Consider the following 230686-nt stretch of genomic DNA (forward strand, 5'->3'; position numbering starts at 1 on the left):
TTCGGCCAGCAAGGCCGCCGTCGACACCTGGACCAAAATTGCAGCCAAAACACTGGGGCCTAAAGGTATCCGCGTAAATGCTGTAGCACCGGGGGCCATAAACACCCCCGAAGCCACCCGCCCCAAGGATATCACGGACATTTTCATCAAGGATTCGGCCCTTGGCCGCATGGCCACACCCGAAGATATCGCCGCCGCCGTCCGATTTCTCGCCTCCGACGCGGCCGCAGCCATCACCGGCGTCATCCTGGACGTCAACGCAGGCTACCGCCTCTGATCAAGGCGCGAACGGGTCCCGGGGCTCCACCCATCCGGACCTCAACAAGCGTGCCGTACAGGTGCGCGCGATGCCCGGCAGCGTATCGCACAGCGATGCGCGAGAGGGACTCCCCCGGAGTGTTTGCCGCTGCGCGGACCGGTCCGAATTCCCTGTTTCAAAAAAAACCCGCCGGAGGCTCCCGACGGAAATCACAAGGGCACCCGATCGCATAGCTTCCAACCAGAAGGCACAAGGCGGATCACAATGAAACGCGCCGCAAGGCGCTCAATTTGACAGCGCTTTTTCCAGCTCTGGCAAAAACCGGTTTTCATAGTCCGACCCGATCAACGGCCCCTGGTACCGGAACAAGACCGTGCCATCCGCATCCAGAATAAAGGTCTCCGGCGGGGCTGTGACGCCCCAGTCAATGGCTGACCGCGCCGCCGGATCAAAGGCAACCGCAACAAACGGATTACCATCCTCCTCAAGATACTTGGATGCAGGCCCTTCTGTATCCCGGAAATTGACCCCAATGATCGGCATCCCCTCTGCCGCCATCTCCAACAGCTTCGGATGCTCTGCCCGACATGGCGGACACCACGACGCCCAGAAGTTCACCAGCGTCACCTCGCCTCGCGCCAGATCCCCCTCTGCCACGGGTGTGAAATCGGCCAGCTGCGCATCCGTCAGCGGCGGTGCCGGGGCACCCACACGGGTTGATGGCAATTCATCGGGATTGTCGCGAAACATACCCACAGCCGCCAGCGCAACGAAACCGGCAAAGATGCCGATAGGCGCCAGCATCAACGGCGAAAGCTTAGCCATTCCGCCCGCTCCGTCTCTCGACCGCATCCATCTCGGCCCGTGCCTGCCGTCCCCGCCACAGGGTCAGCACGACGATACCCACCAAAAGCAGGATCGACACGGCATAGGCCGACAGCACAGCATCAGCGTATTTCCCAAGATCAGGCATCACGCCTCCTCTGCCCGCAAGGTCGCACTCCGGGTTTCGCGCGCCATCAACGCCCGCGTCCGCCGCAACCGGATCTCGGTGCCGGTGCGGTACAGGACCAAAGCCAGAAACAGTAAGACAAAGCCCCCGATGCACACCAGCAGCGGGAAATAGAACACGTCAGCCACGTTCTCTTCCTTGTCCAGCGACAGCGACGCGCCTTGATGCAACCCCTGGTTCCAGAACAGCACCGCATAACGGCTCAATACGGCAAAGACGGTGCCCACCAAGCATAGGATCGCTGTCAGATCCGCCGCCGTATCCGGGTCCTCAATGGCCTCCCACAAGGCGACATAACCCAGGTAGAACAGGAACAGGATTAGGAAAGACGTCAGGCGCGGGTCCCACGCCCACCATGTCCCCCACATCGGCTGCCCCCAGATCGCGCCGGTGAACAGCGCAATCAATGTCATCACGATGCCAACAGGTGCGGCCGCCTTGGCCGCCAAAGCCGACACATGGTGCCGACGGACAATCCAGATCAGCGAGGCCACCAGCATCATGAACCACGCATTGATCGCCATCAGCGCAGACGGCACATGCAGATAGATGATCTTCACGGTCGATCCCTGCCGAAAATCATCCGGCGTGAAAAAGAACCCCCAGACCAGCCCCACACCCAAACAGATGGCGGCCCCGGCCCACAGCCATGGTTGCACCCGCTCGCTCAGGCGCAAAAACTTGACTGGATTGGCATATTCCCAAAGTGACATGGCTTGTTTCTAAACCCTCGCTTGTCCCTTCTCAATCGACATCGACGTTACCGCAGGTTCACCCGTAACACAGCCCCCGCGGCAAATGGCATCGCGGCCAAAACAGCCAGGGTGATCCCCGCCAAAAGAAACAGCGGCGTGGCAGGATCAAGACCCTGCGCCGCCCGCCGCGCCGCCTCGGCCCCAAAGATCAACGTGGGCACATAAAGCGGCAGCACCAAAAGCGACAACAACAACCCACCCCGCTTGATCCCCACGGTCAGTGCCGCCCCAAACGCCCCGATCATCGACAAGGCTGGCGTGCCAAGTGCCAAGCTCAACACCAAAACGCCATAGCCCGACGGCGCCAAGTTCAGCAGAACCCCCAACACAGGCGCGGCCAGCACTAACGGCAATCCGGTTGTCACCCAATGCGCCGCGGCCTTCACCGCAACAATGCCTTCCAATGGCAAGGGTGACGTCGCAAGCAAATCCAGTGCGCCGTCTTCCCAGTCCACGGCCAACAACCGATCCAAGGACAACAGGCAGGCCAAAAGCGCCCCCAACCACAACACCCCCGGCGCAATTTCGGTCAGCAAAGCCGATTGCGGCCCCACGCTGAACGGCACCAACACCACGACAATCAGGAAAAACGCCAACCCCAGACCAAAGCCGCCCCCGGCCCGCAGCGCCAGCGCCAGATCACGGAAAAACAGCGCCCTCACAGAAACGCCTCATCGGCTGACGCCATCTGTGCCGCCGCTGCACGAAAACCCGACACATCCAACGTCTCGGCCTCGATCCCCAGATCAATATGGGTCGCCATCAACGCCGATCCCCCATGCGCCAGATGCCCCCGCACAGCATCTGCAAACAGCGCGACCGAGGCTGTGTCCAAAGACACGGTCGGCTCATCCAGCACCCAGACGTCGCGGCCCGTCACCATCAGCCGCGCCAGACCCAAACGCCGCTTCTGCCCCGCCGACAACTGCCCGGCCCGACGCTCCACCAAGTCCTCCAGATCAAAGGCAGCCAAGGCAGGCGCAATATCCGACTGCCCAAACACCGACGCCCAAAACCGCAGGTTCTCTGCCACGGTCAGCGCCGCTTTCAACCCATCCGCATGGGCAGCATAGGCAATCCGGTCCTCGGCCCTATGCACCTGCCCGGCCATCGGCACTTGCAAACCAGCCACAGTGCGCAACAGCGTGGTCTTGCCCGACCCGTTCGGCCCCCGCAGCACCAGCGCCTGCCCCGTCGTCAGGGAAAAAGAAACCCCCGCCAGCACCGGCACACCACCACGGCCCACAGCCAGATCAGTGACTTTCAATTCCATAACGCATGGCTAACCGATTGAGGCGCCTGTCAAAAGCCCCGATCCACCTTCATCTTGCCAAATAAACTCCGGGGGACGGCGCAGCCGGGGGGCTGGCCCCCTCTCCGCGTTCAAACAGGCAGAACGGCCAGCGCAATGCGCCGCCCTTCACTCAAAAGCACATTGTAGGTCCGCGCAGCAGATGGGGATGACATCACCTCGACCCCCAGACCGGCCCCCTCCAGTTGGGACCGCAGCTCAGATGGAATATGCGCAATCTCCGCCCCCGTGCCCATGAACAGAACATCCACCTGCCCGGCCAGGGCCAACAGCGGTTCAAGGTCCTCATACCCGCCCCAGGCGCCCGTCCCGGTTGGCGCGGTCAACAAACCACCCTCAATCACCTCTCCACCAATGCGGAAAAAGCCGGGGCCATAACCCTCGACCGGTTGCGCGTCGGTATATGTGATCTCATTGAGGCGCATGACCCATCTCCCAAATCGGCAGCCCCAGAATAGCCGAAGCCGCGATGACGATATAGGCCACGGCCCGAAAAAGTCGCTCGGCCTTTGGGTCAAACAGCCACGCGCCCGCAACATTCGCCACCATGTAAAGCGGCACCAGAACCAGCCCAATGATCACGGCCTGCGCATCCAGCAAGTCAAAGACCCAAAAGATGCCCAGCATCATCACGTCGATGCCCAGCAGATACAGCAGGAAATTGGCGCGGATTACGGCAATGGCTTTGGCAGACGCCATATACAGCAGGATCACAGGTGGCCCCGGAATACCGGCCAGCCCGCCAAGAAAGCCGCCAAAGGTGCCGACACCGGCAATCATGCGCGGCCCCATCGGACCCGTATACCGCCATCCGGACATCAGGGCGGCCAGCAGGAACAGAATGGCCACAGACACTCCCCAGCCAAACACCTCCGGCGCGACAAAGGACAAGGTCCACAACCCCAAAGGCATACCGACGGCCACCCCCAGCAGCAGGAACTTCGCTTCGTTCAGATCCCCATCCCGCCACGCGGCGCGCAGATTGGGCAGCGGCCCCCAGAACTCGACAACAACCAGGAACGCAAGGGCGGCGAAGGGCGACAGCACCGAACTCGCCGCCGCCATGATGATCATGCCCGACCCGAACCCGGCAAAACCACGCACCAGCCCAGCGGCTACAATGGCCGCAATCAGCCAGCCCAAACCGGGCAAAGCAAGGCTTTCGGTGATGAGATGTGCCATCACCCTCTAAGGTGATGGCCGTATTGAATGCGCGTTAGGGCCAGTTCGCAACCGCATCTAGGCCAGTGCTGCCTCACGCATCCACATTTGCAAACTGGTTGCCCGCGTTGGCGTCCGGCTTGGACCAGTCCCGCTTGACGCCCAACCACAGCAGGATGGTCGATGCGACAAAGACCGACGAATAGGTGCCCACGATCACACCCCAGATCATCGCAAACACAAACCCGCGGATCACGTCACCGCCGAGCACGTACAGCGAAATCAGCGCCAGCAACGTCGTGACCGAGGTCATGACCGTCCGGCTCAGCGTCTCGTTGATCGAGATGTTCAGAACTTCGTTTAGCGGCTTTTTCTTATACTTGCGCAGGTTCTCCCGCACGCGGTCAAACACCACGACCGTGTCGTTCAGCGAATAGCCCACGATGGTCAGCAACGCCGCGATGATGGCCAGATCGAACTTGATCTGCAGTTCCGAGAACACACCGATGGTCAGGATCACGTCGTGCACAAGGGCCGCCACGGCCCCCAGCGCGAACTGCCACTCAAAGCGCAGCCAGATGTAAATCAGAACCGCCCCGATGGCCAAAACCACCGCAATGGCCGCAGTCTGGATCAATTCACCCGACACTTTCGGACCAACGGACTCGACCGACACGAACTTGATATCCGGCACCGCAGCGGACAGTGCCGCCTGCACGTCGCGGATGGTCTCGGGCGTCACTGCCTCCTGCCCTTCCTGAGCTTGGATGCGGATCATCGCTACGTTCTGATCGGCATCAAATGTGGGATCGAACACCTCGGTGATTGAAATGTCGCCCAGCTCCAGCACCGCCATCGCGTCGCGGTATCCACCAATGTCCACGGGTTGCGTACTGTCGGTCCGGATCGTTGTGCCGCCTCGGAAATCGATGCCAAAGTTCAACCCCTGAATGGCAAAGGACGCAAAGCCCACCACCATCATCAACGCCGAGATACCCAACCATATCTTCCACCGGCTGAAGAAATCGAAAGTGGTGCCCTGTTTGACCAGCTTCAGTCGCATCTTACACCTCGATTGTCTTGGGGCGGCGGCGTTCAAACCACATCACCACCATCAACCGCGTCACGAAGATCGCGGTAAACACGGACGTCAGAATGCCCAGACCCAGCGTGATCGCGAACCCGCGCACCGGACCCGAGCCCATGGCAAACAAGATCACAGCCGTGATGAAGGTCGTGATGTTGGCGTCCAGAATGGCCGACAACGCCTTTTCATAGCCAAGCTCGATGGCCCGCGCGGGCCCCCGCGCCGATTTCAGCTCTTCCCGGATGCGCTCGAACACCAGCACATTGGCGTCCACCGCCATACCCACGGTCAGCACGATCCCCGCAATACCCGGCAATGTCAGTGTGGCTCCGATCATGCTCAAAAGGCCAAAGATCAGACCGATGTTGATGATCAGCGCGACGTTGGCAAAAAGGCCAAACAAGCCATAGCTCAGGCCCATGAACACCAGCACTGCGGCAAAGGCGACCATGGTCGCGATCTTGCCTGCATCAATGCTGTCCTGCCCAAGTTCCGGCCCGATTGTCCGTTCCTCAAGGAATGTCAGTTCGGCAGGCAAGGCACCCGCCCGCAACAAAACGGCCAGGTTGGTCGATTCCTCGACATTGAAGTTCCCCGTGATGATGCCCGAGCCACCCGGAATATGGCTCTGGATGACCGGGGCCGACACGACCTCATCATCCAGCACAATGGCAAAGGGCGACCCGATATTCTCTGCCGTGTAGTCGCCAAAACGACGTGCACCAGTCGTGTTAAAGCGGAAAGACACCGCAGGGCTCCCATTCTGGTCAAAGCTCGGCTGCGCATCGACCAAGTCTTCGCCCGTCACAACAGGCGCGCTTTCGATCACATAAAACAGGCCGGGTTCATCCAGAGATGGCACCAGCTTGTTACCGATGCCCGGTGCCGCATTCTCATCAGATGTCCGGTTCACAACCGGGTTGAACGTCAACTGTGCGGTGGTCCCAATGATCTCTTTCAACTCAGCAGCCGAGCCAATGCCCGGCACCTGAATAAGAATCCGCTGCGCACCCTGCCGCTGAATGGTCGGCTCCCGCGTGCCCACCTCGTCAATCCGGCGACGCACGATTTCCAGCGACTGCTGCACCGTCCGCTCGTCCGAGGCCAGCTTTTCCTCATCACTCAGGGACACGACAATCACGTCCGTCCCATCGGCACGCACAACAATGTCGTTGGCCCCCACACCCGTCAGGGTCTGCACCGGTTGGGCAAGGGTTCGCACGACTTGCAAAGCACGCTGCAAGCCCGCGGGCTCACCAATGCGAATGCGCAACTCGTCCGGCGCCGAAGGCTGCAACCGAATGGTGCCAATGGTCGCCCGCTCGGGGCGCAGAATATCCCGGATCTCGGGCCAGCTCGCCTCCATACGGCTGGCATAGACATCCTCGACCTGCACCTCGGCCAGCAAATGCGCCCCGCCCCGCAGGTCCAACCCAAGGTTCACCAGCGCCGACGGCATAAAGCCCGGCCATTGCGCCAGTATCTCCTGCTTCTCAGGCGTGTCCGCGCCCAGCTCAATGGCCTGGGCCGCATCATTGTGCTGCTCAACGCGGGTGTAAAACCCGTTCGGCAAGGCAAGGATCAGGCCCAGAGCACATAAGGACCAAATCAGAACCCGTTTCCAGCTCTCGATCTGAAGCATTACTTCGCAGGCTCGGTTTTGTTCAGAACCTGCGCGATGGTGGACTTGACAACGCGGACCTTCACGCCCTCAGCCAGCTCCACCTCGACCTCATTGTCTTCCTTGACCTTGGAGACCTTGCCGATCAGGCCTCCCTGGGTCACCACCTGATCACCCCGGCGCAGCGCCTCGACCATGGCAGCATGCTCTTTGACCTTCTTTTGCTGAGGGCGGATCAGCAGGAAATACATGATCGCAAAGATCAGGATCAGGGGAATAAACTGGCCGATGGCTTCCATGGGAATTGTCCTTGGTCTTGGGGCGGATTCTGGCCCGCTTCAGAGTTTGGCAGAACCTATGGGCGGGGGCGGGTCAGCGCAAGGCACAAAGGGGTTTTCAAGGGCGACAGATCATCCTTGCGATGCTTAGGACCTTTTGCCCGACGCACATTCGCGTCAGAATGGTAGGATGGACGAACCATTGACACTCTCGCTTACCCTGCCGCGCGTTTGGGCGCTTGGGCTACTGACTATGATCGGCATAGGTATCATGTCATGGCTGATCTACCTCACCCTTCCCGAAGGCAGAGGAGAGAAAGGTCGATTGCACAAACTGCGTGCATCGCTCGGGCTTGGGCGCATTCCTCCGGTAGCAATGCTGGTTGGCCTCATCATCTACCTGACACTCGTGGGCATCCTTCTACTCGGTCTACTAGGCATGATCATCGCCACACTTGAAGCATTCGGGCGCACCAGCGACCAACTGTTTTATGTTCTCAGGATCGGCGGCCTGACAGCGGTGCTAGGTGCTGTAATCGCTTTTCCACTAACGCTCGTACGGCTGGGACTGGCCCGTGAAAGCTTGCTCAACGACAAAATTGGCGAGGCAACCAAGGGTCTCTATGCAAGGAGGCAAGTGACTAAAGCTGTCGTCCCGAGCGGCAGCTACAAATTGCACCAAGACTTCTGGGAAGATGACGTCGTCCAACGCAACGCTGCCATCGACCGGCTCGAGGGCCTTGCGTATGAAAACACTAAGGAAATTGCACGCATTGCCAGTCTTTTGTCCGTCTATGTTCGTGAAATCGGCAGTGTACTACCTGCCCGTGAACTGCCGACCGGAGCCCCACTCAAAAAAATAGCGAATTGGGCTGAATCTCTGCCAAAACTAAGGTCTGATCTTGAAAAAGCAGCACAAACTTTGGGGCGGTTGCCAGAGGCGACTCAGGTTTCACTCACAAATGGAGCAATAGACCTGCGCGGTGCTAACCTACAAACAGCAGACCTGCGTAGCGTGAATTGGCAACAGGTTTGGCTTCAGAAGTCGCATCTAGACAAGGCAAATCTACAAAACGCAAAACTGCAGGGCGCATTACTCCGTTCGGCGAATCTAAGACTGGCAGGACTAGGTGAAGCAAAACTACAGCGCGCGGATCTTCGGCAGACACAACTGCAAGGTGCGCGTCTTGGTCATGCTCAACTACAGAAGGCGCATTTGGGTGGGGCAAATTTGTGTGGGACATTCCTTGGCAGCGCGCAACTGCAAGGTGCTTACCTGGGAAAGGTGCAACTCGATCACGAAACGGACCTAACATCATCACTGACGCTAGGTGCTGCCACAAGGGCGACCGACTACAGAAATGTATTGCTGTCTCGTGAGCAAATTGAAGCAATGTTTGGAGACGCTTCGATCACCCTACCCAACGGCGTTACCCCAGATCACGAAGATTGGCCGGAGCATTGGCCTAAAGAAGTACTAGATCCCACCAGTTTTCGGAAGCGATGGAAGACCTGGCAAACGACCTTGCCCGAGGACTAGGCTCCGATGCTAGATTGCCCTATCGGCCTCAAAGCTTTCCCAAAAATTCATGCGTCGCAATAAATCCTAGTGTCCGACAAAAGTTAGCAAAACTTTGACACATTTCTGCTTCGCAAAACACGCACTTTCCTCCACAAAATGCGCAGTTTCCCCAATCCCCCCTCAAAACCCCGCATATCCACCCCACCAAAACACGCAGTTTCTGGCCCAAACATCGCAGTTTGCCCGCAACACCCAGACCGCGCGCTGCCTTAACCTCTTGGCCCCCGCCCCCTGATCGGGCATAGGGGCGGCACCGTAAACTTCTGCTCAAAGGATCAGACCAATGCACGACATTCGCGCCATTCGCGAGAATCCCGCCGCTTTCGACGCCGCCCTTGCGCGCCGTGGGGACGCTGCGATGTCGTCGTCTCTGCTCGCTTTGGACGAAGCACGGCGGGCCAAGATCCTCGCCGCCGAAACCGCGCAGGCCGAACAGAACAAGGCCAGCAAGGAAGTCGGCGCCGCCAAGGGCCGTGGGGACGAGGATGAATTCCAACGCCTCCGCGCCTTAGTCGCTGAAAAGAAATCGGAAATCGCGCAAATGCAGGAGGAGGCCAAGGCGCTTGACGCCGAGCTGACCGACGCCCTTGCGCGCATCGCCAACCTGCCAGCCGACGACGTTCCAGACGGTGCAGACGAAGATGACAACGTCGAAATCCATCGCTGGGGCAACCCGCAAAACTTTGATTTCGACCCCAAAGAGCATTTCGAAATCGGAGGTGTCAGCGCCTCGATGGACTTCGAAACCGCCGCCAAAACCTCCGGCAGCCGCTTCGTCATGCTCAAGGGATCGGTCGCCCGCATCCACCGCGCACTCGCCCAATTCATGATCGACACCCATGTTGATCAGAACGGCCTCACGGAAGTGAACAGCCCCGTGCTCGTGCGCGACGATGCCATGTATGGTACTGATAAGCTTCCCAAATTTGGCGAAGATAGCTACCGCACCGAAGACGGCATGTGGCTTGTCCCAACCTCCGAAGTGCCCCTGACCTACACCGTCGCAGGCGACATTCTGGACGAGACCGCCCTGCCCATCCGCATAACCGCCCACACCCTCTGCTTCCGTTCCGAAGCGGGCAGCGCGGGCCGTGACACAGCGGGCATGTTGCGCCAACACCAGTTCGAAAAGGTCGAGATGGTGTCGATCACCCATCCCGATGGCTCAGAAGACGAGCAAAAGCGGATGCTGGGTTGCGCCCACGGTATCTTAGAAGCGCTTGAAATCCCTTACAGAACTGTCGTTCTATGCACGGGTGACATGGGCTTTGGCGCGCGCCGAACCTACGACATCGAGGCGTGGTTGCCCGGCCAGAACACCTACCGTGAGATCAGCTCGGTTTCGACCACTGGCGATTTCCAGGCACGACGTATGAATGCGCGATTCAAACCCGCTGATGGCGGAAAACCGCAGTTTGTTCATACACTAAACGGATCCGGCCTTGCAGTGGGCCGCTGCCTGATCGCTGTACTGGAAAACGGTCAGCAGGATGATGGTTCGGTTCGACTGCCATCGGCACTCGCCCCTTACCTGGGCGGCAAGACAACGCTGACAGCAGATGGAACACTCGTTTAGATACGCAAGGACTTGGGGCGGTAATCCTGCCGCCCCTGCCTGCGCTCCTGTACCGAAGGATGAATTTCCCAAGGTTGATCAGGACCTTGGCGCCACTTCTTCAACAATGACCATTTGAACTTGATCGCCGGAGCATCCACCAGTGGGTCGGGGTCACTTGGCGGGAACTTGATGTCTGGCGCCAACGTCAACCGCCCTGCGCCTTGCACAACCCAATCCAGTGCAATCATCGACAATGGTTGCTCCGCACCGGAGCCGCCCACAATGCTGTGGTTCCCGACAAACCACATCTGCTGGTAAGCGCGCAGCGGCCCTGTGTCGCCTTCGTTCAATCCACTGTCGCCATCCAAATTGTCCCATTTCGCAGGCTTGTACAGGACGCGCCGTTCATCCAATGCAAGCGCATGGCGCGCAGACTGCACAAGGCTCGACAAAGCCATGTCGTGAAACTTGTACTGGCGGTTCCACATTGATGCGATGGGCCCCAGCAAGGACGGTGGAATACCCCGCGCACCCACTGTGTCCCAGACACCAAGATAAGAAATCTCGACGAGCCGGGAGGTGTCGTCGCGCCACGCCATGTCCGTGACAGACGTTGCAAACCGTGGCGACATCTCTCTCCGGGCTTCTCGGATATGTGGGGCATCAGGGTTGTTCCTCTTGCCCCGCTTGCGATAGAGATCAAAAGCCGCGTTGACTCCATCCGCGCTGGTGTCGTCGATAATCCCACACTTGCGGATCATGCCCGCCACAGACCGTGCGGTAAACGCCCCGCGGGAAAAACCAAACAGATAGATCTCATCACCCGGCTGATAGGCCTGCGCCAGGAACTGGTACGCCTGTTTGACCTTGGCATCGAGCCCCCAACCAAAGGCGCCACCACCGTACTTGTTGAAAAACTTTTTGACCGGGCCATCAAACCGATCATCTGTACCGATCCCCGGGAAATAGGCCGCCACCTGTCCGAGTGCCGGGTCACTGACCAAAGCACGTTTCAACTTGTGGACACTTGTCGGTTCCTGGATATCGGGAGAGTTCCAAGTCCCGTCACAAAAAATCGCAATGCGGGTCATATCTATTCAAGTCCTTGAAATAAAGTCGAAAGCACTAATGTATGACAACAAGGTTACCGGCCTTGTGAAATTTGTAAACGGTGGAAAACCATGCCTGCGGTTGTGCTGATCCTTGCCCTCGCCTTTGCGGCCTCTCCTTTTTGGGTTCCAGGGTTTGGCGGATTTGACGCCGATCAGTTCCCGATCCCCCAGGTTGATCCCCCTGTCCAGCCTGAAGGATATGCCTTTGCCATTTGGGGTGTAATCTATCTTTGGCTCATCGTCGGAGCGGCCTTTGGTGCCTTGCGCCGGTGGACGGCGCCAGACTGGGCCGAGATGCGGACACCTCTGGCCATATCACTCGCGGTTGGCAGCATTTGGTTGCCGGTGGCTGTACGCAGCCCTGTATGGGCGACTGTGCTGATCTGGGTGATGCTTGTGAGTGCTTTGATTGCGCTGTGGCGCAGTCCCAGGCTTGATCCTTGGGCCGCCGCCTGGCCTGTTGGTTTGTATGCCGGGTGGCTGAGCGCGGCGAGCTGTGTGGCCTTGGGCCTCCTGCTGGCAGGGTATGGACTGACCACGGAGTACACCGCGGCGTGGGTGATGGTAGCCGCGGCCGCTGTCCTCGCGTTCGCCATCCAACGGGCGCTCAATCGCGCGCCGACATATGGTATTGCCGTGATCTGGGCATTGGTCGCCGTGACGGTTCAGAACGGATTTGATCTACGGTCGGTGGGAGCGTTGGCACTGCTTGGATCCATAGTCATCGTATACCCGGTGATCCAATCCACAGCACAGAAAGCATAGTGTCCCCGCGGCGACATTTTTGTTTTCAACACGTTAAGCTGTCCAAGTTCAGCTAACGCCTAGGTGCGACGTCCTTCCGTGTGCTTGCGCAGCTTGGAAGGTCCTGCCTTTTTGCGCCCTTTGTACGGGTTGGCATCATTCTGGCCACGCATGAACAAACGGATGGGCGTGCCCGGCATATCGAAGTCCAACCGCAATCCATTCACCAAATAGCGGTTGTAGCTTTCCGGCACTTTGTCGGGGTGCGAGCACATGACAACAAAGCCCGGTGGCCGGGTCTTGGCCTGCGTCATATACCGCAGCTTGATCCGCTTGCCCTGAGGTGCCGGTGGTGGATGCTGTTCCAACATGCCCGTGAGCCAGCGGTTCAGTGCCGCCGTGGGCACACGGCGGTTCCAGACGTCGTAGGCGCGCATGATGGCGCCATGCAGCCGATCCAATCCGCGCCCGGTTTTGGCCGACACGGTAACAAGCGGCGCACCCTTGAGTTGGGGCAACAGCCGTTCGAAGCTCTCCTTCAGCTCTTTCAGCTTGGCCTGCTTGTCGTCTTCGATGTCCCACTTGTTGATGGCAATAACGACGGCCCGCCCTTCGCGTTCCGCCAGATCGGCAATGCGCAAATCCTGTTGTTCGAAGGGAATGGCGGCATCAAGCAAGACCACCACAACTTCGGCAAACTTCACTGCGCGGAGACCGTCGCTGACCGACAGTTTTTCCAGCTTTTCCTGCACCTTGGCCCGCTTGCGCATGCCTGCGGTATCAAAGATGCGCATGGGCGTGCCGTCCCAATCGGTGCGCAAGCTGATGGCATCGCGGGTAATCCCGGCTTCTGGCCCGGTCAGCAGACGATCTTCACCAACAATCTGGTTGATCAGGGTGGACTTGCCCGCATTCGGTCGACCTACGACAGCAACCTGCAAGGGTTTGGCATTGGTAGGCTGCGGGACATAGTCGGGATCATCTTCATCCTCATCCACGATCACATCAGTCTCGGGCGCCTCTTGCGCGTTCTTTTCTTCGTATAGGTCCGCCAAGGGTTGCAGCTGGGCGTAGAGGTCGTTCAGCCCTTCGCCATGCTCGGCGGATAAACGGATCGGCTCCCCCAGACCCAACGAGAACGCCTCAAGCACACCAGCATCTGCTGCGGAGCCCTCGCCCTTGTTGGCGGCCAACAACACGTTATCGGCGCGCTTGCGCAGGATATCGGCAAAGATTTCGTCGGTGGGTGTGACCCCTGCCCGCGCGTCGATCATGAACAGGCACACGTCGGCCATATCCACAGCACGTTCGGTCAGCCTGCGCATACGGCCCTGCAGGCTGTCGTCCGTTGCCTCTTCAAGCCCGGCCGTGTCGATCACGGTAAATCGCAAATCTGCAAGCCGTCCGGCCCCTTCGCGCAGGTCGCGGGTCACACCGGGCTGATCGTCAACCAAGGCAAGGCGTTTGCCCACAAGGCGGTTGAACAGCGTGGACTTGCCCACATTTGGACGTCCAACAATGGCGAGGGTCATGGTCATGGCAGGAATGTATCCGATAGATCAGAGCGCGCACATAGACCATTCGCGCCCCCACTTAAAGGGGGGCGGCATCGACTTAACGATATGCCAGCAACTGACCCTTGCGCGACACGACATAAAGGGTTTGGCCTGCCACCACGGGGGCTGTCGTTGCACCGCCGGGAATCTCTGTCCGACCTGTCAGTCCACCCGTCACCGGGTCAAAACTACGCAACGCTTCGTCCGAGGATGCAACAAGCAGCCGACCACCAGCCAAAACCGGGCCATGGTGGGCAAAGACTTCGGATTGACGCAAGGGGCGATCCTTGACGAAGTTCGGCAGGCGTGTGCCCCAGATACGGGCTCCGTCCTCGGCATTCAGCCGCACAAGCTCGTTCCGGTCGGAAATCAGGAAGACGCTCCCTCCCACCGGCAAAACAGTGTCAATCGCGCCTTCTGCACTGGTCCAGATCGGAGTGCCAGACCCGGCATTCACAGCAACGGTACGGCCAGATTGGTTGCCCGCATAAATCACGCCATCCTTGGCAATGGGGCGTCCCGTGACATCGTCGACCTTGGCCAGGGCCCGTCCCTGCCGTTCGCCCAGTACCGACGCGTCCCAGCGGCGCAGGCCACCTTGACGGAACACGGCCTGCATCTCACCTGAGCCAAAGGAGAACACGGCCAGACCATCCGTCACGATCGGCGCCGGTCCGCCCAAGACGTTTGTACGGGTTTCAGAGCTGCTGACTTGCCACGCGATACGACCACTGTCTTTTTCCAAAGCCCAGCCGGTGTCATCCCCGGCCATGACATAAACGAGGTTTTCGAACGCCGTCGGGCGTCCAACACCGATGGCTTCGAGTTCCTGTTCCCAGATCGTGCCACCAGTTTCGACATCAAGGGCCGTGAGCGTGCCCAGCCCGCTCGAGACAAACAAGACACTGCCATCGACGGCAAGACCACCTCCGGTTCCTTCGCCACTGTTTGCGCGATCTGTCAGGATGTCCCGTTGCCACAGCACCTGGCCGGACGTGGAAACCGCCGTAACCGTCGTTTCAGCATCGAGTGTGAATACACGTCCGCCTGAGACGACGGGATCGGCAACGATGCGGTGTTTGCGGCTGTCGCCTTCGCCGATATCAACAGACCAGATCGGTGTCAGCGTTTGGCTTAATTGCGGGTGATCCGTGCGAAAAGCTGGTGTGCCAAAGCTTTGGGCCGCGTCTGTGTTCGCAACTTGTGGCGGCAAGGAGATATCCCGTGCCGCCTCGGTCAGCGCCTCGGCTTCTGATGTCTCTGCGGTCAGGACAGCAGAGACGGGCTCGCGTTTGCCAGGAAGGATGACCTCCCGTTCCGAACAGGCTGCCACGATGGTCAGTGCCACGGTAGCCAGCAGGATACGTTTGCGGGTGTTCCAAACCATACCCAAATCCCCCATCGTCCGACCCATCTTTGTTATTCTCCAGCGGTCTCTGTGGCTTCTGGCGCGCCGCCCAGCGCCACCATTGCCTGTAGGGCACGACGTTGCAAGCCCGGGGTCGCTTCGGCGTCATCCATGATGGATTGGAACCGGGCAATGGCAGCATCCGGGTTGCCGGTTTCAATGTCGATCAAGGCAATCTGTTCCTCGGCCAGAAGGCGCATACGAACACCGGGAACGGCCAAGGCTTCGAATCCCTGGCGGCGCGTGTTGGCGTCTTGCGTTTCACTTTGCAGCATCAGCGATTTGAACGTGGCGATCTGCCGGTAAATCAGTGGAAGTTCCGGTGACTGCGCAATGGGTTGCAAGGTTTGAATTGCATCCTCCGCACGCCCGGCCTGAGACTGCGCACCGGCCGTCATGAACGCCAGTACCGCTGCGCCCTCTGGCGTATCGGCAGTGACGCCGGTCAGTGCGTCGGCACGCGCATCATCCTCGTTCGATGCCAATGCGGCCAGCATCGCATCGCCCAAAGCCTGCGCCTTGGATTCTGCTTGGGCGCGGCGGTATTCGTTGAAACCTGCGGCACCCACGATGGCGATGATAACGATGGCCGCAATCCAGCCATAACGACGTACGTAACCATACAGTCGGTCGCGGCGCACTTCTTCTGTGACTTCGTCAATAAAACTGTCGGTATCGCTCACGCCCGCGCTCCCAAAAAATCGTGACGGATTGGCTCCGCCTCAGCGTTGTTTTCCGGGTCGTCTTACAGTGATGCCGCGCTCAAGCCAAGAGCGCGCAACCGCTGACTGTACTGCGTCAATTGGGCATCATTGCAGAGCCGTCTCAAAAAAAGTAATCTGAACTGGTTAGTTTAGACGTAACAACCTCTATATAGCACCCGACCCTACGTAACATTGCGGGTCATTGGTCTACCAAGGAAGAACACAAGATGCGGATTGTTTCGATGATCTTGGCCATTCTAGTTGGCGCAGGATTGTACTTTTGGGTCATTGAACGCGAGGCGACGCTTGCCTTTTTAGCCGACCGGTCCGGCGAGGCAGAAGCAGACGTAGAGGACGTCGCTGAAGGCTTGGCCCCGGCCGAAACCGAGGATGCAGCCGAGGGCACTGACGCACTGATTAAGGTTGTCGTGCGCAAATCCATCGCACGCGAGATCGACAATGCGGTCACCTTGCGGGGTCAGACCGAAGCCGCCCGCGAAGTCGAAGTACGGGCTGAGACGTCGTCCACTGTTGTCTCGCCCCCATTGCGCAAAGGCGCATTCGTCGAAGCAGGAGAGCTTCTGTGTCAGCTTGATCCGGGAACGCGCGCGTCGACCCTTGCCGAAGCGCGGGCGCGTCTGGCCGAAGCAATTGCCAGCAAAACCGAAGCCGAAAGCCGCGTGCCAGAGGCCGAATCGCGTGTGATCGAAGCGCAGGCGCGTATTGATGAGGCGATGGTTAATCAAAACGCCGCCCGCAGGCTGAGCGAAGGCGGTTTTGCCGCCGAAACGCGCGTGAAAAATGCCGAAGCGGCGCTGGCCGCTGCCGAAGCAAGCTTTGAAGGGGCCAAAGCGAGCGTCACCGCAGCCAAATCTGGGCTTCAGAGCGCCGATGCAGCCATTGAAAGCGCGACAGCTGCCATTGCAACGGCAGAAAAAGAACTGGAACGACTTGAAATCCGCGCACCTTTCTCCGGGCTCTTGGAGAGCGATACGGCAGAATTGGGCACGTTGCTGCAGCCTGGATCGCTGTGTGCGACGGTCATTCAACTTGATCCCATCAAGCTTGTCGCCTTTGCACCTGAGACCGAAGTCGCGCGCGTCACTGTGGGCGCAGCTGCCGGTGCGCGCCTTGCAGCTGGCGGCAGGGAAGTCACCGGCAAGGTCAAGTTCCTCAGCCGCTCCGCGGACGAGACCACCCGCACCTTCAGGGTCGAGATCGAAGTTCCGAATGAGGATCTGAGCATCAGTGACGGACAGACAGCGGAAATCGCGATCTCGGGCGCGGGAACGAACGCGCACTTGTTGCCACCATCTGCACTAACACTGAATGAGGTTGGCGTCTTGGGGCTGCGTACCGTTGATGACGCCGGCCTTGTAGCCTTCGATCCGGTTACCGTCGTGCGCGACACCGCACAGGGTATCTGGCTAACCGGCTTGGCCGACGAGGTTAACGTGATCGTTGTTGGCCAGGAATTCGTCACGGCGGGCGTGACCGTCGCACCCACCTACCAGGAGCAGACCCAATGACCGGTATTGTCGACTGGGCCGCGTCACGTGCGCGGATGGTTGTTGCCTTCATTTTCCTGTCCATCCTTGCGGGTGGGCTGGCCTATGTGGTTCTTCCCAAAGAGGGTGAACCGGATATTGAGATCCCGACTCTCGTGATTTCTCTACCCTTCCCAGGCATTTCCGCATCCGATTCCGAAAAGCTGCTGATTCAGCCGATGGAAACCGAGTTGGCCGACCTCGATGGCCTCGACCGCATGTCATCCACAGCGGCAGAAGGCTATGCCAACATCGTGCTGGAATTCGAATTTGGCTGGGACAAGACCAAGGTTCTGGCTGACGTTCGCGATGCCATGGACAAGGCGGAAGCGGATTTCCCGGACGGTTTCGAGCAATACACTGTCGATGAATTCAACTTTTCGGAATTTCCGATCATTATCATCAACCTGTCTGGGCCCGTACCCGAACGCACGATTGCAAGGGTAGCAAAGGATTTGCAGGACGACATCGAAGGGCTTGATGCCGTTCTCGAAGCGAACCTGGTGGGCAATCGTGACGAAATGGTCGAAGTCCTGATCGATCCGTTGCGCCTTGAGGCCTACAATGTGACCGCAGGCGAACTGATCAACGTTGTTCAGAACAACAACCAACTCATCGCAGCCGGTGAAATTGAAACCGCGCAGGGTGCCTTTGCGGTCAAGATTCCGTCGTCATTTGACGAAGCGCGCGACATCTACGAGCTGCCGGTTAAGACAAACGGTGACCGCGTTGTGACACTGGGTGATCTGGCGCAGATCAACCTGACGTTCGAAGACCGTGAATCGACCGCACGTTTCAACGGGAGCGACACCGTGGCCCTGCAGGTGGTCAAGCGGAAGGGTTTCAACCTGATTGATACCGCAGCCGAGGTTAAGGCGCTGGTCGATGAAAAGGCTGCGCAATGGCCTGAGGGTTTGATCGCGGCGGTCGAGGTCGGCACGTCAAACGACATGAGCCGTGAGGTTGCGTCGATGGTCAGCCAGCTCGAAGGGTCCGTCCTGACTGCAATCGCGTTGGTGATGATCGTGTCCCTTGCCTTCCTGGGACCACGGGCGGCAACCCTTGTTGGTTTCGCCATTCCGACGTCTTTCCTGCTTTGCTTCGTGCTACTTGCGATCATGGGCATCTCGATCTCGAACATCGTGATGTTCGGCTTGATCCTGGCCGTAGGTATGCTGGTCGATGGGGCGATTGTCGTCGTCGAATACGCGGACAAACGTCAGCAGGCCGGTGTCGGTCCTATGCGATCCTATGTCGAGGCCGCAAAGCGGATGTTCTGGCCTGTTGTTTCTTCGACCGCGACAACGCTTTGTGCATTCCTGCCCATGCTGTTCTGGCCCGGCGTACCGGGTGAGTTCATGGGCATGTTGCCCGTAACTTTGATCTTCGTTCTGTCGGCATCCTTGATCGTCGCGCTTGTCTACCTCCCAGTGATGGGCGGTGTTCTGGGCCGTATCATTCAGACGCTTGGCAGTGCAAACACCGGCATTGCGGGTATGCCGATACTGGCACATCTGTTCTTTTTCCTCGCGGCCATCGTGATGATTGCCGGGCTCATTGGTATTCCGCCCCTGCTTGGAAAAGCCAGCGCAGCCTTTGCCATGATGGACCAACAGGAGATTTGGCGATCCGTGCTGCCTACATTCTTCGATGTCTTCATGTTTGGCTTGGGTATGCTGGTTCTGGCGGCGCTTGCCTTTGCCGGTGCGGTCATGGCGCTACTGTCCGTGACAGCTTTGCTTCTGCGCCTTGGCTGGGGTGTAAACTGGGGCGTTCGCAAGGTTTTTGGCACTCGGAATCGCAAAGTGCATGCTGGGTATCAACGATCAAAGTTTGGCTATTTCATCCAAGGTATTGTTGGAAACCCGGTGATGCCGCTTGCGATGATCGGACTTGTTTTCGTCTTTGTCGGCACAACGTTGATTTATTTCATCAACAACAACCGTGGCGTAGAATTCTTCGTCGAGACTGAACCCGAACAGGCCATTGTCTACGTTCTGGCCCGCGGGAACATGTCGCTTGATGAAAAAGATGCGCTTATGGCACAGGCTGAAGAGATCGTTTTGAGCCACCCTGGCATCAAAAGCGCTTTTGCTTTCGCAGGTGCGGGTGGCTTGAACGCCAACACCGGTGGTGCACAATCGCCACGTGACACGATTGGTCAGATTCAGTTGGAAACCATAGCATGGGAAGACCGGCCCGACGCAACGGAGCCCTGGTTCACAATTCCATTCACCGACTACACCGTCATGCGCGAGGTCAAGGCAGAGAACTTTGACGGCAACACCATTCTGGATGAACTGTCAGTGGAGTTGGCAGAAATCCCCGGCATTCGGACGGAAGTGTTTGCGTTGTCGCAAGGCCCTGCGTCGGCCAAACCAGTGCATTTGCGGATCAGAGGCGATGACTGGGATGATCTGCTGCAAGCCGCAGCATCGGCGCGCGAACAGTTCAACACCCTGCCCGGTTTGACCCGGATCGAAGACACCCGCCCCCTGCCCGGCATCGACTGGCAGATCGATGTGGATGTCGAAAAAGCGGGCCGTTACGGCGCAGACGTTGCAACGGTCGGTGCCATGGTGCAGCTGGTGACCCGTGGTCTGTTGCTGGACACGATGCGCGTCGACACATCGGATGAAGAAATTGAAATCCGCGTCCGCCTGCCAGAGGACAACCGCGTTCTGTCCACGTTGGACACGCTCAAAGTGCGCACGGCGGACGGTCTTGTTCCCTTGGCAAACTTCATCACTCGTACCCCTGTGGCCGAGTTGGCGCAGATCAGCCGGGTGGATCAAAAGCGCTACTTCGATGTGAAGGCGGACGTGCTCGATGGTCTGCAAAAGATTGTTCGGACCGTAGATCAGGATGGTGAACAGGTCGAACAGATCGTTGCAACCGTTCGGCCATCCAGTGATGCTTATCTGACCGCAAACGGGTTGAGCTACGGGATCTTCGCCGCGACACCGGAGAGTCGATCGCTGGATATGCAGGCCGGGCTAAACTCGGGTGATCTTCGCCTGATACCAGTCAACCCGAACGAGCGTATCGCAGAACTGACCAAGTGGATCGAAACGTCACCTTTCCCTGTCGGTATCGACAGTGAATGGACCGGCGACCAGGAAGATCAAGAAGAATCGGGGGCCTTCCTGATGCAGGCCTTTGCGGGTGCGCTGTTCCTGATGTTCATCATCCTGCTGGCGCAATTCAACTCGATCTACAACGCGTTGCTTGTTCTCGGTGCGGTGGTTCTATCCACTGCAGGCGTTCTGATTGGAATGCTGGTGATGGATCAGCCATTCTCGATCATTATGACCGGCACCGGCATCGTCGCGCTTGCGGGCATCGTGGTGAACAACAATATCGTTCTGATCGACACCTATCAGGAGTACGAGAAGTATATGCCTCGGATCGAGGCAATCATCCGCACGGCACAGGATCGAATCCGGCCAGTGCTGCTGACAACCGTCACCACGATGGCAGGTCTTGCGCCGATGATGTTCGGTCTGTCTCTCGACTTTGGCAGTGGCGGCTACACCATCGATAGCCCCACAGCGTTGTGGTGGAAACAGTTGGCTACGGCAGTTGTATTCGGACTCGGCATTGCAACGGTACTGACGCTGATCGTCACCCCGTCGCTGCTGGCTGTAAGGGTTTGGATCGTCACATATGTGCATTGGATCAGCCAGTTGTTGGCCAAACTGTCCATGGGTCGCGCCAGCCGGGCCGCACGCGACTGGGCGCTGACACGCGATACACGTGAGGTCGGCAATCAGGAGTTGGTCTGGGACTTCGGTGATGAGCCAAGTCACGCCGAAGCGGCTCTGTCACGATCGTCCTATGACGCGACCTCGCTGAAAGCAGCCGAGTAAGGTCAAAAAGCAATGTCAGTGGCGTGCATTGGAATGCCACTGACAGCCCGGGTCGCTTCGAGACTATGGATCACACCACGCACATTGCGCATACGTGCTGTCGGGTTCTCTCTGCTTTATAGCAACACCAACGCCATTGCCTTGACCAACCTGAGCGCTCGATCACTTGATCGTAGACACCCAAGTGGAATGATCGTTGCGATGGGAGCATGACACGAAAGTATCGCCGCCACGCCGTTGCGCTGTCACAGTGCGCCGATCAGGCGGGGGCCTCATCCGCCTGCTGACGGTGCCACAATTGGGCATATCGACCGTCATTCGCCAGCAACTCGTCATGAGTGCCCGTTTCGACGATCTCGCCCTGTTCCAGCACGATGATCTGATCCGCCTCGGCGATGGTGCTCAGCCGGTGGGCAATGGTCAGCACCGTGCGCCCCTGCCCCGCCGCATGTAGCGCGTCCTTGATCTCCTGTTCGGTCTCGGTATCCAAGGCGCTGGTCGCTTCGTCCAGCAACAGGATGGGTGGGTTCTTGAGTAAGGTACGCGCAATGCCCACACGCTGCTTTTCTCCGCCTGACAGCTTGAGACCCCGTTCACCTACGGCGGTGTCATAACCTTCGGGCAATGCCTGAATGAAGTCATGGATTTGAGCCGATTTGGCAGCGGCCTCAATCTCGGCTTGAGTGGCATTGTCACGCCCATAGGCGATGTTGTACCGGATCGTGTCGTTGAACAGTACAGTGTCCTGCGGGACGACACCAATGGCCGCGTGCAGGCTGTCCTGTGTGACGTCCCGTACGTCCTGTCCGTCGATCCGAAGCGCGCCCGCCCCCACATCATAGAAACGGAACAAGAGCCGACCGATGGTCGATTTGCCTGACCCGGTCGAGCCCACGATTGCCACTTGCTGCCCCGGCTCCGCCGCAACGGACACACCTTTCAAAATGGGTCGCGCCGGATCGTAACCGAAATGCACGTCATCCAACTCGATCCGCCCACCCGTCACACTCAGAGCCTTGGCGTTTGGCGCATCCACGACCTCGGCCGGTTGCTCCAGCAGATCGAACATCTCACCCATATCCACCAACGCCTGCCTGATCTCGCGGTAGACGGTCCCAAGGAAGTTGAGCGGCATGGTGATCTGGATCATGTAGGCGTTGACCATGACAAAATCGCCTACGGTGAGTGTCCCGTTCTGTACGCCAATAGCTGCCATCACCATCACACCGACAAGGCCGGATGTAATGATGACCGACTGACCGAAATTGAGAAACGCGAGCGAGTAGCTGGTCTTTAGCGCGGCAGCTTCGTACCCCTCCATCGCTTTGTCATAACGGCCTGCTTCACGTGCTTCGGCACCGAAATACTTCACCGTTTCAAAGTTGAGCAGACTGTCGATGGCTTTCTGGTTCGCATCCGTGTCCTGCTCGTTCATTACGCGCCGCAGTTTCACGCGCCATTCGGTCACGGCAAAAGTGAACCAGACATACAGGCCAATGGTCACAGCCACGACAACCAGATACCAAATGTCGAACAGGATCGTCAGCACAACCCCGATCAGAAGCAGTTCAAGGATCAGCGGCCCAATCGAGAACAACAGGAAGCGCAAAAGGAATTCGACTCCTTTGACACCGCGCTCGATGATGCGGCTGAGCCCCCCCGTCTTACGTGTGATGTGGTAGCGCATCGACAGGCGGTGAATGTGTTGAAAAGTCTCAAGCGCCAGCATCCGCAGCGCCCGTTGCGCCACGCGTGCAAAAATGGCATCGCGCAATTGTTGAAAGCCCACATTCATCAGACGCGCCACGCCATAGGCTACCGTCAGGCCAATCGCCCCAAGGGCGAGATCGGAAACGCCTTCGCCACCCAATACATTCACTGCATCGCGATAAAGGATAGGCGTGTAAACCGACACCAACTTGGACAGAACCAGCGCCATCATGGCCAGCACGACCCGCTGCTTCACCCAAGGTTTGTCAGCGGGCCATAGGTAAGGCGCAACCTTGCGGATGGTGCGCATCCCCGAGCTGCGCTCAGCCTGGCTCACATCCTGGTTCGGATCATTGGACGGCGTTGTCGGATCGGCGGGTGCTGCCGAAGCCGAAGTGTCTGCGGGCATAGAAAAGCATTCCTGAGGTTCAGGTCTGACTATTTAGGACACTGATGCCCGACTTGCCAGCATCAGAGCACGTGTAGCAGTTAATTTGGCAGCGCAAATACCTGACCGGGGAAAATCAGGTCCGGATTGCGGATGCGATCGCGGTTGGCCTCAAAGACCTGCACGTAGAGCGTACCTTCGCCATAACGATCGCGGGCGATGGCCCAAAGCGTGTTGCCCGCTTGAACGGTAATCTGCGTCGCTGGTGCGTCCTCGCCATCCGCTTCCGCCAGCACCTCTGGGTCTTCACGGCGAAACGGTGTTTCAACCCGGCTTGTCACTTCTCCGGCGTCGTTCAGCTCGTCCACGCGGAGCGTGTACGTTCCCTTGTCGATCTCGGGCAGTTCGCCCTTCCATCTGCCATCGTCACTTACGTCGATATCGGCCACCGGCGTATTATTGACGTAGACCCTAACCGCCTCTGCGTCAGATTGCGCGCGCCCGGCGAGTTCCACGTCACCGGTGTCCGAATAGCTGATGCTGTCGAGTGCAATATTGTCCAGCGCCTCGGGTGCCACATTGCTCAGAACCTCCACGCCATCGGCGGTCGATTTAAGGACCGTCACCTGTGTCTCGGATTCTGATGCGGTTACACCTGTTTCCTCTTCAACCGAAGCGACCGCGCTGCCCTCATCGGATGTCACGCCATCGGACGCCGGTGTCTGCGTTTCCTGAACAGGGTCTGCCTGTGCCACGTCTTCGGTTGGCGCCGCGACCGGTGCTACTTTGATCGTTTCCGCAGCATCGGATGCAACCGGAACCTCGTCTACTTGCGACAGTGCTTTTGGCTCTTCGACAGGTTCAACGGCCACCACTTCCGCATCCTGAGGCTCGCTTACCGCCACCTCTGCATCGGCCACGACTTCGGGTGTCGCAGGCTCTGTCGGTTCGGGCGCGGGTTGTGCTTGCGGGGCCAGTATCACCTCATCCACCGAAGCGATCTCATCTTCACCGACGCGTTGTATGACCGTCAAAACCTGCGCCTTAGCGCTTGGTGGCAAAATGGTTATTGCAGCAAAACTTCCGCCGTCATCTGTGGTTGTTTCGGTGTTTTCAGTTCCATCAAGAAACACGGCCACTTTGCTTCCGGGGGCTGCGCGGCCAGCAATCACAGTCAACCCATCCGCCTCGACCCTGACTTCATCAATTGACGGCGGGTCGGCAGGAAGCACGTCTTCTTTTGGTTGCGCTTTGGCTTGTTGTTTCGGTTCAGCCTCAGCTGCCTGTGCTACTTCCGAGGTTGGAACCAGCGGTGCTTGGGACGTGTCTGCGCGGTTTGAATTGATGTACAGCCCAGCTCCGACCGCCGCAGCAACGACGACAATCACAGTCCCCGCCAAGGCACCGTTCGATCCGGCAAATGCCGACCATTTGGACATGTTCACCCTTTCCACCGCACCGGTTTGCCCGGTTTCGTTGCGCTTGCATAACAGGCAGCGCTATAGCGGTCAAAAGAACGGCGTCACAAAACCATCACTTTCGCGCGCCCGTTACAGGAGCACCACATGTCCCCATTTTCCGTATGCGTCTATTGTGGCTCACGCCCCGGTAACACGCCCCGCTACACGGTTGAAGCTGAGGCCCTTGGTGCCGGGATTGCGGAACGGGGATGGCAGCTTGTCTATGGCGCGGGCGATGTGGGGCTGATGGGATCGGTAGCGCGTGCCGCGCAAGCGGGCGGTGCCGATACGTTTGGGGTCATCCCCCGCCATCTGGTCGATTGGGAGGTCGGCAAAACCGATCTGACCCGATACGTCGTGACCGAAACCATGCACGAGCGCAAAAAGGTCATGTTCATGAACTGTGATGTAGTTGTCGTGCTGCCGGGCGGTGCCGGATCCCTGGACGAGTTGTTCGAAGTTCTGACATGGCGACAACTTGGCCTGCATGAAAAACCCGTGGTGCTGGTCAACGTAGATCGGTACTGGGACCCATTGATCACGCTTCTGGAACACGTGGTTTCCGGTGGATTTGCCGACGCCTCATTGTTGGACTATTTCGAAGTCACCGAGGACGCGGAAAGCACATTAACTGCGCTTACCAAGACCATGTCATAAAACAAAAAAAGGCCGATCTGCGCAATCGGCCTTCCTGCATATTCTCTACGCGGCAGCTCACATGCGGCTTGCTACATTTTCCCAGTTGACCAGATTGTCCAGGAAGTTGGTCAGGTAGGCAGGCCGTTTGTTACGGAAGTCGATGTAGTACGAGTGCTCCCATACATCGCAGCCCAGAAGCGCTGTTTGCCCAAAGCACAATGGGTTCACGCCATTCTCTGTCTTCGTGATCGCAAGGCTGCCGTCTTTTTCTTTGACCAGCCATGCCCAGCCCGATCCGAACTGGCCGGCACCAGCTGCAGAAAACTGTTCCTTGAACGCATCAACCGAGCCAAAGTTCTCGACCAGCGCTTTTTCCAACTCACCCGGCATTGCGCTATCGCCTGGACCCATCATCTCCCAGAACTGGTTGTGGTTCCAAAGCTGGCTGATGTTGTTGAAGATACCATTTTGCGCCACGGCTTTCGCGTCGTAGGTGCCGACAATGATTTCTTCGAGAGACTTGCCAGCCCACTCGGTGCCTTCAATGGCCTTGTTGCCGTTCACGACATAGGCGTTGTGGTGCAGGTCGTGGTGATATTCCAGCGTTTCCTTGGACATGCCCTTGGATGCAAGTGCGTCGTGAGCATAGGGAAGGTCGGGAAGTTCAAAAGCCATGGGGGCCCCCTTTGTAGTATTGCAAGGTTGTGCCTGACAGATTGTGCTCGATGCTGCAAGTTCAACCCAAAACCGCAAAATTCAATCAGCTACGGTCAATCACTTGCTCGGCAGTTGGCCCACTTCGCAGGTGCCGTTACCGTTGAACGAGTTCGTGACACCGGGCATGGATCCACGCACGATTACTCGTTTGGTGTTGGTGTCTAGTTCTATGCGATACCCGATCCGAGCGGGTCGAGGGTTGGCCGGTATGTTGTTCACCCGGTAAGTGAAACGATATTTACCGTTTCCGCGATCTTTGAGCTTTGCCGAGATTGGTTTTCCGTGAACGGCGTGAACAATGGAATCGTACACAAGTGCCGTTTTCGCAGATGGTTCAAACTGCAATGCAAGTACTGGAGAAATAAATCCATCTCCGGTGTCTCGCACCTTGCAAACATAGTCGATTGCAAATGCAGGTGATGCCACAACCGCGACCACGAACAAACTACTCAAAAAACGCATATCTTCCCCTTGTAAGTGTTGTGACGTCACCACCCGAGCTTCACAAGTCCAATTCAGTTCAATCGAATAGGATGTACTGCTCAGACAGCGAATCTTGAGCCATCCGCGTGGTCAGAAATTTAGCAGCAAAGCCAAACGTCTATTCAGTGAACTTTTCTTTCACGCAAGTGCCGCGCCCCTGCACGGTGTTGTCCGCAGCAAATATATTGCCACGCACAATAGCCTGTTGGGTGGCAACGTTCATTGTGGCTCGGTAACTCACTCTTGCAGGTGTGCTGGTGGTTGGGATTCCGCTTACAACCCATTGCAGACGATACTTCTGGTCACCCATTTTTTTAACTTTTGCGGAAACAGGTTCGCCATGGACCTCATGAATAAACACGTCGTAGACCAAAGCGCTTTTCTGCCCAGGGACAAAATCAAACGCCAAAACCGGTGAAACGAATGAATTTCGCGCGGCCTTGATTTCGCAAACATACTGTTCCGCAACAGCCGACGTCGCAACTCCAAGAAGAACAAACGCAGACAGAAAAAACACCCTCATGACACACTCTTAAATTGAACTTGTCTGCGACTAATAATACAGAATTCGCGGCCTCGTCCAGCCTTGGATCAATTGACTGCGGACCCTGTCGCAGAAGCTGTTTTGAGCAAGTCAAAAACATACTGTGCTTGACTGCGGAAACATATGATGCGGAACCGATCAGTATCGTGCAGCCAGAACGCAGCCGGAACCTGTGCCATCCGCGTACGCCGGAACATGCCGCTCGTAAATTGATCCGGTGCCAGATCCACGGGCACAAGTTTGGCCAAAACGTCGCGCGCATGGGCGCCGGATACATCAAACAGCGCGCGCGCGTCCGACACGTCAACGCAAAGGCTGTGCGTGTTGCCCAAAGTATCCTGCATCTGCTCCAGTTTGTTGGAAACCTGATCGTAAGAGCACAGGATCAACAGCTCGTCCGGTGACATCCAGCAGATACCCCGGTCATCGACACAATTGGCCCGCCCGCGCTCGGGCATTTCCAAAGACGCCGCGCTGGTTGCGGCCTTTTGGACCTTCGCATCTGTCAGCTGTCCGCGCAGCGTGATCATCCCCTGCAAAGGCACTTCGGTCACGGTCGCGATACCTTGGGTCCATGTCGCGCCGTTCAATGCACTTACAGCATTAGACATTCTGCTTCTCCCCATCCGGGTCATAGAAGATCGGGCTGACGATCCTGGCCTTATAGGTCGTGCCATCAGTGCCGGGGAAGTCGATCACTTCGCCCATACGGTCCGGCCCATGCAGGACCAGTCCCATGGCGATCCCCTTGTTCAGGTTCGGCGAATGGTACGATGATGTCACCCGCCCTTGCATGTTGCGCTGGCCGTTTTCATTTGTGCCTTCGGCAACTGCGTAAGCTCCATCCGGCAGTACAGAGCCATCAAGAGTTTCCAGACCGACCAGCTTCCAACGCTCTGGATCGGTCATATGGGTGCGTTCTTGCGCGCGCTTGCCCAGATAGTCTTCCTTCTTCTTGGACAGTGCCCAATGCAGTCCAAGGTCCTGGGGAATGACGGTGCCGTCCGTTTCGTCCCCAATCATGATGAAGCCTTTCTCCGCACGCAGGATATGCAGTGCTTCGGTGCCATAGGGCATGACACCCAGATCAGCTCCGACCGACATAAGCGCATCCCAGAACGCCTGCCCTTCTGAAGCACGCACCGCAATTTCGTAGCTCAGTTCACCTGAGAACGAAATCCGATAGGCTCGAACGTCGAAGCCGCCCAAGGTGCCATCAGCCCATTCCATGAAACCAAGCGCCTCGGCCGAGACATCCATTCCTCCGAGCGCTTCAAGTACCTTGCGTGCATTTGGACCAACCACCGCCACCTGAGCATATTGCTCGGTCACGTTGGCAACATAGACCTGCATGTCCCACCACTCGGTCTGCAGCCATTCTTCCATATGGCCGTGGATGCGCTCGGCCCCACCGGTCGTTGTGTGGCAAAGGAATGTATCTTCATCAATCCGGGCGACAACGCCATCGTCGATGAGAAAGCCATTTTCGCTGCACATCAGCCCATAGCGGCATTTGCCGGGTTTCAGCGTGCTCATCATGTTGGTGTAGAGCATGTCGAGAAACTTGCCCGCGTCGGGCCCTTTGACGATCAACTTGCCAAGAGTAGAAGCATCGAGAAGCCCGAGGTTTTCGCGCACATTCTTTGTCTCGCGCATGACCGCGTCGTGTACAGTTTCGCCGCTACGAACATAGGCGTAGGGACGGCGCCAATGGCCCACTGGTTCCCAGTCTGCCCCGTTCGCATCGTGCCAATCGTGGATAGGTGTTCGGCGCACGGGCTGAAACACTTTCCCCCGCGCCTCACCCGCAATCGCCCCCATTGATATTGGGGTATAGGGAGGACGGAACGTCGTTGTGCCAGTTTGTGGGATCGGTTGGTTGAGAGCATCCGACAGGATTGCGAGCCCGTTGATATTGCTCAGCTTGCCTTGATCCGTCGCCATACCCAACGTGGTATAGCGCTTGGCGTGTTCGACGCTTTCGAACCCTTCCTGCGCTGCCAGTTGAACATCGGACACCTTCACATCATTTTGATAATCAAGCCACGCCTTGCTGCGCAACGCCGTACCGGCGCCTTGCGGCATCAACCAGACAGGTGCCATGGCAGCCTCTTCAACGCTGCTGGCATCCGGAACGGTCGACTTTCTTGGCTTGTGACCGGTGGCACGTGCGGCTGCGTTCCCCATCGCGTGTGCATCACCAACCAGTTCAGCCAACCCGAAGTGCCCATTTGCTGATCCTGCCGGACTGACAAAAGCGCTGCCATCCGCACCCGTCGGTGCTTTATCCACATCCGGACGGAACATGGCAAAATCGTCGTCCCAGAACAGTTTCCCACCGCAATGCGACCATAAGTGCACAACAGGGGACCAGCCGCCTGACATGGCGACCGCATCACAGGTGATCTCTTCCTGCACTGCGCCCTCGCCTGCTTGCGAACAGACCGCAACACCGGTGACCCGTTTGCCGCCCAAAACCTTGGACACGCCATGTCCCATCAACACTCGGATCCCCGCGGCCTTTGCTTCGGAAACCAGCGGACTGTCGACCGGCAGCACGCGCGCATCCAAAATGGCTGGAATGTCCAGTCCCGCCGCTTTCAAAGCGCTTGCGGTGCGATATGCATCGTCATTGTTAGTCACAATGACTGTCCGGTCGCCCGGGCTGACGCCATAGTTCACGACGTAGTCCCGCACCGCCGATGCCAGCATGACACCGGGAATATCGTTGCCTGCAAACGAAAGCGGGCGTTCAATCGCTCCGGTAGCGGTGATCACGTGCCCTGCCCGAATGCGCCACAGCCGATGGCGTGGCCCATCCTTTTCGGGTGCGTGGTCATTCAGTCGCTCGTAACCCAGCACATACCCATGGTCATAAACGCCCGCCCCCATCAAACGGGTACGCATTGTGACATTGGGCATGTCGTTCAACTCAGACAAGAGTTCATCCACGACGTTATCCACAGGCTTGCCGTCAACGTTCCCACCATCCACCGGCGCACGTCCACCCCAATGGGCAGTTTGCTCGATAAGAAGAACCCGAGCACCTGCCTTACCTGCAGCGCGTGCAGAAACCAGACCTGCAATGCCGCCGCCAACAACAAGCACATCGCAGAATGCATGGAAGTGTTCGTAGGTGTCCTGATCACGCCCCTTAGGCGCTTGCCCCAATCCAGCGGCTTGCCGGATGAAGGGTTCGTAGACGTGTTTCCACAGCGGCCGCGGATGGATGAACATCTTGTAGTAGAAACCAGCCGGCATAAAGCGGGACAGCTTGGCGTTGATTGCACCCACATCGAATTCCAGGCTCGGCCAGTGGTTTTGCGACGTGGCAAGCAGCCCCTCGAAAAGCTCTGTTGTCGTGGCACGCTGGTTCGGCTCGAACTTGCCCTCGACACCAAGGTTCACCAGTGCATTCGGCTCTTCCGGCCCAGCGGCGACAATCCCGCGTGGGCGGTGATACTTGAACGACCTGCCAACCAGCATCTGATCATTGGCCAGCAGCGCTGAGGCAAGCGTATCACCTTCGAACCCGCGCATTTGCTGCCCGTTGAAAATAAAGCGAACGGCCTTGTCCTTGTTCAGAAGGCGACCGCCAGTTGCGAGACGTGTGCTCATGTGTAAGCCTCATCGCTGCGGCAGGCCTCGTAGCCTCCGGCGGTGGTATTTTCGGTCAGAAGAAACATGTTCACGAGAAAGCCCCCCACGACCAGCCGGGACGCTTTTCGCTGATCTTGTCGCAAATCTCTTTCGGAGGTTCGGTCACTTGCGCGGAATAGGTGCCAAAGACTTCGAGGGTCGTCGTGCAGCGTGCAGCATGAAACCACTTGCCGCAGCCATAGACATGGCGCCAGCGTTCGAAATGCACACCCTTGGGGTTTTCGCGCATAAACAGGTATTCTTCGAAGTCGCTGTCCGTTGATCCGGGCCCGAAGCGTTTTAGATGCGCCTCGCCTCCGGCGTGAAATTCGGTCTCTTCTCCGGTCTGACCACAATAGGGGCAAGTCAGGATCAGCATGGGCGCACTCCGATCACTGGAGCGGACATGCAAAAGGCGGACGTCCGAAGACGCCCGCCTGATGCGGTCCGAATAGTTTGGGAGGTGTTATTCGGTTGGCATCGCCGTGCCTGTTGTACCGGTCGTGTCGGTTGCTGCCGGCGTGATGGCATTCTGCGTTGGGCCGCCTTCACCACCGCCCGAGCCAACGGAGCCGAGCAGTGCGAGAAGTGCCACAACGGCGACAATGACCGCGAAAGAGATAAGGAGCCCGCGGCCCGACACGCCGTCGCCACGATGGATATTCGGGTTTGGATAGTCTGACATGTGTAAGCCTCCGTTCTATGGGCTTCCATGTCATCACGCAGGTGCGCTGGCGCAATATCAGGGACCTTGGGTCTGAAAAACGGGCTGAGCACAGCCGGTTTTGCACCAAAACAACGGCTGCATCCCGCCGGTTTTGCGATTTTTCGTGACCCAACGGTGATTTCTGTGCAAGTGTCAAGTAAAGTTGACAGGAGGTCACTATGGATCATACGACTGGCGCCATCCTGATCTTTGGCGCAATTGCCGCGGGTGCCATCATTATGTTTGTTCTGGAACGCCGGGCAGCCGCCAAACGGCTGGAAGCGCGTGGTGGACGGGAAATCGACGTTGCCAACTTGATCGCATTTGGCTCTGCCGCTGGCGAAGGGAAGAAAACGCACGAGTGATGCGCAAGCAGGACCGAACACGTCCTGCCAGACATCCAGCCCATCGCGTTGCATGACGTCCTGCATCAGTGCGCCACCCCTGCCGCAACGCTTTCATCAATAAACCGCCCTTCGCGGAACCGGTTCAATCCAAATTCGTCCGTCAGCGGGGATCGCCCCTTCGCCACCAGCTCGGCCATGGCCCAGCCTGATCCCGGGATCGCCTTGAACCCGCCCGTGCCCCAACCGCAGTTGATGAACACACCCTCTACGGGCGTTTTCGACAGGATCGGTGAACGGTCCCCTGTCACATCTACGATCCCGCCCCATTGGCGCAGCATCTTCAGACGTGACACCATTGGAAACGTCTCGATCAATGCGCGTACTGTTTCCTCAATATGATGGAAAGATCCGCGCTGTGTATAGTTGTTGTACCCGTCAGTACCGCCGCCAATCACCATCTCACCCTTGTCGGACTGGCTCATGTAGCCGTGCACTGTGTTGGCCATGACCACCACGTCCATGCAGGGTTTGATCGGTTCGGATACCAGCGCCTGCAGCGCCACGGATTCGATGGGAAGACGGAAACCCGCCATATCGGCCAGATGCCCCGAGTGCCCCGCAACGACAACACCCAGCTTGTCGCAATCAATGGCACCCTTGGATGTGTCGACACCAACGACCTTGTCGCCTTCGCGCCGGATTGCCGTGACTTCGCATTTCTGGATCACGTCCATGCCCATGTCAGAACATGCCCTTGCATAGCCCCAAGCGACCGCGTCGTGACGTGCCGTACCCCCGCGCGCTTGCCACAAGCCACCAAGAACCGGGTAGCGCGGACCATCCAGATGGATGATCGGCACAAGTTCCTTAACCTTCTCGGGACCAATAAACTCGGTCTTCACCCCTTGCAGTGCATTTGCGTGGGCCGTGCGCTGGTATCCCCGCACCTCGTGATGTGTCTGGGCCAGCATGATGACGCCGCGCGGGCTGAACATGACGTTGTAGTTCAGATCCTGACTCATCGTCTCGTACAGCGAACGCGCTTTTTCATAGATCGCAGCGGACGGATCCTGCAGATAGTTTGAGCGGATGATCGTGGTGTTTCGCCCAGTATTGCCGCCGCCGAGCCAACCTTTTTCAAGGATGGCGACGTTGGTGATCCCGAAATTCTTGCCGAGATAGTAGGCGGTCGCCAGGCCGTGCCCACCTGCCCCAACAATGATCACGTCGTATTTCTTCTTTGGTTCGGGTGCACGCCATGCCCGCTCCCACCCTGTGTGGTAACGCGCAGCCTCTCGGGCGATGGCAAAAGCAGAGTATCGTTTCATGGGCAGCCGTCCGGACCGTGGAATCGCAAAGCGTATACGTGCGGTTTTAATCGCCTTTGTCTTCAAAAAAAGGGGCAGCACCGGCGGCGTTTTTTGACGGATTTGCGACACTTGCCGACACCTGCGACATCACGGGTATGCCAAGCACCCTTTTGCTGACCTCGTGCAGGGGTTAAATGACACCGAACGAACAGATGTGGTGCGCATGGTTTTCTGGACAATCACGGCCTTGTTGACGGTTGCAGTGCTGGCCACTTTGGCACGCGCGATGCTGCGCGGGTCTGTTGGCGATCGCCCGCCCGCGGCTTATGACTTGGATGTGTACCGCGACCAGTTGCGCGAGGTTGACCGCGATCTGGCACGCGGCGTGGTATCGGAAACAGATGCCGATCGCATCCGTACAGAAGTGTCCCGGCGGATCCTTGCAGCCGACGCGGCGCTCCAAAAACATGCGAAAAGCACGGCGCAATCTGGTGGATTGGTCAGCCTTGCATTAACGCTCGCGATTGTCGTCGTTGGGTCATATGCCATTTACACGCAGTTGGGCGCACCGGGATATGGTGACCTCGCTTTGGCCAACCGGATCGAGGCGGCACAAATCCTGCGTCAGGAACGGCCCAGTCAGGAAACGGCAGAAGCAAGCCTTGAGGCATCCTCCCTCCCCCCGAATGTCGACCCCGACTATGTGGTCCTCGTTGAGCGGCTGCGACAGGCAGTTGTGACGCGGCCAGACGACATCCAAGGCCACGAATTGCTCAGCCGTGCCGAAGGTCGCCTGGGCAACTTTGCAGCCGCACACGCCGCAAAAGCACAGGTTCTGCTCCTGAAAGGAGACCAGACAACAGCAACCGATTTTTCGGAATACGCCGATCTACTGATCCTGGCAGCTGGTGGTTATGTCTCGCCCGAAGCCGAGGGAGTTCTCGACCGCGTGCTTTCCATGGACCCGGCAGATGGACCTGCACGCTACTATTATGGGCTGATGATGTCACAAACTGGGCGCCCTGACACAGCGCTGCGCATTTGGGATCAGCTGCTGCGCGAAGGCCCTACCGATGCACCCTGGATTGAACCGGTCACAGCACAGATTGAGCAGATGGCATTTCGCGCCGGTGTGAACTACGCCATGCCCACAATTGGCTCCGGCAGAGGTCCGTCCTCGGAACAGATTGAAGCGGCAGAGGGGCTGAGCCCTGCAGAACGGATGGAGATGATCCAGGGCATGGTCAGCGGCCTGTCCGATCGCCTCGCAACCGAAGGCGGACCCGTCGAGGACTGGGCACAACTTATCTCCGCCTTGGGTGTTCTGGGCCAAATGGATCAGGCCAACGCCATCCTGATCAATGCCCGCGAGGTTTTTGGTGACGACCCTCGCGCCGCAGACGTTCTGAGCCGAACCGCTGACCGCATAGGGCTGGAATGATCACGGACGACACCGACGCGTTTTTGGCGGCACTGCCTCCGATGCAAGCCTTGATGGGGCTCGATCTTGGTGACAAGACCATTGGCGTTGCCGTGTCAGACACATTCTGGTCTGTTGCCACACCGCTTGAAACGGTTCGCCGCAAGAAGTTCGGCGTCGATGCCGAACGCTTGCGCGCCCTTATTGGTGAACGGAACGTGGGCGGCCTCGTCTTAGGCCTGCCCCGCAACATGGATGGCAGCGAAGGCCCACGTTGTCAGTCCACACGGGCCTTCGCGCGCAATTTTGAGAAGCTTTGGGATGGTCCCATCACCTTTTGGGATGAGCGGCTAAGCACCGTGGCTGCCGAAAAAGCGCTTCTTGAGGCGGATACGACACGTAAACGTCGCGCCGAGGTCATTGATCACGTGGCCGCCGGATATATCTTGCAGGGACTGCTGGACAGGCTGGCGGCGATGAAGAGGCAGGCATGACAGACGTTCCCCGTTCCCTTGTATGGAACCGCGAAGAAATCGAAAGCCCCTGCGTGCAGATCTGCGTCATTCATCCCGAGACGCGGCTGTGCACGGGCTGCGCCCGCTCGATCGATGAAATCGGTGGCTGGAGCAGAATGAGCGCAGACGAAAGACGCATCATCATGGCTGAACTGCCGAAAAGGGACGCGGCGCCAAAGGGTCGGCGTGGTGGACGTGCTGCCCGGTTGAAGCGGTAGCACAAAGTGACGCAAATCTGACCGCTCTTCGACGTGGGCGCGATCCAAAACACAACGGCCTCAGCATGCGTGTCGTCAGGCTTGGTTGAGCCAATCCGCGGGATTTGGGAATTCAGGTCGGAAAAATGCGATCATTCGCCCTGCGTCATCCGCCCCCTCCCACGGTGCTGTCCCATGCACGGCAAAGCGGTGGATCAGGAACGACTGGCCGGGCTTGGCCCGGATCGGAACCATCTCGCAGCTGTCAAAAACACTGCGCCGTGCCGCTTGGTAGGCGTCTGTTATGTCCACCTCACGCGGATCTTGGTCCGCAATGGCGTTCTGAAAGGCGTTCTGCATGATCTTGTGACTGCCCTTCCATACGACTGTGGGCGCGGCGGGCACATCATTAAGCGGCAATCCAAGGATGTAGGCGTGGACTTCCCGGGCATAGCGCCTCCGCCTGGCTCCTTCGGGCAACAATCCATCGACATGCCCAGCCATACGTTTGATGCGAAACAGATGATTGGCTTCGCTTTGATCGGCATCACGTTTTGGGTATCCTGGGTACACAATCGATACCTGGCCGAAATGCAAGGGCAATTCTGGCACTTGATTTTGCCAAGGACCGGCAAGAGGCACGCTGGAAACACCGCCATCCGCGTCGTTTGGCAAGACATCCACGCCGACAAACCACGTATCGCCGTGCCGTAGATTGCGAAGCCGAGTTTCCGGATCATTGACGAGCCCAGTGGCCACCGCTTCGGCAGCTGAGGCCCATCGCGCCGTGCGATCATCGTGATCAAAAACCACGAAGCCATCCGTATCGATCATCCCCACAACGCCTTGCGCAACATATTCAGCGCAACCAACACAAGGAAAACGGCGAATACCCGTTTGAGAGGACCCGGATCCATCGCATGTGCCAACCGGACACCCAACGGCGCAGTCACCAAGGTCATCGCGATGATAACCGCAAATGCGACAAGGTTTACGGCACCAATCGTGTAGGGTGGCACGGGCCCATCAAGCGACACCAGCAGAAACCCGATGACCGATGGGACAGCGATCAAAACACCAAAGCCAGCTGCGGTAGCGACTGCGCGGTGGATCGGCACGGAAAACAGGCTCATCAACGGTACGCCAAAGCTGCCACCGCCAATGCCCATCAGAACCGACAGAAATCCCATTCCCGGCGACAGAGCCGCCCTGCCCGCTCCGGTTGGCATGGCAGGCCCCAAACGCCAGCTTGCGCGGCCAAACCCCATGTAAAGCCCGACGATCAAGGCAAGCACCCCGAAAATGGCTTGCAGTGTGGTGGTGCGCAACTGTGCCACCAACAGCATGCCAAGCACCGCCCCGATCACGATGCCGGGTGCCCAGCTACGCAAGATGTCCCAATCAACGGCACCTTTCTTGTTATGGCTCATGACCGATCGAACGGACGTGACGATGATTGTGGCAAGAGATGTGGCCAGACACATCTGCATCAGGTCCGGCCCGCCATAGCCAAGCGTCTGAAATGCGTAGAAAAACGCGGGCACCAGAACGATACCGCCACCGACACCCAGCAGCCCCGCGAGTACACCGGCAAAGGCACCAATCACGGCCAACACGATCAACATCTGGATCAGAAGAATGGTGTCAGGCATCGGCAGCTCCCGCTTAAGGTCGCGTGGTGCTACACCGCTTTCGCTTCGGGGGCCAGAGCGGTCACGTGCCCGAGGGCGGCTTCAACCAATTCCGGTCCTGCTCCGCCCTGCGTCGCACCTTCACTTAGAGTGCGCCGCCATCCACGCGCACCCGGGCGCCCTGCGAAAAGTCCCAGCATGTGACGGGTGATTTGATGCAGGCGACCGCCTTCGGACAGGTGCCTTTCGATATAAGGCAACATGGCCGCCACGGCGTGCTCTGCGGTGCTGTCACAACCCGATCCAAATATACGCCGGTCAGCCTGGGCCAGAACATCCACCGGCTGGTGATAGGCCGCTCGACCAACCATCACACCATCAAGTCCACTGTCGAGCAGTTCTTCGACCTGATCCAATGTCGCAATGCCACCGTTTATCGAAACGTGCAGGTTCGGAAACAGACCTTTCATCCGCTGCACCAGATCATAATCAAGCGGAGGAATGTCTCGGTTCTCTTTTGGGCTTAAGCCTTTAAGCCATGCTTTGCGGGCATGGATTGTCACCCGTTCGCACCCGGCCGCTACGATCCGCGACAGGAACTCAGGCAACACCTCTTCAGGGTCTTGGTCATCTACGCCAATGCGACACTTCACGGTCACGGGCACATCGACTGTATCACGCATCGCCGTCACACACTCTGCAACCAGTCCCGGATCGCGCATCAAGACCGCCCCGAAAGTGCCGGATTGCACACGATCTGAAGGACACCCACAATTCAGATTGATCTCATCATACCCAGCTTCTGCGCCCAGGCGTGATGCCTGCGCGAGCTCTCGTGCATCGGACCCGCCCAATTGCAATGCAACAGGATGTTCTGCAGGATCATGATCCAACAGATGCAACGCGCCACCACGCACAAGCGCAGGCGCCGTCACCATCTCAGTGTACAGAAGCGCTTGCCCGCTGAGCTGACGATGCAGGTAGCGGCAATGGCGGTCTGTCCAATCCATCATCGGCGCTACCGACAGCCGGGCGTTTTTTGTCACATTTATGGGTTTCATGATTCAAGCGGGCGCTGACTTGTGTACGGGAGAGCCGCATGCTGCACCCTAACTGAAGGCTCCAATACAATGCCAAGGGCACAACGCGCAAACGGAAAGCCAACACGAAGCACGCTGCCCACCATCAGTTCACAGCAGGCATCCGTAAAAAAAGCGGCGCCCTTGGAGGCGCCGCTCAACCGCATGGTCATCCAAGATCGGAGTGCTTCAGAACAAGAAGTCTGCAGCGTCCAAATCAGACAGGTTTACACCGGACAATATGATCGAGTTTCCATTACCTGTATCAATCACAACATCCTGACCAACCTGCGTGGCCGCACCGGACGTCGCGCTGCCCAAGTTCAGATCAGCGACACTGTTGATTGTCGAAAGACCGCTGAAATCGATCCGCTCGAAGTTGTTCAACGCGTCGAAATCTCCGATCGTGTCATTGCCGTGCCCATCAACGAAGATGAACGTGTCGGCATTGAAACGACCGAACAGTTCGTCATCCCCTGAACCACCATTGATCGTATCGAAGCCGGAGCCACCATTTATGGTATCATTGTCGGCGCCGCCAAAGATGAGGTCGTCGCCGCCGCCGCCAAAGAAGTTGTCATTGCCAGCTTCACCGAACAGCGTGTCATTTCCGAAGTCACCAAACAGCCCGTCATTTTCTGTGCCGCCATAGGCGATATCATTGCCATTTCCGCCAAAGAGCCGGTCAAGCCCTTGGCCTCCGATCAAGGTGTCTTCGCCATCACGACCGTAGACATTGTCGGCCTGATCACCACCATCGAGGAGATCGTTGCCGTCACCACCGTCAAGCATGTCAAAGCCACCTTGGCCAGCGATTGTATCGTCACCTGCCTCGCCCCAAAGCCCATCAATGGACAGCCCGACATTTGTCCCGCCGAAGATGACATCATTGCCGGCACCCCCATAGGCGCGGTCGGCGGTTTCGCCACTCATAATGGTGTCGTCTCCATTCCCACCGAACAACTGGTCAAACCCTTGGCCACCTTCAATGCGATCGTTGCCGTCGCCACCAAAGAGAGAGTCGGCGCCGTTGTCACCCCTTAGGGTATCGTTGCCAGCGTCCCCCCGCATGGTGTCAAAACCGCCGCCACCGATCAGCATATCGTTGCCAGCGCCACCATCGATTTCGTCGTTGCCATTGGTGCCATTCAACTGGACACCTGTGACACCTTCGGCCGTGCCAACAAATGCATCCGCCGCGCGGTCTTCTTCCCACCAGGCTGGATTGTTGATGTTGAAATCCAGGATCTGGTCCCAACGAACGCTTTCGTCTGTCAGGGTGCGCAAATGGCCCCAGCTTCCGTATTGGTTGGGTGTGTAGACGTCAACGAATGCGTTGAACATCGTTCCGCCTGCGTCGCGCCATCCTTCAAGAAGGATTTCGTACAGTTCGCCCATCTCGTCGGTATAGTTAAGATAGGTGAAGAAATCGGTCAGTTCCTGATTTCCGACCCAAGAGCCAACACCAACAACGTGCGAACCACCTTCATACATCACAAGATCTAGGCCGTATTCCTCGGCCACACCCGCATGATAGGCGAAGACAGTGTTGATAATGTGGGCAAGCGAGTTTTCGGTGTCACCTGTGACCGAACCATCTCGCAACTCTTGTATCGCAAGCTCGGTGGCGTAGTCATACCGATGTTCCGCGATGTATGCATCACGGGCAGCACCGCTCAGACCCAGATTGTTGGCAGCCGTAACTGCGCGTGCTTCGCTTTCATCAATCCAGCCCAACACAATCCCGGCTTTTTCGTCATGCCCGAGCCCTGCGCTGAAATAGCCGGTGATCGCGTAGCTGTCGAAGAATGTGTACGGCGCAGGATTGTCGGGATTTTCCGACCGCCACAGCGTTCCGTTGAGCATATCCTGCTCAAGTCCCATCCAACCGGCCTGGAGGCCAAGAACCAGATCCAGACGTGCGTCAGCCTGATCGCCGAACACAGAGTCCCAGATTTGCGCCATTTCTGTCGCACGGAGCGTGGCGTACTGTGTCCAACCAAGGTCTGTACCCCAACGTTCGCGACCTTGCTCTTCGGCCCAGATGGCCTGCTCGAACTGCCAGTTCCAGACCTCGTTCGAAAACTCGACATAGGCGCGCAGATCTGGGTCTAGGTTCGCTTCGACATACTCTGCGAATTCGCGCATGTATTCGTCAGTTGCGAGGTGAGGCATGTTAAACCAAGGGTCAGCACCAACCTGGTTTGCAAGTTCCACCATGATCTCAAGCGGAACGCCTTCGACGCCCCATGAAAAATCGTTCACCGAAGGGCGATCTGCCCATTCAGATTGTTCGGAATCGTTGGTTTCCATCCAATCCATGTAACGGAGCGAACGGAAGTCACCGATTTGTTCGAGCCAAAGCGGATTAAAAATCTCTCCGCTTTCATACGCTTCGATGTGATCCTCTTGAACAACCGACACATTGCGAATGTTGTTGCCGGTGCCATTTGGATCCGTGTCTTCGATCGTTACAAGAACCGGGCCCGGGCTCGGCGTGAAATCAAACCAGATCTCACCGTCGCCATATACAACGTTGCTTGCGCCACCGCCACTGATGACCAATTCACCTTCGCCTTCGTATGTGACGCGGTACCGCCCCGCAGTGTAGTCGGCAGTTTCCGCGGGCAGATCCGTGAGGATCAGTGACGAAATGGCCCCTACCCCGGGTGGCAGGTCAGTTGGCCACCCATTCTCATCAAGGTACCCGCCGGCCTCGAGCTGATCAAATGACCACCCGCCCCATTGACCTTCAATGTGTCCGATCCATTCCCGTCCCGTCTTCATCACATCAAGGAAAGGCTGCTGTACGGACCAGTCGTTCACACCGGCCAAGCCAATGGCAACCGAAGGGTTCAAGACTGCATCGCCGGGCAAATCAGGCGATGTTGGTGGTGTCGGTGGCTGTGGATTGGGCGTTGTAGGTGCGCCGCTCACGGTGACTGTAACCATAGCGGTATCCGTATCACCGTTTGCATCTGTAATGGTGTATGAGAATGTGTCTTCCCCGGAGAAATCGGCATCAGGCGTGTACACAAGCTGTCCCGCCTCGATATTCACGGAGCCATTCGCCGCGTCACCAACAGCCGAAATGGAAATGCCATCACCGTCCCGGTCGACATCATTGGCGAGCACGTCGATCATGACAGCATCGCCTTCATCAGTCGCTGCCGCGTCCTCGTTCGCGTCCGGGTCGAGATCAACTGGCGGAGGGGGTGTCACGCCGCCACCGCCACCATCTGCAGTAACGCCGGATCCTTCATAGGTTGTTACGGTGTTCCACGCGATCTCTTGGAGTGCCTCGGCCATTGCCTCGGTTGGAACACCGGAAATCCCAGCCAGCTCAATCGGCAAGTTCCGTGGATCATCACCATAGATCGTGGCGTACTGAACCATGGTCACGAAGTAAGTGCCAAGATCGTTCGGGTGGATATCATCCGAAAAGAGCTGGTTGATGCTGGTAAGGCCCGGCACAAGACCAGCCTCGATCCGATCATGCAGCATACCCATCGCCTGACCAACCGGGATCAGCATAACCTCGGGTTGCCCTGGCGCGAGGCCTGAGTTCACACTGTCAACAATGCTTTCCCAACGGGCCAGATCATTATCAATTCGATCACGCCAAGGGATGTGGTCTTCGGTGTCATGCGGAACCGCGATACCCGTACCACTGTTCAGCGAGTGCCATGTTTCATACACATAGACGCGTGCGTCAGGATTGTTCGATACAGCCAAATCATAATAGTTGCGGGCGTACGTATTCGTGTCCGAGAACCTAAGATGGTTCAAGAGCGGCAGCCCTTCGGTCATCACAAGAACATCGTAGTTGCCACTGGGCAAAACCTCACGTGCATTCACACCTTGTGCGTCAGCTCCGTGTTGCCATTGCCAAGTAAGGGGGGCGCCGTTGATAACCTGTGCATCAACATCACCCGTACCCCCCCTGCTGCCTGCAGCAGCATCCACCATGTTGGGCATTGTTGGCCCAACAAGACTATGGCCAATGAACAAAACATCGGCGTTCATATCATACTGACTCATGCTCTCTGCATCCTCTGAACAGTCCATACCGAAGGAGCTCGGCGCAATTCGCGAGCGTCCGTGTTAGCGTTAAAGTTGGAATATTTTTTGACGTGAATGTGGCAGCCAAAAGGGCATGCTGCCGCTCCACGACATCAATCGGTCTTGATCAGAAAATCAGGTAGATCGCTCGCACGAAATAAAGCGAGTGATATGTACGCTTAGATTAGACGTTCTTCATCTGGTACCTGCACGTTTGGTTTCTTGCCTCGGGGTTCGTTACCAGTCGGGTCCGCATGCCTCAATGAGGACAGCCAGACCGTCTCGGATAGCGGCAGATTCCTGCCATTTTTACGGATTACCGCTCATTCCTTGCCTCTTTCTGCTGCTCTGAACGTCGATTGAATTCGCGTCCGTATTTTTGCCTACGGTAAAGTAGGGTGATCGTCATTCAAGACAAATCTTTTAACGCAGGTAAGATCACAGGAGCGCGCAGGCGCGCTGTATCTACTGTCAGATGGCGGATCCCTGACCGATGCAGAGATAGATTCAAGCCGACACTTTGTCATCGATGGATACCAACGCGCCGCGGCCCGCTCTCCCCCCCCCTGATGACATGCTTTGATCTTGGTCGTGCAAAGACCGGGCGATTCGCTCAAGCCAAGCAGTTTATTGCATTTGGCGAGACCGGAGGTTGAAACAATCGCGTTTGACGAGTGGCAATGACCTCAGGCGCCATACAATGCTGCCAAAAACTACAACCTTCACTTGTGCACAATAGTACCAGCAACTGCGACCAAAACGCGGATTCAGGCGATATGTGGACAAATTTGCCCCAAATAAGGGCAGCTCAATCCAGCCTTACTAGCAAGGGTTGTTTTTATTAAAATTCTATTAACACCCCCTTGGGGATCGTATAAAGTCTGTCAGGTGAGCGGGTTTTCGCTCGAGTAAACAGTGAACGAGATTGATTAAAGTCATTTTAAGTGCCGCCGGAGCGCGCAAGCGTTTCCCGGCGGAGATCTAAATTTTGTGTGTAAATTGGTATCTGGGGGTTTGGTTATGAAAACTAAACGACGAAATTCGATTTTAGGCGTCGGTTACAGTGCTGCAACATCAAGTGGCGTAGCCAGTGTACATGGTCGTACAGACCGATCATCAGCAGATCGAGGGAACGGGATCTATGCGGCTGGCTTCAAGCGTGTGCTTGATGTGACAGTTGTATTGATGGCGATGCCCTTCGTTCTGCCGTGGATTGCACTCGCAGCTCTTGGGATTGCTCTGAGCGACGGCGCGAACCCATTCTATTCGCAAGACCGCGTCGGTCGGGACGGTCGAGTGTTCCGCATGTGGAAGCTTCGGAGCATGGTTCCGAATGCAAAGAAACTGTTGGAAGCACATCTCGGTGCAAACCCGGATGCGCGGCGCGAATGGGACGCTTATCAAAAGCTACGTCACGATCCCAGGATCACGCCTATCGGACGTATCATTCGCAAGACTTCGATCGATGAACTGCCGCAGTTGTTTAACGTTCTGATCGGGGACATGAGCCTCGTCGGGCCGCGACCGATTATGACTGAGCAGAAGCGGCTGTATCCCGGGTCTGCGTACTTCCGTCTGCGCCCAGGCATTACCGGGTTCTGGCAGGTGTCGGACCGCAACGATTCCACTTTTGCTGAGCGGGCACATTTCGACACCCGTTACGAAAATGAGTGTACGTTCATAGTGGATCTCAGCATTATGGCACGCACTGTTTCAGTGGTCGTCAAAGCAAACGGGCACTGACGTGCATACGCGGGGCGCATTGCAGTTTCGCTAAGTGTCGCTATAGGGTGACTCCTGAACATATTCTGACGTTTCAGGGCGCATACAGCGCCCTGAAACCTCTCAAATCGTGATACAAACAGTGACGGCCTGCGAAAGACGGGGCGCATTGATCGAGGGATTGAGCATGACAATACGGCGTCTCATTTTGCTGTCCGCTTGGTTTTTGACGTGCATCACCTCATCGGTGATGGCACAAAACTACCGGATCAAATCAGGTGACACTATCCTGATCGAAGTGTCAGAAGACACAACGCTGAACCGCGAATTGTTGGTGACACCCGGTGGAATGATCACTTTTCCACCCGTTGGTCAGGTTCGCGCCAGTGGTCGTACTCTGAAGCAGATTGAAAGCGCGCTCTCAACTGCACTGCGTCCAAACTTTGCAGAGACACCCAATGTGTTCGTATCGCTGCGGGCACTCCGTCCTCGCATTCCGCGCGAACCGCCGCTGCCCGAAGAAACAATGACTGTCTACGTGACCGGCGAAATGAACACGCCAGGCGCCCTGCAAGTCCGCCTGAAAACCTCCCTATTGCAACTTGTGGCCGCTGCTGGCGGACCCACCCGCTTCGCAGCGACAAACCGCATTCAATTGCGCCGCGCCGACCCCAAAACCGGTCAAGAACGGCTGTACCAATTCGACATCGAGCAAGTGTTGAAGGGCCGCGGCTCGGCCCCTGCATTCCTCGTCAAGGAAGGTGATGTTCTGATAGTTCCTGAACGGCGCCTGTTCGAATAGGACCATAGGCTGGTGGCGGACAATGTGATCATCGGCTGGCGCAGGGCACTGGGTCTTTCGGCCTTGTTTGGTCTCGCACCAGCGGCGGCAGTACCGCAGGACCTTGGTCCGGGTGGCCTGCAATATCGTTTCACCGCCGCGCAAAGTTTCACTGCGGAAACCGATTTTGCACTCCAGTCATTGGGTTCGGGTGGTGCAGGGTTCGGCGCAACCGAGCTCGCCTTCGGCATCTCGAGCGAAACACGCACCCAAAGAATTGCTCTGACCGCTGGTACGACGTTCAGATTGGCCCCATCATTCACGCAACCGGGGTCGAATGATGCGTCTGACCCGTTTGTTCAATTCGACTACCGTCGCGATGCAGCCCGTTCAGGTTTGCAATTCTCTGCAAGCCACATGCGCGATGCGATTGCTTTCACCGACGTGTACACCGGCGTCATCGGGGATGACGGTACATTGCTGCCATTGAGCGCTCCCGATGACTTTGAAGGTGCGGGTACGCGCAGCACATCCGTCGTCACGGCCCGAATGGACACGGGGCGTGATATGCCCTTGGCCTTTGATTTTGGCGTTTCGGCCATCCTGACGGAGTATTCTGAAACCACGGACCCAGACCTCGAAGACAGCTTGAGCGTATCTGCAGATATCGGCGCCCGCCTGGCCCTTTCCTCTGCTGTAACGGGGCGGTTTCGATTGGAAGTCGCATCAAGAGAAGAAGATGATCTCGCCGACACCAGGTCAGAGAGCACAAGCCTTTTGTTTGGTGTTGATTACGAACCGACATCCACTTTCAGCCTGTCGGCAGAACTGGGACCAATCTGGGAGCAGGAACGTTCGTTTGGCATCACCACTGATGACACAGGGCTGACCGGATCACTGTCCGCTGTCTGGTCCCTGCCCCAGTCTGAACTCAGCCTGTCATTCTCGGGAAGTGACGTGGCCGACGACAGTTCTTTTGCGACGTCGCTTGATTGGTCCCGAACAAACCGCAATGGGCTTTTCGTTGCGCGCGCCAGCTATGACGTCGCCCCGGGCGATGCCACTGACCCCGAGGAAACCACAGCTTTTCTGGGCATGGGGTATCTTTTTGAACTGAACTCACTGTCACAACTGGGGCTGGCCCTTGCGTTCAGTTCAACCGATACTGAAGGCGATCCCCGAAGCGAACCCTCCTTTTCAATTGGCGCCAGCTACCGTCGCGATCTTGGTCGCAATACTGCGTTACACACAGGCTACGAGTTCAGAACAAGAGACGAGATTCTTGATGGCTCTTCGTCGTCACACAGCATCTTCATGCGGGTGACCTTTGATACCGAAGGGCTCTTCTAGTCCCTACCCTTTTGGGGCCTCAGTTCGATGCGGTTCCCAGCAACTCCAAACCATCATTCGTCACATCCGTCACGATGGCCTCGAAGTTTGGGCTGATCTGGGTCCCCAGGTACAAAACGCCGATGCAGAACAGCACGAACAGCGCCGCACTGACCAACTGTCGACCAAACCCCAGAGCGCTTCCCCCGGTACTGCGTATCTCGGGAATAGACACAACTGGCATAAGTCCCGTTCGGTTTGCCACGGCATGGGTGGTCCGGAGAACCGGGTTCATCAGCTCTAGCAGGAAGCCGATCACAAGCGCCAACAGGCCGGACACGCCAACGCCCAACAGCATGGTACGCGTTCGACTTGGGCCAACTGGAAACTCTGGCACAATTGCTGGTTCCAGCAACCTCATACTGTCCGACTGCCGTGCCTCGATCAGCATCTGCGCATTCTCCGCCTCCGCCAACTGGCTCGTGGCCACCGCATAACGCTCTTGGACGCGGGTCAGTTCCAGCGTCAAAGACCCCAGCTCGATCTCAACACTCGGCGCTTCGGCCATCGCGATCTGCAAATTGGCCAAACGTTCGGATATGATCTCTTTCTGGCCATTCAGAAGCTCAATCTGGCTGTCTATGTCTGCCAGAAAACGCTCTCGCGCCTCGGCGCGTAGCGCATCCGCACGCCCATTAAGGACTTCAATTTGCGCTTCCAACCGTGCGATATCGGGGTTGGTCGGAGCGAGCAAGCGACGCGCCTGTGCCAACTCGATTTCAAGGGTACGCAATTCTGCTTCAAGTGTCGTAACGGGGCTATCAGCCGAAGCGCCCAAGCCTGCGGTGCTCAAAACTGACCGTGTCCCAAACGTATCGAACACGCGCCGCTCTCGCTGCAGTTCCTGTACTTCCCGTTCGATGGTCAGAAGACTTTCCTGCAACCGCTGGGACTCATCGCGGCGGAATTCCTGCCCCTCGGGCAGCGCTTCCTGGTTGCGCTGCTTAAAGCTTGAAATTTGCGCCTCGATTTCACGGCTTTCCTTTGCAATCCGCACCTCCTGCTCTTGAAAGAAAAGCAGCGTTTCGCTGGTCCGTTCTGCGACCGACCGGAAAGTGTCATCGACAACGCGCCGTGCAAATTCGTTGGCAAGATCGGCAACGATCAATGGATCGTTCAACCGCACAGTGATCAGCATCGCAGACAGTCGTCCATCGGATCCAAAGCCACCAGATTGAACAGCTGCAACCTGCTGGAACGTGGTCGCCTCGCGCAATGCTGCTACACGTTCGACCATCGTCAGTTCACCCATATCAGTGAACAGACCATACCGTTCGATTATCTCGGTCAAACTCTCACGCGCCATCAGGCGCTGTTCGATCAGCTGCACCTGCCGCGCACCGCTGTTGGGCTGAACCGTTATCCCTGCGTCCCCCCCAGGGGTATTTGGTGTGTCAAATTCGATGACCGCCGTTGTTTCGTAGACGCGCGTCATTTCGACAACAACGATCATCGTTGCAACAACACCGAGGAAAAACACGGCTGCCATCACCCAGAAACGGCGCAGGACCATCCCAATGAAATCACCGAAAGACTGAATCGGTCCCATGGATCAAGCTCCCTTGCCGCGATTAAGTACAACGCCAATCAAGCGGGTTCGGTCCTTCAGCAGCGTTTCAACAGCTGTGATTTCGTTCGCCTTCGTGCGTTGGCCGTCAGCGACAAGCAACACACCACCCAATTGCGGGGCAAGTGCGATCAATTCGTCGCTGCGCAGGATCGGAGACGTATCCGCAATGATGACATCAGGCTGCAGAACCTGCCGCACCTGATCAATAATGCCACCGTTCGAAACGTTCTGGAGCCGTTCGCTCGCATCATTGATCGCGTGCGTCGTGTAGCCAAGCGCAAGGTTTTCACCAAGCCGGACAACTTTCCTGGGAATATCCATTGTGCCACCAAACGCACTGAAATCATCAACGGTTTCCGGCACCCCCAGACGTTTCGCCAATGAAGGATGCCCCAAGTTGAGATCCAAGAGTACAGTGCGCAGGTTTTTCTGTTTGGCCATGGAGAAGGCCAGGTTCATAGCCAGAAACGAACTTCCGCACCCCGCTGTCGCACTGGACACGGCAAAAGCATCGAACTCATGTGTCTTCATCGCTTGCAGAAGTTGCGTCCGAAGCATCGCGATAGGCTGCGATGCAGCCTCTGATGTTTGAAGTGCTACGATCCGTTGGCGCCGCAAAATAGCGGGAGACGGAACTGACAGTTCAAGTTGGGACCAGATGTCGTTTGTCAAAGGTCGCCTGATGTCCTGTTTGGGCATCCGTTTTTCATCGTTGCTTCCATTTACTCGGCTAGCGCTGCGGCGAAACTCAATACCCGATGCCGCACCAGGGTCTCTAAATAGGTCCGTCATGCGAAACACCCGCTTCCCGTCTTTCCCCTTCCCTCGCGGTTGAGTTCACCATGCAAAATGCACACCCCGCTTTGCCCGCGGGCGTAACGCGCACCCTTCCCCGGGATGAACGCCACATCTTTGTAAAACGTTACAGCCAAATGCCGTTTCGGCCAAGTCGCAAGGAAAAAAGCGTTAATCATGTAATCTCAGAACCCAAACAAGTTTGCCTGTGAAATCGACCGTTCGATGAAGGTCTGCTTGTCGGATTCGGGACGCCAGCCAAGCACGTCCTTGGCCTTGGCGTTCACAAAGGGGGACAGATGCGCGCGGCTCTTCCAATCCGCGAGGGATGGTCGGATCAGCCCAGACTTTCGTAGCGCGTATTTCTTGAGAAGGTGTTTGAATGCATCCGAGGCGTAGAATGCGAGCAGGTTTCCGGAGCTGACCCGGATACGCGCACCAAGCGCATCATGAATTGCATCGAAGTAGCCGCGCGCCGACAGCATCGGTTCACCAATCAAGTTGAAGGACTGTCCAACAGCAGCGTCAGTGTCGATCATTCGGACCAAGCCGTCGACCACATCATCGTTGAGCACGAAAGGCAGAATGTTGCGGCCATGGCCCCAGATACGGACAGCACCCGCACCATGCCACCGCCCAATACCCCAGTGTTGAAGCGGCCCCCCCTCGCCGACAACGATTCCCGGGCGTGCAATCACCAGCGGCAACTCCCGATCACGGTGCATTGCCATCAACTGGCGTTCGCATTCAGCCTTCGACCGCGCATAGAGATTGCGGTCTGACATGTCCTCTGGGAACTCGACATCCTCGGTGATTTTCCGTGCGGGATCACTCATATCGTAGCTGGCAATCGTGCCGGTGTAGACCAACCGCTTGACCCCAGCGGCAAGCGCCGCGTCGGCGACACCAGTTGCCACGCCAACATCGTTCTTCAGGCAGTCTTCCCAAGTTTTGTCGAGCGATTTGGCCAGATTGAACACCACATTGATGCCCTGCATCGCTTCGGTCAGGGCGGCTGTGTCGTGTAATGATACGCCAACGGTTTCCACAGTATCCGGCAAATCCGGGAAGGGTCCCGTCCGGCCACGGCTGACAACGCGCACATCGTGGCCGTCACGCACCAAGCGACGTGTTAGTGCACGTCCAATGAAACCCGTCCCTCCAATCACCATTGCAGTTGGTTTAGGTTTGCGCGTTTGCACCGTCGGCGCCGCAGGTTTGAGTTTTTCGTCGGGCAGCAGCGCCAATGCATCATCGAGGGCTTGCATGACGGTCACGGCCGTATCGCCAGAGAAGCGTTGATCCGGTTTTTGCGAATTGCCAAGGCTGTTGTAGATCGCCGCGTTCATGCCGCGGAAACTCAATCCATATGGCGACTTGGCATTTAGCGATCCGAGTTGCCGCGTGGCGTTTCGCATGCCTTCACGCAGGTGCTGCCAGCCCATGTCACTCTGCCGCCTCAGCGGATTGATCACCAGGTCTGATGCGTTTTCCCTATCGACGATCAATGTGTCCGCTGCATAGTCGAACCGTGCCCGACCCGAAGACCCACGAACGGTAACGGACCGATCATCAACCGTTTCGACAAGGGCGATGTCAAACGTCAGGTTGACATGCCCTGCCCGCGCCAGAATACGCCAGCCTTGGGGGCGTGTATCCTCTCCCGGCAAGTCAATAGGATGCGAGAGCTCGGCGTGCAGAATGTCCGGCTTGCCAAAGAGATCTACCGCAAACCCCATTAGGTGCGGCCCAAGTTCCAGCAACAGGTTCTTGGGTTCACGCAGCAACCAAATACCAAACGGCCCGGACCGCAGCGGCGCGAGTGGAAAACACCATTTGATATCAACGCCTGACACTCGGCCCAGATCACCCTTCTGCATCATCTGCTTCAATCGGGCATAGGCAGGCATTCCAAGAAAGTTGTGACCCGCATGAAAGCGGCGATCTGCCTTTTGCGCGGCCGCTTCTATTTCCCGGGTCTCGGTTGCGCTCTCGGCGACAGGCTTTTCTACAAGAACGTGCAATCCGCCCTGCAAACACTGAATAGCAAGCGAATGATGAAGGTGCGGCGGCGTGAGGATGTGAACGGCGTCACAGGTTCCGCTCGCGATCAGATCGGCAACAGAGGTAAACGCCGCAATACCATACCCTTCGGCAAAGCCGCGCGCCGCACCCTCGGACACATCGCACACAGCAGCAAGTGTGACGCCGCTGGTCGCACGGAGCGCATCAGCATGCCATGTCGCAATATAGCCTGCACCGATAAGCCCCACCCGGGTATTGCCGTTCGCCATGTCGTAAACCTCTTATTTGTACTCGATAATGCGCATTTGCGCCTGACGCAGGCGTCGCCAATGAAAGACAGCCATCCCGATGACATTCGGGAATTTGGACAATGTCAGCAGAACGGCGTGACGCTGCGCTTCTGCGCGTGGCAAGCTCTCTCGTACAAGACCTTGTACCGTGCGCACATAGCTTAGCCCGTAGGCCGCCAGTGCAAGGATCAAAATCCACCAGCTAAAAAAGCCACCGATGATGGCGATCAACGGAAGAACCAGACCATAAACGAGAACACGGCGGCGTTCGCTGACGAAGTAATCTGGGTGCAGGTATCCAACTTGCGCAAACCCATGCCCGGTTCGGATCGCCCGCTGCCACCATTGGCCAAAGCGGGTCATCGCGGCATCGTGGCGGGTCATGTCCATCGGGATCCGCTCAAGCCTCCATCCGGCCTTGCGCAGCCGTGTGCAAAACTCATCATCCTCCGCCGCGATCACGGTGGGGTCGAACCCTCCAACTGCCGAAACGGCCTTCGCGCGTACCATCATGTCGCCACCACACGCCAAGATCTCGCCCGCGGGTCGATGCCATTCAAAATCGCAAAGTTGATTGTACAGCGATGCATCCCGGTGAATTTCGCACCGCCAACCCGTCACAAGACCCAACTGGGGGTCAGCTTCCAGATGCGCGCGTGCGGCATCAATCCAGCCCTCGACCAATCGGCAGTCACCATCAATAAACTGCACAATATCTGGCTTGGGACTAGAGGCCATCAGCGCGTCGAAACCAGCGTTGCGCGCACGGGCCGCGGTGAAGGGGACACTCATATCCAATTCCACGACTTCCGCGCCGGCTTGTTTCGCGGCATCGACACTGCCATCGGTGGAACCACTGTCGACATAGACAACGCGGCGCGCAGCCCCCTCCAACGACGCAAGGCCCGCGACAAGGCGTTCGCCTTCATTCCGACCAATCAAAACAACATCGACGGGTGTCATGTGATGGCCTCGGGGCGTTTCTCGATGGTGCCACTGTCCATAGCGTAGTTTTCAATGATCTGCGACAGCCAAGCGGCTTCCTTGCGCATGTCATACCCGACACTGACTTTGCTGCGCCCAGCTGCTCCTAGCGAGCGACGTTTGTCGGGTTCAGACAGCAGTTCCGACAAGGCTTCAACCAAGGCATCTGCGTCCCCCGGAGCGACCAACCGCCCGTTCTTACCATCCTCGACCAGTTCGGGCACGCCTGCAATCTGCGTGGTTACGACGGGGACCTGCGCTGCCATAGCCTCCATCAACACAACTGGTACACCTTCGGCAAAACTTGGCAAAACAAACACGTCCGTCCGGGCCAGCTCGGCCGCGACCTCATCTTGCGACTGATACCCCAAAAACGAAACCACGTCGTTTAAGCCTTCGGCTCTGGCACGTGCCTCCAATGAGGCGCGGTCTGGTCCATCACCGATCAATGTGAGGTGCAATTCGGGATGCAGGTCGCGGAGACGACCTATTGCATCAAACAGCACCGGCACACCCTTCACCCCGGCAAGCCGCCCGACGAACAACAGGCGGTGGCCGTCATGTGATGGCGGGTCCGCGTACCGTTCCGGATCGATACCACAATGGACGATGTGAAAACGCGACCAATGGTTGGCATCCGAGAAACACATCAACTGCGATCGGCAAAATTCACTGATACAGGCAACAAAGCGGGCGTTTGCCGCCTTTTGATCAATGCGCCAGTGATGTGGTTCGAAAAAGATGTCCGGTCCGTGAATGGTGAAACTGTACGGCAAACCGCTCAGTGCGTTGACCAGCATCGCGACAGTGCAGGAGGCCTTGGCAATATGGTTGTGCAGATGTTCGACGCCTTCATCGGCCAGATGGGCCGCCAGCACACCTGCCTCGGCGAAGTAGAACAGCTGAAAAAGCCGTCCCCGCACGCCTTTGGGAGCCGTTGACCACGACAGCCGAAGGGCAGAGAGATATCGGCCCGGTGTTTTCATCCAGCGCAAATGCGCCCTGATCAACGTTACAGGATTCTTGGCTGTCTGAAGAACCTGAAACGTTCGGGCGTGTTCAGCGCGCTGCTCTGGGCCAACCAAATGTTCGGGCCCTGTCCGACGAATTGAGCACGTTACCACCTCGTGCCCCAGTTCCCGCAAGGCAGCCACTTCGCGTTGAATGAAGGTGTCGGACGCGCGAGGGTATTCACCCGTAAGGTAGGCAAGCTTGGACAACCGGCTCATTGTTGTGCCTCGCTCAAGGCATCACCCATCAGGGTTTCAAACGGAGCTGATTGGGTGAACCCAAGACTGCTGTGCAGCGCTGTATTCGAGTACCGCATCGGCCCCATGCGCCAGCGCAGAACAGCTGACCTGAGCAGGCCCGGCCTGTTGCGCCAAATTGGTCCGACGACGCGGCCAACGGCATCCAAAACACGCCAATGCACGGGAACAACAAATCGTGGCCAGCCAGATTCAGCGAACGCTTTCAGGAAACGGTACCGATCCGGGCGGTCATCATCGACAACATTCAATACCACTGCGCCATCAAAAGCCGCAGCATCGGCAATTGAACGTGCCACATGCTTGACATGAGCAAGCGGCAGTTCACCGGCACCGCCAAGGCGCAACAACACCGGCCCTAACCCGGCGCCGACATGAGCGTTCCATGCTCTGCCCGGCCCATACACGATACCTGGCCTTAGAACCGTCAGATCAACTCCAGAAAGTTCTGCACAAACAGCTTCCTGCTCAAGCTTGCCACGCACGTAGGCATCCCGGGCCAATGCCGGTGTCTCAAGCGGAGTAACTTCGTCAAGGATGCGCTTGGCATCAACAGCCAGCGGATCATACACCGCCAAGGAACTGACGAGAACCAGCCGGGATAATCCGGATTGGGCGACGGCGTCGCACAGATGACGCGTACCTTCGACAGTGTCACGTGCTTGGCGTTCCGCGCTGCCCGACATGGCTGCGGCGCAATGAACGACCGTTTCAACGTTTTCCAGCGCGTTTACAATCACGGGCACGCAATTTGCGTCGGCCAAATCGGCGCGCACTGGATAAATGCCCGCGTCACCTGCCCATGTTGACGGCAGTGCAGTTCGATAAAGGGCGACAACCGCATGGCCGCGCGCGCGCAGTTCAGCAAGGGTTGCGGCACCGACAAACCCGGTGGCACCGGTCAACAGAACTGTGCCTAGAGCGCCCATGGCATCGGCTCCATCCGCTCTGCTGTTGTCGTCATCAACTGTGCACCACCCGTCTGGCCAGCATTCTGCATGGCCAACGTCACTTCGGTCATATGCAATGCGTGGTCGTTTGACAGTCGTGAGCTTCGCCCCGTTTTGATCGCTTCAAGGATTTCAGCGGGGCCAAGCATGAAGTTCATGGCCGCCGCACCCCAACGTTTGACCTTTGGATGGGTCGTACCCGGAATCCGGATGCGGCGCTTGAATGGAAGCTCCATGAGGCGGCGGCGCAGGGTCACACGCTTCGCGAAATGCACCTTGGCACCATTGTCCCAGGCAGCATCGCACCCCAACACTCCCCTATCGCCGATAATGCGGATCGAATGATCATGCGGTGCCACGATCGAACAAGTCAGACGCGCGACAGGACCGTTTTTGAAAAACAGGGTAGCAGTCGCAAAATCCGGAGCCATAGGCCCCTGTCCGGTCTTGTCTGGTATCGTCTCGGCAGACGCAGCAGTGACGCTTTGCACGGATCCAAACCACGATATCAACCAGCTCAGATAATAGCCCGCATGTTCAAGTGTGCACCCCACGCGAAACTCATCTTCATAAGGCCAAGGCGCGCCGCTCTCTGACATCCATTTGCTATATGCGGCCTGTGGCACAAAGCCGTCATCAAGCTCGGCATAGATCAACCGCGGTGTGCCCGCGACATCATGTCGAAGTGCGTGCCCCAGCGTCTGCGCGGCCTCGCCCAGAACGGAACAAGGCGCGGATGCAAGCATAAGAGACTTTTCCTCAGCCAAGGCATGCAACGCCTTTGCATCATCCAAATCCGTGGCCAGCGGTTTTTCAGAGTAAACATGAAAACCGGCCTCGAGACATGTACGGTTTACCTCGAAATGTGCTTCGGGATTGGTCAAATTCAGAATCAAGCCATCGCGTGGATGAGCATCCAACAGCGACGCCAGATCGGGTTGAGAAGGCACGTTCCAATGCGCGCAAAAAGCGGAAAGGCGCGCGGAATCGCGGTCATAGACTCCCATGACCTCAATGCCGTCCATGGCTTGAAGTGAGCGCATGTAGAGGTCGGCGACGAAACCGCACCCGATCAGGGACACCATATGTGTCATTCAAAGTGCTCCCGAGCATGGGGCAGGCTCTCCCGAGCACGTCCTGGAGAAATGATAAACTGCATCAAATTTTTCAATCAAAATAAATTGGCACAATTACGGCACCAGCACGGCATTTAGTACAATGACGTCGCGAGAATGGACTGCGACAGAAACACTTTTTGGCCTCAATGATGCAAAGTTACAACACCACCAAACAATTACACTCTTTGGTTGTTGCGTTGAGAAATCGCCGAATATGCAAGCTTGGGTAGAATGGCAATGCATCGTGCATATCGCATGGCCAGACGGCGCGGGCTGCGTGCTGCGCGCCAAAGCCATTCCATGGACATCCGTCTGACCCACGCAGGCGCACGGGTTTGGTGCCCAGCAAGAAAGTCAATGCCAGCTCCGATGGAAGCGAAACCGATGTCAGGTGCGCGGCGGCGCCCAAAAGCAGCAAAACGTTCTTGCTTGGGCGCACCAAGAGCAACAAAGCACAAACCGACCTCTGTTTTTGCAAGCAGATCGAGTATTCTGGCGGCGTCTTCGCCTTCCGGGTCAAAACCAAAAGGTGGGGCGATTGTGTGCCTGATATCAATGTCAGGCACCTGCTGCTTCACTGCAATTGCTGCTGCTTTCAATGCGGCTTCCGTGCTGCCAACAAAAGCCACCGGAACCTCATATCGTGCCGCCATTTTTAACAGTGGCAACATCAGATCAGACCCGGGCAGAAGTTCAATTTGGCTACCCGCCAAACGAGAAAGCCAAACAATCGGATTTCCATCTGCGGTAACAAACTCATGTTGCGCATATGCGTCCTGAAAAGCCTTGTCGCTGTTCAATTTCACCACATGGTCGAGGTTCAGCGTCGCTAAAGCGAACCCTTGTCGACTGTCGAAACACTGGCCAACCGCTGTTTCCAAATCCTGACTCGACGGAATCGTGATTTTAACGCTATGATCGCCTGCACTAAATTTAATCATCGCTAACCATCTGGTTGTAAGAGAACAAAGAAATTGCGGATCGAACCGCCCGTCCGGGTCGTTCGATCTTGAATACTGGTAGTAGGGATTAGTCTTGTTGTCGAGTTTTGCAGATAACGTCCAAACGCAAGCGACCACCTATGAGGACCGCCTCGCGTCGTTCGATCTGCTGCGTTTTCTTGCTTCTTTCGGCATTGTTTGGGCGCACACTCTGGGCGCAAGTCGCCCGCTCCTTGCATCGGTGGGATACGAGGCGCTTTCGCTCTTTTGCATCCTCATTGCATATTTTTCAGTGAAGTCGGTTCAGGGCAGTAAACGCTCTTCAAACCCCGGAAAGAATCCGCAAACTTCGCGCACCTGGCTTTTGCATCTTCGTGTTGGAAGACTTGCCATTCCGTGGCTGTTCTGGTGTGCGTTCTACCTGCTCGTTACCGCGATGATCGCCGGTGACTTTTGGTCTATTTTCATCATCGAAGACCCCCTGTCGCTGCTTGTGGGCCCGTTGGTCCATCTTTGGTTCTTGCCGTTCGCCCTAATCGCGTCCGGCGGCGTACTGATACTGACGCGTCGTCTGAACACATCTCGCCGTGTCGCCGTGGGATCTGTCATTTCAGCCATTGTGAGTGTTGCCCTTTACCGGGTCCATGATCTTGGGCTGGCGCCTGTTCCCTTTGCTCAATGGGCTTTCGCAATACCGTGTTTCCTGTTTGGCACCTTGGTTGCGTTGGGTGAACGTCATGGCTCTGAAGCCTACGCATGGGTGCTCTTTGTGCTGGTCTGCCTCGTCTTCCTCCCGAATGAGGAACTCTTATGGCCCGTCCACCTGTTGATCACCGTCATGATTTTTGGCGCTGCCAAGGTGGTTCGGATTTCTTCGAATGCCGCGCTTGTTCAGCTTGGGTCACTGGCCATGGGAATCTACCTGATCCACCCATTCTTTATGGCAGTGGTGTTCAAATTTCTCGGAACAGAGATGGACCCCATACTGACGGCAATCGCTGTTTTTGCGCTCTCAGCCATTGCTATTCAGGTGATGCAACGCCTTCCGGGCATAAAACGCGTGGTGTAACCAGTGATTGCAATTGCGTTCCTGGCCTTGTTCATCTGGCCAGTCGTAATCGTTCAGATGTTCAAACGCATGTCCGTTGAGCGTGCACTCATTTGGTCCTTGATGCTGGGCTATTTGTTTCTGCCGCCCGTGATCGCGATTGATCTGCCGCTGATACCCGCATTGGACAAGGCCACCATTCCCGCAATCACAGCATTCACTTGCCTGTTTATGCTGGGACACAAGGTCACCTTTCTACTGCCGAACCCGATCGCCCGCGCATTGCTGATCGCGTTTGTCTTTACGCCGATCGGAACGGTCATGACAAACCGCGAACCCATTCTCTTCGCAAACGGGACGTTTCTGCCGGGCCTGCAACCCCGCGATGCCATTTCGATGGTGATCAATCAGGGCCTGCACCTGCTGCCATTGTTTATGGGGCAAGCTGTTCTGCGTTCCGAAACCGCATTGAAGGAACTGGTGCGCGCATTCTTTATTGGGGGGATGATTTACGCCATTCCAGTCCTGATTGAGGTGCGCTTGGCACCGCAGTTGAATACTTGGATTTACGGCTTCTTTCAGCACTCATTCGATCAGATGATGCGGTGGGGTGGTTTCCGACCCATTGTGTTTCTCACGCACGCGCTGTGGGTTGCATTGTTCATTTTGATGTCAACGTTGGCGGCCTTATCGCTCGCACGAAATGCTACCCCCCAAGACCGCCCGAGATATGTTGCGGCGGCCGTTTTTCTGATGGTCGTGTTGGCATTGTGCAAAAGCCTGGGGTCGTTGGTGTACCTACTGATGTTCGCACCAGTTATGCTGCTGGCAACACGCAAGACGATGATTGCCATTGCGACAATTATTGCCGGTGTCATGCTGCTGTACCCTATTTTGCGCGGCGCAGGCTACGTGCCGGTCGACCAGATTGTTGACCAGTTCACACGGATAAACGCGGATCGGGCAGGCTCTTTGGCGTTCCGCCTCGAAAACGAGGGTTTGTTGCTTGAACACGCGTTCCAGAAGCCTTGGTTCGGCTGGGGCGGATGGGATCGAAATTTTGTGCTTGATCCCAATACCGGACGCGTCATGACAATCGCTGATGGCCAATGGGTGATTATCATCGGGATTTTTGGATGGGCTGGTTACATTGTGGAGTTCGGACTGCTCACCCTGCCCGTCTTCCTGCTGTTCCTCAACACCCGGCACATGCAGAACAGCGATGTGTCACCCTGGTTGGCGACGCTTGCGTTGATGCACGGAATAAACATGCTGGACATGTTGCCAAACGCCACTCTCATCCCATTGACGTGGTTGGTATGCGGCGCTCTTCTCGGCTACCTTAAAGAACGAGAGCACGCGACCGCACCAGAACCGTTGACCACCGCAATCCCGGTCGCGCGTCGCACATTGATCTGAGGAAGATGATGCACGACGCTTCAAAGGATGCACTAGGTCAATCTCCAATCATGGTGGATTTGGCGATATTCGCGCATAATGAAGCGTCGGGTATCACCGCGACCATCAAAGCCTTGGCTGAGCAGTCCATCCTCGCGCATGCCGAAATTGATTTTCGGGTCCTGGTTCTGGCCAATGGCTGTACAGATGGAACGGCAGAGGTCGCCCAGAATGCCGTCAGTGCCGCGGGCTTCGGTGACGATGTCGAAGTGCATGACCTTGCAAGGGGCGGCAAGTCCCGCACTTGGAACCGCTTCGTCCATGATTTCAGCCGTAGGGACTGTGCCGTTCTTCTGTTCTGTGATGCCGATATCTTGCTGCCTGACACGGAAGCCTTGACCAAACTGGTCAAGTGCCTGTCCGGCAATCGCAACTTGCGTGCGATCACCAGCCGCCCCGTCAAAGACCTCCAGCACGTTGATCGTCAGTTGAACCTGACCGAGCGTATGATCTCTGCCGGTGGCGGAACCTTGGACAATTGGAACGAAGCCATCTGCGGGCAGCTCTACGGTTTGCGTGCAGACATCGCCCGCTCCTTTCATTTGCCTGCCGGACTGCCGGTCGAAGATGGATTTGTCCGCGCCATGGTGTTGACGGATTTGTTTTCGGAACTGGAAAACCTGACTTACATCGATGGTGCCGATACGTTTCATGTGTATGAGTCCGAGCGCACATTGCGCGGTCTCATCAGACATCAAACGCGGATCGTAATAGGGGGAGCGGTGAATGCCAAAGCATTCGCACGGCTGGGACCTTTGGATGCTTCTTCGATACAAACCCAGCTCAGACAAGCCGCCGAAGACGAATCATGGCTGCAAGATGTAGTCGCCGATGGCTCTCCGTCATGGCCAGATGGATGGGTGCCTCTCCACTTTCTGGTCAAGAGACTGGCCGCAACTAGCTTTCCATCCAGCTTGAAGGGCCGCATCAGAACAATCGCAATCGCGATCGCTGGTCTCGTTCTGGATACAATCGTATACGTAGCCGCCCAATTGAGGATGGCCCGAGGACAAGGGGTTGGGTTTTGGTGAGAGAACGCCTATTAAGTAGCCGTAAACAAACCAAAATACACCTTATGCGAGAATAAGACAGATCAGCGTTTTATCTTGAACACACTACCGTGTTTTTTGTCCGCTGTGGCGTTTTGGGCGTAGGTCATGTAAGGTAGTTTCATTTAGAATTACGTAAAATGGCTGCCTCTTTTTTTTGCGGGGTGTACAAGCCGATTTTTATTGGAGTGTAGTTTTGTGACTAGTGGGTATGACTCTGGCTCGACAGATTCGAGCAATCACATCGCAATCGTCGGTATGGCAGCGCACCTGCCAGGCAGCGCTACACTGCATCAGTATTGGTCCAACCTGCGCGATGGCTTGGAAAGCATACGACAGTACAGCCAGGAAGACTTGCTGGCAAATGGCGAAGATCGCGCTCGCCTGCTCCATCGCAATTACGTCCCGGCTGCCGCACCTTTGGATCGGTTCGCCGACTTTGACGCTGGTTTCTTTGGGCTCAGCCCAAAAGAGGCGGCAATCATGGACCCGCAACATCGCCAGTTCCTCGAGGTGGCGTGGGAAGCCTTGGAAACAGCAGGCCATCCCCCGGAAAAATTTGACGGTCCAATCGGAGTCTATGCGGGCTGCGGTATGGGCAGCTATTTCTATTTCAATGTTTGCTCGAACTCGGCATTGGTCGACGACGTTGGTATGTTCCTGTTGCGCCACACGGGCAACGACAAGGACTTCCTCGCTACGCGGGTCAGTCACGCCTTTGACCTCAAGGGTCCAAGCGTGAATGTCCAAACCGCGTGTTCCACATCGCTTGTCGCCATTCACTACGCTGTTCAAAGCCTGCAATCCGGAGAAACCGATCTGGCGCTGGCCGGTGGATCAACCATCGAATTGCCCCAAGGCCGTGGTTACATCTACGAAGACGGTGAAATCCTGTCGCCTGACGGGCACTGCCATGCGTTCGACCATCGCGCACAGGGCACGGTGTTTGGCAGTGGTGCAGGCGTTGTGGCCTTGCGTCGTCTTGAGGATGCCATCGCCGATGGGGATCACATCTATGCGGTGATCCGCGGCACAGCCATCAACAATGATGGCGCCGCCAAGGCCGGATACCTGGCGCCAAGTGTGGATGGACAATCCGCGGCGGTCGCCGAAGCGCTGGCCATGGCAGACACGCCAGCGGAAACGATTGACTACGTAGAATGCCACGGCACGGGTACAAACCTGGGCGACCCCATTGAAATCGCAGCCCTGACGCAAGCGTACCGAGAAGGCACCGATCTTTCGGGATACTGCCGCGTTGGCTCGGTTAAAACGAACATTGGTCACCTCGACACCGCAGCGGGTGTCGCGAGCACGATCAAGGTGGCACTTGCGCTTGAAAATGAGCAAATCCCGCCAAGCTTGGGCTATGAGCGCCCAAACCCAACCATCGATTTCGAAACCAGCCCGTTTCTGGTCAATGACAAGCTGACGGATTGGGTCAGCACGTCCGGGCCACGCCGCGCCGGTGTGAATTCGTTGGGCGTGGGTGGAACCAACGCGCACGCCATTCTCGAACAGGCCCCTGCCCCGGCCGCACATGAACCAAGCGATTGGCCAACACACATCCTGACCCTCTCGGCCCGTTCAACGGCAGCCCTTGATCAAGCCTCGGCCAATCTTGCGGCACATTTGCGGTCGAATCCTGATCAACCGCTGGAGGACGTGGCCTTCACGCTCAAGGAAGGTCGCCGGGCATTCGAAAAGCGTCGGGTCGTTGTTGCCGATACACATGAAGAGGCTGCCGACCTGCTAGAACGTGCCGACCTGCGCAGGGTGTTCACACACACTGATGTCGGGGAAGATGCCGACGTCGTCTTCATGTTCCCTGGGGGTGGGGCACAATATGTCGGGATGGCTCGAAACCTCTACGAGACGGAGCCGGTTTTTGCCGATTGGATGGATCAAGGCCTCGATATTCTGGATGGCAAGATCGACTATGACATTCGCGGCCTTTGGTTGGCGGAAGGTCCCGCAGCGATAGATGCCGAGGAAAAGCTGAAAACGCCATCGATCCAGTTGCCGCTGATCATGATCACGGAATACGCGCTGGCGCAGCTGTGGATGTCGTGGGGCGTGATGCCAACGGCCCTGATCGGTCACAGCATGGGCGAGAACACCGCGGCATGCCTGAGTGGTGTCATGTCATTCGAGGACTGTATCGGTCTGGTCCATTTGCGCGGAACGCTCTTTGACCGTGTCCCACCGGGCGGCATGCTCAGCGTTCCACTGTCAGAAGACGAGTTGCGTGCCGAAGTCGGCAATGACCTGGACGTTGCCAGTGTCAACGCACCCGGGCTGTCCGTGGTATCGGGTCCGGATGGGAAACTGGCCGAACTCGCAGCGAAACTGGCGGAACGCGAGATCGAGGCGCAGCGCGTGCCGATCAATATCGCTGCGCATTCACGTATGCTCGATCCGATCCTGCCCGAGTTTGAGGCCTACTTGCGCTCCATCCAGTTGAACGCGCCAACGATCCCGATCATGTCGAACAGGTCCGGTCAGGAGTTGACAGTCGAGGACGCAATCGATCCGACCTATTGGGTCAAACACCTGCGAAACTGCGTTCTGTTTGCCGATGGGATCGTAACGCTCGCGGAAAAACGCGACCGCGTCTACCTGGAAGTCGGCCCTGGCAAGACACTCAGCTCTTTGGCCAAAGCCAGTGGCAAAGTGGAAGCACAGGCGGTTCTGAACTCGCTGCGTCACCCGGACGAAGATATCGCGGATGACGTGTTCTTTCTGCAGACCCTCGGCCGCCTTTGGGGCACAGGGATCGACATCGACTGGGACCAGATATGGGGAGAGGCCAAGCGGCGGCGTGTGCCGCTGCCCACCTACCCGTTCCAACGCAAGACATACTATATCGAGCCAGCCGAGGGCGCGCGCGCCGAGATTGATCCACCGCTGATGAAGATAGAAGGGATTGAGGATTGGGGGTATGCGCCCACGTGGCTGCCCCGTACCGCCCCCTGTCAGGTGGATGTTGCACATGATCTGTCGCAAGCCGAAAAACACGTCTGGCTGGTGTTCTGCGACAAAGCCGGGCTTGGAACGCGCTGTATCGCGCCACTCCGGGCGGCTGGTCACACTGTGATCGAAGTTTGGGCCGGCGACAATTTCGTACAAACAGGCGAGACGTCTTACACTCTTGCACCCGAACGTGGGCGTGAGGGGTATGACCTGCTGTTCGCCAGCTTGATGCAACGTGGCATTGCACCCAACCGTATTGCCCATTTCTGGCTGGTCACAAGGGAAGAAGAATTCCGCCCAGGATCAAGCTTCTTCCATCGCAATATCGAACAGGGCTTTTACAGCTTGATGTTCATCGCACAGGCTGTGAGCGAAGAAGGCTTGCCAACGCCGATCCAGATGACAGTTGCAACCAGCGGCGCTGTGCAAATCCGGGACGAAGCGCTGCCTTACCCTGAAAAAGCAACATTGGCGGGTCCGACGCGGGTCATCCCACGAGAGCTGCCGGGCGTGACATGCCGGTCCATCGACATCACGCTGCCAGAAGCGCCACAGGGACGTTGGCGCAAGAAGGTGCCCGACGATGGTCTGGACGCAACAGCACAAGTGTTGCTTGAAGAAATGCTCGCTGAACCCGGCCAATCGGACGCAGCAGTACGCAATGGACGTCGCTACGAACTCAGTATCCAGAAGACACCGATGGATCCTGTCGAGAATTTGACCGACGCCGCACCGGACGCAGGTGTATGGCTCATTACTGGCGGCTTCGGCGGGATTGGCCTGACTGTTGGGGCGCAGTTGGCACGCCACACGAAGGCCAAGCTGGTTCTGGTGTCGCGTGGCGAACTTCCCGACCGCGTCAACTGGGACCGCGAAATTCGCGACCGGCATCCCGGAGACACGACGCGTCAACGCATCGAAGCCGTCAAGCAGCTAGAAGCCGATGGTGCTGACGTCATGACCGTTTCAGCGGATGTGTGCAACGTGACCCAGATGCAGGCAGCTATCGCAGCTGCTACGGAGCGCTTTGGCCCCATCGATGGCGTCATCCACGCAGCCGGAGCCATCAATGACGCACCACTTCTGACGAAAGATGTCAGTTCGGTGGAAAACGTGTTCTCTGCCAAGGTCCACGGTACGCAAGTTCTGGATGGGTTGTTCCCCGATGGATCCATAAAGGTGATGGTGCTGTTCTCATCGACCAGCACCGTTACCGCACCGGCAGGTCAGATTGATTACGTCGCCGCGAACGAATACCTGAATGCCTATGCAAAGGCGCGCAGTGGTGACGCAACCCGGGTGTTGGCCATCAACTGGGGTATCTGGAAAGATGTCGGCATGGCAGCCGAGGCGATGGCGGAACGTCAGGGTGACGTGCCGGAAGAAGAATACCGTCCTGTACAACTGCCGCTATTTGACGAAACCGGCTTCGACGCCACCGGCAACCGTGTCTATACTGCTGAATACACGCCTTCGGAACGCTGGATCCTCGATGAACACCGAACAATAGACGGTGCCGCGCTGGTGCCTGGAACCGGTTACATAGAACTCATTGCAGAGGCACTGCGCGGCAATGGGGAGGCAGGTGCATTTGAAATACGCGATCTGTACTTTTTCTCGCCGCTCCAAGTCGATGACGACACGCGTCGCGAGGTCCGTTTGAGCCTTGCACGGAGTGACGAAGGGTATCAGGTTGAGATCAGAAGCGATGTCCAGATGGATGGTCGCACAGGCTACCACCTGAATGCACAAGCAACCGTCGCAATTGGTCACTTACCAACACCGGGTCAGATTGACCTGGCAACGATCAGGGCCCGAATGGACCGGGTTGAGAATGCGGCGCCCGGCAACACTCTGAAGTCGCTGCAAGAGGCAAACTTGCTGTTCGGCCCCCGGTGGCGCGTGCTTCAAAGCACGGCATATGGTCAGGATGAAGGCATTGCCGAGCTTACCTTGCCCAGCGCGTTCCGCTCCGATCTGAATGCTGGGGTCGAGGTGCACCCTGCCATTCTTGACCTCGCTACAGGTTGGGCAATGGAGCTCGTGCCGGGCTATGACCCGTCGCATCTTTGGGTGCCCGTTTCCTACGGTTCGGTTGCAATCCATGGGCCACTGCCTGCAACCATTCGCAGCTGGGTTCGTATTTCGAGCGAAGACTGCGGCGATGGTTCCGCCGCGTTTGATGTGACATTGACCGACACAGATGGCCTTGTGGTGATGGAGATCAAAGACTTCTCTATTCACCGGATCGAGGCAACGACAGCATTACAAACGACGAAGGCTGACACCAGTAGCATCCTCTTCCTGGACGATCCACAAGCAGAACATCGCGCACTTTCGCCCGCAGAAGAACGGCTGGCGCATAATCTGAGCCAAGGCATCGAACCAGCCGAAGGTGCTGAGGCCTTTGCACGTGCGCTGGCGCAGTCGCGGCCCCAGATCATCGTGTCCTCGCTGGATCCGGTAGGTTTGCACCGTCAGGTGGGCGCGTTGGCCGACACCGATACAGGCGAAGACAAAGCGTTCCAACGCCCTGAAATTGAAAGCGATTTCGTTGCTCCGCGTAACGATATCGAACGTACTCTGGCCGGTTTCTGGCAAAGCTTGCTGGGGATTGAAACGATCGGCGTGGATGATAGTTTCTTCGACCTTGGCGGGCATTCCCTGATCGCCGTGCGATTGTTTGCAATGGTCAAAAAGACATATCGCGTGGAGTTCCCCATCTCTGTGCTTTTTGAATCTCCAACAATCGCCAGTATCTCGGAGCGGATTGCCGAACGTATTGGACATGACGGTACTGATGGCACTCCGGAAGCAGGTGACGACGCCTCCAAAGTACGGTCCGCACCAACCCAACGCAGATTCACGCATCTTGTGCCCATGCATAGCGGTGAAGGCGGTCAGAAGACGCCCTTCTTCCTGGTTGCAGGTATGTTTGGCAACGTGCTCAACCTGCGTCACCTCGCCAACATTATTGGGGCGGGCCGGCCATTCTTCGGGCTGCAAGCCAGAGGGCTTTACGGCGATGACGCACCGCATGACACGCTGCAGGAAGCAGCCTCGGACTACATTGCCGAAATGCGGCAGGTGCAGCCAAATGGTCCATACCTGATTGGCGGTTTCTCAGGTGGTGGCCTGACCGCTTACGAGATGGCACATCAATTGGAAGAAGCTGGCGAGCAGGTCGATCTTGTTGTCATGCTCGACACGCCACTGCCATTGCGCCCACCCTTATCCCGACAAGACAAGGCAATGGTCAAGCTGGGACACTTCCGCGAGAAAGGTCTGGGATACCTGATCGAGTGGGCCAAAGACCGCTACGCATGGGAAATGCGCAGGTTCCGCCCACAAGAGGAAGCGCCTGTTGATGCCCAATTCCATGACCAGGCCATTGAAGCAGCATTCATGAACGCACTGCCCCGCTACGAGCTGAAACGGTGGCATGGCAACGTTGTTCTGTTCCGTCCGCCACTGCAGAAACGGTGGAAGGTGTCTGGTGGACGCTATGTAACTGCAGACAAGGAATACGTTTACGATGACAATGATTGGGGACCATGGCTGGATAATCTGGCCGTGATCGAAGTGCCCGGAGATCACGACTCGATGGTGCTTGAACCCAATGTCAGGGTCCTCGCCGCGGAGATGCGACGTTGCATCGAAGAAGCCGAGGCGCTCTCAGTACTGTCAGTCCAAACACCAAAGGCAGCGGAGTGAAACATGGCTGACCCTCGCCTTCTTGTTGTTGTCCTGAATTTTCGCACGCCAGAAATGACGCTGCGCGCGGCCGAAGCAGCCTTGCGTGAGATGGAAGGTTTGTCGGCCGAAATGGTCATTGTCGACAACGAGTCCGGAGACGGATCGTTGGAAACGATGCGAACCGAAGCAGAGGCACGCGGTTGGACTGGAAATAGCCTTGTTCGTGTTGTCGGCTCGGGCCGAAACGGTGGCTTTGGCGCTGGCAACAATTTTGGCATTCGCCAACACATGTCTGACGGATCGATCCCGGATTTTGTGTATTGCCTAAACTCCGACGCCTTTCCCGATACCGGCGCGATCAAGGCGCTACTGGATGCAATTCAAGCCGACCCTCTGATCGGCATGGCGGGCAGCTATATTCATGGACCCGACGGGGTGCCGCACGAAACAACATTCCGCTTTCCGTCGATTGCCGGAGAGTTGGAGGGGGCCGCTCGTACAGGACCGATCAGTCGACTTCTCAAGAACTCCATCGTGGCGCTCCCTGTTCCGGAGCAAAGCCGTCAGGTGGATTGGCTGGCAGGCGCCAGCGTTATGATGCGCCAGTCGATGCTGGATAAAATCGGCCTCTTCGATGAAACTTTTTTCCTCTATTTTGAAGAAACGGATCTGTGCAGACGGGCACATCTTGCCGGGTACAAGACCGTCTACATCCGCGAAAGCGAAGTGACGCATATCGGATCAGTTTCCACCGGAATGAAGACGTGGGACCGGGTGCCCAGCTACTGGTTCGACTCGCGACGCTACTATTTCATCAAAAACCACGGTCGTCTTTATGCGACGATCGCGACCCTTGCCCATGTAACCGGAGCATTGATCTGGCGGCTTCGATGCGCCCTTTCACGGCGAAAAACGGATGATCCAAACCGCTTTCTCGCTGATCTTGTGCAGCACAGTCTCAGCACACAACCGCGTACAAAACACCATGCCGGACAAACTGCCGAAGTGACGACCAGTGACTAAAGTTCTTTTGATAACAGTGGTATTTTAATGATGACCTTTTCTTCCATCCTGATCGGCGATGAGTCCCTACTCGTCCAGTGCGGAGAAATCCTTCGCGACCGCAATCACACAATCGGCGCTGTTGTCACGCGTTCGCCTGCAATTGCAGATTGGGCACGCAATCAAGGTATTCGAACAGAAGAACCGGGGCGCGATCTGGCACAGCGCCTGTCAGGCCTCTCGGTAGACTGGCTTTTCAGTATAGCGAACCTGTCGCTGATCCCGCAGGACGTGCTTGCATTGCCAAGCAAGGGGGCGGTCAATTTCCATGATGGTCCCTTGCCCGCATATGCGGGACTGAATGTTCCGGTATGGGCGCTGCTCAATGGTGAAACACAGCATGGCATCACGTGGCACATGATCACTGCCGGCGTCGACCGCGGCGACGTGGTGATGCGCAATTCGTTTGGAATTGAACCCGACGAAACCGCTTTCAGTCTCAATGCAAAATGCTTTGCTGCCGCAATCGAAAGCTTTACGCCACTTGTCGAAGCCATCGAAACAGACAGCTTGGCGCCAGAAGTGCAGGACTTCACAAATCGGACGGTTTACGCGCGTGCTGACAGGCCCGCAGGCGCTGGCCGCGTCGATTTCAACTGGCCGGCTCAAAAGATCGCGCAGATGGTCCGCGCGCTGGATCATGGGACCTATCGAAACCCGCTGACGACAGCCAAAGTCGATCTGGGCACACGTATCGCAAGTATCGGCTCTGCCAAGGTTGAAACGATTGATGTCGCCACCCCCGGCACCGTTGTGTCAGTCCATAGCGACGCAATTGTTGTCGCGACGGTCGACGGAGGCATCGCATTGTCGGGCTTTTCTGACTCGTCTGGTACACCAATTCCCCTGTCCGATGTTGCCAAACCAGGCGATATTCTTCCAACGCTGGACGACGTGGACATCTTGACCAATGCCTTGGCACAAGCAGCATCAGATGAAGCGCGCGTGTCTCAGTTGCTCACAGATCCCTTGCCGTCATCAACTGGGCTTGCAGGTGTAGCCACGCCGCAGCAGGTCGTCGCGCATTTACAAATCAAACTTGCCCACACACCGGAAACAGCACAGCTTGCCGGTCTCGTAGCCGCCGCTGCGCTGAACAGCACAGCAGAGGATGCCATAGACATCGCTTATGCAACTGATCCCGCACCCTGCCCTGCAGGGTATCTGAGCGATTGGGTGCCATTGCGCCTGAAAGCTGGTGGAGATGTTACGTTTGCCACTCTGACCCAGAAAACGGCGGCTCAACTTGAACGCACCCGGGCTCATCCCGCCTTTCCTCTCGACATCGTTGTCCGCGATCCAGGCATCAGTGCAATCACGTCACCGGAACTTGGCCTGAGTGAAGCAAGCAAGGGTAACCTTATTGTCGGAACTGCGCTGACGGTTCACATTTCGGATGGCGGCATGTCGCTGTTTTATGACAGCACTCGGGTGGATGCTGAAACTGCTCAGCTCTTCGCTGGCCGAATTGAAACAATCGCTGCCGCAGTTACGCAGGACGGCGAGATCGCCGTTGCTTCCATCCAAACGCTTTCGGGGCATGAACGGGAGTTGGTGACCCACGGCTGGAACCAAACCGACGCAGATTATGATCGCGGCCTGACGATGCATGCCGCCTTCGAAGCGCAAGTGGCGCGCACACCTGACGCCACGGCCCTTGTCTTTGATGACAAGAGTATGACCTACGCCGCTCTGGATGCGCGCGCGAACCAGTTGGCGCAGGTTCTGTGTGACATGGGCGCAGGTCCCGGGACATTTGTAGGATTGCACCTTGATCGTTCCATTGAGCTTGTCGTTGCAGGTTTGGCCATTCTGAAATCCGGCGCAGCCTATGTGCCACTTGATCCGGCCTATCCCGCTGACCGTGTTGCGCTGTATGTAGAAGACAGTGGTGCCCGGATTATCGTTACATCTCAAGCGCTGCACGATCAGGTGCCTGCGGGTAGCGCAGAGACCATTTTGATCGACGCCGACCCGCGCATCGACGCTGCACCGTCCAGCTCGGTTGACACGCGCGTTACGGCGAGCGACCCGGCCTATCTGATCTACACTTCGGGTTCGACCGGGCGACCAAAGGGCGTTGTGCTTGAGCATCGCAATGCCGCGAACTTCTTTTGCGGCATGGACGCGCGGGTTCCGCACGAAGCATCCAGCACATGGCTGGCGGTCACAAGCCTCAGCTTCGACATCTCTGTTCTCGAACTGTTTTACACACTTGCCCGTGGCTTCAAGGTTGTCATCGCCAGTGATGAGGCCCGCCTGACACCTTCGGACGGGACTACACGTTCTGAAAACGGCATGGATTTCAGCCTGTTCTACTGGGGCAATGACGATGGCGTTGGGCCCAAGAAATACGAGCTCCTGCTTGAAGGCGCCAAATTTGCAGATGAACACGGCTTCTGCGCCGTCTGGACGCCGGAACGGCACTTTGCCGCGTTCGGTGGCCCCTACCCCAACCCATCCGTCACCGGTGCAGCCGTTGCAGCCGTGACTAAAAACATTGGGGTCCGCGCAGGCAGCTGCGTTGCACCGCTGCACCATACAGCACGCATCGCGGAAGAATGGGCTGTGATCGACAACCTGTCCAACGGTCGCGCGGGCTTGGCCATCGCATCCGGCTGGCAGCCGGACGACTTCCTGCTGCGCCCAGAAAACATGCCCCCCAACAACAAGCCCGCCATGCTGGAAGCCATCGAAACCCTCCGTAAGCTCTGGCGCGGCGAGCCTGTGGCATTCGATCGCCCGCTCGGCGGCACCATCGACATCGTTACCCAACCACGTCCTGTGTCCAAGGAAGTACCCATCTGGGTCACAACCGCTGGCAACCCTGAAACATGGAAGGAAGCCGGTCGGATCGGTGCGAACGTTCTTACGCACCTGCTGGGCCAAAGCATCGAAGAGGTCGCAGACAAGATCAAAATCTACCACGCGGCGCTCCGCGAGGTTGGCCGCAATCCCGCAGACCATACCGTCACGTTGATGCTGCACACGTTCCTCACGGATGATCGCGAAGTTGCACGTGAAATTGCCCGCGAGCCGATGAAGGACTACCTGCGCAGTGCGGCCGCCTTGATCAAACAATATGCCTGGGCTTTTCCGGCGTTCAAGAAGCCGCAAGGTGTTTCCAACCCCATGGAAATCGATCTTGGGTCGATGGACGAGGAGGAAATGGACGCCATCCTTGAGTTCGCCTTCCGCCGGTACTTTGAAGACTCGGGTCTGTTCGGGACGGTCGAAGACGCCGTACAGCGGGTCGAGGAGCTGAAGCAGATCGGCGTGAACGAAATCGCCTGCCTGATCGACTACGGCATTTCGGTTCCTCAAGTGATGGAGGGGCTGAAACCACTGGCCAGAGTTCTGGAACAAACCAACGTCGGAGCCGAAATCGACGAAGCAGACTTCTCGCTTGCCGCGCAGATCCGTCGCCACAAGGTCACCCATCTGCAATGCACGCCATCCATGGCGCGTTTGCTTTTGGCCGATCCGGGGGCCCGGATGGCACTGGGACGTGTCGAAAACATCATGATTGGTGGCGAAGCGTTGAGCGGAAAGCTGGCGCGTGAACTGTCGGACATCAATGGCAGACCAATTCAGAACATGTACGGGCCGACGGAAACCACAATCTGGTCGTCGACTGAAATGACCAAAGGCGACGAAGCAACCGTCAATATCGGTTTGCCGATCGCCAATACGCAATTCTATGTGCTTGATGCACAGGAACGGCCCGTGCCGATCGGTGTTCCGGGTGAGTTGTATATCGGCGGCGACGGCGTTGCGCGTGAGTACTGGCAACGTCCCGACCTGACGGCCGAACGGTTCCGCCCAGATCCTTTCGCCAAGGCCGAAGGTGCCCGAATGTATCGCACCGGGGATCTTGTGAAATGGCGTCCGGATGGCCGTGTGGATTTCCTGGGCCGAGCCGACAACCAGCTCAAGATACGCGGATACCGTATCGAGTTGGGAGAGATTGAAGCGCTTCTTGATGCCCAACCGGGCATCAAGCAATCCGTGGTTGTCGCCCGAGAAGACAACTCAGGCTCGGTTCAGTTGGTCGCATACCTTGTTGCCGAGGGTCGCATCGCCATACCCGCGTTGCGGAGCGCGCTTTCGGGCAAACTGCCAGAATTCATGGTTCCGGCGCAGTATATGCAGCTTGATACATTCCCCCTGACTCCGAACAAAAAGGTCGATCGCAAGGCCTTGCCGGTACACGTGCAGGCGGAGGCGGAGTCTACTGAAACGGCGGCGCCACAACCAGAGGCCGCACCGTCGGCAGCCCCGATTGGTAACGCTGTTTCGACCCAAGATGTCGAAGAGCAAATTGCCGCCGTTTGGAAGCGGGTCCTTGGAATTCCAAACGTGACAACCAAAGACAATTTCTTTTCGCTTGGAGGCCACTCGCTTTTGGCCGTCCAGGTGCATCGCGAGTTGAAAAGTGTATTGGGCCCGGGAAAGCTGAGTATCACCGACATCTTCCGCTTTCCAACGTTGGGCGCCCTATCCAAGCACATTGCGCCGGAACCAGCTGCCGCGCCCGCATCGCCGGGCACCCCAACCGCTGCAGCAACAAGCGCAGAGCAAGGCACCGCACAAAGCCGTGCCCAGATGCGGGAGAACGCGATGTCGCGTCGTCGCGCGATGCGCGCAAATCGAAAGGCGGGAGCGTGATGACTGAGGAATTGGATATCGCAGTTCTTGGTCAGCTCACCCGGGACCTGGTTGGTTCAGAAGTGTCAGTGGGCTACTCCGAACCGCAGCGCGGGAAAGAGGCGGACCTGATGGCCCCGGAACGCACGAGCATTGCCGGAATGGTGCCCAAACGTCTCCGCGAGTTTGCTGCCGGTCGCGCGGCCGTGCGCATGGCTGCCTTGGCACATGGCGACCAACCCTTTCCTCTGCCCATGGGGGCCGACCGTGCACCTCAATGGCCTGATGGGGTGATTGGCAGCATCGCACACACTGACAAAGCGTGTCTGGCCATTGTCAGCAGAGGCAAAAGCCTTGCGTCAATCGGCATTGATCTTGAACACGAACGTAGCCTGCCGCCAGCAGTGGCCGATGCAATTTCATGCCGCGCCGACCGTTGCAAAGGCCATACGGCCCAGCAGGAGCTGGGTGACCGGTATGACAGCGTTCTCTTTTCTGCCAAGGAAGCCGCTTACAAGTGTCAGTACCCTTTGTCGGGTACATTGATCGGCTTTGATGCGATGTCGATCCGGCTGTCCCCCGAGGATGGAACCTTTGTCGCCCAATTTGAGCAATCAGTTGGCGCATTTGATGCAGGTATGACCTTCAATGGTCGCTTTGCCTTTTGCGGTGGTCACGTTGTTACCACCGCTTGGATCACGAGCGCAGAATGGCTCGCTATCTCAGAGCATGGCTCAGGCATCGCCTATGGCTAGCCGCAGGCGCATGGTTGCTGTTCCGCTTGCGCTTCTGGGTCTCGCGGCTTTGGGGTCGGCGGCCTATCTGTGGCGGTCAGCCACGCCGCCTGTGGCGCCACCACCCGGCCTGACCGCTTCCGAAATGCAGACGCTGTATGCAGCGCCCCCCACTCCGCTAACAGGTCAGGTTCGGGGTTTTCATATTGGCCACAGTCTGGTGGCACGAGACATGCCATCCATGCTTGCCCAACTTGCCGGTGGGGACTACGCCTATGAAAGCCAGCTGGGATGGGGAACGCCTTTGCGTGCCCATTGGGATCCGAAGGAAAAGATCAATGGCTTTGACGCGGAAAACGATCATCCCCTGTATCGTGACGCTCATGAGGCCGTTGACAGCGGGGACTACGACGCCCTGATCCTGACCGAGATGGTCGAGATACGTGAGGCCATCATGTACTTCCAAAGCTGGGAATACCTGCAAAAGTGGACGAACCGCGCGCGTGAGGCAAAGCCTGACGTCAGAATTTTCTTCTATGAAACATGGTCAAACACGGACGACCCAGAGGGATGGCTAAATCGCCTTGACCTGGACCTCAACCGCTACTGGCTCGACGGTATCTTGCGTCCTGCCCTCGCAGAAAGTGATGCCCAAGGCGCGATCCATGTGATCCCCGGTGGGCAGGTGATGGCGGCATTCCTGCGCGCGGTTGGGGCGACGAGTGGGTTGCCTGACGTTTCAGATGTCAATGACCTGATGACCGACACCATCCACTTCAACGATCTGGGCGCATATCTGATGGCCCTCACCCACTACGCCGTCATCTTCGGCCGCTCGCCAGAAGGCTTGCCGCATACTCTCAACCGAAGCGACGGAACACCTGCAACTGCACCAAGCGCGGAAACCGCCGCGTTGATGCAGAAAGTTGTCTGGGAGGTTGTCACCTCAACCCCACTAACCGGTGTCGTTGGCACCGACACAACTCCATTGGTCTTGAGCGAAGGGAAGGTTTCGCAATGAGCTTGAAAGACATCGCACTCGATATCCTTTTCATTGGGCACTCCCTTGTCGGCCCGACGATGCCCGACATGCTGGAAAACGCCGTATCCGCCATGGGCGGCACCGGTCAGGTGGAAGCGCAGATCATCAACGGTGCACCACTGGGTTACAACTGGGAACATGGCGCAGGCGCTGAAGGCGTGAATGCGAGGGCGGTTCTACCCTCCGGTGACTTCGAGGTTCTGGTCGTAACCGAAGGATTGCCGCTGGCGCCAGTGTCGGATTTCTGGCGCACGGCTGATGTGACCTATGACTACTATCAGGTTGCCACTGCCTCAAACCCATCCACGCAGGTGTTCATCTACGAAACCTGGCATAGTATCCTCAGCGGAACGGGCGCCACTATTGACGATGACCCCGGTCAGAACATCCCCTGGCGGACGCGGATCAATGACGATCTGCAAGTCTGGCAAGGGTTTGTCAGCGATGTAAATGCGCGCTTGGCACCCAACGCTCCCCCGGTACGTCTTATCCCCGCGGGTCAGGCGATGGGTCTGTTGAACGACCGCATCAAGGCGGGTCAGGTTCCGGGGTTGTCGGACATTTCGGACATTTTCACCGACGACATCCATCCAAACGGAATCGGAAACTACTTTGTGACCATGGTGATGTACGCGGCCATCTACGGCGCCGACCCGGATCCTCTGCCTCCAAGGCTCGGCGGGCAACCGGCCCCGTCCCCAGCATTGGCTGATGCTTTGCAAGAGATTGCCTGGGAAGCCGTGCGGGAAACCCCCGGCACGGGGCTGAATTAGGCACACCCCCATGGCGACGATTATCATCCCTGCTAACAACGAAGAAGCCTATCTCGGGGCATGCTTGGACGCCTTGCTGGCATCCGATCCTACGCCTGACGTGGTGTGCGTAATTGTTGCTGCCAACGCCTGCACAGATGACACCGTGACGCTTGCCCAATCCCGCTCGACCGATTTCCAGAAAAAGGGATGGGTTCTGCATGTGCTTGACCTGGCTCAACCCGGCAAGCTGAATGCCTTGAACGTGGCTGATGCACGCGCCGCCGACGGCCCGAGAATCTATCTGGACGCTGATGTCATCGTGACACCGCCGCTTCTGGCGCAACTTCTGGAAAAACTCGACCGATCCGACCCGACCTATGCCAGCGGAACACTTCGGATCAAACCAACCGGCGGGCTTGTTTGGCATGCCTACGCACGGTTCTGGGCCTCAGTTCCGTTCATGAGCCAGGGCGTTCCAGGCTGCGGATTGTTTGCCGTAAATGAAGCTGGACGGTCCAAGTGGGGACTGTTTCCCGACATCATCTCGGACGATACTTATGTCCGTCTCCTGTTCAAACCCGAAGAACGGCATAGCGTCGAGGCCAGCTACGACTGGCCGATCGTTTCAGGCTTCAAACGACTGGTAAAGGTGCGGCGCAGGCAGGACCGCGGTGTCGCTGAGATAGAAGAACGCTACCCCGAGCTGCTCGATAACGACGACAAGTTGCCGATGGGGACGACGGGGCTGTTGCAGCGTTTCCTGCGTAACCCGCTTGGTTTCATGGCGTATTGTTCCGTGGCATTGGCAGTACGTTACATGCCCGCGGCCGCAGAAACGGAGTGGGCGCGAGGACGTTAAACAGGGACCAGATTATTCCAACCACACAGCGCCGCATAGCGTGCAGGATCTGCGTCAGTGGGTTGTGCCATTGCTTGCCGCCACTTGCGGGACCGGATGTTGCCCAAACGGGATTTGTAAAGATGCAGACCATGACGCGAAATCTTGGTGATCGGAGTGCGCAGCGGGAGCGCGTCGCGCCACTTGCGCTGCATGAAGCCATACGCCTCGGAATAGTCATCTCCAAGCTGGTCGTGGTACCCGTCGTTATGCACCAAGGGCAAGGCCGCTGCATAAGCGGCTCTGTTCGCTTGGCGCGCAGACGCCACGATATCCGTGCCGTACAGGTGAAAGTTGGGCAATCCGGGATCAAAGCGAAGCCCGCTGTCACGACGCAGGATAATGACAAGTTCATCATAGGACTGCACGGGTTGCGGCGTTTCTGGCACCGACCCGACGATACGCCCCAAGGATGTCGACCAGACAGGGCCATATTCCGCCCCGGTCAGGCCAATGCCAAACGCGCCCAGCACGGCCCAGTTGGGATCAATGGCATCCACTTCGGCAATTCGTTGCCGCAACAATTCATCCCAGCCATGCGGAAAGTAAACGTCGTGGTGAGCAAAGATGACAATCGAAGCAGTCGTGTTGTCCAACGCAGTGTTGTACGCAATCGACGCGGAGGGTGCATCACGCACAATTTCGGTTCCAACGATACCGTCCTTGATCATAGGCGAGCGCAGAAGGTTGTCATTCAAGATCGTGTCGTTGTTCGTTGCGACAGCAACAATGAAGTCGTGGTCAGAAGTTGTTTTTTTGATCATAAGTCTAGTCTAAAATATTGTTACTCTTGCGCACGGACACAGCGCTCGTCCAAGACTATTAACGGCTCAAACGCACGAAAGATACGCGTAAAGCATCGGCGCATCTCAACCGGATTGGTATATTCATGAGGTTATCGCTCAGGTTTCTGCGCGGACAGGAAGTGTTCGCGCGCGTGGTGCAAAGCTCCGCTCTCACCGCATCAAGCTATGCGATCACGCAAGCCTTGCGATTAGGCTCCAACCTTATTCTGACGCGGCTCCTGTTTCCGGAAGCGTTTGGACTGATGGCACTCGTGTCTGTCTTTCTGGTCGGTCTGCAGATGTTTTCGGATGTCGGGCTGGGACCGGCCATTGCCCAGAACAAACGCGGCGACGATCCGCTGTTCCTCGATACAGCTTGGACGATCCAAATTGTGCGCGGCGTACTGCTTTGGATTTGCACCTGTTTGCTCGCCCTGCCCGCTGCGGCCTTTTTCGATGAACCGTCACTTGGGTACATTCTGCCCGTTGCGGGGCTTACTCTTTTGATCGCTGGGTTCAACCCCACTCGCATTGAAACCGCCTACCGGCATCTTCAGATCAAACGGGTCATCGCACTTGATCTGACAGCGCAAATCATTGGGATGGTCTGCATCGTTGGACTGGCTTGGTACATGCGTTCCGTATGGGCGCTTGTTCTCGGTGCGATCGTCGGCAGTATGGCCAAACTTGTTTTGATGTACATTTGGCTGCCCGGCGAAAACAATCGCCTGCGGTGGGAACGATCCGCGGGCCACGACCTGATTCACTTTGGGAAATGGATATTTTTCAGCACGGCGTGCGGGTTCCTGCTGGCGCAAGGGGACAAGGCCATTTTGGGCAAGTATCTGCCCCTGGACGCATTGGGCATCTACAATATTGGGTTCTTCCTCGCATCCTTCCCTGTGCTTCTCGTGGATATGATCGTCGCGCGCGTGCTTATCCCGCTTTATCGTGAAGCACCGCCCGCCGAGTCTGTCGAAAACTATAACCGTGTCAGAAAGATGCGTTTTGGCCTGACGGGCGTCGCCCTCAGCGGCATCCTGCTCTTTGCATTTTCCGGCGTCTCCCTGGTCAATTTCCTGTATGATGATCGCTATGCAGCCGCCGGTGCAATTGTCGTCGTCATAGCTTCCGTGCAAGCGATCATGGTGATTGGAAAGACATATGATCAGGCCGCGCTCGCAGCCGGCGATTCAAGGGTATTCTTCTACCTGCAACTTGCCCGCGCCATCATCCAGACAACGCTGTTTTTGATTGGTGCAGAATATGGTGGATTGCTTGGTGCCTTGGCGGGTTTGGCCATCGCCTACACTCTCATACACCCGATGATCATTGTGATCGCACGACGATTTGGCGTTTGGGACCCGTTGCACGATTTAGTTTATTTTTTGATTGGTCTCAGCCTAGGAGCACTGGCGATCTGGCTGCATCTCGACGAGGTTTTAACTCTCGCCCTGCTTTCCGCCGACGGCTAGAACACCGGCAACTGCTTTGGACACGGCCTGACTGCTTAGAAAGCTCCAGAGGGCAATCAATGTCATACCGATCATGCCACCCAAGCAATACGACGCAAAGGTTGCGAGTATCCCCCACTCGAAAAAAATTGAGGCAGAGGCCGCAGCAAAGGAGCACACAAAACCGGCGACCAAATACAGCGCAATCATGTCCACCCCCGTGATTCAACGTAAGCTAGAAGTTTTATACTTCCACTACCGCATAATTGGTACCACTTTTCTTTGTGTCCACAACAAATCTCGCGCTAGGCGAGTGTCTGCCGAGAAAACTCCGTAAAATTACGTACCTTTCGCTCAAATGAGGGCAAGGACACACATGCGGAAAGCATGACTTGGCGGCAAGAGAGCTGTTTTCGTCGCAGACCGAAACCTAAACGCCACATCACGTTTGCATTCAGCACCAACTGAAATCGCACATCTTCTTTGCATCCAACTCACAGCAAGGCGTTCCACAACCGCGACAAATGCCGAACCCAAAGCCTACGCCAAAGATGGCAGCCACAGTACAATAGCCGGGAATGCGACCAACAACGCGATTGTAATGGCGTCAGCAATAAAGAAAGGCGTGACGCCCTTGAATACGTCCTGCACGCTCAGGTCATCCCGCACACCAGCCACGACAAAGCAGTTCAGGCCAATGGGGGGCGTGATCAAACAGAATTCGGCCATCTTGACCACCAGAATACCGAACCAGATTGCACACATCGGTCCGGACATACCAAAGGTGCTGTCCTCTGCACTCACGAATTCACCACCGTTCAATGCCATCACCGCAGGATAGACGACGGGCAAAGTCAAAAGCAGCATTCCGATGGCGTCCATGAACATGCCCAGAACTGCATAGGCCAAAAGGATACAAACCAGAATCAGCATGGGCGACACGGTCAGCGACGTTATCCAGTCCGAGAATGCCCCCGGCAGATCAGCGAAACCCAGGAAGCGAACGTAAATCAAAACGCCCCATATGATGGTGAAGATCATCACCGTCAGCTTGGCCGTCTCGATAAGTGCATCCTTCAATTCGCTCCAGCGCATGCCGCGATAGAGTGCCATCAAAAACACGATGAAGGCGCCAACCGCCCCACCTTCTGTTGGTGTGCCCCACGCATCTCCAAACGGGTTGTAAACAAAGAAGATGATGATCACGACAACAGCCACGATAGGCAGCGCAGGCGGCAGAGCCAGCAAGCGCTCCTTCCATGTGAAGCCGGACACAGGCGGCCCAACGGTTTTGAAAATGACCGCAATACCGATGATCAGAATGGCGTAGACAAAGGCGGAAAATGCGCCGGGGATAAAACCGGCCAACAGCAGCTTGCCGACATCCTGCTCAACGATGATCGCGTAGATCACAAGGATAGCAGACGGCGGGATCAACGACGCCAGCGTGCCACCGGCCGCAACAACACCAGCCGCGAATTGCTTATTATATCCGATCTTGAGCATCTCAGGGATCGCTATGCGGGCAAACACGGCCGCCGTCGCAACCGAGGCTCCGGAGACAGCGGCAAAGCCCGCGGTCGAGAACACGGTAGACACGGCCAAGCCGCCGGGAACCCAGGCAATCCACTTCTTGGCGGCGTCGAAAAGGGCCGTGGTGAGTTTAGCGTAATACGCCAGATACCCGATCAGGATAAAAGTCGGGATCAAGCTCAGCGCATGTGCCGACACCTTGGAATGCGGCACTTGGCCAGCGACCTTGACGCTGATTTCCAGCGCCTTTCCAAAGCGTTCCGGCGCGTAGTCAAAGCCGTTCCAGCGCAACCAGACAAGGCCGACAAAGCCCGCCAGACCAGCTGCAAACGCAACACGCATCCCCAGAAAGACAAGACAAAGCATACCGCCTGTGACCCACAGGCCAATTGTAATCGGGTCCATCAGTCTGCTCCGTCCAGGGCTTCAGCTTCCGCCCGCGCTTGCGCGGCAACACTCTGGATCAAGGGCACCGCGACTGGGCGCTCAAGGTTCAGCCAAAAGGCACGTGCATAGCCAACCGCTTGCAACACCAATCGAGCGCACAGCACCGCAAACGCAATAGGCACAATCAGTTTCGATGGCCAGATCGGCAACGAAATATCGATGGAGCTGTCGCGGCTGCAGAACGGGCGCGCGCAGTCAAAGGACCGGTCGAAATGGGCCCAAGCGCCCCACACCAGCGCAATCATGAGAACAAGGATCAGGAGGACCATGATCAACTCAATCAACCACAGAAGGCGTCGCCGCATGGCTCCGATGATAATGTCCATGCGAATATGCCCGCCGTTTCGCTGGACGTAGGACACTCCCATGATTGCAATCAGGGGCATCAGCATTTCGATCAGGTCGACATATCCCATCAGGGGGGCTTCGAAAAACTCCCGACCAGTGACCGAGTAGGCGGCAAGGAACATGAGGGAAAAAGCGGCCAGGCCGCTCAACAAGGCCATGACCCGCTCAATAGGTAACAGCGCTTTGTCCAAACGGCTGAGTACGCTGGAATCTTCCAGCACTGTGGATGCACCTGCCATCCCTGCCCCCTGTTGTTATGTGCGAGAGGCGGGTCGCTTGACCCGCCTCTTCATGGCTTAGCTGCCACCTTTGGCGTCAGCGAGTGTCTTAACGACCAGGTCATACAGCTCTTGGCCCGGCAGGCCCTGCGCTTCCATGTCTGCGATCCACGCGTCACGGGCCGGATCCGCCGCAATCGACCGGAACTCGGCAATCACCGCTTCGTCGATTTCGACTTTCTGCACACCCTTTTCTTCCAGAACACTGTCCCAACGCTCAAGCAACTCGGCGTAGTTGGACAAATAGTGATCAATCGCCTCGGAAACCGAGCTGTCGAGCGCGGCCTTGTGTTCGTCCGACAGGCTGTCATAGGCGTCGATGTTCACCACCACAGGGCAGTTCACGGTGCCGGGGTTCAGGTTGGCTGTCCACCAGTCCGCCTGGTTGATCGTGCCAAAGGACAGGTGCGCGTGCTGAGCGAATGCCACCGTGTCCACAACGCCGGATTCCATTGCCTGGTAAGCCTCGGTCGCTGTCACAGATGTCGGCACGCCGCCCACGCTTTCAAAGGCTTTGCCCAGACCGCCGGTCGCGCGCACCCGCATACCATCGAAATCAGACAATGTCGTTTTGGGCTCGCCCGTCCCCACCAGATTGTATTGCGGCATCGGCGATGTCATCAGAAGACGCGCGTTCCACTGCTCCATCTCTTCCACGGCAGCAGGGTGTTGATAAACGGCGGTCGCGACAGCCACTTCCTGCTCCAGGTTTTCAACGCCAAGGAACGGCAATTCCAAAACGGTGATCACGCGGTTCTTGTCACGGTGATAGCCTGCGCAGAACTGCGCCATCTCGAACGCGCCGATGGATATGCCATCAAGGTTTTCGCGGTTCTTGGACAAACCACCGTAGCTGATGTTCATGGTGAATTCGCCGTTTGTCTTTTCAGACACCAGCTCGGCCAGTTTTTCGACATGCTCGGTAAAGGCGCGACGCTTGCCCCAAACCGATACGTTCCACTCTGTAGCGGCGGCTTCGAGCGCAAATGTACATGATACAGCGGCAACAATGCCGCCTACTGCGAATTTGTTCATGATGTTTCTCCCTTGATGCGGGACCTGACGGCCCGCTTAGCGTGGAAGCTAGCGTGGCGACCTCGCCATGCCAAGGGGCTGTAAACCGGCCACACGCCAGCTTGATTCTCAAACACCGACCGTCGCTGCAATGCAGCAAGCACTTTATCGCAGCTTCTTAAGTGCGCGGTGCGAGTATGCAGGAGGCCGATCCTTGAAAGACATAAGCAAGGAAAGCCCGTAAATAATTGAAGTTTATAAGTTTTACCACTCACCCTAATCACAACACACGGCCCCGGGCTGACCCATACAACCAACGTCCCATTTATTTCCTTCTGCTCTGCATTGCGTATTATCAGCAATAGAGGGAGGAGGCCGCACGCACGGTCACGTTGCCATCGAAGATGGCGCGGGAATTTTGCGTACCTCCGACAAAGACAGGACGACCCGGAGGAACCATGCCCGACACAAAAACACACGCGCCGCATCCCGATCTGGCCGCCAACGCGCACGTAGACGCAGCGCGCTATGACGAGATGTATGCCGCATCCATCAGCGATCCGGCGGCTTTTTGGGGTGAACATGGAAAACGGGTGGACTGGATGACACCTTACACTCAGGTCAAGGACGTATCCTATGACTTCGGGAACGTGTCGATCAATTGGTATGCTGACGGGACGCTGAATGTCTCCGCCAACTGCATCGACCGGCACCTTGCAACACGGGGCAATCAGACGGCGATCATTTGGGAACCCGACGATCCGAATGATGCGGCTAAACACATCACCTATGCCGAATTGCACGCTGAAACGTGCAAGATGGCCAACGTGCTGAAAGGGCTTGGCGTCAAGAAGGGCGACCGGGTGGTGATCTACATGCCGATGATCCCCGAGGCCGCCTATGCCATGCTCGCTTGCGCACGTATCGGCGCCATCCATTCCATCGTGTTTGCGGGATTCTCACCTGACGCGCTGGCGGCCCGGGTCTCCGGTTGCGATGCCAAGGTGGTCATCACCGCCGACGGGGCGCCGCGCGGCGGGCGCGTGACCAACCTGAAAGACAACGTCAATCAAGCGCTGATCAATGTGATCAATGACACCAAGTGCCTGGTGGTGCAGCGCACGAGCCAGCAAGTTGCATGGCGCGACGGGCTGGATCATTGGCTGCACGAAGAGGCAGCAAACGTCTCGGCAGATTGTCCGCCGGAGGAGATGGGCGCTGAGGACCCGCTGTTCATTCTCTACACCTCGGGCTCGACCGGGCAGCCCAAGGGCGTTGTCCATACAACAGGCGGTTATCTGGTCTACGCCTCCCTGACACACGAGATTACCTTCGACTACAAGGACGGTGAAATCTACTGGTGCACGGCGGATGTGGGTTGGGTGACGGGCCACAGCTATATCGTCTATGGTCCTCTGGCGAACGGCGCCACAACCCTGATGTTCGAAGGCGTACCCACCTACCCTGACGCCAGCCGCTTCTGGCAGGTCTGCGACAAGCACAAGGTGGCACAGTTCTACACCGCTCCAACCGCCATTCGCGCCCTTATGGGCCAAGGCAATGACTACGTGACCAAATGCGATCTGAGCAGCCTTCGAATACTGGGTACGGTTGGCGAACCAATCAATCCCGAAGCGTGGAACTGGTATAATGAAGTGGTCGGCGGCGGACGTTGCCCTATCGTGGACACTTGGTGGCAGACCGAAACGGGTGGCCACCTCATGACGCCTCTGCCCGGCGCCCATGCGACCAAACCAGGCGCAGCGATGAAACCGTTCTTCGGGATCAAGCCCTTGGTTCTTGAACCTACCTCAGGCGATATCATCGAAGGCGATGGCGTCGAGGGAGTGCTTGTGATCGCCGACAGTTGGCCGGGTCAGATGCGCACGGTCTGGGGAGACCATGACCGGTTCGAGAAAACCTATTTCTCCGACTACAAAGGCTATTACTTCACAGGCGACGGATGCCGTCGAGACGAAGACGGTGATTACTGGATCACCGGCCGCGTCGACGACGTGATCAACGTGTCAGGTCACCGTATGGGCACAGCCGAAGTGGAGAGCGCGCTGGTGGCTCATGCCAAGGTGGCTGAGGCAGCCGTGGTCGGCTACCCCCATGACATCAAGGGTCAGGGCATCTATTGCTATGTGACCTTGATGAACAACGAGGAACCGACCGAAGAGTTGCGCAAAGAGCTGCGCACATGGGTTCGGTCGGAAATTGGGCCCATCGCATCCCCAGACCTCATCCAATGGGCGCCCGGACTGCCAAAAACACGTTCAGGCAAGATCATGCGCCGCATCCTCCGCAAGATTGCGGAGGACGATTTTGGTGCATTGGGCGACACATCGACCCTCGCCGATCCGTCGGTGGTTGAGGACCTGATCGAAAACAGAATGAACAAAGGTTAACGCACACGGGGCCGCTTCATGCAGCCCCTCTCAACTTGCTGATCACGCAAAGTTACTTGCATTTTACGCCAAACCACTGGCTTGCTGAAACAAATGCAGCCACACTGGCACCATGACTGCAGCGCAAGAAACCTACTACAAGATCGCCCGGACAACCGAGCAGCTGTGCGGGCTGCTACAGGTGGACCCGGTCGCCGTGATGCGGCGCATGCGGTTTCCAGCGGATTTTCTGCATAACGAGGGGCGCGGTGTATCTGCGGCAGATTACTTTGCGGGATGGAATGCAATCATTGCGGAAGCTGACCGCGAAGACACCCCGCTCATGCTCGGTCGTGCCTATGCGCGCGGGCCGTTCAACCCGGCCTTCTTTGCCTTCACGTGCAGCCCCAACGTCGCCGTTGGATTGGAACGGTTGTCGCTGTTCAAACCCCTCACCGGTCCACTTGTTCTCAGGCTGAAGCGGACGCCATCGCAGGCCCTTGAGATTCACAAGTCCTCGAACCAGCCCACCCTGCCCCTGCCCGCGACCTTTGCAGCAACGGAACTGGTCTTTCTGACCGAGGCCATGCGCGCCTGCACGGGTCATCATGTGGTCCCGCAGGCCGCTCGCCTACCAGAACGGCTGGCCTGCCATGACGCATTGGAAGAGTTCATAGGTATTCCCATCGAAACTGGTGGGGCGAACAAGATGATCCTCGCGCCGGATGATGCAGACCGCAAGTTGCTGTCAGCAGATCCAGCGCAATGGGCGCAGCTTGAACCCGCGTTCAAACGCCAGATGCAATTGCAGACCTCGGAACAAGCGATAACAGCGCGTTTGCGCGCAACACTGGCGGAAATGCTGCCCGCTGGCGAAGCCACCATCGACGCGGCAGCGCGACGCATGCGGTTGAGCACCCGTAGCCTGCAAAGGCATCTGCGCGACGAAGGCACGCGATTTCAAAAGGTCCTCGACACCACACGCGCAGATCTGGCGCGCGATTACCTGACCTCAACCGAATTGAACGTGGCCGAAATCAGTTACTTGCTGGCCTATCGCGACCCGAACTCCTTCTACCGCGCCTTCAACACATGGACAGGCCAAACACCGCAATCCGTACGCGCCGCTGCCAACAGCTAGACCGCCTGCGTTGCATCATACCGATACACCCAGTCCTGGCGCGCATGTATCAGTCCTGGCGCGATGCGTGCGCCAAGTGCCATTGGTCCGTAGAATCCAATACTGCCCAGCGGAGTAGCTTTGTGGAACATGCGTGCATTGGCGGCTGATCCGGTCTGGATACGTGCGGTTCGCTCAATACGCAGGTCAAAATAGCGCTGCAATCCGTCCCCAATCGATGCAGTATCTTCCAACACTGCCGCAAGCGTCCACGCATCCTCGAACGCCTGCACCGCTCCCTGCGCCATGGAGGGCAACATTGGATGGGCAGCGTCACCTAAGAGGGTAACCTTCCCTTCGTGCCAGCGGGGCAATGGCGTCCGATCAAACAAGGCCCAGCGGTTCAAGACAGGTGCTTTTGCAATCAGCCCCAAAACAATTGGATGCCAACCATCAAAAACCGCCATTGCATCATCCCGACTGCCTTCGATCCGCCAGCCTTCAGGCGCCGGTTCAGGTTGTTCAACCATGCCCACAAAGTTGGCCAGAGTACCGGCGCGCAACCGCGTGGTAACGGCGTGGCGTTTGTCACCCGCCCAGACGCAGGCGGTTGGTGATGGTGGTAGCTCCAACGCATCAACGGGCACCACAGCGCGCCAAGCAATATTACCGGTGTATCGTGGCTTGTCGGGACCAAGCATTTGCTCACGGATAACCGAATGCAGTCCGTCAGCCCCAACAACAAGATCACCCGAGGCGCGGCTGCCGTCATTGAAAACAACAGCGCCTTCCGGATCATATCCCGAAACGCCCAGGCCAGTCTGCACAGCGTCCGGTGACAGTTCATTCAAACGCGCCGCCAACGCATCCACCAAATCGGCGCGGTGGATATGTATGTATGGCGCACCCCAACGCTGCGCCGCGTATCCTTTCATCGGCAAAGAAAACACCTGACGGCCTGATACACCCAAACGCATCTCGATCGCTTCGGGCTCAAAGAGTGTCTGTGCCAGATGTTCTGACACGCCCAGCGCCTCAAGCACATGCCACCCGTTGGGCGAAATCTGCAGCCCGGCACCAATTTCGGTGAGCGCCGGGGCCTGCTCGAACACCGACACGTCCCATCCCCGCAAACGGAGGGCAATTGCTGCGGACAGGCCGCCTATACCGCCACCAACGATCAATGCCTTCATGTCAGCACTCCGTCCGTCCGCAGCGCATCAATACTGGTCCGATCGTAACCAAGCTCGGACAACACCGTCTCAGCATCCTGCCCGGGTGCCGTCGACGGCCTTGGATGGCGCGGTGGAGTGTCGCTCAGACGAGGCGCGGGTGCGGCTTGCCAAACGTCGCCAACGGACACGTACGTATGGCGGCCCGCCATTTGCGGGTCATGCCGCGCCTCCTCCATCGACAGGACGGGTGCAACGCAAGCGTCAGTCCCTGCAAAGACATCAGCCCATTCATCGCGCGAGCGCTTTGCAAACAAGGAAGAGAACGTGTCGGTCAATGCTGGCCATCCGCTTCGATCATTCTGATTGGGCAGTCTGGCCGGGTTCAGTTCCAGCCCCGCAAGCAAGGCAGCATAAAACTGCGGCTCCAAAGCAGCGACGGCGACGTCACGCCCGTCAGCACAGCGGTAGCAGCGATAGAATGGCGCGCCACCATCCAACCAGTTTTGCCCGGGCTGATCCGTCCAAAACCCGTTGGCCATAAAGCCATGCAGCAACCCCATCATTGCTGGCACGCCATCAACCATCGCCGCGTCAACCACTTGACCCTTTCCCGTCCTGCCCCGTGCGATGACGGCAGAAAGAATCCCGAACACCAAAAACATGGCACCGCCACCATAGTCCGCAATCAGGTTCAATGGCGGGCGCGGTGGTGCATCAGCTGTCGCCATCAGGCTGAGCACCCCCGTTTGCGCCAGATAGGTCAGGTCGTGCCCGGCTGACTGCGCCAGTGGGCCGTCCTGCCCCCATCCGGTCATGCGACCATAGATCAGCCTGTCCGGAGCGTCGTCCGGCCCCAAACCAAGACGCTCCATCACGCCCGGGCGAAAGCCTTCGATCAGAATATCAGCTTTTGCAAGCAAGTCGCACGCAACACCTCGGCCCTTGTCGGATTTCAAATTCAACGCAATCGACCGCTTGTTGCGCCGGTTTACATCGCATGGGTCCGCAGGACCGGAGGCCCGATCAACCACCACAACATCCGCGCCCATATCCGCCAGAAGCTGCCCCGCCAAAGGCGCCGGGCCAAGCCCGGCAAACTCGATCACTTTCAACCCGTGCAGCGGTCCTGTCATCCACGGGCCTCAATCGTGCCATCTGCAACCCAACCGTCGAAGATCGCCAGCGCTGCATCCACAAATGCATCATCATTGATGTGAGCGGCGATCTCGGTGAAGCCCAGCGGCTCAGTGATCACAGCGCGCATTTCGTCACAAAAAGCGGCCAACCCCTCGGGATCATGCGCGGGTTGGCCCGGGCGATCCCATTCCTCGATCCCGCCGGATGGAAGGATCACATGCGCGGGGGTGTCGTTGGCCTTAAGCCGCTTGGCAATCTCTCGTGCGGTCGCCCGCCGTTCTTCTGTGTTGAAGGCGGAGCATTTGATCAATCGGTTGTGTGCGTGGAACGGCCGGTCGCGATACTGCTCCGGGATCTCCTGCCAGCCCGCAAAGTCAATCAGGTCAAGACAACCCGGTGCAACGATACGCGGAATGCCCGCACGCCCAGCATTCAGCATGCGATCTTCACCTCCATTCACCACGGACCCCGCCATCAGATTGCCAAGCTCAGACAAGGCGAAATCCATGACGCACACGAAACCACCCTCGCGGGCAATGCTTTCAAACGCCATGCCGCCCATGCCAGTGGCATGAAAGATCGCAACCTCGCACCCCCGCGCCTCCAGCTCTGGCTTCAGGCGCTTCATGTAGCGCAGACAAGATGAGCCAAGGGAGGTCATGCCAACCATCGGACGGTCCGCAGTTGGTGGCTCAACTGCCCGCGCAGCGCCCAGAACAGCCCCTGCCGCCTGGCTAAGCGACGCCTTGCAGACCGAGTTCAGACCATAAAGTCCGCCCGCCCAGAGGATCATCTGAATGTCTGCCGACAACCGATCTGTTGGAATGACAGGCGAAAAGCTGACTGTGGAGACCACATATTTGGGCACCCCCAATGGCAACGCCTGACAAACATCCAGCGCCACATCCGTGCCCATGGAGCCGCCCAAAATGACCACACCGTCAAACCGCCCCTGATCCAGCAAGGATCGCGCCAATGCGCTCGCCCCACGTGCCATGATCTGCATGGCCGTGTTTTCATCGCCGCTGTCGATCACCGCTTGAATGGTCGTGCCTGCCGCCTCTGCTACGTCGGATTTCGAGACATCGACCGGCTGCACGGGATCACCCAGAACAGAGATGTCCATCGCCAACACGCCACCGCCCATGGCCGTGATACGTTCGGCCATATAGGCCAATTCATCATTCTTAGTGTCGTATGTCCCGACAACCAAAATGGTTTTGTCCGCCATGCGAGCATTCCCTTGCCATGCTAGGACATGCAATCACAGGCGATCAAACAGGGAAACCGCAAAAGCGCCACGACACATGCATTGGCAAGTGCTCATCACAACAGCAACTGTTTGATGGATGAATACGTGACCGTCAGCGTGACATCAGTCCAACGACACGGTCGCCCAAACAAGGTCGTGATCAGATAACGGTTGGCCAGCCTCCGACACTGATGTCCTGACACCACAATCCATGCAGTCCAATCCGCGACCAGCGATCCAATCAAGCTTCATCTGCCGGTCAGGATGCGGGGTAATCAAGCTGGGCCTTGTTGTCATGCCGTCCGCCGTAAACTCCCACGAATAGCCACGGTTCTCAGCGAGGGAAAAGAGCGTTTCCTTCTGCCAATCGAAGTCAGGCGGCATATGGTTTCCGGTGTTCAAATCACCACCGATCAAAACCGGGCCAGACGGGGCAAAGGCATCGATGGCATCCAGCAGGATCTCAAACTGAATGTGCCTGTGCGCTGCATCCGCATTGCTTTCCAGATGCGTAGACACAACCGTAAGTGATCCCATCTCAGTTGGCAGTTCCGCCAACAGGGCCATACGACCACCGACACGCGGCTGTTCGGGATCTGACGCTCCGCTGTCGCCTGCAAACCAGTGGCCATGATCGTCAAGCCGAACCATCGCTGTCCGGTCAAACGGGACCGCCGACAGGATCGCATTGCCGTGCCAACCCAGCGTATTAAAATCGTCGGTGCACATTGTCAGTTCGGTCGGGCCGCCCAGCCCCAACTCATGGAATTCCACACCAAAGGCGTAAGCCATCGACATCGCTTCGGCAAAGTTCTCGGTCGTGTGGCGCTGCCCCGTGCGCGCCATACCGTGATCCACCTCTGACAACAGGATGATATCGGGTTTGATCGGTTCAAGGTGCTCAGCGCAGGCGTCCGGGAAAAGGCACCGCTCTACATTCCAGGCGGCAACTGTAAGTTCATCAGGCAATTTTGCGCGCTGCGCCCGGCCCCCCCATTGGACGGCATTCATCGCAGGCAGGTTGTTCAACAACTGCCGATGTGCATCCGAAGTGCGCGGGGCAGATAGAATGTGCTCCCGCTGCGCATCGCTCACCGGGTCAAGAACCGTCCGAACTTTGGTGATCATATCGCTTTACCGGTCTCCGGTTGGAACAGGCGGATCGCGTCCGGATTGATTTGCAGCTTAACCTCACCGGTTGTCGCCGTGGTATCTTTGCCAACGTGCACCGTAAAGGGATGCCCGGCCAAACGACCGTGGAGCAGGCGATGGGCTCCCAGCTCTTCGACGATTTCGATCGTGAAAGGCGTTGGACCGGCCGCGTCTATAACGACGTCTTCGGGACGAATGCCCATGGTGACCGGGCCGGTGTAATCTTGCTTTGCCGGAGCAGTCAGCGCGGCGCTGCCGTTCAATTTGATCTCGCCGTTTTCCAGTTGGGCATCCATCAGGTTCATCGGGGGTGCCCCCATGAAGGAAGCAACAAATTTCGAAGCCGGATTGTGATAGATTTCTGCAGGCGTGCCGATCTGCTCAATCTCACCACCGTTCAGAACAATGATGCGATCCGCCATGGTCATAGCCTCGACCTGGTCATGGGTCACATAGATGGACGTTACACCAAGACGGCGCTGCAGGGCTTTGATCTCGATCCGCATCTGGTTCCGCAATTTGGCGTCCAGGTTGGACAAAGGTTCGTCGAACAGAAACAGGGCCGGATCACGCACCACTGCGCGGCCCATGGCCACGCGCTGCCTCTGACCGCCGGACAGTTGCGATGGCTTACGATCCAGCAGCGCACCAAGGTCGAGCATCTTTGCCGCGTCCTGCACTTTTGCATCGATCTCTGCGGCAGAAGTACCCCGGTTCTTGAGGCCATAGCCGATGTTCTTGCGCACAGTCATATGCGGATAGAGCGCATAGTTTTGAAACACCATTGCGACATCACGATCCGCCGGATCAACGTCGTTGACTTGACGATCTCCGATGGAAAGCGACCCGGCCGTTATGTCCTCAAGGCCCGCAACCATGCGCAAAAGCGTCGACTTGCCACAGCCCGAAGGCCCCACAAGAACAACAAACTCTCCGTCCTCGATGTCAAAGCTGCATGGTTTCACCGCTTCAAATCCGTTCGGGTAGGTTTTGCCAACCCCGTCTAACTTAACTTGTGCCATTGGCAATGTTCCTACTTGTCTGACTCGGTCAGGCCCTTGACGAACCAACTTTGGAAGAAAATGACGATCAGGACGGGCGGCAGCATTGCGATGATCGCAAGCGCGAGAGCCTGACCATATTCCGGGATGGAGTTCGCATCGATCATTGTCTGATAGATCTGCTTGATGCCCCGGACGAGGGTGAACAGCCCTTCGTCAGTGGTGATGAGCGTGGGCCACAGATACTGGTTCCATCCGAATACAAACATGATGATGAAGATCGCAGCGATCATGGTTTGCGACAGGGGGACCAGAATATCGATGAAGAATTTCACCGGACCTGCCCCATCAATCCTTGCCGCCTCGGCCAACTCTTCGGGGACGGATCGGAAGAACTGTCGGAAAAAGAACGTGCCCGTGGCCGAAGCAATCAGCGGCACGATCAGTCCAGTATATGTGTTGGCAAGGTCAAGCCTCTGAATGGCCTCGTAAGAAGGCAGGATGCGCACCTCCAACGGCAAAAGCAGCGTTGTGAAGATGATCCAGAAAGCGAATGTCGCAAAGCGAAGCCGGAAATAGACAAGCGCATAGGCAGCCATCATGGAAATGATGATCTTGCCGATGGCAAAGCCCAGTCCAAGGATCAGTGAGTTCTTGAGCATCACCATACCGTCGATGGTGGCGGTAAAGCCCCCTTTTTCAAAGAGAGCCTTTGAATAGTTTTCCCCAAGGTGACTTCCCGGGGTAAACATGATGCCTTCGCGCGCAATCTGGACCGCGCTGTGGCTGGACGTAATGAATGCCAGCACCACGGGTACAAGCATGAAAAGCGCCCCCAGAATGAGGATCGTGTGGTCGAATACGGGCGCCCATCTAAAGGGCTTGCGGGTCTGTGTGCGTGCCATGACGTTGACCTCAGCTATAGTGAATGCGGCGTTCGATCAGCCGGAACTGAAAGACGGTAAGAACAAGGACCAGAACCATCAGGATCACGGATTGGGCCGACGAGCCGCCCAAATCGTTCCCGCGGAAACCGTCCATATACACCTTGTAAACAAGGGTCATCGGGTTGTTGCCCGGCTCACCCTTCACTAGCGTGTCGATGATGCCAAAGGTATCGAAGAGCGCGTAGGTGATATTGATGATCAACAGGAAGAACCCTGTTGGCGCCAGCAGCGGGAATGTAATGTCCCAAAACCTGCGAACGCCCGAGCGATTGTCGATCATGGCAGCTTCACGCACCGCTCTGGGTATGGATTGAAGACCCGACAGGAAGAAGATGAAGTTGACCGGGATTTGCTTCCAGACCGAAACGATAATGAAGGCCGTCGCAGTTGAATTGTAGTCCACCAGGATTTTGTAGTCCCAGCCCAGCGCCTTGAAGAAATCTGTTATAGGCCCGGTGTGCTGGTGAAACAGCATGATGCCCATGAAACCCGCCACTGGCGGCGCCACGGCATAGACCCACATCAGAAGCGTGCGGTAGCTTTTTGCGCCCCGAATGACCTTGTCCGCCTTCACCGCAAGCAACAGCGCGATGGACAGCGAGAAGAAGGTCACAAGGGCCGTGAACACCACGGTAAACCAGGCAATCCGCATGTATTCCGAATTGGCTGTCAGGTCGGTGTAGTTTTCAAAACCCACAAAAGTCGATCCAAAACCGAACGGATCCTGAAGGTAGAAAGAAGACTGAACCGCCCAGCCCGCTGGCCAATAGAAAAATATCGCGATGATCGAAAGCTGCGGTAAAAGCAGCGCCACAGGCAGCCAAATGCTGGTGAACCCGGCTCGTTTCATTCGGAATCCCTTTTGCAGAAAAGCGGCGACCGCGAGAAACGGTCGCCGCCGATATGAAACGCGATGCTTAGCCTTGCGTTTTGGCGAAGCGCTCCAAGAGCTTGTTGGATTCCGCCTCGATCGTGGCAAAACCGCTTTCGACATCCGTTTCACCGGTCAGGATACGGCCGTATTCGCGGTTCATCACGTCACGGATTTGAACATAGAAGCCCATGCGGTAGCCGCGTGTGAATTCGCCCGCAGGCAGTGAAAGCTGCTGGATACCAACCTCGGCCGCCGGGAATTTCTCGTAGTGACCGTCAGCCTTGGCAGCTTCATAAGCAGCTTCAGTGATCGGCACATAGCCGGTCGCCTGATGCCAGAAATACTGCGTGTCGGACGATGTCAGGTAACGGAAGAATTCTGCAGCGGCCTTGTTCTCCTCAGCAGATTGGCCGGACATCGCAAACAGGGCCGCGCCACCGATAAAGGTTTGTGTGGGTTCGGTTGTCACAGCTTCCCAATAGGGCAGCATTGTCGCCGAAAAATCAAAGCCCAGATCCTTGGCCAACAATCCACCGAACGAGCCCGAGGACCCAAGCCACATCGCGACATTTCCATCTTCAAACGGCTTGGCATTGTCTCCCCATCCGGTGCCGTACCATTCAAACAAACCCTGCTCTTTCCAGTCTACCAATGCAGAAAAATGTGCCTTGATAGCCGGGTTGTTGATCATGATCTGCGTGTCGTTGCTGTCGTATCCGTTGTTGCTGGACGCGAACTGCAGGTTGTGCCGGGAAAAGAAGTTCTCGGTGAAAATCCACGGCAGGTGCGATTGGCTCAGCGGAATGTAACCCGCCTCTTTCAACGCCGGAGCGGTGACATTGGCAAACTCTTCCCATGTCGCGGGCGGGGTCACACCGGCTTTTTCAAGCGCCTGTATGTTGTAGTACATGATGGGCGTGGAAGAGTTGAACGGCATGCCGATCATCTTGCCATCGCTATCCGCGTAGAAATACCGCACACCGGCAATGTAGTCATTGATGTCGAAATCGATGCCATTGTCCGCCAGTAGATCCTGCACCGGGATGGTCGCACCTTGCGCACCGATAACGGTGGCGGCCCCGGCATCAAACACCTGAATGATGTTGGGCTGTTCACCTGCACGGAAGGCAGCGATGCCAGCAGTCAATGTTTCTTCATAGGAACCTTTGAAAACGGGCGTGATCTTGTATTCGTCCTGGCTTGCGTTGAAACCAGCGGCAACTTGGTTGACCGTCTCTCCGAGCTGGCCACCCATCGCATGCCAGAACGTGATTTCGGTTTCGGCCAAAGCCGCTTGACCTGCGAATACGGCGCTGACAGCGACCGCTCCAAGTTTAAAAAAGTTCATTACATTGCTCCGTGTCGTCGGACTATTTGGCTTTAGCAACTTGTGTCTTGACCGCATTGTCCTCGGCAGACGCAAGTGCTGTTTCAGTTACATGGACTACACTGCCCTATGTCGCACAGAATGTGCACACGTGTTCAGTACGAGTTAAATGTAACGGTGATGCTACGGTTTCACTTCCGTATTGCAAAGAATTTCTTACAACGAGAAGGTGTACCTGAACGCCCCAAACTGCCGCAAAACGCTTGTTAATATGGCCAAACGCAAACGTATTACTGCTCAAATGGTTGCCGATCGCGCGGGCGTTTCCCGATCCGCGGTGTCACGCGCATTCACCAAAGGCAGCTACCTGGAAGAATCAAAGCGCCAAAAAATCTTGGAAATCGCGACTGAGATTGGGTACCAACCCAACGCCCTCGCAGCCGGACTTCAAGGTGGACGGTCTCGTCTGGTTGCGGTGATCGAGGGCGACGTGCGCAACGCGCATGATACCGCGGTGATCAGCCAACTGTGCAGCGCGCTCAATGCAAACGGCTTTTGGCCGATTCTTGTCAGCGTGACCCGGATGAACGGCGGTGCCGACGCTCTGGCCTTTCCTCTGGACGCACTTATCGTCCGCGGCGGCAGCATGTCAGAAGACCTTGTTCACCGATGTGCCAAACTCGGGGTGCCAATGATCTGCTATGGACGCCCCACCGAAGAGCTCAACATCGACTCGGCCTACTGCAAGAACCGGACGGGAATGGAATTGGCGGCCGAATTGCTGGTCTCCAAAGGCCGGCGCGCGTTTGGCTATGTCGGCGGACCAGACCAGTTCTATTCCTCCATGCAACGGCGAAAGGGGGTCTTGAACGTACTCGAAAGGGCCAACCTAAGTCTGGAAGCCGAGGTGGTCAGTGATTTTTCCGTGGACGGTGGTTTTGCCGCAGCACGCAGCTTGCTTATGGCAAACACTCACTTGGATGCATTGATCTGCGCCAACGACGCCATGGCGATCGGCGCGCTTGGGGCAGCGCATACGCTTGGGATCGCCGTACCAGACAGGTTGTCCGTGGTTGGCTTCGATGATGCCGACATGGCGGATTGGCAGATCACGCAATTGACCACGGTACGGAACCCGCTTGAGACAACCGTTCAGGAAATCCTCAAACTGCTTGTTGATCGGATTGACAATCCTGACAGAGAGTGTCGGACGATCCGGGTAGAGCCACAACTTATCCTTCGCGGAACGCATTAACCCACCGGTGTTGATGGTATCGTCAACGGCATGACCACGGCCCGAACACGCTGACCGTTCGTGCCAAACGCTTGAATGCAGCGCGCCGCAATACCCTTTGGGAGCATATCGGCGCTCTGAATAACCGACCTGCAACCCTGAAGGGTGGCACATCGCGCACCCGGCCCTATCTTTTTGATTACCGACGCTCAGCACGGAGACTTAGGCATGGCAATTTCACTCAAGCTCAACGGAAAAACCAACGAAGTGGAGGCGGAACCCGGCACGCCACTCCTGTGGGTCATACGCGACGAACTTAACATGACAGGCACGAAATTCGGATGCGGTGTAGCCTCTTGCGGCGCGTGTACAGTGCACCTGAACGGCGAACCTGTCCGGTCTTGCCAAACCTACATCGAAGACGTGGAAGGTGCAGAAATCACGACCATCGAAGCCGTCGGTGAAAACCCAATTGGAGCGGCCGTGCAGCAGGCCTGGGTGGAATTGGACGTCGTGCAATGCGGCTACTGCCAGTCCGGGCAAGTCATGTCTGCCGTCGGCCTCTTGTCCGAGAACCCACGGCCATCGGCCGAGGAAATTGATGATTACATGTACGGCAACGCCTGCCGTTGCGCCACGTACCAACGTATCCGCGCGGGCATTCAACGCGCCGCAGAAATCCTGGAGGCTTGATCATGACCGTAAACACATCTCGCCGTGGTTTTCTGAAGGGTGCCGCAGCCGCAGGCGCCGTTCTGGTCGTGGGCGTTCGCCCTGACGGTGCACTTGCCGCCTCGAGCAACCCATCGATGCTAACACCTTTCGTTCAGATTGATACTAACGGGTCGGTAACGGCCATCATCAAGCACTTTGAAATGGGTCAGGGTCCGTCGACGGGGCTGACAACACTGATCGCCGAGGAAATGGGCCTGTCGATGGACCAGATCGGCTATGATTTTGCTCCATCCAACCCACAAGTCTACAACAACACCCTCTTCGGCCCCATGCAGGGCACAGGCGGCTCGACCGCCATGGCCAATTCCTATCTGCAGTATCGCCAGGCGGGGGCCGCTGCGCGCGAGATGCTTCTACAGGCCGCGGCGGATACATGGAGTGTGGACCCAAGCACGCTCAGCATCGAAGACGGTGTTATTTCGGGTCCGGCGAATGCTGCACCTCTCGGTCAATTTGTGGAAGCAGCCGCTGCTCTTGATGCGCCGGCAGAACCGCGTCTCAAGGATCCATCCGAGTTTCGCCTGATCGGTAATCCGGGTGTCCGCCGCCTCGACAGTGCCGCCAAGGGCAACGGGACAGCGATGTTCGCCATGGACATACGGCGTCCGAACCAGATGGTCGCCATGATTGCCCGCCCCGAGCAGCAACGCGCCACCGCCATCAGCGTAGATGCCAGCGGTGCCGAAGGGATCAAGGGGTTCATCAACGCTGCGATCCTGCCCAATCAGGCTGGTGTGGCTGTCTTTGCCGAAAACACATGGGCTGCCATGCAGGCGCGCGATGCACTTTCAATCGAGTGGGACACGTCAAACGCGGAAACCCGCAGCTCCGACCAGATCGAGACAGACATACGCGCCGCACTTGAGGCCGAGCCAACCTTCAATGTAAACGGGGCCGACGTGACCGCCGTGCAAGCCGCGATTGACGGGGCGGACACTGTGGTTGAGGAAACCTTCTATTTCCCCCTGCTTGCACATGCGCCGATGGAGCCGCTCAACTGCACCATCGAACAGACCGACGACGGCGGCATTCTGCTGCATGACGGGTGCCAGATTCCAACGATCCCCCATGGTGCGATTGCCCAAATCTTCGACCTGGCCTTCGAAAAAGTGCAGATCAAGACCGTGCTCGCAGGTGGATCATTCGGGCGCCGTGCAACGCCAAGCGCCGACTACCAGGTCGAAGCCGCCCTAGCCTTCTCGCTCACCGACCGCTCCCGTCCCGTGCATCTGGTCTGGTCGCGCGAGGATGACCTGCGTTCAGGCTACTACCGTCCAGCCTTTGGACACAAAGTGCGGGTCGGCTTGAACGGATCGGGTAACATCGTCGGCTGGGAACACCGCGTCGCTGGCCAATCGATCATGAAAGGCACGCCATTCGAATCCTTCGCCGTGCATGACGGCGTCGATCACTCCTCGATCGAAGGGACTTCAGACAGCCCCTACCAGATCCCGGGCGCGGCCTTTGGTCTGACAGACACAGAAAAGGCCACCAGCACGCTATGGTGGCGGGCTGTCGGCCACACGCACACGGCCTATGTCATGGAAGTCATGATGGATATGGCTGCCAAGGCGGCTGGCATTGATCCCGTTGAGTTCCGGTTGGCATACCTGACCGGTGACGAAGCAGACCAGGCCCGCAAAGCAGGCGTCTTGAAACTGGCCGCCGAGAAAGCGAACTGGGGCAATCCCGCCGAAGGACGCAGCCAAGGCATCGCCGTGCACAAATCCTTTGGCTCCTACGTGGCAGAAGTCGTGGAAGTCTCCGGCAATGCCGACGACGGGATCAGGATTGAAAAGGTCACCTGCGCTGTTGATTGCGGCATCGCGGTGAACCCCGACGTCATCAAGGCACAGATGGAAGGTGGGATTGGCTACGGCATCGGCCATAACATGCGTGACAAGATCACCCTGACGGACGGTGTCGTAGACCAGTTCAACTTCCCAGACTACGAGCCGCTGCGGATCACCGATATCGGTGAGATCGACGTGCATATCGTGCCGTCCGCCGAAGCGCCCACAGGTGTCGGTGAACCCGGCACGCCACCCGCCGCCCCGGCGCTTGCCAACGCCATTGCGGCCGCCAGCGATCTGCGCGTCGCAGCGCTTCCGATGGAAGACAACGGCGTGTTCTTCGCCTGACTTTAACCCCCGGCGTCCGCGCCGGGGGTCACTCTCTCTTGCCCTTCCGGCCGCTATGCCCATGATGGCACCAAACAGAAGGACAGGAGACGCATATGCCCCACACCACCGCCGTCATCGGCCTTGGCTCTATGGGCTACGGCATTGCGCAATCCTGCCTTGCCGCCGGGCATACCACACACGGCTTCGACATTGCCCCGGCACAAGTCGAACGGTTCCGTGCAGAAGGCGGCGCTGTTGGGGAACTCACCGAAATCGCGGACACGCTCGATGCCGTCATTGTGGTTGTCCTCAACGCAGCCCAAACCGAAGCGGTCCTGTTCAGAGAGGCCGGGATCGTGCCGCACTTGAAACCTGGTACTGTCGTGATGGCGTGCGCAACAGTCCCGCCCGACTTCGCAAAAGACATGGAAGCGCGCTGCAACGCGCACAACATCCACTACCTCGACGCACCGATCTCGGGCGGGTCTGTGAAGGCCGCGCAAGGTGCGCTTTCCATCATGGCATCTGGCACAGCGGATGCCTTTACAGCCGCGAAACCCATCCTTGAGGCAACTGCGGAAACCGTCTTTGAACTGGGGGATCATGCAGGCCCCGGCTCGGCCATGAAAGCTGTCAACCAATTGCTGGCGGGCGTCCACATCGCCACGATGGCCGAGGCGCTGACATTTGGCATGACCCAAGGGGTTACTCCCGAACAGTTTGTCGAGGTGATCTCGAAATGCGCAGGCTCCAGCTGGATGTTGGAAAACCGCGCCCCGCACATTGTAGCGGGGGACTACACCCCCCACTCATCGGTGAACATCTGGCCAAAGGATCTGGGCATTGTCCTCGACATCGCCAAATCCGCCAGTTTCTCGGCCCCCATCACCGCCGCCGCCCTGCAACAATTCATCGCTGCCGCAGGCATGGGGCTTGGTGGGGAAGACGACGCTGCCGTGGTCAAAGTCTATGCCCGAAACGCAAGGCTGACGCTGCCCGGAGAGGACGCATGAGGTTCTCTGCCAATCTGGGCTTTCTGTGGAACGACCGCCCCCTGCCCGACGCCATCCATGCCGCCAAGGCTGCAGGTTTCGATGCGGTAGAATGCCACTGGCCCTACGATATTCCGGCGCAGGACGTACGTACAGCACTCGATGCAACGGGCCTGCCGATGCTGGGCCTCAACACATCACGCGGGGATGTAGCTGGGGGCGAAAACGGCCTTGCCGCTCTGCCCGGTCGCACGGACGACGCCCGCGCGGCCATTGATCAGGCGATTGCCTATGCCGACATCGTCGACGCAGGTGCGATCCACGTCATGTGTGGCTTTGCAAGCGGTGCCGAAGCCCACACCACATTCATCGAAAACCTGCGCTATGCCTACGCCGCAACCCCGCGCACAATCCTGATCGAACCGCTCAATCGCCACGACGCGCCCGGCTATTTCCTGCAATCAACGGATCAGGCTCGCGCGATCATCGCCCAAGTCGATGCGCCCAACCTCAAACTCATGTTCGACTGCTACCATGTCGGCCGGACCGAGGGCGACATCCTGACCCGCATCACAGACCTTGGCGATCTAATCGGGCACATCCAATTCGCCTCGGTCCCCGACCGCGGCGCGCCGGATCACGGAGAGTTGGACTACGCCACCATCTTTGCTGCGCTCCAAGATTGGCCGCGCCCGCTGGGTGCGGAATACAAACCGGTCGGTGATACAGATACTACGCTGGCCTGGATGCAGCATTATCGTTGATCCGGCCAATCGACAGCCAGCTCAACACGATCATCGCCGCCGCTGTTGCAAGGCACAGGGCCACTCCGCCAAGCTGGTAGGTCAGCCCTGACAACACGGTGCCGATCAACCGGCCCGCCGCATTGGCCATGTAGTAGAACCCAACATCCATCGTGACCCGCTTTGCATCGGTAAAGGCAAGGATCAGATACGAGTGCAGCGACGAATTGAGCGCAAAAAGCACGCCGAAAACCAGCAACCCGAGCACGACAAAAGCCGTCAGCCAATACGTTGGTGTTCCCACGAACCAGACGGCCACAGCCAAAATGGCAGGCACGAAAAAGAGCGTTCCGACCCAAAACCGCGCCGCGTGCGCCAGATCGGCCTCGCTCCTCTGCGCGCTGCGCAGGATGGTCGGCGCCTTGGCCTGTACTGCTCCGTAAAGGATCACCCAAACCGCCATGAAGATGCCGATCATGAAGAACGCGGCACGCTGGCCTTCGGGGCTGCCATCGCTCAGGACCGAATAGAAATAGATCGGGATGCCCACGACAAACCACACGTCCCGCGCGCCGAACAGGAACACGCGCGCCGCGCTTAGCCAATTGACACGCCGGTTCTTTGAAAAGACTTCTTTGAACTTCGCATCCTTGCGCCCCGCCGGCAGCCCTCCGGGCATGCGGAGCAGCACCACGATCAAGATCAGCGCCAAGATGGCCGCCATTCCCAATACACTTGGCACAAAACCAAACAGCGCCAATGCCCCGGCCCCGAGAAGAAAGCCAAAGCCCTTCACCGCGTTCTTCGACCCAGTCAGCAAAGCGACCCAGCGGAACAGCCCATCGCCTTCGGCGGGCGCCAGCAGCTTCACCGCAGATTTCGACGACATCTTGGCCAGATCCTTGGCCACGCCAGATAACCCCTGCACCGCCATCACGAAGACAACCGAAGCAGCAACCGACCAAGCTGGATCAAGCTGCGCCAAGGCCAGCAACGCCACCACCTGCAAGCCAAGCCCGGCATAGAGGGTTGATGTCAGCCCGAACCGCGCGGCAATCCAACCCGCGCTCAGGTTCGTCACCACGCCGGCAATCTCGTACAGCACAAAGAGATAGGCGAGTTGCACAGGCGAAAAGCCCAGCGTGTTGAAGTGCAACAGCACCAACATCCGCAACGCACCGTCCGTCAGCATAAACGCCCAATAGGCGGCCGTGACAGCCACATACGCGGCGAAACCCGTCGGTCGGGTCAAAGGCTGTCACCCACCATCTGCGCCACGTCAACAAGCCGGTGGGCATAGCCCCATTCGTTGTCGTACCAGGCATAAACTTTCACCTGCGTCCCGTTCACCACCATGGTGCTTGGCGCATCCACGATGCTCGACCGCGGATCATTGGTGTAGTCGGTTGAAACAAGGGGACGCGTCTCGTACCCAAGAATGCCCTTGAGCGGCCCGTTCGCAGCCGCTTCGAACAGCGCGTTCACTTCTTCCACGGTCGTTTCCCGCTCAACCTCGAACACGCAATCGGTCAGGGAGGCATTCAGCAGCGGCACCCGCACCGCATGACCGTTCAGCTTGCCGGTCAACTCGGGATAGATCAGCGTGATCGCCGTGGCCGAGCCAGTGGTCGTCGGAATCAGCGAATTCAGCGCCGACCGCGCACGCCGCAAATCCTTCGCCGGACGGTCCACGATGGTCTGCGTGTTGGTCACATCGTGGATCGTCGTGATCGACCCATGCTTGACCCCCAAACCTTCGTGTATCACTTTAACAACAGGCGCTAAGCAATTGGTTGTACAGGATGCGGCTGTCACGATGGGTTGCCCGACGTAGACATCATTGTTGACGCCATAGACGATGTTTGCCGTCTCTCCGTCCTTGACGGGCGCAGACACAACCACCTTCTTCACACCCGCTTCAAAGTACGGGGCCAACTTCGCCTCGGTTTTGAAGACACCGGTGCAATCAATCACAACGTCCACACCGTCCAGCGGCAGCTCTTCAATCGCGCGGACAGACAGCGCGGGGATCCGCGTCCCATCAATCGTGATGCTGTCATCATCCGTCGCAAACTCGGCATCCCAACGCCCATGGACAGTGTCGAACTCCAGCAAATGCGCATGCATCGCCGGATCACCCACCGCGTCGTTGACAAACGCAATCTCACAGCCGCGTTCCAGCAACGGCTTGAGGGCCAGTTTTCCAATCCGGCCCAAGCCGTTCACCGCGTATCGAGTCATGTCATCCCCCATCTTCCGCCGTGCGCTATGTCACCGGCATATGACAGTTCCATGACAAGATCACCTTGGGAGGCGCAAAACCCCTGCGGCGGGCAGCTCATGCCCGTCCACCTCAACCGGATGATCCGTGTAGTTGAACCAGAACCGCTCGGTCCCGGCGTCACGGCAGCGCACGCCCTCTTGCATATGTCTGACGGTCAGATCAGGCACTACCGCCTCGATCAAACGCATATGGGCCGTGTCATCGCCCCATCCCGCGACATAGGTTGTCTTGGCATCCAGACGCACAGCCACCGGGGCGCCATCCTCAGTGCGCATCACAACCTCGCTGCCCCCCTCAACCTGTTCGAAGTACAGATGAACATGACCGTCGCCCTCAAGTGCGACAGGCAAGTCGGGGCGCATCGACTGCACCCGGCTGACAACCAGATCGCTGCCGGGCCAGGCCGGTGGCAACGGGTTCGGGATGTTAAAATCAGGATCTCGCGCCCCAGTGCGTGGTCCAAGAATAACCTGTGTATCAGAGGCTTGCAGCGCGACCTTTAACTCAAATGGCACATGCATCATGCCCGGAACAATGACCGCAGAATAGCCTGCAAAATCTCGAGCCGAAGGCGGCAGGATGTCCACCGACAGACCAAGTTTGCGACAAGCCCGGTACCAATCAAACACAAGCCCGAAGTAACTCAGGCCCACACCATGCGGCTGCACCGACCACGCCCAATCAGCATCGTAGTCAAAGATGATGCCGACCGGTGCCTGCGCAGCCACGACATCGGGCGCATCTGCCAGCTCTTCCATAACCTGCGCAGCTTCACCAAACGCCTCTGCGGCAACCGAGTCCGGGCGCAACAGCCCTGCATGCATCTGCTCTTGAGCAAAAGGTGCCTGCCGCCAACGGAAGTAACAGACGGCCTCTGCCCCATGGGCAAAAGCCTCCCACGTCCACAAGCGCACCATCCCCGGCAAAGGCGACGGATTGTACGGCGCCCAGTTCACAGGTCCGGGCTGCTGCTCCATGATCCACCAGCGACCCTTGCCAACGGCGCGGTAAAGATCGTGGTGAAAGGCCTGAAAATCCGGATCACCCTGCCGCGCATAGGCCCGCTGATGCGCGGCATTTGCCCCGACACGGTCCTCAAGGAACCCAAGCGGATAACTGTCCCAAGACGCGATATCCAGATCATCGCCGACTTTGAAGTGATCAAACTCGGTTACGCGGCCCATGTAGTTGTGCGCGATGGGTGCGTCAGAATGGGCGCGAATGATCTCGACCTGAGCGCGGTTGAAGGCAACAACCTCTTCGCTGGCAAAACGGCGAAAGGCGTGCACATGGGCGGGATTCGGCTCGGTCACGGTCAGGTTCGGCAGGTCGATTTCGTCGAAATCATCATAGTCCATCGACCAGAACACATTGCCCCACGCGGCGTTCAGCGCGTCGATGTCGCCATCATTGCCCTGCCCTGGAAACTGCCCACGCAACCAGTTGCGGAACCGATCTCGCGCCGCATCGGAATAACTGATCACCGTATCGTGGCAGCCATACTCATTGTCGGTCTGCCACGCAGCCACATGCGGGTTGCGGCCATAGCGTTCTGCGACGGCCCGCACGATGCGGCGACATTCCTCAAGAAATCCCTGATGCGAAAAACAATAGTGGCGGCGCGAGCCATAGCCACGCACATGGCCATGTTCGTCCACCGCAAACATGTCCGGGTGCTTCTTGCAGACCCATTTCGGCGGCGTGGCCGTGGGTGTGCCCAGCACCACCTTCAGGCCTGCAGCGCCAAGCGTCTCGATGGCGCGGTCCAGCCATCCCCAATCATATTCACCCTCGCGCGGCTCCATCCGCTTCCAAGCAAATTCGCCAATCCGCACCCATGTCAGGCCCAGATCGGCCATGCGCTGCGCGTCCTCCGCCCATTGGGCTTCGGGCCAGTGTTCGGGGTAATAACACACCCCAAGTGTTCGTTTCATAGGATCACCCGATGCTCGCGCTGACCTGTCGTGCCAGCGGGTCCATAAAAGGTTTTCCCTCCCTCTGCCTCGTCCAGCCCGACTGCCGCGGTTGTGACGAAAAGCGTGGTGCCATCCGGCCCGCCAAAGGCCGGGCAACTTGTTTGTGATGCGGGCGCCTCAATGGCCCTCACGAACGCACCCGACGGGCTGTAGCAGGCCACACGGCTCGCCCCCCATTGCGCGTTCCAAAGGTTGCCATCCGCATCCACGACCGCACCATCTGGATTCAGTCCCTCGACCTTCAGATCCAGGAAGGTGTCTGGCTCCCCCTCGGGCCAGCCATCTGAATCCAACGCAATATATTGAATTTGCTTAGAAAACGTGTCGCAGAAATAAGCGCGCGTGCCATCAGGCGCAAAGCAGATCGCGTTCGAGATGGTGATGCGGTCAAACAGCTTGCGCAGCTCACCCTTGTAATAGCGATAGATCGCTCCGGCATAGGCTTCGGCATTCAGGCCCATGGTCCCGATCCAGAACCCACCCTGCGGGTCGGCCCGTCCGTCATTGGATCGCGTGATCTGATTGTCCGCTTCCAACGCCGTCACCAGTTCCCGGTCTCCTGTCGGAACATCAAAGCGCCACAGGCCTGAGGCAGACGCCATCAACAGCGTGTCACGATCCACCCAGCCACAGGCCGAGACATGTTCGTCGAACTGCCATTCCCGACGCTGCGCACCTTTGGAAAACATGCGTTTGCCCAGGATGTCGAACCAAAACAGCTCGCCCCGCTCGGGGTGCCACATTGGTCCCTCGCCCAAGGCGCACGCCGTGTCATCAAAGACCTGCATTACGCCCCCGCGTCGTAGGCCGCCACCATATCCGCCGCGCGCGCGGCCACGTCAGCCGCCGACATACCGGGTTTGAACAGCGCCGAGCCGATACCAAATCCGGTGATCCCTGCGGCGAACCAGTCAGCGAAATTGTCCGACCCCACACCACCCACGGCATATGTCTTGGTCCCCTTGGGCAGCACGGCGCCAATCGCCTTCAACCCTTCAAGGCCAAGCAGCGAGGCCGGGAAAAGCTTCAGGCCGTCAGCCCCTGCGTGCAGCGCCGCAAAGCACTCCGTTGGCGTCATCACACCGGGGAAAGACATCATGCCCGCCTGCTTCGTTGCCACGATCACGCTGGCATTGGCATCCGGTGAGACAACCATATGCGCGCCCATCTGGTGCAGGCGCTCAACGGATTGCACATCCAGAACCGTGCCCGCACCGATCATCGCGTGATCGCCGTGCGCCTCCAGCATTTTAGCAACGCTGTCAAAGGCATTTGGCGAATTCAGCGGGACTTCGATCCGCGTGATCCCCGCCCTGACCAAGGCATTAGCAATCGGAAGGGCCTCGTCCGGGGTGACACCCCGCAGGATGGCAATGATCTCACGGCTCATGCGGCCTCTCCATATATTTGGGTGTATGCGGCGGTCAGTCCCGCCAGTGTCATGTCTTCGGCGTCGGCCTGCTGGCACGGCACGCCCTGGGCCGCAAGGGCCGTGGCATAGGCATCAGACAGGCGATCCGCCCCGATCAGCGCCACTTGCTGGCCCAACCAATACGGTCGCATGGAGGCCAACTCGGCCCCGATCAAAAGTCCAGACAAACGCGACCGCGCCGCATCACCTGCCAAATCATCCAGCAAACCCTCGGCCCGCAGCGAAAACAGCGCCGCCGCCAGCCCCTCGGGCCGGGACAGGGATTGATCAACGCCTGCCGCAAATGCCTCGGCATCCCAACCATCGCCCATCGAATGGCGCAACACGGACTGCTTGGACAAAAGGCCAAACATCTCTCCCGTCATGGCCGTGCGGAAACTCACGATCTCACCCGCGCTCACATGCACCCACTTGGTGTGGGTGCCGGGCAGGCAGATGACTCCGTCAAAGCCCGGTGAAGTGGCCAGATAGCCGGCAATCTGCGTCTCTTCCCCGCGCATCACATCGGCAGGCTTGGCCTGTTTCACACCCGGCAAGATACGCACATCCAGATCGGTCTCCGTGACCCGCACCGCCTGAGCAGCAGAAGGCGGCGCACAGGGCACGGCGCTATACGGCGCCTCAGCCCATCCCTGCCGCGACCCAACCATGCCGCAGGCCAGAACCGGCGCAGGCAACACGTCACTCACCAATTCTCGCAACGCAGGCTCAAACCCAGCGCGGTCGAGCGTCCCCATCCCCTGCGCAGATGACCGTCGATCCAGAACCGACCCATCACCGCGCATCAACCACGCGCGCACATGCGACGTTCCCCAATCCACTGCTATCCACGCAACTTGCCCCATCAGCCTGTCACCACCACACCGCCATCGATCACCATCGACTGGCCGGTCATCATGCGGCTCGTGTCCGATGCAAGAAACAGCGTCGCACCCACGATATCGCGCGGCTCCAGATGCTCTTTCAGGCACTGACGTTCCATGTGGGCCGCCAAACCTTCGGGTGTGGCCCACTTGTCTAGCTGCTTCTGGGTCAAGACCCATCCCGGCGCCAGCGCATTCACCCGGATCTTGTCCGGGCCAAACTCGCGCGCCAGCGACCGGGTCATCCCGTTGATGCCGCTATTTGACCCTGTATAGATCGGATAGCCCGCATTCCCCATCATGTAACTGATGGACGAAAAGTTGATGATCGACCCGCCACCGGCCGCCTGCATGCCCGGGATCACCGCCTGACAGGCAAAGAAATAGGCTTTGAAGTTGATGGCGATCATCCAGTCCCAGAAGTCGCTGTCGACCTCCATGGTGCTGTGCCGCTTGTCATTGGCCGCGTTGTTGACAAGCGTGGTGATCGGGCCATGGGCCTCTGCAGCCTGCGCAATGCAGGATTTCAGCAGCTCCGTATCGGTGATGTCGCACTGCATGAACAGAGGGCGCACGCCGTGCTTGCCCTCCATCTCGTCACAGAACTCAGTGGCATCCGACCGCCCGACAAAGGCAACCTGCGCCCCCTGTTCCATGAACCCATCGGTCAGCGACGCACCAATGCCCGCGCCACCACCAGTGATAAACACCGACGCGCCTTTCAGATCGTGAAATGTGGCTGTCTCTTTCATGGCATCACTCTCAATTCAAAGGGTCAGGCAAGGTCGCCCTTGATCACCCACATCCGTTCCGGGAAACTCCATGGCAGCGTTAGGCCATGATACATCAGATACGCCCCGCTCACCACGAACGGCCCGGTTTTAAGCGCATTCTGGCCGCGCGATAGTGCATCGGCATCCGCGCGGTTGATCAGCTCAACACGATACTTTGCGTCAGGGGTCAAACGGGTCAGCCGCAAGGGACGCGGCGCGATCTGATCCGACGTGGCCGCCTTGCCCGCAAAAACGACAAACTGCCCGCCACCTTCTTCCAAATGCTGCTCGGCAAAGACGGCAGGATCGGCACTATCGAGGCGCAGAATATCAGCGCCGTACATCCAGTCCCGGTTCTGCTTCCACCACCCTGTCACGTCTGTAAGCACATGCGTTTCGTCATCCGTCAACTCACGCGGGTCCATCTCGAACCCCATATGCCGCTGGGCCGCAACCCAAGCGCGGAAACGAATGTCGAGCGTGCGCCCAGAGGTATGACAGGTGCGCGGTCCCACATGGCTTCCGGTCACCGCCATCGGCAGAAAAATCGACGAATTGTGCTGAATGCGCAGCCGCTCGACGGCATCGTTGGAATCGCTCAGCCATACACGCTGCGTCCGCTCCATGATGCCGAAATCAATCCGACCACCGCCCGAAGCGCAGCTTTCAATCTCAACATCCGGGAACTCACGCCGTAGACGATCGAGCAAGGTATAGGAGCCCCGCGTCTGCGCCGCATCAGGCATGGGCAGCACGCGGTTGTGATCCCACTTGATGTACTCGATGTCGTGGCTGCTCAGAATGTCGCTCATCCGGGCAAACAGGAAGGATTGCACGGCGGGCAACGCCATGTTCAGCGCCATCTGCTGGCGCCCCATGATCTGGTCCTCCCCTCCCAGCGCCCAGTCGGGGTGGGCACGGAAGATGTCAGAGTTCTGGTTGATCATCTCGGGCTCGAACCAGATGCCGAATGTCATGCCCAGCGATTTCACGTGATCAATCAGCGGGGTCAGCCCTTGCGGATACTTGCGCGGATCAACTTCCCAATCCGACAGGGCCTGCGTGTCGTCATCCCGGTTCCCGAACCAACCATCATCCAGCACAAAGCGTTCTGCGCCCAGCTTGGCGGCCCGTTCGGCAATGTCCTTCAACTCATCCAGATTGTGGTCGAAATAGACGGCTTCCCAGCAGTTGTAGTGCACGGGACGCGGGGCATCCGGGCGCGGGAATGTGACAATCCGGTCGCGCAGATGACGTTGGAACGCGACCGCACAACCGTTCAAGCCGTCATCAGAGAACACGGCATAAATCTTGCCCGTCGCGAAATGCTTCTGCGCGGCCCCTTCAACACGTGCCGCATGCCCAAACTGAATCTGACGCCGTCCATCCGGCAATTCCTCGGCCACCATACGGTGCCCGCCAGACCATCCGTAGTGGAAGGCATAAGCATGGCCAGACGCGTTAGAAGCCCCGCGCACCGGCACGATCAGACCCGGAAAATGTTCATGCCCCGTGCGCCCCGTCCGGTTCTCACGATACCGAATACCCGGCGACCATGGCGTGCGGTTCATCTGGAATTCGCCACACCAGCGACCCGCAAAGTCGATCATCTCGTCGGCAAGTTGCGGTGCTGGAAAGACCGGCGCTGACAGCCAGTGCAGATGCATTGGTTCCAGCGCATCCAATTCTGCGCTCGCCTCAATCATGTGCGTTTCAGGATCAATGGCAAAGCGCGCACGATAGGTCAGCACGCGATCCTCATCCATATAGGTCAGAATCAGAACGTTCTCGGCTAGGTCCGACCGCTCAAGACAGAACTTCGGCAGAAACGGTGTCCCATCCCCGTGCCGGATGATCAGACCGGGCTGTCCGGGAAAGGACCGCGTCGCCTCCGGACAAATGCTGAGTTCGGGATTCGCATCCAGCATTCCACCTGTCACATCAAGGGTATAAGCCTCGTAGAGCGTCGTCAGATCTTCTTCGTCCGGCAGGCGCGGTCCCCAATAGACAACCTCCGCCAGTCGGCCCCTGTCGGAGCCGAGGACCAAAGTCTGACGCCCATCATCCAGGCGCCAACATCTTATCACTTAACAGCCCCCAAAGTCAGACCGGCAATGAAGTGCCGCTGCATGAGAAAGAAGCAGACAACCGGTGGGATCGCCGCCAGCAAAGACGCCGCCGACACCAGGTGCCAATTGTTCACAAATTGCCCGTTCAGCGCCCGCACACCCGCCGTGATCGGCTTGGCACTTTCACCTTGGGTCAACACATTCGCCCAGAAGAAGTCGTTCCAGACAAAGGTAAAGATCAGAACGGCAAGCGCCGCGATGGCCGGACGGACAAGCGGCAGGACGACGTACCAGAAGATACGCCATTCAGCGACGCCCTCAATCCGCGCGGACTCCACCAGATCAAAGGGCAAGGCCTTGATGAAGTTCCGCATGAACAGCGTGCAAAAGCCCGTCTGGAACGCCGCATGGAACAGGAACTGCCCCGCAATCGTGTCATAGAGGCCCGTTTGGACAGACATGTCCCGCACCGGCACCATCAGGATTTGGAACGGAATAAAGTTGCCCGCCACGAAAAGGAAGAACAGCGGCAGGGCAACGCGGAATCGGTAGATCGCCAGCGCGTAGCCGGCAAGGCATGCAAGCGCTACGGAAATGATAACGGTGGGTACGGTGATCAGAACCGAGTTGATCATATACTGCGCCGCTGCGGATTGGGTGAAGACAGCAGTGTAGTTTGCAATCAGCGCAAACTCGCTGGGCCAGCCAAACACGTTGCCCGAGTTGATGTCCGCCGCTGACCGGATCGACGTCAGAAAGATCGCCAGCAGCGGCAGAAGCCACATGATGAGTGCGACGGGCAGAAACGCCTGGTAGGCTGCCTTGGCCGTAGGGCCGGATTTTTCGATGGGACGTGGAAACATCTTAGCGCCCTCCCTTCTCGTCCTGGTACATGCGCCACAGGAAATAGCTGATGAAGAACAACATGATACCGAACAGCACTGTCGCCACGGACGAACCATAGCCGTACCGTTCACCGTATTCGGAAATCGCCACCTCAAACATGTAGTGCGACAGCACGTTGGTGGATCCGAACGGCCCGCCCTGGGTCATGATCGCGATCATATCAAACGACCGCAGCGCGCCGATCACAGTTACGACCACCGCGATGAAGGTCGCCGGTTTCAACTGAGGCACGACCACGTACCACAGCATCTTCCACCCCTTGGCCCCATCCAGACGCGCCGCTTCAATCTGATCCGCAGCCACGTTGTTCAAACCGGTGAGATACAGGATCATGCAGTACGCAATCTGCGGCCATAGACCGGCGGCAATGATGCCATAGGTCGCCCATTGCTCGCTCGACAGAATGTCAGGCACGGGTCGCTCACAGACAAAGGTTGTGTTGCCAAGAATATTAGTTGTTTCCTCGCAGAACATCGCTTTCCACACGGTCCCCACCACGCCGAAATCCGGGTTGTAGAACCAGCCAAAGATCAGGCCAACCACCACTTGCGAAATCACGAACGGGAAGAAGAACATCGACTTGTAGAACCGCATTCCTGTCACCGTCTGGTTCAGGAACAGGGCAATGAACAGCCCGAGGGGTACGGCCAACATGTAGAGGATCAGCCAGGCAATGTTGTTGCGCAGTGAGGTCCAGAAATTGGGGTCGTCCCACAGCTTCACGTAGTTCTCGAAGCCCACCCAGACGGCGGTCGAGTTGCCCTCGGCGTCATAGAGGCCGTTCCATTGATAGAGCGACAGCCACAGTGATTCAAAGATCGGGATGACGACGTAAATCGCGAAAAAGATCAACGCGGGGATCAGGAAAACCCATGGTGCAATGGCCAGCTTGTTGCGCCTGAGCCATCCCGGCTCGGACCGGGTTTCGGTATCGGGCAAGACAGCATGTGTCATGGCAACCTCCTCAGCTGGGGCACCTGTCCCCGCGGGGACAAGAATAACCTTTTGAAACCACAGGGATTCGTCTGTGTTTACAGAAGGTTAAAAGGCAACGATGGGTGTGGGGTGGGCATGGCTGCCCACCCGCATGAGATTTACTTGTAGACTTCGGTCTGAACCGTATCGAGACGCTCAAGGATCGCGTCTTTCTTGGACGGATCCAGCATGAACTCCTGGAAGCCTTCCATGCCTGCCTTGGCCATAGCCGCTGGCGCGTCACGGTCATAGAACTGCGCCAGACCGGTGGCACCGTTCAGCAGGGCAAAGCCTTCCTGAATGAACTTGTCATCCGAGATGTCCGCCTTGGAGTTGATGGGCAGCTGACCGATGGTCTTGTTCCACTGGGTCTGCACATCAGGGCGTGCCACAAAGGCCAGCCACTTCTTGGCATCTTCGACGTTCTTGGCGTTGGTCGGGATAAAGAAAGCATCCGCAGGTGCCTCTTCGGCCGGTGGGACCGACGCATCGATGGTGGGGAACGGCATGAAGTCGATCTGTTCTTCGGTCAGACCGGCGTTCTTGTAGCCATCGACCGAGAAGTTACCCATCACATACATCGCCGCGTCACCGTTGGCGAAAGGCGCGATGGCATCCTGCCAGCTCATCGACGCGTGGTTGTCCACAAAGCCGCATTCGTTGATCAGCGTTTCCCAGTTGTCGAACGTCGCGACAATGCGGGGATCGGTGTACTTGATCTCGCCAGCCGTCAGTGCGTTGTGCACGTCATAGCCGTTGGTGCGCAGGTTGATGTAGTCGAACACACCCGCAGCGGTCCAAAGGAACTTGGTGCCGATGGTGAAAGGCGTCACGCCGTTCTCTTTCATCTTGCCGCAAGCTGCCAGCAGTTCGTCCCATGTCTGGGGTTCTTCCAGCTCGAGCAGGTCAAAGATGTCTTTGCGGTAGTAGATGCCCCACTGGTAATAGGAATAAGGCACACCCCAGATTTTGCCATCGCGGCTCATCGTGGCCTTGATCGCGGAAAGGTCTTCACCAAAACCGTTTTCTTCCCACACATCATCGACGGGCTGGAACAGGCCAGCATCGACGAAGGGGGCCATGCGGTTGCCTGGGTACCAGCTTGTCACGTCAGGCGCGTCAGCGGTCAGGAAGTTCCGGATCGCCGTCTTGTGCGCTTCGCGGTCGTTGATGTTGACGATCACATTGATGTCAGGGTTTTCAGCTTTGAACTGCTCAACTGCATCTTCGAAGCCCTTTTTGGGGCCAGGGTTCAGGTCATCGAAGTTGATGACCAAGTCGCGCGCGAATGCGGTGCCGGCAACAGCCGACAGAGCAATGGCCGCAACCGCGGTTTTCAGATTAAGGAACATGGTTCTCCTCCCGTTGGTTCCATTACGATTCGCCGCCAAGCCTGAAGTCTTCCTGTCGGCGACGAAATTCAGATTTTCTTTGACACCGGCCCCCGCATTGTGGAAGTTCCACATAGTGAAACCGGTTTCCAACTATTGGAACTATGCGGGGACACGACGCGCAGGTCAACAAGTTTCATGCGCGGTGTCTTGGGAGGAGACAGATGAATAACGCAGCCCCCCGTTCGGGGGAGGGAACCATTGCCAAGGCGTTGGAAGTGCTGGACCTTGTGGCCCAGTTGGAACGTCCTGTGCGGTTTTCCGAGCTGCTGTCATTGTCGCCCCATCCCAAGGCAACATTGTACCGTCTTGTCCAGACGCTGACCGCGCTTGGCATGCTGCGTTACGACACCGATCGCCAGACCTATGCGCCCGGTTTGCGCCTTGTCCGCTTGGCCCATGCGGCTTGGCGGCAAAGTTCTTTGGCCCCGATTGCGCGCCCGTTTATCGATCAGCTGAGCGCACAGGTCGGCGAGACCGTCCACCTTGCACAGATGGATGGCGGTCAGGTCCTGTATGTCGACAAGCGCAACGCGGCAGAACCGCTTGAGATGTTCAGCCAGGCGGGCAAGGTAGGCCCAGGGTATTGCACGGGTGTTGGCAAGGCGATGATGGCTTTTCTCGCTCCGGAGGCGCTGGACGTTGCCCTGTCTCAGCAAGCGTGGTTCGCGCATACGGCGCACACGCACACCAATCGCGAATCGCTTTGCGCCGAATTGGAGGAGATTCGCGCCAAGGGCGTTGCGTATGACCGAGAAGAGCACGAGCCCGGCATCATATGTGTGGCCGCCCCGATTCTGTCGGATGCAGGCCGCTCAATCGGCGCATTGAGCGTCACCACATCCACCGCGCGCAAATCCCTGGCCGATCTGGACCAGCTTGCGCCGCATCTTCAATCCACTGCGCGCGATATCGCGGGTGCTGCTGCCAATTGGCAGTTTCCAAGTCAATAAGGGAGGACCACCATGACCGGTGTGACATTGCAAAAGGCCATCAAGAGGTACGGAGCCACACAGGTCATCCATGGTGTAGACCTGACCATCGAGGATGGAGAATTCTGCGTTTTTGTCGGCCCATCGGGCTGCGGCAAGTCCACATTGTTGCGCATGATCGCGGGTTTGGAGGAAACCAGCGACGGCCAGATCAATATCGGCGCGCGCGATGTGACCCATATGGACCCTGCCGAACGTGGCGTGGCGATGGTGTTCCAGACCTATGCGCTTTATCCGCACATGACGGTCGAGGAAAACATGGGCTTTGGCCTGAAGATGAACGGCGTCGACAAGGAGACCATCAAAAAGAAGGTCGATGGGGCGTCGAAGATTCTGAAGCTGGACGATTATCTGAAACGCAAGCCTGCCGCCTTGTCGGGTGGTCAGCGGCAGCGGGTTGCCATTGGCCGGTCGATCGTGCGCGGCCCCGAAGTGTTCCTGTTTGACGAGCCGCTGTCGAACCTGGATGCCGAGTTGCGCGTGGACATGCGGGTGGAGATTGCTCGTCTGCACAAAGAGCTGGGCACCACGATGATTTACGTGACCCACGACCAGGTCGAAGCGATGACGCTGGCCGACAAGATCGTGGTGTTGCGCGCGGGCTATATCGAGCAGGTCGGCAGCCCCATGCACCTCTATCAGGACCCGGACAACAAGTTCGTGGCTGGTTTTATCGGTTCACCCGCGATGAACTTCATCAAAGGCGTGGTGGAAGATGGCGGTGTGCGGGTACCGGGTCTTGCTGACCGCGTGATTCCAACATCCGTATCCCTGCCCGCAGCGGGTTCCGAAGTGACCGTTGGCGTGCGTCCGCAGGACATGGCCCTGGATCAGGGTGCATCCCCGATCAAACTAGACATCCGCGAACGTTTGGGTGGCGTGGCCTATGATTATCTGACCACCCCCACCGGTGAACGTCTGATCGTCGAGTCCCGGGGTGACATGGCGATGGATGAAGGCACCGAAGTGACCGTTAGCTTTGAAGACAACCGCGTGATGTTCTTTGACGCCACATCGGAACAGCGTCTGCGCTAAGCTGGAGTGAAGCACAAACGGGCCGCCATTTGTTAACCAAATGGCGGCCCGTTTGCATTTTGTGGATATTTTTCACAAAAGTTGTGTAAACATCAGCATTTATGGCAATATAGTGGGTTTTAATCCATCTGATGTGCGAATTAGACAATTTTTGAAACACAACCGCACCTTATCACAATGTCTTTTACAGCGCTCAATAGCATCGCGTTGATCATGTGTATAACCTGCCGACTTTCGGCATTTTGCGAACTTCATCCAGTAAGCCTCTGATTAAAATCAGAATACTGGGATCATCCTTGATCGCGCAAATAGTTCATGATGGCGGGCCTGACGCTCATATCACCACGGTGGCGCGCGTCAGCGATCACTCTGCGCACTTCATCAAGATTTGACCGCCTTAACAAGGACTTAACGGGCCCAATCGACGCCGGGCGCATGGACAGGCTGCGCAAACCGATAGCTGCAAAGCACAGCGCTTCGACCGGGCGGCCTGCATCCTCGCCGCAAAAGGACAGGGGTGTGTTCGTCTGGGTGCAGCGTTCGACGATGCGTTCAATGAAGCTCAGAAACGATACATTCAACGTATCATAGCGCCGCCTGACCCGCTCATTCTCTCGGTCGGCCGCAAAGAAAAACTGCTTCAGGTCGTTGCCTCCGATGGACAGGAACCCAACCTCTTCAAAGAACTTCTGCGGTGAAAAGGCGAGGCTTGGGGTCTCCAGCATGGCTCCTACCTTGAGGGCCTCAGGCAATACGTGACCCAGCCGCGCCTCCCGTTCCATGGCCTTGTCCACTTCCGCACGGGCACGGGTGTATTCTTCGTACTGCGCCACAAAGGGAAACATCAACGTCAACGGACGCCCATTTGCCGCGCGTATCAGCGCTTGCAATTGCATCCGCATCACACCCGGCTTGTCCAGGCCAACACGGATCGCGCGCCAGCCCAGCGCCGGGTTGGGCTCGTCATTCGGCTTCATGTAAGGCAGCACCTTGTCCGACCCAATATCGAGGGTTCGGAACACCACCGGTTTGCCTCCCGCGGCATCCAGAACACGGGCGTACAGCGCAGACAGCTCGGACCGTTTCGGCATCTGGTTGCGCACAAGAAACTGCAATTCGGTGCGGAACAGGCCCACACCTTCGGCCCCGGACCCCTCCAACGAAGGCAGGTCAGCCATTAGCCCGGCATTCATGTGGAGTGACACAACTGAACCACACAGGGTTTCCGCTGGTTTGTCTCGGATTGAGGCGTAGCGCTCCACCGCCTTGGCCTGCATTGCCATCTTGTCGCGGAAGGCTGTCACGACCGTATCATCCGGGCGCAGGTGGACGATCCCCTGCTCACCATCCACCATCACGTGATCACCATTCAACGCTTCAAGTGTCGCCCGGTCCACATGCACAATCAGAGGAATTGCAAGCGCGCGTGCAACGATCGCGGCATGGCTGCCAACAGACCCGGCCTCGAGGATAATACCCCGCAGATTGCGTCCGTAGTCCAACAGTTCGGCTGGACCAATATTGCGCGCAACAAGGATCGGATCGGCGGGCATCTCGGCCCCCGTATCCGCCCCCTGCCCGGTCAGAATGCGCAGGAGGCGGTTCGACAGGTCGTCGAGATCGCTCAATCGTTCCCGCAGATAGCTGTCGGTCGCCTGCCCCATACGTGCCCGGGCCAGCGATTGCTCCTTCTCGACAGCTGCTTCTGCGCTCAGACCATTGCTGATGTCCTCCTGCATGCGCCGCATCCAGCCCTTGGAATTGGCAAACATGCGATAGGCTTCCAGCACCTGCGCCTGTTCCTTGTCTGCGGCCAGCGACAGCATCTTGTCGACGCCCACGCGCAACTCCTCGACCGCTTCGGTCAGCCGCTCAAGTTCACGATGAGGATCGTCGGCAATGGGGTTGGTGACAACAACGCGGGGCTCATGCAGCCAGATGCGCCCTTCGGCCACCCCTTCCTGAGCCACCGTGCCGCGCAGCATCACGGGCTGCGAGTGGCGCGCACCCATCGCCGCACCTTCGCCCACAAAAGCACCCAGCTCTGCCATTTCGGCCAGAACCATCGCGACAACTTCAAGCGCATAGACCTCATCAGCAGAGAACTCGCGCGCCTGCTTGGATTGCACCACCAGAACACCAAGCGACTCGCCCAATCTTTGGATCGGAACACCAAGGAAGCTGGAAAACACCTCTTCCCCGGTTTCGGGCATATAGCGGAACCCTCGCGCGCTTGGCGCATCAGCGGTGTTCACGACCTGACGGCGGCGAGCGACACGCCCCACCAATCCTTCACCCAAACGCATCCGCGTCTGGTGCACCGAATCCGGGTTCAACCCCTCGGTTGCACACAGTTCGAGCGTTTCCTCATCGCGGAACAGGTAGATCGAACACACCTCGCACCCGATGCTGTTCGCAATCAGCTGCGTAATCTTGTCCAGCCGCGCCTGACCAGGGTCATCCCCCGCCATGGCGTCGCGCAAGCGGCCCAGCAGCTTGCGGCTTTCCGTTTCGAAGCGTTCGGCCATCGCCACGCCTTCCCCCGTCGTCCTGCGACATCAGCTTAGATCACAGGGACGAGCAAAGCGAAATGCCAAAGCGGCTTTGTTACCGCAAGCACTCTCGTAAAACTAGAATTTGTGCAGCGATCCACTGAGATACGATAAGTTTCCAGCGATCCGGTTGATCTATCAGTGGATGCGCAGAGAAGCGGCACATGGCAATTCAGCCTGGCTGTCGCCGGAAAAACCCCAAAACCCCGTTGCTTCGGTCCCGCCCATGCAGCGCTCAGAGCAGCGTATTCCGAAAAACCTCAGGCGGCTTTGTCCAACTCGAACGCGTCATGCAGGGCCTGTACGGCCAATTCCATATACTTGCGGTCGATCAGAACGCTGATCTTGATCTCGGACGTGGTGATGACTTTGATGTTGATGCCCTCTGCGCTCAGGCATTGGAACATCTTGGCCGCAACGCCAGTGTGGCTGCGCATGCCGATGCCCACGACACTGATCTTGGCGACATCGGTGTCTGCGATCAGTTCATGGAAATTGATGATCCCTTCACCCTTGGCGTCAGCCATCGCCTTTTCGGCGCGTGCCACCTGGTCCGTGGGGCACGAGAAGGTCATGTCCGTCCGCCCCTCTTCCGAGATGTTCTGGACGATCATGTCCACGTTCACGCCCGCATCGCTGAGTGCCGAGAAGATGGTCGCCGCGATGCCGGGACGGTCGGCAACTGACACCAGCGTCATCTTTGCCTCGTCCCGGGAAAAGGCCACACCGGCCACGACATTGCTTTCCATGATATCCTCCTCGTCGCAGACCAGCGTCCCGGCCTCGTCGGATTGTTCTTCGAAACTGCTCAGCACACGCAACTTGACCTTGTAGCGCATTGCCAGCTCAACCGAGCGCGTTTGCAGCACCTTTGCACCGAGAGAGGCCAGTTCCAGCATCTCTTCAAATGCGATCTTGTCCAGTTTGCGCGCCTTGGGGCTGACGCGTGGGTCGGTGGTATAGACGCCGTCGACATCGGTGTAGATGTCACAACGGTCAGCCTCGAACGCGGCGGCAAAGGCGACGGCGGTCGTATCTGATCCGCCCCGGCCCAGCGTGGTGATCCGACCTTCGGGGCTGATGCCCTGAAAGCCCGCAACAACGGCCACGCGCATCCCTTCGCCAAACTTGGCGTTGATGTTGTTGGTGGGGATTTCTTCGATCCGGGCGCTGGAATGCGCGGAATTGGTTTTCAGCGGCACCTGCCAACCCTGCCAGCTGCGTGCAGGCACGTCCATTTCCTGCAAGGTCAGCGCCATCAGACCCGCGGTCACGTTCTCGCCTGACGACACAACGGCGTCGTATTCGCGGGCATCGAACAGAGGTGACGTTTCATTCACCCAGCCCACCAACTCATTGGTTTTGCCCGACATGGCGGACACTATGACGATGACATCGTAGCCCTTTGCCACCTCGACGCCCACACGTTTGGCTGCGCGGCGAATACGGTCCAGCGTGGCCACAGATGTGCCACCAAATTTCATCACGAGAACAGGCATGAAAGGCCCCAAATTTCCGTCCGCCTGCCTTTATCCGCCAAGATGCGGAGTTGCAAGGACGCCCCGGTCACAGGCCTGGTTTCACCTTCTTCTGACCGAAAATACCACGGGGAGTTTGAGGGGCAGCGCCCCTCATCCCAAAAATAGTGCCGCGCGTCAGCGCGTCCTGTTCAAAACGGGTGGAAACAGCAGGCTTAGTACGCGTGCGCGCGCCCATCCCAAGTTTCAAAACAGCCCGTCGTCTTGTGATTCAGGGCTGCAAATCGCGCCATCAAACCCGCCACAGCCTCGTCCACGGTGATGTCAGCGCTGCTGCCGCCCATATCCGTTTGGACCCATCCGGGATGATAGATGCCAACGGCAATCTCTCCTGTCAGCTCCGAGGCAAGGTTGCGACCCAGGTTCAACACGGCGGCTTTGGATGCACGGTAGATATAGCTGCCGCCCGGCGCACGCGTATGCGAGGCCATCTGAGATGAAATGATCGCGATACGTGGTGCGGGTGCAGCGCGCAGGTTGGGCAAAAGGGTCTGTATGGTCAGAAACACGCCCGTGACATTGGCCGCAAAGCTCTGTGCCCACAGATCGGGGGCATAGCCACTGTCAAGATCATTGCCCTTGTCCAGGTAGACGCCTGCGTTGCAAACCAGCAGATCTATGGGCTGCCCCTCAAGTTGCGCAGCCATGGCGCGATGATCCGAAGGTTGCGTGACATCCAGTGTCACTTCTGCCCCGGAAGACCGGCCAGTGCCAGTCACTTCATGGCCTTGTGCGCGGTACGCCTCGGCCAACCCTGCCCCGATGCCACGGGTGGCCCCTGTAATCAGAATATGCATGAAACTCAGTTCGCTTTGCGTGATGGAACAAATGGGAGCGGCGCAACCGGCACGCCATCTTCAATCAGTTGCTTGGCCTGTTCCCGGTTGGCTTCACCCCAGATCGGACGATCCGGTTGCTCGCCGAGGTGCTGTGCCAGCGCTTCGGAAGCGAAATTCCCCCCGACATAGGTGGCGTTCTTCTCGACGGCCTCGCGCATCTGGGCAAGGGCTGTCTCCACGTCCGATGACGGTTCGCTCAGCCCAGTGTCATCATTTGCAGGCGCTTGTTCCGTCGCACGCGCTGTGCTGACACGAGGTGCCATGATGGCCTTGTCCACATCCACGCTGCCGCACAGGGCACATGACACGTGACCCGCCGCCTTGAGGCCATCAAAGGCCTCGGCATTAGCAAACCAGCTTTCAAAGCTGTGCCCTGCGGCACATTTGAGTGTATATTTGATCATCTTGCTTTACACATATGCGACCCAGCGGCGCCATCAAAGGGTTTAAGGACAAATACTAGGCCATAAACCTGGGGTCAAAGTCCCGCAAAATCCGCGACAATTCCGGCGAATCCACCATTTTCGCGGCCTTTTTTCGGCTTACCCACTTGCGTTTGCGTTCTGCCGCCTCCGGATAGTCTTTGCTTAAGGATTTGACCTTCAGCGCATACACCATGGCCGCAACGGGCAGCCCATCATCGTCCCCAATATGCTTGCTGTAGGAGAACATCCCAAGCGGGCGCTGATCGGCGCGGCCTGCCACACCCGCCTCTTCCCAAGCTTCCTGCGCAGCGCTGTCAGCGGGTGTAAGACCATCCATCGGCCAGCCCTTTGGAATGATCCAGCGCCGCGTGCGGCGCGAGGTCACAAGAAGGACCTGCACCTTGTTGTTTTTGATACGATAACAGAGCGCCGCGAATTGCGTGCGCACATCTGCCTTCTTGACACGTCCCAGTGAAAGGGGAAGCTGCTTGATCATCGGGGCCGTCACTGCCCTGCCCTCCGTTATTCCTGCATTTATACTGGAATCGGCTGAGAAACACCAGTTTTGGCGGTTAACTGCCCGCCGTCACGTGAAAAAAATGTTAAACATGGCCAGGTACCGTTTATGATCCATACCTCTTTTGGACTTGAGCGGAGGCCCGCCTTGTCCAATAGTTTCACCCGATGAAAACTCCACGATGGATCAAGGGCTTGTCCCTCGCCTGTGCTGCCTGGCTGTCAGCGTCCGTTGGCACAGCTGAGCCGCTCAGGGTCTTTGCAGCGGCCTCGCTGCAGGGACCATTGGACCGGGTGGCCGAGGCGTGGAATGGACAGGTATCTATCAGTTACGGCGGCAGCGGTGCCATGGCGCGCCAGCTTGCTCAGGGCGCGCCTGCAGATGTCGTACTCCTCGCCAACGCGGCGTGGGCCGATTGGCTGGTGGCAAATGGTCACACTCCAGACACGGGCCAGATGCTGCTGTCGAACACCTTGGTGATCATTGGCTCGCCAAACGCACCTGTCCTGCCTGATGCCACCCCACACACAATCCTTGCGCGCCTTGCGGGCGGACGGCTGGCCATGGGGCAGCACATGTCCGTACCGGCAGGCATCTACACACAGGCTTGGCTCGCGGAAAAAGGTGCGTGGGACACACTGCGCCCTCACCTTGCGGAAACAGAGAATGTCCGCGCCGCCCTCGCCCTTGTTGCACGCGGGGAAACACCGCTGGGCATTGTCTATGCCTCGGATGCGGTGGCAAGCGACGCGGTGTCTGTCGTGTTTGAAGTGCCCGCGGATGCACACCCACCTATCCTGTATCCCGGCCTCGCTCTGACGCCCGAGGGGGAAGCGTTTTTGGATCATATCGCCGCCCATCTTGATCGTTTTGTGGCTGCAGGGTTCCGCCTGCCATGATGCTGGACGAAGCCGGATGGACCGCCTTGCGCTTGTCGCTGCTGGTTGGTTTGACCGCCACGCTACTGGCGCTGCCTTTGGCCATTTGGATCGCTTGGCTGCTGGCAAGGCGGGATTTCTGGGGCAAATCGGTGCTAAATGCATTGGTCCACCTACCTCTGGTGCTGCCCCCCGTGGTCACGGGCTACCTTCTGCTTCTGTCGTTTGGCCGCAATGGCCCCGCGGGGCGTTTTCTCGAAGAGACGTTTGGCCTTGTTCTGGCGTTCCGGTGGACCGGTGCGGCGCTGGCGGCCATGGTCATGGGCTTTCCCCTGATGGTCCGTGCCATTCGCCTTGCCATTGAGGCTGTTGATCCCAAGATCGAGGATGCGGCACGCACTCTTGGCGCCCCCGGGTGGGCCGTGTTTGGGTCCATCACTCTGCCCCTAATCCTGCCGGGTGTGCTGGCTGGAGCAGTCATGGGCTTTGCCAAGGCGATGGGTGAGTTCGGGGCCACCATCACCTTTGTCGCCAACATCCCCGGAGAAACCCAGACCCTGCCGTCGGCCATCTATGCCCTGTTGCAGGTCCCAGGTGGAGAGGATGCAGCGATCCGGCTGGTCCTCTGGGCCTGTATCATCGCGCTGGGGGCCGTGGCGCTTTCGGAATGGCTGGCCCGCAGAGTTGCACGCAGGATCGCGGGTACATGACACTGTCCGTCGCCCTCCGTCACCGCTTTGGTGATTTCGCGCTGGATGTCGCGTTCGAGGCCGGACCGGGCGTGACCGCCCTGTTTGGTCGCTCGGGTGCGGGCAAGACCACCATCGTGAATGCCGTTGCAGGCCTGTTGCGCCCCGATCATGCGCAGATCACCCTTGATGGGCTGCGCTTTGACACTTTGCCCGTGCACAAGCGCCGTGTGGGATACGTGTTTCAGGACGCGCGCTTGTTCCCGCACATGAGTGTGGCCGACAATCTGGACTACGCCAGCCGTCACGGGGCGCGGGCGTCGGACCGCCCCCGGATCATCGAAATGCTCGGAATTGGCGCTTTGCTGGATCGCCGACCCGCGACGCTGTCAGGCGGGGAAAAGCAGCGCGTGGCCCTTGGGCGCGCGCTTCTATCGAACCCGCGCCTTTTGTTGATGGACGAGCCGCTCGCAGCCCTGGATGGTCCCCGCAAGGCCGAAATCCTGCCCTATCTCGACCGGCTCAAGGCCGAGACGGGTGTGCCGATCCTTTATGTCAGCCATGCGGTGGACGAAGTTGCCCGCTTGGCCGATCACATGGTCCTGCTGGCCGGAGGGAGGGTGGCGCGACAAGGACCAATCTTTGACGTGATGGCAGACCCGGCGGCTGTGCCGCTGCTGGGCGTGCGCGAGGCCGGTGCCGTCTTGCGCGCCCGGGTGGCGGCCCATGGTGAGGATGGGTTGAGCACCCTTGAACTGGCCGCGGGCAGCGTGCAGTTGATGGGGGTACAGGCCTCCGTTGGATCAATGGTACGCCTGCGTGTTCTGGCGCAGGATGTGCTGCTATCTCTCTCACAGCCCGAAGGCTTGAGTGCGCAAAACATCCTGCCCGTCACCATCACCGGCATTCGTGCGGGCGACGGTCCGGGCGCAGCCATCGCATTGGATGCGGGCGGTGATGCATTGCTTGCGCGCGTAACTGCGCGTGCGGTGCAGACCATGGGTCTGCGCGAAGGGCAATCTGTGTTCGCAGTGATCAAGGCAACTTCAGTTGCGCAATCCGCGATCTCAGGCGGCGCTACTTGAGCGCCAACACTTCGCTCCGCAATCGCTCGACCATGTCCTCGTGTGGCTGATCTGCCTCGACCGCGAGACGGCGCAGGCCGAAATGCACATGGGCCATGTCGGTGTAGTAGCTGGTGTAGGCGTAGTTCGTGGCAGCACCCGCGACAGCGCCCAAGACAGGGATGGTCTGTGCCGCCAGCTTCTGCCCCATCACCACGGCCAAACGCGGGGCCACGCGGGCAATCAACGCTTGCATGGCTGCGCCGCTCAGCGCCATTCGGGCCGACAGGAATGCGATGTCCGCGCCGTCGTCATGCTCCAACGGACCGGCGGCGGCAAAGACCTGAACACAGTCAAAGCGCACCGAGTCCATGGCAGGGTCAAATCCGTGCTCTACGGCCACACCTTCAATCACGCGCAGCAGCAGCGTTGTGGTCACGGGCAGTTCGGCCAATGCCGTAGGCAGACCGCCGAACCCACCGGCCGCCCCCATGGCGGCACTGACGGTGGCATTCAGCCACTCAGCCTGATCCGGCACCACGCCACGCGACTTGCTGGCTGCGCCCAGCGCCTGGACCAAGGCGGCACGGGTCGCGCCGTCCAATTGATCGCGGACCGGTCCCGGCAATCGGCTGAGCAGCCCATCGGCCTGCGTGCCCAGCGTGTTGAGAACCTGAATGCCAAGACCGCCTGCGCCCTTGTAGCGGCGGGCCAGCCGGTCAAGCTCGGCATCAGTGTCCAAGGGTTTGGGAACAAGGATAATTTCGTTCATCCTTTCAACATGGGATGACACAGGCGCGTTATCAACCAAAGCGCACAACGTCGCCGCGTAAGCCATCCCACGCGCCGGCAGTCAGATCACGGCCCAGTACACGTTCAGGGTTGGTGGGCGGCGGCATGATGACACCCGGCAGCTTCTGGAACCCGAAACGGCTGTAGTACGGCGCATCCCCCACCAGCATCACCCGGTCCCAGCCGGACTGCACCGCCTGCATCAGCGAGGTTTCTATCAATTCGCCTCCAAGCCCCTCCCCCTGCCGGGTGGGGTGAACCGCCACCGGCCCCAGCAACAGCGCCGTCTGAGCCGCAATCTGCACAGGCCAATACCGGATTGCGCCGGCAAGGATGCCATCAACATCCCGCGCCACATGGCTAAGCCCCACCACCGGGGGCACATCATCGCGCAATCTGTAGGATGACAACGCCTCCCGCCCCGGCGCAAAACACAGGTCATACAGGGCCTCGACCTCCCACCGATCTTCGGGCGTCTCTGTGCTCAGATGATACATGGGCGGTGCGTTTGGTCCGGGGTCTTATGGGCTGGAACCCGCCCTAGCATGCAGGTAACCCTTGCGCAAACGCACGAAACGGAGCCCACATGTTCTACCGCCCCGCCGATGGCCACGGCCTACCCCATAACCCCTTCAACGCCATCGTCACACCCCGCCCCATCGGCTGGATTTCGACCCGGGGCAGCGATGGATCCGACAACCTGGCCCCCTATTCCTTCTTCAACGGCGTGGCCTATGTCCCGCCACAAGTCATGTTCGCCTCGACCAGCACCAAGCCTGACCGCGATGGCACCAAGGACAGCGTCGCCAACATCCGCGACACGGGCGTATTCTGCGTGAACGTGGTGGAATACACGATGAAGGATGCCATGAACCAGACATCCGGCGAGTGGTCGGCAGAGACGGACGAATTTGCGCTGGCTGAGATCGACAAGGCAGACTGTTCCGAGATCAATTGCGCCCGTGTCGCGACCTCCCCGGCCTCACTTGAATGCCGCATGACGCAAATCACCAAGATCGAGGGGGAGGCAAACTATGTCGTCTTCGGCGAAGTCGTGGGCGTGCACCTGCGCGACGATTGCATCGTCGATGGCATCTTTGACGTGCTGCAATACAATCCGCTCACCCGGTTGGGATATCGCGACTATTCTGTCGTGCGCGAGAAGTTCAGCCTGAAACGGCCCGGCGAATGACCTTTCCCGACGCGGGGCGCGCCTATCCCATCACACTACCCGACGGGTCCGATCATAAGGGCACCGTCTTCTTGAACCGCGTGATCAACCATCCAGGTTGGTCTGTCGGGGATTACTCTTATGCGTCGGATTTTGCGCCTGTTGCTGACTGGGCTTCGCATCTTGCGCCCTACCTGTTTGGCTATGGCCCTGAAAAGCTGCAGATCGGTCGGTTCTGTCAGATCGCGCATGGTGTGAGATTTATCACCTCGGGCGCCAATCACGCCTTTGACGGAGTAACCACCTTCCCTTTTCCTGTCTTCGATCCCGCGCAGATTGGTACCTATCAGCCGGACACTCGGGACACGGTGATCGGACATGACGTGTGGATCGGGTATGGTGCCATCATTTGTCCCGGTGCGCGCATCGGAAACGGCGTCATCGTGGGCGCAGGTGCCGTGGTGCGGGGCAATATACCCGACTATGCAATTGTCGCAGGCAACCCGGCACAGGTGATCAAGATGCGCTTTTGTGACTCTGATATCGCGATGTTGAACGACCTTGTCTGGTGGCACTGGCCCGTAGATCGCATTGCCGCCGCTGTACCGGCCCTCTTGGCCAATGATATTGAGGCACTTAGCAAATGTTAACACTCGAAGAAATACAAGACCTTCACGCGGCACATGTGCAACCTGGATTTGGCACCACTACGCCCGATGAACTTCTGTTTCTTCAATCCACGATCCACCGTTTCAAACCGAAACGTTTCCTTGAAATCGGAACCGCATCGGGCCTCACCACCGGGTTCATTGCCCGGTTCACGGAGGACGCTGGCGGCAATCACGTCACGACGCTCGATACGGACACCCGGTTCTTCGGGGATCACAGCAAACCCGTGGGTTATCTTGCCTCGGAGATTTATTCGGGTGACGCCGTTAAAGTCCACATCGAAACTGGCAAATCCTCACTCGATCTGAGCACGGTTGATGGACCATGGGACATGGCCTTTGTTGATGCCGATCATGCGCATCCCTGGCCAACGCTTGATACACTGGCAGTGGCCGCGCATCTGACGGGACCGCGCATCGTGCTGCACCATGACCTGCAGCTATTTCGCCGACATCTTTGGTTTCGGGGCACAGGCCCGCGGGCCCTGTTTAACGAAACTCCAGAGAAATTCCGCCACGCCCATCCCGCCAATGGATGGAACATGTTCTACATCGATCTCAACATGCCCGATGAAACATGGTCCGAAGTTGCGGCAAATGCGCTGTGTATGCCGTGGACAGCGCGTCCGTCGATTTCTCGGCGCACACGCGACCGCTTTCATACCATGATTCAGACCAACAATGGGATTGGTCTGGCAAATCTGTTTTCCGAAACAGTACGGCTGAACCGCTGGTCGCTGGCACGCCGCGTCATCTTTGCCATACGGTTCCAACTGGCCAAGATGCGAAATCCTTAGCAGTTCGCCAACGGACCATGGCCCCTTTGGCAGCTATGGCGCACATTTTTTCAATGCGTCGCACCGCCCGCCGTCAATGCGATCAAGATCTCGCTAGGCGGCAACAGGATATTGAAATGCCCTACGGGAAAAAACTCGTTGAGCAGGGTAATTGCCAGCATCGTCAGCAGTGCTTTTTCCGGCGGCACGCCCTTTGCCTGATGTTCTGCCCAGCCTGCGAAAGGCGCATGCAGAGATAGGACATCGTTGAAGGCGAGACCACACACAAAACAGCCATGCATGCCCGCCCCCACCTTCATGCGCCATACTCGCTGCCCCCAATCCCTTCGCGTTTCACTGTTCTCACACCTGGGATGTTGCACAGGTCCAACTGCGATTGGCTGAAGTCAAATCATGCACGCATTAGGAAAGTGATCAGGCCGGCAATCAACGAGAGGTTTTGGTGTCAAAGGCGGCATGACAATACGTTGCCGATAGGCGATTTGGCGCGCAATTGCGTGGCAAAGGCGTTATCGTTTCGAGCCTCTCAAAACCGCATGCTAGCCTAGCGAAACATAAATTAGGCTCAGGAGTTCAGCCCATGCGTAAATTTTTAGCCCTCGCTGCTGTGGCAGCCACGACGACGCTTGCAGCCTGCGGCGACAGCACGCTTGAACGCGCGGTCGTTGGCGGCGCAATCGGCTGTGCAGCAGGGGAAGTACTTGCCAATGGACGCTGCGTCGAAGGGGCCGTTGTAGGCGCCGGTGTTGGTGTCATCACCGACTAGGGAACACTACAGCGTTCCCAACACACGTGGCACGGGCCGGATAACACCGGCCCGATCCCCAGATACAGACGTTAGTGTCCGCCTAGAATACCCGTGCGTACGCCATAATCCGTCGCAATCTCGTAGTCCGGGTCATCATCACTGTCGACGATCAGGTGACCGGCCTTGGTCAGCAGCTTGTGACAGTCATGCGTCAGGTGGCGCAACTGGACCCGCTTCCCAGCCTCTTGATACTTGCCGGCCACCGCCTCAATCGCTTGCAGGGCGGACTGATCGACAACACGGCTGTCGGCAAAATCAATGATGACCTCGCGCGGGTCGCTGTCGACCTTGAACATCTCAATGAAGCCGGTTGCCGACCCAAAGAACAGCGGACCCTGCACCTGATACACACGCGCGCCCTCGGGGGTGGCATAAGTCTTGGCGTGAATGCGGCGCGCATTGTTCCACGCATAAGCCAGCGCTGACACGATCACACCAACGACGACGGCAACTGCAAGGTCTTCCATGACGGTCACAACGGTCACCAGAACGATGACAAAGGCATCCGTCAGCGGCACCTTGCGCAGGATCTTGAGGCTGTTCCACGCGAATGTCCCGATCACAACCATGAACATCACACCGACCAGGGCAGCCAGCGGGATAAGCTCGATGATGGACGAACCAACAAGGATAAAGGCAAGCAGGAACAACGCGGCTGCAACGCCGGCAATGCGTGTGCGGCCTCCGGATTTCACGTTGATCATCGACTGACCGATCATTGCACAGCCACCCATACCGCCGAAGAAACCAGTCGCCGTATTGGCGACACCCTGTGCAATGCATTCTTGGCTCGCACCGCCCCGCTGGCCGGTTAAATCGCCAACCAGGTTCAGGGTCAGCAAGCTTTCGATCAGGCCAATCGCGGCAAGGATCACAGCGTAGGGCAGAATGATTTCAAGCGTTTCCCATGTCAGAGGCACCATCGGAATATGGAACGGAGGCAACCCGCCTTCGATCGATGCAAGGTCACCGACACGCGGCACATCCAGACCAAAGGCAATCACGATGGCAGCAACAATCCCGATCCCCGCCAGAGGGGCCGGAATGGCGCGGGTCACGCGCGGCGCCAGCCATATGATCGCCATGGTCAGGGCAACAAGCCCCAGCATCATGTAAAGCGGCATGCCGGACAGCCAGTCGCCGCCAGCCATGCCATGTCCGGACGCCTCGGCACTACCCGGCACCTTGAATTGCGTCAGCTGGGCAAGGAAAATCACGATGGCGAGGCCATTTACAAACCCCAGCATCACCGGGTGCGGCACAAGGCGGATAAACTTGCCCCACTGCATCACACCCGCAAAAATCTGCAAAAGCCCCATGAGGATGACCGTCGCAAACAGATACTCAACCCCATGCTGCGCCACCAATGCGACCATGACGACGGCCAACGCGCCGGTCGCGCCGGAAATCATACCCGGACGCCCGCCGAAGATCGCGGTGATCAAACCAACCATGAACGCCGCATAGAGACCAACAAGTGGGTGCACCCCTGCGACAAAGGCAAAGGCCACCGCCTCGGGCACCAGCGCCAGCGCTACGGTCAGGCCAGACAGAAGGTCAGTCTTGATCTGTCCCGGGGTCAGTTGCGTGTCACCGGGCGCGATGGAAAAATCACCAAAGCGGGTCTTGGTGTTGAGGTTGTCAAGAAAGGCCATTTGGAATCCGTCTGCTCGTGGAAACGCGATCGGTGGCATCTAAACCATCAGCGGGTTAATAACCATTGCACCAAACGCGGGTCTGTTATGTTTGCAGCACATAACAGGTTATGCCGAGAAGGCACGGTATTTCTGGGTATGCACAAACTGACTTTATTTGGCGTCAGGTGCTGGGTAAAATAACCTATTATTTGATGAGACACCTATGGCCATTATCCGCACTTATTCGGGCATCAAGTCCCTTGAACCGACATTTGCCGAAATCGAATTGATCGACGCGTGCAAGAACGGGGAACCTTGCACCTTAGGAAACGGAAAGCGACCGTTCGTCCCAAGCAAGTACCGGTTGGTTCGCGCCGAGGTGCTGAGATATCTCGTTCTTGGAGGCAGCAAGAATTGCAAAGTGGCGGCCTGGGGCGTCAGATTGCAGGGCGCGTACATCACCGGTGAACTCAATCTGAGCCACACCGAAGCCAATGGCCTTCTAAAGCTTAAGAATTGCACGTTTGAGCAAACGATCCTTGCCCAGAACTTTACCTGTGATGCCTTGAACCTCGAAGGGAGCAGCATGGTTGCCCTCAAGGCAAATGGGGCGAACATCGACGGCAACTTGTTTCTGCAGCGTACACAGTTCAATTCCCCCAATGAAACGGTCCATGCTGCGCTTGAATTGGAAAACATCAAGGTCACCGGATCATTGGACTGCTCCAACGCCACGATCCACGCAGACTCCCACTGGGCCATCAACGCGCAAAGCGCCCTAATTCGGGGCGACGTAAACCTTTACACTGCCAATATCCATGGTGGCGTTGCCCTTGCCGGCATTCAGATTGACGGACAATTGCAATGTACAGATACCCGGTTCGACGCCGGACCATCCTCGACCGCGTTGTTTGGGCATCGCATGGTTGTCCACGGCAGTTTTATTTGGCGACCAACAGACTGCATCGGTAAGGTGGACCTGATTTCGGCCCGCGTTGGCGACCTGGCCGATGATCTGAGCAAATGGGAGGATCAGGCTGAACTGCATCTCGATGGTTTTGTTTACCAGCGGTTGGTCGGCACCAAGACAAGCAAGGACGTAAGGCAGCGCCGGGCCTGGCTTGCCAAGGGTGCAAGCTTCGAGACAACGTTCTTTCCGCAGCCTTACACCCAGCTCGCAAGTGTCCTTGCGTCCACCGGCAACGACTATGAGGCGAGAAACATCCTGGCCACGCGCGAAAGGCTATTGCGCAGAGACTATCGGAGACGACTTCGTGCACGCATGGAAGGCAAGCCGCTGCGCGAGTTATTCATGTATTTATGGACGCCCGTGCACTTTGTGTTTGCAGATCTGCCGCAGATGGCAATCGTCGGATACGGGCACCATCCATTCCGCAGCCTCGTCGCGCTCATCACTCTGATCCTTTTGACATGGGTGCCTGCGAGTAAAACATGGTCGGAAGGAAGCTTTGCACCCAATTCAGCGGTCATCCAGATATCCCCAACCTGGATCAACCTGTTGCACCACGAAAACCCGGCCGAGGTTTGGTCTTCCGACAGCGCCCCAGGTCAGGATTGGGAGACCTTTGGAGCCTTCGCTTATGCCATCGATGTAGTCATTCCGATCATCGACTTTGGCCAAACAGACGCTTGGGCACCATCCACGACCCGGAACGATTGGGGTCGTTTTATGTATTGGTGGCGTTGGGTCATGACCGGCGCGGGCTGGATCGTCACCGCCTTGGGCGCCGCCGCCATCACGGGAATCATCCGTCGCGAATGACAGCACCGGTTGCCCCCTTCGACACCTCTGCGCACGGTGGTGGCGCATGGGGGGTGTACGCGTGGTGTACGGCTGGTGTACGGGTGGTGACAGCCTGTTTTGGCCCCAAAATTTTCTTCTGTTCCGGCAAGAGAGACCACAATGACCCAGACCAAAATCGCCGTGATCGGCGGCTCCGGCATCTACGATATCGACGGGTTGGAGGGGGCCGAATGGGTGCAGGTCGACACGCCGTGGGGCGCGCCCTCGGATCAGATCCTGACAGGCACTTTGGACGGTGTCAGCATGGCGTTTCTGCCACGACATGGGCGCGGTCATGTGCACTCTCCCACCACCGTCCCATACCGCGCCAATATCGATGCGCTGAAGCGATTGGGGGTAACGGATGTGATCTCGGTTTCGGCCTGCGGATCGTTTCGCGAAGGAATGGCGCCGGGCGATTTTGTCATTGTAGATCAATTCATTGACCGGACTTTTGCCCGTGAGAAATCGTTCTTTGGCACAGGCTGTGTTGCCCATGTTTCGGTTGCCCATCCCACCTGTCCGCGCCTGTCCGATGCCTGCGAAACCGCGGCAAAAGACGCCGGGATCAATGTGCACCGGGGTGGCACATATCTTGCAATGGAGGGGCCGCAGTTTTCGACCCTCGCCGAGTCGAAAATGTACCGGGAAAGCTGGGGCGCGGACGTGATCGGCATGACCAACATGCCCGAGGCCAAACTCGCCCGGGAAGCCGAGCTTTGCTACGCCTCTATCGCCATGATCACCGATTACGACAGCTGGCATCCCGATCACGGAGAGGTCGACGTTACCCAGATTATTCAAACGCTTATGGGAAATGCAGACAAGGGCCGCGCGCTTGTCAAACGCCTCCCCACCCTGTTGGGTACGGACCGCGCCCCCTGCCCCCATGGCTGCGACCGCGCACTGGAATTTGCAATCCTCACATCGCCCGATGCCCGCGATCCTGATGTGGTGGCCAAGCTAGACGCTGTTGCGGGCCGGGTGCTTTAACGCAAAGGAATTCACGATGCCATTTGACCTTTGGCTGACCTTCGTTGTCGCCTCCACCGCCCTGCTGGTCATCCCCGGTCCAACGCTCATGATGGTGCTGAGCTATGCGATGACCCAAGGGCGTAGGGTTGCCATCGCATCCGCGCTTGGCGTGGCCACCGGCGACTTGATCGCCATGACCCTGTCCGTAATCGGTCTGGGCGCCCTGTTCCTGACGTCAGCGCTGGCATTCACCGTGTTGAAATGGGTGGGCGCTGTTTACCTTGTCTATTTGGGCATTCGCATGTTGCTCAGCGCGCGGACACCCTCCGCGACGTCGCGGATGAGCAAACCCGGTGGCCAGAGCGCCGAGCGCGTCTTTCGCGATCTCACAACGGTCACAGCGCTGAACCCGAAATCCAATACTTTCTTCGTGGCTTTTGTCCCACAATTCATTGACCCCACAACATCTTTCGCCCCACAGGCCGCGATCTTGATCGCCACGTTCGTGGGCATCGCGGGCGTCAACGCCCTGATCTTTGCGCTGGCCGCCAACGCCATGCGCAGCCGCATCACCCGTCCAACTGTTCAGATGTGGTTGACCCGCGCGGGCGGGACCACCCTTGTGGGCATGGGCCTGCTGACCGCCACCCTTCGGAGAGCCACATGAAGACCGTTCAGGATTACATCCGCACCATCGTCGACTTCCCCCATGAAGGGATCATGTTCCGCGATGTGACCACCCTTTTTGCCGACCCACGCGGGTTTCGCATCGCGGTGGACCAGATGCTGCATCCTTATGCCGGGCTCGAGATCGACAAGGTGGTGGGCCTTGAAGCGCGTGGCTTCATACTTGGCGGGGCCATTGCGCACCAGCTTTCGATTGGCTTTGTCCCGATCCGAAAGAAAGGGAAGCTGCCCGGTGCAACGATTTCCGAGGCTTACACCTTAGAATACGGCGAGGCGATTGTCGAAGTGCATGACGACGCGATCAAAGCCGGAGAGAAGATCCTGCTGGTTGACGATCTGCTCGCAACAGGAGGTACCGCAGAGGCCGGGATCAAACTTGTAGAGCGTTTGGGAGGCGAAATCGTGTCCTGCGCGTTTGTGATCGACCTGCCCGATCTGGGTGGACGCGCCCGTCTTGAGGCGATGGGTATGGACGTGCACGCACTTTGCGCTTTTGACGGCGAGTAGCGAGGGACCTGACTTCCGGAAAGTCCCGGCGCGTTGGCAAGCTTTCCGACACCTCACGGCACGGCCGGGCTGCAGATGACCGCTAAGATGAAGGTGTCATCGCTCCGGCCACAGCCTCGGCCCAAGCGTCATAGATCGCAGGTCCAGGATGAAACCCGTCCCGTGCCATGTCGCTTGGGTCCAAAGGACGGTCGAATGGCAGGTGAATGACGGCCTCACGCTGCGCGCACAACGCGGACAAGGCCGTGTCGAACCGCAACGCCCGGTCGCCCAAAACGTGTCGCAAAGGCGAAGGCAACAACGGAAACGCGCCAAGCGGCGGCACGCCTGACGCAACGATGCGACGCGCCTCATGCTTGGTCTGCAATGTATCAAGGATAGCACCATAGGTCTGGACCCACTGAGCAAGACGCACGCCGTTCTTGACGTCATTCACACCTACTGCAATCACGACTGTCTCAACCCGTGCCGGCGGAAGCAGCTCAAGCGCCTGAAGCAGCTGACGGCTTGTCCAGCCGGACTTGGCCACAACGGCCCAATTGACGTTGGATGTTTCTGACAAACGCGCCACCAGCCGGCCAGACAATGCGGTGTCCTGATCTGCCACCCCCACACCTGCGGCCGAGGAATCGCCGGCAATCAAAAGACGGTGTTCTGGCCCTGCCCCGGCAACACCGGTCCGGGGTCCATCCGCTTCCGGAAGCCGAACGGCGCGCCATGCAACCCATATCGCTTGCGGTACCAGTATCGGCACAAGAGCCAAAGTCGATAACTTCGCCATCAAAAACCCCGCAGGGTCGGTGGGCGGGCGCCTTTCGGAGGCGCAGCCTTCGAAACAGAGCCGCCCGACGACATCACGCCTGCCGCGCCCGTAAAACTGCACCGGGATTCATAATCCCATGGGGGTCGAGTGCATCCTTAATGGCGCGCATGGCCGTCAACTTCGCTGGATCACTGTATCGCTCCAGGTCTTCGACTTTCAAACGACCAACACCGTGCTCAGCGCTGACCGAACCACCCATTTCATGTACCAACTCATGGACAACCCGTTTGATTTCCGGGCGTTCTGCCTCATGGTCCGCGCGGCTTTTACCCGGGACCGGAAAGACGTTGTAATGCAGGTTGCCATCACCAACGTGCCCGAAGCAGTTAATGCGGAAGCTGCCAAGCCGGGCAATACCCCGACCACATTCGGCAATGAAGTCTGCGAGCGCCCCCAAGGGCACTGAAATGTCGTGCGAACTGACGGACCCAATGCGGCGATTGGCTTCCGGGATGCTCTCCCGGATTGTCCAGAAGTCGTTTGCCTGCTGCGCACTTTGGGCAATCATGCCGTCTTGTACAAAACCCGCCTTTGACGCCGCCACGAAAATCTCCTCCAACGCCGCGGTCGGATCTTGACCACGCGAAAGACCCAACTCGATCAACACGGACCATTCCGGTGTCTCTGTCCAAGGGTTGCGGACTTGAGGCAAGGTTTCATTCAGAAAGGCAAAGCCCTGCGAATGGATCAACTCAAATGCGGAGACGCCCTCCCCGACATGATCTCGCACGAGAGACAGCAAGGACAGCGCAGCCGCCGGAGAAGCGACCTGTACCAAGGCCGTTCCCGCCGCCGCAGGGCGTGGTGACAGTTTAAGGGCTGCGGCGGTGATCACACCCAACGTCCCCTCGGCACCGATCAAAAGGTGCCGCAGATCATAGCCCGTGTTGTCTTTACGCAGACGGCTCAGACCGTGATAAATCTGGCCGCTCGGCAATACGGCCTCAACACCCAAACACAAGTCGCGCGCATTGCCATAACGCAGCACGCCAGTTCCCCCGGCGTTGGTGCTGAGGTTCCCACCAATCCGCGCCGATCCTTCGGCTGCAAGCGACAACGGGAACAAACGGTCCACCCGCTCCGCAGCCTCCTGCACATCAGCCAGAATGACGCCCGCCTCCGCAATCAGCACGTTTTCCTCGGAGTATGTGGCACGGATGGCCGTCATTTTCTCAAGTGACAGGATCAAGGGAACAGGTCCATCCTCCACCACCTGACCGCCTACAAGACCTGTACCGCCTCCATACGGCACAACCGGCACACGCATGTCCGAGGCCATTGATACCAGTTGGGCCACTTCATCTGTGCTTCGGGGCAAGGCCAGCAATCCAGCCTGACCGACATAACGCCCGCGCGGCTCTTTCAGATGCGCTGCATCGGCATCGGCAAAGCGATTTTCGGGCAAGATCGCACGGATCTTATCCGCCCGGTTCGCTGTCAATGAATTCAGCATAAATGCCCCCCGCCACTGCCCGTGTTTGGTGCCAGAAACCGGCGACACTCACAACGTGAAAGGCACCATTATTCGCCATCCTCGCGCAGCCATTCGGGACGCAATACCATGATCGTGGGACGCGCGGGCAACCGATCAATCGACACATCAAGAGACGGACCACCCACGTCAACCACCTGGAATTCGGCGCGCATGCCGGTCAAGAAGGCATCCAATGTGAACTCCCCGAACCAGTGCATCGGGATCACGATCGAGGATTTGAGCCGCGAAACGATGCGCATCATCGTTGGCAAATCCACGGTCATGCCGCCATCAACCGCAGCCATGACAACATCCAGACGTCCGATGGCCGCGTATTGTTCCGCACTGGGTTCGTGATGCAAATGGCCGAGATGCCCGATGCAAAGGCCGGCCGCCTCGAAAATGAAAATCGAGTTTCCGTTCTCTTCGACCCCGGACCATTGCGAGCGGATGTCAGTCGAGACATTGCGCACAAGCACCTCCCCGAGATCGACACGGTGGCTGATGCCTTGGCCAAACTCCTCCCCCCAGCCGGGCAGAACATGGGGAATGGCCGGGTCTGGAAACGCGGTCCAATGCGTTTCATGCGCATGGTTCATGGTCACAACATCCGGAATCATCGGCACGTTGCCGACAAAGCCAGTGAAATCGGTGACCATGTTCAAACCACCGGCAGTGCGGATCAGGAAAGACGCGTGGGCGATATAGTGGATGCGCACCGTTTCGGGGGCAACCTCGACAGTGTAGCTGGCCTGCTGAATGTATCGTGCGCCGTCGATCTGATCCGCCAGGGCGATACAGTGGCTCGGCGTTCGAACCTCTTGTGCGGCGGCTGTCACGGGCAGGAGCAGCAAAGCGAAAGCAAGGAATAGAAAGCGCATGCCTATCAGGTTAGTGCGTGCGACGGTTTTTGCAAAACCTTGGAGGCGTTCCGGGTCAGGTTTTATCCCGCATCGGTTCGTCCACGCCTGTCCATGCGCAACGCTGCATAAAGAACATGCGTCCGCCAGCGTCCACCGATCTGAAGATAGCTTTGCGCGACACCTTCGTATTTGAAACCGCACGTCTCGAGCAATCCGCGCGACGCTACGTTTTCCGGCAGGCAAGCCGCTTCAATCCTACTGAGGTCAAGCCGCGTGAATGCGTGATGCACAACCGCAAGGATCGCCTCGCGCATGTATCCTTGCCGTGCGTGCGGCGCACCTGTCCAATAGCCAAGGGTTCCGGCCTGAGCAGGGCCGCGTCGGATGTTGTCCAACGTGATTGCGCCCAGAAGTACGTCATCGCCACGTCGGAACAAAAACAAGGGCATCGCGGTGCCACTGGTCACCGACCGCTGTGCCCAATAGACGCGATTGGTAAACGCCTTGCGGGTCAGGTGATCATTTGCCCAGCTCGGCTCCCACGGGGTGAGGTGTTCTGCGCTGGTGGCACGCAGCGTGGCCCAGTCCCGAAAGTCGGAATGTGTTGGCGGCCGCAGCGTCATCCGCTCCGTCTCGATCCGCAATTTCCGCTTGTTCAGGATCATCAGGCGGCGCGCTGCTCCTGCAGAGCCATGCGTGTTGGTGCTGAATCAATAGGCCCGTAAAGCGCCAAGGCCATTGGTGCCTGTGTGGCCATGTGTTCAGCAAAGGCGCGCACGTCTGCGACCGTAACGCTGTCGATCAGCGCAACCGTTTCAGTCAATGCTGGCACACGGTCCCAAATCTGCACCAGCCTTGCCAGACGTTCCGCGCGGTTCGACGGACTTTCGAGCCCCATCAACAACCCCGCCTTCATCTGGGCACGCGCTCGGTCAACTTCTGCAGCGGTCATGTCGTCGGCCGCACGCTTGATCTCGTCCACTGTTATCGTGGCAAGGTCAGCAACTTGCTCTGCCGAAGTGCCGGCGTAAACCGTCGTCATGCCTGTGTCAGCATAGGCCCCCGCCTGCGCGAAGATGGTATAACAAAGACCGCGGCTCTCGCGCACCTCCTGGAACAGGCGGCTGGACATGCCGCCCCCCAAAGCACTGGCGTAGATTTGGGCGGTATAGATTGCGTCGTCCCGATACCCGGGCGACTCAAAAGCCATCGCGAAATGCGCCTGTTCCAGCGCTTTGATGCGCCGTTCTTCCCCGCCTGCAAAGGTGGCGAGATCCGCAACGCGTTTTGGTCGTGGGCTGAGATGGCCAAACAGCTCCTCGGCCAATCGTACGATGGCGTCATGATCAACGGCACCAGCGGCGGACAGGATCATCTGTTCCGGGCCATAGTGCTCATCAACGAAGCGGGACAGATCGGCACGTCCAAAGGACGACACCCGTTCCGAGGGGCCAAGGATCGTACGGCCCAGCGGCTGTTCGGGATAAGCCTGTTCCTGCAACCAGTCAAAGATGACATCGTCCGGCGTATCCAGTGCCTGCCCGATCTCTTGCAGGATCACACCGCGCTCGACCTCGATCTCGCTCTGATCAAAAACGGGGTTCAGCAGAATGTCGGCCAGAACATCCAGGGCTAGCGGCACATCGTTTTCCAGAACGCGGGCGTAATATGCTGTGACTTCGCGGCTTGTATAGGCGTTGATGTAGCCACCCACATCTTCGATGGCCTCGGCAATCTGCAACGCACTGCGCCGCTTGGTGCCCTTGAACGCCATATGTTCCAGGAAATGGGCAATGCCGTTCTGTTCGGGTGTTTCGTGGCGGGCGCCCGCGCCCACCCAGATACCAATAGAGGCCGAAGCAAGCCCCGGCATATGTTCAGTGACGATGCGAAAGCCGTTGCTCAGGCGATGGGTCTGCGTGGTCAAAGTCGTCTCGCTGCTCTGTTGCTACTGCGCACGGTGATTGATGATATGCGCTTTCAGCGCTTCAAGATCGTTTGGCACACGTGTCAGCCGTTCCGCGCGTTCATACAGGTCTGCCATCCTGGGTGGAAGGGGGGGCGTGATCCCTGTTGCTGCCTCGACTGCCGCAGGGAATTTCGCAGGATGTGCGGTGGCAAGCGTGATCATGGGCGTACCCATCTGCCGCTCGATATCAGCAACATGCACGCCAACTGCACTGTGTGGGCACAGAAGCTCACCGCTCGCCTTTAGGGAGGTCGTGATCTGCGCGCTGGTTTCATCCTCGGACACCCGGCCAGAAGCATAATGTTCCTGCAGCACCTGCATTGCGCCTTGGCTGATGTCGAAGCCGCCTGCCTTCAACTCATTCATCAATTGCGCGACAGCCGCACCGTCGCGGTCATAAGCGTCAAAAAGCGCGCGTTCGAAATTCGAACTGACCTGTATATCCATGGACGGGCTGATGGACGGGATCGTATCGCCCTTGTGGTAGCCCTGCCCGCTCAGACACCGGTGCAGAATGTCGTTCTGGTTTGTTGCAACGACCAGACGCTCAATGGGAAGCCCCATGCGCTTGGCGATGTAGCCTGCGAAAATGTCGCCAAAGTTGCCTGTTGGAACTGTGAAGCTGACTTTTCGATGCGGTGCACCAAGGGCCACAGCAGCCGAGAAATAGTATACGACCTGCGCTAGTACACGCGCCCAGTTGATCGAGTTTACACCGGCAAGGCCAACACCATCCCGGAACTCGAAATCGTTGAACATATCCTTGAGCCGCGCCTGACAGTCGTCAAAATCACCGTCCAGCGCCAATGCGTGCACGTTGCTTTCTGTTGGCGTCGTCATCTGGCGACGCTGCACTTCGGACACACGGCCATGCGGGTACAGGATGAATACGTCAACGTTGTCGAGACCGCGGAATGCCTCGATTGCAGCCGATCCGGTGTCGCCGCTGGTGGCCCCAACGATTGTCACGCGTTGCCCGCGCCGCTTCAGCGCTGTCTGGAACAGCTGACCAATCAGCTGCATGGCGAAGTCCTTGAAGGCAAGCGTGGGTCCGTGGAACAGCTCAAGCAGGAAATGTCCCTGATCCAGTTGCACCATGGGTGCACGCGCCGCATGACCGAACCCTGCGTAAGCGCGGTCAATGCAGGATCGGAATTCTTCGTCGGTAAAGGTGTCACCCACAAATGGGCGCATGACTGTGTAGGCGATCTCTTCGTAGGGGTGCCCCTCCATCTCGGCAATTGTTGCCGTATCAAGGGTCGGAATCGTCTCGGGAACGTATAGACCGCCGTCACGGGCAAGGCCCGTCAGCATCGTGTCTTCAAAGGTCAGCACCGGGGCCTGTCCACGGGTCGAGATGTAGCGCATGGGTTCGTCTTTCTCAGCGCGGGCTGCGGTTGGTGCGCAGCACGAAATAGGCAGTCATCAATACCCAGATCGCCGCAAGCGAAAACCAGGTGATTGCGTATTGCAGGTGATCGTTCGGAATGCCAGCGGTGTCTACAGGCCAAGGCGTCACGCCGAGGTCAGTTTCCGGCACATCGCGCAGCACAATTAGGATGGGCTGTGTATTCAGGGCCGCGGCCAATGCAGGTACATCACGTGCAAACCAAAGGTTTGCTTCAGGGTCAGGTGCGGGTGTGAATTTATCCACTTCATTGGGCGCATCCAGATTGCCCACAAGCGTAAGGCGCACTTGTGTTACGCTCCGCACTTCACGCCCGTCAACCTGCCAGCCTGTGTCGACAAGCACCGACCCAAAGCCCTCAACATTAAACGGGCGTATGATGCGATGCACGGCTCCGGTCGTTCTGCGGGATGCCAGCATGCGAATGTGGTCGACTCCGAACTCACCTTCCACTTCGACCGGTGCATAGCGCTGAAAGGTGGGTTCCAACGCTTCCTTAAGCGCGATGGGTTCCGCAGAAATCTGCGCTTCGATGCGCGCGAGGAGGTCCTGCTTCCACGCCAGACGTTGCACCTGCCAGACCCCAAGGCTGATCAGGATGCCCGCCCCCATCAGGCCGAATGTCATCAGAAAGAGAAGGCGACGCATGCGCGCGATTGTCCTGTCTGAAAGTGAAAAGCGCGCGGAAACCGCGCGCTTTGATCTTGGTGCGGTTAACGCAGTTTAGTGGTCAAGGCCGGGCATGACGCCAACGCCCCAGATGTAGACAGCGAAGAACAGGAAGAGCCAGACCACATCAACGAAGTGCCAGTACCACGCGGCGGCTTCGAAGCCGATATGCTTCTCGGCCGAGAAGTGTCCCTTCATCGCGCGCAACAGGCACACGAACAGGAAGATTGTTCCGATGATGACATGCGCGCCGTGGAACCCGGTCGCCATGAAGAAGTTGGAGAAGAACTTGTCACCGCCAAACTCCCAACCTTGGTAGAGCAGGTATGAGTATTCGTAGGCTTGGAAGAAGGTGAACAGAACGCCGAGCACAACAGCGATGGCCAATCCATTCACCACGTCCTTGCGCGCGCCACCGTGGACCAGCGCATGGTGTGCCCAGGTCACGGCACAACCGGAAAGCAGCAGGATCAGGGTGTTGATCAGCGGCAGATGGAACGCGTCCACGTGGTAGATTTCAGGCTGCACATATTCAGTGCCGACATATTCGCTCATCGGGTACATGGCGTTCTTGAAGAACGACCAGAACCATGCAGCAAAGAACATCACTTCCGACATGATGAACAGGATGAAGCCATAGCGCAGGCCGATGCGGACCACGGGCGTGTGATCCCCCACCTTGCTTTCTGCGACAACGTCAGTCCACCAACCGAACATGGTGTAAAGGACGGCCACGAAACCGATCAGGAACAGCCACGGGCCGCTCAGTTCGATCGACTTGAAGAAGATAGTCATGCCGCCGGACATCCAGGCAACCGCGCCAAACAGCATGGTGAAGCCTGACAGCGCGCCGATCAAGGGCCAGGTCGATGGCGCAAGAATGTGGTAGTCGTGATTTTTTGCGTGGGCCATTGTCCGTCCCTCAGTTCAGGTTTGTATCTTCCGCCTGCTCGAGCGCGGCATAGCCTTCGGGCAGGTCGATTTGGTAAAATGTATAGCTCAACGTGATTGTGTGCACGTATTTTGCATCGCGATCCGTGACGATCTCGGGGTCCACATAGAACGTCACGGGCATCATCACGCGCTCACCGGGCTGCAACACCTGCTCCTCAAAGCAGAAACAGTCGATTTTAGAGAAAAATCCACCGGCTTCGTAGGGGGCGACGTTGTAACTCGCCGAGCCCGCGATGGGTTTGTCTGTCGGGTTGTATGCTTCGTAGAAGGCAAGGCCGGTCTCACCGATCCGCAGCTCCATCTCACGCACTTCTGGTGTGAAATGCCATGGCATATGCCGTTCCAGCGAGGCATCGAAACGTACTTTGATTGTTCGGTCCAGAATGTCGTCGCTGGCAACTTCGGAAACGCCCGGCGTTCCACCAAAGCCAGTGACCCGGCAGAACCAATCGTAGAATGGGACTGATGCCCAGGCGAGGCCGCCCATGACCAAGACCAAACTAAGCGTCTGGAAAACGGTCTTCTGTGGGCCAGAGAGGTGGCGCATTACTGTGTCTCCTCTAGACGGGGCAACTCGAACGCGCCGCCCGTGATTTTCACAAAAGTCAGTGCCAGGACCAGAACAACGAAGCCAACCAGCATCAAGCCAACACCGACGTTGCGCCCTTTGCGGCGCTGGTGAATCTCGTGCTCAGCCTTGATGCTCACGCCCAAATCCCCCACGCAGCGGGCAACATTGCCTCAAGCAAGATCGCGCCAAAGTGCAGAAAAAGATACAGCAGCGACAGCTTGAAGAACGATTTCTCTACTACATAGCCATCCGCTTCGGCCTGTGTCTCATCCCGGCGCCAGATATCAAAAGCACCTTTGAGGAACAGAGCATTCAGGATCACAGCAACGGTCAGATAGACTGGACCACCAATGGCCGTGAATGCAGTGCCGACGGCAAGCGCCACCAACAGCACCGTGTAAACCAGAATGTGCAGGCGCGTCGCCTTGCGCCCGTGCGTCACCGTCAGCATCGGCACACCGGCATCGTCGTAGTCCGACTTCATGAACAGCGCTAACGCCCAGAAATGCGGCGGCGTCCACATGAAGATCAGGGCAAACATCAACCATGCCTCGACAGACATTGAGCCTGTGGCGATCACCCAACCAATCACCGGAGGAAATGCCCCAGCCGCGCCACCAATCACGATGTTCTGCGGCGTCGACCGTTTCAGCCACATTGAGTAGATTACAGCGTAGAAGAAGATGGTGAAGGCCAGCAGAGCAGCGGCCAGCAGGTTGGCGCTGAGCGCCAGCATCATCACCGACATGCCCGAAAGGGCTACACCCAGCACTTTGGCTTCATCCGGAGTGACCTTGCCAGCTGGAATAGGCCGCTTAACGGTCCGCTTCATCACGGCATCAATATCCGCATCCCACCACATGTTCAGCGCACCCGAAGCCCCGGCACCAATGGCGACAAACAGGATCGATGCAAACGCGACAACGGGATGCACAGACACAGGGGCCGCCAGCAAACCGACAAGCGCCGTAAACACCACAAGTGACATAACGCGCGGCTTGAGCAGCGCGAAATAGTCACCAAGGCTCGCTTCGGCCTCGTGGGTCTGATGTTGGTAGCTGACGTCCGTCATATGCGTCTCTGCCTGAAAAACCGTAAGGCGGAGGTGCCCTCCGCCCTACCCGATTAGTTGGATGCGACTTGGAAGTCTTGCGGTGTGCCGGCGAACTCCGCTTTCGCGCCCGACAACCACTCTGCATATGCTTCTTCGCTCACCACTTTGACCGTGATGGGCATGTAAGCGTGGGCAATGCCGCACAGCTCGGAGCACTGACCGAAATAGACGCCCTCTTTCTCAGCAGTGAACCACAACTCGGCCAAACGGCCAGGCACGGCATCCTGCTTCACACCAAAGGCGGGGATGGTCCAGGCGTGGATTACGTCAGCACCGGTCACTTGTACAACGATGGTTTTGCCAACGGGCACAACAACGGCGTTATCGGTTGCCAGCAGGAAGTCTTCGCGGCTGTATCCAGCGTCGACAAGCGCTTGCTCCGTTTCAGGCGTCAAGGAGTTGTCGCCACCAGTTGCAGGCGCGCCGATCATGTAGCTGTCAAACGCGAAACCTTCGTCCACGTACTCGTAGCCCCAGAACCACTGATAGCCTGTGGCCTTGATGGTTACGTCCGCTTCGGGAATCTCTTGCTGGTGGAACAGCGTGGGCAGAGAAAATGCACCGATGAAAACCAAGATCACGATCGGAATGATGGTCCAGGCAATCTCAACCGGAGTGTTGTGGGTGAAGCCGGCAGGCTCGGGATTGCGCTTGCGGTTGTAGCGCACGATCACCCACGCCATCAGCCCGGTCACGAACAGAGTGATCAAGGTGATGATGACAAGGATCATACCGTCCAGCCATTGAAGGCGGCGGGCGATTTCCGTGGCGGCGGGTTGAAAACCCATTGCACCATCCACGGGGAGGCCAATCACCTCAAGGCCATCCTGGGCCCAGGCCGGGGCGGCAGCAAGGGCGCTGAGCACACCCGAAATCGAGAAAAGCTTTTTCATCTGGTCGTCCTGATCTTGAGTGATCAACATTTTGGTTCGGAGAAAGGCCGCAACACCTGTTGCGTTCGCCTCCCGTTGTATTGTCGCGACTTACAATCATATCTTGGCTTCAAGATAAAGACATAAGGGGCGCGTCAAACAGACGCTTGCCGTGACGAAATGCCCCACAGCACACCGGAGTATACCAAATGACCGACGCCCCCTTTGCACCGCTGGATCAGGATATTGACCGCGCGGTGGCCTTACAGGTTCTGCGCGACGCCACAGCAGGCGCGGACGACGGCGAATTGTTCTTTGAACGCCGCCGATCGGAAGCCCTGGTGTACGATGACGGTCGCCTGAAAACAGCCAGCTATGATGCAGCGCAGGGGTTTGGACTGCGCGCGGTAAAAGGAGAAGTGGCTGGGTACGCGCATTCCACAGAAATCTCCGAATCTGCTCTGCGCCGCGCGTCGGAAACCGCCCGCCTCGCGGTCGGGGATGGCGGAGGAACATTGGCGGATGCTCCGCAGCCGACCAACACGCATCTGTACACGTCCGACGATCCCATTGCCGGGGCCGGTTTTCCGGTCAAGCTGGAGACACTGAAAGACATCGACGCCTATCTGCGCGACCTTGATTCGCGGGTCGTTCAGGTGTCGGCCTCGCTTGCCGCCTCGATCCAAGAGGTCGAGATCTTGCGCCCTGAGGGTCATTCGGTGCGTGATGTCCGCCCGATGACCCGACTGAACATCTCGGTCATCGTGGAGCAAAATGGGCGTCGCGAAAGCGGGAGCGCAGGCGGCGGTGGGCGCGTTGGCCTCGATGGGCTGATCGACCGCACTGATTGGCAGGCCAAGGCACGCGAAGCATTGCGAGTGGCCGTCGTGAACCTTGATGCGGTCCCTGCCCCGGCTGGTGTTATGGATGTCGTCCTCGGCCCCGGCTGGCCAGGTATTCTGCTGCACGAAGCGATTGGTCACGGTCTCGAAGGAGACTTCAATCGCAAAGGCAGTTCCGCCTTCGCTGGGCTTATGGGCGAACGGATAGCTGCGCCGGGTGTCACTGTTCTTGACGATGGGACAATTCCCGAGCGGCGCGGGTCGATCACCGTCGATGACGAAGGTACGCCATCAGGCAAGAACACATTGATCGAGGATGGTATCCTTGTTGGTTACATGCAGGATCGCCAAAACGCCCGACTGATGGGCGTAAAGGCTACTGGCAACGGACGCAGGCAAAGCTACGCTCACGCGCCAATGCCGCGCATGACCAATACATACATGCTGGGCGGCGAAAGCACGGCAGAAGACATCGTGGCTGATCTCAAGGATGGAATCTATGCAGTTGGCTTCGGCGGCGGACAGGTTGATATCACCAACGGCAAATTCGTCTTTTCGTGTACCGAAGCCTATCGCGTGGAAAACGGTAAGGTCGGCGCGCCGGTCAAAGGTGCAACTCTTATTGGCGACGGTGCCACCGCACTCAAACATATCCGCGGGATCGGAAACGACATGGCGCTCGACCCCGGTATGGGCAATTGTGGCAAGGCGGGGCAGTGGGTGCCCGTTGGGGTCGGCCAGCCGACTTTGATGATCGGTGGGCTGACGGTTGGTGGATCTGCTGCGTGAACCGGCACTGATTCCAATTGTTTAAAATGAATGAAGTTTTGGCGCTTTTGGACGGTGCCCAGTTGATGCGTGTGTTTTTGGCACGACAATGGAATCTGTTTTCGCTCGGAAATTTCACAACAAAATCAAGGGGAAACTGGGCGTATTGATATGAAGCAGCGAGTCTTCATGCGTTGTTAACCTTGCCGATTCTACAACATTCTCAGCAACGGACGGAGCCTCGGATGACTGAAAAGGATACCCATCCTTCTTCCACTCACCCCCCACTCCCACCCACCTCGGAAGATGACCAGTTCGCCCGTCTCCGTCTGTTGCGCTCACGCCGGGTCGGCATTTCAACGTATAAACGCCTGCTGATTGAACACGGCACCGCGCAAAACGCGCTGGCCGCGCTACCCGAGGTAGCGCGCGCCGCCGGCGTTGAGAGCTACCAGGTTTGCCCCGAAGGTGTCGTATATGCCGAGCTGAAGGCCGCGCGCGCCATCGGCGCACGGCTCGTGGCGTTCGGCAGTTCCAACTATCCTGTTTCGTTGATGGAGCTGAGCGATGCGCCGCCATTCCTATGGGTGCTGGGCGAAACATCGCTGCTAAAAAAGCCGATGATTGCGCTTGTGGGTGCACGGAACGCGTCCTCACTTGGCACCCGTATGGCACGATCATTGGCCCGCGACTTGGGCGCGGAGGGATATGTCGTGGTTTCTGGGCTTGCGCGTGGTATCGACGCCTCTGCACATCTCGCCGCTCTGGCAACCGGCACGATTGCCGTGCAAGCCGGTGGTGTTGATACGATCTACCCCGCTGAAAACACCACTTTGGCCCAAGATATTGCCGCCCAAGGCGCACGCATCAGCGAACAGCCCATGGGTCTCCAGCCTATGGCCCGGCACTTTCCAGCGCGTAACCGGATCATCTCTGGTCTTGCCCAAGCCACGATTGTTGTTGAGGCGGCTGCCAAGTCCGGCAGCCTGATCACGGCGCGGGATGCGCTTGATCTGGGCCGTGACGTTCTCGCGGTGCCGGGTCACCCGATGGATGCGCGCGCGTCAGGCTGCAATATGCTGATCCGCGATGGAGCGACTTTGGTGCGTGACGCATCCGATGTGCTTGAGGCGTTGGCGCCGATCGCTCCCGTTGCTGCGCCAGAACTGCCATTACAAGCACCGACAAGTGCTCCCAAGGACCGCCGCACACTTCAAGAAACGGCAGCACTGCACCAACAAATACTGTCACGCCTTGGCCCCTCCCCATTGGCTGAAGACCAGTTGATCCGCGACCTCGGTGCGCCGTCGGCCGCCGTCGCGCCGGTGCTTGTTGAACTCGAGCTTGATGGCGCCATTGATCGCGCGCCGGGTGGCCTTCTGACCCGCGCCAGTTGATCGCACCCCATTGGGCAATATTGACATTCAGGCCTTGCGCCCCACATGTTGCGCCGCCATAGAGCAGCAAATTCTCCCGTTTGAGGTCACCCCGTTACATGCCTGTCGTCGTTGTTGAATCCCCTGCCAAAGCCAAGACGATCAACAAGTATCTGGGCGATGATTATACCGTCTTGGCCAGTTACGGACACGTCCGTGACCTGCCGCCGAAAGACGGTTCTGTCGACCCTGACAACGAATTCGACATGCTGTGGGAAGTCGCCAGCGACAGCAAGAAACACGTCAAGGCCATCGCGGACGCCCTGAAAGATGACAATGCCCTGATCCTCGCCACCGACCCCGATCGTGAAGGCGAGGCGATCAGCTGGCACTTGCAGGAGGCGCTGACGAAACGGAAGTCCATCAAAAAGGACACCGACGTCAAACGCGTCACGTTCAACGCCATTACAAAGGCCGCCGTCACCGAAGCGATGCAGAACGCACGACAAGTGGATATGCCACTGGTCGAAGCCTATCTGGCGCGTCGCGCGCTTGATTATCTGGTCGGCTTCAACCTGTCGCCCGTCCTCTGGCGCAAACTGCCCGGTGCCAAGTCCGCGGGGCGCGTCCAGTCTGTCTGCCTGCGCCTGATCACCGAGCGCGAGATGGAAATCGAAGCCTTCCGCGCCCGGGAATACTGGTCCGTCAAAGCCGTCCTCGCGTCCCCGCGGGGACAGGAATACGAGGCGCGTCTCGTAAACCTTGCCGGTAAGAAGCTTGAGAAATATGACCTGGAGAATCAGACGCAGGCGGAAATGGCCCAACAGGCCATCACCAGCCGCGACCTAAAAATCCAATCGGTCGAGGCGAAACCGGCCTCCCGTAACCCATCCGCTCCCTTCATGACCTCGACGCTGCAACAGGAAGCCAGCCGCAAATTCGGCATGGGTGCACGTCAGTGCATGTCGTCGGCACAGCGCCTCTATGAGGCGGGCTACATCACTTACATGCGGACAGATGGCATCGACATGGCACCTGAGGCCGTTCAGAACGCCCGCGATGCAATCAAGGATCGCTACGGCGCCGAGTACGTGCCCTCCCAACCGCGCATGTACAAGAACAAGGCCAAGAACGCGCAGGAAGCCCACGAATGTATCCGACCCACGGATATGGCACGCGATGCGGCAAGCCTGAAAATCACGGATGAAGATCAGCGCAAACTCTATGACCTGATCTGGAAACGGACCCTCGCCTGCCAGATGGAAGGTGCGCGGCTGGAACGCACAACGGTCGAAATTGGCAGCGACGATGGCCAAGTCGGTTTGCGCGCCACAGGGCAGGTTGTTCTGTTTGACGGGTTCCTGCGAGTCTACGAAGAAGGCCGCGATGACGTGGTCGTCGATGAGGACGACAAGCGCCTGCCGCAGCTGAGCGAAGGCGAAGCTGCCGACAAGCGGTCGGTCACGCCCGAACAGCACTTCACCCAGCCCCCGCCCCGCTATACCGAAGCAACGCTGGTCAAGCGTATGGAAGAGTTGGGGATCGGGCGCCCTTCGACCTACGCAAGCATCGTCACGACGATTCAGGACCGCGGCTACGTTCGCAAGGACCGCAACCGACTGATCCCTGAAGACAAGGGACGTTTGGTGATTGCTTTCCTCGAAAACTACTTCCGCAAATATGTCGGCTACAACTTCACGGCCGGGCTTGAGGAAGAATTGGACGACGTCAGCGCCGGCGATCGCAACTATAAGGATGTCCTTGGCCGCTTCTGGCAGGATTTCTCGGCGGCGATTGCAGAGACATCCGAACTGCGCATTACCGACGTGCTGGAAAAGATCAATGAGGTGCTAGAGCCTCACCTGTTCCCGCCGCTCGAAGATGGCGGTGACCCCCGCCTGTGTCCGAATTGCGGACTTGGCAGGCTTTCAATGCGTACCGCCCGTTCAGGTGGCGCTTTCATTGGGTGTTCAAACTACCCAGAATGCCGCTACACCCGCCCCTTCGGCCCGCCGGATCCGGAAGCCGAGGCCAGTGCCATTCCGCCTGAAGGCAAGCTGCTGGGCGAAGACGCAGGCGATGAAATCCGCGTGTTCAAAGGCCGTTTTGGTCCCTACGTACAGCGCGGTGCCGTCACCGAAGAGAACAAAAAGCCACCGCGCCAATCGATTCCAAAGGACTGGACACCTGAGGAACTGGAGCTGGACCGGGCCGTCATGCTGCTGTCCCTGCCCCGCGAACTGGGTCCGCACCCAGAAGACGGGATCATGGTCTGGGCCAATATCGGGCGCTACGGCCCGTATCTGAAACACGCGGAAAGCACCTCTGACCGCGGCGGCACCAACGCGAATCTCGAGAGCATCGACGAAGTGTGGACCGTTGGCATGAACCGGGCCGTCCAACTGCTCGCCGAAAAAGTCGCAAGTCGAGGCGGGCGTGGTGCTGCGGCCAAACCGCTGCACGAGCTGGGTGAACACCCCGACGAGGGCGGACCGGTCAACGTGATGAAGGGCAAGTATGGGCCTTACGTCAAATGGGGCAAAGTCAACGCGACCATTCCAAAAGGCACGGAACCCGAGGATGTCACCATGGAGATGGCCGTACAGCTAATCTCAGAAAAAGCACCCAAGAAGAAAACGACGCGCAAAAAGGCTGCCCCGAAAAAGAAGACGGCCAAGAAAAGTGCTTGATTTCAGTCTTTAATTTCCAGTGCCTCGACACGGTCAGCGACTTTGCCGAGCAGTCTGATCAACTCGTCCTGCTCTGTCACAGTCAGCGCAGACAAGAAAATACCCATGTCATTTAAATCCTGATCGTGGATGGCATCCGCGATCACCTGCCCTTCGGCCGTCAGGCGCAGCTGATAGGCGCGGCGGTCACCGGTACATTGCCTGCGTTCGATCCAGCCGCGGTTGATCAAGCGCCCGATCACGCTGCTGGCCGTGGTCGCCGCTATACCAAGCGATCCCGCGACCACCGATGCGCGGACGCCCGGATCAGCGCGCACCATGCCCAGCGTGTGAAAATCCAGAGGATTGAATTTGATAATGTGCTGATGTTCGGGCCCGGTCCGCTCACTGATCAGCAACACGCGCATCACCGTTTTCACGTGGCGCAGAAGGTCATGTTCCTTGGTCATACCTGAAAATTGCTCAGACCTCTTGAACCTGCAAGAGGGGGCTCCTAATTACTACGATAATCGCAACAATAACTGCGAGAATCGTAGTAAAAGGAAACAACCATGAAACGCTCGATCATTGCAACTGGTGTCGCATTTGCCCTGATGTTTGGGGCAGTCACGTCTTCCGCAGCGACCACAATTACCTTCCCGCCGGACATTCCGGCCAGCGACAATGCCAACGACACTGCGCAGACGAAGTGGGCGTTTAAATTCAAGCATTGAAGACAAGAAACGCAGCGCACCCGGCCAAGCGCCGGGCGCGCCTGAACATTGTTCTTCTGCGGCCCATTTTCAATAAGATCCACACGATGTGGAATTATTCCACATCAACAACGCGCCATCACGCCGACATCTTGTATTATAACGCGCACGTTGCCCTCTTCGTTGACTTTGACAGTGCATACATTCACATACTGAACCCAGTGCGACTGCCCTGCCACGGGGCTTCTTGGGGAAAGACATGAAGAAGATTTACGGCTCAGCTTCTGAAGCATTGGATGGGCTTTTGTTTGACGGCATGTTCATCGCGGCGGGGGGATTTGGCCTATGCGGCATTCCCGAACTGCTCTTGGACGCGATCAAGGATGCAGGCACCAGGGATTTGACCTTTGCATCGAACAACGCTGGTGTGGATGACTTTGGAATCGGCATCCTTTTGCAGACGCGCCAGGTGAAAAAGATGATCTCCTCCTACGTGGGCGAAAACGCGGAATTCATGCGCCAGTATCTGTCCGGCGAACTTGAGCTCGAGTTCAATCCTCAAGGCACCCTGGCCGAGCGGATGCGCGCGGGTGGCTGCGGCATACCCGGTTTTTACACCAAAACAGGTGTCGGAACCGTGATCGCCGAGGGCAAAGAGCACAAGGACTTCGGTGGCGAAACCTACATTATGGAAGAGGGCATCTTTGCCGATCTGTCCATCGTGAAGGCTTGGAAAGCGGATGCGACAGGCAATCTGATCTTCCGCAAGACTGCGCGTAACTTCAACCCGCCCGCCGCAATGTGTGGGAAAGTCTGTATCGCTGAGGTGGAAGAAATCGTCCCCACAGGCAGCCTTGACCCTGACGCAATCCACCTACCTGGTATCTACGTCCACCGCCTGATCCAGGGCGAACATGAAAAGCGCATCGAACAACGGACAACGCGCGCCGCGTGAGGAGCCAGGCCATGCCTGACACCATCGAAGAACTTCTGCAAGACGACAAATCCTTTGACGGGTTTTCGCGCGCGCAAGTTGCCATGGTGGTGACCAATCCGCATCTCGAAGACAACCCGATCGTTTACGTAAACCAGGCGTTCACGCGCTCGACCGGGTACGCTCGATCCGCATCGATTGGCCGCAATTGCCGGTTCCTTCAGGGCGAAGGGACACGTAAGACAGACGTGGACAAGCTGCGCGGCGGTATAGAGAACGAAGAAAGTGTCACGGTCGATATCCTCAATTACCGTGCCAATGGCGAACCGTTCACCAACCGCCTGATTGTCGCCCCCGTCCACGATTCACGGGGGGAAACCCAATATTTCGTGGGCATCCAAAAAGAGCTGCGGCAAAGTGAGATGGCAAGCAGCGCTGAGGACGTAAACGCACAGCTTATCGAGATCCAGAATCGGGTTGCCTCTGACCTCTCGATGATCATCGGGATGATCCGTCAGCAATCCGGATCTACATCCGTTCCCGAGGATTTTGCAGCCCTTAGTCGCAGGATTGAAACACTCCAACTGCTTTACGAAGAAATGAAGCTGAGCGATCAGCAGTCCAACCGGGACCGCATCCAAATGGGCAGCTACCTTTCTCGTCTATCAGCTGCGATTGCCCATATCGAAGGTCGCTCCGGTATTCGGGTTTCCCTGCAAATCGAGTCGTTGGAAGTGCCGATCGAAACGGCAACACGTGTCGGTCTGGTCCTGTCAGAGTTGCTCACGAATGCCTTCCAGCACGCCTTTGATCGCATCGACATGGGACTGGTCGAAGTCAGGATGAGCAGGCTGAGCGCAGGGGGCTTGCGCCTGATCGTTGCCGATGATGGCGTTGGCATCCCACAGGAAATGGAATGGCCTGACAGCAAGACTGTTGGCGGACGTATTGTGTCCGGCCTCATAGAAGGTCTAGAAGGAACACTGCATCTGGGCCGTGGCGCCGCAGGAAGTTTCATCACCATAGACGTGCCAGCTGGCGCGGCACTCACCGACGAATAGTGAATAAGGACAATCGATGCCCTGGGATCGCAACCAAATGGCGGCGCGTGCCGCGCAGGAACTTGAAGACGGCTGGTATGTGAACCTCGGCATCGGGATTCCGACGCTGGTGTCAAACTATATTCCCGACGGGATCGAAGTGACGCTCCAGTCGGAGAACGGCATGCTGGGCATGGGGCCCTTCCCCATTGAGGGTGAAGAAGACGCTGATCTGATCAATGCTGGAAAGCAGACGATCACCGAACTGCCTCAGACTGCGTATTTCGACAGCGCGCAAAGCTTTGGCATGATCCGTGGTGGCAAGATCGCGATGGCGATCTTGGGCGCAATGGAAGTGGCTGAGAATGGTGATCTGGCCAACTGGATGATCCCTGGCAAGCTGGTGAAGGGGATGGGCGGCGCCATGGATCTTGTTGCGGGTGTTGGGCGGGTCGTGGTTGTCATGGACCACACCAACAAGCATGGCGACAGCAAGGTGCTCAAGGAATGTACACTGCCGCTCACAGGTAAAGGCGTGGTTGATCGCATCATCACGAACCTTGGTGTGCTGGATGTGGTCGACGGTGGTCTGAAGATCGTCGAGGTTGCCGACGGCGTCACCGAAGACGAATTGCGCGCCGCCACCCAGGCGACCCTTGTCTGAGTTTGACATTCATCGGGAAGAAGACGGGTCGAAAGGCCGGTACACGCTGACCCGTGATGGAGCCGTGGCGGAGCTGACCTTTTCAATCCTCTCGGCTCAGACGCGCATTGCGGACCATACTGGAGTGCCTGATGCCATGCGTGGCACCGGTGCAGGCCAAGCGCTGGTCAAAAGACTGGTCGATGATGCCCGGGCGGAGGGATGGAAGATTGTCCCTCTCTGCCCCTTCGTAAACGCGCAGCGGGCGATGCACCCGGATTGGGCTGATGCGTTCAGCGTTTGACCACTCCTGTTTGCGACAGATAGTAAGGGCAGCGCCCTGCCCTAAAAACGGCACGTCAATTTAAAGCGGCGAATACGCAACCATCCGTGACCAGTTCCGGCGGCGTCACACACAAGCCCTTTGCCACCTGAAACGTTGCCAGAACCTTCGGAACATAGTCTCGCGTTTCTGCATAAGGTGGGACACCTTTGTGGGTTCGCACCGCCCCTTCGCCTGCGTTATACCCCGCAAGCACGAGCACAGGATCGCGGTCGAACGTATCCATCAGCCAGTCAAGGTACCTGACACCGCCAGCGATATTCTCGTCTGGGGCAAAGCTGTCTTCGACCCCGAAACGCGCGGCCGTGTCGGGCATCAACTGCATCAGCCCTTGTGCCCCCGCTCCGCTCTGGGCATCCGGCTTGCCCGCAGATTCCACCATCATAACCGCCAAAACCAACGCAGGTGATACATCCGTACCGATCGTCGCTTTCAAAATGTCGATGCCCTGCGCCTGGGCCAAGGTCTGCATTTGCTGCAACCGCGGCACCGGCACCGGCTGTTCGGCGCGCGCCAACGCTCGCAATGCCTTGTCCAACCGACCAGGCCCTGCCTTGTCAATCTCAGGAGAGATGTCCTGCCAGAACCAGTCAAAGCGTGTCGACGGTACCCTGGGGGTCGCGGCAGCATCAGATGCCTCGGGCGCACTTGCCTCTGCCGCGGGTGCTTCTGGGTCGATCTGCACCGTGATAAACCTCTTCGCGCCAGGCTGCGGTGGCTTTACGCGCTTGGCAGAGAAATCTTTGAAGGGCGGTGGATCATCGGCAAGGGCATTTCCGCACATCAATGAAAGCGCCGTCAAAAGCGCCAGAGGCAAACGAACCATCAAACTGCTCTCACTTTGACGCCCACTCTTTGGTGGACTTTCGCAAATTATCGCAAAAATCTGGGTTTCAAGCCAGTCTGCAGCGCGGAAAAAATGGCAAAGCTGCCACATTTGCCATGCTGATTAACCTATTTTACACCAACAGATCACCGCCAGTCATTTTTTTCCTATAAAAAACAGCATCTTAAAAAATCATTTCAAAAAACTTGGCGCGAGACGTGAAATCCTCAATTTGCCGTCAAATTCGTGCCCCAATCCCCCGACTATATAGCGGCATACCAAGTCGGACACGGGCCAATGAGAGAGAGCGGCTCACAAAGGACGGCGCGGTTAATGCAAATCTACTGATCCTTTGGAGGGACACTATCATGATCAAGTTCATCAAAAACTTCCGTAACGACGAAGACGGCGCCGTAACAGTTGACTGGGTTGTTCTGACCGCAGCCGTTGTTGGCCTGGCAATTGCTGCTTACACATCGATCGAATCCGGCGCGACCGGCCTGACAGCTGCCACCGACACATTCCTGGGTGAGCAAGTCATCGGCGAAATCGGCGAGCCTGCTGGCGAATAATAGTCTGACGTAATCGTCTGACCAGGGGGCCGCGACCGCTTTCGGACGCGGCCCTTTTTTTCAGAAGGCACTTGTAGATTATTTAAAGAGGTCCACGATGATCCGGTTCTTGAAAACGTTCCAACACAACGAAGACGGAGCAGTTACGGTTGATTGGGTCGTTCTGTGCGCCGCAATAGTTGGCTTGGCGATTGTAATTGTGACAGCCATGCAAACCGGGGCCCTTACCTTGACAGGGAATGTCGGAACATTTTTTGAAACCGAGTTCTTTACCGGCGAGTAAACGAGTTCAATACCAGACAGCACAGAAGACCGGACCGCCACGCGCGTCGGGTCTTTGTTGCTTGAGCATCGCGAACGCGAGTGCCTTTAAGCTTTCCCACTGCTTCCCAGAAATCGCCACAATCGAATGTCACGTATTCTCGTAAGAGGTTCCGCCCGTTCCGGCGCAGGAACCCAATCAATGAGGTGCTGAAATGCGAATGGTATTTGGATTGGTTCTGCTTGCGGGGATCGCCCTGGCAGGCGGAGCCGTTTACATGGCCAAGAATTACATCGGGAAGTATCAGGTTGCCTTGGCCGCGGAACGCGCCCAACGCGAAAAGATCGTACCGACGATCCCCGTCTATGTCGCAGAGCGGCGATTGAAATATGGTGAAGAACTGACGGCTGAGGACGTGCGCGCCGTGGATTGGCCCGAAACCTCGGTCCCGGAAGGTGCGTTTACCGAAGATAACCCTCTCTTCCCCGAAGGTGAGACTGACCACCGTGTCGTTCTGCGTACAATGGAAAAGCACGAGGCCATCCTTACCGTGAAAGTGACCGAACCCGGTGAGGAAGCAGGTCTGACATCGCGCCTTGAACGCGGCATGCGCGCCTTTGCAATCCGTGTTGATGTTGCAACCGGTGTTTCCGGATTCCTGCGCCCCGGCGATCGCGTGGACGTTTACTGGACCGGCCGCGTAGACAAGTCGCTTGATCAAAGCCGTGGCGAAGTCACCAAGTTGATCCAACCTGCGATTAAACTGATTGCCATTGACCAGAATGCCGCCGGTGACCTTGATGGAACAGTAATTGCTCAGACCGTGACGGTAGCTGTCGCCCCTGCTCAAGTGGCCAAACTGGCGCAAGCACAGTCCACCGGGCGTCTTTCATTGTCTCTTGTCGGTGCAGAGGATGACACGGTTGCGGGCGCTATCGAAGTCGACCAACGCGACCTTCTCGGCATCGAAAGCAAAGCAGTGAAGGTCGAGGTAGAGAAGGAAAAGACCTGTTCCATCCGCACACGACGCGGCGCAGAGGTTGTGCAAATTCCGATCCCCTGCACCAATTGATCCTACCCATTTCAATCACTTACACCGGCGTCACGTTCTGTGGCGCCGGTTTTTGCTTTACCTTCTGTTGCTGGTTATCCACATAAAAGAATCGGCCAAACCCGTTGATTCTTGCAAAAAAAACCAAATTGCCGCATGGTACGTTTTATCACGGGCATCAAGACCCGGCATCGAGGCGTGATCAAAAAGGCAGGTCACATGAAAATTGACGGATTCTTTAAGGCGGCCCTTCTTGGGCTGTGTTTTGCTGCAGGCCCCATTTCGGAAATGGCGCATGCAGAAAACTTACGGGTGGTACGTAAATCCACAGATTCGACACTGAGCGTGCCGATGAATCGCGCGGTCGTCGTCGAAAGCGAAACGGCCTTCGCGGAACTGAGTATTGCCAACCCGGCGATCGCAGACATTTCCTCGCTCAGCGACAGAACCATCTACGTTCTGGGCAAGGCACCGGGATTGACCACGCTGACACTATTGGATGCGAATGGTCGACTTATCACAAACGTCAATGTGCGTGTGTCAGCGGACATCTCTGAGTTTAAAGAGCGACTCCGCCAGATTCTGCCCGGAGAAAAGATCGAAGTTCGTACCGCCAATGACGGTATCGTCCTTTCCGGCATCGTGTCATCCAGCGCACGGTTGCAACGGGCCCTGGATCTGGCCGAGCGTTACGCAGAAGGGCGCGTTAGCAACCTGATGAGCGTGGGTGGCATTCAACAAGTCATGTTGAAAGTGCGCTTTGCGGAAATGAACCGCAACGTATCCAAGTCTCTCAGCTCATCCCTGTCCCTGAACGGATCTCTCTTTTCGGGTGACATCGATGTAACCGGAGGCAGCGGCACGACAGTGGGCTCCGGAGCGATTGACGGTGCACTAGGTGGGCGGGTGCCCGCCAACAACGAGAACAATGGTGCTATCCTGTTTGGTTTCAATGCAGGCAGCACGCGGGTTGGCCTTTTGCTCGAAGCCCTTGAAACCAAAGGGGTTGTTCGCACGCTGGCTGAACCGAACCTTGTGGCCCTCTCTGGCCAGGAAGCCCGCTTCCTGGCGGGTGGTGAATACCCCGTCCCCGTGGCACAGGAAGACGGCGTTATCACGGTGGAATTCAAACCGTTCGGTATCCAGCTCAACTTCATTCCTAGGGTCGTCGACAAGGACCTCATCAACCTGGAACTTGAAGCAGCAGTATCTGACATCGATACAACCAACGGCCTGACATTCGATGGCTTCACCATTGACGCATTCAGCCGGCGCGAGACCGCGACAACTGTCGAATTGCGTGATGGCGAGAGCTTTGCAATCGCTGGTTTGCTTGAAGACAACTTCATCGACAACAACAATCAGCTGCCATGGCTTGGCGATGTGCCAGTCTTGGGCGCGTTGTTCCGGTCAGCATCCTATCAGCGCAGCCAATCAGAGTTGGTGATCATCATCACAGCTCATCTTGTTTCTCCGGTCCGCGGCGACGCCCTGGCGCTGCCCACAGATCGGATCAAACCCCCAAGTGAGCGGGACCTGTTCCTGTTTGGACGCACAGCTGCTGGCACGCGTGCCCCCAAGCAGGGCGGTGCAGGCGAGGTTGCCAAGCAAGACTTCTCCGGCTCTTATGGCTACGTGTTGGACTAAGGACAGGGTCATGAAACCGATCTTCACCGTCGCAATGACAAGCATCTTGGCCCTTGGCGCCTGTAACGCGTCCAATGACCCGGTCTACACACAGTTCTATCGGGAAGCCGGTGCGCTGGTCGATACGGGGCAGTTTGGAAATGCAACGGCCAACAATACTTTGATCCTTACGGGTGAGCGGCAATACACCTTTGACCTCGCTCAGCGTTTTGCGACCGAGGTTGGTACAACGGTCAACTTTGCGTTCAATTCGTCTCAACTGGATGCGGGCGCACGCGATGCACTGCGCGAACAAGCTGTGTGGATCCGTCAGTTTCCGGAAATACGGTTCCGCGTGTACGGGCATACCGACGCCGTCGGTTCCGCCGCATATAACAAGCGTCTGGGCCTCGCCCGAGCCAACGCTGTTGTGGCCTTCCTGACCAGCCAAGGCATCAACCGCTCGCGTCTCGAAGCCGTCGCGTCCTTTGGTGAAACGCAGCCATTGATCGTCACGCAAGGCCGCGAACGGCGCAATCGCCGCACGGTGACTGAGGTTACCGGTTTTGTAAAATCGCATCCAACGGTACTGGATGGGAACTATGCCCAGATCATCTATCGTGACTACGTACAGTCGGCCGAAGCCCAAAGCACGCTGACCGGAACGTCAGGTACCGAGTTCAGAACAGAAGAGTAAAACCACTCCATTTTATCAAAGGGCCCGCAGACAATCATGTCTGTGGGCCCTTTATCGTTCTGAGATACCCAACAATTGGAGTTTTTTGGCCCAAATCTCGCCTGAATTCGTTGCGACAACTGCCCCTGAGGACACGTATGCCCGGCAAAAGCTCCGGGCGCGGGCCAGCGTATCCACCTGCCAGAACGGCACAATCGGATACCAGGCCCATTGAGCAAAGGACGAGTGGGCAATGAGCAGCGCAATGCCGCAACCGGAAACTGCACCAATCACGGCATGTACCATCAGCCGTGATGTTCAGAATTTCGACCTGTTGATAGAGGACATGGAACAGGCGCTGGGCGAAGCCTGGGGCGATCTCGGTTTTGCCGAAGCCTTGGCTTTCTTCAATCAACCCGATGCCGAAGCCATGGAGTTCGTGGCGCTGGCGCTTAACGAAGAAGACGAAGACAATCTGGTTCTTCTGGGCGAGATCATCACGCAGGCCAAGGCCCACGGTATCAAGGTGATCCTGATCGCCGAAGACGTGACACCGGCATCCCTGCATCAGTTATTGCGCCAAGGCGCGGACGAATTTGTCCCCTACCCTCTTCCTGAAGGTGAATTGCAACAAGCAATCGACCGTTTGCAAGCCAGCGGTCAACCTCAACCCGTTGGCGATGAAAAGACAGCCAACCTCAAATCCGGCGTGGACAAGCAGGGCGCGATCTTTGTCTGTCATGGCGTGGCTGGCGGAACAGGCGCCACGACGCTGGCCGTGAACCTGGCTTGGGAACTGGCCCTGTTGTGCAAAACCGAAACGCCCTCGGTCTGCCTTCTGGACTTTGACTTTCAGTTCGGATCTGCCTCGACCTATCTTGATCTGCCGCGGCGAGAAGCAGTGTTTGAAATGCTATCGGACACCGAAAGCATGGATGAAGAGATTTTCGGTCAGTCGCTTTTGACGTTCGAAGAAAACCTGCAAGTGCTGACGGCGCCCGCCGACATGATCCCTCTGGATCTTGTCACTCCCGAGGATGTGACACGGGTGATTGACATGGCCCGCGCGCACTTCGACTACGTCGTCGTTGATATGCCATCAACGCTCGTCCAATGGACCGAAACCGTGCTGAATGCATCGCATCTCTACTTCACGACGCTCGAAATGGACATGCGGTCGGCCCAGAATACGTTGCGCTTCAAACGCGCGCTGCAAGCCGAAGACCTGCCGATCGAAAAACTGCGCTACGTACTGAACCGCGCGCCGAAATTCACTGACTTGGGCGGCAAGGCACGAGTCAAGCGCTTGTCGGAAAGCCTGGACATCTCAGTCGAGGTGCAGTTGCCAGAAGGAGGCAAGCCTATCAGCCAGGGGGCTGATCACGGTGTACCGCTGGCAAGCTCCGCAGCCAAAAACCCTTTGCGTCGAGAAATCGCCAAACTGGCCGCGTCCATCCATGAACTCAGCGAGGATCACGCCAAGGCGGCGTGATCTGGCAACCGGGGGTCACTCGATGTTTTCCAAATACAAAAAAGCCGAAGCCAAACCTGCCGCAGCACCTGCGGACAAGGTTGCCGAGATGCCCAAGGCAGACGCGTCCAAGAAAATTGCACGCAAACCGGCTCCGTCAAAATCCGCGACAGTCACCCCTATGGACAAGGAACGCAAGCGCAAGGAGCGCATGGGCGAGATCAAGCTCGAACTCCATCGTGCGCTTTTGGACAACCTGAACCTCGCCGCGCTCGAACATGCGACTGAACAGGACCTGCGTCAGGAAATCAGCGCAATTTCGACCGAAGTGCTGACAGAAAAGAACATCATCCTGAACCGTGAGGATCGCCAGACCCTCAATCAGGAACTGTTTGACGAAGTGACGGGGCTCGGCCCCCTTGAAACGCTTCTGAAAGATGAATCTGTCAACGATATTCTGGTCAACGGGCCTCAGCAGATATTTGTCGAACGGTCGGGTAAGCTGGAACTGACCGACGTCACGTTCAAGGACGAACGACACCTCCTGCGCATCATCGACAAGATCGTGAGCGCGGTGGGCCGTCGTGTTGACGAATCCAACCCTTATGTGGACGCCCGTTTGCAGGACGGTTCGCGTTTCAACGCCATGGTGCCCCCCATTGCGGTGGACGGTAGCCTTGTGTCCATTCGTAAGTTCAAAAAGGACAAGCTGGGCATCGACGACCTGGTGAATTTCGGTGCCTTTACCGAAGAGATGGCTGCTTATCTTCAGGCTGCCGTTGCCACGCGCCTGAACGTCATCGTGTCGGGTGGTACCGGGTCCGGGAAAACGACCACGCTCAATGCTCTGTCATCCTTCATCGACAATGCCGAACGTATCCTGACAATCGAAGACACCGCCGAACTCCAACTGCAACAGACCCATGTGGGCCGGATGGAAAGCCGACCACCTAACGTTGAGGGCAAGGGCGAAGTGTCACCACGCGACTGTTTGAAAAACGCCCTTCGTATGCGCCCTGACCGCATCATCGTGGGCGAGACGCGGGGCGAGGAAGTCATCGACATGCTCCAGGCCATGAACACTGGCCACGACGGATCGATGACCACGATCCACGCCAACTCTGCGCGTGACGGCGTAAGCCGTTTGGAAAATATGATTGCCATGGCCGGGATCGAAATGCCGATCAAGGCGGTGCGGTCTCAGATCTCGTCGGCTGTGAACCTGATCGTGCAGGCGTCGCGTCTACAGGACGGGTCACGCCGTATGACATCGATCACCGAAATCACCGGGATGGAGGGTGACGTGATCTCGATGCAGGAAGTTTTCCGCTTCCAGCGCGTCGGCCTCACGCCCGACAACAAGATCATAGGCCACTTCACCGCCACCGGCGTCCGTTCACACTATTCCGAACGGTTCCGTCTGTGGGGCTATGACTTGCCCGCTTCCATCTATGAACCCGTTGCCGCCGAGTAAGGACCTGAAACGATGAGTGCAGAACCAATTATCTACGGCCTGATCTTCATCGGCGTTCTGGTGCTGGTCGAAGGCCTGTACCTTGTCGCCTTTGGCAAATCGATCAGCCTGAACAGCCGGGTGAACCGTCGTCTGGAGATGCTGAACAAGGCCGGTGGGCGTCGCGAAGAAGTGCTTGAACAGCTCCGCAAGGAGATGCAGCAGCACATGGGCGCACGGTCCATCCCACTCTACTCGCTGCTGGCGGACAAGGCGCAAAAGGCGGCCATCGCGTTCACACCGCAACAGCTGATCATGATCATGGCTGGACTTTCAGTTGTGGCCTTTGTCGGGCTGAGCGTCGGAACCGAAACGGACACGCCGGTGCGCATTCTCATGTCCATAGGCATCGGCATCGGTGCGGTCTATTTCTGGGTGGCCTCCAAGGCCGGCAAACGGCTGGGTATGATCGAAGAACAACTGCCTGATGCCGTGGAACTCATGGTGCGGTCGTTGCGCGTGGGTCACCCCTTCAGCTCGGCCATCCAGATCGTCTCGAAAGAGGTACAGGACCCCCTGGCTTCGGAATTTGGACTTATCGCCGATGAATCCGCTTTTGGGCGCGACGTGGGTGAAAGCCTTAAGGATATGGCCGAACGGCTCGACATGCAGGATTTACGCTTCCTTTCGGTGGCCGTGACGATCCAGCAGCAATCCGGTGGTAACCTCGCCGAAATCCTCGCCGGTCTGGCCAAGGTGATCCGGGCACGCTTCCGCCTGTTCCGTCGGGTCAAAGCGATCACGGCCGAAGCCAAGTGGTCCGGCAAGTTCCTGTCAGCCTTCCCCATCGTGGCGCTGATCGTCATCAACGTGACCGACCCGCATTACTACGATGAAGTGCGCGATCACCCCTACTTCATTCCTGCCTGCTTTGCCGTGGGTATCTTCCTGGCCGCGAACCTGATGGTGATGCGCGTCCTGACCAACATCAAAGTGTAAGGAGCCTGCTATGGACGCCCTAATGCAATCCATAACGGACACGCTTGGCCCGCTTGGCTTTATTGTCCTGGCCGGCGTGCTTGGCGTGATGATGGTCGCAATCGTGGTCATCATGATGCTGCGGCAGCCCGAGGACCCGCTGACCAAACTCAAGAAATCCAGCCAGATGGCCACGACGACTGGCCCGGGCAAAGAACGCCTGCGCCAGGGTGCGCGGAACGAACAGCTTGAGCGTTTTTCAAAATTCCTTGAACCCGAGGATGTCGCCGAGCTGTCCAAACGCCAGCTGACACTGCGCCAGGCGGGCTACCAATCCCGTGACGCGGTGCGCATGTTCCATGCAGCCCAGTTTCTATTGGGTGTCCTTGGCCTCGCCTTGGGGGTTGTCTATACCAACTTCATCGTTGGCACCGACAACATGACGACGCAAAAAATCATCATGTTCACCATCGGTCCGGGCGGCGCGGGTTACTACCTACCCCAATACTGGGTGACACGCCGCGTCGAGATGCGAAAAGAACAGATCACGCAAGGCTTCCCCGACTCGTTGGACATGCTTCTGGTGTGCGTCGAAGCGGGCCAATCGCTTGATCAGGCCATCACTCGCGTTGCCGGAGAATTGCGGGCCTCCTATCCCGCACTGGCGGATGAATTCATGGTGGTCAGCCTTGAAATGAAGGCTGGTAAGGACAAGGTAACCGTGCTGAACGACATGGGCGAACGCTGCGGCGTGCAGGATGTAGCCAGCTTTGTGACAGTGTTGGTGCAGTCCGCCAGCTTCGGTACATCCATCGCCGAGGCGCTGCGGGTCTACGCGGGCGAGATGCGCGACAAACGCGTCATGCGCGCCGAAGAGGCCGCCAACAAGTTGCCAACCAAGATGACGCTCGCCACCATGATGCTGACGGTTCCGCCGCTGTTGCTGATCCTTGTGGGTCCATCCGCACACGGTATCACGCAACTTGGCAATATGAACGCACTCGGCAACTAGGCCAACCGCCTGAGCCGTGGTACAAGACAACACCGCGCGTCCATTTCGGGCGAGCGGTGCAGTCAATTTTGAGGCGTGGCGAAGACCACAATGATCACAGGCATCCGGGCGTTTCTCGCTCTCTTTCTTGCGTTTGTCCTGACCGCTTGCGGTGAACGAGGCATTGATGCGTCTCAGACCGGACCATTTGCCCCCGGCGTCGACCGCCGTGCGGATGGGGTTGACGGGGTTGAAGTGGGCCACCGCCTGATTGCTGCGGGCGAATTTGAATTGGCCATCAAATCCTTCAATCGTGCGGCGCTCGACCGCGGTGGATTTGACGCCGAGATACTGTCCGGGCTGGGAACGGCCAATCTCGGACTGGGGCGTCTGAACCAGGCCGAAAAACTTCTGCGCCGCGCCACAACGGAATATGATCCGGTCCCCTCCGACCTCAACAACCTTGGTGTTGTACTGATGGAGCAGGGCGAAACGTCCGAAGCCGTCCAGATCTTTCGCCGTGCCTTTGCCCTGGATGACGGAGAAAGCACACTTATTCGGGATAATTTGCGCTTGGCACTCGCAAAATCTGAAAATTCTGATACCGTAGAAATCAATGAGAGCCAGTACAAACTGGTCCGTCGAGGCAGCAGCGACTTTTTGATCCGCACTGCATCTTGATTTTTCCACCTTCGGGTGGGTGTGAGGTTGCGCTGTCACAGGCGCGAAAGGGATGCGACCGGGCAGCAAAAAGCACGGCGCGAACGAGCAGGAAAAAGGACGCAAACATGCGCCACTCTGTATTCATGGCTGTCGCTCTTTCGGGCGCTATGGCCCTTGCCGCTTGCGACCAGAAAAACGCCGACGAAACCGTGGAACGGGCCTTTCAAGACGTGAATGTCGTAGATGAAAGCGACCTGAACGACGTGATGCTGACCGTAGCGGACCCGAATGAGGCGGTTGCCTACTTCAGCCGTACGACGAAGGAAAACCCGAACCGAATTGACGCACAACGTGGGCTTGCCGTCAGCCTTGTACGCGCCAAACGCTATACAGAGGCCAGTTCAGCCTATGCCAAACTGGTAAAGCTCGACGGCGTGACCAATGATGACCGCGTAGACTTTGCTGATGCCCTGTTGCGATCAGGTGATTGGGCACGGGCCGAAGAAGAGCTGGACAAGGTTCCCCCGACTGTCGAGACCTTCAAGCGCTATCGCCTCGAAGCCCTTGTTGCTGACAGCAACAAAGAATGGAAGAAAGCGGACAGCTTCTACGAAACAGCCGTCGGCCTGACGACACGCCCCTCCGGTGTGTTGAACAACTGGGGGTACTCCAAGCTCACGCGCGGCGACTTCAACGATGCAGAGCGTTTGTTCACTGATGCAATCCGTCAGGACCCCAGCCTGTTCACAGCCAAGAACAACCTCATCCTCGCCCGTGGCGCGCAAGGCAACTACAGCCTGCCAGTGATCCCCATGGATCAGACAGAACGCGCGCAGTTGCTGCACACGCTGGGCTTGGCTGCCGTGAAACAGGGCAACCTCGAAACAGGCAAGGGCCTCTTGCGCGACGCCATCGAAACGCACCCGCAGCACTTCGAAGCCGCAGTGCGGTCTCTGCGTGCGCTCGAGAACAACGTCTCGAACGGATAAGACATGATTGCGCTTTCGGCCACAGCCGCCCTGTGGTTCATGCCGCTTATGGTGCCGATCTGTCTGTATGTCGCTTACACCGACCTTGCAGAGATGCGGATCACCAATCCAACAGTCCTGACGATGGCCGCCATCTTTGCGGCCATGGGGCCGTTTTTCTATTCCCTTGATGCCTATCTGTGGCAGCTCGCCCAGTTGGCCATCGTGCTGGTTGCGGGCATCATCCTCAATGCTGCTGGAACCATGGGGGCCGGAGACGCCAAATTCCTCGCAGCCGCAGCACCCTATGTCGCCCTCGGAGATATCCATTTGCTCATGGCGCTCTTTGCCGCCGTGCTTCTGGCCGCCTACAGTGCGCACACCATTGCAAAGCACACCTCTCTGCGCACATTTGCACCCGACTGGGCCAGTTGGAGCCAAGAAGGGCGCAGATTCCCTATGGGCTTTGCACTTGGCCCTACCCTTGCGATCTACCTCGGGCTGGCAGCGCTGTACGGCTCTTGACCTGTTGCGGCCACATTTTGGCCGAAGTGCTGCGATAAGCCAAGCACAACAAAACGCAGCAGAACACAGGCCACCCCATGAACATGCAAGTCTCGGACGTGATTGCGCCGCCGGCTCCCAAACGACTGGAAGAGATGAAACTGCCCGTCGTGATGATGCGAGACATCTTGCTGAAAACCATGTTCCGCAAGAACCTCGACATGGTGTCCGACCTCAGCCCGGCGCTGTGTTTACCCATCCCGGTGGTTCAGGAACTCATCGACATGTGCCGCGACCAGCGGCTGATGGAGGCAACCGGTACGCTCAATGCCAACAATGGCAATGAAATGGGCTACCAGCTGACGGACGGCGGCAAGGCGCGCGCCCTGGATGCCCTGGCCCAATCCGAGTATTTCGGCGCTATGCCCGTCCCACTGGATGTCTATCGCGAACAGGTCAAACGCCAATCCATCCGCAACATCATGGTCACACGCCAGCAGCTGACTGGGGCTATGGGCCACCTCGTCCTGCCCGACGACCTTCTGGACCAGCTTGGTCCGGCGGTCAGCGCAGGCCGGTCGATCCTGATGTATGGCCCTCCGGGCAACGGTAAATCGTCTATCTCGAACGGCATCCGCGACGCGTTGGGGGACAACGTCTTTGTCCCACGTGCCATCGAATATGCGGGCCAGGTGATTACGGTCTATGACCCGATCGTACACGTGCTGGCCCCGGAAGACGCTCAGGACCCTACATCGCTGCGCCGCAAGACGCCCTATGACAAGCGCTACGTCAAATGCGAACGTCCTACGGTGATCACCGGGGGGGAACTGTCGCTGGACATGCTGGACCTCGTCTACAACCCCACGGCACGGACCTACCAGGCGCCTCTGCAACTGAAATCCACCGGAGGCATCTTCATCGTGGACGACCTTGGCCGTCAGGCCGAACCGCCACAGGCGCTGGTTAACCGCTGGATCGTTCCGCTCGAAGAATCCAAAGACATCCTCGCCCTGCAATCAGGTGAGAAATTCGAGGTGCCCTTCGACACGCTGGTCGTCTTCTCGACCAACTTCCACCCCAACGAAATCTTCGACCAAGCCGCCCTGCGCCGGATCTTCTTCAAGATCAAGATCGACGGCCCAAACCAGGCAAACTTCCTGAAAATCTTTGCCATGGTCGCCAAGAAGAAAGGGATGGCCCTGAACGAAGAAGCGCTCGTATACCTGCTCAAGGTGAAGTATCCGACGATCGACAATATCTACGCCAACTACCAGCCGAACTTCCTGGTGGATCAGATGGTCGCCACCTGCAACTTCGAAGGCATCCCGTTGCAGATGACCCCACAGCTGATCGACCGGGCCTGGGCCAACATGTTCGTCAAGGACGAACATATCGTCAAATGATTGGTCTCGCGGGCTGCGGGCGCATGGGGCTGCCAATGCTGGCCGCCCTGCGCGACGGAGGCACGCGGGCCAAAGGCTTTGATGTTGTGGACAAGGGCCTGCCCCACACCACCACAAACATCATGGCCTTTGCCCCCGAAGTGGAAACCCTATTTTCCGTGGTCCGGGATGAAGAGGAAACCAACGCTCTTCTGTTTGACACCCAGAACCTTATGGGCACCGCACCCAAGCTGCGGCGCATCTTCATTTGCTCCACTCTTTCACCGCGCTACGTTCTCGGCCTGCGCGACAGGGTGCCGGACCACATCACCCTGATCGACGCACCCATGTCCGGTGCGGTCATCGCCGCCGAAAACCGCACGCTCAGCTTCATGCTTGGCGGCACACAAGCCGACATCGACGATGCCAAGCTGCTGCTTGCCCTCATGGGTCAACACTTCCACCACATGGGCGCATATGGTGCCGGGATGCAGGCCAAGGTTTTGAACAACCTGCTCGCGGCGTCTCACACTGCAATGACCCGGCTTGTACTGGACTGGGCGGATGAGGCCGGGCTCGACACTCAGCACCTCCTGAACCTGATCGAAACATCATCGGGCCAAAACTGGCTCGCCTCAGGCTTCGACACAATCGAATTTGCCAAACACGGCTATGCTCCCGACAACTCCATCGGCATTCTGGTCAAGGACGTGGCAGCAGCCCTCGACGCCGCCCCAGACGGCGCTGACACATCGCTTCCCAAACAGGTCCAGGCCAGTGTCAGGGCTTTGCAACCTCGCCGCTGAGCCAATTCCACTCTCATACCCAGTCAGCGCTTCATCGCAGCCTGCAACAGCTTTGTCGTCTCTTCCTTCCACAAGGACCGCTTCGCATAGTGAATGGGCTGCGCAGGCGTGTATTCTGCATCATAGGCATGTGGATCAGCACCGCAGGCGAGAAGATGCCGGACCACGGCAGGCGACGAAATCATCGCAGCCCGATGCAAGGCGGTCTCATCCAGCGTGTGACGAAAGTTCACGTCCGCTCCTGCCTCGATCAGCCTGTCAATCCAGGTGATGATCTCCCTTGCACTCAAGGCGTTCGCGACAGACCTTTCCATTTCCAACAACGACTTCAGAGGACTGTATCCTTCGTCATCACAAAAATTTGCAGGTCCCCCCTGGGCCAAAACCCAATCGAAAACCGCGAACTGGCGCGCGTGTATCGCGTGGGTGACCCAGGATCGCGTAAATGTTGTGTCCTGCCCAAATGGGAAAGGTGGGTAAGCCTCGGCAACAAACTTCAAAAACGCGAGTTTTCCTTCGCGCATCGCCTCAAAGACCTCATTGAAAAGGTCTTTCGGGACACCAGGCTCAAATTCTGACATGCGCGAGCATTGGCATGAACATACATCACTGCCAAGGCAAAGGCTGCCCGCACGACACAAGCGCTTCGCGGTGGCCAAGGTCACACCGGTTCACCGTGCGTTGCGTTAACCTCACCACGACCGTCCGTTGGGGGTGTAAAGGGGGTGTACGGATGCTGCACGGGGGGTGACACCCTGCCATACGCGCTTAACCTCCCTGAACACTGGGTAAATCCCCGTACGAGTCATCTCCCCCTTCCCTGTTTTAAAAAAATCCCCGCCGGAGGCTCCCACACTTCCCACCTGCGCCACACCCGCTACATTGCGCCCCATGACTGCCACCCTCCCACGCATCTTCACCGACTGGTTCTCCTCCAAAGGGTGGAACATCCACCCTCACCAGCAAGAGATGCTGGAACGCGCAAATGACCCCGCCATCCTGCTGATCGCGCCCACGGGTGGCGGCAAGACACTGGCCGGTTTCCTGCCAACACTGGCCGATCTGGCAGAGAATGGTCACGAAGGGTTGCACACGCTCTACATTTCCCCACTCAAGGCGTTAGCCGCTGATATCAAAAGAAATCTCCGGACACCTGTAAGCGAAATGCACCTCGGTATCCAGATCGAGGACCGCACCGGCGACACCTCCGCCACTCAGAAAAAACGACAGCGCGCCGACCCACCGCACATCCTGCTGACGACACCGGAAAGCCTTGCGCTGCTCACATCCTACGAAGACGCGCCGCGCATGTTCGCAGGCCTCAAACGCGTGATCGTCGATGAGATCCACGCGCTTGCGGAAAGCAAACGCGGCGACCAGATGTTTCTCGCGCTCAGCCGCCTCCAAGCCCTCCGCCCCGATCTCAAGCGTGTCGGCCTCTCCGCCACAGTCGAGGACCCACAGGCCATTGCTCACCTATTGGCAAAACACCCCGACCCTTGCGACATACTCCATGCAGACCCCGGCCCACCGCCGGACATCAAGATGCTGGTGACAGACGAGCCTCCCCCATGGTCTGGGTCGGGCGGCAAATACGCGATCCCGGCGGTGCTGGAAGAGGTCAAGAAACACAAGACCACCCTCATCTTCCACAACACCCGCGCCCAGGCCGAGCTCTATTTCCATAACATCTGGCTTGCCAATGAAGACCAGCTTCCCATCGGCATCCACCATGGCTCGCTTGATCGCCAACAACGCGAAAAAGTCGAACAGGCCATGGTTGACGGCCAACTCAAGGCCATCGTCTGTACCGGTACGCTCGATCTGGGTATCGACTGGGGTGACGTTGACCTGATTATCCAGGTCGGCGCACCCAAGAACGTCAAACGTCTGGTGCAACGGATCGGCCGCGCCAACCACCGCTACAACGCACCCTCCAAGGCATTGCTGGTACCTGCCAACCGCTTCGAAGTGGTGGAGTGCGTGGCCGCTCTGGACGCTGTGAAAGCTGGAGCATTGGACGGCGATCCCCGCGGTCCCGGCCCCCGCGACGTTCTCTGCCAACACATCCTGATCCGTGCCTGCGCAGGCCCCTTTGATGCAACGACCCTCTACGAAGAGGTCAAAAGCACCGGCGCCTATAGCACACTGAGTAAAGAAGAGTTCGACGCTTGCCTCGATTTCTGTGCCACTGGCGGTTACGCCCTGCGCGCCTATGATCAATGGAAGCGGTTGCAACAGCGCCCTGACGGTCAATGGCAACTCCGCGATCCGCGCAGCGCCCAACGCATCCGTATGAACATTGGTACCATTCAGGACACCGACACGCTCAAGGTCCGCTACAAGGGCCGTGGCGGCAAACCTTTGGGAGAGATCGAGGAAGGCTTTGCTGCCTCACTCACACCGGGCGACACATTCCTGATCGGCGGGCAGATTGTCCGCTACGATTCCTTGCGCGAAATGACAGTTCAGGTGACCCGAGACGCCGCAAAGAAGCCCAAGATTGCCACCTTCCTCGGCACCAAATTTGCCACCTCGACGCAGCTCAGCCACCGCATCATCGAGATGTTCCAGCAAGACACATGGCCTGCCCTGCCGCCACACACATCCGAATGGCTGACCCTGCAACGCCAAGTCAGCCGCCTGCCCGAACCGGGCCGCCTTCTCATTGAAAGCTTCCCGCATGACAACCGGATCCACACAGCCGTTTACGGCTTTGCGGGCCGTAACGCCATGCAAACACTCGGACTTCTCCTGACCAAACGAATGGAGGAAACGGGCCTGAACCCCCTCGGCTTTCTCGCCACCGACTATGCGACACTGATCTGGGGTCTGAACAAGATCACTGACCCGGCCCCGCTGTTTGACATCGACGCCCTGCGGGACGGGCTCGACCGTTGGCTTGCGGGCAACGCCGTTATGAAACGCACCTTCCGCGCGTCCGCCACGATCGCCGGATTGATCGAACGCAACCTGCCCTCCAACCGCAAGACTGGACGACAAGCCACCTTCAGCTCCGACATCCTCTACGACACGCTCGCCAAATACGACCCAGACCATCTCATGCTGCAGATCACGCGCGAAGAAGCGATGCGTGGTCTTGTCGACTTTGGCCGGATCGAAGAAATGTGCGCGCGCATCGGCACCCGCATCGACCTGATTGAACACGACCGCATCACGCCCCTGGCGGCCCCGCTGATGCTCGAAGTGGGTCGTGTGCCCATCAAGGGGCTCGCCGAAGAAAAGCTGCTCGCCGAAGAAGCAGAACGGTTAATGACCACTGCGGGCCTGCCGCCCGAACCAAGGAAAAGGGAATGGCGCGTCCCCTTCTAGTCCCCAGCTTCTTCTGACCGGAAATACCACGGGGTTTGGGGCAGCGCCCCAACCGCAAGGCGCATCTTGATGCGCCCCGCCTCCACCGCTATGAACAAAATATGAACACGTGCGATCTCTCTCTCGCTGGCGCAGCGCTCAAGGCGCTTGGATCCGGTGCACTCTATTGGCCCGATCAAAACCTGCTCTGCATCTCGGACCTGCATCTGGGCAAGGCCGAACGCATCGCCAGACGCAGCGGTATGCAACTGCCTCCGTACGAGACGCGCGATACCCTCACCCGCCTCGCCTCTGATCTGGAAACGACAGGCGCACGCACGGTTGTCTGCCTTGGTGATAGCTTCGATGACCTCACCGCGGCACGCACCCTGCCCGAAGAGGAACGGCTTTGGATCACCAAACTGCAGGCAGGTCGCCGCTGGGTTTGGATCGAGGGCAATCACGATCCCGGCCCGATAGAATTCGGCGGCACGCACCTGGCTGAACTGCCCATCGGGGCGCTCACCTTCCGCCATATCGCCAAGCCCGGCGCCAGTGGCGAGGTGTCCGGGCACTACCACCCAAAGGCGACGTTACAGACACGAGCACGCGCCATCTCGCGTCCTGCCTTTTTGATCGACAGCGACAAGCTGATCCTGCCCGCCTACGGCACGTATACCGGCGGCCTACGCAGCCACAGCCATACGCTAAGCCAACTGATGCGTCCCGATGCAAGCGCCGTGCTCACCGGTCCCCGGCCAGTGCAAGTGCCCATGCCCCGTGGGGCTGCATGAAGGACCGGATCAAAGCCAGTTTTGCACGGCAAAGCATGATGCAGACCTTTGGTGCCACTCTGGACGCTATCGAAGCAGGTCTCGTTACTATCTCGGCCCCGATCCTGCCCAGCAGCCGCCAACAACAGGGCTTTGCCCACGCAGCGCTCACCTTCGGCCTTGGGGATAGCGCGGCAGGCTATGCCGCACTCACCACTCTCCCCGAAGACCAGGAAGTTGTCACCGCAGAGATCAAGATCAACCTCATTGCGCCCGCAACGGGCGAGCGGCTCCGGGCAAAAGGCCGGGTCGTGAAACCCGGCCGTCGCTTGATTGTAGTCACATCAGAGGTGTTCGCCGTAACCGGGGGCAAAGAAACACTGGCCGCCATCTTGCAGGGCACGATGGTCCCGGTGAAGACGTAAGGCGGAGGTGTCCTCGGCCCCGCGCGTCAGGCTGTCAGGCCTTCCGGTTCCGCCAACCCGTTTGCACGACAGCACGCCGTCACGGTATTCGCCAACAGACACGCGATGGTCATCGGCCCCACACCACCCGGCACGGGCGTGATGGCGCCCGCCACGTCGGCGCAGCTGTCATAGTGGCAGTCCCCCACCAGCCGCGTCTTGCCCTCACCTTTCTCGGGCGCATCAATCCGGTTGATGCCGACGTCGATCACCGTGGCACCGGGCTTGATCCACTCACCGGTCACCATCTCTGGCCGCCCAACAGCCGCCACGACAACGTCCGCACCTCGCACGACATCTTGAATGTCTTTCGTCCGTGAATGCGCAATCGTCACGGTACAGCTATCGCCCAGCAGCAACTGCGCCATCGGCTTACCAACGATGTTTGACCGGCCAATAACCACGGCATTCAAACCCGACAGCGAGCCATGATGATCGCGCAGCATCATCAGGCAGCCCAGCGGTGTGCAGGGCACCATCGACTTCTGCCCGGTTCCCAGCAGACCCACATTCGAGATGTGGAACCCATCTACATCCTTGGCCGGATCGATGGAGTTGATCACCAGATCCTCATTCAAATGGCCGGGCAACGGCAATTGCACCAGAATACCGTGGATCTCCGGGTCCTCGTTCAGCGACTTTACAACTGCCAGAAGGTCTTCTTCGGACGTGTCGGCATCCAGCTTGTGCTCAACACTCTTCATGCCGACCTCAACGGTCATCTTGCCCTTGGACCGAACATAGACCTGGCTTGCCGGGTCTTCGCCCACCAACACAACGGCAAGACCGGGCGTGATCCCATGCGCTTCTTTCAGGCGGGCCACATGGTCAGCCACTTGGCCCCGCACTTTGGCCGCAAAGGCCTTGCCATCAATTACAGTCGCGGTCATGTCGATTGGATCTCCTCACTTATCGGACAAAATTCACCTGATGCGCCCAGGTTTCGCCATCGCTGATCACCAGTGTGTCGAATTCCATCAGTTGCAGCAGATCAAAGAAGGTTGCTACGAATTGCAGCTCTTGCGCGCGAAAGAAGTCATTGTTGCGCATATTGGAAGTCATTTGCGCCAACACAGCGCGGGCACGGAACAGGGTCGAAAAAACGTCATCGTCCAGCGCAATGACAGTCAGATGCTTCGCGTCTGCCCCCTTGGCAAAAAACACAAATCGCGGGCTTTCGGGGGCGGCCAATTGGGCCACTGTCAGGTTCGTTACGAACTCGACCCGCACGCCCTTGCTGGAATCAGGCGCCTCGCGGATCACACGGGTGAAATCCTCTGTCGAGGTCACATCCGGGTAGTAGTACCCCTCATATCGCTCCTGCGCCTGGGCCGTCGCGGCGGCAAAGACAAGGGTGGCAATCAGTGCAAGCAATCTGGTCATAGGTCGTCCTCCAAGTAATGGAGAGCACGCTGACCGCCGGAGCGGTGTCGGGTCAATGAGATTTCAGCCCCGTCATCGCTTTGTGACGGGGCCGAGAGGTGATGTGTGATCAGAACAGGCCTTCGATCTGACCATCATCGTTCAGCATGATGTTTTCCGCAGACGGTACGCGGGGCAGACCGGGCATCGTCATGATCTCACCGCAGACAGCGACGATAAAGCCTGCACCGGCACTCAGACGCACTTCGCGTACCGGCACTGAGTGGCCCGTGGGCGCACCGCGCAAGTTCGGATCGGTCGAGAAAGAGTATTGCGTCTTCGCCATGCAGACCGGCAGGTTGCCATAGCCCTGTTCTTCCCACAGCTTCAGCTGATCACGGATTTTCTTGTCCATGAGCGCCTCGTCCGCGCGATAGATGCGCTTGGCAATGGTCTGGATCTTCTCCGCAAGAGGCATGTCGTCGGGGTAGATGGGCGCAAAGTTCGCGGTATCGGCATCCGCCAGTTCCGCCACTTTGGTTGCCAGATCCGCAGAACCTTCCGAGCCCAGTTCCCAGTGACGCGACAGGATGGCGTCGGCTCCTTGCTCGGCCACGAAGTCCTTGACCGCCTGAATTTCAGCATCGGTGTCGGTGACAAAGTGGTTGATCGCCACGACGACCGGCACGCCAAAGGATTTCAGATTTTCGATGTGGCGCCCCAGGTTCGGGCAACCCGCCTTGACCGCATCCACATTCTCTTCGCCCAAATCGGCCTTGGCCACGCCACCGTTCATCTTCATGGCGCGCACGGTCGCAACACAAACAACGACAGAGGGCGCGAGGCCCGCTTTGCGGCACTTGATGTTCATGAATTTCTCGGCACCAAGGTCCGCTCCAAAGCCCGCTTCGGTCACAACGTAGTCAGCCAGTTTCAAAGCCGTTGTGGTGGCGATGACGGAGTTACAGCCATGTGCGATATTGGCGAACGGACCGCCGTGGACGAAGGCCGGGTTGTTTTCCAGCGTCTGCACAATGTTTGGCTGCATTGCATCCTTGAGCAGAACGGTCATTGCACCATCGGCCTTGATGTCGCGCGCAAAGACGGGGCTGCGGTCGCGGCGGTAGGCCACGATCATGTCACCCAGACGCTTTTGCAGGTCCTTGAGGTCCTTGGCGAGGCACAGGATCGCCATGACCTCGGACGCCACGGTGATGTCAAAGCCTGCCTCACGTGGGAAGCCATTGGCAACGCCGCCGAGCGACGCCGTGATCTGGCGCAGCGCCCGGTCGTTCATGTCGACGACGCGGCGCCACACGACGCGGCGTGTGTCGATCTCGAGCTCGTTGCCCCAGTAGATATGGTTGTCGATCATCGCCGACAGCAGCGAGTGGGCCGAAGTGATGGCATGGAAGTCACCTGTGAAATGCAGGTTCATCTCTTCCATCGGCACAACCTGGGCATAGCCACCACCTGCGGCCCCGCCCTTCATCCCGAAATTCGGGCCAAGCGACGCCTCGCGGATGCAAACGCACGCGTTCTTGCCGATGCGGTTCAGACCATCACCCAGACCCACGGTGGTCGTCGTCTTGCCTTCACCGGCAGGCGTGGGGTTGATGGCCGTCACAAGGATCAGTTTGCCATTCTCGCGATCCTGCACCGAGTTGATGAAGGACTGAGACACCTTGGCCTTGTCATGCCCATAGGGCAGCAGATCGGCACTTTCGATACCCAGCTTGGCCCCGATCTCCTGGATCGGTTTCTTTTGCGCCTCGCGCGCGATTTCGATGTCGGATTTATAGGCCATGGTCGCTCCCCGCAGTCCTGAATGGGCATGTCTTTCGTGGCCTGCATACAGGCGTATGCCTAGGGGATATGCGTGCGATTCCGACATTTTGGGACGTTGCAGCGGCCCAATCACAGTCGCCGGTTTCATTTCGGAAACGGTGGGCATGAACGCGAAACCCGTCCGGTGGCGGAGGGCACCTCCGCCTTACGACCAAGATGTGACACCGTAAGGCGCAGTTCACTGCGCCCGCGCGGCAGAGGACACCTCTGCCTTACGAGGGATCAAACCTGTAAGGCGCAGGTGTCCTGCGCCCCTTCTGGTTAGCCTGCGCGCGCCGCTTCCAGATGTGGCCAGACCGGCTGATCGGGCACGTGCAGGGTCAGCACATCCCCAACCGCCAACCGCCCACCATGTTCGACCCAGGCCGTCACACCACGCCGTCCCTTGGCCGCTGGCTTGTACAGCTTCCCCAGACCCTGTGCCTCTTCCTCAATCTCCTTGCCGGGATAGATGCAGGGACGGTTTTCAATATCAATGGCAAGACCCACGCCGCTTTCCGACATCAAGCGAGAGGCCGGGGGCACATGGGTAAAATTAGGAATCCCCTCAATCACCAGGGACGCTCCGACCCATGCAGGATCAATGTGCTCCAACCCCATCTCGGTCGCTGTCGCGGCCAGTTCCTCGGCACTCAGGATCGACAATTGGCGCGTGTTACGTATCTCTGTTCCGGGCGTATATTGCGACCGTACGCGCACGCAAGATGGACGCGTCGGTCCACCATGATCCTCACCCGGAAAGCCATCCAACGTGACGTCGACAGATCGGGCAGGCACAGCGCGCAAGCTGGCCTCCCGGCTTGGAACGTGCCCCAGCCACGTGATCTTTGCCGTAAAGGATGTCGGTTTCAGTGCAGGCATGTCGACCCCTCAATCAAGTGTTTCCAGGGTCCTATCAGCGCGCTGCCTGCATGACCAATGACGCTTTGCTACCGCGCGCGCACAATTCGTGATGACTTACGGCTGGATCGGTCTGCGCATACGACGCAAGGCCGGGCGGACCAACAGCGGCGCCAGGCAAACACAGCACCAGAAGATCGATCGACCAACATACCAATCCAGCAAGTACCAATGCCACAGCGCGAGTGCGGCAGCAGGATAGACCAGCAGATGCAGGGATTTCCATTTCCGCCCCAAGCGCCGCACCGACCAGTTGTTCGACGTCAATGCGAGAACAACAAAAAAAGCAAAACTCAACCAGGCAACGGCAAATTCCAGGTGCCACATATCGAAAAGGACAGCAGTCAGACTGCGTTCATCTGCCAAGTAGTACCATAGATGCAGCGCCGCATAGGTTGCGCTGCCGAGGCCCAGATGCCGCCGTCTGCGCAACAGCCAACGTCCGAATCCCTGCCCGCCCCCAATACGGTTGATCAATAGCAAGGTCGGGGTGACTGAAAGCGTCGCGATCAACAACCACACCGACCAAACGCCGCTGTCAAACATCAGAGCCGGGTAGTATGCGTCAGCGTTCCATAATCCGCGAAAGGCGCTTTGTCCCGGCCACAGCATGGCGAGGTAGAAAACAGGAACGGACTGTACTGTCGCCTGCAAAAGAGCCATTGGGGACCACATGGTTCAAAACCTGGCAGTCTTGGAGAAACGCTACAAGCCCGCTCGCACGGACGTGATGGCAAGCATCAAAGAAAAAGGCCCACTCAGAAGCGGGCCTTTTCACATATCTGGATCGGGATCAGCCTGTGGGCTCGGGCTCCATCCCACCATCGCCGGACGGGCCCGACTTTTTCTTCGCCTTGGGAATAGCCGTCAGGCTGGGCTTCTTGTCCTCAACCGCTGATCCGCCATCCTCATCATCAGGCGCATGTGGTGGCTCACCGTTCATGACGCGTTCGATCTCTTCGCCGGTCAGGGTTTCGTATTCCAAGAGACCCTGCGCCAGACGCTCAAACTTCTCTTCATTCTCGGTGATGACCTTCAGTGCCCAGTCGTACCCATCCTGAATGAACTTCTGAACTTCCTGCTCCACCAACTCCTTGGTGTTGGCAGAGACCGAGAAACCAGCCGTGTTGCCCTGATAGCCCTGTGCGGCTTCGGAATAGTCGATGTTGCCGACCTTGTCTGACATGCCCCATTGCAGCACCATCGCACGCGCGAGAGCTGAAGCTTGCTGAATATCGCCCGCCGGACCGTTGGACACGGAATCGGGGCCATATTTGTGGATTTCGGCCGCTTTGCCGGCCATTGTCATGGCCAGACGCTGGTGACATTCATCCTTGAACATATTCAGGCGGTCCATCTCGGGCAGGCTCATCACCATGCCGAGCGCACCACCACGCGGAATGATCGTCGCCTTGTAGACAGGGTCGCACTTGGGCAGCAGGTGCCCGACCAGCGCGTGCCCAGCCTCGTGATAGGCGGTCATTTCCTTCTGCTCAGGCGTCATGACCATGCTGCGGCGCTCGGGGCCCATCATGACCTTGTCCTTGGCGGATTCAAAATCGATCATTGTGACGAACCGACGACCCACGCGGGCCGCCATCAAAGCCGCCTCATTCACAAGGTTGGCTAGGTCCGCACCCGAGAACCCGGGCGTGCCGCGCGCGATGATGCGCAGATCAACATCAGGACCCAGCGGCGTCTTGCGGGCATGTACGCCCAAAATCTTCTCACGGCCCTTGATATCGGGGTTGCCCACAGTGACCTGACGGTCAAAACGGCCCGGGCGCAGCAGCGCGGGGTCCAACACGTCCTTACGGTTGGTGGCCGCGATGATGATCACACCTTCGTTGGCTTCAAATCCGTCCATCTCGACCAGCAGCTGGTTGAGCGTCTGTTCACGCTCGTCATTGCCGCCGCCATAGCCCGCGCCCCGGTGGCGACCCACAGCGTCGATCTCGTCGATGAACACGATACAGGGCGCGTTTTTCTTGGCCTGTTCGAACATGTCGCGCACACGGGACGCACCCACACCCACGAACATTTCAACAAAGTCAGAACCAGAGATGGTGAAGAACGGCACACCCGCCTCACCGGCAACGGCGCGAGCCAACAACGTCTTACCTGTGCCCGGAGGGCCCACCAGCAGCGCACCTTTGGGGATTTTTCCGCCCAAACGGCTGAACTTCTGCGGGTTGCGTAAGAACTCGACGATCTCGTCCAGTTCGTCCTTGGCCTCGTCAATGCCAGCCACGTCATCAAAGGTCACGCGGCCATGCTTTTCGGTCAGCATCTTGGCCTTGGACTTGCCAAAGCCCATGGCCCCGCCTTTGCCGCCACCCTGCATCCGGTTCATGAAGTAAATCCACACACCGATCAGCAACAGGAAGGGCAAGAGCGACAGGATAAACGTTTGGAACCCGGACTGTTGCTGCGGTTCAACTTGTACAGGCACCTCGTTTGCGATCAGCAACTCGGTGATCGCCGCATCTTCGGGCTTGATGGTCACGAAGTCATCCGTTCCACGGCGAAAGCGCACCTGCTCGCCATCAAGGGTCACCTGCGTGACCGATCCGTCTTCGACAGCGGACACAAATTCGGAATAGGTGATCTCACGGCTTTGCAGTGTATTGCCCGACCCGCCAAACAGGTTGAACAGCGCGAGGATCAGCAGAAACAGAACAACCCAGAAGGCGATATTACGTGCGTTTCCCAAGGAAAGTCTCCTGATTACATCGGCACGCGGCCATCGCCCGCACCGTTTCCCTTAAGATAGACATGCTGCGCACATGTTCAATGCGATAAAAGTGCTGCAAAAAAGGCATCTTTTCCACCGTCCAACTCCGCACTCCACTCATCATCGAGCCCAACAAAGGGCGCCGCGACCAGACGGCCCTCATACCAAACCGCCGGAGAGGCGGCCAGTGCAGCGCGCGGAAGGCCAAAATTGCGCCACCCTTCGATGTTTGCCAGTGCTTCATATCCCAACGGCCTGACCTCAAAATCCGGATCGTCTTCGGGCCCGGCAATCACCCAACGGTCATCCCACATGTCACCCACTTCAGACACTATGTCCTTGACCGCGTTCAATTCGCGAAACACCCAGATCATCCCGTTTTCTACACAGATGTGGCAGCCATCCAAGGTTGCGGTCCCACCACCCCGAACAGCGGAAATGGTGCGCGCCACCGCATCCTTGCGCGGCGGATAAGTGCTGTGAGACGTCCAGCTGAGCGTGTGCAACATGAGCCTGCGCGCAATTTCCTGCGGCAGCAGTCGAAACTTGGCCAAATCAATGGAGATCACCCCGTGCACGACGTCCGCCATTTCGCGAGCGGCCAGAAAAGTTTGCCAGTCCAGCGCGTCGCGCGCGCGCGCCATGTGATCCGCCACTTCCACCAGTTTCCCTGTCGTCACACCAAGTGGATTCAGGACGGCCAAGGCCTCGCGCACGCGAACGCGTTCAAAATCATGGGATAGGTTGCTAGGGTCGTCACACCAGTTGATCCCTGCGTCCCGCAAAACATCCCGCAACGTCATGCGCTCAATCTCAAGAAAAGGGCGCACCCAAGTAATGCCGTGACGAATCCGCCTTGGCGCCATGGCACTCAAACCGTCGACACCTGATCCACGGGCCAATCGCATCACGAAGGTTTCGGCCTGATCATCTGCCGTATGGCCAACTGCAATATGCCCGATACGATTGGCACAGGCCCAGTTTGCAATAAGTTCGTACCGGGCATCCCGAGCAGCAGCCTGCAAATTGCCCTGGCCATCCCAACCAACCCAGTACTCGACATGGTGCGGCAGGTTCCAACGGATACACAGGTCAGTAACAAGGGCAATCTCGTCTCGGGCTTCCTCGCGCAAGCCATGATCCACGGTAATCACGTGCAGTTCGACGTCTTTGTCCCGGCAATAAGGGACCAATGCGGCCAATAGCGCGACCGAATCTCCTCCACCCGACACGGCCACGGCCATACGCTCAGGCGGGTTTGCCCCCATGTGCGCCTCAATGGCAGCGATCAGGGGGGCAATCATGTTTCAGGAACAGCCGATATTGCGCATCGCGTTCTGGGCATCGGCAATGACCGCAGCGCCGGGAAAGCGCACTCCAACCTCGGCCAATGTCACGCATGCCTCTTGGGTCTGCCCCAACCGGCCCAGTGCCGCACCAAGCTTGAACAACGCTTCAGGGGCCATTGGCCCCTGCGGCGACAGAGTGAACGCGGACAGGAATGCACGCGCACCTTCCCGCACGTCGCCCAGCCCCTCCAATGCATCACCGCGGCGCAGTTCAGCCTCTATTGCGAGCGGTCCACCCGGGTAGGTCTGATTGAAGGTCGCAAACTGGTCTGCGGCGGAGCGAAAGTCACCGGAAGCGAGCGCCTCCTGCGCCCGCTCGAAATCTGCTTTTTCCTGTGTTGCCAGTTGTGGCGCATCCGTTGAAGGTTGCTGGACGACGGGCGCGGTTGCCGTCGGCGCCTCGCCGCCGCCCAGTGTCGGGGTATCACCGAGGGCAGAGATGTCACAGCCCTCTTCCAGCTCACAGAGACGGAACTCCAGATCGCCAACCCGGTTGGTGCCATCGGTCACAACACTGTTGATGCGAAACTCCAGTTGCTCGGTCTTGTCCGTTAGGCGCCGCAACTCGACCTCAATGGTGTTGACACGGTCCAATACGGACCCGCCTGCCGCACCGCCGCCCACACCACCGGTTGTGGACAGCTCGCGCTTCAGGCGCTGCACTTCGGTGTTGAGAACCACCAGTTCCTGCCGGATATCGGCAAGGGTCTGATCCTGCGCCAGCGCCGGGCCTGTCAGGCTGACCGCCAGCGCTATTGTGACAAAATACCGTTTCACCAAAGACATTCCCCGTCGTGTTTTTCTAGCTCGTCAAGCCGCCCGCAAGCACGGTGACAGCGCGACGGTTCTTGGCGTAGCAGGCTTCCTCGCTGCATACCTCGATCGGGCGCTCTTTGCCAAAGCTGACGACCTGTAGGCGGCGTGCTTGTACACCCTGGCTGACCAGATAAGCACGGGCCGCATCAGCGCGACGCGCACCAAGGGCAAGGTTGTACTCCCGTGTACCCTGCTCGTCCGCGTGCCCTTCGATCACGGCGGTGTAGTCCGCGTTCTGCAACAACCATACGGCTTGGCCGTCCAACGTTGCACGCCCTTCGGCGGTCAGCGTTGACTGATCCACTGCAAACAGCACACGATCCCCTACGGCCTGCTGGAAATAGGCGGGCGACGCAGGGTCCGACGCGCTGCCAGGAACCACCCCGCCAGTGTTGGCCGACGGATCGGTTCCATCAGCCCCGCCACCAAATCGGGCGGGATCAGTACATGCGGCCAGACTCAAGGCCGCACAGATCATCACGATCGAAGATTTCATTTTCATGGCCTGTGCCTCTCTGCTTGTCGCGCCAACTGCTTGGCGTCTTTCCGTTTGTTTATCACGTTCTTCCAAACAAGAAAACGTGGAGCGTCATCTCTGAAGCGGTCCCCAAGACGGATCCGAGCCGCCATCAGGTGTACGCACAGGGCGCAGGTTCCTACCGCTGATGTCAACCGAATACAGTGTTGATCGCCCGGCCGCCCCTTGGGTTTCGCGCGCAAACATTATGACGCGGCCATTCGGGGACCATGTCGGGCCTTCATCCAGAAAAGACGCCGTCAGCAATCGTTCTTCACTGCCATCTGTGCGCATGACACCGATATGAAAACGGCCCTTGGATTGCTTGGTAAAGGCGATCAAATCCCCGCGAGGCGACCAAACAGGGGTGCCATAGCGCCCCTCGCCAAAGGATATGCGCCGCGCCTCGCCACCACCGGCAGGCATGACATACAGCTGCTGTGTACCGGACCGGTCGCTTTCAAAAACAATTTGGCTGCCATCCGGGCTGAAACTCGGGGCCGTCTCGATCGCCGGGGTCGATGTCAGGCGCTGCGATTGCCCCGATCCGATGTTCATGGACCAGATATCCGTATTGGCCCCTTGGGTCAGCGAATAGACCACCGTTTGCCCATTTGGAGCAAATCGGGGGGCAAAACTCATCGTGCCTTGCTGACTTTCCAGCACGCGACGCTGCACGCTCCCAACGTCCAAAACATAGATGCGCGGGAACCCGGTTTCATAGCTGGTGTACAGCACGCGATCGCCTGTGGCTGAAAACCGCGGCGCCAGCACAATATCCTCGGACCCGGTAAGGTACTGGATATTCGCGCCGTCATAGTCCATGACAGCCAACCGCTTGCGGCGGCTGTCCTTAGGGCCCGTTTCGCTGACAAAGACGACACGGCTATCAAAATACCCTGTCTCACCTGTGATACGACTGTAGACCACGTCCGCCATCTTGTGCGCGATACGACGCCAGGCGTCGGTCGTGCCCGCCAGTTGCAAGCCTTCACCCAGCTCTGCGCCCGAGAAAACGTCGTACAGCCGGAATTTTACCGAAATCTGGTTTCCGTTCACGCTAACCGCACCCGCAACAAGCGCCTGTGCATTGATCGCTTTCCAGTCGGCATATTGCACGGGTGCTGCGAAGCTGCTGACCTGACTGATAAAGGCTGAGGACGGGATCTCCCGGAACAGCCCTGTGCCCGTCAGGTCTTCGGCGACGACTCGAGCAATGCGCTGTCCCCAATCGCCAGTGGCACCGCCTTCGGGCACCAGATCAGGTATCGCAACGGGTAAGGGCTCGATGACACCTTCGGTGATTTCGATCCGTAAGGGACCATTCTGTGCCACGGCCCAGATCGGGGTAAAACACATCAGGACCAGAAAAAGCGCTCGAACTATCATTTGATACGCATCCTTTCGGGATTGAACGTCATCTCGATTTCCTTCCACTGCCCGTACTTCTCGGCAGGTAGATCATATCCATCGCGTGTGCAGCGGATAATGGCACGTCGCGCAGCTTCAAAGGCCTGCTGCGCAGCGGCCTGGCTGCCACCCGAACTTGAGGCAAGGCGGATCGAAGGGATCACCGGCTTGCCATCCTGTGCCATGTCCACAGTGACAACCACCGTGGTCTGCAATGCCTCGGACGACAACGATCCGACATTCCAGCAATTCGACACCGCAACACGCAGCGCGTCCTTTTCTCCAGCAGACAAAGGAGGGCCCTGCGGCACCTCTTGGTCCGCGCCACCCAGCGCCTCACGCAAAGCATCGTTGACATCATCTGTTGTATCCGAAGGCTCTGCCGACGGAGTGCTCGGTGTCTCGGGCTCTGGCTCCGGCGCCGGTTCGGCAGTCTGCACGGGCGGGCTGGGGCGACGCGCCGGGGGGCGCAAGGACCTTGTCGGCGCGCCCGCGGGTTCTTCCGCTTCGGTCACGATTTCGGTTGTCGCCTCTTCCGGCGCTGTCGAGTCCTGCTCCTCGGCTTGCGTCTCGCCCGTTTCGCTTTCAGTTACGGCATCCTGCTGAACGTCGTCCGGCGTGGCCTCCGGCTCGGGCGGCGCGACGGGTTCGGGTGCAACCCGCTCAGCGGCGCGCGGAACAGGGCGCGGCGCAACATCCGGCACAACAACAGCCTGATCCTGAGGCGCCGGCTGCACGGGCGCATCATCAACAACCTCCGGCTCGGGCTCCGGTGCGGGTGACTCAGGGACAACATCGGGTTGCGGTGCGGGGGTTGGTTCGGGCGGTTCTGCCTCGACAGCTTGATCCGGCACAGGTGTTTCGACGGGGTCAGGTTGTACGTCAGGCTCCACAGGCAAGGCGACGTCAGTTGCGGTATCAGGCGTTGGTCCGCTGGGCAGTAACGCCTCAAACGCATCCGAGGAAATGACCGAGACCTCGGTGACTTCGAATGGCAACGGCTCTGACTGAAAGGACCCGCCAAACAGCATCCAGCCGATCAGGCCCGCGTGCCCGATGCCCGATATGACCTGCCCGGTGTTCAAGGGTTACTCCCCCTCGCCATCCAGCGTCGGGCCGCCAATATCCGTCACAAGACCGATGTTGGAAAAGCCACCCGCATTGAGGGCCCCCATCACCTGCATGACCTGTTCGTAAGGCACGGCGCCGTCCGCGCGCAGGAACACACGGTCGCTGTCACGCTCGGCCGCGATGGCCCGGAGACGACCGACCAGATCGGCGCGCTCAACGGCTGTGGTCTGGATCTGCACCTCGCCTGTGGCGGTCACGGTGATCGTCAGTGGTTCTTCCTGATCAGTGGGCAACGCATTGGCCGCCGTCTCAGGCAGGTTCACCGGCACACCCACGGTCAGCAACGGGGCCGCAACCATGAAGATGATCAAAAGCACCAGCATCACGTCCACAAAAGGCGTGACGTTGATCTCGGACATCGGACGCGCCCGGCTGCGCTTGCGCCGCCGGGACCCGCCGCCATCTTTTTGAATGACACCTGCACCCATGGCTCAGCCGTCCAACTGGCGGCTCAGGATGGTGGCAAACTCGTCCGAGAACGCCTCGTATCCCGCCACGATGCGGTCACTGTCCGCGCTCAGCTTGTTGTAGAAAATCACCGCCGGAATAGCGGCCAACAGGCCCAAACCGGTCGCCAGCAATGCCTCGGCAATACCCGGGGCGACAACAGCCAGGTTGGTATTCTGTTGCTCCGCAATCTCGATAAACGCGTTCATGATACCGATCACGGTGCCAAACAGACCAATGAACGGCGCGGAGGAGCCGACAGTCGCCAGCACGGTCAACCCGCCCTGCAAACTCTCAGCCTCTTTCGCAATCGCAACGTCCATGCTGCGATCGATCCGACTGGTGGCCCCTGCAATCAACCCGCCATCCTCGCGGTGCGAGCGCTGCCATTCGATCATGCCCGAGGCAAAGACCTTTTCCGAGGCCCCATCGGGCTCCGGCCCAATCTTCTCGAATAGGCCGTCCAACGGCTCACCCGACCAGAACGCGCGATCAAATCGATCCGCTTCAGCCCGTGCACGACGGTAAACCAGCAATTTCTGAATGATGATGCCCCACGCCCAGAACGATGCAACGATCAGCACGATCATCACCAATTTCACCGTAAAGGTCGCGCGCAAGAAAAGCCCCCACATCGAGAAATCAACCTCGTGCGCCAGGGCGAGCGTTTCTGCTTCCATACTGCCTGCTCTTTTGTTTGGCCGCTTGTTCGGCTCTTGTCTGGCGCAAACACTAAGGGAAACCCAAGGGGAAAGCTATCACTTCGGCGTCAGAACACGCCTATTTCGCAAGAATTGCGCGGATTTCCGCGGGCAAACGTACCGGTTTGCCCTCCGTCGTCATGGTGACGGCGACAACATGCGCACGGAACAGCACCTGCCCGCCCCGCTGCACTTCCTGATCAAAGGTCCACCGCACGGCGCCCGCGGCTTGGTGCGTCGTGACCACTTCCAACCGATCCCCCATGCGCGCGGGAGAGATGTAATCGGCCTCGACACGCGTGACGACAAACACAATGCCCTTTTCGCGCATCGCGTTCTGATCCAGCCCCATCTCCTCCACAATGGTCGACCGGGCCCGCTCGATATAGCGCAGGTAATTGGCGTAATAGACGACACCGGCCATATCGGTGTCTTCGTAATAGACGATGATGGGAAAGCGGTGCGGGGTCATGGGGCCTGCTCAGGTTGGGTATGGCCATAGATACCGACCAGTGAAAGGCGTGCAAGCCCACGCGCCACCTGTTTGCCTGACAACAAGAACCGCCGACACATCGACCGGATCACCGGTGATCACTCATCGTATAACCGGTTTTCCTCGTTGTTGCGCAAATGTGCATGCATCTCCTCATAATCCACATCCAGCTTGCCATGCGCGATCAATGCTTCCGCATAGGTGGGCAGATGCGTTGGTTCCGGATGGGTGTCAGGCTGCCACAGCCCCGAGCGGATGATGGACTTTCCGCAATGATAAAAGGCTTCCTCGACACGTGTGAGAATGGCAAAATCCGGAACTCTTCCGTTGATCTCGCAGGCCTGCCGCACGGGCATATCCCGGATCACCTGTGCATGCCCGTTCACCCGCACCACTTCCTTGCGATGCGGCACCAGGAACACAAGACCGATGCGTCCCGTCTCCATAATGTTCTGGAACCCGTCGTAGCGGTGATTGCCCGGACGGTCGGGAATTGCGAGCGTCTTGTCATCCAGAACCTTCACAAAGCCCGCTGGATCCCCCTTCGGAGAAACATCCATGTTTCCCTTCGCATCCACCGTTGCCATCGTCAGAAAGGTGCTGCATTCGATCCACGCGCGAATGTGGCGGTCAATTCTGTCGATGAACTTCGATGTTTGACTGACATAGGGGCGGCGCATGTCCCGGTACACATCGTCAATCGAGGTGACCACATCCGTGGGTTGGTACATTGCGTGTCTCCTTTGCTGCGGCGCCTGCAGACGTTGGGAGAATTAGACCTCGTTACGACAAAACCGGTCAACAAAAACACGGCGCGCACCTGTTCATCTACCAATCGGGCTTGCCGTGCTCATCAGGTATCAATGCCCAGTCTACATGCGCCTTGGTGCGGTACGCCTTCGATTGCAAACACATGCGCTCGGGCACACGACCGTTGATGGTGTTTCAGGTGGCTGCCTCCTGTACCGGCATATTCTCGGCGTTCGGGACGTGAACACGGGAAACCGGCGCGGTGCCCGGCTCTTCCAGAAACCAGTGATGGCCAAAAAGCTTTGAACGCGTTACCGATGTCCAAAAGCAGATCATGATGCAGGTCGAAATCAAAACGTCGGTTCGTGATCAGTTCGCGACTGTTGCGATCAAGGTCATGCACCAAGAACACACCCGGTGTCAGCCCTCAGGATAACAGGTGTCAGACCGCATGAATCCGATGACGCCGAGACCGTCGTGCACCTCCAATCCACAATCGCGCAGGAAGGACACATATTTGAAGCACCCAAGCGTTCAGGTCACGTGCGCCAGTCCAGAAGACGGCGCTCTATCACTCCGATAAGCGCGCTGACCAAAACACCCAACAGGGACAAGATCACAACACCGGCAAAGAGCCGCTCCAGATCATAGAGTGAACCGGCCTGGAGGATGTACGCCCCAATCCCGTATTCCGCGCCAAGCATTTCAGCAGCCACCAACAGGATGATGGCAATGGCCAGACTGATGCGAAGGCCCGAAAGGATACCCGGCATTGCCCCCGGCAACACGATCTTGCGCACGATGGAAAACCAGGTCAGGCCAAAGCTTTGCCCCATCCGGATCAGCGTCCGGTCCACATTGTCGACCGCGCCATATGTGGCGACCACCGTTGGGGTGAAGGTGCCAAAAGCAATCAGCGCATATTTGGACCCTTCGCCAATGCCGAACCAGATCACGAACAATGGCAGCAGGGCGATTTTCGGAATGGGAAAGAGTGCCGCAACCAACGGGACAAGGCCCGAACGGATGTAGGATGACAGCCCGATCAGAATGCCGACACTGATACCGATGCTTGCCCCGATGGCCGCACCGACAACCAGCCGCGACAGCGATGGCCCAAGATGCTTGAACAAAAGGCCGCTTTGATAGAGCTCCCGGAAGGTGGCCAGCACGTCCGAGGGTTTGGGTAGCGTGAGTGCCGAAATCCACCCGGCCCGGGTGCCCCACTCGGCGACCAGGATCAGGCCGAGGAACACCGCAAAGCCAACCCAACGGCGCGGTCTCGGCGCAAAGCCACCGCCGCGAAAGGCAACCGCCTTCTCTTTCGCAGCTTCAGACATTGATCAACTCTGCATCCGCCGCACGCGCCTCGTCGCGCATCAGGTGCCACAGATGCTTCTGATACGCATCCAGATCGGCGTCACCGAATTCGCGCTGCGCAAGAGGTTTGTCTATTTCGACCACTTCGCGGATTTGTCCGGGTCGCCGTGACAGTACAACGACGCGATGGCCAAGCCGCACCGCCTCGGCCAGGTTGTGGGTGACATAGACCGCCGTGAACGGCTGCCGCGTCCATAAATCGACAAGGTCATCCATCAGAAGTTCCCGTGTCTGGCTGTCGAGCGCAGACAACGGTTCGTCCATCAGCATGACGGCCGGGTTTACGGCCAGGGCACGCGCTATCGCGACCCGCTGCTTCATCCCCCCCGACAGTTGCTTCGGCAACGCCTTGGCAAAATCCGTCAGCTTGGTCCGGGCCAGAACGTCATCAATGATCCTCCGTGTGTCCGCCCCCTTGATACCGTGGTCTTCCAAGACAAGAGACACGTTCCCAGCCACGCTTCGCCACGGCAGAAGCGCGAAATCCTGGAATATATAGGTCAGCGGGTTAAGGCACCCTGCAGGCGGCGCGCCCAGTTGCAGAACGCGCCCGGAAGCCGGACGTTCCAATCCACCAATGAACCGCAGAAGCGTGGACTTCCCACAGCCAGAAGGCCCCACGATACACACAATCTGCCCGCTGGGAATATCCAGTGAGATGTCTCGCATGACGTCGAAGTCATCATAGGAATGGCTGATGTTGTCGAGCCGTATGTCCATGGGATACCGCCAGCAAGGGCCGACCGAAGCCGGCCCTGCTTGAGAAGGGTTATGCGCCGAGAATGTCGACGTAGGATTGATCGACAACCTGGTCGATACTGATATCGGCATCGACCAACCCTTCGGCCTGGAACCAGCTCAGCTGATCCTGGATCGATGCAATATTCAGTGACGCACCCGCATTTAGCCGCATTGTGCCATTCACAATGGATGGCGCAGCCTTTTCGCGCGGGCGATCCGTGTACACGTACTTGTGGATCAGGTCGATCATCGCTTCCTGATCCGCCGTCTTGTCGATCATGGCCGCCGCATAGTCATCCACACCCTTGGAAAAGCCTGCCAGGAAGCTTTCCGTCAGGCCGCGCTCGTTCGCGGCATTCCCGGCCGAGGTAAAGACAGTGGTAACCTGATAATCGGGAAGATAATCCGCCACGTTGCCAATGATGTGCACAGCCCCCGATCCCGCCAGGGGTTTCGCGATATGCGGCACGATCGACCAGCCGTCAACCTGCCCGGATTTCATGGCACCAATGATCGCACCAACCTTTTGCAAGGGGGTGAATGACATGTCGATCCCCTCTGCCTGCGCCATTTTTGCGCCCATGTAGTGGAACGAAGATCCCGCCTGCGTGACAGCAAATTTCTTGCCTGCAAGGTCCTTTGGCGTTTTGACACCGGTTTGAAAAGCGGCATCCGAGGCCAGGAATTTCTGCCCGTCAATCCCGGCTTCTTCGCTGAGTGCACCGCCAATAATCTTGATGGCACCCTTGTCCGCCAGACTGATCAACCCACCCGACATGGCAGTTACGGCATAATCCACATCACCCGACGCAATGGCCACCGCCATCGGCTGGGCCGCCTGAAAAAACTCGAATTCCACATCCAGCCCGGCTTCGGCAAAATAGCCACGTTCAAACGCAACGAAATTGCCCGAATGCGAGGTAAAGCGCAGGGCACCAACCTTGATCTTCTTGTTTGAAGCAAGCGCCGGAGCGGCAAGCCCCGATGCAGCAACCGTACCCCCTATAAGGGCCAATGCTTTGCGGCGATTGAATGGTGTCATAATGTCCTCCTGTCGTCCTCAGTTCGTATTCAATTCAGGCACTTACTCTTCTTGCGCCCAGACGGTAAGCCGCTCGTTCGTCTTGAGCAAGAACCGTCCCCAAAGCCCCTTCTGCCGGAAGTTCGGCGCCTGCCACCGCACATCGCAACCCATGGCAAAACCGGCTCTGGCAAATGCCGGCGATGCAATTCCATCGGACGCGGGCTGTCGCAAGCGCCGACCGTCTTATTGTGGAACGGCGACACAGTTGCTCATGCCATGTCACACCAAAGCGAACGAGTCAGCAACTCGAAAATTGGGGTGCACGAGTCCTTTTGTTGGACTGTATCGCTCTTGTTCCATCGGCTCAGGACCAAGACGGGTGCAAGTGATCAAACAGCTCCTCAGCATAGTCTTTGCCCGAACAGTCTTGTCTTGCGCGTCAGCCATCACCCTCTGCGCAAAGCGTTCTGTCGGCACATAGGCTGCCAGTCTGCCTCCGTTGCGGACCTGTCAGCAAACCATATACCAACTGCGGTAACCAACACGCCGGCACCGCCGTGAAACCGCCGACATACACACGCAACCTTTGCAGGACGCCCGGCACAAGCTACGTTCGCCGCAGCAGTAGACAAAAAGCAGGCCACGCATGTATCCCAACCGCAGAACTGTCCTTCTTGGGCTTGGCGCTCTCTCCCTTTCTGCCTGCGGAGCGACCACATCGGTGCCGCAAAGCACTGGCAGCACTGGCCTGCCAGCAGACCTGCGCCCCACCCCAAATGCCGCCTACGACGCATGGGTCGCCAGCTTCCGCGGCAGGGCCGCGAGCGCAGGCATTTCGCAATCCACGCTCAACGCCGCGTTCCGCGGCACGGGCTATCTGCCGGGCGTTGTGCGGCGCGACCGCAACCAGACCGAATTTACCCGCACGCTCGAAGACTACCTGTCCATCGCAGCCTCGGACGAACGTGTTTCCAAGGGCCGTGCCGCCTATGCCCGCCACCGCAGCACTCTGAACGCGGTCGAGGCGCGCTATGGCGTACCCGCCAATATCGTGACCGCGATCTGGGGGTTGGAGAGTTTTTACGGTGAACGGCGCGGCGATGTGCCCGTGATCTCGGCTACCTCCACCCTTGCGTTTGACGGACGGCGCGGAGCCTTCTTTGAAAAGCAATTGATCGAGGCGCTGCGCATCCTGCAATCGGGCGACGTGAGCCCCGCCAACATGACCGGGTCATGGGCCGGGGCCATGGGGCACACACAGTTCATCCCGACATCCTATCAGGCCTTTGCCGTGGATTTCACGGGCGACGGGCGGCGGGACATCTGGTCGGATGACCCGTCTGACAGTCTTGCCTCTACCGCCGCGTATCTGTCACGCAATGGTTGGCAATCGGGCCAAAGCTGGGGGCGCGAAGTAACGGGCGACGCCTCGGGCACCGTGATCCAGCCTCAACCTGGCGGGCCACGCTTTGCCGTCACGCGCAATTTCAGGGTGATCAAGACATACAACAACTCCGACAGCTACGCGATTGGCGTGGGCCATCTGGCCGACCGCATTGCAGGTGGCGGCCCTTTGCGTGGCAGTTTCCCGCCCGACCGTTACGGGCTGACCAAGGATGACCGCGTCGATCTGCAACGCCGCTTGACAGCCCAAGGGTTTGACACGGACGGCGCAGATGGGGTTCTGGGGCCAAAGTCCCGTGCGGCAATCACCGCCTACCAGACCAGCCGCGGCCTGCCCGCCACCGGGGATCCATCGGTTGAGTTGCTGCGGTCTTTGGGTGGCTAAACCGCGCCGCCCGTCTTCGGCGCCAGCATGGGCTGCGTATGGTTAATTTCCGCTTATGCAACAGTGCGTTGCCGCAAGCCATTGAAATGGCGCGAGGATCACAAACCGATTGAAATCCTGTGGATGGACCGAACAGGCTGTCCCCGCGGGGACAAATCAGCTTGCGGCTGTCACACGGGCGCTCAAACGCAGAGCGTGGGAGGCGTCATCGGCCGCAACTGGCATCACCGGATCATAGGCCGCGCGGATCAACGCCGCGATGTCGGGCCGCAGCACGGTCGTCTCTCCCGCAACAGCCAACGGCGAACGATCCCGAAAGGCCAAGTCGGACCACAGCAGCATCGACTGCACCACCTGGCTCAGGGTCAGCGTCTCCGCGGGGACCTTGCTCAGATGCTGGTCCATCCGCAGGAAAACAAAGCACGCCTTGATCGCACCTGCCTCGTCAAACCGGAAAATCCGATATTGGTTTGCGTCGGCCTTGTGCAGGCGTGCCACCAATGGTTCAAGATCGGGCACAAGCCTGTCCAGCCCGGGCACCTCGGGCAACTCGGCCCAGTCGGAAAAGAAGAACCACATGAAGTTCGACCCCAGCTCAGGGTCCGTCTCCGCCATGTCGTGACCGGCCAACTGGCACACCGCCTCAACCGCGCCCTTGATCGTACCAAGCGTTTCATCCAGCACCCCGAACACCACTGGCGCGATCGGGCGGCCCCAACGGGCAAAGGCATAGTCGCCGCTTTCGCGCCGGAACAGCGCTTCGATATCATCTGCTGTCATGTGCATATCCTAGTCGAACAGGTCGCCCGATGATTTCGGCGCCTCAAGCCCCAGATGCCGCCACGCCCGCTGCGCCAGCATCCGTCCCCGCGGGGTCCTTTGAATCAGGCCCTGCTGCAGCAGATAGGGCTCGATGACCTCTTCCAATGCATCACGGCTTTCACTCAGTGCCGCGCTCAGGGTTTCGACGCCCACCGGTCCGCCGCCATAGTGATCCGCCATGAGTTGCAAGTATCGACGGTCCGCGCCGTCCAGACCAAGATGATCAACGCCAAGACGCGTCAGCGCTGCATCCGCCAACTCCCGCGTCACACGACCATCGCCATCCACGACGGCAAAATCCACGACCCGGCGCAACAAGCGTCCCGCGATCCGAGGCGTGCCGCGCGCACGACGCGCAATCTCACGCGCACCGCCCTCGTCTGCAGGGGCGCCGAGGGTGCGGGCGTTGCGCTCCACAATCGTGAACAATTCGTCTTCGGTATAAAACTGCAGACGGGTAGGAATACCGAACCGGTCCCTCAAGGGCGTTGTTAGCAGACCCATACGGGTTGTCGCGCCAACCAAGGTAAAGGGCTGCAATTCGATCCGAACCGTCCGGGCGGCTGGGCCTTCGCCGATCACAAGGTCCAGTTCGAAATCTTCCATCGCGGGATAGAGGACCTCCTCGACCGCCGGATTCAGACGGTGAATCTCGTCAATGAACAACACATCGCGGGCTTCGAGATTGGTCAGGATCGCGGCCAGATCACCGGCCTTTGCCAGCACAGGGCCAGATGTCATGCGGAAATTCACGCCCAACTCGCGCGCCATGATCTGCGCAAGCGTCGTCTTGCCCAGACCGGGCGGGCCATGGAAGAGCGTATGATCCATCGCTTCGCCCCGCTGCTTGGCAGACTGGATGAAGACGCGCAGGTTTGCACGGGCCTCGGCCTGACCCACGAAATCTTCGAGAAGCTGTGGACGCAGGGCACGGTCGAAACCGCCCGCATCATCATCAAGCAAAGGCGCTCCGCGCAGGGTGGGATCAGAGGCGTCGGTCATCATCTTCTTTCGTAAGGCGGACGTGTCGTCCGCCCACCCCTACCCTTTCGGTGCCAGAAGTTTCAACGCCGCACGGATCAGGGCAGGCGTGTCGGCGCCCGGGTCCTCTCCTGCGGCTTGGGCCACGGCGGCTGCGGCATCGGACGGGCCGTAGCCCAGGTTGCCCAAGGCCGACAGCGCATCGGCCTGTGCGGAGGACGGTGGGGCGGCTGCGGGCATGGGTTCGATCACCTCGGCGGCAGCTTGGGCCACGACATCGCCGGTTGCTTCAGCCACCGTGCCGCCCATGGCCATCACAGACGGGGCCTTGTCTTTGAGATCAAGCACGATGCGTTGCGCGATCTTGGGGCCGATGCCCTTGGCCGCTTTCACCGCGTTCCAGTCGCCCAAGGCGATGGCCCGGCTGGTCCCATCTGTGCCCAGCGTGCCAAGAATGGCGAGCGACGCCTTGGCGCCCACGCCCTGCACGGACATGAGCAGGCGGTGCCATTCCTTTTCCGCAAGCGTCGGGAAGCCAAAGAGTTGCATCAGGTCCTCGCGCACCACGAGGTCTGTGAACAGCGCGCAAGCCTGTCCCACCGGGGGCAGTGCCGCAAGCGTCCGGTCCGAGCAATAGACGACATAGCCCACACCGCGCACGTCGATCAGGATGTGATCGGTGGCCTTGTAGTCGATACGGCCCGAGAGTTTTCCGATCATGCCCGCGCCCTCGCCACAGCGGCGGCCAACCTCTGCCCCGCGCCGTGATGGGCGTGACAGATGGCGATAGCCAGCGCGTCGGCCGCATCCGGTCCGGCGATATCGACGCCGGGCAATTGCACCCGAACCATATGCGCCACCTGCCGCTTGTCCGCGTGGCCCACGCCCACCACCGTTTTCTTAACGGCGTTCGGAGCATATTCCCCAACCGACAACCCGGCGCGGGCTGGTGCAAGCATGGCAATGCCACGCGCCTGCCCCAGCTTCAGGGTGCCCGACCCATCTTTGTTTACAAAGGTCTGCTCCACGGCGGCAGCCTGCGGGGCGTGATCTGCGATCACGGTGCTGAGTTGGTCAAACAAACTCAGCAGGCGCAAAGACAGATCATCGCCCGTTGAATGGCAGATCCCGTTGGCCACGTGGCGCAGGCGCGGACCATCAGCGTCGATGATCCCCCACCCCATGTGGCGCAAGCCGGGGTCGATCCCCAAGATTCGCATGATGTTCTGCCCTCGCCCGATTTTGTTTTGGCTTTTGTCCGTCAGTAGCACGAAACGCGAACATCCGCCAAGTGGTAAGGCGCACGTGTCGTGCGCCGCCCTGCTAGTAAAAGCTTTGTGGGTCGATATCGACGGCAAGCCGCAGATCACCCTTCAGACGCAATTGTCCGATCCATTGCGCGATCGCCCCTTGCAGAGCGACACCTTTGCCCGCCTTCACCAGCAGACGCACACGGTGCCGACCGCGAATGCGGGCGATGGGCGCAGGGGCTGGGCCAAAGACTTGCGCGCCCACTCTCGTCAGCGCGCCCGCATTCCTTGCCAGCGCGTTCGCGGCGTCAAACACCTGCGCGACGTCCGGCCCGCTGAAGATGATGCCAGCCATCCGTCCATAGGGCGGCACGCCTGCCGCCTCGCGTTGCGCGGCCTCGGCACGCCAGAACCCTTCCTCGTCGCCTGCCAGAATGGCACGGATCACCGGATGTTCCGGTTGATAGGTCTGCAACAGCGCAGTCCCCGGCTTTTCTGCTCGACCCGCCCGCCCTGCGACCTGTCGCATCAACTGGAATGTCCGTTCCGCGGCGCGCAGGTCCGACCCTTGCAGGCCTAGGTCTGAGTCGATCACACCCACTAGTGTCAGGTTCGGGAAGTTGTGCCCCTTTGCCACCAGTTGCGTGCCGATGATAACGTCGGCGCCGCCCTCGGCAATCTGTTCGATTTCGGCCTTCAGCGCCCGGGCCGAGCCATACATGTCCGAACTGAGTACGGCCACGCGAGCCTCCGGGAACAGCTCCACCGCCTCTTCGCCGAGCCGTTCGACGCCCGGGCCGACGGGGGCCATCCGGTCCTCGGCCCCGCAAGACGGACAAACGGTTGGCATCGGTTTCGTTTCGCCACATTGGTGGCACATCAGCCGTTTGAGAAAGCGGTGTTCGACCATGCGCGCATCGCATTGATCACAGCCCACCTGGTGCCCGCACGCCCGACACAAGGTGATGGGGGCATAGCCGCGCCGGTTCAGGAACAGCATGGCCTGCTCACCTGCGGCCAGCCGCGCCTCGACTGCGCGTTTCAATTCTTCGGACACCCAACGGTTCGACGGCAGTTTTTCAGCGCGCATGTCGATCGTTTGCATCGTCGGCATGACCGCAGGCCCAAAGCGCGCTTCGAGATCGAGCCGCGTATATTTGCCGCTTTCGGCATTTGCCCAGCTTTCAAGCGATGGCGTGGCCGAGGCCAGAACGACCTGCGCCCCGAGCAGCGAGGCCCGTAGCACCGCCATGTCGCGGGCGTTGTAGAGCACCCCGTCTTCCTGCTTGTAGGAGGTGTCGTGTTCCTCATCCACAACGATCAGGCCGAGGTTCTGGTACGGGAGGAACAGGGCAGAGCGTGCGCCGATCACCAGTTGCGCGTTGCCCTGTCCGACCATGCGCCAGATGCGCCGCCTTTCGGTCATGGTCGCACCCGAGTGCCATTCGGCAGGGCGCGCGCCGAACCGTTCCTCGACCCTTTTCAGAAATTCGGCTGTCAGAGCGATTTCCGGCAGAAGGACAAGCGCTTGTCGTCCGGCGCTGAGGCAGGCGGCAACCGCTTCGAGGTACACCTCGGTCTTGCCCGAACCTGTCACGCCGCGCAGGAGCGTGGTGCCGTAAGTGCCGGATTGCACTGCCGTTGCGATGTGCCGTGCTGCCTTTGCCTGATCCTCTGTCAGTTCTTTACCAGGTCGAGCGGGATCCATGGGCGGGAATGGCAGGTCGCGGGGGCTGTCTTCTTCGGCCACGGCTCCCTGTTTCACCAACCCCTTGATGACCGAAGATGTCACACCGGAGAGTTCAGCCAGCTCCTTAAGTGTGAATGACAAATCCCCGTATTCATTGAGAAAATCCAGCACGCGTCTGCGGGCATCCGTCATGCGATCCGGTTCGGATAGGCCGCGGCGGTAGACCTTGCGCATGGACGGCGGATCACCCAACCCCGGCGCCCGCGTCGCGAGCCGTAGCATGGCGGGCATGGGGGTCAGAGTATAGGCGGCAGATTTTTCCAGAAATGCGCGCATTTCGTCCCGCATGGGTGCGGCATCCAGCACCCGCAGGACCGCGCGTATCTTGTTGTAATCATAGTCCCCCTTGCCGGGTCCCCACACCACGCCCAGTACTTTGCGGGGGCCAAGCGGCACCTCGACAAAGGCGCCCAGATGGCAGCCGCCTTCGGGCGCCTTGTAGTCCAGCGCCCGGTCCAGCGGTTGCGTGGTCATCACGGCCACCAACGCGCCTTCGTCATAAAACGACGGCGTCATGTTAGCGCCAACATATGAGGGGTTCAGTATTCACGCAGCCTGAGGTAAAGGCATCACAAGCAAACGCCAAGCCATCTAGGGGACCGCATATGAAATTCTTTGTAGATACTGCCGAGATTGATGCCATCGCAGAACTCAACGACCTTGGAATGGTCGACGGTGTCACCACGAACCCATCGCTGATCCTGAAATCGGGGCGCGATATTCTGGAAGTGACCAAGGAAATCTGTGACCTAGTGGACGGGCCGGTCAGCGCGGAAGTGGTCGCGCTGGAAGCCGACGCCATGATCGCCGAGGGGCGCAAGCTGGCCGAGATCGCGGAAAACATCACCGTCAAACTACCACTGACTTGGGACGGTCTGAAGGCCTGCAAGGTGCTGTCGGGCGAAGGCAAGATGGTGAACGTCACGCTTTGCTTCTCGGCCAACCAGGCGCTGCTGGCGGCCAAGGCCGGGGCCAGCTTCATCTCGCCCTTCATCGGACGGTTGGATGACATCCACCTCGATGGGCTGGAGCTGATCGAAGACATCCGCACCATTTACGACAACTACGGGTTCGAGACAGAAATCCTTGCCGCGTCCATCCGGTCAGTGAACCACATTCAGGATTGCGCCAAGATCGGCGCCGACGTCATCACCTCGCCCCCGGATGTGATCAAGAAGCTGGCCAGCCACCCGCTGACCGACAAGGGCCTTGATGCCTTTATGAAAGACTGGGCCAAGACGGGTCAGAAGATCCTGTAATTCAGGCCTCTCTGGCCCGTCTCAGCATCACCCGAAGCGCAATTGGTCCCAAGGGAAATATCTCGGGGCCGATTTCGTGAGTGGTGGCTTCGCGTGCTTGTGTCATGAAACGTGTATTACAGGGTGCATTTTCCCGTTCACGGGGAGAAAACCGACGGCCTTCCCCGGTCGTAGCGTCACTTGGCAACATCGCGCTGCATTCTGAACAATTATTCCAAGTTCGGTGGAGATTTCGGGAATCCGCTGTGCTATGGAAACGGCCAAGAAAAACGACAGGTACGGTATGAGCAGCCAGCCCAAGATTGATGACGCCCTGAGAGAGGCGATCATTTCGCGTCCGGACGTCATTCTGGACGATAAGGATCTGATGCATGCCCTGATCGCTGCGAATGAGCGGGCGATGGGTGGCAACATCGTCGATCTGCGGGGCCTTGCGATGGAGCGGCTCGAGGCGCGGTTGGACCGGTTGGAGGATACGCACCGTTCGGTTATCGCCGCCGCCTATGAAAACCTGGCCGGGACCAATCAGATCCACCGTGCGATTCTGCGGATGCTGGACCCGATGGAATTTGAACCTTTCCTGCGCGATCTGGGTGGGGAAGTGGCGGAAATCCTGCGGGTGGATGCCGTCAAACTGGTACTCGAATCCGTGCAGAATGACAGTGATCCAGCCGTCCAACGGTTGGGCGAAGTTCTGAGCGTGGCCGAGCCCGGTTTCATCGACGACTACCTGACCGACGGGCGTGGCGGCAATGTAAGGCAAGTCACCCTGCGCCAAGTGCAGGATGCCGACCCGGAAATCTACGGCGATGACGCAACCTGGATCCGATCCGAGGCGTGCCTGAAGCTCGATTTCGGCGATGGCCGCCTGCCGGGCCTTTTGGTCATGGGCGCCGAGGACCCGCACATGTTTGGCCCGCAGCAAGGCACTGACCTTCTGGCCTTTTTCACCGGGGTGTTCGAACGGGCCATGCGGCGCTGGTTGGGATGAGCCTGATTTCCCCAGCCGCCCGCGACGCGCTCGAAGGGTTTCTGGCGCATCAACGTGCGATCAAGGGGGCGGCTGAGAACACCGTCATCGCCTATGGCAATGACATCACCGAATTCCTTGCCTTCATGACCGAGCACTCGGGACAGACACAGGGGCTGGGGGCCTTGGCGCGCATTGATACACGCGACATGCGTGCGTGGATGGCCCGCACACGGGCAGGCGGGGTCGGCGCGCGGTCACTGGCGCGCAAACTGTCGGCGGTCAAGGCGTTTTACAAGTGGTTGGCTGCGCGGGAAGGGTTTGAACCCACTGCGGTCCTGAGTACGCGCGCCCCGAAGTTTACCAAAAAGCTGCCGCGCCCACTGGACGAGTCGGCGGCGCGAGAGCTTTTGGACATCACGCCCTTGCAATCAGACAAGCCGTGGATCGGCGAGCGCGACACCGCTGTTCTGACCCTGCTGTGGGGTTGCGGGCTGCGCATATCCGAAGCGCTGTCCCTGACGGCGGGCCAAGCGCCCCTGCCCCAAGTTCTGCGCATCGTCGGCAAGGGCGGCAAGGAACGGATTGTGCCGGTGATTGATGCAGCGCGTGATGCGGTCGATGCCTATATGTCCGCCTGTCCCTATGACCTGCCCGCGGACGGGCCGCTTTTTCGCGCGGTACGCGGGGGTGCGCTGGCGCCGCGCGCCATTCAAAAGGTGATGGCCAACGCCCGTATGCAACTGGGCCTGCCCGCCAGTGCGACACCCCACGCCATGCGCCACAGCTTTGCCACGCATCTGTTGAATGCGGGCGGCGATCTGCGCGCAATTCAGGAATTGTTGGGCCACGCGTCTCTCTCGACCACACAAGCATACACCGCGGTCGATACGGTTCGGCTGATGGAAGTGTATGCCAAGGCGCATCCGAAGGCCTAAGTTCTGCCGACCCTCACGCTATTGTGCATAAAAGGTGATCGCCCATGGACTATGCGCGCGGTCATCCTTCCGTCAGCATGCCATTGCATACAAAACCAACACGGAGGGGACGCAAAGCATGCTACGCAAGCTAACATACGCAGCCGTTTTTGCGATAACTGCTGGGGCCGCCAGCGCAGAAGAATGTACAGCCATTACGGTAGAGGACGCTTTTGACCTGACCGAAGATCAGATCGGCGTTCTATACAACTGTCTTCAAGAGAAGATGGCAACGGGCTATGCCAAAGAAGGTGACGAGATTGGCTCCAACTATCGCAACTGGGCGCCGACAGCATCGCGCGCTGCGGTTGCTGGGCCGCACGGCAATCGCCTTCTGAACACATTTGCCAATGACGTGGCCGCAGAACAGTATCTGAAGTTCGAGGAAGAAGGCTTTGAAATGCCAGTGGGATCGATCCTGGCCAAGGAGTCGATCACCATCTCGATCAAGAAGAAAGCCGCGCGCCCGGGCCCGCTGTTTATCATGACGAAGGTGGGCACAGACGAGGCGCCCGACACCGCCGGATGGCTCTATGCCGGGCTGCAGCCCAATGGCAAGGTGATGAAGGTCAAGCAGAGCTTCTGCCATGACTGTCACGCAGGCTGGGAAGCGCAGGACTACCTGGGTTACCCGCTCGAAGAAGTGCGCCTGGGCCAGTAGCCAGCACACGGGCTATTTTGGCCTTGCACCTGACCGCGCCGACCCCTTCGGCGCGGTTTTGCATTTGCAACCCTGCGCATCATGCCGCATGACAGGCAAATGACACTGCAAATGCGCGCCTTGAGCGTTCACCTTCTGACGGCCACCGGAGCCGTGTTCGCAATGCTGGCCATGCTGGCTGCGGTCGAGGCGAAATGGGACCTGATGTTCCTGTGGCTCGTCGTTGCGTTTTTCGTGGATGGCATAGACGGCCCTCTGGCCAGAAAATACAACGTCAAAACCAATGCGCCCGAGTTCGATGGCGTTTTGCTTGACCTGATCATCGACTATCTGACGTATGTTTTCATCCCGGCCTTTGCGCTGTTTGCATCAGGCCTGATGGCTGGGTGGACCGGCTGGGTCGCGATCATTCTGATCACCTTTGCATCGGCGATGTATTTCGCCGACACCCGCATGAAAACAAAGGACAATTCGTTTTCAGGCTTTCCAGGGTGCTGGAACATGGTGGTGCTGGTCATCTTTGCACTTGAGCCGAATTTTTGGGTGTCTTTGGCCCTTGTGAGCGTGCTGGCTGTCGGGATGTTCCTGCCGATCAAATTCATCCACCCAGTGCGTACCGAACGCTGGCGTTGGTTGAGCTTGCCGATGGCTCTGGCGTGGACCTTCTTTGCCGGTTGGGCGGCATGGGTCGACTTCCACCCCGAAAGCTGGGCGCATTGGGGGCTGGTAATCACGTCGCTGTATCTGGTCTTTGCCGGTATAGCGCAGCAGTTGATCCCGCAACGCTAGATCAGGAACCCGCCTTCGTGGCGCAGAAGGGCCACCTTGGTTTCGACCCCGCCTGCCCCGGAAAACCCGGTCAGACCCTTTGCCCCCATCACACGGTGGCAGGGAATGATGATGGGAATAGGATTGCCGCCACACGCCTGACCGATGGCCTGTGCAGGCACCCCAAGCGTCTTGGCAATGTCGCCATAGGTGATGGTCTGACCAAAGGGGATCTTGGACATTTCGGCGCAGACATCCTGCTGCAGCTGCGAGCCGCGCACGGCAAGGGGCAGATCGAATGTCTCCAACTCACCCGTATCGTAAGCTTGCAGTTGCGAAACAGCAGCGTCGAGCGCATCTGACCGGTCGTGACACCCGGACACGCCCCAAGACACACGAATGATCGCCCCGCGATCTTCGGTTACGGTCAGGTCTCCAAATTGGGTGTGAACATCGACCTGTTTCATTTGCGCATTGTGGCGCAGCCAGTGACTTCCCGCAATCCGAAGCTTGTGCAACCGCTCATTCAATCAGCGGCGGAGGGCGCATGGGCACCGGGCTGGATTTGACGATGGCGGTTTGTGTGGATGCGTGTGCTGTAAACGGCTCCAGCAAACCGTCCAGTTCCGCGATGTCCCGCAGCAACATGCGAGCGACGAAGGCGTCTTCGCCCGTCACCTTGTCACATTGAACGATCCGATCCGTGGCAATGATCCTGTCGGCAAGTATGTGGACCTTACCGGGAAATGGCTTGAAGCGCACAATGGCTTCAAGCCCATAGCCCAATGCCCTTGGAGAAAGCTCAGCCACAAAACCCTGAATAAGGCCTGTATCTTCGAGCCGACGGACGCGGTCCCGCACGGTCGGCGCAGACACCCCTGCGCGCGCCGCAAGCTCACTCCACCCAAGTCGGGCGTCGCGGGTCAGCTCTTTCAGTATCAATTGATCGAGCGCATCAAGGGTATCATTCATTTCAGATGCCTGATTCCTATTTTTGCTTCGATACAGTTGGGGAATTGCACATCCACTTCTGAGATGCAGGAGATTTCATCGTCCCACCCCTCCTAGACTGAAGTTGTACCCGCAAGCAATGCGGTGTCAAAGGATGGAGTGCAAGACATGGCTTGGGCCATATGGCTATCATTTGTGACCGTATCAGCGGCAAACATCGTCACACCGGGACCTGCCAATATGAACACGCTGCGCCGCGCGCTTCAGTTGGGTTTTGTTCCGGTTCTTCCCACGATCCTGGGCAACGCGTTGGGATTGGCGATCGGAGGCGTGATCTGCGCCACCGGGGTTGCCACTTTTGTCGTTGGGTCACCGACGCTTTGGCTGCTGTTCCATGGCTTTGGGGTCGCCTACCTGGGGTGGCTTGGCCTCAAACTCATCTTCAAACGCGAGTCGATATCATTCGGAAGTGGGGCTGTGGGGTTGGTGCCAAGACATGTCTTGTTCAAGGAAGCACTCGTGCTGGCAGCGACAAACCCCAAAGCACTGCTGTTCTACGTCGCCCTGTTTCCACAAGTGATGAACCCGGACAAAACGCTATGGACCCAATCCCTGTTGCTGGTGACGACATATTGCGCGCTGTCGATCCTTTCCCTTTGCACATATGCGGCAACGGCAAGCTGCATCCGGGGCAGTTTTCTAACGCAAGCACGCTACACCGCCTTCCGGGTGCTCTCTGGTCTTATTCTTTTGGGGTTCTCTGTGGCACTCGCCCGGTCAACGTAAGCGGCGAATGCAAGCTTTGACACTATGATAGCAAAGCGAATGCGCCACCCCGAGCATGGGATGGCGCAAACAGGTTTTATCGCTTGAGGGCGCCAACGCCGGAGAAGCGGAAGGCTTCCTGTTCCAGCGCATCGATTTCGTCCGCGCTCATTTGGTCATGGGCCACGGTGATCCGGCCAAGGAAGACGAATGGCAGCTCATCCGCACGTCCTTCCAGATCGGCCTTGATCGCCTCGGCTGTGGCTGCACCCACGTCGTCCCCCATCCGCATTGGGGTCGCGTCCAACTCACCACGACGAATGGCGTCCAGCTCAAGGCCCGTGCCGCCCCAACCGGTTGAGAAGATGTCCTTCTCTTTGCCAACTGAAACCTGCGCTTCGACCGATCCCATCGCCATCGCGGTGTTCGCGTTGTGGATGATCGTGGCTTCGGGGTAAGATTGCAGGATCAGCGATGTACCGGCAAAGCCGCCTTCGCGCTGATACTCACCATAGTGTTCGTACACGGTGGTCCAGCCCGCCTTTTCCTCAACACAGGCTTTGAAGTCACCTGAACGCTGGTTGTCCGTGATGCCGGGGATGCCGCGGTTCATCGCCATGGTCACGCCTTCGCCCAGACGCCCAATCATGTAGTCACACATGGTCAGGGCACCAGCAGCCGACGAGAAGTCGAACCATGCTGCAGGCTGATGCGCGAGGTCTTTCAACGGGGTGTGAAACGCCCAGACATAGGTGGTCAGGTCGTCTTTCTCCGCCGCCAGTTTCGCGATGTTATCGCCCTGAATGGCCAGTTCAGACGGGCCAAAGACGACATAATCATAGATGTCCTTGTCCAGAACCACCTGGTTGGCATAGGTCGTTTGCAACGAGTGTTCGATCTGGCGTGATGCAAACTCGGTTGTCTCGTACTGGATACCCAGCTGATCAAGACGCTTGGTCATCGCCAGATAGTTGCGTGCCCAGAAGTCCGATGTGTCGGACGACGGGTAGATGAGCGCAATCTGAATAGGCGCGTCCTGCGAGCCGCTGAACTTCACCGCTTCCGCGCCGACAACGGCTTGCATCGCTTCCAGCTTGCCTTCGGCATTCACTTCGTCCGGGACCCAGTAATCGCGCTCTGCGATATCCGGCAATTCCTTCAATGGCAGACCCTCGGCCAGCGCCATTCCGGTCATCGCTGTTGCCACGAGGGCTGTGGTTGCTAAAAATCTCATCTTGGTTCCTCCCTTTGCAATGAGAGCGGGGCCATCGGTCGGGTCGGGGCTGCACCCCCGGCCCGGCCACCCCGCATTGGCCGGTTTAACCGCTTGGTGCGATATCCCCGGCAAAGACGCCTCCGATAGCCAAGAGGGCTATCAGGGTGCCGATCAGTAGCGCAGAAAAGCGCACCAATTTCTGACCTTCCGATGTTTTGAGATCGGCGAACCAGCCGCCTGCACCGTCACGGTCCTTTTTCTGGATCCAGGCGTACAGCGCGACCGAGCTGATGATCACGAAGCCTGACGCCACGGGCTGCCAGAAGAATTCAATGCGCAATGTCACAAGCGCGTTCAGCATCATGGCAAGCAGCAGCACGCCCGAGAACGATCCAATAATCGACGCGCGACCACCAAAGAGCGATGTACCACCAACAACAACCGCCGCAATGACGTGCAGGTTGAAGAAGGGCGCCATGGTCGCCTGAATGGCGTTCTGTTTGCCGGTCAGCATCAGGCCCGCAAGGGCTGCACATGCTCCGCACAACACGTAGGCGTACACTTTATGCCGCTTCACACCGATGCCCGTCAGCTCTGCCGATTCAGGGCTGGAGCCGATGGCGACCGTGTACCGGCCAAAGTGGGTCCGTTGCAAAATGTAGTAGCCCGCCACCATGGTCAGGATGCCGATCACCGCGGGAGTGGGTATGAAGAACGGCGTCTGACCACGGCCCATTTCTGTCAGGATGTCGGGGAAACGGGCCAGCACCAGCCCTTTGGCCAACAGAAGCGCCAAGCCCTTGTAGACCAGGTCCATCGCCAACGTGCCAATCAGATCAGGCACGTTGAAACGTGTGATGACCAAACCGTTGATGAGGCCCAGAAGCGCCCCAATGGTCAGGGCAATCGGAATGCCCACATAGATCGAAAACCCGTATTGCTTGACGAGAAACGCCATGATTATGGCTGACAACACCGCCACCGACCCGACGGACAGGTCAATGCCGCGTTGCGTGATGACAAAGGTCATCGCCATCGCCATCGGCATATACAGGGCTGCGTCCTGCAGGATCAGCTCAAGATTGCTGATCCGGTAAAACCGATCCGGCGACGCCACGGCCATGAACAGGAAGATGGCGATGATCATCGCCAGTGGCGCTATGACCGCCATGTAAGGCTCAAGCCGTTCGCTCAGCGGTGGCTTGTAGTCTGTGTCAACTGCGGTGTTCATGCGGCGTCCTCCTTGGCACCAACGATCATGCCCAGCACTTCCTGGGTCGAGCTTTCAGCGGTGAGGGCCACACCCACACATTGGCCACGGCGCTGTACGTGAACACGGTCTGCGACCTCGAACACGTCATCCAGCGAATGGCTGATGAGGATCACGGCGAGGCCTTGCGCTTTCAGCGCTTTGATCAGCTTGAGTGTCCGTGCGGTTTCCTGGGGACCCAAGGCGGCGGTGGGTTCATCCATGACAAGCACCCGCAACCCTTCGTGGTACACGGCGCGTGCGATGGCGACGGCCTGACGTTGACCGCCAGACAGGCTGTCGGTCGGTGCATCCAGCGATTTGAGACGCACACCCAAACGTTCCATCAGCACCCGTTCTGTTTCCGAGCGCATCTTCTTGTTGTCGAGCACGGTGATGCCGAACACTTTCTTGGTCAGTTCGTTGCCCAGGAACATGTTGGCAGCGGGATCCAGGTGATCGGCCAGTGCAAGGGTTTGATAGACGGCATCAATGCCAGCTTTTGCAGCATCCGCGTGGTTCGAGAACTCGGTTTTCTCGCCGTCAATGTAAATGTCACCCTCGGTCGGCTGGTAGACGCCTGTCAGAACCTTGATCAGGGTCGATTTTCCCGCACCGTTGTCGCCCACAATGGCCAGTACTTCCCCGGCATAAGCGCTCAGGTCGACATTTTGCAGGGCGGTTACGCCGCCGAAACGTTTGGTGATCCCGCGCATCTGCACGAGTGGCGTATCAGCCATATCTCTTTCCTCCGGTGACTCGGATAGATCGGGCTGCGCACGCGCCCTTGCTATTCGGATTAAGGTGCGGGGCCAGACCTTGCCGCCCGACCCCGCGGGGGGAGAACTATTTGCCCCAGATCGTGGCGTAGGCGTCCCGGTAGGGAATGTCCGGATCGAACGCGTTGCTGTCGCCCAGCTTCGCCAACCCTTCGGGTGTGACCAGCGCAGGTGATGTGACATAGCCCGAGCAGGCCTCGCCCTGGATGGCGCGGTTCAGCTCGTCCACCAGCTGCCAGCCTTGCAGGTTCAGCGGCTCGGCCACGGTGATGGCCTGGTAGCCATTGGATCGGATGCGCTGGAACGCAGCCTCGGATCCGTCACCCGCGGAACCGGCAAGTGGGCCGGCGTCAGGCGCCAGACCGGCAGCGGCCAGTGATGGGCCCATGAAGTCGAAATACAGGTCGTTGATCGCCAGCGCGTGGGTCCAGCTTTCACCGTATTTCTGCAACAGCGACGTGGTCAGCGGCCCCATACGGGTCGATGTGTCGGCAATCGGCGTATCCACGTATTCCAGAACCTTGCCGCCCGCAGCCTCGACCGTCTCTTTCAGCCGGTCCGCTTTGTCGATGGCGATCTGGTACGTGCTGTCGGTGAAGATCACCACGCCGATCTCTTCGCCTTGCGCCTTGGCATCGTCGATGGCCCATTCAGCGGCCACTTCGGACACCGTCATGGCATCGGTGGACACGTTCGCGAAAATACCGCCGGGTGCATCACAGCCGATGACAGGGCCGGAGTGCCAGGCAACCATCGGTACGCCTGCGTCGACAACGCCTTCCAGTGCCGCTTGTTGTTCCACGGCGTCAAAGCCGTTGATGATGATACCGTCCGCCTTCAATGCCAGCGCCTGACCAATCGCCGCTGTCCGACCCTGAATGGAGCCTGCGCCGTCCAGCACGCGGACTTCCCAGCCGATCTTGGCCGCGGCTTCCTCGACACCCGTGGTGACACCCAGGATTCCGCCATTTTTCAGATCGCCCGCGACGACGACAATGGATTTTCCGTCAGCCGCGGCAGGCCCGGTTGTCGGTCCGTCCCATTCCGCCGCCAAGGCTGGCACGGCGGTCATCAATGTCGTGGCCAGCAGTCCGGCCATGAATGTACGTTTTTGCATAGTTTCCTCCCTTTGCAATGCTTCTTTCTTGTCGTGCAGTTTGGCCCAAAAACCGGCTCCCACTTTTTGGACTGCACTTGTGCGTCAGCGCTTGTCTGCACCTTTTTTGCGCTGCGCGTATCCTGCGATGCCAATGGCAACCAGCAGGGTTACTCCGTTAAAGAGCGGCTCGACCCAGAAGGAGCCGCCGAATTGTTGAATGCCTGAAATGCCCACAGCCAGGATGACGACACCGACAACAGTGCCCCAGACATTGACCCGTCCGGGTTTGATGGTCGTTGAGCCCAGGAAGGCACCGACAAGCGCAGGCAGCAGGAATTCAAGCCCCACCGACGCCTGCCCGATCCGCAGCTTTGCCGCGAGCAGCACACCAGCAAGCGCAGTCATTGTGCCCGAGGCGACAAACGCGCCGATCACATATTTCCGGGTAGGAATACCGTTCAGTTGCGCGGCTCTTTGGTTCGCGCCAATGGCATAGAGGTATCGTCCGACGGGCGTGTATTCGAGAACGATCCACATCACGACAGTAATGACGACCAAATAGTAAGCCGTGATGGGAAGGCCGAACACAAAGGTGGTGTTCAGGGCATAGAATCCATCAGGCAACAGCCCCACCATTTGCCGCCCGCCAGTATGCCATAGCGCCAGCGCGTAAAGCACAGTCCCGGTGCCAAGCGTTGCGATAAAGCTGTCGATCTTGGCAACTTCGACCAACAGCCCGTTGAGAAATCCTGTCACGGCGCCAAGCAACAGTACAATCGCCACCGCAATGGGCCACGGAAGACCCAGCATCGTTTGCAAGCTGATGGCGAGGATGTGCCACAGCACGATCCCGTACCCAACGGTCAGGTCGATCCGCCCCGCCGCCATCGGGATCATCGCCCCAAGCGACAACAGCGCGATGATCGCCTTGTCCGAGATGATGGACCGTAAGTTCAGCATCGTCGGGAATGTGTTGGGCAACAGAACCGAGAACAGGCCAATCAGGAACACGGTCAGAATGACCAGACCGTAGACCGGCAGGAACCGCATCAGACGCTTGCCCATGGGCAGTCCTTTGAGTTCGGCCTTGGTCGGTTCGAGTGCGCTGGATTCAAGCGACTGCATTCGCACCGCTCCCTTCTGTCTTGATATTCCCGGCCGAGGCCGACTGGATCAGGTTTTCAGTTGTCAGCCGCGTGCCGCTGAGTTCATCGACAATCGCCCCTTGGCTGAAGACAATGGCCCGGTGGCAAATCGTGGCGATCTCTTCGAAATCGGTGGACATGATCAGGATCGCAACACCGTCCCCAAGGGCGCGGTTGAGCAGGGCGTAAATCTCGGACTTGGCCCCGACATCCACACCCGCTGTCGGGTCTTCGCAGATCAGAAGCTTGCGCTTGGTGGCGAGCCAGCGGCCAATGACGACCTTCTGTTGGTTGCCGCCCGACAGCGCCTCAATCGCGAGGGTCGGGTCATTGGGCGACAGGCCCAACTCGGCCCCGATGATAGCGGCCTGTTCGGCTTCGAGCCGTGGTGACAGCATGCTCAGCAGTTTCCGGCCAATGCCGTCGGGGTTGAGAAAGGTATTTTCCCGGATCGACAGGCTCATTGCTACGGATTCTTCGGTCCGATCCTTGGCGACCAGGCCAACACCGGAATGAAGCGCCTTCTGCGGGTTTGACAGATCGGGCTGAACCCCGCCCAGCGTCACCTCTCCGTCGAAGGGCAGCAACCCAAAGAGGGCACGCGAGATTGCCTCGTGCCCTGCCCCGCGCAAGCCCACAAGACCCAAAACCTCGTTCTTCTGCAGATCGAAATCCAGTTTCTGCATCCCCGCCACTTCGAAGTTGCGCAAGGATAGGACCGCGTCGCCGATCGCATCCGTCGCCTTGACCGTCTCGCGGGTTTTGCGACCCACGATTTTTTGCACCAGTTCTTCGGGCGTTGTGTGGTCGATGCTGCGCACGCCCACCATCGCGCCATCGCGGAGCACGGCCACGCGGTCCGCGATCTGGAAAATCTCGTCCAGACGGTGGGACACATAGATCATCCCGACGCCCTTTTCGCGCAATGGCCGGATGGCCGCGAACAGGCGTTCCACTTCATCGGCGGGAAGCGATGCCGTGGGTTCGTCCAAAACCAGAAACTCGCTGTCCACGGCTAGCGCACGGGCAATCGCCACCAGTGATTTTTCGGTCCGTGTCAGGTCTTCGACGCGCGCGGTTGGGTCAAATTCGGCATCCACCTTGCGGAGTGCTTCCACCGCGAAGTGTTCGACATCCTTCCAGCGGATCAGCCCGTTCTTCTTCGAAAAGCCGAGCGCGAGGCCAATATTTTCCGCCACCGTCATCCATTCGATCAGGCCCAGGTCCTGGTGGATGAAGGCCACCTTCTGTCGCTCGCCAAACCCTGCCGGCTTGTGTTGGTACGGTTCGCCATCGATCAGCACGCGGCCAGCGTCTGCCGTATGGATGCCACCAAGTACTTTGATCAGGGTCGACTTGCCTGCGCCGTTCTCACCCAGAAGGGCGACAATCTCGCCACGGCCCACGGTCAACGAAACATCCTTGAGCGCATAGGTGCCGCCAAAATGTTTGTCGATGCTGTCGAAAAACAAACCTGTCTGCAGGTCTGGCATGGCGTCTCCTCCGGGGTGACGGGTCCCAACCTCCCCGTTGAGTTACCCGTAACATTCCGCTAGCATCAGGTCAGAGCACAGGCTCTGTCAAGGCTTAAGTTACCCGTAACGTAAGATGGCGTGAAACGTGGAAAAAAGCAGTAAGAACAACAAAGTAAGCCTATCCGAGGTTGCTCGGGCCGCAGGCGTGTCGAAAATGACGGCCAGCCGGGTTGTGCGTGGTGAGGGCGGGTATTCGGAAAAAACCCGCGTCAAGGTGATGGAGCAGGTGGACGTCCTTGGCTACCTACCGAATCGTTTGGCGACCGTGTTTGCAGGCGATCAGAACTCGACCTTCATCGGTGTATCGATCCCGGATCTGGGAAACGAGGTTTTTGCCCAGGTGCTCGAAGGGATCGACCGCAAGCTGGGAACGTTTGGATACCAATCCGTTCTGGGCCTCACACAACACACCCAACAAGAAGAAGAAAACTGGATCAGGACCGTGCTGTCGTGGCAACCAGCGGGCCTCATTCTAACCGGCCGCTACCATTCTCCCCGCGCCATGGACATGCTGCGGAACGCCGGTATTCCAGTGGTTGAGATTTGGGATTTGAACTCCAGCCCCCTCGACATGAGCGTGGGCATCAATCACTTCGACAGCGGGTTTGATATGGGGCGGTATCTGACATCGCTTGGCTATCAGAACATCGGCTATGTCGGAACATCGCATGACACGGCAAACGCAGCTACAGAGCGGCTTAGCGGCTTCTGCAAGGCGGTCGAGGGTGCGGGCGGCGCGGTCGTAAAGCAGCTTTGCCTGCATGACACCGCCACGTACTACCCGGGCTTTTACGGAACTGAGCAGTTGCTGGCGGCTGCCCGCGATATCGAGTGCATCTTTTATCAGAACGACGCGATGGCCTTTGGCGGTTTGCAGTATTGCGCGGCCAAGGGGCTGTCCGTGCCGGATGACATTGGTATCGCCGGATGGGGTGACCTACCGATTGCATCGGTGATGAACCGGCGCCTCACCTCGTGCCATGTCTCACATCTGAAGCTTGGCCAGAAAGCGGCCGAAATGATGATGGGACGTTTGACCGACGAGCCCGTACCGACCTGCACCGATATCGGCTTTCGCCTGATCCCCGGGTCGACGGTTCGCAACAGCGGGGTGTAGCGCGGCGCGGACATCCATAGAATGCCCGCGCTGTCCCTTGCCGTGCGGCTAGGCTGCCTGATCAACCTGAAGCTTGCCATTGTGCAGGAAGCAGACTTTGTCGAAGATCGACAGATCGAGCGGGTTGGGCAGACGAACATCTGACAGGTCGGGCATGGGCTTGTCGCTCAGGTCAAATGACCGGTTAACCTGCGAGATCACCACACATATCCCACCGGTCGCCTTCACATACGTTCGTAGAGACGTGATCTGGTCCTGAAGGTCTGGATTTGTGCGTCTTTGGTCGAGGAGTTGAAGGTAGTCGATCACGGCCATCACCGGGGTGTCGAAGCATTCGAGGCGACCGATAACATAGTCGGCGGATACTTCATCCGATGTATCCACTTCGACTGTCTTCTGGACGGACATCTGGTCAATTCCCAAATCTGCGAACCGGTCCGCGACGTCCCGCATGTGGTAGTCGAGGGTAAAGAAGAACCCCGTCCTGTTCAAAGTTGCCGCCTTGGACGCCAATTCCAGACCCAGAAGCGTTTTGCCCTGACCCGGCCTTGCACCAAGAAGAACAAGGTCACCTGGTTGAAGTTGCGACAAGACGACATCAGCGGGCAGCCCTGCCGATGCCGACGACGCAAGGTGCCCCCAACTTTGGAAGCCTTCAGTTGTCGCGATCTGGTCCAGCGCTTTGTGCAATGGCATGTCGCGCTGGCGGGCCAACAGCTTGGCCTGTCGTTTCAATTGATAGATAGGCGCAGAGAGATGCATTGTGTCCTCCTCTTTCGAGCCACCTCCGCAATCCCTCCTTATGCACGCGCTCGAACGAGACAGGTTAAATCATTTCGCTCTGCATGTCAGATGCTTCCCAGATGGAGGGCGGAGGCCCGAGCAAGGCCCGACCCAACTGTGTCCGAACAGATCGCAGATTTCAACATGGCAAAGGTGCTGGGTTGGGATGTTGAAGGGCGATTGAAGCAAGCCTGGGGCTTGAGGCAGCGACGTTCGTGCCAAGCGCTGTTCCATGGCGCAATAAGTCCAACCAGTCTGTGAGCACACGTCTCAAGCGCACTGCGCAAGGATTTGATCCACGACGTCATCAAGCGTCGCGGTTGCGTCGATGACAGTACTTTGCGCTGGAATGTCCTGTTTCGTGTTGTGGAGTATCAGGATGAACTCTTGCTCCTCTGCCTGCCCTCCGAACACGTCGTGGTCGCGCAGAGCGAGCCGTCGCCTCAGTGTTTCCTGATCCACGTCCAGCACAAAGACTTCATCAAACAAGTGAATGACATGGCCGTGGTTTCGAAATCCACCGCAGAAAAATGACATTTCGGAACCTTTGTATCCGATTTGGGACATGACCTTGTCCACATCCCATACATGCTGGCCGTGCATCCATGCCGCGCGCGCGACGCTGCCCTCTGGTCCCGCTTCGGACAACGACGGCTGCTGTTGGGGTGTTTCGTCAGGGATCAACTCTCTGTCGCCGTCAATCGCATGATATCCGCGCCGACGCAGTTCGTCGCACACCGACGTTTTACCGCTGCCCGAGACACCTTCGATCAGATAGTTTCGCTTCCCCATGCCCACAACATATCCTGTGACAGCCCGGTGGAAAACACATGTGCTTCCTTGCACATACCGTGCCCTCGCCAAGGCCGATCAAAAGGCGTAGTTGCAAGTCATGGCTAAGCACGTTTCCCTTGATGACGCAGGCAGTCTGCCCGTTTGGCGTCGCCCCATTGCGCTTTTGTTCCTGATGGCATTTGCCATGCCCATCGGATTCTCAGTCTGGCTCGCCCTGCTGAACAACTTTGTCGTGGATGCCGCAAATTTCGACGGGGCCGATATCGGGTTACTGCATGCGATCCGTGAAATACCAGGCTTCTTGGCCGTCGGTGTCATCGTTGTCATCATGTTCATGCGCGAACAGGTGTTGGCACTCATCTCGCTTGTCATGCTGGGTGTCGCCACCGCACTGACAGCCCAGTTTCCATCGATGGGCGGCATTCTGGCGCTGACCTTCATCAGCTCGATCGGATTTCACTACTACGAAACAGTGAACCAATCCCTGCAATTGCAATGGCTACCCAAGGACCGTGCCCCGCAAATGCTGGGCTGGTTGCTGGCGGCAGGATCGACAGCCACCTTACTGGTGTATTTCGTCATCATGGTGCTGTGGGAACCGCTGGGCCTGACGTACAACGTTGTTTACATCGTCGGTGGCGGCATCACGGCGGCGATCGCGGCGTTTGCGATGTTTGCGTACCCGCAGTTCGAAGCCCCCACGCCGCAGCTGAAAACCTTCGTGCTGCGCAAACGCTATTGGCTGTACTACGCGTTGCAATTCATGTCTGGCGCGCGGCGGCAGATTTTCATGGTCTTTGCCGGCTTCATGATGGTCGAGAAGTTCGGCTTCGAGGTGCATGAGCTGACTGCCCTGTACCTGATCAACCTGATGGTCAATATTCTGATAGCACCGATCCTGGGGCGCATCGTGGCCCACTTTGGAGAGCAAAAGGCGCTGGTTTTTGAATACACTGGCTTGGTCTGTGTGTTTCTGGCTTACGGTGGTGTGTACTTCATGGGCTGGGGATTGATGATTGCCGCCGCCCTCTATGTATTGGACCACATCTTTTTCGGTTTGGCGCTTGCGCTCAAAACCTATTTCCAGAAGATCGCGGACCCGGCGGATATTGCACCGACAGCCGCCGTTGCGTTTACGATCAACCATATTGCCGCCGTGGGCCTGCCCGTTCCATTGGGCCTCTTGTGGCTGTTCTCACCCGGGGCTGTGTTTCTGCTGGCTGCGGGGATGGCTGCAACGTCTCTGTGCCTTGCCCTGCTCATTCCGCGCCACCCGGTGCCTGGCCATGAGACCCGGCTGGGTGCCAAGCTGCCTGCCCCGGCGGAATAGCGCACCACTTGCTGCTTACACTTGTGGGCGCTAAGGCTCCGGCAACAAACGGAGACTGACATGACCACATGGACCGCCCTTACAACGCTGGAAGGCAAGGCACAGGCTGAAGCGCTCGGCGCGGCCCTTGAGAACATGACACCCGAGCCAACGGGCATAGGTGTGTTCGAGGTCGAGGATGACAGCGGACTTTGGGAAGTGGGTGCCTATTTCACGGACCAGCCGGATGACACCGCTCTCTTGCTGCTGACCACAGCCCTTGGCGCAAAACCTTTCACGGTTTCGGAACTGCCAGAAACCGACTGGGTCGCGCATGTGAAACGAGAGTTGGCGCCGGTCGAAGCCGGTCGCTTCTTCGTTTATGGATCGCATGATGCTGACAAGGTGCCCGCCGGCAAGCATCCCCTGCTGATCGAAGCCGCGATGGCTTTTGGTACTGGGCACCATGGCACGACGCTGGGCTGTCTGAAGGCGTTGGATCGCTTGGCCGATGGTGGTTTTCAAGGGAAGCGCGTCGCGGACATTGGCTGCGGTACAGCCGTGCTTGCCATGGGCGCCGCTGCGATCTGGGACGCAGACATCATAGCAAGTGACATAGATGCACAGGCTGTCGATGTGGCGCGGGCAAATCTGGACGCAAACGGGATGACCACCAAGGTCAAACTGGCCGAGGCGGCAGGCTTTGACCACCCTGACCTATCCGGGCCTTTTGATCTGATCTTTGCCAATATTCTCAAGGGGCCGCTTATCGCGCTGGCACCTGATCTGAGCGCCCGCCTCGCAGACGGTGGATATGCGATTCTTTCAGGAATTTTGAACGAACAGGCAGATGAAGTCGTGGCGCATTATGTCGATCAAGGAAACAGTCTGGTCCATCGGGAAGAGATTGGAGAGTGGACTACGCTCACCCTAGGTAGAAAGCCATAATTCGTCAGAGTTTTTAGCGGCTTTTGACGCATTTGCCCAGATTTTGCCACAATTGGATCGCACCTTGGCTGCCGAAATCGGTGGGGGCCGTTTCGATGTAACGAGGCTGCGATGGTTGAAACCCGCCAGACTTTTGAACAGCGCCTGACAACGCTTGGCCGCAAACACGCGGCATTGGGAAATGGATACACGACCCAGCTGCGTGGCGACGGTCTTATTGTGCTGAAACCCAAGCGCAGGCTGGCCCGGAATTTTCCAATGCGCGGCCTTCTTGCACTCATCGCCGGGTTCTTCGTGTTCAAGGGCCTGATGCTCGCGTCGCTCGGGGACATCACCTACAACGAACGCGTCGCAAAGTTGCAACAAGGTGGCCATCTGGAACAATTCAGTTCCTACATGATGCAGATCGACCCTGTGACGCAGTTTGCAGCCGGTTTCCTCGAACCTCTCGTAGACTGACGCCAAGGCCCTCCAAAAGAAAAGCCGCGGTGCCTACTCTTAGGCCCGCGGCTTTCGCTCTTGTCAGAGCGCGTCCAAAGGGGAGGATTGGAACGTCTTAGTGGCGGTTTGCCACGTCATCGATGTCGCCACGGACCAGACCGATGTCTTCAAGCTCGCGGTCAGTCAGGGCGTTCAGGGCGTTGCGGGTCAAGCGGGCATGGTTCCAGGCAGCCACTTGGGCAACCAATTTGGAAAACAAACCGGAGAATTGGCCTGCAACAGGAGCAGCGCCATATGCGGGGCGGGTGGTGTCGAAAGCAGCCATTGCAGCAGTCCTTTTTTCGATAGTGAATGCTGATCTTGTCAGCGTTGTGCTGCTCATTTAGGCGCGATGAAAACACCCTTCAAGCGGTGAAAAGTCATATGTGCCTTGCGTTTTTTGCATGTCAGAAAACAAGGCATAAGCATCTGTTTTTACAATATATATCTCGTTTTCCTGGCCAATGCCGGTCGCGACCGCTGGAATTCAAACCGAGTTTTGAGCATGTTTTCGCCCTGTTAGCACCGTGAAACACTCCCATCGGTCAAATGTGATCCTGACTCACCGCAACTCTACCGTATGGTCACTGTCAGAGCTCAACCTGCGCCGCGCATCGAAGCATTGGCTGTTATCGCCCGTTCAAAGAGTTGAAAAGCCCAACGCAACGCCGTAAATTAAACGCATCGAAGTGGAGAGTTTATGTCCCGGTAAGGCGGGGAGGCAACAGTCCTCCCAATGCAAAATGAGCGACCAAATGGTTCCGTCATTCTTTGACGGATGCGTGCTGTATTTTGCGCCTTTTCTTCCCCTACCGTTTGAACTCATGCACCTGCATGATCGAGACATGGAATTTTCTTCCAATGACACGTGACTATTCACAATTCTTCCCAAAATCATCTCCTCCAAAGGCGAACGCACCGTCTTTGTCGCCGCTTACCGCGCTAGGCTGGCAATCTTTCTTTGCCCAGCAAACTGACGTCGATGAGTTGACCCAAACCCCTCCCGTTCGGGTCGCAGAAGTTCACCGCAATGCTTTGCATGTGCGCGGGGACGGCGTGGATGACGTCATCCCGCCTGTAGATGACGCAACCGTTGGCGATTGGTTGATGCTTGATCGCGATCACCCGAAATCCAGCCGGGTTTTGGACCGAAAAAGCCTGATCAAGCGGCGTGCGCCGGGGACAGATCGCCGCGAACAATTGATCGCGGCAAATGTCGACACGGCCTTTGTCGTCACGTCCTGCAATCAGGACTTCAAAGTCGCACGACTGGAACGTTACGTCGCGCTCGCCTTCGAGGCTCAAATCACGCCGGTCATCATCCTGACCAAAACCGATCTGGCGCCCGATCACCAGCACTACGTCGACGCGGCCCGCGCGATTTCCGATCACATTACCATTGTCGCGCTGGACGCAACGGGAGACGCGCCAAGATCACAGTTGGCTGCGTGGTGCAAGCCCGGGGCCACCGTGGCTTTTCTTGGGTCGTCCGGGGTTGGAAAGTCGACCCTCACAAATGCGCTTCTGGGGGCAGAAACGCTCGCGACGCAATCCATCCGCGAGGATGATGCAAAGGGGCGGCATACGACGACGCGACGACAGCTTTTTGCAATACCCAACGGATGTTTGGTGCTGGACACACCGGGGATGCGGGAATTGCAACTGACCGACGCGGCTTCCGGCATACGGGACGTTTTCTCGGACATGGATGATTTGTCTGGGCAGTGCCGGTTCAAGGATTGCAAACACGAAACCGAACCGGGATGTGCTGTGCTTGAGGCCGTCGAGAGTGGCCACATTGACCCGTCCCGCCTTGCGCGATGGCGCAAACTGATGGCCGAAGACGCGTTCAACTCGGCCAGCCTGTCCGAGCGCCGCGCCAAGGACAAAGCATTCGGAAAGATGGTGCGCGAGATCACGAAGCAGAAAAGCAAAAGGAGGTAGTCGGATGGCAGATGACAAATGTGGTCAGATTGTCTGGCACGATCTCTTTTCGGCTGACCGGCAAAGTTCAATGACATTTTATGAACGTGTCGCCGGGTGGTCCTTCGCGATCGAGCATGCCGCGGATTTTGCCTGGGGCGGCGGTGAACGGGACTTTGTCCTCGCCGCCGCAGCAGGCGAAGCCGGTGCTGGCATGATAGAAAGCCGTGGCAACATGCCGGTTGGTTGGATTGCCTATGTCGAAGTGTCGGATGTGGATGTCGCCACCGAACGTGCGGAAAGGCTCGGAGGTGAGGTTGTCCGTCCCCCCTTCGATGTGCCCGGCGTTGGGCGGAACGCGCTGGTACGCGATCCGTTGGGGGCATTGATTGGCATCTCGACGTCTCAGCATGAATTTCCGGTGCCCAAACGGCAGTTTGGTGTCGAAAGTTATCTGGCAGATGCAGATGTGTTTCCTCAACGCTTCTACGCGGGCGTGTTCGACTGGTCGCTGCGCGCCGGCGATAGGCCGACAAGTGGCGGTGTTTCGATCTTGACCCGTTCAGGCAAAAGCGTTGCCTGTCATCGATCAGGATTGCGTCAATCGGACAGTGACGCCATGTGGGTCCCAAGTATCAAAGTGGCGGATCTCGCCTCAGCAAAGCAAGCGGCCATCGAACTGGTTGCAAGCCAGTTGAAAATTGCGAACATGATACAGCCCGGGGCCTGTCACACCCTGATTCGTGACGCCGATGGCGCTGTTTTTCGAATTTCTGCGAACGGGCAAGACGGCGCTTAGACCCACCACCTTGCCCGCAACAAGATGCAAACATCCTGCGGCGGATGATGACAATCCACCGCCGGAGACGAAAATCTACACAATAGGCCTCAGCTCAGCCCAGGGCGTCCTCGCAGCGTCCACAGACACCCTCGTGGCTATGCGTGCCCACATCGGGCAGCACTTTCCAACAGCGGGCGCATTTCGTGCCCTCTGCCTTGGCAAAGACCACCGCCACGCCGGGCACCTCAGGCAACCGGAATGCGTCTGACGGCGCTGCGTCCGTTGTCACGTTGATCTGCGATGTGATGCAGATGTCAGCAAAGGGCAACGTGGTCAGAGATGCAGCAAGCTCTGCATCCTCGATATAGACAACCGGGGCCGCTTCAAGCGATGCACCAATGACCTTATCGGTCCGCTGGATTTCCAGAGCCGCCGTCACCACACGGCGCGCGCTACGCACCCCCGCCCACTTTGCGGCCAATGCTTCGTCGCGCCACGCGGCGGATGTTTCGGGAATGTCAGTTAGGTGAACAGAACTTTCATCGCTCGGATACCGCTCAAGCCACACCTCTTCCATCGTGAAGACGAGGATCGGGGCCAGCCATGTAGTCAACCGGTGATAAAGCAGATCAAGCACCGTACGCGCCGCACGCCGTTCGGGCGTATCACCGTCGCAGTACAGCGCATCCTTGCGAATATCGAAATAGTAGGCCGACAGGTCCACGGTTGCGAAAGTGAACACGGATGAGAACACGCGCTGGAAATCGAACGCGGCGTAGCCTTCGCGCACAGTCTGGTCCAGTTCGGCCAAACGGTGCAGCACCCAGCGTTCCAGTTCCGGCATGTCTGCGGGGTCCGTGCGATCCGCCTCGGTGAAGTCCGATAATGACCCCAGCATGAACCGCATCGTGTTGCGCAAACGACGATAGCTGTCGGCCACTCCTTTCAGGATCTCCGGCCCGATCCGCTGATCGGCGGTGTAATCCGTCTGCGCCACCCAGAGCCGCAGGATGTCGGCCCCGTATTGCTTGACCACTTCCTCGGGCACGATGGTGTTGCCGATGGACTTCGACATCTTGAAGCCCTTTTCGTCGAGCGTCATGCCATGCGTCACCACGTTGCGGTAAGGCGCGTGACCCGTCGTGCCGACCGATTGCAGCAAGGACGAGTGGAACCAGCCCCGGTGCTGGTCGGTGCCTTCCATGTAGACATCCGCCACGCCATCCTCGGTCCCATCCGCGCGGTCGCGCAGGACAAAGGCGTGGGTGGACCCTGAGTCAAACCACACATCAAGGATGTCGGTCACCTGCTCATAATCGTCAGGGTTCACGATCCCCTCGAGGAAACGCTGCTTGGCATCCTCGTCGTACCACGCATCAGCGCCTTCCGCTTCGAACGCGGAAGTGATGCGGCGGTTGACCTGCGGGTTGCGCAGCAGGAAATCTTCATCCGTGGGCAGCGCGCCCTTCTTGGTGAAGCAGGTCAGCGGCACACCCCACGCGCGTTGACGCGACAGCACCCAGTCGGGGCGCGCCTCCATCATCGAATGCAGACGGTTACGGCCTGATTTGGGCGTCCAGTTGACGTTGTCGATTTCGGTCAGCGCGCGTTCGCGGATCGTGGTGCCATGCGTGTCCTGCCCATCGCCCACCGGCTTGTCGATCGCGGCAAACCATTGTGGTGTGTTGCGGTAGATCACTGGCGCTTTCGACCGCCAGGAATGCGGGTAACTGTGCTTGATCTTGCCGCGGGCCAATAGCCCGCCCACTTCGGCCAGCTTGTCGATGACAGCCGCGTTGGCGTTGCCCTCTTTCCCGTTGGGTTTCAAGATCGCCTTGCCGCCGAAGAACGGCAGATCATCGCGGAACCTCCCGTCGGGGTTCACGTTGTAGGTGATGACCTGCTCGAGCATGCCCAGTTCACGGTAGAGCTCGTATTCGTCCATGCCGTGGGACGGCGCGCAATGTACGAAACCGGTGCCTTCGGTGTCAGTGACAAAGTCGGCAGCGCGGAAGTCGCGGATATCGTCCCATTCGCCGTTTGCGTCCTCAGCCCCTTTGAGAGGGTGAGTCAGCCGTACATGGCTCAACTCATCAGCAGTCACATCGCGCAGGCGGCGGTACATCGTGTCCTCAAGCCGCGCGCGGCCCAGAACGTCCGATGCGAGGTTATCGGCAAGGATGTAGCGATCACCGATATTTGCCCAGCACTCTTCAGGGCGGCCCGTAACTTCGTAAAGGCCGTAGGAGATGTCAGGGCCATAAACGACGGCTTTGTTCGACGGCATTGTCCATGGCGTCGTGGTCCAGATCACCACTTGAGCACCTTCTAGGTCGCCCAGCGGCGCGACATGGCCTTTGGTATCCTCAAGCGTAACCGCTGGCAGATCTTGCCCGGCGACGACTTTGAACTTCACCCAGATCGTGAAGCTGTCCTTGTCGTGGTACTCGACCTCCGCCTCGGCCAGAGCCGTTTGCTCAACCGGCGACCACATCACGGGCTTTGATCCCTGATAGAGTGTGCCGTTCATCAGAAACTTCATGAACTCCTCCGCAATCACACGCTCGGCGTGGAAATCCATGGTCAGGTAGGGTTCGTCCCAATTGCCGGTGATGCCCAGCCGCTTGAATTCTTCGCGCTGGATGTCGACCCAGCCCGCAGCAAAGTCCCGGCACTCGGCACGGAACTCATTGATCGGCACCTGATCCTTGTCCCGACCCTTCTTGCGGTACTGTTCCTCGATCTTCCATTCGATGGGCAGGCCGTGGCAGTCCCAACCGGGGATGTAGCGCGCGTCGCGGCCCATCATCTGGTGGCTGCGCACGATCATGTCCTTGATCGTCTTGTTCAACGCGTGTCCGATATGCAGGTGGCCGTTCGCATAAGGAGGGCCATCATGCAGCGTGAAGGGCTCCCGCACCTTTTCTTGTCCGGTCCCCTTTCGGGCGAGGTCAGCTTTCTCGCGCAGGCGGTTATAGACCCCGATCCGCGCCCAACGTTCCAACCATCCGGGCTCGCGCTTGGGCAGCCCTGCACGCATCGGAAAGTCGGTCTTGGGCAGGTTGAGGGTGTGTTTGTATTCAGGCGTGTCGGCGCACATGGGTGGCGTCCTTTGTCGGTCATATATCTTGCAAAACGGAGAGGTGCGGCGCGAGTGGTCTCAAGCACCTTTACCCGGCGTCTCAGTGGTTGGTCAGAGCGCCGGGGATATAATTCGCAGAATGATGATCGTGTGCATCATGGCCGCCTTATAGGCGTGGGCTGTCGAGGCGTCCAGTGGGCCAAGATGCCTCATTTCACGTAAAGCACAAATGCCTACGGTGACGCAAACACGCGTCAGAACGGAACGGGACATGAAGATCGCAATTGCAGGGGCCGGTATCGGCGGGTTGGCCGCGGCCATCCTGCTGCGTCAGCGCGGCGTTGAGGTGACTGTTTTCGACCAGTTTAGTGCACCCGAACCGGTGGGATCAGGGCTGGTCATTCAACCTGTCGGGCAAGCGGTTCTGGGGGCGTGCGGGGTGCTCGATCAGGTGGTGGCGACGGGCAACCGCGTGACCCGGATGCTGGGCCATGAGGCAGACAACGGCCGGCGTGTTCTTGATGTTTGGTATGACCGGCGCAAAGGCAACAACTTCGGGCTTGCCCTGCATCGCAACGCCCTGTTTTCAGCGCTTTGGGACAAAGCCACCGCCGAAGGCGCTACGATGCGCTTAAAGGCCAAGGTGATCGGTGCAGGCGACGGATGTCTAGACCTTGAGGGCGGGGAGAAAGCGGCAGGTTTCGATCTGGTCATCGACGCGCTTGGTGCACGTTCCCCGGTGACACCGATCCGCTCTGTCCAGCTGTCCTACGGCGCGTTGTGGGCCAACGTGGCTTGGCCCGATGGTACCGAGCTTCCATTGGACCATTTGCGCCAGAGCTACCGCAAGGCCAGCAACATGGTGGGTGTGCTGCCCATTGGCGTACCACCCGGTGCAACTGGGCCGATGGCGGCGATCTTCTGGTCTTTGCCTCGTGATGGGTACGCCGCGTGGCGCGCCGCGGGTCTGGACGCGTGGAAGGAACAGGCATCCGCGCTGTGGCCAGCTTTTGCGGCCTTTGCCGATCAGATCACTGATCCCGATCAACTGACCATGGCGAGGTATGCACATGGCACACTCAGGGTGCCTTACAGGCCCGGCGTGGTGCATATCGGGGACTCCGCGCATCGCGCCAGCCCGCAACTGGGCCAAGGCGCTAACATGGCGTTGCTGGACGCATATGCACTGGCCCGGGCCATTGAAGCGCACGGCCCGAAAGCCGCCCTGCCCGCCTATGCCAAGGCAAGGCGCTGGCATGTGCGCGCTTACCAGACGATGAGTTGGGCCTTCACGCCGCAATACCAATCCGACAGCCGTTGGTTGCCGGTCTTGCGTGACAGGGTGTTGTTTCCGGTATCGATGATCCCACCGGTGCCGCGCATCCTGTCCCACTTGGTTTGCGGCACGTTGTTGCCAGCCTTCCCGAAAGGTGATCCGCTGCGCTAGTCCACGGGTGCGGATTTGCTCTGCGCCCAACGATTGAGCCACGCGAGCCCGGACAGCGACAGGCCCAGAACCACAAGGGACAACACGCGCGTCAGCCCTTCCAGCCCGGAAATGTCGATCAGGAACACCTTGGCCACCGCCAGACCAATCACAGCCAGTCCCGCACGACGCAGGGCCGTCGCGTTGCGGGCAAGCGATTGATAGAACAGCACGGCACCGGTCAGCAGGATTGCCACCGTGTAGCTGTAAAGCTCGGGTTGCAGGAAGCCATTGTCCAATTCCATCCCCTGCGCGCCTTGCCAAAGGTGGCGCACAGTCGCAAAGGCCCAATAAACCGCGACGCCGACCGCCACGGTTCCCAGCCCCCAACGCAACACCTGATGCCGCAAGCGCCACACACCAAAACCAAGAAGAAGCGCGGGAAGAAGATAGGCCGGGATCAGCGTGTTCACTACAGGGGGCCCTGCAACGTCGTCACCCCATGTACTCAGAAGAGGCGATAGAATGGTCAAACCAAGCCCCAATGCGCCAAACCCGATCAAACCAAACACAAGCGCCAACCCACCACGAACAAAGGCCAGGATACCACCCAACCCTTCGATGCGCAGAAGCTGTACCAGCATCAGGCCCAGCCAGATGACGGCAAACAGGCCCATAGCCCAGTGGCTGTCGGTGTGGTGGCCGGGCAGCACGTCATCGAGGAACCGGATGAGCAGCAACGACACCAACATCCCTCCCGTCGACCACGCCGCCGTGTCCAAGATGAGGGTTGCTGTTTTTCGTACCATCCCGCGCAACAACGCCATTGCCGCGACAAAGGCCGCCAGTGAACCGGCATAGGCCAGCACCATTTCCCAAAGCGGTGCGTCCAGCGCCCAAAACAATCCCGGATCGCCGACCAAGCGCGCACCGACCGCCGCAACGCCAATGGCGATGAACACTTGCATAAGTGGCAATTTGAACTGCCGATCCAGCCAGGCGGCAACCAACACAGTCACTGCAAGCGCAACAGTCAGCGCGGCCAGTGACAGGATCAAAACAAGAGCGAAGGTGATCGACGCCAACGCCGACAAGACAAATATGGACGTCCGTGTTCGATCCGGCGCGTCCACGCGGGCAAAACGCAGGGCAAAGCTGACCATCATGGCTGCCATGACGATGGCATGAAGAGCCCAAGGATATGCACCGATTGTTTCGGCGGGCCTCCATGTCAGTTCTAGGACGACCGCAAGCACCGGCGCGACCAACGCACCGCCCATCCCCCAGGCGAGGGACAGCCCCGGGCGCATCGCTCTTTGCGCTGCAACGACACTGAGCACCATTCCAACACCCCAGAGAAGCGAGATGGCAAGCGGGAAGTCAGCCTCCGGGTTTATGTCGTAGTTCGTCAGGAACGCAGTGATGACGGGCCCCAATTCAACCCCTTCAATCGCGATCACAGCAATGATTGCCGCAACCGGAAGCAACACCAGTTCCTGCAGCGCAGGTGCGGACAGCGTCCAGTAGACAATCGCGATCGCAAAGATCACGAGGATAACGACGGCCATCCAAAATGGTTCGGCCCCCGCACCCGCGCTCCAAACGATCGAGGCTGACGTGACAACCACCGCTGCAAGAGCCAGCAATGTTGGAAATGCAGGTCGGTCACCCTTTAGGTCCATCAAAAATACCGAAACTAGGGTGCCGCCATGATCAGGCCGGAACGACCGCGCCGGGACGAGGATCGCCAACACCGCGAGGATCGAGACATAGACCTGGAACCCCAACACCATGGAGTCGTCACCGCTCAAGACGGTCAACCAACCCATTGCAAAGCCCAGACCAACACTCAGCACCGATACCCAAGCCCAGCGTCGGATCGTATCAATCCCCAACCCGACGGCGGCAGTGACACCAAAGTAAACGTAGAGCCAGGGGGTCGCAGGCACCGTGCTGCCCACCAGAAGCGGGGCCGTGAACGCACCAATTACCCCGACAGCGGCCAAGAGCGGGCCGTTCAGCCAGCCCAACCCAACACCCAAAAGCCCAACCGCGGCCATACCGGCAAACGCAACCTCGACCCCGATCAGTTCATAAAGCAACCGCGCGGCGGCAATACCGCCGAACAGTGACACAAGTCCCGCCCCCGAGAACACCGATGGAATATAGGCCGTGGTCGCATCGGGGCTGTCCCCGAACCGGCGCCGGATCACTTCGCCTGCGACGATCAACGCCCCACCAAAGGCGAGGGCGGCAAGCACGCGGGCGGTGGGCGGGAACAGGTCGTTTTCGATCCCGTATTGCACAAGGAAAAGACCAGCAAGAGCCAGCGAGACTGCGGATACCGCATAAAACCAGTTGGCGGTCAGCCAGGATGCGAACCGTTGCAATGGCGTTGGTCCGGCAGGTTCTGCTGGCTTAGGAGGCTCCCCTGCCTTTCGTTGTGCAACGACGCGCGCAGCGGCTGGTTCGGATGGCTTGGCTTCGGGGTCCGCGGGTGCTGCGGCTTCCTCCTCAGATGGGTCAGCGACCTTTTCGGACGCCTCCCATGGCGAAGGCCCTGTTTGTGCGGCACTTACCTTGGCTGCGGTTGGTGTGTCAGGCGACCGTCCGGCCAGCACCTTTTCCAGCTCGGCGATCCGACCGCGCAGGCCGCTAACCGTGACCAAGAGGTAGATAACCGCAATCGGAATCGCGAGGATTATCAAGCCTCCTAGGACAAGCATCCCTTCCATATCCATCCCTCGCACGCACTTTGGCGCGAGGATAGACCACAGTCATCTCAGACAAAAGGCAAGGATTTCCAGACCTTTGCAGCGCGGCCTTGCAGCACCATGGTACGCCGCGGTGTCAGACGTCCGCGATATGCGCCCAAACTGCGGACATCACAACCGATCCTTCACCCACCGCACTTGCCACCCTTTTGACAGAACCAGCGCGGACATCGCCGACCGCAAAAATGCCGGGACGCGAGGTTTCATAACCAGTGACAGCGCCCACATCCTGTCCAGTTTTGACAAAGCCCCTGTCGTCCAACTCGACCAGATCCGACAGCCACTTGGTATTCGGTGCGGCCCCGACCATGATGAACAGCGCTTTGGTGTTCAATTGCCAGCTTTGGCCCCCGCGCCGGTCGTGGATGGCAATGGCATCAAGGCGATCTTCACCATGTAAAGCCCTGACCTCAGTACACAAATGGATGGTGATCCTCGGGTGGCTTTCAAGACGTTGCAACAGGTAGTCCGACATTGAGGACGACAGGGTTTCACCACGGACCAGCACATGAACGTGCTTCGCCGTCCGCGCCAGGAACATCGCGGCCTGTCCTGCCGAATTGCCGCCGCCGATCACGGCAACCTCGGCGTCTTTGCAATAGCGCGCCTCTACATCGGTGGCGGCATAGTAGACCCCGTTGCCTTCAAGCTCTTCCAGACGATCCAGCGGCAAGCGACGGTACTGCACACCGGTGGCCACGACCAGAGCCTTCGCCGACACCCAGTCCTCATTGTCCAATTTGATATGAAACAGATGCTTTTCGCATTGCATCAACTCGGTCGCACGCACGGGCACGGCAAAGCGTGTGCCGAACTTCATCGCCTGCACCTCGCCTCGCCCCACAAGATCGCCGCCCGAGATGCCGGTGGGAAAACCCATGTAGTTCTCTATCCTGCTTGAGGTGCCCGCCTGTCCGCCGATGGCCAAATCCTCAAGCACCACGGCGCACAGACCTTCGGCCCCGGCGTAAACGCCAGCGGCCACGCCGGCAGGCCCACCGCCCACGACGGCCACGTCATAGACATCTTCCTTGCGCAAGCTCATATCAAGGCCCAGCGTCGCAGCCACACCGCGCGGGGTGGGTGGATCAATCACCTGGTGCTTGGCAAAAACCACCGCCGGATGCGCGCGATCAATGCTGCACGTGTTGGCAAGATCCTTGCCCTCTGCGCTGTCAATCTCGACCTCGACAAAGGGGATGCGGTTGCGTGAGGCAAAGCTTGCAATGCGCCGCACGTCCCGGTTCACCTCCCCCCCGATCAGGGTTAATCCACCCTCTGACAGGTCCAGCATGCGACGACGACGCGCGGCAAAAACCGTGATGATAATGTCCGACATCTCTGGAATGTCCGACATGAGTTTCAGTATCTCATCGCGGGGAACACACAGAAGCTGCGTGTCCTGTACCGCACGCCCACCCATGAAGGCATGACCACCATTCAGAAACGCCAATTCGCCGAAGAACTGACCGGGACCCAACGTGGCATTGCCGTATCGTTTGCCCGTGGAAGAGTTTATCGCTTCCGTTTCACCCGTTAGAAGATAGTGAAAGGTCTCAATACGCTCGCCAGCTCTTTGGAAATGCTCACCCGCTTTCACCTCCATAACGGTTCCAACGCGGCGCAGTGCTTCGACATGTTCATCCGTCAGCGGCGTGCGCACCATTGTGGCAAGGTCGGGGGCAAAAGTTTCCATTGTCAGTCGTTTCCCTTGTCTCTCTGGCTTTGAAATAGGCCGCCCAACGCCTGTTTCACGAGGCGGCGTGCTTTTGGCCTGTCACCGGGGAGATAGGTCAGTGGTCGACACACTTCCATGGCAGCCACACCTACGCGGGCCGTGAGAGCGCCATTTACCAGCCCCTCACCAAATCGACGCGATAATTTGCCCAAAATTGAACCACCCAACACCGGTTCCAGCATGTCGTCACCGACCGCAACTGCACCCGTCGCCACCAAATGAGCCATCACAGCGCGGGTCAGCCGCCAACTGCCCAACAGACCGCCGCGCCCGCCGTAAATCTCGGCAATGCGTCGGATCATGCGCAGGTTCGCTGTCAACGCCGCAACCACATCTGCCAGTGCAATCGGAACAAGCGCAGTGACCGTCGCCACCTGCCGCGCGGCCGCTTCAACCTCTCGCTCGGCGGCCTTGTCCAATGGGGCCACAAGCGTATCTTCCGCCAGTTTGAGCAAACCGGCAGCATCCATCTGATCACCACGCAATTCCGTCAGTCGCGCGCGTCCCCACTCTGCGTCAGGGCGGGCCCGGTACAACACATCCAGCCGATCAACCACCGCGCGCGCTGCGGACAGATCATTCTGTTCAATCGCCTGTGCTGCCGCGTGGCGCAGCCCGTCAAGCCGCGCAAGCCGTCGAAGCGCCGCCAGTTCGCGTAGACAAATGACAAGCAAGGTGACGAGAAAGGCGCAAAGGAGCCCGGTAAAGGCCCAGCCCACGATCGGCGCCCGCGCAATCCAGCCCGTCACAAAATCCCATGCAGCCGCACTAAGAACAGCCGTCAGCAATGCACCGGCCAGCCCCCAAAACAATCGCCCAATCCGCGATGGTTTGCGCGCAGCCACACGCGCGACCCTCTGCATGGCTTCGCCACGTGGGGCTGCCAACGGAATGGTGTCCGGCACAGGTGGGGCATCCGCCACCTTGGGCGCCGCTTCATCCTCGATCTCGATCAGTACGGGGCCCTTGGCCATCACGTTGTCCCTCTATGCCAGTCGTAGCGGATGTCAGGCAAACCTTCGTCATTGCGGGCACCGTCCGTCCGCTCAATCTCGACAAAGCCATGCCGCAGATAAAACCGCTGCGCGCCTTTATTTGCCTGAAAGGTCCAGAGTCTCAGATGATCCGTCGCTTGCTGCATCTGCGCCAGCAGGTCCGCGCCAACCCCCTGCCCCTGCGCGCCTTCGCCGACATAAAGCGCATGCACATCTGCCCCGTTCCGGGCGGAAAAGGCACACACCTGATCATGTCTTTCGGCCACGGTGACCCAGCCCTGTTCGATCATGTGCCCTGCAAAAGACAGATCTTCGGCCCGGGTGTGGATGCGTGGCATCCAGTCCGTGCCATCGATGAAACCCGACAGGATCGCACCCACTGCGCCCGCATCTGTCGGCTGCGCCGCTCGGAGAAACGTGTTCACAGCTTGTCTCCGAAAAGGAACTGTGCTGCGCGGTCGAGCCGGATATGGGGCGGGCCGTCGCCCGGGCGCAGGGTCAGGGGCGCCGGTGCAAATCGCATCACCTTATAGTCACCGTCCAACCAATCCTGCGCTCCGTTTGCAGCCGGAGACAGGATATGAGCCGGATCATCCGGCAGTGCGCCGGGGTAGAACGCCGCCTGTTTGCCGGTGTCTAGCAACGTGCCCCTGACAACGTCAAGTGGATCGCCATCATGCTGAACCGTGTCTTCGGTCGTGGCGCGCAGCGCGGCAAGTGCGAGCGCCTGTGTGTCGGCCCCGGCAAAACGCGCACGGTCTCGTGCTTCGCGGGTCAACGCCTCCATTATAGCTGTCAGACGGGCGTGTTGGCTGTGATGCAGATGGTCGGCCTTGGTCGCGGCGAACAGGATTTTCTCCACCCGCTTGCCCCGGAACAATTGGCTCAGGAAAACGTTTTTGCCGGGACGGAAGGCCGACAGAATTTCGGACATGGCTGCGCGCATATCCTCAACTGCGGCGGGACCGTTGTGAATGGCACCCAGCGCGTCGACCAGCACAACCTGTCTGTCGATGCGTGCAAAGTGATCGCGAAAGAACGGGCGCACGACCTGCGACTTGTAAGCTTCAAAGCGCCGTGCCAATTCGCGGCGCAGTGACCGCCGCGGGGCATCCCCGGGCGGTAGCGGTGCAAAGGTCAGCACGGGGGAGCCGGCTAGGTCCCCGGGCAGCAGGAACCGGCCCGGTGTGCAGTCATAGTAGCCCTCGGCACGGGCCGCGTGCAGGTATTCGGTGAACGCGGCGGCCACTGTCTTGGCCTGCACTTCGTCCAGCTTGGCGGCACCATCAACCGAATTGAGCACCGCACGAAACGCAACGGCGCTGTCGCGGTCCTGAAGACGTGCAAGCACGGAGGCTGACCACTCCTCATAACTTTGATCGAGAAGCCCTAGGTCCAACAGCCATTCGCCCGGATAATCAATGATATCCAGATGCACGGTCCGGTGCCCCTGCAACCCCGCCAGCAAACCGTTTGGTTTGACCCTCAGCGATACCCGTAACTCACTGACAGCACGTGTGCTATCAGGCCAGCTGGGTGGGCTGCCCGCCAGCGCGCCCATATGCGCCTCGTAATCGAAGCGCGGTACCGTATCGTCGGGTTGCGGTTGCAGGTATGAGGCCGCGATCCGTCCTTCGCTGGCAGCCAGCAGATGCGGCATACGCCCCTGATCCAGCAGGTTCGCGACCAGTGATGTGATGAAAACCGTCTTGCCGGATCGGGCCAGTCCGGTCACGCCCAACCGAATTGTCGTATCGCCAAACAGGTCCGCGCCGGTGTCATATATGCCTTGGGCCACATCCAGCACGCCATCGGCAATTGTCGTTAGAACCACGTGCGGCCCCCTTCATGTCTTGTCGACTATGTAAGGTGTTGCACGGTCTCGTACCAGTTCAGTGTCGCATAGGGTGCCAGTGCGGGAGCCTCCGGCGGGGATTTTTTGGAAACAGGGAAGACAGGACCCATTGCACGCCGTTGCGCAGTAACCGGTTTGGGGATAGGTCCGCCGTCATGCCGCGCTATGCTTTGAAAGTCGAATATCATGGTGGTCCGTTTGCTGGTTGGCAAAGGCAAGCAGATCAACCGTCAGTGCAGGGCGCAATCGAAGCGGCACTGGCCAAGCTGGAGCCACGCGATCACACCATCGCCGCCGCAGGCCGCACCGACGCGGGCGTGCATGGTCTGGCACAGGTTGCGCATTGCGATATGGAAAAGGACTGGGACCCGTTCCGGCTGTCCGAGGCGCTCAACCACCATCTCAAACCGCATCCGGTTGCGATCATCGCATGCGCCAAGGTTGCGGATGATTGGCACGCACGTTTCTCGGCCATGGAACGCCGTTACCTCTTTCGCATCCTGATGCGCCGCGCACCGGCGACACACTTGCGCGGGTTGGTGTGGCGGGTGAACAACCCGTTAGACGCCGATGCCATGCAGGCCGGAGCCGACCATCTGATCGGGCGGCATGACTTCACCACCTTCCGCTCGTCCATCTGTCAGGCAGACAGCCCATTGAAAACGCTGGACCGATTGGATGTCTCCCATGTGGAGGGCGTACACGGCCCCGAGGTTCATTTCGATGTGCGGGCGCGATCCTTTCTCCACAACCAGGTGCGCAGCTTTGTCGGGACGTTGGAGCGTGTGGGGGCCGGGGCTTGGCACCCGGATGACGTCAAACATGCGCTTGAGGCGTGCGATCGCGCGGCTTGTGGGCCGGTCTGCCCTCCGGACGGGTTGTATCTGGCCGGTGTCGGCTACCCGGAAAATCCGTTCGCCTAGTCCAGTTCCATCAGCCCGGCACCTGCGCCGCCGGATCGCGAAGCGTCGCTGTCGGGCACATATGTCTTCGCCGCGAGGGCATTCAACTGCTCGGAAAGCGAAGCATCAAGGTGCAGTCGCTCTGGCCGTCCCCGCGCGCTGGGTTCGGACAGTGAAAGGCTGACCCGGACCTTCGGCCCTGCGATATCCAGTTCCGCCTTGCAGGGCAAAGCCGACAGCCAACTGACCAGCATAGCGCGGGTGCCAGCATCTTCTTCCCTTGCATCGACGGGTTTGGCCGTCACCGACGCCGCTTCGACAATCGTTTCAACCCGGTGCGCCAAGGCAACAATGCTCTCGGGCTTAGACAAGGCAGCGGCAACAGCGCCCTGCGGACCTTCATCAGCGATATGGCGGGCCAACATTGCACCAAAGGCGAGCGCCTGGGCGGGCGGCACCCCCGCTCCGCTGGCGGCTTTAACCCCCAGCGTCTGCACTTCGGTCCATGACATTTTCATCGCTCCATCGCCGGAAGCCACCAATCATCCATCTCGGGACGCAGTTCATCCCCTAAAGGCGCCCCCTGAGCCAGCGTGATGCGGGTCCACAGGTCGGACTTTGGATCGAACTTTGTCGCACCAAAGAAACTGAGCTTGCACCGCAGCATATCA

211 protein-coding genes (2 of these 211 only partly in view) are annotated in these 230686 nt (G+C 58.4%); 85 read left to right on the forward strand and 126 right to left on the reverse strand.

The genetic code is table 11. The features are described from left to right. On the forward strand, positions 1–277 hold the 3' portion of the coding sequence (locus tag IE087_RS07645; RefSeq protein WP_189368715.1) for an SDR family NAD(P)-dependent oxidoreductase. 425 nt of this gene lie to the left of the window's left edge; 277 of the gene's 702 nt are visible here — the last part of the coding sequence; the start codon falls outside the window, past its left edge; its stop codon occupies positions 275–277. A 267-nt stretch (positions 278–544) separates the two neighbouring features. On the opposite strand, the gene IE087_RS07650 is transcribed toward IE087_RS07645, so the two are convergent. From IE087_RS07650 to yajC, 10 genes are all read right to left on the reverse strand, one after another. After that, on the reverse strand, positions 545–1084 hold the full coding sequence (locus IE087_RS07650; protein ID WP_189368716.1) for a DsbE family thiol:disulfide interchange protein: 540 nt from the start codon (positions 1082–1084) through the stop codon (positions 545–547). Next, positions 1077–1232, reverse strand: a complete 156-nt coding sequence (ccmD, locus tag IE087_RS07655; protein ID WP_189368717.1) for a heme exporter protein CcmD — start codon at positions 1230–1232, stop codon at positions 1077–1079. Before ccmD ends, IE087_RS07650 begins: the two co-directional genes overlap by 8 nt. Further along, positions 1232–1984 carry a heme ABC transporter permease gene (locus IE087_RS07660; protein WP_189368718.1) on the reverse strand — a complete coding sequence of 251 codons (753 nt, stop codon included), beginning with the start codon at positions 1982–1984 and terminating at the stop codon, positions 1232–1234. The genes ccmD and IE087_RS07660 overlap by 1 nt, the downstream gene beginning before the upstream one ends. Positions 1985–2031: 47 nt before the next feature. Beyond that, on the reverse strand, positions 2032–2688 hold the full coding sequence (gene ccmB, locus IE087_RS07665; protein WP_189368719.1) for a heme exporter protein CcmB: 657 nt from the start codon (positions 2686–2688) through the stop codon (positions 2032–2034). After that, positions 2685–3299: a heme ABC exporter ATP-binding protein CcmA gene (gene ccmA / locus IE087_RS07670; RefSeq protein ID WP_189368720.1), complete on the reverse strand. Its 615-nt coding sequence runs from the start codon at positions 3297–3299 to the stop codon at positions 2685–2687. The genes ccmB and ccmA overlap by 4 nt, the downstream gene beginning before the upstream one ends. Before the next feature lie 110 nt (positions 3300–3409). Continuing rightward, positions 3410–3763, reverse strand: coding sequence for an Mth938-like domain-containing protein (locus IE087_RS07675; RefSeq protein ID WP_189368721.1), 354 nt, complete (start codon positions 3761–3763; stop codon positions 3410–3412). Then, positions 3750–4520 (reverse strand): sulfite exporter TauE/SafE family protein, encoded by a 771-nt coding sequence (locus tag IE087_RS07680; RefSeq protein ID WP_189368722.1) that lies wholly within the window; start codon positions 4518–4520, stop codon positions 3750–3752. The genes IE087_RS07675 and IE087_RS07680 overlap by 14 nt, the downstream gene beginning before the upstream one ends. Before the next feature lie 73 nt (positions 4521–4593). After that, complete coding sequence (secF, locus tag IE087_RS07685; RefSeq protein WP_189368723.1) at positions 4594–5562, reverse strand: protein translocase subunit SecF; 969 nt, start codon at positions 5560–5562, stop codon at positions 4594–4596. A 1-nt stretch (position 5563) separates the two neighbouring features. Then, positions 5564–7228 (reverse strand): protein translocase subunit SecD, encoded by a 1665-nt coding sequence (gene secD, locus IE087_RS07690; protein WP_189368724.1) that lies wholly within the window; start codon positions 7226–7228, stop codon positions 5564–5566. Further along, positions 7228–7506, reverse strand: a complete 279-nt coding sequence (gene yajC / locus IE087_RS07695) for a preprotein translocase subunit YajC (protein WP_189368725.1) — start codon at positions 7504–7506, stop codon at positions 7228–7230. Before yajC ends, secD begins: the two co-directional genes overlap by 1 nt. Before the next feature lie 169 nt (positions 7507–7675). On the opposite strand from yajC, the gene IE087_RS07700 reads away from it, so the two are divergent. Together IE087_RS07700 and serS are read left to right on the forward strand one after the other, a co-directional pair. After that, positions 7676–9025, forward strand: coding sequence for a pentapeptide repeat-containing protein (locus tag IE087_RS07700; protein ID WP_189368726.1), 1350 nt, complete (start codon positions 7676–7678; stop codon positions 9023–9025). A gap of 325 nt (positions 9026–9350) precedes the next feature. After that, positions 9351–10643 (forward strand): serine--tRNA ligase, encoded by a 1293-nt coding sequence (gene serS, locus IE087_RS07705; protein ID WP_189368727.1) that lies wholly within the window; start codon positions 9351–9353, stop codon positions 10641–10643. On the opposite strand, the gene IE087_RS07710 is transcribed toward serS, so the two are convergent. After that, positions 10640–11716 carry a T6SS phospholipase effector Tle1-like catalytic domain-containing protein gene (locus IE087_RS07710; protein WP_189368728.1) on the reverse strand — a complete coding sequence of 359 codons (1077 nt, stop codon included), beginning with the start codon at positions 11714–11716 and terminating at the stop codon, positions 10640–10642. The genes serS and IE087_RS07710 overlap by 4 nt on opposite strands. Before the next feature lie 90 nt (positions 11717–11806). On the opposite strand from IE087_RS07710, the gene IE087_RS07715 reads away from it, so the two are divergent. Then, complete coding sequence (locus IE087_RS07715; protein ID WP_189368729.1) at positions 11807–12502, forward strand: TspO-related membrane protein; 696 nt, start codon at positions 11807–11809, stop codon at positions 12500–12502. A gap of 59 nt (positions 12503–12561) precedes the next feature. Here IE087_RS07715 and der read toward each other — a convergent pair whose 3' ends face one another. The 3 genes from der to IE087_RS07730 form a co-directional block, all read right to left on the reverse strand. Beyond that, complete coding sequence (gene der / locus IE087_RS07720) at positions 12562–14019, reverse strand: ribosome biogenesis GTPase Der (protein WP_189368730.1); 1458 nt, start codon at positions 14017–14019, stop codon at positions 12562–12564. 76 nt (positions 14020–14095) lie between these two features. After that, entirely contained in the window at positions 14096–15424 is a 1329-nt protein-coding gene (locus IE087_RS07725; protein WP_189369297.1) for an outer membrane protein assembly factor BamB family protein, read from the reverse strand. Between the two features lie 32 nt (positions 15425–15456). Then, entirely contained in the window at positions 15457–16128 is a 672-nt protein-coding gene (locus IE087_RS07730) for a tetratricopeptide repeat protein (protein WP_189368731.1), read from the reverse strand. A 248-nt stretch (positions 16129–16376) separates the two neighbouring features. Here IE087_RS07730 and IE087_RS07735 point away from each other — a divergent pair, with 248 nt between their 5' ends. Together IE087_RS07735 and IE087_RS07740 are read left to right on the forward strand one after the other, a co-directional pair. Next, entirely contained in the window at positions 16377–17678 is a 1302-nt protein-coding gene (locus IE087_RS07735) for an efflux RND transporter periplasmic adaptor subunit (protein ID WP_189368732.1), read from the forward strand. Next, positions 17675–21565, forward strand: a complete 3891-nt coding sequence (locus tag IE087_RS07740; protein ID WP_189368733.1) for an efflux RND transporter permease subunit — start codon at positions 17675–17677, stop codon at positions 21563–21565. The genes IE087_RS07735 and IE087_RS07740 overlap by 4 nt, the downstream gene beginning before the upstream one ends. 259 nt (positions 21566–21824) lie before the next feature. Here IE087_RS07740 and IE087_RS07745 read toward each other — a convergent pair whose 3' ends face one another. Continuing rightward, positions 21825–23684, reverse strand: coding sequence for an ABCB family ABC transporter ATP-binding protein/permease (locus tag IE087_RS07745; RefSeq protein WP_189368734.1), 1860 nt, complete (start codon positions 23682–23684; stop codon positions 21825–21827). A gap of 80 nt (positions 23685–23764) precedes the next feature. Beyond that, positions 23765–25102: a LysM peptidoglycan-binding domain-containing protein gene (locus IE087_RS07750; RefSeq protein WP_189368735.1), complete on the reverse strand. Its 1338-nt coding sequence runs from the start codon at positions 25100–25102 to the stop codon at positions 23765–23767. Positions 25103–25228: 126 nt separating this feature from the next. Between IE087_RS07750 and IE087_RS07755 the strand changes: the two genes are divergently transcribed. After that, complete coding sequence (locus IE087_RS07755; protein WP_189368736.1) at positions 25229–25780, forward strand: LOG family protein; 552 nt, start codon at positions 25229–25231, stop codon at positions 25778–25780. A gap of 57 nt (positions 25781–25837) precedes the next feature. On the opposite strand, the gene IE087_RS07760 is transcribed toward IE087_RS07755, so the two are convergent. From IE087_RS07760 to IE087_RS07790, 7 genes are all read right to left on the reverse strand, one after another. Further along, on the reverse strand, positions 25838–26437 hold the full coding sequence (locus tag IE087_RS07760) for a superoxide dismutase (RefSeq protein WP_189368737.1): 600 nt from the start codon (positions 26435–26437) through the stop codon (positions 25838–25840). Between the two features lie 99 nt (positions 26438–26536). Further along, positions 26537–26941, reverse strand: a complete 405-nt coding sequence (locus IE087_RS07765) for a hypothetical protein (RefSeq protein WP_189368738.1) — start codon at positions 26939–26941, stop codon at positions 26537–26539. Between the two features lie 139 nt (positions 26942–27080). Further along, complete coding sequence (locus IE087_RS07770; protein ID WP_189368739.1) at positions 27081–27485, reverse strand: hypothetical protein; 405 nt, start codon at positions 27483–27485, stop codon at positions 27081–27083. A gap of 68 nt (positions 27486–27553) precedes the next feature. Continuing rightward, complete coding sequence (locus tag IE087_RS07775; protein WP_189368740.1) at positions 27554–28117, reverse strand: sarcosine oxidase subunit gamma; 564 nt, start codon at positions 28115–28117, stop codon at positions 27554–27556. Then, positions 28110–31124 carry a sarcosine oxidase subunit alpha family protein gene (locus IE087_RS07780; RefSeq protein ID WP_189368741.1) on the reverse strand — a complete coding sequence of 1005 codons (3015 nt, stop codon included), beginning with the start codon at positions 31122–31124 and terminating at the stop codon, positions 28110–28112. The genes IE087_RS07775 and IE087_RS07780 overlap by 8 nt, the downstream gene beginning before the upstream one ends. A gap of 70 nt (positions 31125–31194) precedes the next feature. Beyond that, entirely contained in the window at positions 31195–31524 is a 330-nt protein-coding gene (locus tag IE087_RS07785; protein WP_189368742.1) for a sarcosine oxidase subunit delta, read from the reverse strand. An 87-nt stretch (positions 31525–31611) separates the two neighbouring features. Then, positions 31612–31830, reverse strand: coding sequence for a hypothetical protein (locus tag IE087_RS07790; RefSeq protein WP_189368743.1), 219 nt, complete (start codon positions 31828–31830; stop codon positions 31612–31614). Positions 31831–32030: 200 nt separating this feature from the next. Here IE087_RS07790 and IE087_RS07795 point away from each other — a divergent pair, with 200 nt between their 5' ends. Further along, on the forward strand, positions 32031–32216 hold the full coding sequence (locus tag IE087_RS07795) for a hypothetical protein (protein WP_189368744.1): 186 nt from the start codon (positions 32031–32033) through the stop codon (positions 32214–32216). 65 nt (positions 32217–32281) lie between these two features. Here the strand turns inward: IE087_RS07795 and IE087_RS07800 are convergent, their stop codons facing one another. After that, positions 32282–33526, reverse strand: a complete 1245-nt coding sequence (locus IE087_RS07800; RefSeq protein WP_189368745.1) for a sarcosine oxidase subunit beta family protein — start codon at positions 33524–33526, stop codon at positions 32282–32284. A 205-nt stretch (positions 33527–33731) separates the two neighbouring features. Here IE087_RS07800 and ccmI point away from each other — a divergent pair, with 205 nt between their 5' ends. Genes ccmI through IE087_RS07815 form a run of 3 tightly spaced genes read left to right on the forward strand, consistent with a single transcriptional unit; the run spans position 33732 to position 35661 of the window. After that, the gene (gene ccmI / locus IE087_RS07805; protein WP_189368746.1) at positions 33732–34949 is read left to right on the forward strand and encodes a c-type cytochrome biogenesis protein CcmI; all 1218 of its coding nucleotides are present in this window, start codon (positions 33732–33734) and stop codon (positions 34947–34949) included. Next, positions 34946–35422 (forward strand): Holliday junction resolvase RuvX, encoded by a 477-nt coding sequence (ruvX, locus tag IE087_RS07810; RefSeq protein ID WP_189368747.1) that lies wholly within the window; start codon positions 34946–34948, stop codon positions 35420–35422. The genes ccmI and ruvX overlap by 4 nt, the downstream gene beginning before the upstream one ends. Next, positions 35419–35661 (forward strand): DUF1289 domain-containing protein, encoded by a 243-nt coding sequence (locus IE087_RS07815; protein ID WP_189368748.1) that lies wholly within the window; start codon positions 35419–35421, stop codon positions 35659–35661. Before ruvX ends, IE087_RS07815 begins: the two co-directional genes overlap by 4 nt. Positions 35662–35736: 75 nt before the next feature. On the opposite strand, the gene IE087_RS07820 is transcribed toward IE087_RS07815, so the two are convergent. From IE087_RS07820 to IE087_RS07835, 4 genes are all read right to left on the reverse strand, one after another. Further along, the gene (locus tag IE087_RS07820; RefSeq protein WP_189368749.1) at positions 35737–36474 is read right to left on the reverse strand and encodes a hypothetical protein; all 738 of its coding nucleotides are present in this window, start codon (positions 36472–36474) and stop codon (positions 35737–35739) included. Then, positions 36471–37292, reverse strand: a complete 822-nt coding sequence (locus tag IE087_RS07825; protein WP_189368750.1) for a sulfite exporter TauE/SafE family protein — start codon at positions 37290–37292, stop codon at positions 36471–36473. The genes IE087_RS07820 and IE087_RS07825 overlap by 4 nt, the downstream gene beginning before the upstream one ends. Before the next feature lie 29 nt (positions 37293–37321). Next, the gene (dusA, locus tag IE087_RS07830; RefSeq protein WP_189368751.1) at positions 37322–38332 is read right to left on the reverse strand and encodes a tRNA dihydrouridine(20/20a) synthase DusA; all 1011 of its coding nucleotides are present in this window, start codon (positions 38330–38332) and stop codon (positions 37322–37324) included. Positions 38333–38539: 207 nt separating this feature from the next. Next, entirely contained in the window at positions 38540–42391 is a 3852-nt protein-coding gene (locus IE087_RS07835; protein ID WP_189368752.1) for an Ig-like domain-containing protein, read from the reverse strand. 1041 nt (positions 42392–43432) lie between these two features. Between IE087_RS07835 and IE087_RS07840 the strand changes: the two genes are divergently transcribed. From IE087_RS07840 to IE087_RS07850, 3 genes are all read left to right on the forward strand, one after another. Continuing rightward, positions 43433–44155, forward strand: a complete 723-nt coding sequence (locus tag IE087_RS07840) for a sugar transferase (RefSeq protein ID WP_189368753.1) — start codon at positions 43433–43435, stop codon at positions 44153–44155. A gap of 166 nt (positions 44156–44321) precedes the next feature. Next, positions 44322–44936: a polysaccharide biosynthesis/export family protein gene (locus IE087_RS07845; RefSeq protein WP_229801309.1), complete on the forward strand. Its 615-nt coding sequence runs from the start codon at positions 44322–44324 to the stop codon at positions 44934–44936. Positions 44937–44948: 12 nt separating this feature from the next. After that, entirely contained in the window at positions 44949–46265 is a 1317-nt protein-coding gene (locus tag IE087_RS07850; protein ID WP_189368755.1) for a hypothetical protein, read from the forward strand. 19 nt (positions 46266–46284) lie between these two features. Here the strand turns inward: IE087_RS07850 and IE087_RS07855 are convergent, their stop codons facing one another. The 8 genes from IE087_RS07855 to IE087_RS07890 form a co-directional block, all read right to left on the reverse strand. Then, positions 46285–47853, reverse strand: a complete 1569-nt coding sequence (locus IE087_RS07855) for a GumC family protein (protein ID WP_189368756.1) — start codon at positions 47851–47853, stop codon at positions 46285–46287. Between the two features lie 3 nt (positions 47854–47856). Next, on the reverse strand, positions 47857–48432 hold the full coding sequence (locus IE087_RS07860; protein WP_189368757.1) for a P-loop NTPase family protein: 576 nt from the start codon (positions 48430–48432) through the stop codon (positions 47857–47859). Positions 48433–48854: 422 nt separating this feature from the next. Further along, a complete protein-coding gene (locus IE087_RS07865; protein WP_189368758.1) occupies positions 48855–50963 on the reverse strand; it encodes an NAD-dependent epimerase/dehydratase family protein in 2109 nt (702 codons plus the stop codon). Positions 50964–50975: 12 nt separating this feature from the next. Continuing rightward, positions 50976–51947 carry a glycosyltransferase family 2 protein gene (locus IE087_RS07870; protein WP_189368759.1) on the reverse strand — a complete coding sequence of 324 codons (972 nt, stop codon included), beginning with the start codon at positions 51945–51947 and terminating at the stop codon, positions 50976–50978. Further along, positions 51944–53197 carry a glycosyltransferase gene (locus tag IE087_RS07875; RefSeq protein WP_189368760.1) on the reverse strand — a complete coding sequence of 418 codons (1254 nt, stop codon included), beginning with the start codon at positions 53195–53197 and terminating at the stop codon, positions 51944–51946. The genes IE087_RS07870 and IE087_RS07875 overlap by 4 nt, the downstream gene beginning before the upstream one ends. Next, positions 53194–54165, reverse strand: coding sequence for an NAD-dependent epimerase/dehydratase family protein (locus IE087_RS07880; protein ID WP_189368761.1), 972 nt, complete (start codon positions 54163–54165; stop codon positions 53194–53196). Before IE087_RS07880 ends, IE087_RS07875 begins: the two co-directional genes overlap by 4 nt. Then, positions 54153–55280 carry a Gfo/Idh/MocA family protein gene (locus tag IE087_RS07885; RefSeq protein WP_189368762.1) on the reverse strand — a complete coding sequence of 376 codons (1128 nt, stop codon included), beginning with the start codon at positions 55278–55280 and terminating at the stop codon, positions 54153–54155. The genes IE087_RS07880 and IE087_RS07885 overlap by 13 nt, the downstream gene beginning before the upstream one ends. Before the next feature lie 200 nt (positions 55281–55480). Beyond that, complete coding sequence (locus IE087_RS07890) at positions 55481–56245, reverse strand: WecB/TagA/CpsF family glycosyltransferase (protein ID WP_189368763.1); 765 nt, start codon at positions 56243–56245, stop codon at positions 55481–55483. Between the two features lie 97 nt (positions 56246–56342). Here IE087_RS07890 and IE087_RS07895 point away from each other — a divergent pair, with 97 nt between their 5' ends. The 10 genes from IE087_RS07895 to IE087_RS07940 all read left to right on the forward strand — a co-directional run bounded on the left by IE087_RS07895 (position 56343) and on the right by IE087_RS07940 (position 75568). Continuing rightward, complete coding sequence (locus tag IE087_RS07895) at positions 56343–57314, forward strand: acyltransferase family protein (protein WP_189368764.1); 972 nt, start codon at positions 56343–56345, stop codon at positions 57312–57314. 3 nt (positions 57315–57317) lie between these two features. Further along, entirely contained in the window at positions 57318–58712 is a 1395-nt protein-coding gene (locus IE087_RS07900) for a hypothetical protein (RefSeq protein ID WP_189368765.1), read from the forward strand. Positions 58713–58762: 50 nt separating this feature from the next. Continuing rightward, positions 58763–59782 carry a glycosyltransferase gene (locus IE087_RS23770; protein WP_189369298.1) on the forward strand — a complete coding sequence of 340 codons (1020 nt, stop codon included), beginning with the start codon at positions 58763–58765 and terminating at the stop codon, positions 59780–59782. A 216-nt stretch (positions 59783–59998) separates the two neighbouring features. Next, a complete protein-coding gene (locus tag IE087_RS07910; protein WP_268244637.1) occupies positions 59999–66487 on the forward strand; it encodes a type I polyketide synthase in 6489 nt (2162 codons plus the stop codon). A 3-nt stretch (positions 66488–66490) separates the two neighbouring features. Beyond that, on the forward strand, positions 66491–67492 hold the full coding sequence (locus IE087_RS07915; protein ID WP_189368767.1) for a glycosyltransferase: 1002 nt from the start codon (positions 66491–66493) through the stop codon (positions 67490–67492). 27 nt (positions 67493–67519) lie between these two features. Further along, positions 67520–72199 carry a MupA/Atu3671 family FMN-dependent luciferase-like monooxygenase gene (locus IE087_RS07920; protein WP_189368768.1) on the forward strand — a complete coding sequence of 1560 codons (4680 nt, stop codon included), beginning with the start codon at positions 67520–67522 and terminating at the stop codon, positions 72197–72199. Beyond that, a complete protein-coding gene (locus IE087_RS07925) occupies positions 72199–72933 on the forward strand; it encodes a 4'-phosphopantetheinyl transferase family protein (RefSeq protein ID WP_189368769.1) in 735 nt (244 codons plus the stop codon). The genes IE087_RS07920 and IE087_RS07925 overlap by 1 nt, the downstream gene beginning before the upstream one ends. Before the next feature lie 10 nt (positions 72934–72943). Further along, a complete protein-coding gene (locus IE087_RS07930) occupies positions 72944–73933 on the forward strand; it encodes an SGNH/GDSL hydrolase family protein (RefSeq protein ID WP_189368770.1) in 990 nt (329 codons plus the stop codon). Further along, positions 73930–74727: a hypothetical protein gene (locus IE087_RS07935; RefSeq protein ID WP_189368771.1), complete on the forward strand. Its 798-nt coding sequence runs from the start codon at positions 73930–73932 to the stop codon at positions 74725–74727. Before IE087_RS07930 ends, IE087_RS07935 begins: the two co-directional genes overlap by 4 nt. A 10-nt stretch (positions 74728–74737) precedes the next feature. Further along, positions 74738–75568 (forward strand): glycosyltransferase family 2 protein, encoded by an 831-nt coding sequence (locus tag IE087_RS07940; protein ID WP_189368772.1) that lies wholly within the window; start codon positions 74738–74740, stop codon positions 75566–75568. On the opposite strand, the gene IE087_RS07945 is transcribed toward IE087_RS07940, so the two are convergent. Further along, positions 75565–76371 (reverse strand): hypothetical protein, encoded by an 807-nt coding sequence (locus IE087_RS07945; RefSeq protein WP_189368773.1) that lies wholly within the window; start codon positions 76369–76371, stop codon positions 75565–75567. The genes IE087_RS07940 and IE087_RS07945 overlap by 4 nt on opposite strands. Positions 76372–76496: 125 nt before the next feature. Here IE087_RS07945 and IE087_RS07950 point away from each other — a divergent pair, with 125 nt between their 5' ends. Then, positions 76497–77867, forward strand: a complete 1371-nt coding sequence (locus IE087_RS07950; RefSeq protein WP_189368774.1) for an oligosaccharide flippase family protein — start codon at positions 76497–76499, stop codon at positions 77865–77867. On the opposite strand, the gene IE087_RS07955 is transcribed toward IE087_RS07950, so the two are convergent. The 4 genes from IE087_RS07955 to IE087_RS07970 form a co-directional block, all read right to left on the reverse strand. Continuing rightward, positions 77835–78056, reverse strand: coding sequence for a hypothetical protein (locus tag IE087_RS07955; protein ID WP_189368775.1), 222 nt, complete (start codon positions 78054–78056; stop codon positions 77835–77837). The two genes, IE087_RS07950 and IE087_RS07955, sit on opposite strands and share 33 nt — an antisense overlap. A gap of 330 nt (positions 78057–78386) precedes the next feature. Continuing rightward, entirely contained in the window at positions 78387–79784 is a 1398-nt protein-coding gene (locus tag IE087_RS07960; RefSeq protein ID WP_189368776.1) for a TRAP transporter large permease, read from the reverse strand. After that, the gene (locus IE087_RS07965; protein WP_189368777.1) at positions 79784–80413 is read right to left on the reverse strand and encodes a TRAP transporter small permease subunit; all 630 of its coding nucleotides are present in this window, start codon (positions 80411–80413) and stop codon (positions 79784–79786) included. Before IE087_RS07965 ends, IE087_RS07960 begins: the two co-directional genes overlap by 1 nt. Before the next feature lie 57 nt (positions 80414–80470). Further along, the gene (locus IE087_RS07970) at positions 80471–81487 is read right to left on the reverse strand and encodes a C4-dicarboxylate TRAP transporter substrate-binding protein (RefSeq protein WP_189368778.1); all 1017 of its coding nucleotides are present in this window, start codon (positions 81485–81487) and stop codon (positions 80471–80473) included. A gap of 437 nt (positions 81488–81924) precedes the next feature. Here IE087_RS07970 and acs point away from each other — a divergent pair, with 437 nt between their 5' ends. Next, positions 81925–83877: an acetate--CoA ligase gene (gene acs / locus IE087_RS07975; protein WP_189368779.1), complete on the forward strand. Its 1953-nt coding sequence runs from the start codon at positions 81925–81927 to the stop codon at positions 83875–83877. A 112-nt stretch (positions 83878–83989) separates the two neighbouring features. Further along, a complete protein-coding gene (locus IE087_RS07980) occupies positions 83990–84997 on the forward strand; it encodes an AraC family transcriptional regulator (RefSeq protein ID WP_189368780.1) in 1008 nt (335 codons plus the stop codon). Here IE087_RS07980 and IE087_RS07985 read toward each other — a convergent pair. The 8 genes from IE087_RS07985 to IE087_RS08020 all read right to left on the reverse strand — a co-directional run bounded on the left by IE087_RS07985 (position 84994) and on the right by IE087_RS08020 (position 93862). Beyond that, a complete protein-coding gene (locus IE087_RS07985) occupies positions 84994–86169 on the reverse strand; it encodes an FAD-dependent monooxygenase (protein ID WP_189368781.1) in 1176 nt (391 codons plus the stop codon). The genes IE087_RS07980 and IE087_RS07985 overlap by 4 nt on opposite strands. Continuing rightward, on the reverse strand, positions 86166–87284 hold the full coding sequence (locus tag IE087_RS07990; protein ID WP_189368782.1) for a CaiB/BaiF CoA transferase family protein: 1119 nt from the start codon (positions 87282–87284) through the stop codon (positions 86166–86168). Before IE087_RS07990 ends, IE087_RS07985 begins: the two co-directional genes overlap by 4 nt. Next, complete coding sequence (locus IE087_RS07995) at positions 87281–88519, reverse strand: Tm-1-like ATP-binding domain-containing protein (RefSeq protein WP_189368783.1); 1239 nt, start codon at positions 88517–88519, stop codon at positions 87281–87283. Before IE087_RS07995 ends, IE087_RS07990 begins: the two co-directional genes overlap by 4 nt. A gap of 144 nt (positions 88520–88663) precedes the next feature. Beyond that, positions 88664–89668 carry an endonuclease/exonuclease/phosphatase family protein gene (locus IE087_RS08000; protein WP_189368784.1) on the reverse strand — a complete coding sequence of 335 codons (1005 nt, stop codon included), beginning with the start codon at positions 89666–89668 and terminating at the stop codon, positions 88664–88666. Beyond that, positions 89665–90714, reverse strand: coding sequence for an ABC transporter ATP-binding protein (locus IE087_RS08005; RefSeq protein ID WP_189368785.1), 1050 nt, complete (start codon positions 90712–90714; stop codon positions 89665–89667). Before IE087_RS08005 ends, IE087_RS08000 begins: the two co-directional genes overlap by 4 nt. Positions 90715–90725: 11 nt before the next feature. Next, a complete protein-coding gene (ugpE, locus tag IE087_RS08010) occupies positions 90726–91598 on the reverse strand; it encodes a sn-glycerol-3-phosphate ABC transporter permease UgpE (RefSeq protein WP_189368786.1) in 873 nt (290 codons plus the stop codon). A 10-nt stretch (positions 91599–91608) separates the two neighbouring features. After that, positions 91609–92490 (reverse strand): ABC transporter permease subunit, encoded by an 882-nt coding sequence (locus IE087_RS08015; RefSeq protein WP_189368787.1) that lies wholly within the window; start codon positions 92488–92490, stop codon positions 91609–91611. 67 nt (positions 92491–92557) lie between these two features. Continuing rightward, a complete protein-coding gene (locus IE087_RS08020; protein ID WP_189368788.1) occupies positions 92558–93862 on the reverse strand; it encodes an extracellular solute-binding protein in 1305 nt (434 codons plus the stop codon). A gap of 250 nt (positions 93863–94112) precedes the next feature. On the opposite strand from IE087_RS08020, the gene IE087_RS08025 reads away from it, so the two are divergent. The 5 genes from IE087_RS08025 to IE087_RS08045 all read left to right on the forward strand — a co-directional run bounded on the left by IE087_RS08025 (position 94113) and on the right by IE087_RS08045 (position 99689). After that, complete coding sequence (locus IE087_RS08025; protein WP_189368789.1) at positions 94113–95096, forward strand: LacI family DNA-binding transcriptional regulator; 984 nt, start codon at positions 94113–94115, stop codon at positions 95094–95096. A gap of 207 nt (positions 95097–95303) precedes the next feature. Further along, complete coding sequence (locus IE087_RS08030) at positions 95304–95768, forward strand: (2Fe-2S)-binding protein (RefSeq protein WP_189368790.1); 465 nt, start codon at positions 95304–95306, stop codon at positions 95766–95768. A 2-nt stretch (positions 95769–95770) separates the two neighbouring features. After that, complete coding sequence (locus IE087_RS08035; RefSeq protein ID WP_189368791.1) at positions 95771–97951, forward strand: xanthine dehydrogenase family protein molybdopterin-binding subunit; 2181 nt, start codon at positions 95771–95773, stop codon at positions 97949–97951. Between the two features lie 95 nt (positions 97952–98046). Further along, positions 98047–98946 carry an L-threonate dehydrogenase gene (ltnD, locus tag IE087_RS08040; RefSeq protein ID WP_189368792.1) on the forward strand — a complete coding sequence of 300 codons (900 nt, stop codon included), beginning with the start codon at positions 98047–98049 and terminating at the stop codon, positions 98944–98946. Beyond that, positions 98943–99689: a hydroxypyruvate isomerase family protein gene (locus IE087_RS08045; protein WP_189368793.1), complete on the forward strand. Its 747-nt coding sequence runs from the start codon at positions 98943–98945 to the stop codon at positions 99687–99689. The genes ltnD and IE087_RS08045 overlap by 4 nt, the downstream gene beginning before the upstream one ends. On the opposite strand, the gene arsJ is transcribed toward IE087_RS08045, so the two are convergent. The 11 genes from arsJ to IE087_RS08100 form a co-directional block, all read right to left on the reverse strand. After that, entirely contained in the window at positions 99658–100920 is a 1263-nt protein-coding gene (gene arsJ / locus IE087_RS08050) for an organoarsenical effux MFS transporter ArsJ (RefSeq protein ID WP_189368794.1), read from the reverse strand. The two genes, IE087_RS08045 and arsJ, sit on opposite strands and share 32 nt — an antisense overlap. Further along, positions 100917–101909, reverse strand: a complete 993-nt coding sequence (locus IE087_RS08055) for an ArsJ-associated glyceraldehyde-3-phosphate dehydrogenase (RefSeq protein WP_189368795.1) — start codon at positions 101907–101909, stop codon at positions 100917–100919. The genes arsJ and IE087_RS08055 overlap by 4 nt, the downstream gene beginning before the upstream one ends. 60 nt (positions 101910–101969) lie before the next feature. After that, positions 101970–103886 carry a beta-galactosidase gene (locus IE087_RS08060; RefSeq protein ID WP_189368796.1) on the reverse strand — a complete coding sequence of 639 codons (1917 nt, stop codon included), beginning with the start codon at positions 103884–103886 and terminating at the stop codon, positions 101970–101972. Next, the gene (locus tag IE087_RS08065; RefSeq protein WP_189368797.1) at positions 103883–104716 is read right to left on the reverse strand and encodes an SMP-30/gluconolactonase/LRE family protein; all 834 of its coding nucleotides are present in this window, start codon (positions 104714–104716) and stop codon (positions 103883–103885) included. Before IE087_RS08065 ends, IE087_RS08060 begins: the two co-directional genes overlap by 4 nt. Further along, positions 104716–105318, reverse strand: a complete 603-nt coding sequence (locus IE087_RS08070; protein ID WP_189368798.1) for a 2-dehydro-3-deoxy-6-phosphogalactonate aldolase — start codon at positions 105316–105318, stop codon at positions 104716–104718. Before IE087_RS08070 ends, IE087_RS08065 begins: the two co-directional genes overlap by 1 nt. Beyond that, entirely contained in the window at positions 105315–106205 is an 891-nt protein-coding gene (locus tag IE087_RS08075) for a 2-dehydro-3-deoxygalactonokinase (protein ID WP_189368799.1), read from the reverse strand. Before IE087_RS08075 ends, IE087_RS08070 begins: the two co-directional genes overlap by 4 nt. Next, positions 106205–106975: an SDR family NAD(P)-dependent oxidoreductase gene (locus IE087_RS08080; RefSeq protein ID WP_189368800.1), complete on the reverse strand. Its 771-nt coding sequence runs from the start codon at positions 106973–106975 to the stop codon at positions 106205–106207. The genes IE087_RS08075 and IE087_RS08080 overlap by 1 nt, the downstream gene beginning before the upstream one ends. 23 nt (positions 106976–106998) lie before the next feature. Then, the gene (locus IE087_RS08085) at positions 106999–109083 is read right to left on the reverse strand and encodes an alpha-galactosidase (RefSeq protein WP_189368801.1); all 2085 of its coding nucleotides are present in this window, start codon (positions 109081–109083) and stop codon (positions 106999–107001) included. After that, complete coding sequence (locus tag IE087_RS08090) at positions 109080–109928, reverse strand: carbohydrate ABC transporter permease (protein WP_189368802.1); 849 nt, start codon at positions 109926–109928, stop codon at positions 109080–109082. Before IE087_RS08090 ends, IE087_RS08085 begins: the two co-directional genes overlap by 4 nt. A gap of 1 nt (position 109929) precedes the next feature. Then, positions 109930–110925 (reverse strand): carbohydrate ABC transporter permease, encoded by a 996-nt coding sequence (locus tag IE087_RS08095; RefSeq protein WP_189368803.1) that lies wholly within the window; start codon positions 110923–110925, stop codon positions 109930–109932. A gap of 140 nt (positions 110926–111065) precedes the next feature. Beyond that, complete coding sequence (locus IE087_RS08100) at positions 111066–112298, reverse strand: ABC transporter substrate-binding protein (RefSeq protein ID WP_189368804.1); 1233 nt, start codon at positions 112296–112298, stop codon at positions 111066–111068. 203 nt (positions 112299–112501) lie between these two features. On the opposite strand from IE087_RS08100, the gene IE087_RS08105 reads away from it, so the two are divergent. Continuing rightward, entirely contained in the window at positions 112502–113290 is a 789-nt protein-coding gene (locus IE087_RS08105) for an IclR family transcriptional regulator (protein ID WP_189368805.1), read from the forward strand. A gap of 12 nt (positions 113291–113302) precedes the next feature. After that, the gene (locus IE087_RS08110; RefSeq protein ID WP_189368806.1) at positions 113303–114364 is read left to right on the forward strand and encodes an ABC transporter ATP-binding protein; all 1062 of its coding nucleotides are present in this window, start codon (positions 113303–113305) and stop codon (positions 114362–114364) included. A 290-nt stretch (positions 114365–114654) separates the two neighbouring features. On the opposite strand, the gene ptsP is transcribed toward IE087_RS08110, so the two are convergent. The 5 genes from ptsP to IE087_RS08135 form a co-directional block, all read right to left on the reverse strand. Continuing rightward, a complete protein-coding gene (ptsP, locus tag IE087_RS08115; RefSeq protein WP_189368807.1) occupies positions 114655–116892 on the reverse strand; it encodes a phosphoenolpyruvate--protein phosphotransferase in 2238 nt (745 codons plus the stop codon). A gap of 284 nt (positions 116893–117176) precedes the next feature. Continuing rightward, positions 117177–118415 (reverse strand): aspartate kinase, encoded by a 1239-nt coding sequence (locus IE087_RS08120; protein ID WP_189368808.1) that lies wholly within the window; start codon positions 118413–118415, stop codon positions 117177–117179. A 194-nt stretch (positions 118416–118609) separates the two neighbouring features. Further along, positions 118610–119251 carry an SDR family NAD(P)-dependent oxidoreductase gene (locus IE087_RS08125; protein WP_189368809.1) on the reverse strand — a complete coding sequence of 214 codons (642 nt, stop codon included), beginning with the start codon at positions 119249–119251 and terminating at the stop codon, positions 118610–118612. Between the two features lie 5 nt (positions 119252–119256). Then, entirely contained in the window at positions 119257–119697 is a 441-nt protein-coding gene (locus tag IE087_RS08130; RefSeq protein WP_189368810.1) for a DUF1178 family protein, read from the reverse strand. A gap of 55 nt (positions 119698–119752) precedes the next feature. Beyond that, positions 119753–120214, reverse strand: coding sequence for an NUDIX hydrolase (locus IE087_RS08135; protein ID WP_189368811.1), 462 nt, complete (start codon positions 120212–120214; stop codon positions 119753–119755). Positions 120215–120402: 188 nt separating this feature from the next. Between IE087_RS08135 and modA the strand changes: the two genes are divergently transcribed. Genes modA through modC form a run of 3 tightly spaced genes read left to right on the forward strand, consistent with a single transcriptional unit; the run spans position 120403 to position 122887 of the window. Continuing rightward, on the forward strand, positions 120403–121134 hold the full coding sequence (gene modA / locus IE087_RS08140; RefSeq protein ID WP_189368812.1) for a molybdate ABC transporter substrate-binding protein: 732 nt from the start codon (positions 120403–120405) through the stop codon (positions 121132–121134). Then, on the forward strand, positions 121131–121823 hold the full coding sequence (gene modB / locus IE087_RS08145) for a molybdate ABC transporter permease subunit (RefSeq protein ID WP_189368813.1): 693 nt from the start codon (positions 121131–121133) through the stop codon (positions 121821–121823). Before modA ends, modB begins: the two co-directional genes overlap by 4 nt. Next, entirely contained in the window at positions 121820–122887 is a 1068-nt protein-coding gene (gene modC, locus IE087_RS08150) for a molybdenum ABC transporter ATP-binding protein (RefSeq protein ID WP_189368814.1), read from the forward strand. The genes modB and modC overlap by 4 nt, the downstream gene beginning before the upstream one ends. Here the strand turns inward: modC and IE087_RS08155 are convergent. Together IE087_RS08155 and IE087_RS08160 are read right to left on the reverse strand one after the other, a co-directional pair. Next, on the reverse strand, positions 122880–123638 hold the full coding sequence (locus IE087_RS08155; RefSeq protein ID WP_189368815.1) for an EcsC family protein: 759 nt from the start codon (positions 123636–123638) through the stop codon (positions 122880–122882). The genes modC and IE087_RS08155 overlap by 8 nt on opposite strands. Before the next feature lie 31 nt (positions 123639–123669). Then, positions 123670–124155, reverse strand: coding sequence for a GNAT family N-acetyltransferase (locus IE087_RS08160; protein ID WP_189368816.1), 486 nt, complete (start codon positions 124153–124155; stop codon positions 123670–123672). Positions 124156–124244: 89 nt separating this feature from the next. Here IE087_RS08160 and IE087_RS08165 point away from each other — a divergent pair, with 89 nt between their 5' ends. Genes IE087_RS08165 through IE087_RS08175 form a run of 3 tightly spaced genes read left to right on the forward strand, consistent with a single transcriptional unit; the run spans position 124245 to position 126294 of the window. Further along, a complete protein-coding gene (locus IE087_RS08165) occupies positions 124245–124850 on the forward strand; it encodes a flavin reductase family protein (protein ID WP_189368817.1) in 606 nt (201 codons plus the stop codon). Beyond that, a complete protein-coding gene (locus IE087_RS08170; RefSeq protein ID WP_189368818.1) occupies positions 124847–125479 on the forward strand; it encodes a CatB-related O-acetyltransferase in 633 nt (210 codons plus the stop codon). Before IE087_RS08165 ends, IE087_RS08170 begins: the two co-directional genes overlap by 4 nt. Further along, the gene (locus IE087_RS08175; protein WP_189368819.1) at positions 125473–126294 is read left to right on the forward strand and encodes a class I SAM-dependent methyltransferase; all 822 of its coding nucleotides are present in this window, start codon (positions 125473–125475) and stop codon (positions 126292–126294) included. Before IE087_RS08170 ends, IE087_RS08175 begins: the two co-directional genes overlap by 7 nt. Positions 126295–126344: 50 nt before the next feature. Here the strand turns inward: IE087_RS08175 and IE087_RS08180 are convergent, their stop codons facing one another. Next, entirely contained in the window at positions 126345–126593 is a 249-nt protein-coding gene (locus IE087_RS08180) for a hypothetical protein (protein ID WP_189368820.1), read from the reverse strand. A gap of 281 nt (positions 126594–126874) precedes the next feature. On the opposite strand from IE087_RS08180, the gene IE087_RS08185 reads away from it, so the two are divergent. After that, positions 126875–127060, forward strand: a complete 186-nt coding sequence (locus IE087_RS08185; RefSeq protein WP_189368821.1) for a hypothetical protein — start codon at positions 126875–126877, stop codon at positions 127058–127060. 71 nt (positions 127061–127131) lie between these two features. Here IE087_RS08185 and IE087_RS08190 read toward each other — a convergent pair whose 3' ends face one another. After that, positions 127132–128757 carry a SulP family inorganic anion transporter gene (locus tag IE087_RS08190; protein WP_189368822.1) on the reverse strand — a complete coding sequence of 542 codons (1626 nt, stop codon included), beginning with the start codon at positions 128755–128757 and terminating at the stop codon, positions 127132–127134. 205 nt (positions 128758–128962) lie between these two features. Between IE087_RS08190 and IE087_RS08195 the strand changes: the two genes are divergently transcribed. The 4 genes from IE087_RS08195 (at position 128963) to IE087_RS08210 (ending at position 132712) form a co-directional block, all read left to right on the forward strand. After that, a complete protein-coding gene (locus IE087_RS08195) occupies positions 128963–130522 on the forward strand; it encodes a hypothetical protein (RefSeq protein ID WP_189368823.1) in 1560 nt (519 codons plus the stop codon). 141 nt (positions 130523–130663) lie between these two features. Next, the gene (locus tag IE087_RS08200; protein WP_189368824.1) at positions 130664–131536 is read left to right on the forward strand and encodes an S-methyl-5'-thioadenosine phosphorylase; all 873 of its coding nucleotides are present in this window, start codon (positions 130664–130666) and stop codon (positions 131534–131536) included. A gap of 16 nt (positions 131537–131552) precedes the next feature. Continuing rightward, positions 131553–132185 carry a LysE family translocator gene (locus IE087_RS08205; protein ID WP_189368825.1) on the forward strand — a complete coding sequence of 211 codons (633 nt, stop codon included), beginning with the start codon at positions 131553–131555 and terminating at the stop codon, positions 132183–132185. Next, the gene (locus IE087_RS08210; protein WP_189368826.1) at positions 132182–132712 is read left to right on the forward strand and encodes an adenine phosphoribosyltransferase; all 531 of its coding nucleotides are present in this window, start codon (positions 132182–132184) and stop codon (positions 132710–132712) included. The genes IE087_RS08205 and IE087_RS08210 overlap by 4 nt, the downstream gene beginning before the upstream one ends. An 82-nt stretch (positions 132713–132794) precedes the next feature. Here the strand turns inward: IE087_RS08210 and IE087_RS08215 are convergent, their stop codons facing one another. The 12 genes from IE087_RS08215 to coxB form a co-directional block, all read right to left on the reverse strand. Next, positions 132795–133493, reverse strand: a complete 699-nt coding sequence (locus IE087_RS08215) for an SGNH/GDSL hydrolase family protein (protein WP_189368827.1) — start codon at positions 133491–133493, stop codon at positions 132795–132797. 73 nt (positions 133494–133566) lie between these two features. Then, positions 133567–134988 carry an FAD-binding oxidoreductase gene (locus IE087_RS08220; protein WP_189368828.1) on the reverse strand — a complete coding sequence of 474 codons (1422 nt, stop codon included), beginning with the start codon at positions 134986–134988 and terminating at the stop codon, positions 133567–133569. A 68-nt stretch (positions 134989–135056) separates the two neighbouring features. Continuing rightward, positions 135057–135890: an MBL fold metallo-hydrolase gene (locus tag IE087_RS08225; RefSeq protein ID WP_189368829.1), complete on the reverse strand. Its 834-nt coding sequence runs from the start codon at positions 135888–135890 to the stop codon at positions 135057–135059. 62 nt (positions 135891–135952) lie between these two features. Further along, positions 135953–136537 (reverse strand): GNAT family N-acetyltransferase, encoded by a 585-nt coding sequence (locus IE087_RS08230; protein WP_189368830.1) that lies wholly within the window; start codon positions 136535–136537, stop codon positions 135953–135955. Next, entirely contained in the window at positions 136537–137799 is a 1263-nt protein-coding gene (locus IE087_RS08235) for a M16 family metallopeptidase (RefSeq protein ID WP_189368831.1), read from the reverse strand. Before IE087_RS08235 ends, IE087_RS08230 begins: the two co-directional genes overlap by 1 nt. Positions 137800–137820: 21 nt before the next feature. Then, complete coding sequence (gene thrC, locus IE087_RS08240; RefSeq protein ID WP_189368832.1) at positions 137821–139209, reverse strand: threonine synthase; 1389 nt, start codon at positions 139207–139209, stop codon at positions 137821–137823. A gap of 13 nt (positions 139210–139222) precedes the next feature. Next, entirely contained in the window at positions 139223–139897 is a 675-nt protein-coding gene (locus tag IE087_RS08245) for an SURF1 family protein (RefSeq protein ID WP_189368833.1), read from the reverse strand. A 75-nt stretch (positions 139898–139972) separates the two neighbouring features. Continuing rightward, positions 139973–140830 carry a cytochrome c oxidase subunit 3 gene (locus IE087_RS08250; RefSeq protein ID WP_189368834.1) on the reverse strand — a complete coding sequence of 286 codons (858 nt, stop codon included), beginning with the start codon at positions 140828–140830 and terminating at the stop codon, positions 139973–139975. Positions 140831–140840: 10 nt separating this feature from the next. Continuing rightward, positions 140841–141419: a cytochrome c oxidase assembly protein gene (locus IE087_RS08255; RefSeq protein ID WP_189368835.1), complete on the reverse strand. Its 579-nt coding sequence runs from the start codon at positions 141417–141419 to the stop codon at positions 140841–140843. Further along, entirely contained in the window at positions 141419–141580 is a 162-nt protein-coding gene (locus IE087_RS08260; RefSeq protein WP_189368836.1) for a cytochrome c oxidase system small membrane protein, read from the reverse strand. The genes IE087_RS08255 and IE087_RS08260 overlap by 1 nt, the downstream gene beginning before the upstream one ends. Next, positions 141577–142515: a heme o synthase gene (gene cyoE / locus IE087_RS08265; protein ID WP_189368837.1), complete on the reverse strand. Its 939-nt coding sequence runs from the start codon at positions 142513–142515 to the stop codon at positions 141577–141579. The genes IE087_RS08260 and cyoE overlap by 4 nt, the downstream gene beginning before the upstream one ends. A 53-nt stretch (positions 142516–142568) precedes the next feature. Continuing rightward, positions 142569–143450, reverse strand: coding sequence for a cytochrome c oxidase subunit II (coxB, locus tag IE087_RS08270; protein ID WP_189368838.1), 882 nt, complete (start codon positions 143448–143450; stop codon positions 142569–142571). 188 nt (positions 143451–143638) lie between these two features. On the opposite strand from coxB, the gene tldD reads away from it, so the two are divergent. The 3 genes from tldD (at position 143639) to topA (ending at position 149105) form a co-directional block, all read left to right on the forward strand. Next, positions 143639–145060, forward strand: coding sequence for a metalloprotease TldD (gene tldD / locus IE087_RS08275; protein WP_189368839.1), 1422 nt, complete (start codon positions 143639–143641; stop codon positions 145058–145060). 224 nt (positions 145061–145284) lie between these two features. Continuing rightward, positions 145285–146436 carry a DNA-processing protein DprA gene (gene dprA / locus IE087_RS08280; protein WP_189368840.1) on the forward strand — a complete coding sequence of 384 codons (1152 nt, stop codon included), beginning with the start codon at positions 145285–145287 and terminating at the stop codon, positions 146434–146436. 98 nt (positions 146437–146534) lie between these two features. Beyond that, positions 146535–149105: a type I DNA topoisomerase gene (gene topA, locus IE087_RS08285; protein WP_189368841.1), complete on the forward strand. Its 2571-nt coding sequence runs from the start codon at positions 146535–146537 to the stop codon at positions 149103–149105. A 2-nt stretch (positions 149106–149107) separates the two neighbouring features. Here the strand turns inward: topA and IE087_RS08290 are convergent, their stop codons facing one another. After that, positions 149108–149554 (reverse strand): MarR family winged helix-turn-helix transcriptional regulator, encoded by a 447-nt coding sequence (locus IE087_RS08290; protein ID WP_189368842.1) that lies wholly within the window; start codon positions 149552–149554, stop codon positions 149108–149110. Positions 149555–149656: 102 nt separating this feature from the next. On the opposite strand from IE087_RS08290, the gene IE087_RS08295 reads away from it, so the two are divergent. From IE087_RS08295 to IE087_RS08315, 5 genes are all read left to right on the forward strand, one after another. Beyond that, on the forward strand, positions 149657–149818 hold the full coding sequence (locus tag IE087_RS08295; protein WP_189368843.1) for a hypothetical protein: 162 nt from the start codon (positions 149657–149659) through the stop codon (positions 149816–149818). Between the two features lie 238 nt (positions 149819–150056). Beyond that, positions 150057–150752, forward strand: a complete 696-nt coding sequence (locus IE087_RS08300; protein WP_189368844.1) for a CoA transferase subunit A — start codon at positions 150057–150059, stop codon at positions 150750–150752. 11 nt (positions 150753–150763) lie between these two features. Further along, positions 150764–151792, forward strand: coding sequence for a PAS domain-containing protein (locus IE087_RS08305; protein WP_189368845.1), 1029 nt, complete (start codon positions 150764–150766; stop codon positions 151790–151792). Positions 151793–151808: 16 nt separating this feature from the next. Then, positions 151809–152435: a 3-oxoacid CoA-transferase subunit B gene (locus IE087_RS08310; protein WP_189368846.1), complete on the forward strand. Its 627-nt coding sequence runs from the start codon at positions 151809–151811 to the stop codon at positions 152433–152435. Further along, the gene (locus tag IE087_RS08315; RefSeq protein ID WP_189368847.1) at positions 152428–152718 is read left to right on the forward strand and encodes a GNAT family N-acetyltransferase; all 291 of its coding nucleotides are present in this window, start codon (positions 152428–152430) and stop codon (positions 152716–152718) included. Before IE087_RS08310 ends, IE087_RS08315 begins: the two co-directional genes overlap by 8 nt. Positions 152719–152773: 55 nt before the next feature. Here IE087_RS08315 and IE087_RS08320 read toward each other — a convergent pair whose 3' ends face one another. Continuing rightward, entirely contained in the window at positions 152774–153583 is an 810-nt protein-coding gene (locus tag IE087_RS08320; RefSeq protein WP_189368848.1) for a lytic transglycosylase domain-containing protein, read from the reverse strand. Between the two features lie 368 nt (positions 153584–153951). On the opposite strand from IE087_RS08320, the gene IE087_RS08325 reads away from it, so the two are divergent. The 14 genes from IE087_RS08325 (at position 153952) to IE087_RS08390 (ending at position 166989) form a co-directional block, all read left to right on the forward strand. Then, entirely contained in the window at positions 153952–154155 is a 204-nt protein-coding gene (locus tag IE087_RS08325) for a Flp family type IVb pilin (RefSeq protein ID WP_189368849.1), read from the forward strand. A 97-nt stretch (positions 154156–154252) separates the two neighbouring features. Next, positions 154253–154438: a hypothetical protein gene (locus IE087_RS08330; RefSeq protein WP_189368850.1), complete on the forward strand. Its 186-nt coding sequence runs from the start codon at positions 154253–154255 to the stop codon at positions 154436–154438. Positions 154439–154631: 193 nt separating this feature from the next. Then, entirely contained in the window at positions 154632–155489 is an 858-nt protein-coding gene (gene cpaB / locus IE087_RS08335; protein WP_189368851.1) for a Flp pilus assembly protein CpaB, read from the forward strand. Between the two features lie 198 nt (positions 155490–155687). Beyond that, entirely contained in the window at positions 155688–157115 is a 1428-nt protein-coding gene (locus IE087_RS08340) for a type II and III secretion system protein family protein (protein ID WP_189369299.1), read from the forward strand. A gap of 10 nt (positions 157116–157125) precedes the next feature. Beyond that, on the forward strand, positions 157126–157791 hold the full coding sequence (locus IE087_RS08345) for an OmpA family protein (RefSeq protein WP_189368852.1): 666 nt from the start codon (positions 157126–157128) through the stop codon (positions 157789–157791). A gap of 232 nt (positions 157792–158023) precedes the next feature. Next, the gene (locus IE087_RS08350; protein ID WP_189368853.1) at positions 158024–159262 is read left to right on the forward strand and encodes a CpaE/TadZ family protein; all 1239 of its coding nucleotides are present in this window, start codon (positions 158024–158026) and stop codon (positions 159260–159262) included. Between the two features lie 22 nt (positions 159263–159284). Next, complete coding sequence (locus IE087_RS08355) at positions 159285–160715, forward strand: TadA family conjugal transfer-associated ATPase (RefSeq protein ID WP_189368854.1); 1431 nt, start codon at positions 159285–159287, stop codon at positions 160713–160715. Positions 160716–160727: 12 nt separating this feature from the next. Beyond that, the gene (locus IE087_RS08360) at positions 160728–161693 is read left to right on the forward strand and encodes a type II secretion system F family protein (RefSeq protein WP_189368855.1); all 966 of its coding nucleotides are present in this window, start codon (positions 160728–160730) and stop codon (positions 161691–161693) included. Between the two features lie 10 nt (positions 161694–161703). Then, on the forward strand, positions 161704–162684 hold the full coding sequence (locus tag IE087_RS08365) for a type II secretion system F family protein (RefSeq protein ID WP_189368856.1): 981 nt from the start codon (positions 161704–161706) through the stop codon (positions 162682–162684). A gap of 90 nt (positions 162685–162774) precedes the next feature. After that, positions 162775–163344 carry a tetratricopeptide repeat protein gene (locus IE087_RS08370; RefSeq protein WP_189368857.1) on the forward strand — a complete coding sequence of 190 codons (570 nt, stop codon included), beginning with the start codon at positions 162775–162777 and terminating at the stop codon, positions 163342–163344. A 107-nt stretch (positions 163345–163451) separates the two neighbouring features. Beyond that, positions 163452–164315 carry a tetratricopeptide repeat protein gene (locus tag IE087_RS08375; RefSeq protein ID WP_189368858.1) on the forward strand — a complete coding sequence of 288 codons (864 nt, stop codon included), beginning with the start codon at positions 163452–163454 and terminating at the stop codon, positions 164313–164315. 3 nt (positions 164316–164318) lie between these two features. Then, positions 164319–164819, forward strand: coding sequence for a prepilin peptidase (locus tag IE087_RS08380; protein WP_189368859.1), 501 nt, complete (start codon positions 164319–164321; stop codon positions 164817–164819). A 77-nt stretch (positions 164820–164896) separates the two neighbouring features. After that, complete coding sequence (locus tag IE087_RS08385; RefSeq protein ID WP_189368860.1) at positions 164897–166204, forward strand: DUF8689 domain-containing protein; 1308 nt, start codon at positions 164897–164899, stop codon at positions 166202–166204. Then, positions 166201–166989: an NAD(P)-dependent oxidoreductase gene (locus IE087_RS08390; RefSeq protein ID WP_189368861.1), complete on the forward strand. Its 789-nt coding sequence runs from the start codon at positions 166201–166203 to the stop codon at positions 166987–166989. Before IE087_RS08385 ends, IE087_RS08390 begins: the two co-directional genes overlap by 4 nt. 23 nt (positions 166990–167012) lie before the next feature. Here the strand turns inward: IE087_RS08390 and IE087_RS08395 are convergent, their stop codons facing one another. Next, positions 167013–167570 (reverse strand): ankyrin repeat domain-containing protein, encoded by a 558-nt coding sequence (locus IE087_RS08395; RefSeq protein ID WP_189368862.1) that lies wholly within the window; start codon positions 167568–167570, stop codon positions 167013–167015. 310 nt (positions 167571–167880) lie between these two features. Here IE087_RS08395 and IE087_RS08400 point away from each other — a divergent pair, with 310 nt between their 5' ends. The 3 genes from IE087_RS08400 (at position 167881) to IE087_RS08410 (ending at position 171499) form a co-directional block, all read left to right on the forward strand. Continuing rightward, positions 167881–170322, forward strand: a complete 2442-nt coding sequence (locus IE087_RS08400; RefSeq protein WP_189368863.1) for a ligase-associated DNA damage response DEXH box helicase — start codon at positions 167881–167883, stop codon at positions 170320–170322. A 101-nt stretch (positions 170323–170423) separates the two neighbouring features. Beyond that, positions 170424–171095 (forward strand): ligase-associated DNA damage response endonuclease PdeM, encoded by a 672-nt coding sequence (gene pdeM / locus IE087_RS08405; RefSeq protein WP_189368864.1) that lies wholly within the window; start codon positions 170424–170426, stop codon positions 171093–171095. Next, positions 171092–171499 carry a PaaI family thioesterase gene (locus IE087_RS08410; protein ID WP_189368865.1) on the forward strand — a complete coding sequence of 136 codons (408 nt, stop codon included), beginning with the start codon at positions 171092–171094 and terminating at the stop codon, positions 171497–171499. Before pdeM ends, IE087_RS08410 begins: the two co-directional genes overlap by 4 nt. Positions 171500–171525: 26 nt before the next feature. Here the strand turns inward: IE087_RS08410 and folD are convergent, their stop codons facing one another. From folD to IE087_RS08500, 18 genes are all read right to left on the reverse strand, one after another. Further along, positions 171526–172428 carry a bifunctional methylenetetrahydrofolate dehydrogenase/methenyltetrahydrofolate cyclohydrolase FolD gene (gene folD / locus IE087_RS08415; protein ID WP_189368866.1) on the reverse strand — a complete coding sequence of 301 codons (903 nt, stop codon included), beginning with the start codon at positions 172426–172428 and terminating at the stop codon, positions 171526–171528. Between the two features lie 19 nt (positions 172429–172447). Continuing rightward, the gene (locus IE087_RS08420) at positions 172448–172921 is read right to left on the reverse strand and encodes a hypothetical protein (protein WP_189368867.1); all 474 of its coding nucleotides are present in this window, start codon (positions 172919–172921) and stop codon (positions 172448–172450) included. A gap of 109 nt (positions 172922–173030) precedes the next feature. Next, a complete protein-coding gene (locus IE087_RS08425) occupies positions 173031–174707 on the reverse strand; it encodes a formate--tetrahydrofolate ligase (protein WP_189368868.1) in 1677 nt (558 codons plus the stop codon). Between the two features lie 302 nt (positions 174708–175009). After that, a complete protein-coding gene (locus IE087_RS08430) occupies positions 175010–175609 on the reverse strand; it encodes an MOSC domain-containing protein (protein WP_189368869.1) in 600 nt (199 codons plus the stop codon). Between the two features lie 96 nt (positions 175610–175705). After that, positions 175706–176311, reverse strand: coding sequence for a ferric reductase-like transmembrane domain-containing protein (locus tag IE087_RS08435; protein WP_189368870.1), 606 nt, complete (start codon positions 176309–176311; stop codon positions 175706–175708). Between the two features lie 130 nt (positions 176312–176441). Then, a complete protein-coding gene (gene ftsH, locus IE087_RS08440) occupies positions 176442–178361 on the reverse strand; it encodes an ATP-dependent zinc metalloprotease FtsH (RefSeq protein ID WP_189368871.1) in 1920 nt (639 codons plus the stop codon). Positions 178362–178438: 77 nt separating this feature from the next. Beyond that, positions 178439–179686 carry a tRNA lysidine(34) synthetase TilS gene (tilS, locus tag IE087_RS08445; protein WP_189368872.1) on the reverse strand — a complete coding sequence of 416 codons (1248 nt, stop codon included), beginning with the start codon at positions 179684–179686 and terminating at the stop codon, positions 178439–178441. A gap of 3 nt (positions 179687–179689) precedes the next feature. Further along, the gene (ybgF, locus tag IE087_RS08450) at positions 179690–180517 is read right to left on the reverse strand and encodes a tol-pal system protein YbgF (RefSeq protein ID WP_189368873.1); all 828 of its coding nucleotides are present in this window, start codon (positions 180515–180517) and stop codon (positions 179690–179692) included. Positions 180518–180533: 16 nt separating this feature from the next. Further along, positions 180534–181049: a peptidoglycan-associated lipoprotein Pal gene (gene pal, locus IE087_RS08455; RefSeq protein ID WP_189368874.1), complete on the reverse strand. Its 516-nt coding sequence runs from the start codon at positions 181047–181049 to the stop codon at positions 180534–180536. Positions 181050–181136: 87 nt separating this feature from the next. Beyond that, a complete protein-coding gene (tolB, locus tag IE087_RS08460) occupies positions 181137–182423 on the reverse strand; it encodes a Tol-Pal system beta propeller repeat protein TolB (RefSeq protein WP_373296501.1) in 1287 nt (428 codons plus the stop codon). 26 nt (positions 182424–182449) lie between these two features. Continuing rightward, positions 182450–183559, reverse strand: coding sequence for a cell envelope integrity protein TolA (tolA, locus tag IE087_RS08465; RefSeq protein ID WP_189368876.1), 1110 nt, complete (start codon positions 183557–183559; stop codon positions 182450–182452). Positions 183560–183562: 3 nt separating this feature from the next. Continuing rightward, positions 183563–184033 carry a protein TolR gene (tolR, locus tag IE087_RS08470; RefSeq protein ID WP_189368877.1) on the reverse strand — a complete coding sequence of 157 codons (471 nt, stop codon included), beginning with the start codon at positions 184031–184033 and terminating at the stop codon, positions 183563–183565. A 3-nt stretch (positions 184034–184036) separates the two neighbouring features. After that, positions 184037–184732, reverse strand: coding sequence for a protein TolQ (tolQ, locus tag IE087_RS08475; protein ID WP_189368878.1), 696 nt, complete (start codon positions 184730–184732; stop codon positions 184037–184039). A gap of 100 nt (positions 184733–184832) precedes the next feature. Beyond that, complete coding sequence (locus tag IE087_RS08480; RefSeq protein ID WP_189368879.1) at positions 184833–185225, reverse strand: YbgC/FadM family acyl-CoA thioesterase; 393 nt, start codon at positions 185223–185225, stop codon at positions 184833–184835. A gap of 119 nt (positions 185226–185344) precedes the next feature. After that, complete coding sequence (locus IE087_RS08485) at positions 185345–185977, reverse strand: MSMEG_1061 family FMN-dependent PPOX-type flavoprotein (RefSeq protein ID WP_189368880.1); 633 nt, start codon at positions 185975–185977, stop codon at positions 185345–185347. Positions 185978–186535: 558 nt separating this feature from the next. After that, the gene (locus IE087_RS08490; RefSeq protein WP_189368881.1) at positions 186536–187336 is read right to left on the reverse strand and encodes an ABC transporter permease; all 801 of its coding nucleotides are present in this window, start codon (positions 187334–187336) and stop codon (positions 186536–186538) included. Beyond that, positions 187329–188096, reverse strand: coding sequence for an ABC transporter ATP-binding protein (locus IE087_RS08495; protein ID WP_189368882.1), 768 nt, complete (start codon positions 188094–188096; stop codon positions 187329–187331). Before IE087_RS08495 ends, IE087_RS08490 begins: the two co-directional genes overlap by 8 nt. A 49-nt stretch (positions 188097–188145) precedes the next feature. After that, positions 188146–189159, reverse strand: coding sequence for an ABC transporter substrate-binding protein (locus tag IE087_RS08500; RefSeq protein WP_189368883.1), 1014 nt, complete (start codon positions 189157–189159; stop codon positions 188146–188148). A 628-nt stretch (positions 189160–189787) separates the two neighbouring features. On the opposite strand from IE087_RS08500, the gene IE087_RS08505 reads away from it, so the two are divergent. Continuing rightward, the gene (locus tag IE087_RS08505) at positions 189788–190930 is read left to right on the forward strand and encodes a lytic murein transglycosylase (protein ID WP_189368884.1); all 1143 of its coding nucleotides are present in this window, start codon (positions 189788–189790) and stop codon (positions 190928–190930) included. Positions 190931–191086: 156 nt separating this feature from the next. Here the strand turns inward: IE087_RS08505 and IE087_RS08510 are convergent, their stop codons facing one another. The 5 genes from IE087_RS08510 to IE087_RS08530 form a co-directional block, all read right to left on the reverse strand. Continuing rightward, a complete protein-coding gene (locus tag IE087_RS08510) occupies positions 191087–191710 on the reverse strand; it encodes a hypothetical protein (RefSeq protein ID WP_189368885.1) in 624 nt (207 codons plus the stop codon). Positions 191711–191719: 9 nt separating this feature from the next. Next, a complete protein-coding gene (gene ruvB / locus IE087_RS08515; RefSeq protein ID WP_189368886.1) occupies positions 191720–192754 on the reverse strand; it encodes a Holliday junction branch migration DNA helicase RuvB in 1035 nt (344 codons plus the stop codon). A 39-nt stretch (positions 192755–192793) separates the two neighbouring features. Continuing rightward, on the reverse strand, positions 192794–193453 hold the full coding sequence (ruvA, locus tag IE087_RS08520; protein ID WP_189368887.1) for a Holliday junction branch migration protein RuvA: 660 nt from the start codon (positions 193451–193453) through the stop codon (positions 192794–192796). After that, positions 193450–193953, reverse strand: coding sequence for a crossover junction endodeoxyribonuclease RuvC (gene ruvC / locus IE087_RS08525; protein WP_189368888.1), 504 nt, complete (start codon positions 193951–193953; stop codon positions 193450–193452). Before ruvC ends, ruvA begins: the two co-directional genes overlap by 4 nt. Before the next feature lie 103 nt (positions 193954–194056). Further along, the gene (locus IE087_RS08530; RefSeq protein WP_189368889.1) at positions 194057–196249 is read right to left on the reverse strand and encodes a primosomal protein N'; all 2193 of its coding nucleotides are present in this window, start codon (positions 196247–196249) and stop codon (positions 194057–194059) included. A gap of 89 nt (positions 196250–196338) precedes the next feature. On the opposite strand from IE087_RS08530, the gene fsa reads away from it, so the two are divergent. The 5 genes from fsa (at position 196339) to IE087_RS08555 (ending at position 200389) form a co-directional block, all read left to right on the forward strand. After that, positions 196339–196992 carry a fructose-6-phosphate aldolase gene (gene fsa / locus IE087_RS08535; protein WP_189368890.1) on the forward strand — a complete coding sequence of 218 codons (654 nt, stop codon included), beginning with the start codon at positions 196339–196341 and terminating at the stop codon, positions 196990–196992. A 283-nt stretch (positions 196993–197275) separates the two neighbouring features. Further along, positions 197276–197983, forward strand: a complete 708-nt coding sequence (locus IE087_RS08540; protein WP_189369300.1) for a DUF484 family protein — start codon at positions 197276–197278, stop codon at positions 197981–197983. Continuing rightward, the gene (locus tag IE087_RS08545) at positions 197980–198900 is read left to right on the forward strand and encodes a tyrosine recombinase XerC (RefSeq protein WP_189368891.1); all 921 of its coding nucleotides are present in this window, start codon (positions 197980–197982) and stop codon (positions 198898–198900) included. The genes IE087_RS08540 and IE087_RS08545 overlap by 4 nt, the downstream gene beginning before the upstream one ends. 118 nt (positions 198901–199018) lie before the next feature. Further along, a complete protein-coding gene (locus IE087_RS08550; RefSeq protein WP_189368892.1) occupies positions 199019–199600 on the forward strand; it encodes a cytochrome P460 family protein in 582 nt (193 codons plus the stop codon). Positions 199601–199699: 99 nt separating this feature from the next. Beyond that, positions 199700–200389: a CDP-alcohol phosphatidyltransferase family protein gene (locus IE087_RS08555; RefSeq protein ID WP_189368893.1), complete on the forward strand. Its 690-nt coding sequence runs from the start codon at positions 199700–199702 to the stop codon at positions 200387–200389. Here IE087_RS08555 and IE087_RS08560 read toward each other — a convergent pair. Then, a complete protein-coding gene (locus tag IE087_RS08560; protein WP_189368894.1) occupies positions 200386–200835 on the reverse strand; it encodes a methylated-DNA--[protein]-cysteine S-methyltransferase in 450 nt (149 codons plus the stop codon). The genes IE087_RS08555 and IE087_RS08560 overlap by 4 nt on opposite strands. A 55-nt stretch (positions 200836–200890) precedes the next feature. Then, a complete protein-coding gene (locus tag IE087_RS08565) occupies positions 200891–201340 on the reverse strand; it encodes an Lrp/AsnC family transcriptional regulator (RefSeq protein ID WP_189368895.1) in 450 nt (149 codons plus the stop codon). A 147-nt stretch (positions 201341–201487) separates the two neighbouring features. Here IE087_RS08565 and IE087_RS08570 point away from each other — a divergent pair, with 147 nt between their 5' ends. Next, a complete protein-coding gene (locus IE087_RS08570) occupies positions 201488–202105 on the forward strand; it encodes a LysE family translocator (RefSeq protein ID WP_189368896.1) in 618 nt (205 codons plus the stop codon). Positions 202106–202181: 76 nt separating this feature from the next. Here IE087_RS08570 and IE087_RS08575 read toward each other — a convergent pair whose 3' ends face one another. The 6 genes from IE087_RS08575 to IE087_RS08600 form a co-directional block, all read right to left on the reverse strand. Beyond that, entirely contained in the window at positions 202182–203318 is a 1137-nt protein-coding gene (locus IE087_RS08575) for a substrate-binding domain-containing protein (RefSeq protein WP_229801311.1), read from the reverse strand. Between the two features lie 85 nt (positions 203319–203403). Next, positions 203404–204531 (reverse strand): ABC transporter permease, encoded by a 1128-nt coding sequence (locus IE087_RS08580; protein WP_189368897.1) that lies wholly within the window; start codon positions 204529–204531, stop codon positions 203404–203406. Then, on the reverse strand, positions 204528–205289 hold the full coding sequence (locus tag IE087_RS08585; protein ID WP_189368898.1) for an ATP-binding cassette domain-containing protein: 762 nt from the start codon (positions 205287–205289) through the stop codon (positions 204528–204530). Before IE087_RS08585 ends, IE087_RS08580 begins: the two co-directional genes overlap by 4 nt. Before the next feature lie 106 nt (positions 205290–205395). Next, positions 205396–206445 carry a substrate-binding domain-containing protein gene (locus IE087_RS08590; protein WP_189368899.1) on the reverse strand — a complete coding sequence of 350 codons (1050 nt, stop codon included), beginning with the start codon at positions 206443–206445 and terminating at the stop codon, positions 205396–205398. An 84-nt stretch (positions 206446–206529) separates the two neighbouring features. Beyond that, positions 206530–207552: an ABC transporter permease gene (locus IE087_RS08595; protein WP_189368900.1), complete on the reverse strand. Its 1023-nt coding sequence runs from the start codon at positions 207550–207552 to the stop codon at positions 206530–206532. Next, positions 207539–209065: a sugar ABC transporter ATP-binding protein gene (locus IE087_RS08600; protein WP_189368901.1), complete on the reverse strand. Its 1527-nt coding sequence runs from the start codon at positions 209063–209065 to the stop codon at positions 207539–207541. Before IE087_RS08600 ends, IE087_RS08595 begins: the two co-directional genes overlap by 14 nt. A gap of 127 nt (positions 209066–209192) precedes the next feature. On the opposite strand from IE087_RS08600, the gene IE087_RS08605 reads away from it, so the two are divergent. Continuing rightward, entirely contained in the window at positions 209193–210224 is a 1032-nt protein-coding gene (locus IE087_RS08605) for a LacI family DNA-binding transcriptional regulator (protein WP_229801312.1), read from the forward strand. Between the two features lie 48 nt (positions 210225–210272). Here the strand turns inward: IE087_RS08605 and IE087_RS08610 are convergent, their stop codons facing one another. Further along, positions 210273–210986, reverse strand: a complete 714-nt coding sequence (locus IE087_RS08610) for a DNA helicase (RefSeq protein ID WP_189368902.1) — start codon at positions 210984–210986, stop codon at positions 210273–210275. 291 nt (positions 210987–211277) lie between these two features. Continuing rightward, complete coding sequence (locus tag IE087_RS08615) at positions 211278–211799, reverse strand: ATP-binding protein (RefSeq protein WP_189368903.1); 522 nt, start codon at positions 211797–211799, stop codon at positions 211278–211280. A gap of 100 nt (positions 211800–211899) precedes the next feature. On the opposite strand from IE087_RS08615, the gene IE087_RS08620 reads away from it, so the two are divergent. The 3 genes from IE087_RS08620 to IE087_RS08630 all read left to right on the forward strand — a co-directional run bounded on the left by IE087_RS08620 (position 211900) and on the right by IE087_RS08630 (position 214518). Next, positions 211900–213132, forward strand: a complete 1233-nt coding sequence (locus tag IE087_RS08620; protein ID WP_189368904.1) for an MFS transporter — start codon at positions 211900–211902, stop codon at positions 213130–213132. A 60-nt stretch (positions 213133–213192) separates the two neighbouring features. Then, positions 213193–214059 (forward strand): 50S ribosomal protein L11 methyltransferase, encoded by an 867-nt coding sequence (locus tag IE087_RS08625; RefSeq protein ID WP_189368905.1) that lies wholly within the window; start codon positions 213193–213195, stop codon positions 214057–214059. 111 nt (positions 214060–214170) lie between these two features. After that, positions 214171–214518 carry a hypothetical protein gene (locus tag IE087_RS08630; protein ID WP_189368906.1) on the forward strand — a complete coding sequence of 116 codons (348 nt, stop codon included), beginning with the start codon at positions 214171–214173 and terminating at the stop codon, positions 214516–214518. Between the two features lie 97 nt (positions 214519–214615). Here the strand turns inward: IE087_RS08630 and IE087_RS08635 are convergent, their stop codons facing one another. After that, positions 214616–214825, reverse strand: a complete 210-nt coding sequence (locus IE087_RS08635; protein WP_189368907.1) for a DUF1127 domain-containing protein — start codon at positions 214823–214825, stop codon at positions 214616–214618. Between the two features lie 575 nt (positions 214826–215400). Here IE087_RS08635 and rsgA point away from each other — a divergent pair. After that, on the forward strand, positions 215401–216483 hold the full coding sequence (gene rsgA, locus IE087_RS08640; RefSeq protein ID WP_189369303.1) for a ribosome small subunit-dependent GTPase A: 1083 nt from the start codon (positions 215401–215403) through the stop codon (positions 216481–216483). 4 nt (positions 216484–216487) lie between these two features. Then, positions 216488–217261 (forward strand): VOC family protein, encoded by a 774-nt coding sequence (locus tag IE087_RS08645; protein ID WP_189368908.1) that lies wholly within the window; start codon positions 216488–216490, stop codon positions 217259–217261. A gap of 94 nt (positions 217262–217355) precedes the next feature. Here the strand turns inward: IE087_RS08645 and ileS are convergent, their stop codons facing one another. After that, on the reverse strand, positions 217356–220343 hold the full coding sequence (ileS, locus tag IE087_RS08650; RefSeq protein ID WP_189368909.1) for an isoleucine--tRNA ligase: 2988 nt from the start codon (positions 220341–220343) through the stop codon (positions 217356–217358). A gap of 253 nt (positions 220344–220596) precedes the next feature. On the opposite strand from ileS, the gene IE087_RS08655 reads away from it, so the two are divergent. Continuing rightward, positions 220597–221772: an FAD-dependent oxidoreductase gene (locus IE087_RS08655; RefSeq protein WP_189368910.1), complete on the forward strand. Its 1176-nt coding sequence runs from the start codon at positions 220597–220599 to the stop codon at positions 221770–221772. On the opposite strand, the gene IE087_RS08660 is transcribed toward IE087_RS08655, so the two are convergent. From IE087_RS08660 to IE087_RS08680, 5 genes are all read right to left on the reverse strand, one after another. Then, positions 221769–224486 carry a DUF2339 domain-containing protein gene (locus tag IE087_RS08660; protein WP_189368911.1) on the reverse strand — a complete coding sequence of 906 codons (2718 nt, stop codon included), beginning with the start codon at positions 224484–224486 and terminating at the stop codon, positions 221769–221771. The two genes, IE087_RS08655 and IE087_RS08660, sit on opposite strands and share 4 nt — an antisense overlap. A gap of 115 nt (positions 224487–224601) precedes the next feature. Further along, complete coding sequence (locus tag IE087_RS08665; protein ID WP_189368912.1) at positions 224602–226221, reverse strand: FAD-dependent oxidoreductase; 1620 nt, start codon at positions 226219–226221, stop codon at positions 224602–224604. Positions 226222–226223: 2 nt separating this feature from the next. Next, complete coding sequence (locus IE087_RS08670) at positions 226224–227237, reverse strand: YcjF family protein (protein ID WP_189368913.1); 1014 nt, start codon at positions 227235–227237, stop codon at positions 226224–226226. Then, complete coding sequence (locus tag IE087_RS08675) at positions 227237–227683, reverse strand: GNAT family N-acetyltransferase (protein WP_189368914.1); 447 nt, start codon at positions 227681–227683, stop codon at positions 227237–227239. Before IE087_RS08675 ends, IE087_RS08670 begins: the two co-directional genes overlap by 1 nt. Then, positions 227680–229092, reverse strand: coding sequence for a YcjX family GTP-binding protein (locus tag IE087_RS08680; RefSeq protein WP_189368915.1), 1413 nt, complete (start codon positions 229090–229092; stop codon positions 227680–227682). Before IE087_RS08680 ends, IE087_RS08675 begins: the two co-directional genes overlap by 4 nt. A gap of 176 nt (positions 229093–229268) precedes the next feature. Here IE087_RS08680 and truA point away from each other — a divergent pair, with 176 nt between their 5' ends. Further along, positions 229269–230036: a tRNA pseudouridine(38-40) synthase TruA gene (gene truA, locus IE087_RS08685; RefSeq protein ID WP_189368916.1), complete on the forward strand. Its 768-nt coding sequence runs from the start codon at positions 229269–229271 to the stop codon at positions 230034–230036. Here truA and IE087_RS08690 read toward each other — a convergent pair. Next, positions 230033–230527, reverse strand: a complete 495-nt coding sequence (locus IE087_RS08690) for a hypothetical protein (RefSeq protein ID WP_189368917.1) — start codon at positions 230525–230527, stop codon at positions 230033–230035. The genes truA and IE087_RS08690 overlap by 4 nt on opposite strands. A 2-nt stretch (positions 230528–230529) precedes the next feature. After that, on the reverse strand, positions 230530–230686 hold the 3' portion of the coding sequence (locus tag IE087_RS08695) for a hypothetical protein (RefSeq protein ID WP_189368918.1). The gene runs 1487 nt beyond the window's last position; 157 of the gene's 1644 nt are visible here — the last part of the coding sequence; the start codon falls outside the window, past its right edge; the stop codon is at positions 230530–230532.

Source organism: Tateyamaria omphalii (assembly GCF_014651375.1).
Classification (GTDB): Bacteria; Pseudomonadota; Alphaproteobacteria; order Rhodobacterales; family Rhodobacteraceae; genus Tateyamaria; species Tateyamaria omphalii.

Bases quoted from the DNA above. Each gene is read 5' to 3' on its own strand.
- IE087_RS08615 (WP_189368903.1), bottom strand. From the start codon at position 211,799: ATGGGGAAGCGAAACTATCTGATCGAAGGTGTCTCGGGCAGCGGTAAA.
- IE087_RS08360 (WP_189368855.1), top strand. From the start codon at position 160,728: ATGAGTGCAGAACCAATTATCTACGGCCTGATCTTCATCGGCGTTCTG.
- IE087_RS08340 (WP_189369299.1), top strand. From the start codon at position 155,688: ATGAAAATTGACGGATTCTTTAAGGCGGCCCTTCTTGGGCTGTGTTTT.
- truA (WP_189368916.1), top strand. From the start codon at position 229,269: ATGCCGCGCTATGCTTTGAAAGTCGAATATCATGGTGGTCCGTTTGCT.
- IE087_RS07825 (WP_189368750.1), bottom strand. From the start codon at position 37,292: ATGCCTGACACCATTCTTCTGATCCAGATGTTGATCGTGTTGGCCGTG.
- IE087_RS08645 (WP_189368908.1), top strand. From the start codon at position 216,488: ATGGCAGATGACAAATGTGGTCAGATTGTCTGGCACGATCTCTTTTCG.
- IE087_RS07845 (WP_229801309.1), top strand. From the start codon at position 44,322: ATGACAATACGGCGTCTCATTTTGCTGTCCGCTTGGTTTTTGACGTGC.
- IE087_RS07700 (WP_189368726.1), top strand. From the start codon at position 7,676: ATGGACGAACCATTGACACTCTCGCTTACCCTGCCGCGCGTTTGGGCG.
- IE087_RS08250 (WP_189368834.1), bottom strand. From the start codon at position 140,830: ATGGCCCACGCAAAAAATCACGACTACCACATTCTTGCGCCATCGACC.
- IE087_RS08595 (WP_189368900.1), bottom strand. From the start codon at position 207,552: ATGCAGTCGCTTGAATCCAGCGCACTCGAACCGACCAAGGCCGAACTC.
- tolQ (WP_189368878.1), bottom strand. From the start codon at position 184,732: ATGGAAGCAGAAACGCTCGCCCTGGCGCACGAGGTTGATTTCTCGATG.
- IE087_RS07955 (WP_189368775.1), bottom strand. From the start codon at position 78,056: ATGATTGCGCTGTATTTGGTCGCCGGTTTTGTGTGCTCCTTTGCTGCG.
- ccmI (WP_189368746.1), top strand. From the start codon at position 33,732: ATGGTTTTCTGGACAATCACGGCCTTGTTGACGGTTGCAGTGCTGGCC.
- modC (WP_189368814.1), top strand. From the start codon at position 121,820: ATGACACTGTCCGTCGCCCTCCGTCACCGCTTTGGTGATTTCGCGCTG.
- IE087_RS08120 (WP_189368808.1), bottom strand. From the start codon at position 118,415: ATGCCTGTTCTCGTGATGAAATTTGGTGGCACATCTGTGGCCACGCTG.
- IE087_RS08350 (WP_189368853.1), top strand. From the start codon at position 158,024: ATGAGCAGCGCAATGCCGCAACCGGAAACTGCACCAATCACGGCATGT.
- IE087_RS07880 (WP_189368761.1), bottom strand. From the start codon at position 54,165: ATGGGCGCTCTAGGCACAGTTCTGTTGACCGGTGCCACCGGGTTTGTC.
- IE087_RS08545 (WP_189368891.1), top strand. From the start codon at position 197,980: ATGAGCCTGATTTCCCCAGCCGCCCGCGACGCGCTCGAAGGGTTTCTG.
- IE087_RS07675 (WP_189368721.1), bottom strand. From the start codon at position 3,763: ATGCGCCTCAATGAGATCACATATACCGACGCGCAACCGGTCGAGGGT.
- IE087_RS07820 (WP_189368749.1), bottom strand. From the start codon at position 36,474: ATGATCGATACGGATGGCTTCGTGGTTTTTGATCACGATGATCGCACG.
- IE087_RS08505 (WP_189368884.1), top strand. From the start codon at position 189,788: ATGTATCCCAACCGCAGAACTGTCCTTCTTGGGCTTGGCGCTCTCTCC.
- IE087_RS08625 (WP_189368905.1), top strand. From the start codon at position 213,193: ATGACCACATGGACCGCCCTTACAACGCTGGAAGGCAAGGCACAGGCT.
- IE087_RS08660 (WP_189368911.1), bottom strand. From the start codon at position 224,486: ATGGAAGGGATGCTTGTCCTAGGAGGCTTGATAATCCTCGCGATTCCG.
- IE087_RS07710 (WP_189368728.1), bottom strand. From the start codon at position 11,716: ATGACCCGCATTGCGATTTTTTGTGACGGGACTTGGAACTCTCCCGAT.
- pdeM (WP_189368864.1), top strand. From the start codon at position 170,424: ATGAACACGTGCGATCTCTCTCTCGCTGGCGCAGCGCTCAAGGCGCTT.
- IE087_RS08055 (WP_189368795.1), bottom strand. From the start codon at position 101,909: ATGACTCGATACGCGGTGAACGGCTTGGGCCGGATTGGAAAACTGGCC.
- IE087_RS07860 (WP_189368757.1), bottom strand. From the start codon at position 48,432: ATGCTTCGGACGCAACTTCTGCAAGCGATGAAGACACATGAGTTCGAT.
- IE087_RS08495 (WP_189368882.1), bottom strand. From the start codon at position 188,096: ATGGACATACGGCTCGACAACATCAGCCATTCCTATGATGACTTCGAC.
- ruvA (WP_189368887.1), bottom strand. From the start codon at position 193,453: ATGATCGGAAAACTCTCGGGCCGTATCGACTACAAGGCCACCGATCAC.
- IE087_RS08165 (WP_189368817.1), top strand. From the start codon at position 124,245: ATGTTCTACCGCCCCGCCGATGGCCACGGCCTACCCCATAACCCCTTC.
- IE087_RS08690 (WP_189368917.1), bottom strand. From the start codon at position 230,527: ATGTCATGGACCGAAGTGCAGACGCTGGGGGTTAAAGCCGCCAGCGGA.
- secF (WP_189368723.1), bottom strand. From the start codon at position 5,562: ATGCGACTGAAGCTGGTCAAACAGGGCACCACTTTCGATTTCTTCAGC.
- ileS (WP_189368909.1), bottom strand. From the start codon at position 220,343: ATGTGCGCCGACACGCCTGAATACAAACACACCCTCAACCTGCCCAAG.
- ybgF (WP_189368873.1), bottom strand. From the start codon at position 180,517: ATGTCTTTGGTGAAACGGTATTTTGTCACAATAGCGCTGGCGGTCAGC.
- IE087_RS07740 (WP_189368733.1), top strand. From the start codon at position 17,675: ATGACCGGTATTGTCGACTGGGCCGCGTCACGTGCGCGGATGGTTGTT.
- ccmD (WP_189368717.1), bottom strand. From the start codon at position 1,232: ATGCCTGATCTTGGGAAATACGCTGATGCTGTGCTGTCGGCCTATGCC.
- IE087_RS08565 (WP_189368895.1), bottom strand. From the start codon at position 201,340: ATGAATGATACCCTTGATGCGCTCGATCAATTGATACTGAAAGAGCTG.
- IE087_RS08345 (WP_189368852.1), top strand. From the start codon at position 157,126: ATGAAACCGATCTTCACCGTCGCAATGACAAGCATCTTGGCCCTTGGC.
- IE087_RS08070 (WP_189368798.1), bottom strand. From the start codon at position 105,318: ATGAGCCGTGAGATCATTGCCATCCTGCGGGGTGTCACCCCGGACGAG.
- IE087_RS07935 (WP_189368771.1), top strand. From the start codon at position 73,930: ATGAGCTTGAAAGACATCGCACTCGATATCCTTTTCATTGGGCACTCC.
- IE087_RS08095 (WP_189368803.1), bottom strand. From the start codon at position 110,925: ATGACACATGCTGTCTTGCCCGATACCGAAACCCGGTCCGAGCCGGGA.
- ruvC (WP_189368888.1), bottom strand. From the start codon at position 193,953: ATGCGAATCTTGGGGATCGACCCCGGCTTGCGCCACATGGGGTGGGGG.
- IE087_RS08210 (WP_189368826.1), top strand. From the start codon at position 132,182: ATGAAGACCGTTCAGGATTACATCCGCACCATCGTCGACTTCCCCCAT.
- IE087_RS07770 (WP_189368739.1), bottom strand. From the start codon at position 27,485: ATGAGGGTGTTTTTTCTGTCTGCGTTTGTTCTTCTTGGAGTTGCGACG.
- IE087_RS08110 (WP_189368806.1), top strand. From the start codon at position 113,303: ATGACCGGTGTGACATTGCAAAAGGCCATCAAGAGGTACGGAGCCACA.
- IE087_RS08005 (WP_189368785.1), bottom strand. From the start codon at position 90,714: ATGGCACAAGTTAAGTTAGACGGGGTTGGCAAAACCTACCCGAACGGA.
- IE087_RS08160 (WP_189368816.1), bottom strand. From the start codon at position 124,155: ATGTATCATCTGAGCACAGAGACGCCCGAAGATCGGTGGGAGGTCGAG.
- IE087_RS08370 (WP_189368857.1), top strand. From the start codon at position 162,775: ATGATCACAGGCATCCGGGCGTTTCTCGCTCTCTTTCTTGCGTTTGTC.
- tldD (WP_189368839.1), top strand. From the start codon at position 143,639: ATGACCGACGCCCCCTTTGCACCGCTGGATCAGGATATTGACCGCGCG.
- ugpE (WP_189368786.1), bottom strand. From the start codon at position 91,598: ATGGCACGCACACAGACCCGCAAGCCCTTTAGATGGGCGCCCGTATTC.
- IE087_RS07840 (WP_189368753.1), top strand. From the start codon at position 43,433: ATGAAAACTAAACGACGAAATTCGATTTTAGGCGTCGGTTACAGTGCT.
- IE087_RS07835 (WP_189368752.1), bottom strand. From the start codon at position 42,391: ATGAGTCAGTATGATATGAACGCCGATGTTTTGTTCATTGGCCATAGT.
- IE087_RS07680 (WP_189368722.1), bottom strand. From the start codon at position 4,520: ATGGCACATCTCATCACCGAAAGCCTTGCTTTGCCCGGTTTGGGCTGG.
- thrC (WP_189368832.1), bottom strand. From the start codon at position 139,209: ATGCGCTACATCTCGACCCGTGGACAGGCCCCGGTGCTGACCTTTGAA.
- IE087_RS07760 (WP_189368737.1), bottom strand. From the start codon at position 26,437: ATGGCTTTTGAACTTCCCGACCTTCCCTATGCTCACGACGCACTTGCA.
- tolR (WP_189368877.1), bottom strand. From the start codon at position 184,033: ATGGGTGCAGGTGTCATTCAAAAAGATGGCGGCGGGTCCCGGCGGCGC.
- IE087_RS08175 (WP_189368819.1), top strand. From the start codon at position 125,473: ATGTTAACACTCGAAGAAATACAAGACCTTCACGCGGCACATGTGCAA.
- IE087_RS07980 (WP_189368780.1), top strand. From the start codon at position 83,990: ATGACTGCAGCGCAAGAAACCTACTACAAGATCGCCCGGACAACCGAG.
- IE087_RS08185 (WP_189368821.1), top strand. From the start codon at position 126,875: ATGCGTAAATTTTTAGCCCTCGCTGCTGTGGCAGCCACGACGACGCTT.
- IE087_RS08300 (WP_189368844.1), top strand. From the start codon at position 150,057: ATGAAGAAGATTTACGGCTCAGCTTCTGAAGCATTGGATGGGCTTTTG.
- IE087_RS08130 (WP_189368810.1), bottom strand. From the start codon at position 119,697: ATGATCAAATATACACTCAAATGTGCCGCAGGGCACAGCTTTGAAAGC.
- IE087_RS08635 (WP_189368907.1), bottom strand. From the start codon at position 214,825: ATGGCTGCTTTCGACACCACCCGCCCCGCATATGGCGCTGCTCCTGTT.
- tolB (WP_373296501.1), bottom strand. From the start codon at position 182,423: ATGTGTTTTACCCCGATCTGGGCCGTGGCACAGAATGGTCCCTTACGG.
- IE087_RS07915 (WP_189368767.1), top strand. From the start codon at position 66,491: ATGGCTGACCCTCGCCTTCTTGTTGTTGTCCTGAATTTTCGCACGCCA.
- IE087_RS07940 (WP_189368772.1), top strand. From the start codon at position 74,738: ATGGCGACGATTATCATCCCTGCTAACAACGAAGAAGCCTATCTCGGG.
- IE087_RS08025 (WP_189368789.1), top strand. From the start codon at position 94,113: ATGGCCAAACGCAAACGTATTACTGCTCAAATGGTTGCCGATCGCGCG.
- modA (WP_189368812.1), top strand. From the start codon at position 120,403: ATGAAAACTCCACGATGGATCAAGGGCTTGTCCCTCGCCTGTGCTGCC.
- IE087_RS08670 (WP_189368913.1), bottom strand. From the start codon at position 227,237: ATGGCCAAGGGCCCCGTACTGATCGAGATCGAGGATGAAGCGGCGCCC.
- IE087_RS08580 (WP_189368897.1), bottom strand. From the start codon at position 204,531: ATGAACACCGCAGTTGACACAGACTACAAGCCACCGCTGAGCGAACGG.
- dusA (WP_189368751.1), bottom strand. From the start codon at position 38,332: ATGAAACCCATAAATGTGACAAAAAACGCCCGGCTGTCGGTAGCGCCG.
- IE087_RS07995 (WP_189368783.1), bottom strand. From the start codon at position 88,519: ATGGCGGACAAAACCATTTTGGTTGTCGGGACATACGACACTAAGAAT.
- IE087_RS08290 (WP_189368842.1), bottom strand. From the start codon at position 149,554: ATGACCAAGGAACATGACCTTCTGCGCCACGTGAAAACGGTGATGCGC.
- IE087_RS07785 (WP_189368742.1), bottom strand. From the start codon at position 31,524: ATGCTGATCCTGACTTGCCCCTATTGTGGTCAGACCGGAGAAGAGACC.
- IE087_RS07950 (WP_189368774.1), top strand. From the start codon at position 76,497: ATGAGGTTATCGCTCAGGTTTCTGCGCGGACAGGAAGTGTTCGCGCGC.
- cpaB (WP_189368851.1), top strand. From the start codon at position 154,632: ATGCGAATGGTATTTGGATTGGTTCTGCTTGCGGGGATCGCCCTGGCA.
- IE087_RS08020 (WP_189368788.1), bottom strand. From the start codon at position 93,862: ATGAACTTTTTTAAACTTGGAGCGGTCGCTGTCAGCGCCGTATTCGCA.
- IE087_RS08015 (WP_189368787.1), bottom strand. From the start codon at position 92,490: ATGAAACGAGCCGGGTTCACCAGCATTTGGCTGCCTGTGGCGCTGCTT.
- IE087_RS07815 (WP_189368748.1), top strand. From the start codon at position 35,419: ATGACAGACGTTCCCCGTTCCCTTGTATGGAACCGCGAAGAAATCGAA.
- IE087_RS08425 (WP_189368868.1), bottom strand. From the start codon at position 174,707: ATGGCCTATAAATCCGACATCGAAATCGCGCGCGAGGCGCAAAAGAAA.
- acs (WP_189368779.1), top strand. From the start codon at position 81,925: ATGCCCGACACAAAAACACACGCGCCGCATCCCGATCTGGCCGCCAAC.
- IE087_RS08225 (WP_189368829.1), bottom strand. From the start codon at position 135,890: ATGCGCTTTCTATTCCTTGCTTTCGCTTTGCTGCTCCTGCCCGTGACA.
- IE087_RS08390 (WP_189368861.1), top strand. From the start codon at position 166,201: ATGATTGGTCTCGCGGGCTGCGGGCGCATGGGGCTGCCAATGCTGGCC.
- IE087_RS08255 (WP_189368835.1), bottom strand. From the start codon at position 141,419: ATGCGCCACCTCTCTGGCCCACAGAAGACCGTTTTCCAGACGCTTAGT.
- IE087_RS08490 (WP_189368881.1), bottom strand. From the start codon at position 187,336: ATGTCTGAAGCTGCGAAAGAGAAGGCGGTTGCCTTTCGCGGCGGTGGC.
- IE087_RS08065 (WP_189368797.1), bottom strand. From the start codon at position 104,716: ATGCAGGTCTTTGATGACACGGCGTGCGCCTTGGGCGAGGGACCAATG.
- IE087_RS07735 (WP_189368732.1), top strand. From the start codon at position 16,377: ATGCGGATTGTTTCGATGATCTTGGCCATTCTAGTTGGCGCAGGATTG.
- IE087_RS08100 (WP_189368804.1), bottom strand. From the start codon at position 112,298: ATGTTCCTTAATCTGAAAACCGCGGTTGCGGCCATTGCTCTGTCGGCT.
- IE087_RS07945 (WP_189368773.1), bottom strand. From the start codon at position 76,371: ATGATCAAAAAAACAACTTCTGACCACGACTTCATTGTTGCTGTCGCA.
- IE087_RS08365 (WP_189368856.1), top strand. From the start codon at position 161,704: ATGGACGCCCTAATGCAATCCATAACGGACACGCTTGGCCCGCTTGGC.
- IE087_RS08420 (WP_189368867.1), bottom strand. From the start codon at position 172,921: ATGACCAGATTGCTTGCACTGATTGCCACCCTTGTCTTTGCCGCCGCG.
- IE087_RS08600 (WP_189368901.1), bottom strand. From the start codon at position 209,065: ATGCCAGACCTGCAGACAGGTTTGTTTTTCGACAGCATCGACAAACAT.
- IE087_RS07865 (WP_189368758.1), bottom strand. From the start codon at position 50,963: ATGGCGAACGGCAATACCCGGGTGGGGCTTATCGGTGCAGGCTATATT.
- IE087_RS08555 (WP_189368893.1), top strand. From the start codon at position 199,700: ATGACACTGCAAATGCGCGCCTTGAGCGTTCACCTTCTGACGGCCACC.
- rsgA (WP_189369303.1), top strand. From the start codon at position 215,401: ATGACACGTGACTATTCACAATTCTTCCCAAAATCATCTCCTCCAAAG.
- IE087_RS08320 (WP_189368848.1), bottom strand. From the start codon at position 153,583: ATGGTTCGTTTGCCTCTGGCGCTTTTGACGGCGCTTTCATTGATGTGC.
- modB (WP_189368813.1), top strand. From the start codon at position 121,131: ATGATGCTGGACGAAGCCGGATGGACCGCCTTGCGCTTGTCGCTGCTG.
- IE087_RS08485 (WP_189368880.1), bottom strand. From the start codon at position 185,977: ATGTACCAACCCACGGATGTGGTCACCTCGATTGACGATGTGTACCGG.
- yajC (WP_189368725.1), bottom strand. From the start codon at position 7,506: ATGGAAGCCATCGGCCAGTTTATTCCCCTGATCCTGATCTTTGCGATC.
- IE087_RS08620 (WP_189368904.1), top strand. From the start codon at position 211,900: ATGGCTAAGCACGTTTCCCTTGATGACGCAGGCAGTCTGCCCGTTTGG.
- IE087_RS07750 (WP_189368735.1), bottom strand. From the start codon at position 25,102: ATGTCCAAATGGTCGGCATTTGCCGGATCGAACGGTGCCTTGGCGGGG.
- IE087_RS08400 (WP_189368863.1), top strand. From the start codon at position 167,881: ATGACTGCCACCCTCCCACGCATCTTCACCGACTGGTTCTCCTCCAAA.
- IE087_RS08585 (WP_189368898.1), bottom strand. From the start codon at position 205,289: ATGGCTGATACGCCACTCGTGCAGATGCGCGGGATCACCAAACGTTTC.
- fsa (WP_189368890.1), top strand. From the start codon at position 196,339: ATGAAATTCTTTGTAGATACTGCCGAGATTGATGCCATCGCAGAACTC.
- IE087_RS07930 (WP_189368770.1), top strand. From the start codon at position 72,944: ATGGTTGCTGTTCCGCTTGCGCTTCTGGGTCTCGCGGCTTTGGGGTCG.
- serS (WP_189368727.1), top strand. From the start codon at position 9,351: ATGCACGACATTCGCGCCATTCGCGAGAATCCCGCCGCTTTCGACGCC.
- IE087_RS08325 (WP_189368849.1), top strand. From the start codon at position 153,952: ATGATCAAGTTCATCAAAAACTTCCGTAACGACGAAGACGGCGCCGTA.
- IE087_RS07985 (WP_189368781.1), bottom strand. From the start codon at position 86,169: ATGAAGGCATTGATCGTTGGTGGCGGTATAGGCGGCCTGTCCGCAGCA.
- IE087_RS08550 (WP_189368892.1), top strand. From the start codon at position 199,019: ATGCTACGCAAGCTAACATACGCAGCCGTTTTTGCGATAACTGCTGGG.
- IE087_RS08090 (WP_189368802.1), bottom strand. From the start codon at position 109,928: ATGTTTCCACGTCCCATCGAAAAATCCGGCCCTACGGCCAAGGCAGCC.
- IE087_RS08510 (WP_189368885.1), bottom strand. From the start codon at position 191,710: ATGACAGCAGATGATATCGAAGCGCTGTTCCGGCGCGAAAGCGGCGAC.
- IE087_RS08610 (WP_189368902.1), bottom strand. From the start codon at position 210,986: ATGCATCTCTCTGCGCCTATCTATCAATTGAAACGACAGGCCAAGCTG.
- IE087_RS08410 (WP_189368865.1), top strand. From the start codon at position 171,092: ATGAAGGACCGGATCAAAGCCAGTTTTGCACGGCAAAGCATGATGCAG.
- IE087_RS08575 (WP_229801311.1), bottom strand. From the start codon at position 203,318: ATGAGATTTTTAGCAACCACAGCCCTCGTGGCAACAGCGATGACCGGA.
- coxB (WP_189368838.1), bottom strand. From the start codon at position 143,450: ATGAAAAAGCTTTTCTCGATTTCGGGTGTGCTCAGCGCCCTTGCTGCC.
- IE087_RS08045 (WP_189368793.1), top strand. From the start codon at position 98,943: ATGAGGTTCTCTGCCAATCTGGGCTTTCTGTGGAACGACCGCCCCCTG.
- IE087_RS08180 (WP_189368820.1), bottom strand. From the start codon at position 126,593: ATGAAGGTGGGGGCGGGCATGCATGGCTGTTTTGTGTGTGGTCTCGCC.
- IE087_RS07650 (WP_189368716.1), bottom strand. From the start codon at position 1,084: ATGGCTAAGCTTTCGCCGTTGATGCTGGCGCCTATCGGCATCTTTGCC.
- IE087_RS23770 (WP_189369298.1), top strand. From the start codon at position 58,763: ATGGTGGATTTGGCGATATTCGCGCATAATGAAGCGTCGGGTATCACC.
- IE087_RS08205 (WP_189368825.1), top strand. From the start codon at position 131,553: ATGCCATTTGACCTTTGGCTGACCTTCGTTGTCGCCTCCACCGCCCTG.
- IE087_RS08540 (WP_189369300.1), top strand. From the start codon at position 197,276: ATGAGCAGCCAGCCCAAGATTGATGACGCCCTGAGAGAGGCGATCATT.
- IE087_RS08655 (WP_189368910.1), top strand. From the start codon at position 220,597: ATGAAGATCGCAATTGCAGGGGCCGGTATCGGCGGGTTGGCCGCGGCC.
- IE087_RS08075 (WP_189368799.1), bottom strand. From the start codon at position 106,205: ATGGGGCAAGTTGCGTGGATAGCAGTGGATTGGGGAACGTCGCATGTG.
- IE087_RS08590 (WP_189368899.1), bottom strand. From the start codon at position 206,445: ATGCAAAAACGTACATTCATGGCCGGACTGCTGGCCACGACATTGATG.
- ptsP (WP_189368807.1), bottom strand. From the start codon at position 116,892: ATGGCCGAACGCTTCGAAACGGAAAGCCGCAAGCTGCTGGGCCGCTTG.
- IE087_RS08215 (WP_189368827.1), bottom strand. From the start codon at position 133,493: ATGGCGAAGTTATCGACTTTGGCTCTTGTGCCGATACTGGTACCGCAA.
- IE087_RS08570 (WP_189368896.1), top strand. From the start codon at position 201,488: ATGGCTTGGGCCATATGGCTATCATTTGTGACCGTATCAGCGGCAAAC.
- IE087_RS07790 (WP_189368743.1), bottom strand. From the start codon at position 31,830: ATGTCAGACTATCCAAACCCGAATATCCATCGTGGCGACGGCGTGTCG.
- IE087_RS07970 (WP_189368778.1), bottom strand. From the start codon at position 81,487: ATGAACAAATTCGCAGTAGGCGGCATTGTTGCCGCTGTATCATGTACA.
- IE087_RS07890 (WP_189368763.1), bottom strand. From the start codon at position 56,245: ATGATTAAATTTAGTGCAGGCGATCATAGCGTTAAAATCACGATTCCG.
- IE087_RS07725 (WP_189369297.1), bottom strand. From the start codon at position 15,424: ATGGTTTGGAACACCCGCAAACGTATCCTGCTGGCTACCGTGGCACTG.
- IE087_RS07960 (WP_189368776.1), bottom strand. From the start codon at position 79,784: ATGGACCCGATTACAATTGGCCTGTGGGTCACAGGCGGTATGCTTTGT.
- secD (WP_189368724.1), bottom strand. From the start codon at position 7,228: ATGCTTCAGATCGAGAGCTGGAAACGGGTTCTGATTTGGTCCTTATGT.
- IE087_RS08220 (WP_189368828.1), bottom strand. From the start codon at position 134,988: ATGCTGAATTCATTGACAGCGAACCGGGCGGATAAGATCCGTGCGATC.
- IE087_RS08530 (WP_189368889.1), bottom strand. From the start codon at position 196,249: ATGACGCCGTCGTTTTATGACGAAGGCGCGTTGGTGGCCGTGATGACC.
- ruvB (WP_189368886.1), bottom strand. From the start codon at position 192,754: ATGACCGACGCCTCTGATCCCACCCTGCGCGGAGCGCCTTTGCTTGAT.
- IE087_RS08195 (WP_189368823.1), top strand. From the start codon at position 128,963: ATGGCCATTATCCGCACTTATTCGGGCATCAAGTCCCTTGAACCGACA.
- ruvX (WP_189368747.1), top strand. From the start codon at position 34,946: ATGATCACGGACGACACCGACGCGTTTTTGGCGGCACTGCCTCCGATG.
- IE087_RS08435 (WP_189368870.1), bottom strand. From the start codon at position 176,311: ATGGCTCTTTTGCAGGCGACAGTACAGTCCGTTCCTGTTTTCTACCTC.
- IE087_RS08245 (WP_189368833.1), bottom strand. From the start codon at position 139,897: ATGCGTCGCCTTCTCTTTCTGATGACATTCGGCCTGATGGGGGCGGGC.
- IE087_RS07795 (WP_189368744.1), top strand. From the start codon at position 32,031: ATGGATCATACGACTGGCGCCATCCTGATCTTTGGCGCAATTGCCGCG.
- IE087_RS08200 (WP_189368824.1), top strand. From the start codon at position 130,664: ATGACCCAGACCAAAATCGCCGTGATCGGCGGCTCCGGCATCTACGAT.
- IE087_RS07775 (WP_189368740.1), bottom strand. From the start codon at position 28,117: ATGTCTAATGCTGTAAGTGCATTGAACGGCGCGACATGGACCCAAGGT.
- ltnD (WP_189368792.1), top strand. From the start codon at position 98,047: ATGCCCCACACCACCGCCGTCATCGGCCTTGGCTCTATGGGCTACGGC.
- IE087_RS07765 (WP_189368738.1), bottom strand. From the start codon at position 26,941: ATGCGTTTTTTGAGTAGTTTGTTCGTGGTCGCGGTTGTGGCATCACCT.
- IE087_RS08230 (WP_189368830.1), bottom strand. From the start codon at position 136,537: ATGATCCTGAACAAGCGGAAATTGCGGATCGAGACGGAGCGGATGACG.
- IE087_RS07715 (WP_189368729.1), top strand. From the start codon at position 11,807: ATGCCTGCGGTTGTGCTGATCCTTGCCCTCGCCTTTGCGGCCTCTCCT.
- der (WP_189368730.1), bottom strand. From the start codon at position 14,019: ATGACCATGACCCTCGCCATTGTTGGACGTCCAAATGTGGGCAAGTCC.
- IE087_RS08330 (WP_189368850.1), top strand. From the start codon at position 154,253: ATGATCCGGTTCTTGAAAACGTTCCAACACAACGAAGACGGAGCAGTT.
- IE087_RS07800 (WP_189368745.1), bottom strand. From the start codon at position 33,526: ATGAAACGATACTCTGCTTTTGCCATCGCCCGAGAGGCTGCGCGTTAC.
- IE087_RS08060 (WP_189368796.1), bottom strand. From the start codon at position 103,886: ATGAAACGAACACTTGGGGTGTGTTATTACCCCGAACACTGGCCCGAA.
- IE087_RS08665 (WP_189368912.1), bottom strand. From the start codon at position 226,221: ATGGAAACTTTTGCCCCCGACCTTGCCACAATGGTGCGCACGCCGCTG.
- IE087_RS07745 (WP_189368734.1), bottom strand. From the start codon at position 23,684: ATGCCCGCAGACACTTCGGCTTCGGCAGCACCCGCCGATCCGACAACG.
- ccmA (WP_189368720.1), bottom strand. From the start codon at position 3,299: ATGGAATTGAAAGTCACTGATCTGGCTGTGGGCCGTGGTGGTGTGCCG.
- IE087_RS07870 (WP_189368759.1), bottom strand. From the start codon at position 51,947: ATGACACCCGTCGATGTTGTTTTGATTGGTCGGAATGAAGGCGAACGC.
- IE087_RS07755 (WP_189368736.1), top strand. From the start codon at position 25,229: ATGTCCCCATTTTCCGTATGCGTCTATTGTGGCTCACGCCCCGGTAAC.
- IE087_RS08170 (WP_189368818.1), top strand. From the start codon at position 124,847: ATGACCTTTCCCGACGCGGGGCGCGCCTATCCCATCACACTACCCGAC.
- topA (WP_189368841.1), top strand. From the start codon at position 146,535: ATGCCTGTCGTCGTTGTTGAATCCCCTGCCAAAGCCAAGACGATCAAC.
- IE087_RS08395 (WP_189368862.1), bottom strand. From the start codon at position 167,570: ATGTCAGAATTTGAGCCTGGTGTCCCGAAAGACCTTTTCAATGAGGTC.
- IE087_RS08430 (WP_189368869.1), bottom strand. From the start codon at position 175,609: ATGCCTGCACTGAAACCGACATCCTTTACGGCAAAGATCACGTGGCTG.
- IE087_RS08380 (WP_189368859.1), top strand. From the start codon at position 164,319: ATGATTGCGCTTTCGGCCACAGCCGCCCTGTGGTTCATGCCGCTTATG.
- IE087_RS07965 (WP_189368777.1), bottom strand. From the start codon at position 80,413: ATGGCAGGTGCATCCACAGTGCTGGAAGATTCCAGCGTACTCAGCCGT.
- IE087_RS08295 (WP_189368843.1), top strand. From the start codon at position 149,657: ATGAAACGCTCGATCATTGCAACTGGTGTCGCATTTGCCCTGATGTTT.
- IE087_RS08035 (WP_189368791.1), top strand. From the start codon at position 95,771: ATGACCGTAAACACATCTCGCCGTGGTTTTCTGAAGGGTGCCGCAGCC.
- IE087_RS08355 (WP_189368854.1), top strand. From the start codon at position 159,285: ATGTTTTCCAAATACAAAAAAGCCGAAGCCAAACCTGCCGCAGCACCT.
- IE087_RS08105 (WP_189368805.1), top strand. From the start codon at position 112,502: ATGAATAACGCAGCCCCCCGTTCGGGGGAGGGAACCATTGCCAAGGCG.
- IE087_RS08560 (WP_189368894.1), bottom strand. From the start codon at position 200,835: ATGAAACAGGTCGATGTTCACACCCAATTTGGAGACCTGACCGTAACC.
- IE087_RS07875 (WP_189368760.1), bottom strand. From the start codon at position 53,197: ATGAGCCGGTTGTCCAAGCTTGCCTACCTTACGGGTGAATACCCTCGC.
- folD (WP_189368866.1), bottom strand. From the start codon at position 172,428: ATGACCGCGACTGTAATTGATGGCAAGGCCTTTGCGGCCAAAGTGCGG.
- IE087_RS07920 (WP_189368768.1), top strand. From the start codon at position 67,520: ATGATGACCTTTTCTTCCATCCTGATCGGCGATGAGTCCCTACTCGTC.
- cyoE (WP_189368837.1), bottom strand. From the start codon at position 142,515: ATGACGGACGTCAGCTACCAACATCAGACCCACGAGGCCGAAGCGAGC.
- IE087_RS07885 (WP_189368762.1), bottom strand. From the start codon at position 55,280: ATGACACATATGGTGTCCCTGATCGGGTGCGGTTTCGTCGCCGACCTC.
- IE087_RS08310 (WP_189368846.1), top strand. From the start codon at position 151,809: ATGCCCTGGGATCGCAACCAAATGGCGGCGCGTGCCGCGCAGGAACTT.
- IE087_RS08480 (WP_189368879.1), bottom strand. From the start codon at position 185,225: ATGACCCCGCACCGCTTTCCCATCATCGTCTATTACGAAGACACCGAT.
- IE087_RS07925 (WP_189368769.1), top strand. From the start codon at position 72,199: ATGACTGAGGAATTGGATATCGCAGTTCTTGGTCAGCTCACCCGGGAC.
- pal (WP_189368874.1), bottom strand. From the start codon at position 181,049: ATGAAAATGAAATCTTCGATCGTGATGATCTGTGCGGCCTTGAGTCTG.
- IE087_RS08500 (WP_189368883.1), bottom strand. From the start codon at position 189,159: ATGACACCATTCAATCGCCGCAAAGCATTGGCCCTTATAGGGGGTACG.
- IE087_RS07660 (WP_189368718.1), bottom strand. From the start codon at position 1,984: ATGTCACTTTGGGAATATGCCAATCCAGTCAAGTTTTTGCGCCTGAGC.
- IE087_RS08305 (WP_189368845.1), top strand. From the start codon at position 150,764: ATGCCTGACACCATCGAAGAACTTCTGCAAGACGACAAATCCTTTGAC.
- tilS (WP_189368872.1), bottom strand. From the start codon at position 179,686: ATGATTGCCCCCCTGATCGCTGCCATTGAGGCGCACATGGGGGCAAAC.
- IE087_RS08155 (WP_189368815.1), bottom strand. From the start codon at position 123,638: ATGAACGAAATTATCCTTGTTCCCAAACCCTTGGACACTGATGCCGAG.
- dprA (WP_189368840.1), top strand. From the start codon at position 145,285: ATGACTGAAAAGGATACCCATCCTTCTTCCACTCACCCCCCACTCCCA.
- IE087_RS07990 (WP_189368782.1), bottom strand. From the start codon at position 87,284: ATGACAGGACCGCTGCACGGGTTGAAAGTGATCGAGTTTGCCGGGCTT.
- IE087_RS08375 (WP_189368858.1), top strand. From the start codon at position 163,452: ATGCGCCACTCTGTATTCATGGCTGTCGCTCTTTCGGGCGCTATGGCC.
- IE087_RS08030 (WP_189368790.1), top strand. From the start codon at position 95,304: ATGGCAATTTCACTCAAGCTCAACGGAAAAACCAACGAAGTGGAGGCG.
- IE087_RS08190 (WP_189368822.1), bottom strand. From the start codon at position 128,757: ATGGCCTTTCTTGACAACCTCAACACCAAGACCCGCTTTGGTGATTTT.
- IE087_RS08080 (WP_189368800.1), bottom strand. From the start codon at position 106,975: ATGAAAGAGACAGCCACATTTCACGATCTGAAAGGCGCGTCGGTGTTT.
- IE087_RS08135 (WP_189368811.1), bottom strand. From the start codon at position 120,214: ATGATCAAGCAGCTTCCCCTTTCACTGGGACGTGTCAAGAAGGCAGAT.
- IE087_RS08000 (WP_189368784.1), bottom strand. From the start codon at position 89,668: ATGATCACCAAAGTTCGGACGGTTCTTGACCCGGTGAGCGATGCGCAG.
- IE087_RS07780 (WP_189368741.1), bottom strand. From the start codon at position 31,124: ATGAGCACACGTCTCGCAACTGGCGGTCGCCTTCTGAACAAGGACAAG.
- IE087_RS07855 (WP_189368756.1), bottom strand. From the start codon at position 47,853: ATGGGACCGATTCAGTCTTTCGGTGATTTCATTGGGATGGTCCTGCGC.
- IE087_RS08630 (WP_189368906.1), top strand. From the start codon at position 214,171: ATGGTTGAAACCCGCCAGACTTTTGAACAGCGCCTGACAACGCTTGGC.
- IE087_RS08385 (WP_189368860.1), top strand. From the start codon at position 164,897: ATGAACATGCAAGTCTCGGACGTGATTGCGCCGCCGGCTCCCAAACGA.
- IE087_RS08125 (WP_189368809.1), bottom strand. From the start codon at position 119,251: ATGCATATTCTGATTACAGGGGCCACCCGTGGCATCGGGGCAGGGTTG.